Here is a 188,748-nt window from a genome sequence, read left to right on the forward strand (position 1 = left end):
ATTCAAATGGATGTTGCGTAAGCCCTTGAAGATACTCACCGATACGCTGCCAATCGGCTTCAAGTTCGGGTCTAAGAGATGGGCGATAAAATACGGATGCTGGATGGAATGTCGGTAATATCGTGTAGGATTCATCCGTTAAACTATATTGTTTATCTTCTAATGCCGCCAAATATTGAACAGGTTGCGTAAGAACTTGTCCATGCAAGGCTGTGACCTTCGCATGTTTTCCAAGCAATCGCTGTAAACCAATATTACCAAGTGTCACAATGAGCTTAGGTTGAAGATTTGCTACTTCAAAATCAAGTACAAGCGCATGGGCCAGTTGCTCTTTTTGTGTCGGTGGACGATTATATTTACGTTCCGTTAACGTTCCATCTCGTTCTTTCTTCGTCCCCCATTTATAAGGTCTACTTCGGAATGAACTAGTCATATAAACATCTTCACGCGTTAAACCAATGGATGAAAGTGACTTCATCAGCTCATCACCTGCACGTCCAACGAACGGAACACCATGTATCGCTTCATGTTCCCCTGGCGCCTCTCCGATCAATAAGAGTGTAGGTGATTTCGGACCTTCTCCACGGACAAAGCCTTCTACCGGAAATCCTTCGCTACGTTCTAAAGCTATACGCACCATTTCATCTGGTATGCGAAACATCGTATCCACTCCTTTCTGTAATTATAAAGGTTTCTGCGTAGAATCAAAAATGTTAGCCATTGAAAAAGCCGCTCCCATTTATGTTAAATGGAAACGGCTTACTTTATACTATGTCAATTCGGTTTGTTTCGTTTCTGTTCCAAGGAATATCACAGCTAGCACTCCTACCATAATAGCTGCACAAAAAATGCCAAAGATGATTCCGAACCCATAGCCTGCTGCTAACAACGAGCCTACAAGAAGCGGTCCGAAAATGCCTCCCACGCGCCCAATAGCAGCAGCGACTCCAGACCCCGTAGCTCGAATAGCTGTAGGATATTGTTCCGGAGAATAAGCATAGAGTGCTCCCCACGCTCCTAGGTTGAAGAAGGATAGAAATGCACCAGCTAGCATCAATGTAGTCAATGTCTCCGCATTACCGAAAGCAAGCGCACTGATTGCCGTTCCAAATAAATAAGTAGCCAGAACAAATTTACGTCCCATGCGCTCGATTAGCCATGCGGCACTGAAATAACCAGGAAGCTGTGCCAATGTCATGAGTAATACATAGCCAAAGCTTTTGATCAGACTGAAACCTTTGATCACCATGACACTCGGTAACCACAGGAACATACCGTAATATGAGAAGACAACAGCAAACCAAACGATCCACAACATAATCGTTCGTCTCCTGAATGCCGGAGCAAGTAATTGTTTAAGTTTATGACCTGTCGTTTCTGTCGTTTTACCTTCTTCTTCAAACTTTTTGGAATCCGGTAAATTTCGGCGTAGATAAATTGCATAGAAAGCAGGCAAAGCCGTGATGATCAATGCGACACGCCAACCGAATGCAGGAATTACAAAATATGCGATCAACGCAGCAATAAGCCAACCAGCCGCCCAAAAACTTTCCAACAGAACGACTACCCGCCCACGCTCTTTTGCCGAAACACTTTCTGACACAAGCGTCGATGCGACTGGGAGTTCCCCACCCAATCCTGCTCCGACTAAGAAACGCAATGCCAAGAATGCCCACAGAGTCGTCGTCAGTGCGGATAAGCCACTCGCTACGGAAAACAACACCAACGTCAGCATGAATACATGTTTTCGTCCAATCCGATCGGCTAATAAACCGAAGCCAAATGCTCCGATGGCCATACCGATAGAGTTCACACTGCCGATCCATCCCATCTCTGTTGAAGTTAGATTCCATTCAACAGCGAGCGCAGCAATGATGAAGGATAAAATTCCGACATCCATCGCATCGAACATCCATCCCGTACCCGCGATGCCTAATAATTTATTCCTTGAAATCTCTTTCTTCTTCACCTGTCTTCTACCTTTCCATTATGTAATCTTTAGGTGTCTTTACATGTGTCATTATAACACTTTGCCTATGTATTTGACTAGTGTTTTTGAGGTGCTGCTTGGTGGGATGGGATTGGGATTGGGATTGGGGTTGAAATTGGGGCTATGAGCATTTATGTGGGCCTATAGAGCGGTTGCGAAGACCGATAGAGCACTCGCAGCGTCGCTATGAGCGCTTGAGAATCCCAATAGAGCACTCACGGAGTCCGATAGAGCGTTCAAGCCAGTTCATTGAGCACGCTACATCTATTTACCAACACAAAAATGAAAAAACCCGGAAGACTAAGTCTCCCGGGTTTACCTTCATTCTTATAGTCCAGCTTCTACTTCTTTGATCATTTCTTTGATTGATTGAAGTCCGCCACCAGATAGGTACCAGTATTCACCATTCAAATAAACCATTTTTTCGTTCTTGAATGCATTTGTTTTCTTCACTAGGTCATTTTCAACCGAATCTTTTGCTGTTGCACCGTTACCAATTGCTGCGTCGCGGTCGATCACGAAAAGAATATCTGGGTTTGTTTCTAAGATATATTCAAACGTAATATTTTGTCCATGTGTAGAAACTTCAATTTTGTCATCAGCCGGTTCAAAACCGAATACGTCGTGAACTAGTCCGAAACGTGAGCTTGGACCGTATGCACTTACTTTTCCTTCAGTTGCCAAGACGATCAATGCTTTGCTGTCGATTCCTTCAGTTTTAGCTTTGATTTCTTCGATGCTTGCATCTACATTTGCTAATTCAGTATTCATTTCATCTTCTTTATCGAAGATTGTAGCAATTTTACCCATGTTCTCTTTGAAAGATTCCATATAGTTAGATGTATCAACGCCCAAGTAGATAGTTGGTGCGATTTCAGACAACTGGTCATACAAATCTGCTTGACGAGCAGAGATCAGAATTACATCAGGCTTCATTTCATTGATTGCTTCAAAGTCAGGCTCTTTCAAACTACCAAGGTTTTCATACTTTTCATCTTCATACTTAGATAGGTAACCAGGTACGTTTGATTGTGGAAGACCTGCTACCTCTACTCCAAGCTCATCTAATGTATCCAAAGTTCCAAAGTCGAATACTACAACTTTTTCAGGGTTTTTCTCAAGTGTTGTTTCGCCAAGTTCATGTTCAATTGTTACTTCCGTACTTTCTTCAGCTGGCTTATCTTCAGGTGTTGCGTTGTCTGCAGGTTTTTCTTCTTCTTTTGCACCGCCACAAGCAGCTAGTGCAAGCATTAAGATTAGTGCAAATAGGGAGAGTGTAAGTTTTTTCATCTGAATTATAGTCCTCACTTTTCAATTTGATTTTACGAGTTAAAGTAGACGCAAATACGGCAATTCTTCATTTGTTGAATCGGAATCTCCATATCATAGATCTCACGCAATGACTCTGATGTAATAATATCGTTGGTTAAACCGTCCTTGACGACTTTACCATTCTTTAATGCAACGATACGGTCTGAATAGACGGACGCAAAGTTAATGTCATGCAAGACGATAACCACTGTTTTTCCTAAATCATCAACAAGCTGACGCAAGATTTTCATAATCTGTACAGAATGTTTCATATCCAAGTTATTTAGCGGCTCATCCAGTAAAATATAATCCGTATCTTGTGCAATCGTCATCGCAATGAAAGCTCGTTGACGCTGTCCACCGGATAATTCATCCAAATAAGCTTCTTGCATGTCGATCAAGCCCATATATTCAAGCGCCTGATCAACCATCCGCTCATCTTCATCTTGCAAACGGCCCTTACAGTGCGGGAAACGGCCGAATGCGACGAGTTCACGGATTGTCAACTTAACGTTCATGAAGTTGGATTGCTTTAATATCGCAACGCGCTTAGCAAAGTCATTGGATTTCATTTCTTTTACTTTATGTTTATCAAGCAATACTTCGCCCGTGTCGGCATCCATTAATCGACTTACCATTGAAAGAAGAGTAGATTTACCAGCCCCGTTTGGTCCAATGAATGATGTGATTTTTCCACGATGTATATTTACACTGACCTTTTCGACGACTGCTTTTTTGCCATAAAATTTCGTTAGCTCACGAACTTGAATCATGAGGATCGACTCTCCTTTAATAATAAGTAAATAAAGTACATGCCACCGACAAAGTTAATGATCACACTCAGTGTGGTCGAGAAAGAGAAGATGCGTTCGACGATCCACTGACCGCCGACTAATGCAATGATACTCATCAACGCAGCACCCATGATTAAGATTGAATGCTTAAATGTTTTAAAGAATTGATACGACAAATTGGCGACGATTAATCCGAAGAATGTAATCGGTCCTACGAGTGCCGTGGATACCGCAATTAACACGGCGGACAGGATCAGCATCAGTTTGACGACTTTCTGATACGGCACACCGAGGTTTATCGCTGTATCGCGACCCAATGATAAGACATCAAGCTCATTGATATAGCGCCAACCGATAATCAGCGTGATGACCAGTATGGCAAATGCCCACCAGACGAGATCCCCATTAATATTGTTAAAACTCGCAAACATCTTATCTTGCACGCGCAAGAATTCATTCGGGTCAATCATCACTTGCAGGAATGTAGAAATACTTCCAAAGAATGTACCGACTATAATACCGACCAACAACAAGAAGTAGATTGGACGGTTTCCTCTGCCAAATAAAAAGTGATAGAGCAGCAAAGCGAACAATACCATCGCTCCAACCGATAGCATGAAGTTGAATTGCTGATTAATCAGTACGAATGATGTCGATCCGAAAAAGAATATTAGGACGGTTTGCAACAGGATATACAATGAATCCAATCCCATAATACTCGGTGTCAGGATACGGTTATGCGTAATCGTCTGAAAAATGACGGTGGAATATGCCACGGCGACACCTGTCAAAACCATCGCGACTACTTTAATGGCTCTTCTAGGAAGCGCATAGTCATAACTACCGTTCAAGTCATGGAATAAATATAATCCACAAAACACCAATGAAAATGCTAGTAAAATTAGTAACTTCGTTCTGTTACGCATAAGCTTTCCCCCTAAACAACAAGAACAGGAAGATTGCGCTTCCGATGACACCGACCATTAAACTAATCGAGATCTCATACGGGAATATAATAACCCTGCCCAGAATGTCACAGATAAGAAGGAAAACCGCGCCTAGTAATGCGGTATGTGGCAACGTCTTTTGTAGATGATCTCCTTTAAAGATGGAGACGATGTTCGGGATGATTAATCCTAAGAAAGGAATCAGTCCCACTGTCAATACTACAGTTGTCGTAATCAATGCGACTAGGACTAATCCAATATTGACTATACTCTTGTAAGCTAGTCCTAAGTTCTTGGCAAAATCTTCTCCCATTCCCGCCACTGTAAATCGATTCGCATATAAATATGTAATGATTAACACAGGAATACTGATGTATAAAAGCTCATAACGGCCTTTCATGATCATGGAAAAGTCTCCTTGAAGCCAAGCAGACATGTTCTGAATCACGTTAGCTTTAAATGCAAAGAATGTGGTAATGGAAGATAAGATGCTACCGAACATCAATCCAACAAGCGGAATGAATATCGCATCTTTAAATTTAATACGGTCAAGGATTTGCATGAACAAGAATGTACCAAGTAAGGCAAATGTGAATGAGACCGCCATTTTTTCAAGTAGTGTTGCGTTAGTAAATATCAACATAGATACTAAGATTCCAAGCTTGGTCGCGTCTAATGTGCCTGCCGTAGTTGGGGAAACGAATTTATTTCGGCTAAGTTGTTGCATGATTAAACCGGCAATACTCATTCCGGCACCTGCAAGCAGTATCGCGACTAATCGTGGAACTCGACTAATTAAGAAAATCTCTGTTTCTTCTGAGCGCCAGTCTAATAGGTCCGCTGGTGTGATTCGGCTTGCGCCAACAAACAGCGAAACGAATGATAGAAGTATAACCGCTATAATTAAGTAACGTTTCTTCATGAAGAACCTCGATATCGAATATTTGAGCTTTTATCACTTAAATGAAAATGATTATCATTCGCTCATGAACAACATTAACGCGTTTAGCATATGATGTCAACCGCTAACTGAAAATCATTATCAATACTTTTTGTAGAACCCAAACAATGAGACTTCAATACTATGTTTTGTTCCATAAATTGCTTTAAGCAGTAAAAAAACGTTTTCCGTGTAATACGGAAAACGTTTTTTTATTGCTGATTCATCATATCACTCATATCTACTGCACTTTCAAGTATTTCCTTAGGCACTTTGATTTCTTCAATTTCATTGATTTTTGTCATAGTCCCTTTAATGTTTTGTGTAATTTTAGCTTGTTCCCCTTGCTGTTCCAGAACCATAATCATATCCATATCAAAGTCTTTCGTAAAGAATGTCTTTTTATCGAGTGTGATTTTCATATCCACTTTTTCCACTTTCATATCTGATTCTTCTAATAAGGATTCATCTGCTCCCGCTGGCATGTTTTGTTTCATCATATCATTCATAAGCGTCGTGAATTTTTCACCGGAGCCTTTCAATGTTAGTACATATTCATCATTCGTCTGTTCGAATGTAAAATCATCTGCATATTCCTGATACATAGAGAAATCTACTGGTGATTCTTGCGCACCCGCAATTTGTCCCGTTATTTGTTCGTACATATCATCTTCGAACTTCATCCAACTCCCCGATTGTGGGTCTTTCATGAAGAAACCGTCTTCTGTAATGAACTGCTCTACAGCCACTTCTTCACCCTCTAATTGCGTATTGACCGTTTGATGCATAGCCAACGGTTCTAAGATCATGTCCATACTAATTGTTGAGTCAACATCATGCGTACCTTCTCCCATTTGAATCTTCTGCTTAATTTCCATGTCGGAATGCAGACTATGTTGAGTTTCTGAAGCAGCATTTGCCTTTTCCATTACTTCACCGGCTGTTAGTTCACTTTTTACGACTACTTCTTCTTTTTCACCTGTCATTGGATCTTCTTTCGGCTCAGCTGTTTGACCACAAGCACTCAATACAAACGCTAGCGTTCCTGCTGTTAAAATCGTTGTCCACTTTTTCATAGAATTCATCGCTCCTTTTATATACTGTTCTTAAGTAGTTGTACGGTTGACCAAAGAAAAGGGTTCATAGTTCGACCAATATTTACCGATTTGTATCCTTTCTCCCAAATGGATAAGTGAAATTCTTGGTCCATATAAACGAGTGCTCTAAGTATTTCATCTTATTTTTCGTCAAGAGGTTTAGATTCTCGTCAATCGGGCAAACTAGAAGCATCCCACCCCCTTTCTCTTCTTATAAAGATAAAAGGTTTTAGCTGCACGCATTGCGCGTGCAGCTCTTTTTTTGCCTTTCTTCAATTATACTTACTTCAGAACAAATTCTTTCAGTCGTTCACATTCACTTTGTGGCATCTCTACTGTGATAACGGTTCCTTCTTCTTCGTACGCAGTATCTTTAATTGAGGCATTTTCATTAAGATGTGCGATGATTTCGCCACGATCATATGGAATCATTAGCTTACATGTGACATATTGACGGAATAAGTTTTGCTGAATCAATGTTAACAATTCAGTGATACCTTTATTTTCGCCAGCAGACATCCAAATACTTTGATCTTTTATGCGTGGATAGGAGATTTCAGCCAAGTCCGATTTATTATATATATTGATGGTAGGAATACTCTTCACGCCTATATCTTCTAAGGTTTCATTGGTTACATCCATCATATGGCCATGTTCTTCATCAGAAACATCCACGACATGCAATAATAAATCTGCATTCTTAGCTTCTTCTAGCGTCGAACGGAATGCTTGGACGAGATGGTGCGGGAGTTTGGAAACGAAGCCTACCGTATCCGTCAAAATGAATTCTTTTTTGTCAGAGAGCTTGATCTTTCTAACAGCGGTTTCAAGCGTTGCGAATAACATATTCTTTTCACTAACCTCTTTGGATTCATCGACATCCGTATATTGCAATAAGCGATTCATCAACGTCGATTTCCCCGCATTTGTATAGCCCACGATAGATACGACAGGTATGCCGCTTCTTACTCGTTGTTTTCGTTGTGTTTCACGTTGGTCACTTACATGCTCAAGTTCCCGTCGTAGTTTAGCAATCTGATCTTCAATCTTCCGGCGATCGAGCTCAAGCTTTGTTTCACCGGCCCCTTTATTCTGCAAGCCGCCTCCCGTACCGCCACCTTGTCTGCTGAGTGATGCACGAAGTCCAACAAGTCGGGGCAATGTATATTGTAGTTGTGCCAATTCGACTTGCATTTGTGCTTCTCGATTGCGTGCGCGTCTCGCAAAAATATCCAATATAAGCATCGTACGGTCGATGATTTTACATTCTAGTTCCCTTTCAAGATTTCGCAACTGAGAAGGAGATAATTCATCATTGAATATGAGTAAATTTGCTTCCGCATCTTCATAAATGTCCCGGATTTCATCAATCTTTCCTTTTCCAATATAAGTGGATGGATTTTTTCGTTCCAGATTTTGTGACACTTCACCTACGACTTCTACATCTATTGCTTCAGCTAAGTTCTTCAACTCTTCCATTGCATATTCAAAATGCAAATCCTTTTGTTCGTGCACGCCGACAATTACGGCTTTTTCAATTAACACATCCATGCTAGCATCCCTCCGACGTCTTTACATATAGTTTACCCTTCGTTCTGTTGCCTAATCGTTCAATGTGCAATGAATCCCCGCCAAGCGTTGTACTGTGTCTTGTTTTTCTACAAAGCGCAATAAAACATCTCCGATTTGGATGTCATGTGTATCTCCCACTTTCTTTGACAATAACACTGCCCACTCCGCTGTCTCGCGTAATGGATCTTCTACATGGAAAACACATTCTGAAATTCTCTGTTGAGTATGAGTTGCTGTACGTGCACCCGTTTTTTCAAGGCGGGTCTGTCGTTGTGCTTCTGATTCTTCCCATTCAATAAAAAATGGGTAGGGTAATTCATTTGATACACTTTGTTCTATAAAGAGCATCTTCCAACGAAGCACTGTTCCCTCCTCTGTTTTTCGAGAAGCATGAAGAATCTTAGTTGTTGTGAAACCTTTGTTATCTAGTTCCTTCTTCCATTGTTCCATATCTTCAACTGAGAAGCATACAGTCGCCCAGCCGTCCCCTTGTTGCTGATCATAAAAGTATTGTGCAATAAGTGGTTGGTCGGCGGCTGCGGCTTGCGCTTTTTCGAGATCTTCTACTGTAAGCCATTCAATATATACATTATCGGTATACAATAATGCATTGGCGGTTCCCCAGTTCTCATGCTGTCCGCCCACTATTGCCTGATTGCCTTTTGCACGTTGTTCTTTGACTACGTTTTTAACGTGATCGCGAGTGAAATAGACAATGTGATCAAGTTTCATACTGAACATACCCTCCTTGATAGATGATTTCCTTCTATCTTAACAAACCTTTCCTCCCAAACGGCATTCCCCGACTTCCCCCACGATGGAATACTTTGTCTCCGTTCCGAATATTTTGTATGATGAAAGCAGAAAATCAGACACTATTTCTCGGGAAATCAACTACTTCGACAGGAGGTAACCATAATGAAGCATCAAGAATGGCTAACGTATACAGTGGAATTGGCTGTAGTAAATGTTCAGAATGGCGGCGGTCCGTTTGCTGCGATACTAGTGAAGGATGGAGAAATCATCGGTTTAGGTGTGAATCCACCGTCAACCGTAAATGACCCAACAGCCCATGCTGAGTTACTGGCAATCCAAGAAGCGTGTGCACACTTACAAACGCACGATTTGTCAGATTGTGTATTATATGCAAGCGGTGAGCCTTGTCCGATGTGCCTTGGTGCGTCATATTGGGCTACTGTCGGACAAATATTTTATGCATGCAGTAAAGAAGAGGCGCATCAAGCAATAGGTTTTGCAGATCCTCTGATAGAATTCTTTCCGGATCAGCAACTATCTCCAGAAAAACGTTCTGTCCCATTCATTCAGAATAAAATAACAGATGCAACAAAACCTTTCTTAGTATGGGATCAACAGCAGTCCAGATAATCTTCTCTGTTTCCTGAAAGGTCAGAATGGTGTAGGATAAAAGAATAGTTTCAGGAAGTTTTGACCTGATAAAAACGAATGCGGAGGGATTGTATGGTAATCGATTTATTAAAGTCTCACTCATCAGTTCGACGTTACAAAGATGAACCGATCTCAAGAGAAACAGTAATGGAATTAATTAAGGCAGGTCAGCACGCGGCAAGTTCTCACTTTGTGCAAGCTTGTACCGTCATGTATGTAACGGACACTGAAAAACGTGGACAACTAGCGGAGCTTTCTAAGAACCGCCGCCAATTCTATACAGCAGGAGCCGTATTGGTCTTTTGTATGGACTACAACCGATTATCTCACGCTGCACGTTTACACGGTCAGGAAATTGACTATACCGTAGCAGAGAATGTATTGGTAGGCGCAATTGATGTAGGTCTATTCTCGCAAAATGTCGTCATCGCAGCTGAATCAAAAGGGTATGGTATTTGCTATATCGGCGGCGTACGGAATGCTATGGAAGAAATTTCGGAAGTACTGGAACTACCTAAAGGTGTTGTACCGTTATTTGGCTTGTCGATTGGTGTTCCAAATGAATCCAATGGTGTCAAACCACGGTTACCTGTAGAAGCAGTCTTACATGAAAATACGTATAACGAAGAAAAATACAATGATCTATTACCAGCATATGATGAAATCATGAAAGAATACTACGCTACCCGCGACTCCAATCAACGTGAAACTACATGGACAAAGGAAATGGCAGACTTCCTTGAAGCACCGAGAAGAGCCGAACTTCAAGCATTCTTGCAAAAGCAAGGATTCCTATTGAACTGAACACAGACAGGAGTGTCAAACAATGTCAGTAGATGACGTGCTGGAACTACTCCAGCGACGCATGACAGATGGAACATTCATCCGCGCGACCATTAGTCGACCACGAATGAAATCCAATGATGTAAAGAGAATTAAGTTAAAACCACTTGAATTAAAAGGTGCATTTTATATTCAATTTGAATATCAGCATGAACGTGTTCTAAAACACGAAAATATAGCACTTGAAGATGTGGCAAAGCCGCTTCATGATGCGTTGGAAAACTTCAAACAGTTTCATATTGATTTATCCGATGAAACGATGCAGATTCAGATTTCTAAAAAAATGAAAGTATCCATCAAACGCATTTTCCTAAACACGGAGAAGACCGTTGACTATGCACATAATCGGACAAAGAATTATGCTTTACATGAAGGTACACCATACCCATTCCTTATCCGTCTTGGTGTCCAAACGCCAGAAGGTAAAGTCAAAAATCAAAAACACGATAAGTTTCGTCAGATTAACCGCTTCGTCGAATTGATCGATGACACTCTATCGCATTTACCAAAGGACCGCCCTATTCGTATCTTAGACTTCGGATCAGGTAAATCTTATTTGACGTTCGCATTGTATCACTACTTGCGAATCGAAAAAGGACTCGACATTCGGGTCACGGGATTGGACTTAAAAAAAGAAGTTATTGAAGAGTGTCAGGAAATTGCCCGTGATCTGCATTATGATCAGCTCGAATTCTTAGTAGGCGATATCAATGAATATGATGGGGATACGGCAGTCGACATGGTCGTAACGCTCCACGCATGTGATGTAGCAACTGATATGGCATTAGCAAAAGCCGTTAACTGGGGAGCTTCGGTTATTCTATCCGTTCCTTGTTGTCAGCATGAGCTATTTTCACAAGTTCAAGCTCCTGCACTGGATGTCATGCTGCAGCATGGTCTAGTAAAGGAACGTTTTACTGCACTTGCAACTGATTCGATTCGTGCCGAACTGTTAACTTTAGTCGGTTACGAAGCACAGCTTGTTGAATTCATCGATATGGAACATACACCAAAGAACATATTGATTCGAGCCTATCGAAACGACAAGCAACCGAGTACTGAGCAAGTCACACGCTATACGGCGTTTAGAAATATGCTGCAAGCAAAGCCATTTCTTGAGAATGAATTAAAACCACTTCTCGGATTTCTGCCTTCAGAAGTCTAAGAAAAAAGGATCGCCACAACGTCTCTGACGATGTAGTGATCCTTTTTATATCCTTATAGCTGTGGTAAATGCTCGATAATACTGTCGACTGCCTTTTCAATATAGTGCGGTTCTGTACCAAGATTCAAACGGATAAATCCTTTGGAGTTTTCTCCGAACCACTCTCCGTAATCGATAGCCAATCTACATGTATCTTGGACGAATTCTTTCACACCATTTGGCTCGATATATGCGCGTAAATCAATCCATAGTAAGTACGTTCCTTCAAGTGGAGTAATTACTAATTTAGGTGCATGTGCAGTAAATTGTTCCACTGCATAGCGTGCATTTGCTTGAACAACTTCGCGCAAACCTTCTAGCCAGTCTGCGCCATGATTATATGCTGCCTCTGCAGCGGTCATGCCAAGCATATTTACCTCAGTCTGATTTACCGATTTCACGAACGTATCGAATTGCTTCAATAACACTTCGTTTTCAATAATAATCTGTGATGTCAACAAACCTGCCAAGTTGAATGTTTTCGACGCGGCCGTAACAGTTATGACACGGTCAGCGAATTTACCGTCTGCGACAATGGCAGATGGTATGTGTTTATGATCGTCAAACGTCATATCATGATGGATTTCATCCGATACAACTAGCACGTCATGCTTATCACAAATAGACAACAGTTTTTCAGCTTCCTCAGCCGTCCATACACGGCCAACAGGATTATGCGGTGTACAATGAATGAACAACTTCACGTCACGATCTACTATTTGCTTTTCAAAGTCTTCAAAATCGATCGTATAGACACCATTCGAGTTGACGAGTTCGCTACTGATCAGAGTACGGCCAGTATCTTTCACTGCGTTCGCAAACGGGTAATAGACTGGCGACAGGATGATCACGGCATCTTCAGGTTTTGTAAATGCATTGACGAACCAGTATAACGCAGTAACGACACCTGTAGAGAAGCGCATCCATTCCTGTTTCACTTCATATCCGTGCTGATCACGCTCCCACTTAATGAATGCGTCATAATAAGAATCCGGCGCATATGTATAGCCAAATACTCCAAAGTCGACTTTTTCTTTCATCGCATCTATCACTTGCTCTGGTGCTTTAAATTCCATATCCGCTACCCATGCTGCAAGTAAATCCGCATCACCGAAACGTTCCTCAAGCTTGTCCCATTTCAAGGAGTTCGTACCTTTTCGATCAATTGCATAGCGTTGTAAAAATTCTTCTTTATTCATGTAGAAACCTCCGCTGTTTTCAATTTTCAAGCAGTCATTCTATTCAGATTGTATCATATGTAATCATTTGCTTCCCACGTTGTTGTTAAGATTTTATTTGGGGTATACTATATTATCGAACTGAAATGCAGCTGGAGGTAATGAAGGTGAGAAAATGGAATACCGCACTTGTTTTAACAGCACTACTACTCTTTTTTTCCATTCAGTCTGTCAGTGCACAAACGACAGATGTAAAATATATAGATGTTCCCAACCACCATTGGGCGAAAAATGAGATTATGCAACTAGATGAAATGAAAGTGATCACCGGGAATTTCGACATGCAATTCCATCCCGAAACTCCCCTAACTAAAGGACAGGTCGCTGTTTCGTTATCCAAAATATTCGGTTCAGAACTACTAGACAAATCTTATGGTTTTTCAGACATTACGTGGGGTTCCGATAAAGGACGCTTTGCATTAACTGCTGTAAAGAATGGATGGATTCAACCTAGTAGTCCAGGCTATTTCGGATTTGATGAACCCGTGACGAAGACCGAGCTATGGGAAGCATTCAATACTGCTTTTAAGCTGGAGAAAGACATTGGGAAAGTGTTATCTACTAGTTGGCCATCTAGTTCAGATAGAGCTACTTTGCAGAACATTCCTGTATACACGTTTCCTCAAATAGAGGAATTTCTTCATTACGGTGACTCGATTGTTTCGAGAGCGTATTTTTCAAAAGCATTGCACGGGATCCTAGTGAAAACCAACCGCATTAAGCAATCAAAGCACTACACACTTTCTGCTCCGGTAGAATCCGATACCTATATTACCAGTGTACCCGAGACCTATTTAGGAAATGTACCGTTCAGTACGCACCCTCTTTATTTGCGCTCTGAGGAGGCATTTGAATATAAAGACTTTACGCAAACTAACTATGGTTTCTCGCGTGACAGCACATATACGTACGCTGTTGGAAATGAAGGTGCAGAAATAAAATTAACAGTCCGTGATTTGCCTAATAAAGATGTGTTTGTATTTTCGGAACTAACCAATCCTACTGAAACATCTATTACGGTAGAAGTACTTCAAAAAGAACAAAATATCGCACGTTTTGATTTATTCCGCTACGATCGCTATCCACTCATGCGGGAAAACACGGATTTAGCTGATGCAGATATGACAACGTATCCAACAGGCGTGTTACGCTTCATTAAGACAGACGGCACGGTAGAAGAACGAATGATTGGGCAAGCGTATCAATCCAAACAACTATCTCTTCGCTATGATAATGGCGAACAAAGTGTCTCACGCGAACTTCTGGACGAGCGGGAAAACTTTTCCTATGCATTGGCGGGTAAAACACTGCTATCTTCTTATACACTTCAAGCGAATACAGGGGAAATTGCTGATCATTGGTATGTAGACTCCGATGAACAATTGTTCAATTCAAAAGAAGACATATTCAAGTGGATGAGAGAAACTAGCCAAAACCACAAGAAGCGTAATAAGTGGTACACGGCAGATGGATCGTATAATAAGCTAGCGGACTCTACAGAACCTATGCCTATTACGGGGCAAAACTACGGTCGTACATTATTAATGCTGAAAGAAGATCGCGCACTGACCCTTTACCATGAAAATAAAGGACGGTACTTCGAAAATCTGGTCTATAACGCTTTCGTCAACTTGAAGAATTTTAAACAAGATAAAGATTATTGGGAAACAGAAGTAACAAGTACGTATTTGAAAAACTTATATGATATTCACGCACCGTTCATCGATACACGTTTCAATGAACAAATCGCGTTATTCTATTATAAAATTGGCGGGGAGTTTGGAATTCCTTCTGCGAATGAACCGTTGCGTGATTATGCGGACCTACTTGTTTCTCAACAACAAAAAGGAAATATTAATCGTGTAGCTAGCGATGCGTTTTACATTGCGGACTACTTCCCGATTAATCAGAAAGTCACGACACACACATCCATGAACCATGCTCTAGGCGGAATGAATATCTTGCTCATGTCCTATCAAGAGTTCGGTGATTGGCGATATCTTCAAACCGCGCGTAATATACAGCGTGCAATTACTTATCAAAAGGATAAATGGATTCGAGATAATGGTGACATCTGGTACAAGATTTCCCCTGAATCCAAATTTGAAGGTGATGATTATAAACATCTGACATTGGAAGACTTGATTGAATCGTATCAACTGTGGCAGCGAATTGATCCTAGTCAATTGCCAACATTGAAGCAACTAATCATTTCTAAGGCTACCTTCCTATCGAATGAAAAACTTGGCTACACGACAAAGATAAAAAAAGGCTTGAAGAAAATTGGTTTATACGAATACCTTCCTGAAGGTGACGAAGTGACGGACGCGTTATAAATGCAGTAAATCCTACACTTTGAACGAATGGACTTACTGCGTTACACTACAAGTACAGTAAAGTTCAACTTAGGAAGGAGATTCACATGACACAATTATTTAACGCTCTTGTAGTAGACAAGCACGAAGAAGATTTTTCAGTACAGGTTAAACAGCTCACATTAAACGATCTGCCTGAAGGTGACGTATTGATTCGCGTCCACTATTCAGGCATCAACTACAAAGACAGTTTAGCATCGATTCCAAATGGAAATATCGTACAGAGCTACCCAATGATACCCGGTATCGACTTAGCTGGGGTAGTGGAATCTTCAACAGATGATCGATTTAAACCGGGTGATGAAGTCATCGCAACTAGTTATGAAATTGGCGTTTCGCACTTTGGTGGATACAGTGAATATGCTAGCGTGAAATCAGAGTGGGTAGTTCCACTTCCGGAAGGTCTTTCATTAAAAGAAGCTATGATTATTGGAACAGCTGGCTTCACGGCTGCATTGTCCGTTCAACGTTTAGAGGAAAATCATTTATCTTCTGAAAAAGGTAAGGTGCTAGTAACTGGAGCAACAGGCGGTGTTGGAAGTTTTGCGATTTCATTTTTATCGAAGCTCGGTTATGAAGTCGAAGCAAGTACAGGTAAAAATGAGGAACATGCTTATTTGAAGTCTATTGGGGCAACTTCGATTGTTTCCCGCGAAGAGGTGTATGACGGAAAGATCCGAGCTCTTGGTAAACAAAAGTGGGCAGCAGCCGTAGATCCGGTTGGCGGAGAACCACTCGCTTCTTTGTTAAGTCAAATCGATTATGGTGGATCGGTGGCAGTGAGCGGATTAACCGCTGGAACAAAAATTCCGACGGCCGTCTTCCCATTTATCTTACGTGGAGTGAATTTGCTCGGTATTGATTCGGTCTATTGCCCGATGGAAACTCGCAAAAAAGTTTGGGACCGACTTGCAAATGACTTGAAGCTTTCTAATTTAGAGCAACTCGTTCAACAGGAAATCTCTTTACATGAACTTTCCGATGCCCTTCCGACATTATTGAAAGGTCAAGCACGTGGCAGAACCATTGTGAAACTAGCTTAATACTATAAAAGCCATCCTCGCAAAGCGAGGATGGCTTTTATGTATTATTCTTCTAGTAACTCCAACGTGTCATCGTATTCTTTTTGAATAACCGGATCATGTTTATACGTTACTTTACTTACGAGAACCGCAACAAGTAGACACAATGCAAATCCAGGAACAATTTCATACAATGCATCGTGAAGGAAATCTATACTTCCCCAAATCCCTACCGTTATAGCACCAATAATCATACCGTATAATGCTCCTTTAGCCGTGAGCTTTCTCCAGTATAATGATAAGAGAATAATCGGGCCAAACGCTCCTCCAAAACCTGCCCATGCAAACGAAACAAGTTTTAAAACAGATTCTTTATTAGGCCAAGCAAGAACCATTGCAATAATCGCCACCACTAGTACTGCCATACGCCCTAAAAACACATAGCGACTCTCAGAAGCGTCAGTTTTTATCACCGCTTTATACAAGTCTTCAATCAAAGCCGATGATGTCACAATCAACTGTGAAGAGATCGTACTCATAATAGCCGCCAATACAGCCGCCAGCATGATACCTGCGATGAGCGGATGGAATATGATCTGCCCCAGAACAATAAAGACTGTTTCAGGATCTGCCAATTCCACACTATTTTGCTGGAAGTATGCTATACCAATGAGCGCAGTAGCGATCGCACCGATCAAACTCAGCAACATCCAGCCAATACCGATTCTTCTCGCACTCTTTGTCTCTTTCACTGAAGTGATCGCCATGAAACGTACGATGATATGTGGCTGTCCAAAATAACCAAGACCCCATGCTACTGAGGATATTATTGTGACAACACTGACGCCTGACACAATGTTAAACAACGCCGGGTCGACTTCACGTATACTTGCTGCTGTTTCAGAGAAACCACCTGTAACAAAGATTCCGAACGTTGGTACTAAAATCAGTGCCAAAAACATAATTAGACCTTGTACAAAATCTGTATAGCTAACTGCTAAAAATCCGCCGAACAATGTATAAGCCAGAACTACGACCGATACAATGATAAGACCTGTATGGTAGTCCAATCCAAACGAGCTCTGGAAGAACTTCCCTCCCGCGACCATTCCGGAAGATACGTAGAATGTGAAGAATACCAAAATAATTATTCCTGAAGCCACTCTCAATAAACGAGATGTATCTTTCAATCTGTTATCCAAAAAACTCGGGATGGTGATGGAGTTATTCGATATTTGGGTATAAGCACGCAAACGCGGTGCAACAAATAACCAGTTCAGATAAGCACCCACTGTCAAGCCTATTGCGATCCATGCTTCACCGAGTCCACTTAAATAGATAGCACCAGGCAAGCCCATCAATAGCCAACCCGACATATCAGAAGCACCTGCACTTAACGCGGTGACTGCTGGTCCAAGAGAACGCCCGCCTAGCATATAATCAGTTAGATTCGAGGTTCGCTTGAATGCATACCAACCGATTAGCAGCATAGCTACCATGTAGACAATAATAGAAATAAGTTGATACATTTGCTCAGTCATCTAATCAACTCCCCCCCTTTCAATCAATATACCTATATTACCTTATGAATAGTGCAGTTTGCACCTTTATTTAGTGATTCGTAGAATAGAACTACTTTTCTCGACAGTATTTCCCGGGAAATCACACCCTTTGACATAGGAAATTCTAGTGACGATTTTGCATACTATGCAGTTATATTGAAACCTATTTTCACATCATAACGTATATATACAAATTGAAGGGGGAGATTGGATGTTACACACGACAACGAATGTTCTACAGGGCAAAACGATTGAGACTTATCATGGAATTGTATCCGGTGAAACCATTATGGGAGCCAATATCGTTCGGGATATTTTTGCGTCTGTCACCGATATTGTGGGTGGCCGCAGTGCTGCATATGAAAGTAAGCTAACAGAAGCACGTCAAACGGCAATCGACGAAATGTCACAGAAAGCGAGTGCTATGGGAGCAAACGCAGTAATTGGGGTAGACTTGGATTTCGAGATGGTTCGTGAAGGTATGATGATGTGCATTGCAACCGGTACAGCTGTTACGTATCGGGACGGAGAATAAAACAGCAGAAAACCTCATCTTTTTATAAGATGAGGTTTTCTTGTCTACATGGAGACTAATTATCACTTTTTATTTTTTGCCATTTTTGTAGATTCTGTCAGATGACTTACAAAGGATTGTTACTCTATCATCGTAAAGTCTGTAATACTATGCTATCAATCGCTTAAGGTTCCATTTCGATTGCTTTTTCATTTTCAATTTCATTGAGGAATGACATTTGGTGTCCTGGAAAACCGTTCATCTTCCAATCTTCAATAGTGTGATTTCCATTATAGATCGGATTCGAATAGACGCCTTGCAATGTAGCAGAACGCAATAAGCGGAAGAATAAAGCTGAGTCTACACCTTCCATACTTACCTTATTGTTTTGGAAAGAAGCCAAAATTCGATCCATTTGTACCTCTTCCAATTCAACGAAACGTTTGCCGAATAAACTACTAGCTTCTTCCTCTAATTTCGCAATCCCCTGTCTAAATATTTCCGCACATGTTAGATCGGTCTGATAGCCTGCCTTCGGTTCACCAGGATAGAAAGCCCCTTGCATATGCTCTTCTGTATTACTGCCATAGGGACCGGCTAATTGATTATCAATGAAGAATGGTACACCTAATCCAAGCGCGCCAGAACCGATTTCGTCTTTAGAAAAGATTCGTTCAACAGCTGCGGTTAATGTTTCGAACTCCTCTGGATTAGTAAAAAACACTCTACTGCGAGTATTCACTTCTGATTCCACATTTTTAGACTTGTCCTCTTTTACAACATTCATGGATTTCTTGCTTTTATATCCAACTAGTCCGCCAATCAGACCTCCACCTAGCAAAGCCCCTGTAGCAATCCCAGTAGTTTTCAAAAAGCCGCGTTTAGTTACACTTGATTTCTTTCGTGTTTCGATAATTCATCCTCCTCCGATTTTTTCTTAGACAATGAGCATTATTGTTTGTCCATACTCCATTGTATGAACGTCAACCGGTAAATAGAATAGAAAATAAAAAAACACATAGCATGGTTGCTGTGTGTTCGATAATGCTTTTATATTCTGCACGAACTTATTAACCCAATATCTCTGCTACACGCCCAACTTGCCCATCTTCAAGCCGCACTTTAATACCGTGGGGATGGAAACTTGAGTTTGTCAGTAAATCTTTAACAATGCCTTCTGTTTTTACCCCACTACGTTGATCCTTCTTCAAAATAACCGCAACGCGTAAACCTGGTTTAATATCTGATCGATTCTGTCCATTCATATACTAATCGCTCCTCTTTTTTATTTAAGTGTACCATATGAATGACCTTCCCTTCTTCAAGTACTTCGGATGAATGAAGATGTAATGCATGATACAATAAAGACTATCAAACTAGGAGGGGTTTTTATGCGATTAACAGTATACCTAGCTGGGGAGATTCATACATCTTGGCGAGAAGAAGTCAAACAACAAGCAAAAGATCTTCAATTACCTGTCGACTTTGTCGGACCTATGGAAGACCATGACCGTTCGGACAACATCGGAGAAGAGATTCTAGGAGAACAGCCCGATAAAATCTTCAAAGACGTCGCTGCTTCTAGCCTTAATAACTTACGGACTGAAATTTTACTAAAGAAATCGGATGTTGTCATCGCGCTATTTGGCGAACAGTATAAGCAGTGGAACACCGCTATGGACGCAAGTGCAGCAGTAACTTTTGGGAAACCACTCATTTTAATCCGCCAAGAAAAGCATCATCACCCATTAAAAGAACTATCCCGCAAAGCACATGTTACAGTGGAGTCGGTAGACCAGGCAGTCTTAGCACTGAAATATATTTTCGAATAAATTATATACAGAGGACAAGCCTATCAAATTTTAGCGCTTGTTCTCTGTTTTTCATTTGAAACTTCTTGTCCTAAACTGAAAGTTCTATCAGCATGTAGTGGAAAAAAATGATAGAATAGGAGTATGTGTGTAGGTAGGAAGGGGTAATCGGATGGCGCAAAAAAAAGGTATTCGTCAACACTATATAAAAGTATTTATTATTTCAATAGTCACTGCCATCATAGGAATGACTAGCATGTATTTTTATGCTAGTAGCTCTTGGGATGACTTGGAAGACGAACAGCAAGACTCATACAAAAAGACACAATTGGTGGAAAATATATCAGACTCAGTCCAAGATCTCTTTTTCCGAATCCGGGGCTACTATGCATTTCAAATAGAAGAAGAACTAAACTTTGCTTACAAAGCAATTGAAGATATTCACTCCTATTCCCGTGAATTCAAATCGCTTCGCCTAAATGCAGAAGAACAGAAAATCATTAGTGAAATTGACAATTTTTTGATGGAATACGAAAACGTAACACTTCCAACCGCTATTCATTTCGTTGAAGGAGACGATTATGAAGGCTTGCGTGAATTGGCAAAGAGTGGGGCAAATCTTTCCGTTAATAATTTTATTACATATGCCAATAAATACGAAGACTCATCAAAAGAAAAGCTTACAGGATCATATGATCGAATAAAACAACAATCTAAAGTATTCTTTTTACTTATCACAATACTCGGCTTTATCTTCTTACTCATTCCCATCTACATGGTGTGGAACGTTATCAACCGTGTAGTAAAGCCTGTTGAAGAGATCACACGCGCAGCAGATCAGTATGAAACAGAGGGTACAGTCCTGTTCCAGCCTATACAAGCAGATAATGAAATCGGCGCACTTTCCCAATCCATTCATAAAATGATGCAGCGCATTCAAATGAATGAACAAGAACTACTTTCTCAAAATGAGGAGTTAATCACACAACAGGATGAATTGTTTCATCGTCAAACAAAGATGGAATTCGCCTTATCAGAAGCTAGATTTTCTCGTTTACGTTTAGAACGTTACAATGGCTTGAGTCATCTTTTGTCATTCTCGTTAGATAAGCAAGAAGTGTGCGATCAAACTTCCAACTACCTAAATCAAATCTATCAATCCGACTTAAGTTTTCTATGGTTTCCTAAAAGCGACATTCATGCGCTAAAGGGTGTTTCAGAAAATCTTTTCAATGAAATTAAACGAGAACGTCTCGAATATATGAAAGTCCGTCTTGAAACAGAGCCCTATTTCATTATCAAACGAGAAGCAGATTATGAAAAAGGTATTGCTGACAACACTACATTTGTCTATGATTTCGTGACAGGCATTTACAACACCTCAAACGAACTCAGCGTAGTCTCCATCATTTCGCGCATCGGTAAGCCATTTACCGAGGATGATCAAGACGATTTATACGGTTTGCTAAAACGAATAGCAATTGGAGTAGACCGGATTGAGCAATACGAGCTCATAAGTCATGAACGTCAATTGAATCAAAGTATATTGGATAATATAAATGAAGGTATTCGTTTCGTTTCAAATACAAGTGAAAATGATAAGTACAATGCGGCCTTATTTCAGTTACTTGGCATGGAACCTGAAACAGAACATGGACAGTGGTCACGTGAAAAATGGACAGAGTATTTCTTGGATCGTATCAATAATCCTATTGAATACAAAGCATTTCTTGAAAATGCACTCAAACCCGAATCGACTGAATCTATTACTAACAAATATATACTCTCATTACCATCTGAAAGATCATGTGTCATGGAAGTATATAGTGTCCCAATTATTATTCAAGAAGAAAAGGTCGGAACTATCTTTGTACACCGTGATATAACACATGAACATGAAGTCAATCAAATGAAGACCGAACTAGTGTCGACTGTCAGTCACGAATTACGAACGCCATTATCCAGTATTCTTGGATTCTCTGAGCTTTTGCTAAATAAGGACATGGATGACACACGCAAAAAACGTTATCTTGAAACGATACACAGCGAAGCAAATAGACTGACTTCACTTATCAATGACTTTTTAGATATTCAGCGAATGGAATCAGGTCGTCAATCCTATACTCTCGAAGATTTATCCGTCATGGAAGTAGCTGAAAAAGCTGTGGCTAATTTACTCATTCAATCACCAATTCATACTATAAACGTGCAGGATTTAACCTACTCTTCTATAGTGCGAGCTGATTATGATCGAATTCTTCAAGTATTCATGAATTTAATCGGCAATGCTATTAAATTTTCCCCTGATGGCGGAAAAGTAAATATCACTCTTTTAAATCAACAGGATACAGTGGTAGTTTCCATATCAGATGAAGGTATTGGAATTCCTTCAGATAATACCGAGCATCTATTTGAGAAATTCTATAGATTTGATAATAGCTACAGTAGAAAAATAGGCGGCACAGGGCTTGGACTATCTATTTGTAAGGAGATCGTACAAGACCATAATGGACAAATTTGGGTAGACTCCGAGGAAAATGTAGGAACGACTATTTTCTTCTCACTTCCTTTAAAACAGCTATTGCCTAAAGAACAGATTGACACTGATAAACCTTTGGTCGTAATTGTGGAGGATGATGTAAATATCTCATTATTGCTAGGAGAAGAGTTAGCAAGTAATGGATTTTCAGTAATTCATCATTCCAAAGTAAGCAAAGCATTTGTATGTATTGAAAAAATGCAGCCCGTGGCAGTCGTCGTTGATTTAATGTTAGATAAAGGTGAAAACGGCTGGGAGTTAATTAAACAAATGAAAGCATACGCTAGAACTCAATCGATACCTATTGTCATTTCCTCTTCTATGGAAAAAGAACCATTACTGATGGAGAAATTTCATGTCAGCGAATATTTGACGAAGCCTTACCCACTTAGTGAGTTGTCCACTATTATCATACAAACTATAGATCAACCAGACGGAAGAATTTTATACCCTGAGAACAACTAAAAAGAACGTCCTTTCCAGTTTGGAAGGACGTTCTTTTTTGTATAGATATGTAGTGAAATTAAAATAGTGATTTAACCAATTCAATCAGTTCATTCGGGCTAAACGGTTTAGGCATGAAGTAAGTGGCCCCTTTCGCTAAAGCGGCATCCTGATCTGCTTGTTGTGCTTTCGCAGTAAGCATAATAACAGGGGTTTCCAGTTTCAGCGGTTGTAGACGCTCCAATAGTTCCAAACCTGTCATACGCGGCATCATATAATCCAAAAGAATGACATCATACTGATTGCTTTGAATCTTTTCAAAGGCTTCTTCCCCGTCTTCTGCTTCTTCTACTTGAAATCCTTCAAATTCTAAAGTATCCGTGAGCAGCATACGCAAAATTTCTTCATCATCTACAACTAACACTTTCTTTCCTACATATGTCAAAGTGGGCACCTCCTTCTATTCTCTTTTGTCAAATAAACGATTAGCCAGCTTATCAATTCGTCCAAGTACTTCTGTCGGTTGGAAAGGCTTAATAATATAATCATCCGCACCAAGCCAAAGAGCTGCCTTAATATCATTCGCACTTTTTCTGGCAGTCATCATAGACACTGTGACATTTGTTTTGGCGTGGTCACTCTTTAAGCGACTCAACACTTCCAATCCATCCATTTTCGGCATGACCCCATCAAGTAGTACGATAAAGTAGGCATCTTGACTGTACCAGTCATCCTCTAAAAACGAAGGGCCGTCAGCATACGTCTTGACTGTAATATCGATCTCAGAGGATTTTAACTCTAGCAAAGTTTGTTGAAGAATCTGTCTGATAAACGAATCATCGTCTACAATAATGACAATCAACTTTCTTTTTACAACCCGTTTTCTCTGATCGTAGATGACAGTTTGATTTCTCCCTGAACGTTTGGCTTCATAAAGTGCTTGGTCAGAAGCGGATATCAGATTTGCGGTATTCCCTTTATACGTCGCACTGCCTGCCGAGAAGGTTACTTGGAAGGTTTCGTCACCTGAAGTGAATATAGTTTCATTAAACTTATCCCGAATCCGTTCAACGGCATGTACTGTGTCTTCCGCTTTAATGTTATCAAACAACAAAGCAAACTCTTCACCGCCATAGCGAAACACATAATCGCCTTCACGTTTTTCATTTTTAATGATTTCTCCAAACTTCCGTAGTACTTCATCGCCTGCTGGATGCCCGTACAAATCATTTACTTGTTTAAAGTGATCTAAGTCCACTATGACAAGCGAGAAAATCGCTTCCGATTGATCTGCCTTTTTAGCCAACGTATTAATCGTTTCGTCGAAGTAACGGCGATTACCTACACCTGTCAAACTGTCTGTAATCATACTACTACTGATCGCATGTTGACGCATTTGGCGGTTGAACAAATAAGGGAAAAAGACGTCCATATCAAATGGTTTGGATATCAAGTCCATAGCACCCCGACGATAGGTCTCGATCAGAATTTCTTTCGTTGCTTCTTCACTAGATATAGCTAACGTTGTGTTCTTTTGACGCGCTGTTTCTGCAATTTGATCAAGCACCTCAAAGCCAGTCATATCAGGTAATTTTGCATCTATAATTACAATACTTGGTCTCATGGAGTAAAATTGTTCAATTCCACGCTTCCCATTTAATGAGATTATTACTTGAGCACCTAGCTTCTCAAGTAACTCTTTTAAATAGGATACAAACTCCAAGTCATCATCAATAATTAGAATAAAGGTTTCTTGATCTAGACGGTTGACGTAGCGATCGGGTAATTGAAATTCTTCTTTTTTCACGGCAACAGTATCATCGAAATACGCACGTATACGATTCTTCAGATTCTCCAATGAAGAAACAGGAATTTTCTGATCATTGGAAGACGTCAGGATTTCTAATTGTGATGCACAAAAGAGAGACAACTGTTGCAATCCGATTGTCCCAGAAGTTCCCTTCAATTTATGAAGAAAATAATACAACTCTCGTTCCGTTAAACTACCACGAACTTTCCACTCTTCAAAGATATTCTCAGTACGTTGTGCGAGCATATTCTGATATTTCTTTTGACTCACTATTTTCCCCTCCGTTCAGCGGAAGCATTCCCATTTGGCCTCTACTTCTGATTCCCCGTATTCACCTGTGTACAAAAAGAAAGCTGGTAATATAGAACGTACTACTACCAGCTCAAATGCATATTTATTCTAGACCCATTTCTTCTTTCACTACTTGTGAAATTCGATCTGCATAAGCCACACATTGTGCTTCTGTTTCAGATTCGACCATTACACGAACAAGAGGCTCTGTACCGGAAGGGCGTACAAGTACTCTTCCCTGTCCATTCATCTCTTTCTCCACTTCGTTAATAACTCCAACAATACGCATATTATCCATAACAGCATATTTATCATTAACACGAATATTGATGAGTTTCTGTGGATACACGGTCATTTCAGATGCCAATTCAGATAATTTTTTACCTGTTTGTTGCATAATATTAACTAATTGCAATGCCGTCAGTAAACCATCACCCGTTGTATTATAATCCATGAAAATAATGTGACCGGATTGTTCTCCACCAAGATTATAAGAATTCTTGCGCATCTCTTCTACAACATAGCGATCACCAACAGCTGTTTGGACACTCTTCATGCCGAATTCTTCTAAAGCCTTATAGAAGCCCAGATTACTCATCACTGTAGAGACAATTGTGTCTCCTTTTAATCTACCTTTGCTATGTAAATATCGAGCAACGATGAACATAATCTGATCACCATCGACTATATTTCCTTTTTCATCAACTGCAATGAGACGATCCCCATCGCCATCAAATGCCAGTCCGATATCTGCACTCTTTTCCACTACAAGTGACGCAAGGGTTTCAGGGTGTGTAGATCCAACTCCATCATTAATATTCAAGCCGTTTGGAGAAGCGCCCATTGTAGTCAAGTCTGCATCCAAATCCGCAAATACATGTGTCGCCAAAACTGAAGTCGCACCGTGCGCGCAATCCAGTGCAACATGGATATTCTCAAAGTCCTCATCCACGATTTGTTTCAGATATTGAATATATTTTTGACCGCCTTCAAAGTATTCCGTAATGGTCCCAACATTTCCCCCAACCGGACGAGGCAATGTATCTTCTTCCGCGTTTAATAGTTGTTCAAATTCCTCTTCTTGTGCATCTGTTAATTTAAAGCCACTTTCTCCGAAGAACTTAATTCCATTATCTTCAACAGGGTTGTGTGATGCTGAAATCATGACCCCTGCTTGAGCATTCATAACGCGTGTTAAATAGGCAACACCTGGTGTACTGATGACGCCCAGTTTCATGACCTCCACACCAACAGATAGTAGACCTGCTATTAAGGCATTCTCAAGCATTAAGCCAGAAATCCGTGTATCTCTACCTACTAACACTTCTGCTTTTTCTTCTACTTCTTTAGTGAATAAATATCCACCGATTCTGCCTAGTTTAAATGCTAGCTCGGGTGTTAGCTCTTTGTTAGCTACACCTCTGACGCCGTCTGTTCCAAAATACTGTGTCATGTTCTATTCTTCCTTTCGATCTTATCTAAGTAGATCACGTTTGGTAAGATTTTATGATTCTTTACTATCGTCCGTCTTTTTTGATATATCCGAAGCTTCACCTGAAACCTTCACCTGGACTTTTAATTTAGCAGGTACTATTCGAGTAATTCCTTCAGGTTTTTTTACGTCTACTTCCACTTTTCCAGTTTTATTTATTTTCGTTACATCCAACTCTACTGGAATTTCTTTAATAGCGTCGACTACACTCTTCGGACCATATATACGAATTGATTTATTTTCTGGGACTGCACTTTCAATAGTTACTTCTTCTGTCGGCTGTCCTATTTGCTGCAATTTCAATGGAACTTCACGGCTGTATTCCTGAATATCCACTTTGACAGTGACTTCTTCCGGATCCAATGAAACTGATAATTTATTCAAGTCTCGATCCAATACACGAACGCGAGATTTTTGTTCAAACGATTTATCCAAACTACCTTCACTTGTAATAGAAACTTTCACGAAATTAATTGCATTCACAACACTTTTCGCTCCTGTTACATTAATCGTAGAAGGCTGGACATCCATACTTTTCACTTCATAACCTTCAGCTAATAATCTAGTGTTCATCTCTGGATCCACACGGAATGATTGAGTTACCTTTTCTTCAATATTGATACTAACCGTTGCAGGGTCAAGTCGAACATCCAGTTTATCGGATAAGTTTTCTGCTTGTATACGAACGTTATGTTCACCTAGCGTTAAATTCTGCAAATCCAATTTCAATGAGAAATCTTTTAATAACTTCGTAGTCTGTACAATTTGAGCAGGACCTTCAATTGTCATATTGACCATATCAGGAACGCCAGTTACAACTAAATTCTCGGTATCATAGTATACTTCTACGGGCACGTCTTGTATAAGATCGAATACATCGCCCATAGTATTTCGGCTGGATTGATCTTCAGCTTTTACTGATAAAAACAGCATAATCGCCAAAAACAATGCGGTCAATCGCAGAAACCAGGGGCTGTCCATGAATTTATCCATTTTTTCTCTTCCCCCACTTCCATAGAGAAGTATCTGTTTGTCCTGTAGTGTTACCAAACCATGAAATACGTAATATTTTTTCAAATTCTTCTATATCTAGTTTACGGTTGATTTCTCCGTCTGTCGCCACACTAATCGCACCCGTTTCTTCTGAAACAATGATGGTTACCGAATCAGTTACTTCACTAATTCCAAGCGCCGCACGATGCCGTGTGCCGAGTTCTTTTGAAATAAACGGACTTTCTGATAAGGGTAAATAACAACCTGCAGCTGCAATACGGTTTTTCGTCACAATAACAGCCCCGTCATGCAATGGCGTGTTCGGAATGAAAATATTGATAAGAAGTTCGGATGTAATATGTGAGTTCAAAGGGATGCCTGTTTCGATGTATTCACTAAGACCTGTTTCCTTTTCAATTGTAATTAACGCACCAATACGCCGCTTAGCCATATAGCTAACGGATTTGACAAATGCATCAATCAGACGGTCACGTTCTTCTTCTTCTTGCATTGCAGTCCGCGCAAAGAGTCTGCCTCGTCCTAATTGTTCTAGCGCTCTACGTAATTCGGGCTGGAATATGATGATAGCAGCCAAGAAACCGAAGCGAAGCACTTCTTCCATCATCCATTGAAGAGTTTTCAAACCAAGCCATTCCGTGATATAACGACCAATCAAAATCACGAAAATACCTTTCAGTAATTGAACGGCTTTTGTCCCTTTAATAATAGTAATTAATTTATAGAGTACGAACCAAACAAGAAGCACATCCACAATATTTTTCAGTATTCCTATTGGTGCTAATGTTGTTACTTGCTCCAAACCCGGCATGTGCTTCCCCTACCTTTTAAAAAAGTTCTTATTTATCTAGTATAGCATAATTCCCAACTAACATGCCCAACTAAAAGGTGTTGTATAAACGAATGAGAATTAAAAAAGGTGATGCGTAAGCCTGGAAGCCGCATCACCTTTTTAACTTATTCTTATTCCTTTTCGACCTTTTGTTCTTTCGAGGCAGGGATAATATCTTTTGCGACAGATTTCATCTTATACCATAGCCAATCGAATATTTCATTAATCTCTTCGCTTGATCCTGTAATGACGGCAGTGGAGGCCATATACTTCGAACCGCGTATCACGGTCACATTGCCGTCTACTTCTCCTTCTATTCGAAGGTTTCCATTCTTTACGACAAGATCTCCGACAACCGTCTCACCCGCTGGTACAACTACAGTCTCCCCTTCAACCACTATATTAGGTTGTTTAGTAAATGAAAACTGTTGTTCATTTTCAAAGCTCGAGAAGAATGATGCGCTCATAAGCAATAAAAACAACGCAGCCGCCACCATAAATGGATGCTGACGGAACCACTTCTTCGGACCTTTCTTGATGGTCTGTCTGGGTAATCGCGCATTCACGTTACTGACAAATCCAGCAGGTGCTTCCACTACATCTATACTTGTAAACAAGGTAACGGTTTGCTGTAATTCCTCGAATATATCTCTGCACTCTTCACAGGACTTTAAATGTTCGTTCAAAATCTGCTCTTCTTCATTAGTGATTTCACCATCTAAAAACGCATGCATATAATGGACAACATGTTTAGGACATTTTTCCATGAATCCAACCTCCTACATACTCCCCATTTGTTGTCGAAGTGCTTCACGTCCACGATGTACTCGTGTTTTCACTGTACCAAGTGGCATCTCTAAAATGTCAGCAATCTCCTGCAACTGTAGGTCTTCCATATATCTCAAAATAATTATCGTACGGTATTTATCGGGCAGCCTGTTTACTTCATATTGAACACGATCTTTCATTTCCATCTTCTCTACTTCTTCTTCAGGTAGCTGATGATCCGTTGCGATTTGTGAATACATATCCAAGCCTTCTGTTCCTGGCACCGTAGCATCTAGATAATAATCGGGTTTTTTCTTACGAATACGATCAATACATAGATTAGTCGCAATACGATACAGCCAAGTAGAAAACTTCCGCTTTTGATCATACGTTTCCAAATTTACATAGGCACGCACAAAAGCCTCTTGTGCAATATCTTCCGCTTCCGCTGCATTATTCAACATTCGATAGCACACTTGATATAATCGGTGTTGAAAATGAATAACAATCTCTTCAAAAGCTTCTTGATTACCGTTTAATACTTCTTTTACTCGTTTATTAATCAATTCGTCCAATAGGCTTCACCTTCCGCTCTTATGCGGCTGTCCCTTTATATACGTTAGATACTTCATTTGGTTTCATTTTTTCTTCATTTATTTTGTCCATCCCTACTTTATCATTATTCACACTGAGAGTGATAGTCATTTCCACAAAGAAAAAAGTGATCAAAACCTATAGGCTTCAATCACTTCAACAAATTATAGTAGTTTTTCACCAAATAAAGATCCCATAAGTCCGACTGCTACATCTGCGGTTTTATTGTACTCATCTAGCACAGGGTTTACTTCAACGAATTCTGCAGATGTGATTACATTTGCATCTTCTAGCAATTCCATAGCTAAATGACTTTCGCGATATGTGATTCCACCAGGCACCGGCGTTCCGACTCCTGGAGTATACAATGGATCCAAACCGTCCAAATCTAACGACAAATGAACGCCATCTACTTCTCTCGAAGCAAAATACTCCAACGTTTGCTGAATTACCGCTGACATGCCATAACGGTCAACTTCATGCATTGTGAATACTTTCACGCCTTTTTCTTTAATCAATTGTCTTTCACCCGGGTCAACCGACCGCGCACCAATAATTACTACATTCTCAGGATTTATTTTCGCTCCGTCACTATGCACATTCACTAGTTGCTCATGTCCTAGCCCCATACTAACTGCAAGCGGCATGCCGTGTATATTACCTGAAGGAGATGTCTCACTTGTATTCATATCTGCATGTGCGTCATACCAAATGATTCCGAGGTTTTTATAGTGTTCGGCCAATCCTGCAAGTGTACCGATAGCAATACTATGATCGCCACCAAGTACTAGTGGAAACTTTTTATTTTTCACAATCGCGGAAACTTTTTCAGCGAGTTCTTCTGTCGCTGCCGTCACTTCTGACAAGTTCTTCAATCCCGCCTCATTGCATGTTAGGTCGTGTACTGGTGAAACAGAGATATTCCCTTGATCCGTAACGTCATGACCTAGTGCTTGAAGACGCTCAACAGCCCCTGCATATCGAATGGCACTTGGTCCCATATCCACTCCTCGTCGGCTTTGACCAAGATCGACGGGTACTCCAATTAAAGAAATATCTAGTTTTCGCATAATGTTCCTCCTACATATTAATTTTTATTTTGAAAAACTGAATGACGTTCTCTAATCTGTAGTGAATCTTCTAATGACATCGGGCGACCGTAATAATAGCCTTGTCCTTCACGACATCCTAAATTATAGAGCATTTTTGCCTGCTCAGGTAATTCTATTCCTTCTGCTACCACATTCAATCCCGCTGTATCAGCAAGTGTCACAATCGCTTTGACAATGGCCTGACTATTTTCATTCTCTAAAATATCGCGTACAAACGCCATATCAATTTTCAGCGTATCAGCTGGAAGTTCTTTTATATAACTGAATGTACTATAGCCTGTACCGAAATCATCGATCGCAATAGTAATGCCTTCACTTCGTAGCCTCTGAATGGCATCCTTCATACCATCCGTATCCATAAACGAGCTTTCTGTCAGTTCCAACTCGAGCATTTCAGGTGGCACGTGATATTCCTTAATTATATTCAAGACAGAGTCTACAAAACCCTCTTCTTTCATTTGGACAGTTGAGACATTCACAGCAAATCGGCACGTTTCACCAGCTGCTGCTTCAATCTGCGCCCGCTTGCAAACTTCACGTAAAATCCATTCTCCTAGCGGCACAATAATTTTCGTTTCTTCAGCCAATGGAATGAACTTCATAGGGGGTATAATGCCCAGATCTGGATGATTCCAACGTACGAGCGCTTCAACACCTGCTAACTTACCGGTATCCAGTAAAACTTTTGGTTGATACTCCAGATAAAAGTGTTGTTGTTGGACACTTTTACGTAATTCATTTTCAAGTAATATTCGCTCTAACGACATCTTTGAAGTACCCGGCTCATACATTTCACTATCGCCGCCACCTCGCAACTTGACTTTGCCTAATGCCAAAGTGGCTTTAGTAATCAAATCGGAGGGTTGATTTGCATGTTCAGGATACATAGAAATACCGCAACTAATAGACAATGTGTAACTTTGCTTGCCTACTTGAATCGGTTTCTCTAAAAAGGTACGAATATCTTCCGCATGATTATAGAACTCCTCTTCATCTTTCAGTCCTGTGATAATGAATGCAAACTCGTCTCCTGCAATACGAGCCAACAAACTTTCAGGTCCCGTTCTCTTTTTTAGTCGCTCTCCGACCATCGCCAATAAATAGTCTCCCGCTTCATGCCCAAGTAAATCATTTGCATAACGGAGTCGATCAATATTTATATGGACAAGTGCAAATACTTGTTTGCGGGTGCGTGCTCTTTCAAATGCCAAAGCCATCTGTTCTCTAAATGAATTTCTATTCATTAAGGAAGTCAACTGATCGTTATAGACCAGATACTTAATTTTCGCTTCTGACTTCACACGTTCTGTGACATCTCGCATGACGACTAGTAGCTTATCTTCATATTCGAGTGCTTCATCCACTTCATCAATTTTCGCTTCCATAATATGCAATCCATTTTTACTATCTAAAAAAGAAAACTCTAAGTTCATTGTTTGACGTTGATACCCTACAAACTGCGAAATCTTCTTTTCTACCTTTTGTCGATTCTTTTTATATATGTAAGAAAAAAATGAACGAGAATATAGATCGTTCTCTGTATGTCCGAGAAGCTTTTGGAAAGATGGAGATGCATAATAAAAATTGCCCTCCCGATCAATCACGGCAATGTAATCAGATGCATTAGCTGTAATAATTTCATAAAGCTCCGCGCTTTTTCGTATTTCTAGTTCCATCTGCTTTCTCTCTGAAATATCATAGCGAATTGCAATATATTGATAAGGTTTACCTTTATCATTTAAAAACGGGACAATTGTTGTATCGACCCAATAAGTGGATCCATCTTTCGCACGATTACATATATCACCGCGCCAAGTTTTACCCGAGCCAATTGAAGACCACATATCTTTAAAAAAGGCTGCATCATGGTGGCCTGAATTTACTATACTCTGATTCGAGCCAATTAATTCTTCACTCGAATATTTCGAGAGTTTTTCAAAATGTTCATTGGCATATTGAATCGTCCCGCGTGAGTCAGTAATTGCAACTATAGCTGCTTGCTCTAATGTATAAGCTATATCACTAAGTGTTTTTTGTAATTCTTTTTCACTACTTGACTCCACGAATTTCTTCATATTATTTAAAGACTCTTCCATAGCTATATCACAATCCCTATATTCAGTCATATTCATTGTTAAAACAAGAGAAACTACCTATACGTGTTATAGATTATTATACATGATTATTTGAATTGTTCTATATGAACTACTGTTTTTCTACACAAAAAAACCCTATATTATTTTATAAATAACAAGGATTCGACATATGTATTATGAAATTATAAGTATGTTAGTTAAATGGCTGGGGTAGCTGGATTCGAACCAACGAGTGACGGAGTCAAAGTCCGTTGCCTTACCGCTTGGCTATACCCCAATGTATAGATGGTTATATTTTCGTTAAAGTAAAAAAATGGTGGTGGGGGACGGATTCGAACCGCCGAACCCGGAGGGAGCGGATTTACAGTCCGCCGCGTTTAGCCACTTCGCTACCCCACCTTGTTAAAATTGCGATAAGCTTCGCATTGCTGCGTCAGGCTTCACTCGCTTAGTCAGTCACGTACCTAAGTACGCTCATTGCTGCTTTACTATAAAAGTTAATTGGTGACCCCTACGGGATTCGAACCCGTGATACCGCCGTGAAAGGGCGGTGTCTTAACCGCTTGACCAAGGGGCCATGATAGTGTTCATGGAGCTTCCAGCCGGACTCGAACCGGCGACTTCTTCCTTACCATGGAAGCACTCTACCTGCTGAGCTATGGAAGCATAAAAAAATGGCTCCGCAGGTAAGACTCGAACTTACGACCGATCGGTTAACAGCCGATTGCTCTACCACTGAGCTACTGCGGAATAATAATAAACATATTATGTTTGACGACAAAAATCATTATAGCATGCTTGCTAACTGTTTGCAACAAGTACTTTTAATCCCTCAAGCATTTTTAATTATAATAGGCTTAGTCATAGACGTCAAGAGGTTTTCATACAATAGTTTAGACTTCACATAATTAAGGAGATTGGCATGATAAAAAAACTTCTCTTCTCTTTCGTTTTGATTGCAGTGTTCTTAGCGTTTATCCCACAATTGGCCAAGCCTACTTCTACTCTGAAGACGGTTTTCCGATTAACAGAACAACCGGCAGTGATAGTAAAAGGTACACAAGGTTCTGCGTTGACGATTAACATTTCTTTCGGTGAAAAAGAAGTAGAGGAGCTTCTCGAACATTTATCACAACCGTATCCCCTTCTTTTCATCGATAGTGACTGGGCTTCACGCTTTCCCCACCTTACAGAACAAATTAACAAGCGCTCGTTACCTATCGCTTTACTCGGTACCGAAGGTCAACACTATGAAAGTGATCCGAAACTTTTGAGTAAGCAACTACAAACATTTGAAGAACTGTTCAACAAACGTCCGCTTTGGTTCCGTACGACAGATGAGGAATTCCCTTTAGACTTGTTACAGCAGTTGAGCAAGGCAGAAATCAATGCACTTGGGTCTACTGTACAATGGTCTGGTGGTACATTACCAAAAGCCTCCAAAGGTGAAATCATTACCGTTCCATATGATCATCATGAGCAAGTGGCCACTGCTGATATTCAGCGTTTGATTGCTAGTCGTACTTTTCAATCCGTAGAGGATCTCTTATTCCGATCCACTGTTAAAACGAAAAAAATCCCACAATAAAAACTGACAGGAGAGAAATCTCCTGTCAGTTTTTTTAGGATTTAACTGTTTTTTTCTTTGTCTTTTTTCTTTCATTTCTGCGTTTGTCCAACTTCTCTTTATCAATATCGGATTGTCTGTTGTATTTAGGCAATATTAATAATTGATATGCATTTACCGCAAGCAGTGGGAATAGAAGAATGGTTACCCATTCATCTTTGTTACCGGAAGTAACCATAAGCGCTGGCAACCATTCCAGCGTCGTAATGACGATCATGAAAAACAACGCAGAAATCAGCGCATGTTTTTTCGTCCATTGCGCTTTAAAGTACGCTGTCACTACTGATACACCGATCAAAGTAATGAGTAAGAAAATATACAGAAACGTCCGACTTGTATCTGCTTTCGTTAATTGGAAACGGAAAAATACTAAATCAAACAGCACAACGACTATGATTAGCATTTGCACCCAGTTCCACAAAGTTAACGTACGGAACATATTGACGCCGAACTGATGAACAGTCAAATAGGCGAAGAAGCCCATTTGCGCAACTACACTCATCGTAAAGCCTAAAAAAATCATCCATAAAAAGGCACCAAGAAATTGCCCTATCTCGCCTGCCTGTAAATATCCATAGAAGAAGTCCCAACGTACTATTAGACCAACAACCGCTGTAATTGATCCACCAATTGCCATTGCGCGCAAGAAAAATTTAACCCAATTTCGTATTGTCACAGCACTGTTCCCCTTTTTATCATGTCCATCCTAGTGTATCAACGATCGACAAAAAAATCTATTTCATTGAACGAATCATGCATATTCCTTCTTATATTGTGAACAATAAATGAAAATACAAGTGGAAGGTTGAGTGGAATGAAAAAATTTGCAGGCATTTTTCTATTCCTTCTATTCCTTGCGGGTTGCAGCGGAGGAAGTCAGGCGTCACCAAGCTATGACGAAATGAAGAAGATGATGACAGATGCAATCCAGACGGAAGATGGAAAAAAAGCACTCCGGAAAATAATGACCGATCCTGAGTTCAGGGAGTTACTCGTACTCGAACAACCAGAAGTGAAGCAAAGTATTGAAAACGTCTTACTTTCTAAAGAGGGAGAGCGTTTTTGGAAGACAGCTTTTGAAGATCCTAAGTTTACTGAAAGCGTAGCTAAAAGCATGAAAAAGCAACAAGCCGATATTATGAAAGATTTGATGGGAGATGCTTCATTTCAAAAAGAAATGGAGAAGTTTTTCGGACAGCCAGACATGATGAAACAGATGGAGAAGATCGTTAATTCAGCGACACTCAAGAAAGAAATGGAGAAGGCTGTGGAAGATACGATCAATAGCCCACTCATGCAAGCAAAGTGGCAAGAACTGATTATGAAAGCTGGTAAAGGGGCTGCTGAGGACAGTGGAAAAGATGCAGGAAAAGATAAAAAAACAGACGAAGAAGGAAAATAACCTTTTTCGTCTGCTATTTATTACTTTTTAGTTTTTTTGATTACTGTATCAGCAACTTCTAAGTAGATCTTTCCAATCGGATGATCTTCTGCATAAACTGAAGGTGCGAATTCCGTTTCGTTCCAGTCAGGCTGACCAAGAGGGATTTGTCCTAATAGTTCCGTACGAAGCTCCTCAGAAAGACGGACACCTCCACCTTGACCGAAGACATACTCTTTCTCACCTGTTGCTTTAGATGCGAACCAAGACATGTTTTCAACTACACCAAGTAGCTCATGCTCAGTTTGTAACGCCATCGCTCCTGCACGCGCTGCTACAAATGCTGCAGTTGGATGTGGAGTCGTAACGACGATTTCTTTAGACGCAGGGATCATTTGGTGAATATCAAGTGCTACGTCACCTGTTCCTGGTGGCAAGTCGAGCAATAAGTAATCCAGCTCGCCCCACTCCACATCACGGAAGAATTGATCCAACACTTTTCCAAGCATAGGTCCACGCCAAACAACGGGTGCGTTGTCTTCAACAAAGAAGCCCATTGAAATGACTTTTACGCCAAAACGTTCTACTGGCATGATGCGATCTTCACGTACTTCAGGCATAGCCGTAATACCCATCATATCTGGTACACTAAAGCCATAAATATCTGCATCGATCAATCCGACCTTTTTGCCGCGTCTTGCTAAAGCCACTGCCAAGTTCACTGAGACCGTAGACTTTCCGACGCCGCCTTTACCAGATGCAATCGAAATAAATTCAATGTTAGATAAAGGTGATAAGATATCCTGCGTTTCCGCTTCCGTCACCGTGCCGCGGAATTGTTCCAATACTTCTTTAGGCAATTCTTCAAAACGAATGCCAACCGAGTCGGCTCCTGCTTCTTTCAATACTTCAACCACTTTTGATTGTAGCGTCAATTGCTCTCCGGTATTCACTTTCGCAATCGCGACTTTAACACTGACATGTTCTTTCTCAGGTTTTATGGTTACATCCACAATTCCATTTGTTTCTGCCAATGTTTTATGTAAAAACGGATCTTCCAATGCGCCAATCAGTTCACGAACTTGTTGTTCATTAATCACATTCGACACTCCCTACTGAATTCATTCACTCCTTTTCAGTATATCATATTCACTATTCACTCAAACGTCATATGCTTCATTGTTCATCAGCAAGTTGATATTTTACGATTCCATCTACAATCGCAGCTGCCACTTTTTTCTGATAAGATTTATTCGACAATAATTTCCTTTCCTCTGGATTGGACAAGAAACCTGTTTCAACCAACACAGCCGGTACTGGTACTTTTTTCAATAAGTAGACTCCCGTGATTTTCATAGCTTCTCGCTCTGTATTTTTCAATTGATCACGCAATTCGTTTTGGATTGATGTCGCCAGTTGCTTACCTTCAGGATGGCCACCTGGATGATAGAATACTTGCGCCCCTCTCCAGCGTTCTTCTGGGATCGCGTTAACGTGGACGCTGATAAACATATCCGGCTTCGAATCGACTGCCATGCTTTCACGTAGTTTCAAGTCTGCGAACTTTCTGCTTCTCAACGAAGTGAACTTCTCGGATGGTGCATGTTCTGCAATCGCATCACCACTTTTCTCTCTCGTCATTTCTACAGTTGCACCTTTTTTCTTTAAAAGTTTACTCACTTCATGGGAAATGTTTAATGTAATATCTTTTTCAATGAGTTCACCTGCCGAAGCACCGCCGTCTTCCCCACCATGTCCAGGGTCAATGAGGATACTTACCCCACCAAGCTCAGAGGGCAGAAAGAAGCCACGATCAGATGCTTTGACGCCGTATAACACTCCACCTAATGAGAAAATTATGAGTAACCCTGCTACAAGCCACTTTTTCATACAGACACCGCCTTTTTCTTTCACTATACGCTTGGACTTTTGAGGTTATGTCTACACGTCAGCGGATTAATGAATTAGGGGACGGGATGCATCGTTACAGTGCAATTCAACTTCTATCCCTTTTAATAAAAAAGCTGTCGTAAGAAGTTTTCACTTCTTACGACAGCTTTGGTTTAACTTATTACTTTGTTTCGCCTTCCCATGCTAGCATGCCGCCTACCATGTTCGTTACGTCAAATCCTTCGTCTGCCATGAGCTCTTGAGCACGGCCACTTCTGCCACCTGAACGGCATACGAGGATGAAGGGTGTTTCTGCATTCAAGTCGTGCATTTCGACAGGTAGATTACCGAGTGCGATGTGTTCTGCACCTGGAATCATACCTTCTGCTACTTCGTCATCTTCGCGTACATCGATGATATTCAGTTTTTTACCGCTTTCCAATTGCTCTTGAACTTCTTTTGCAGTCAATTCTTTTAAAGTCATGAGTCATATCCTCCAAAATGTTTAATGTGTGTTTAATGTACCTTTATTCTATCTTGCTAGGTTGAGCATTGTCTATTGAAACGAACTAATTAGAGTTGCTGTAATTCTTTCATAGTATGTCCACGATTTTCCCATAATCTAGTAGTGTCTGCTACTTCGACAATCGCAGGGATATAACGCTCAGATTTTTTGATAGGCAGTTCTAGACCAGCTATAAACAAGGATAGTTCCATCATGAAGTCGCCACCACTTACTTGCAGATTATATACCAGTTCAGAGACTTCTTCATCGACATCCAATTGATCACCGAAGTCCTCTTTCAACATATTCTTTACCAGTAATTGCTCGGGAGTTTCTTGAAAATACTCTTCGTCAATGTAACATAGCAGTTCTTCTTTTCCCGGTACATAATATGGCTTTTCAGCTGCACTTCGTTTTAGATTTTCCTTTTCATCTTCTTCGCTTGTCGCTTCACCTACAAATTCATTTGATTGAATATAGACGAAACTCTCCTCAAGTTTTTGTTTCATTTGCGTAGATTGCAAAAGACTTTCCACGTCATTCAATGAAATACTTTCTTCATTTTGATTATTGTAGATTTCAATAACTTTTTCAACAGGCACAATCCCATATAGATTTGTACACGACACGATATACTTCAATACCAATTCTTCATTCATTGTATACACACCTTTCCCTGACCCAGATAAATTTCCTATGTACTCTTTCTGTATTGTATCAAAACTATTGTCTATTGTTCAAAACGAGAACTATTTTGATCATTCATGAAGATGCCATAATATACTATAGCAACTAGAAAATTCAGGAGGAATGGTATGGGTGCTATAAATGGCAATGATTTTGTACGCAGAATGAATGCGCAGAACGCGGAAATTTGGCTCGATGGGCAACAATTGAAAGGACCTATCTCTGAACATCCAGCTTTTAAGGGGCTTATAGAAACAAAGGCTTCTCTATATGATTTACAACTGTCACCTTCACATAGATCTCTCATGACATATGCTTCGCCAGTCACAAATGAGCGAATTGGACTTTCTTACTTACAACCTAAAACCAAAACCGATTTGCAAAATCGCAGAATCATGACAGAAGAATGGGCAAGACTTTCTTGCGGCTTGCTTGGTAGAAGTCCCGATTACCTCAATACGGTGATCATGAGCTTTGCCTCATCTTCCCCTCACTTGCTCGGTAAGGAAAACTGCTTTCCAGAACATATTCAAGCGCTGTATGAACGAGCGCGAGAAGAGGACCTATCTTTTACTCATACCTTCATTACGCCACAGGTCAATCGATCTCAGAGTGCTTTTAATATGTCAGATGAACCTGTCTCAGCAAGGATTATTAAAAAGACGTCTGAAGGACTCATCATTAAAGGAGCTAAGCTACTTGCAACTCAGGGTGGCGTGACGGATGAAGTACTGGTATTCAGCACACCTTCTTTTCTTGGAGATCCTGATGAAGCTTTCGCCTTTTCCATTCCTTCCGGTACAAAAGGTTTGCGTTTTCTTTGCAGGGAATCATTTGTCGGTGGGGATTCTACATTCAATTACCCACTTAGTTCGCGTTTTGAAGAGATGGATTCTGTAGTTATTTTCGATAATGTTCTGGTCCCATGGGAGCGTGTATTCTTTCATCACAACCCGGAAGTAGCTTCAGAATTTTTTTCAAAGAGTTCATTCCATCCGTTTGCCACGCATCAAGTCATTACGAGACAGATTGTCAAAACGGAGTTCATGCTGAATTTGGCAGAGCAGCTCGTCCAAACCATTAATATAGCAGAATATCTCCACATTCAAGAAAAGCTATCTGAAATAATTATTGGGCTCGAAACGATGAAAGCATTGCGAGATAAATCGGAAGCCGATGCTGCACTCGATCAATGGGGATATATGTGTCCCAGTGCAATACCGCTTCAAGTAGCAAGCAATATTTTCCCGAAAGTCTACCCGCGTTTCAGTGAGATCATTCAGCTAATCGGAGCAAGTGGGATGATTGCTTTACCTACCGATAAGGATTTTCATTCCGCTATTCAGCCTGATCTCGAAAAGTATCTACAAGGAGCTACAAAAACTGCGGTTGAACGTGTACAACTGTTTCGTCTAGCTTGGGATTTGACGATGAGTTCGTTCGGCACACGACAAACACAATACGAACGGTATTTCTTTGGTGATCCCGTTCGCTTATCTGGTCACCTGTATCGATCCTATCCGAAAGATGCGGGACAGGAAATGATACGTCGTTTACTTTCAGATTAAATAAGATTCGGTTAATTAGGCATAGTTATTTCCATGTACACCATCCGCCACGCATATCTATCACAAGCGATATGCCAACGACATCTTGACCCACAATTTCTTTTATCAAAAAGACCCTGAATAAATCAACGCCCCTACGCCAGAATATATGGTATAGGGGCATTGATTTATTTAACAGGTATTTCTTGAAAGTCAATGCGAATAAATTTATCTGTTTCAGCTGAATAGGTGACTGTCACGATCACACCGAATTCTCGATCGTCTTCTTTTAACCAAAGTTGAAACTTCTCCACACTCGTGACTTTCTTTGAGTTGGTAGCGATATGCAAATAATCCTTGATCTCTGCCTGGGGATACTTGAGCATCGTTTGCTTGATAGCAAGCCTTGACCATTTCGCATATGCCGGCACTTCCACTTTACTAAGTGTAGCAATTGGCGCATCACTAGTGCGCGACCCACTTGTCAATAAAACTCCAAGTGCTAAACCTATTTTCGCAAAGATGGCGCACACCTCCTTCAAGAATAGCATGCGCCGTTTACAACCTTTCGATTCTAAATAAAAAACATCCAACCGAAATAGTTGGACGTCTTTTGTAGATTAATTTGTCATCGATTGCTCTTGTTTTACACCGGGCCACATTTGTTTCGTATAAGCCATATCCCAGAACATATACTCATAACGAGTCGTATTAAGGAAGATTTCTTCTAACCTCACTAATTCTGATTCAGGCTTTCCTTTTGCAGTTTCGTCCATTAATTCTAAGCACCAAGTAGCTAACTCGCCAAAGTCTTCCGATGAATACATGCGAACCCAGTCACCGTACAACGGATGATCCAACGCACCAGGCAACTCAGCAAGCTCTTTGCCGATCTCCCAATAGCTCCACGCACACGGCAATAATGCAGCGACGACTTCCGCCAAAGAACCATTTTGACTAACATGCAGCATATAGTGCGTATAGGCAAGGACAATTGGAGATGGTTCGGCATTCTCAAGCTCTTCTTCAGTAATACCAAAGCGGGCTGCATATTGTCGATGAAGATCCATTTCTGTGTTTAGTGTACCGTTAAGTAACGCAGCAAATTTCCCCATCATCTCGACATCGGTCGCTTTCATTGTGCCTATAGCAAATACTTTCGCATAATCAATTAAATACAAATAGTCTTGCACCATATAAAATCGAAACTTCTCCTGATCCAACGTACCATTTCCAATCTCTTGGACAAATGGATGACTATGATTCTGTCTCCAAATCGGTAATGTCTTCTCTAATAAACGCTCAGTGAACTTCATGTATATTCTCCCCTTTTTCGTAGTAAATGAAAAAACCACTTCTTGACCAGAAGTGGCGGAGAGACGTCACTGAGCCCCAAAAAGAAGCTACGTAACATCTGCACCACTTCCTTACGCCGGTATGAACCGGATCAAGTTAAAGGGTTAAAGCAATATGCTTCTCTCAGCTCCACAGAGCACCCCTAGCGGTGACGACTATTTCATTTGTATATCCATTGTAGGCATATCTTGTCAGAAAGGTCAAACAAATTGAGATTGCACTCTGTCTCAAGTACAAAACAGTCACGCAGTTTCATTTTTTATTCTAGATGTTCTTTTAGCTTTTTCTGAACATCTTCTTCAATTTTCTTTACGCGCTCATCTTTTAGTTTACGTCTTGGTTTAGGATGAAACCATTCGATTTCGCCATTAATAAATGTCCCTTTAAACTCCTCGCCTTGGATCTTCAATTTAAATAACTGAAGTGGACGGGTTTGATTTCTGCTAAGGGAACGTTCGATTTCAATATCATCTGCTTCATTTCTAATTCCTTGCTCAGACAACAGTTCTAACACTTTGTCCTCTATGGCAATAACTTCTTCTTCGCCGACATCTTGCTTGGGATGTGGATGAAGCCACTGGATTTCACCTTCATGATAGTCACCTTTATACTTACGTCCTTCTAATATGAGCTTAAACTGAATTCGCTCGTACGGCCTGTCTTCAAAAACTTTTTCCGCTTCAAAGTCATCAACCACAGGAAACACCTCCAAAATAGTATGAAGTCTCTTTTTATAGAATAGGCTATCTTACTTCATCCATCGCTACTAATTCAAGCGATCTAGCCTAAAGTTTAATTTCTCTAACATTCCTGCCCACTTATATTTTTCTCTTCTCATTACAAATGATATTCGAATATATCTCAGGAATTGGTGATTGTCAAATCAATTAACGATATTACCTATTATGTGTAGTTAGGAAGTAGAGTAAGGTTTCGACCTTATACTTTATAGTGCATATATATAATGATACCCAAAATTCCATATTTCAATCATTTGAAATATGGTCTTTAATACTTCCACTATTTGATAAACTTCAGCGTAGCAACTATAAATATAGCTTTACTTCAATTGGTAAAAAACCCGACAACTCTTTTGAATTGTCGGGTAGGTCCTAGTACTTCCGTAAAAAACTTGGTTTCGTTTGATACCATTCGTCGCTAATTATATGGTGACAGACTGAAATAATTCGCTCTATAACCTGTGTATAGTTTGCTAATATGCGAATCGTGAAGCCGGGAACAGCAAGCTTGGATAATCCAAATGCAAACTCCCCATCTTCTCGTTGAATCGCCTCATACAATCGATCCAATAGAGCATCACTCGTTTTTTCACCAACGACAATTAACGAACCTAAATGTGTGTATCCTTCCATAAAGCCTAACGCATTCATATCTTGTGATGCCGGATGGAGTTTAATATGGTCAAAAGCAACAAGCTGATCATCCATATAAATCTCTGTTTTCAAACGAAGCATGTCGTAACTGAATTTCTCACCATCCGGCGACCAGCCGGGAGTCAATATATCGGAATACAGCAAGGTCGCCCCTTTTTCCATATATATACTATTTTTCTGATAACAACTAGCATCTTTGTATGCAATCAGTGCATCCGGTAAGTACTCTAGATAACTGTCTTTTTTCATACGAAAAATCGTCTCTTGGTACGCTGGCTTGGTTGGTGTTCTATATACTTTCGTCGACGACTGAGTCGTTAGCGTCAGCATCGCCCCTTCACCAAGCGTGACTTTCATTTGATACCGATCTCCATCTAAATAGCCACCGCCAGGATTCAATAAATAATAGCATGGATAACTGTTCTTATTGAAATAGACAGGACGCATCACTTTAAATGCGCCTTGGAAGTAGACAGTTTTCGCCACGGAGCGGCCTAGCCGATTTTCCATGACGAGGTCAAGAACGCCTGTCCATTCAGACATCTTGTCCTAGTCCTTTTAATAAAGCATGTTTTCTGACCCACTCTACCACTTCATCTAGTCCTTGATCGTCTTTTAAATTGGTGAAAAAGAACGGTTTCTTTCCTCTAAATATCTTTGTGTCAGATTCCATTACCTCAAGTCTTGCGCCGACATATGGGGCTAAGTCTGTTTTATTAATAATAAATAAATCAGACTTAATCATTCCTTGCCCACCTTTACGTGGGATTTTTTCACCTTGCGCCACGTCAATTATATAAATGGAAAAGTCAACGAGTTCCGGACTGAATGTGGCTGCTAGGTTATCCCCGCCACTTTCTACAAAAATCAGCTCAACATCGGGATGTTTTTCCTTCAATTCATTAATTGCCGCGAAGTTCATCGATGCATCTTCACGAATTGCCGTATGTGGACAACCTCCTGTTTCTACTCCGACAATGCGGTCTTCTGGAAGAATACCGTTCGCAACTAAAAACTTGGCATCTTCTTTCGTATATATATCATTAGTAATAACCGCCATACTTACTTCGCCCTCTAAAGCGCGTGTAATCTTTTCGACCAGCATAGTTTTTCCTGCACCAACTGGTCCGCCAACACCTATTTTAATTGGTCCCATTCTAAGCACATCCTTAATATCAATTTCATTGCGTTCATTATGAACTAAAAATACGTATGCCAACACGTTCGTGCTGCATTTGTGAAAGCTCGAGTCCTGGAGATACGATACCAAACTCTTCTTGATCTAACTCCATTATTTTGTCTGTTGTTTGTTGAAGTTGTTGTTGAAACGTGTATATAATCTTCTGTCCAGCAGTTTGTCCAAGCGGGATAGCCCGCACGGCATTTTGCACAAGACTAACAACCGTCGAGTATAAATAATATAGAATTGTTGTATTCTTTTCGACTTGAAGGTGATGTCCAATCATTGTAAATACAATAGCCGGATGGCCAAAAGCTTCTTTGTCCTGAATTTTCTGCGCGTAAATAGATAACATCGGTATATTGTAAATGGATTTTGCAATGTCTAACATCCGATCTCCCATGCGCTGAGTACCATCACGTGATTCGCGGGCGAGATTCTGCACAGTCAATATGCGATCCAATTCCCAAATCTTATCAAGATCTTCCTTATCCAATGCATCATAAACAAGTCTCACAGCCAAGCCGTCTGCATAAGCAAGTTGTTCATGCACATAGACATGTAGCCATTCGGAAAATGTATTGGCGTCTGTAACCTTGTCCTTCTGAATATATGTCTCCAGTCCGAATGATTGGCTAAAAGAGCCGATCGGGAAACTGGAATCGCATAGCTGTAGCAAGGATAGTGCATGATTAGTCATGGCTATGTCCGATATGACGGAAAGCCTTGGCTACTTTTCGTTCTTCTCGCTTAAATGGAATACCCATTTCTTTCAACAAATCCTCAACTAAATAATCATATTGCACAAGCATATCTTCATCCTCAAACTGCGCAGGCAAATGTCGATTGCCTAGCTGATGAGCAATCGTCCCCATTTCAAGCATCGTGCGTGGGCTAATAATAATTAAATCATCTGAAAGCACATCAATCAGAATGATATTCTTATCATCCATAAACAGAATATCTCCCGCTTCTAAATCACGTGGGTTTTTTAATCGAATGCCAATTTCACGTCCATGATCAGTTTCCACGCGTTGAATTCTTTTCATTAAGTGTGCACTTTCTAAGTACACTTTCTCTTTATGACGGCTTTCATACTCACTTGGATCTAAATCCCTAACATTCATTAACACTTCTTCTACAATCATTTTCTTCACCTCAGAATAAGAAATAGCGTTGCCCCATTGGCACTACGTCAATCGGATCGCATGTAATCAGTTTTCCATCAATTTTCACTTCATACGTTTGTGGATCCACATCAATATGTGGTGTCGCTGTATTTAACTTCATATCTTTTTTCGTCAGATTGCGTATATTACGGACAGGCAGCACTACTTTATCAAGTCCTAGCTTCTCTTTTATTCCTTGATCATAGGCAATTTGCGAAACAAACGTAATGGAACTTTGAGACAATGCCTTACCGAGCGTTGCATACATCGGGCGATAAATCATCGGCTGCGGTGTCGGAATCGTTGCATTGGCATCACCCATTAAGCTATAGACTGCCATACCACTTTTCAAAATCATTTCCGGTTTAACCCCAAAGAATTTCGGATCCCATAGTACAAGATCGGCCATTTTTCCAACTTCAATTGAACCGATATATTCCGATATACCATGAGCAATGGCTGGATTAATCGTATATTTAGCGACATAGCGCTTTACTCGATTATTATCTGAATGCTCACTATCGCCTTCCATAACTCCAAGTTGCTTTTTCATTTTGTGAGCTACTTGCCATGTACGAAGTGCAACTTCACCGATACGGCCCATTGCCTGAGAATCGGAGCTTGTCATACTAAAGACACCTAAGTCTTGTAAGACATCTTCTGCTGCAATCGTTTCATTGCGAATGCGTGAATCTGCAAATGCGATATCTTCTGGTACGGAAGGGTTTAAGTTATGAGCAACCATTACCATATCCAAATGCTCGTCAATTGTGTTAATCGTATACGGCAATGTCGGATTCGTAGAAGCAGGCAACACATTCATCATACCAGCAGATTTAATTAAATCTGGAGCGTGTCCGCCACCCGCACCTTCTGTATGGTACATATGGATACCGCGACCATCAATCGCCTTGATCGTATCTTCAAAAAATCCGGATTCGTTTAATGTATCCGCGTGAAGAGCGACTTGCACGTCATATTCATCCGCAATCCGTAATGCATGATCGAGAACGGACGGTGTCGCACCCCAATCTTCATGAACTTTCAAACCAATTGCACCTGCAATTATTTGTTCCGCTAAAGGAGCTCCCGCTGCTGCATGCCCTTTACCCGTTAAACCAATATTGATCGGTTGTCCATCCAAAGCTTTCAACATAGAATGAAGATGCCAAGCACCCGGTGTGGCTGTTGTAGCCCGAGAACCATCCCCAGGCCCAGCTCCACCGCCGATCAGCGTCGTTGTCCCTGCAGTGAGCGCTACGTCTACTTGTGCTGGATTAATGAAATGCACGTGCGTATCAATTGCACCCGCAGTAATGATCTTACCCTCTCCCGAAATAACTTCAGTGGAAGTTCCAATAATAATGTCTACTTTGTCTTGAACAAGTGGGTTACCTGCTTTACCGATACCTGAAATTTTACCGTCTCGAATTGCAAGATCCGCTTTATATATTCCTGTGTAATCGAGCACAACCACATTTGTTATAACTGTATCCGGTACCCGTTCATCTTCTTCGCGCGTAATGAAAGGATGTTGTCCCATTCCATCACGAATAACTTTACCGCCACCGAACACAACTTCTTCTCCATATTTCGTATAATCTTTTTCAATTTGGATGAACAAATCTGTATCTGCTAGTCGGACAGAGTCTCCGGTTGTCGGTCCATACATTTGAGCATATTGCTCTCTATCCATTTTAAAACTCATTTTGCATTCCCGCCTTCCAATGCTCCGTCTACTTTATTATGGAATCCATAAACTTCTCTTTCTCCAGCATAGTCAATTAGCTGCACTTCTTTCTCATCACCTGGTTCAAAACGAACAGCAGCGCCTGCGGGTATATTGAGACGTTTACCGTATGTCACTTCCCGATCAAACTTTAATGCATTATTCACTTCGTAAAAATGGTAATGGGAACCGATTTGAATAGGTCTGTCGCCATGATTAATAACTTGCACATGTATACTTTCAGCACCTGCATTACAAATGATCGGTTCTTCTTTTAAAATATATTCGCCTGGTATCATCGTTACGTCCCCTTTCCTATTTATACATCTTTTATCTGATTGGATTATGCACTGTGACTAACTTCGTCCCATCAGGGAACGTTGCTTCTACTTGAATATCATCAATCATTTCTGGAATACCATCCATTACATCTTCACGAGATAAAATCGTCGCGCCATAAGCCATGAGTTCTGCAACTGTTTTGCCGTCTCTGGCGCCTTCCAATACCTCATATGTAATAAGAGCCATAGCTTCTGGGTGATTCAATTTAAGTCCCCGATCCTTTCGTCTTCTGGCAAGATCTGCCGCAACAACGATCATTAACTTATCAATTTCACGCGGTAGTAATCGCATTGTTCAACCTCCTAAAATAATATAATATACTGCAGCAATACTCTTTTCTTCACATAAATTAAGCTATAGATTATTCTATAAAATAAAAATTTTCACATTGGCCTACTATAATCTTTCAATCGACCTTCAGATTTTTTATCCATATCATTCGATTGAACTAAAGCACCTATAAATATATAAGTTCAACTTGTCACAGTTTACCCCAATGCTAGTTAGCATAAACGTTGACTGCGTAACACTTCACAGATAAAAAACTAATCTAAGCGGCAGGAATAATTTTTCTGTTAAGTTGTCACTAATTTTGAATCATATGATAAGGTAACAAGATTATTATAAAATGGTCTAGTCGCAGTTGATTCATTAATGACTCATAACATCAGGGGTTGATCTGTGAGCCTCTCAAATAGCTAAAACAACTGGAAATGAAGGGTGGTCTATTTTCTTAAGTAAAATGTTTTGGAAAGTAATTTGGAGTTACTGCTACTAATTTATTGTACAGTTTCTCGGTGAAGATTCAAGTGTTTCCGCTTACATAAGGGGTTGGCAAGATATCTACACATAAAAGTACAACTCATGCTAAACATAAAAAAGCCCTTCTCATAAAATAATGAGAAGAGCTTTTGAAAATACCAATTAACGCTTTGAGAACTGAGGTGCACGACGAGCGCCGCGAAGACCTGGTTTCTTACGTTCCTTCATACGTGGATCACGTGTTAGGAATCCTGCTGATTTAAGTGCTGCACGGAAATCAGGATCTACAGTAAGCAATGCACGAGCTACGCCGTGACGGATTGCGCCTGCTTGACCAGTGTAACCTCCACCGTTAACGTTAACGTGGATATCATAGCTTCCAAGTGTTTCCGTTGTAACTAGTGGTTGTTTAATGATTTCACGAAGTGTTTCGAATGGTACGTAGTCCTCTACGTCACGATTATTGACGACAATTTTGCCTTCGCCAGGAATTAGACGTACACGAGCTACTGAGCTTTTACGACGGCCAGTGCCGATATATTGTACTTGTGCCAAGTGGGTTTCCTCCTCTTAATTAACCGCGAAGCTCGAAAGCTTCTGGTTTTTGTGCTGCATGCTGATGTTCTGGACCAGCAAATACGTGTAATTTCTTGATTGTTTGACGACCTAGAGGACCGTTTGGAAGCATTCCTTTAATCGCAAGTTCAAGCATTTTCACAGGGTAGTTCGTACGCATTTCAAGAGCAGTACGTGACTTGATGCTACCTGTGTAACCAGAGTGACGGTAGTACATTTTATCTTTTAACTTGTTACCAGTCAATTGGATTTTTTCAGCGTTGATGATGATCACGTGATCACCTGTATCAACATGTGGTGTAAACGTTGGTTTATGTTTACCGCGTAAAAGAGTTGCAACTTCTGAAGCAAGACGACCAAGCGTTTGTCCTTCAGCGTCGACAACTAGCCATTTACGTTCGACTTCGTGACCTTTAGCCATGAATGTTGTGCGCATATTGTATTTCCTCCTAAAATATCAAATCTGTTCCCTTGTTTTCTCTATCCCTAAACACAAATAAACTTCCGGGGCTTGTTTGTGGGGTTATTGAAATACCATTTATCATGTTATACTTTATTTTCAATAAAGTCAAGCGTTTTTATGAATACACCAGGATTAGTTGCCATGGGCTTAATAGGTAACCTCCAGCAAGTATAAACCGTGTGCTGCCGCTGTCTTTCCTGCCCTTTGACGATCTTTCGCCTGGAGAATTTTCCGGACATCTTCCGGCTCGTCCCAACCGATACCTACTGCCAGCAAAGCACCAGCAATTGTTCTCACCATATTGTAAAGAAACCCATCACCTTCCACTTCAAGAATCAGCTCATCCTGATGCCGTTCAATTGTCAGCTTTCGGATTGTGCGAACTTTATTGGAAGTAGCAGTCTTCGCCGAACAGAAACTGGTGAAGTCATGTGTACCGATTAAATAAGCAGCTCCTGCATTCATTCGTTTCACATCTGGATTCCATCTACCTAAATGAACAGCGAAGTTGCGTTCAAACGGACTTTGCAATTCCCCATACGACCATTTATAGCGATACGTCTTCCCTTTTGCACCATACCGTGCGTGGAAGTCTTCAGATGTCTGTTCAACAGCCGTAATACGTACATCTTTAGGCAACAGCACATTCAAAGCCATTAGCCAGCGATCACCTAAATCAAGTGGCGTATCGAAATGGATGACCTGACCTAATGCATGCACGCCGGCATCGGTGCGTCCACTCGCTACAGCGTGTGAAGTTGGATTCTTATGCAATTTAACAAGCGCCTTATCGATCTCGGCTTGAACTGTCCGCATGCCTGGTTGGGATTGATAGCCAGCAAAATTCGTTCCATCATACGCAACAGTTGCTTTCATTCGTTTCAAATTATTCACTTCCTTACCCACAGCAATACACCTACCAAGAATACAAATGCGATTAAGACAGCTGTATCTCTCATTTGCCAAGATAGCTGGCGGAATCTCGTACGGCCTTCCCCGCCACGGTAGCCACGTACTTCCATTGCCACTGCTAAATCTTCTGCGCGTTTAAAGGCACTGACAAATAACGGCACGAGTAACGGAATGACGGCCTGGACTCGTTCTTTAATCGAACCGCTGCTTAAATCTGAGCCTCTTGCAAGCTGGGCTTTTAAAATCTTATCCGTCTCATCCATAAGAGTGGGGATGAAACGGAGCGAAATAGACATCATCAACGCAAGTTCATGTACCGGTAACTTCAACTTTTTAAAAGGGTTGAGTAATGTCTCTAATCCATCTGTGATCGAAATTGGTGAAGTGGTTAATGTTAATACTGTCGTAATCAACACAAGTACCAGGAATCGGATAGATATAAAAATACCCATTCGCAGTCCCTCTTCATAAATTTTGATAAACTTCCATTCAAATATGATGGGCCCTTCACGCGTGAAGAAGATATGTAAGAGGAGAGTGAAAACAATCAAAAAGATGACCGGTTTTAATCCATTGACCAAAAAGTACGGTCTAATTCTTGCGAGCGCGATGACAAATGCTGTAAAGACTAGCAATATTGCATAAGACACAACATTATTCGCTAAGAACACCGCTACTACAAATAAAAAGACAAAGAGTAACTTCGAACGCGGATCCATTCGGTGCACAATAGATGTCCCTGGAATAAAACGACCAATAATCATTTTCTCTAACATGGCCGTTCCTCTTTTCTTGCAATGACTTTCGCTAGTTCATGTGCCAATATATCTTCCGTAAGTGCGAGTTGGTCAAAGCGTTGTCCACTCATCTTTTCCATCTCACGCTGAAAACGTATCGAACGCGGGACACTGAGTCTAAATGAATGAAGTTCCTCTTCTTGACTGAATATCTCTTCAGGTGTTCCTTCCATAACCGACGTTCCCTCATGCATCACAAGAATTCGATCGCTGTATCGTGCGGCATCTTCCATACTATGAGTAACGAGAATGGTCGTCAGGTTTTCGGTCTCATGTAGATGATAAAACAGCTCCATGATTTCTTTACGCCCTTTAGGATCAAGTCCCGCTGTCGGCTCGTCAAGGACTAGAACAGACGGTTTGAATGCTAGGACACCCGCGATCGCCACACGCCGCATTTGGCCGCCTGACAGCTCAAAAGGAGACTTCTGAAGCACATCATCCGGCAAACCTAAAAGTTTGACGAGTTCATGCGCGCGAGCTCTTGCTATCTCTTTCGGCACACCAAAATTTATAGGACCGAACATAATATCTTTCTCAACTGTTTCTTCAAATAACTGATGTTCAGGGAACTGAAACACAATTCCTACTTGATGCCGAACTTCCTTCATTTGTTTACCTTTTGTTTGAGCTGTAATTTTAGTATTGCCTATCATGACGGTACCTTCAGATGGCTTTAATAATCCATTCAAATGAAGCAATAATGTAGATTTACCAGAGCCTGTATGACCAATGATCGACGTATATGAGCCTGAAGGGATTGTAGCTGTCACATCCTGCAAGGCTCGTTTCTCAAACGGTGAATCTTTAGCATATAAGTAACCTACTTGCTGAAGTGAAATGTCCACAATTCATTCACCAACTCTTCTTCTGTCATATGATTACCTTGCAATTCTACACCAGCTGTTCTCAATAGCTCTGAAACACGCAGAGCGAACGGTAAGTCGAGGCCGACCTTTTCAAGTTCAGTTCCTTGCTGAAAGATCTCTTGCGGTGTACCGATCATTAAGACTTGTCCTTCATTCATAACCAAAATCCGATCTGCTAATAACACTTCTTCTAAGTCGTGGGTAATCGACAACACAGTCAAGCCTATTTCAGAACGTAGCTTCTTAACAATTTCAATTACTTCCTCCCGTCCATGGGGATCCAACATAGAAGTAGCTTCATCTAAAATGAGCAGCTCAGGTTGCAAAGCCAATGCACCTGCAATGGCCACACGTTGTTTCTGCCCCCCTGAGAGATGATGGGGTTCATGATTGATATAATCCGTCATCTTCACTTGCTCTAGGGCCTCGTGGACTCGTTTAACCATCACGTCATACGGCACGCCATTGTTTTCCAGTGCAAACGCCACATCATCCTGTACCGTTGAGCCGACGAATTGGTTATCGGGATTTTGAAAGACGATCCCCATGCGCGAACGGGTTTCCCAAAGATTGTTTTCAGAAAGTCGTTCTAAAAAGAGATTCACATCACCTGAAGAAGGAAACATCAAGCCGATCAACAGCTTCGCCAGCGTGGATTTACCAGAACCATTATGTCCTACAACTGCCAACCATTCTCCTTCATACAAAGTGAAAGACACATCCTGTAATGCTTTACTTGGGATATGTGAAGAATCCTCTTCTTCCATATCGTAAGAAAACTCTACGTGATGCATCGACGCAATTTCCTTCATTCAGGCTCCTCCTCTTAAATGTATTATTTGATAAGTATATCGTATGTATAGAACTATTCTTATGTATAAAAAAAAAGCGCGTACCTCATCTAAGGAATGCGCCTTTGAAAACGAAAATGCCGGTTGCTCATGCCGACATCTCAGATGAGGTACGTAGAGCTAGACCAGTCGATTGCTCGCGGATCATAACACTCAGCTTTTATGTCGTATAAATCTCGTATTTGTAATAAGAGGGTGTGCTGTGCGTGACAGACACACCCTCGAAGTGTTGGAATTACACCAATTCGATAATAACTACTGGTGCGCCATCGCCACGGCGAGGTCCCATTTTCATTATACGTGTATAACCGCCTTGGCGATCTGCATAACGTGGTCCAATTGTATCGAAAAGTTTTTGAAGTGCAAACACTGTTGCTTCTTCGCCCTCTTCGTTTTCAACAACCACTGTTTCACGACGAATGTATTCAGCCGCTTGACGACGTGCATGAAGATCTCCACGTTTTCCAAGAGTGATCATCTTTTCAACTACTTTACGCAATTCTTTCGCACGCGTTTCAGTTGTCTGGATGCGCTCATGAATGATTAGATCAGTCGTTAGGTCGCGAAGCATTGCTTTACGTTGTGAACTTGTGCGTCCAAGTTTTCTGTATCCCATTTGAAGTTACCCTCCTTCAATATATGTCAGTTATTCTTCAGAGCGTAACTCAAGGTTTAGCTCATCCAATTTAGCCTTCACTTCTTCAAGTGATTTACGGCCTAAGTTTCGCACTTTCATCATTTCGTCTTCAGACTTGTTAGCAAGTTCTAAAACCGTATTGATGCCTGCACGCTTCAAGCAGTTATAAGATCGGACAGAAAGGTCTAGTTCTTCAATTGTCATTTCCAGAACCTTCTCTTTTTGGTCTTCTTCTTTTTCTACCATGATTTCTGCAGTTTGTGCTTCGTCAGTCATACCAACGAATATATTCAAATGCTCTGTAAGAATTTTAGCTCCAAGTGATACTGCCTCTTTAGGACCAATGCTTCCATCTGTCCATACATCGAGTGTCAACTTATCAAAGTTGGTACTTTGTCCGACGCGAGTGTTCTCTACTTGGAAGTTAACGCGTGATACAGGAGTGTAAATCGAGTCAATTGGAATCACACCAATTGCTAGATCCTCACGTTTGTTTTGATCGGAAGGAACATATCCGCGTCCACGTACAGCATACATACGCATACGTAAATGTCCATTTTTACCGAGAGTAGCAATCGGGAGATCTGGATTTAATACTTCAACATCACTATCATGTGTGATGTCTGCAGCCGTCACGACGCCTTCACCTTTCACATCGATCTCAATAACTTTCTCATCATCTGAGTAAATTTTGAGAGCTAGCTTCTTCACATTCAAAATAACTGTAGATACGTCTTCGACGACACCTTCAATTGTAGAGAATTCATGAAGTACACCATCGATTTGAATAGATGTCACAGCAGCTCCTGGTAATGAAGACAAGAGAATGCGGCGCAAGGAATTCCCTAAGGTATTTCCGTATCCACGCTCTAGTGGCTCGATAATAAACTTACCGAACTGTGAATCTTCACCGATCGTTACTGTTTCAATCTTTGGTTTCTCAATCTCGATCATTTAATTACCCTCCTCAAAACGTCTCTATATTGGTTTAACCTTATTGAATTCACTGATAATAGATATCCTATTTCAACAGTATTAACAAAAATTGTCTTTCTTAATCCAATAGATTCAAACCGATTATACGCGACGACGTTTTGGCGGGCGACAACCATTGTGCGGAACCGGAGTTACGTCTCTGATTGCAGTAACTTCAAGACCAGCAGCTTGTAGTGAACGGATAGCCGCTTCACGACCAGCACCAGGGCCTTTAACTGTTACTTCCAATGATTTCAAACCATGTTCCATTGCTGTTTTTGCTGCAGTTTCAGCAGCCATTTGTGCAGCAAATGGAGTGGACTTACGGGAACCTCTAAAGCCAAGTGCACCAGCGCTAGACCATGAAAGTGCATTACCGTGGCTATCCGTGATAGTTACGATAGTGTTATTGAACGTTGAACGGATATGTGCAATACCAGTCTCAATATTCTTTTTTACACGACGTTTACGAGTTTGTTGTTTACGTGCCATGTTGGAAAGAACCCTCCTTTACCTATTATTTTTTCTTGTTAGCCATTGTGCGTTTAGGACCCTTACGCGTACGTGCATTGTTTTTCGTGTTTTGTCCACGAACAGGCAATCCACGACGGTGACGGATTCCACGGTTACTACCGATTTCCATCAAACGCTTGATATTTAGAGAAGTTTCACGACGAAGATCTCCTTCTACTTTCAAGCCGTCAATTTGTTCACGAATCTTATCAAGTTCAGCGTCAGTTAAATCACGAACGCGAGTTTCTTGAGAAATGTCAGCTGCATTCAAAATTGATTGTGCAGTTGTTTTACCAATACCGAATATATATGTCAATGAAATGACAACGCGCTTATCGCGCGGAACGTCTACACCAGCAATACGTGCCATATAAGTTGTGCACCTCCTTGTGTTTTAGCCTTGTCTTTGTTTGTGCTTTGGATTTTCACAGATTACCATTACTCGGCCGCGTCTACGAATAACTTTACATTTTTCGCAGATCGGTTTTACAGATGGTCTTACTTTCATCCTACCCAACCTCCTTCAATATTTCGGGAGTGCAAAAGTTTATTTGAAACGGTATGTGATACGACCACGTGTTAAATCGTAAGGTGAAAGTTCCAATGTCACCTTGTCGCCTGGCAGAATACGAATAAAGTGCATACGAATTTTACCTGACACGTGTGCAAGCACAGTATGTCCGTTTTCTAACTCCACTTTAAACATCGCATTCGGCAACGTTTCAAGAACAGTTCCTTCTACCTCAATTACGTCGTCCTTCGCCATCAATCCTGTCTCCCTTCTATATCCAATAAAGGCTTTCACCATCGAGCGGCATCAGTCGCCTTCATAAGGCTTCCTTCAACATATGTCCAGTTAGCATGAGTGATGTTCGAAAGACGTCTGCCACATTTCGCTGTTTCGCATAATTTGCGAATGAGATCCTTTATTGTTCTCGTAGCAGTGCCAATTATATATTATACTGCCAATGACAATATAATGCATGCAGGGACTACTGAGCAATAAATGAAATGCTCTCATTTATCTTATAACAGGAACTTAACGCTTTTGCAGTTCGTTTTCATCCATTACTTTCCGAACAATGATGAAGATGTGCCCGAAAAGGATTGATTACTTTTGATCTTGTTGCAAAACTGCATCCAAGTCCTTGAATACAAGATTAATGTCTTGTTGACCATTAATTTTAGTCAATACACCTTTTTCGCCATAAAAGTCGAGTAAAGGAGCTGTCTGATTCATATTTACTTCCAGACGATTCATGACAGTGTCCGGATTATCGTCCGCGCGCTGGTAAAGTTCGCCGCCATCTTTATCACATACGTCTTCTACCTTTGGAGGGTTGAAGATCAAGTGATACGATGTGCCACATACTTTACAAATACGACGGCCAGATAATCTTGCAACTAATTCATCCGTATCGACTTCGATGTCCAATACGTACTCAATGCTTTTTCCTAGATCCTTAAGTAAAGCATCAAGTGCTTCAGCTTGAGGAACTGTTCTAGGGAAACCATCAAGTAAGAATCCTTTGTCACAATCCGGTTTGCTTAGTCGCTCACGTACGATACCAATAGTAACCTCATCAGGAACTAATGCTCCTTGATCCATGAACGATTTTGCTTTAACTCCAAGCTCCGTGCCATCTTTGATGGCAGCACGGAACATATCGCCTGTAGAAATATGAGGGATTCCGTACTTCTCGACAATTTTGTCTGCTTGTGTACCTTTACCAGCACCAGGCAGACCCATTAATACGATATTCATACGTCCTTGCCCTCCATTTGTTTACAATAGGTCAGGCTATTGCTTTTTATTTCATAAAGCCTCTGTAATGTCTCTTCACTAATTGTGATTCCAATTGCTTCATTGATTCGAGGGCAACCCCTACTACGATGAGCAAGCTCGTTCCGCCGATTTGAGCGGATTGAGGCAGATTCGCCAAGTTTATGAAGAAGATCGGCATAACCGCTACGACAGCTAGGAAAATCGAGCCGACGAACGTTAGTCTATACAGAGTACTTGTTAAGTACTTTTGAGTGTTTGCCCCTGGACGAATTCCCGGAATATATGCACCTTGTTTTTTCAGGTTTTCTGCCATATTCTCTGGATTCACTTGAATGAATGCATAGAAATACGTAAACGCAATAATTAGTGTTACATACAAAATCATACCGATCGGATTCGTATAATCGAAGATCCGAATAATAGTTTTGGTTACACTGTTCTCACCGAAAAACGGAGCAATTTGTTGTGGCGTGATGAAGAATGCCACCGCAAAGATAACTGGAATAACACCCGCAGCATTCAATTTCAAAGGTAAATGTGTTTGTTGACTTGCAACAGACTGATTACGTCCTGATACACGTTTCGCATATTGAATCGGAATTTTACGCAATGCTTCTTGGAAGTAAATAACTCCGACTACAATGGCTACGATCACGATCAATAGTAATATCATCGTTGCAATTCTAATAAATAGTGCATCTCCAGCGTCTTGAATTTGCGTTACATACAACTGGTTAACAGCATTCGGAATGCCGGCAACAATCCCTGCAAAGATAATGATGGAAATACCATTCCCAACACCTTTTGCAGTAATTTGTTCACCAAGCCATAGAAGGAAAGCTGTACCGGCAGTCAATACAATCGCAATTGTGATATAAGTGGATATGCTATTGTCTTGGATCAGTGTGCCACCAAACGTTTGGTTGAAACCAAATGACATGGCAAGCGCCTGAATGAAGGCAAGAACAATCGTGAAATATCTTGTGAATTGTGCAAGTTTACGTCTTCCAACGTCCCCTTGTTTTGACCACTCAGTAAACTTTGGAACAACATCCATCTGCAAGAGCTGCACAATGATGGAAGCCGTAATATACGGCATAATCCCCATTGCAAAGATTGAGAAGTTAGATAGTGCTCCTCCACCAAATGTGTTCAAGAATCCGATAAACTGGTTATCTGATTGTTGTAAAGCAGTTGCATCAACGTTTGGAACCGGAACAAATGTTCCTAGTCTAAACACGATGAGCACTAGGAGGGTGAAAATTATTTTAGACCGGATCTCCTTCACACGCATGAAATTAGAGATTGTCTGAAACATTATACCACCTCTGTTTGCCCGCCCGCTTTTTCAATTGCTTCTTTTGCAGAAGCGGAGAATTTGTTAGCACGTACTGTAATCTTTTTATCAAGTGTTCCGTTACCCAGAATCTTGATACCAGATTTAGCGTTACTTACAACTCCAGTTTCAATTAGCAGTTCCGGCGTTACTTCCGTGCCTTCTTCGAAACGATTTAATGTGTCAAGGTTAACGATGGCATAATCTTTACGATTGATGTTCGTGAACCCGCGCTTAGGAAGTCGTTGGAAAAGAGGAATTTGTCCACCTTCGAAACCAAGACGTACACCGCCGCCTGAACGAGAGTTTTGACCGTCATGACCTCTACCGGAAGTCTTACCAGTTCCAGATCCAATCCCACGACCAACACGTTTGCGGTTTCTGCGAGATCCCTCAGCTGGTTTTAGCTCATGTAATTTCATCTTATCGGCACCTCCTTATTGTAAAATAGTACTTAAATTTCTTTAACGTTTACCAAGTGGCTAACCTTTGTGATCATTCCACGGATGGCATCGTTGTTTTGATGCTCAACTGTTTGATTTAACTTTCGAAGGCCTAATGCTTCAATTGTTTTACGCTGTGTTGGTTTAGAACCAATAACACTTTTCGTAAGGGTGACTTCAAGTTTGTTCGTCATCGTATTTCCCCCCTTAACCTAACAGTTCTTCTACGGATTTACCACGCAATTTAGCAATATCTTCTGCGCGTTTCAAATTCTGCAACCCTTCGATTGTTGCACGTACCATGTTGATCGGTGTGCTTGATCCAAGAGATTTTGAAAGAATATCCGTGATGCCTGCGAGTTCAAGTACCGCACGGACAGGTCCACCTGCGATAACACCAGTACCCGGAGCAGCTGGTTTGATCAGGATTTGTCCTGCACCAAAGTGTCCGATTACTTCATGTGGAGTTGTACCTTTGACCATTGGCACTACAATCAAGTTTTTCTTCGCATCTTCAATTGCTTTACGGATTGCATCTGGAACTTCTTGTGCTTTACCAGTACCAAAACCGACACGACCGTTTTTATCTCCGACTACGACAAGTGCAGTAAAGCGGAAACGACGTCCACCTTTTACAACTTTCGCAACGCGGTTGATCGTTACTACGCGTTCTTCGAACTCACTTTTGTTCTGATCATTACGACGCATGAAATATGTCCCTCCCTCTTAATTAAAATTCCAGACCATTTTCGCGTGCAGCGTCAGCTAATGCTTTTACACGGCCGTGGAAAAGATATCCGCCGCGGTCGAAAACTACCGCTTTGACGTCTTTTTCAACAGCTTTCTTTGCAATAAGCTCGCCGACTTTAGCTGCTGATTCAGTGTTACCTGTAGATCCAGCCTCAACTTCTTTATCTCTTGTAGAAGCGCTAACGATTGTTAAACCATTCAAGTCATCAATCAATTGTGCATAGATATGCTTGTTTGAACGATAAACGTTTAGACGTGGACGCTCTGCAGTTCCGCTGATTTTCGTACGCACACGTGCGTGACGCTTTTTACGGACAGCGTTTTTATCTTGTTTTGTGATCATCGGAGTCACTCCTTCCAAATACCTCAAGCGGTATTATTTACCTGTTTTACCTTCTTTACGACGAACGATTTCGCCTTCATAACGAATACCTTTACCTTTATACGGCTCTGGTGGACGTACTTGACGGATGTTAGAAGCAAGAGCACCTACGTGTTCTTTGTTGTATCCGCGAACGATGATTTTCGTATTCGCTGGAACTTCAACTTCTACACCTTCTTCTGGTGTGAATTCAACTGGGTGTGAGTAACCTACGTTCAATACAAGTTTCTTTCCTTGCATAGAAGCACGGTATCCAACCCCAACCAAATCAAGCTTACGTTCAAATCCTTCAGATACTCCCACAACCATGTTATTAAGTACAGAGCGTGTAGTACCGTGGATTGAACGGTGATCTTTAGAATCAGAAGGGCGTGTCAATGTGATGACCTTGCCTTCCATGTTGATCGTAATATCTTTATCTAATTGTCTCGAAAGCTCACCTTTCGGACCTTTAACAGTTGCGAAGTTGTCATCTGAAATTGTTACAGTAACGTTTTCAGGAACTTCGATCTGACGATTACCAATACGGGACATTCTATTGCACCTCCATTCAATTGTAGCTAATTACCAAACGTAAGCGACTACTTCTCCGCCGACTTGTTTAGCGCGGGCTTCTTTGTCTGTTAATACACCATTTGATGTAGAAACTAGTGCAACACCTAAGCCGTTAAGTACTTTAGGAACTTCATTTGATTTCGCATATACACGAAGTCCTGGTTTAGAAATACGTTTCAAGCCATTGATAACGCGTTCGTTATCCTGACCGTATTTTAGGAAAATGCGGATGATGCCTTGTTTGTTATCTTCCACGTATTCCACATCACGAACGAAACCTTCTCGTTTTAAGATCTCGGCGATTTCTTTCTTTACGTTTGAAGCAGGTACCTCAAGCTTCTCGTGGCGAACCATGTTCGCATTACGGATGCGTGTAAGCATATCTGCAATCGGATCACTCATTGTCATTTGAATTAACCTCCTTCCCTAATTAGGGGTTTACCAGCTGGCTTTTTTAACGCCAGGAAGTTGTCCCTTGTATGCAAGTTCGCGGAAACAAATACGGCAAAGTTTAAATTTGCGATATACTGAATGTGGACGACCACAACGTTCGCAGCGTGTATATTCTTGTACTTTGTACTTTGGCGTACGTTTCTGTTTAGCGATCATAGATTTCTTAGCCACGTTTTCGCCTCCCTATTATTTTACTTTTGGAACGGCATGCCACACTGTGCAAGCAACTCACGTGCTTCTTCATCAGTGTTAGCTGTCGTCACGATGACGATATCCATCCCACGTACTTTTGATACTTTATCGAAGTCAATTTCAGGGAAAATAAGTTGCTCTTTCACTCCAAGAGTGTAGTTACCGCGACCGTCAAACGCTTTTTTAGAAACGCCACGGAAGTCACGTACACGTGGTAATGAGATTGTAACTAATTTATCGAGGAACTCATACATGCGCTCACCGCGAAGCGTTACTTTTGCTCCGATCGGCATACCTTCACGTAAACGGAATCCTGCGATAGATTTTTTCGCTTTAGTAATGACTGGTTTTTGACCTGAAATAGTTGCAAGATCCTCAACAGCTGCATCAAGTGCTTTTGTATTTTGGACAGCATCACCAACACCCATGTTGATAACGATTTTATCTACTTTAGGAACCTGCATAACAGATGTATATTCAAACTTGCTCATTAGAGCAGGTGTGATTTCTTTAGAAAACTTCTCTTTCAAACGACTCATCAGTCGGACCTCCTTTCATGCAATGCTTACTTATCCAATGATTCACCGGATTTTTTTGCAATACGTACTTTTTTACCGTCTTCCACTTTGTAACCTACACGAGTCGGCTCGCCTGTTTTAGGATCGATTACCATCACGTTTGAGACGTGGATTGTAGACTCTTGGCTTACAATTCCGCCCTGTGGGTTTTCTTGGTTCGGCTTTGTGTGTTTTTTGACGATATTAATACCTTCAACTAGCACACGGTCTTTTTTCGGATAAGCAGTTAGGATCACACCTGTTTTACCTTTATCTTTACCAGAGATCACCATTACTTTGTCGCCTTTTTTAACGTGCATTTATCGCACCTCCTTGACTGGCTCTGTCATTAGAATTAAAGAACTTCTGGAGCAAGTGAAATGATTTTCATGAAGTTGTTGTCGCGTAGTTCGCGAGCAACTGGTCCGAAAATACGAGTTCCACGTGGCCCTTTATCATCACGGATAATAACGCAAGCATTCTCATCGAATGTAATGTATGAACCGTCTTTACGACGAACTCCACTTTTCGTGCGAACGATGACCGCTTTAACAACGTCACCCTTCTTAACAACGCCACCTGGTGTTGCTTTCTTAACTGTAACAACAACTACATCACCGATGTTAGCTACTTTACGACCTGATCCACCTAGTACTTTAATTGTTAGTACTTCACGTGCACCAGAGTTGTCAGCAACTTTCATTCTACTTTCCTGTTGAATCATCGAGGTTACCTCCTTCCAAAATCTGAGTTAAAAACCTATTAGATGATGATCGCTTTTTCAACGACTTCTAGAAGACGGAAACGCTTAGTTGCTGATAATGGACGAGTTTCCATAATACGAACAACATCGCCGATTTTAGCTTCGTTTAGCTCATCATGAACTTTAAGTTTCTTAGAGTACTTTACACGCTTACCGTATAAAGTGTGTTTTTTGTATGTCTCTACCATTACCGTAACAGTTTTATCCATTTTGTCGGATACTACACGGCCTGTGTATGTTTTGCGCTGATTACGTTCAGTCATGGCTGCAACCTCCTTCATCAGTTATTTGCACTGATTTCTCTTTGTCGTATTACAGTTTTCATGCGCGCAATCGATTTGCGTACTTCACGGATGCGTGCAGTGTTTTCTAATTGACCTGTCGCTAACTGGAAACGAAGGTTGAAAAGCTCTTCTTTAAGTGATTTCACTTTTTGCTCGATCTCTGCAGTTGTTAAGTCACGAATTTCATTAGCTTTCATTAGACTCACCACCAATTTCTTGTCGTTTTACAAACTTGCTTGTAACAGGAAGTTTGTGCGATGCGAGTCTAAGTGCCTCACGAGCAACCTCTTCTGAAACACCTGCAATTTCGAACATTACTCTACCAGGTTTCACAACTGCAACCCAGCCTTCTACAGCACCTTTACCGGAACCCATCCGGACTTCAAGAGGCTTTTTAGTATATGGTTTGTGTGGGAAAATATTGATCCACACTTTACCGCCACGTTTCATATAACGAGTCATAGCGATACGAGAAGATTCAATCTGACGGTTAGTGATCCAACCTGATTCTAGAGCTTGAAGACCAAACTCACCAAACTGGACAGTAGCGCCACCTTTAGTTTCACCACGCATTTTACCACGGAATACACGACGATGTTTAACACGTTTAGGCATTAACATATTATTTGCCTCCTTCCCCAGAGTTCTTCTTAACTTTTACTGGAAGGACTTCACCACGATAAATCCATACCTTTACGCCAAGCTTACCATAAGTAGTATCAGCTTCAGCATGTGCATAATCTATGTCTGCACGTAATGTATGAAGAGGGACAGTTCCTTCACTATAGTGTTCTGCACGAGCGATGTCAGCACCGCCGAGACGACCAGACACTTGTGTTTTAATTCCTTTTGCACCAGAGCGAATTGTACGTTGGATCGCTTGTTTCTGAGCACGACGGAATGATACACGACTTTCTAATTGACGAGCAATTGATTCAGCTACTAGTTTAGCATCTAAATCAGCACGTTTGATTTCTACGATGTTGATGTGTGCACGCTTGCCTGTGATTTCGTTAAGTTGCTTACGAAGAGTTTCTACTTCGGAACCACCTTTACCGATAACCATACCTGGCTTTGCAGTGTGGATTGTAATGTTAACACGCTTAGCAGCACGCTCAATTTCAACTTTTGAAACTGATGCTTCGATAAGACGCTTTTCGATGTATTCACGGATCTTTAAGTCTTCATGTAGTAAGGACGCATAATCTTTTTCCGCGTACCATTTTGAGTCCCAGTCACGGATGACGCCTACACGTAGTCCATTAGGATGTACTTTTTGGCCCACTGATTACCCCTCCTTCTTTTCAGATACCACTAATGTGATATGGCTTGTACGTTTGTTGATCGCACTTGCACGACCTTGTGCACGTGGACGGAAACGTTTCATTGTTGGTCCTTCGTCTACGAATACTTCACTGACGATTAAGTTCTCAGTATCCATTTCGTAGTTATGTTCAGCGTTTGCAATTGCTGATTTCAATAGTTTTTCCACGACTGGAGATGCCGCTTTAGGCGTAAGTCGTAGAATAGCCATAGCTTCACCTATATTCTTGCCGCGAATAAGATCAACGACCAAACGAACTTTGCGAGAAGCAATACGGACTGTGCGTACAGATGCTTTAGCTTGTTGCATCAGAATAACCTCCTCTCAAATTAGCGTTTTGTTTTCTTATCGTCGGCACCATGGCCTCTGTATGTGCGCGTAGGTACGAATTCACCTAGTTTGTGACCTACCATATCTTCTGTTACATAAACAGGAACGTGTTTGCGTCCATCATATACTGCGATTGTCAATCCGATGAATGTCGGGAAGATTGTTGAACGGCGTGACCATGTTTTAATAACATGTTTCTTTTCTGAATCTTTTTGTGCGTCAACCTTTTTTAGTAAATGGTCATCTGCAAAAGGTCCTTTTTTCAAGCTGCGGCCCATTCTGGAACCTCCTTCCGAGTATGTACTACGGTCCATCTACTGAACCGCAGTGCAATAACATTATTTTTTACGACGGCGAACGATAAGTTTATCTGATTTATTGTTCTTCGTGCGTGTCTTGAATCCAAGAGTTGGTTTACCCCAAGGAGTAACAGGACTTGGACGACCGATTGGCGTACGTCCTTCACCACCACCGTGTGGGTGATCGTTAGGGTTCATTACAGATCCACGAACAGTTGGACGTTTGCCTAACCAACGTGAACGACCTGCTTTACCAATGTTGATTAGTTCGTGTTGTTCGTTACCAACTTGACCGATTGTAGCACGGCAAGTAGAAAGGATCATACGAACTTCTCCTGATTGTAGACGGATGATGACATATTTGCCTTCACGTCCTAGTAGTTGAGCTGAAGTTCCTGCTGAACGAACTAATTGTCCGCCTTTGCCTGGCTTCATTTCGATGTTGTGAATCGTAGAACCCATAGGGATATTCTCTAATGGTAGAGCGTTTCCTACGCGGATATCCGCATCAGGTCCTGAAACGATTGTGGAACCTACTGTCAATCCTTTAGGAGCAAGGATGTATCTTTTTTCTCCATCTGCATAATTGATTAATGCGATGTTTGCAGAACGGTTTGGATCGTATTCGATCGTAGCAACGCGTCCTGGAATGCCATCTTTCCGACGTTGGAAATCGATGACACGGTATTGGCGCTTGTGTCCTCCACCTTGGTGACGAACTGTCATTCTACCTTGGTTGTTACGTCCGCCTTTACGCTTGATTGGTTCAAGCAATGATTTTTCTGGTTTGTTTACTGTGATTTCAGCAAAGTCAGAAGAAGTCATGTTACGACGTCCGTTGGAGGTAGCTTTGTACTTCTTAATCGCCATTTTGTGTTCCCTCCTTCATTTATTATGAGTTAATTACATTTCAAAAAGTTCGATATCTTTGGAATCAGTAGTTAATGTAACAATTGCCTTACGACGCTTGTTTGTATAACCAGCATGTTTCCCCATACGCTTGAACTTACCTTTGTAGTTCATAACGTTAACTTTTTCTACTTTAACACCGAAGATTTCTTCGATAGCTTGTTTCACGTGAGTTTTGCTCGCGCGTGTATCGACTTCGAATGTATATTTTCTTAAGTCTTCCATTTGTTCAGAAGAACGCTCGGTAATGACCGGACGTTTCAGAATATCACGTGCTTCCATTAACCAAGCACCTCCTCGACTTTTTCTATTGCTGCTTTTGTCATAACAAGCTGATCATGTCCGACTAAGTCTAAAACATTGATGCCGCTTGCTGTAACAACACTGATCCCTTGAAGGTTTTGAGCAGACAATGCTACTGTTTCTTCTTGGTCAGCTGTAACGAATAATGCCTTCTTCGTGATTGAAAGGTCTTCAAGCACTTTTACAAAGCTTTTCGTTTTTGGTGCATCAAATGCTAAGTTGTCTAGAACGATTAGTTCTTGAGCTGCTACTTTCGTTGAAAGAGCGGATAGAAGAGCTAAACGACGTACTTTCTTAGGCATTTTATAGCTGTAACTACGTGGTGATGGACCGAATACGATACCGCCTCCGCGCCATTGTGGTGATCTGATTGAACCTTGACGAGCACGACCTGTACCCTTTTGACGCCATGGTTTACGACCGCCGCCTGCTACTTCCGCGCGAGTTTTAACCTTGTGGTTACCCTGGCGTAAAGAAGCTTGTTGTTGAACAATTGCTTCAAATAATACTGCTTGGTTTGGCTCGATTCCGAAGATCGCATCGTTTAATTCGATGTCACCAACAGCAGAGCCTGTTTGACTTACTACAGATACTTTAGGCATTCCTGTTTCCTCCTTTCTGTTTTACTCAGTTCCCTTTGATTGCGCTTCTCACTTGTACAAGTGATTTACGTGCTCCAGGAACGTTACCTTTTACTAATATCAAGTTGCGCTCTAGATCAACTCGTACAATTTCAACGTTTTGGATCGTGATGGTTTTGCCACCCATACGTCCAGGTAGTTTTTTGCCTTTGAATACGCGTTGTGCATCAACTGCTCCAAGTGAACCTGGTGCGCGATGGAAACGTGATCCGTGAGACATTGGTCCGCGTGAGTATCCGTGACGCTTGATAACCCCTTGGAAACCTTTACCTTTTGATTTTGCTGTAATGTCTACTACTTCGCCTTCTGCGAATGTATCGACTTTGACTTCCTGACCAACTTCGTATGCACTAACGTCAGCTCCGCGAACTTCGCGAATGAAGCGCTTAGGTGCAGTGTTAGCTTTTGCAACGTGGCCTTGTTCTGGCTTGTTTGAAAGCTTTTCACGTTTATCATCAAATCCTAGTTGGATTGACTCGTAGCCGTCTGTCTCGATTGTCTTCTTTTGAAGTACAACGTTTGGAGTAGCTTCAATCACTGTTACTGGGATTAGATCGCCGTTTTCAGCAAATACTTGCGTCATTCCGACTTTTCTTCCTAAGATTCCTTTGGTCATTAGTCACACCTCCTGTAATATTGTTTAATTTATGTTTTATAGTTTAATTTCGATGTCGACGCCTGATGGTAAATCAAGCTTCATTAGTGCATCCACCGTTTGTGGTGTTGGATTCACAATATCGATTAAACGTTTGTGCGTACGCATTTCAAATTGCTCACGTGAATCTTTGTATACGTGAACAGCACGCAATACCGTGTAAACTGATCTTTCAGTTGGCAACGGAATTGGACCTGAAACACTAGCTCCAGAACGTTTAGCCGTTTCAACAATCTTTTCAGCTGACTGATCGATCATTCTGTGATCGTAAGCTTTCAATCTAATACGAATCTTTTGTTTTGCCATTATTTTCCCTCCCTTTTCGCCTATTCTCTAGACAATTCTCCACGAAAATTTTCCTTACACGCGCCATGGCAAAGCGGCCGGGTGTATCGGTAACCTCTCGCTTCATCGCAGTCAAAGACCAACATTCAACATTATACATAATATAAAAGGATTGTGCAACCCTTTTGAAGAAATTAGTTTAACTTTTAATCCGTTTACTATACTAACAGCTTTCTATACGATTTGCACGTGATTTGAAGGCCACTTTAAGATTTTATTTCACTCTTATTTGCGAAGTTCTTAAAAACACTTTCCAATACACAATACAAATATTAAAAAAAAAAAAAAAAAATCCCGCCTCAAGGGCGGGATCAAAACAAATTATTTTGTGATTGTTGCTACAACGCCAGCTCCAACTGTACGTCCACCTTCACGGATTGAGAATTTAGTACCTTCTTCAATCGCGATAGGAGAAATAAGTTCAACTGTCATTTCAACGTTATCTCCAGGCATAACCATTTCTACGCCTTCAGGAAGTTGAATGATACCAGTTACGTCAGTTGTACGGAAGTAGAACTGAGGACGGTAGTTAGAGAAGAATGGAGTGTGACGTCCACCCTCTTCTTTTGATAGAACATAAACTTCAGATTTGAACTGAGTGTGTGGAGTGATTGTTCCTGGCTTAGCAAGAACTTGTCCACGTTCGATATCTTCACGAGCTACACCACGAAGAAGAGCACCGATGTTGTCGCCAGCTTCTGCATAGTCAAGAAGTTTACGGAACATCTCTACACCAGTTACAGTAGTAGCTTTTGGTTCTTCAGTAAGACCGATGATGTCAACAACATCTCCGACTTTAACTACTCCACGCTCAACGCGTCCAGTTGCTACTGTACCACGACCTGTGATTGAGAATACGTCCTCAACAGGCATCATGAATGGCTTGTCAGTATCACGAGTTGGTGTTGGGATATAGTCATCTACTGCTTGCATTAGTTCAAGGATTTTTTCTTCCCACTCTGGCTCTCCTTCAAGAGCTTTAAGAGCAGATCCTTTGATTACTGGAATATCGTCGCCAGGGAAATCGTAATCTGAAAGAAGTTCACGGATTTCCATTTCAACTAATTCAAGAAGTTCTTCGTCGTCTACCATGTCACATTTGTTCATGAAGACAACTAGGTAAGGAACACCTACTTGACGTGAAAGAAGGATGTGCTCACGTGTTTGTGGCATTGGGCCATCAGCAGCAGATACTACTAGGATTCCGCCATCCATTTGTGCAGCACCAGTGATCATGTTTTTAACATAGTCAGCGTGACCTGGGCAGTCAACGTGTGCATAGTGACGCTTGTCAGTTTCGTACTCAACGTGTGAAGTACTGATCGTGATTCCACGCTCTTTTTCTTCAGGTGCGTTATCAACGTCAGCGTATGACTTTGCTTCTCCACCTTGTGCTTTAGAAAGAACTGTTGCGATTGCAGCAGTCAAAGTTGTTTTACCATGGTCAACGTGACCAATTGTTCCTACGTTTGCGTGCTCCTTGGAGCGGTCGAATTTTTCTTTACCCATTTTAGAGGTCCTCCCTTAATTTAAAAAAGTTAGTTTTTTTATAATTTGGAAGCCGAAAGCGTCCTCTCGACTATCCATATCTTACAAGTATTGTTTATAGGAAACAAGGATGAACTTTATTATTCACCTTTGTTTTTCTTAATTACTTCTTCTGCAATAGACTTCGGAAGCTCTTCGTAGTGATCGAACACCATCGAGAATACTCCGCGTCCTTGCGTGTTTGAACGTAGTGATGTTGCATATCCGAACATTTCAGCAAGTGGAACCATTGCACGAACTACTTGTGCGTTACCACGAGCTTCCATACCTTCTACACGGCCACGGCGTGATGTAATATCACCCATGATATCGCCCATGTATTCTTCCGGAATGATAACTTCTACTCTCATTGTTGGTTCAAGGATTACAGGTTTACATTTTGATGCAGCATTTTTCAAAGCCATTGACGCAGCGATCTTAAATGCCATCTCGTTGGAGTCAACGTCATGGTAAGATCCGTCAAACAGGCGTGCTTTGACATCGATTAAAGGATATCCAGCTAAAATACCGTTATCTAATGAATCACGAACTCCCGCTTCAACTGCTGGGATGTATTCACGAGGAACAGAACCACCAACAACGTTGTTTACGAATTCGAAGCCTTTACCTTCTTCGTTCGGACCAAATTCGATCCACACGTGACCAAATTGTCCACGTCCACCTGATTGGCGTACGAATTTACCTTCGACTTCAGCTGACTCACGGAATGTTTCGCGGTAAGAAACTTGTGGTGCACCCACGTTTGCTTCCACTTTAAATTCACGGCGTAGACGGTCGACGATAATATCCAAGTGAAGTTCACCCATACCTGCAATGATTACTTCTCCTGTTTCTTGATCTGTATGCGCACGGAATGTTGGATCTTCTTCTTGTAACTTACCAAGAGCTTGGCCCATTTTATCCTGGTCCGCTTTTGTTTTAGGTTCGATTGCTACAGAGATAACCGGCTCAGGGAATACCATTGATTCAAGAATGATCAATTGCTTCTCATCACATAGTGTATCTCCAGTAGTTGTATCTTTCAAACCAACAGCAGCAGCGATTTCACCCGCGTGTACTTCAGAAATCTCTTCACGGCTATTTGCGTGCATTTGTAGAATACGTCCTACGCGCTCACGCTTGCCTTTTGTAGAGTTTGTTACATAAGAACCTGCTTGAAGGACACCTGAATAAATACGGAAGAATGTAAGTTTCCCTACATAAGGGTCAGTCATAACTTTAAATGCCAACGCCGAGAATGGTGCTTCATCAGTTGATTCACGCACTTCATCTTCTTCTGTTTCAGGGTTGAAGCCCATCATTGGTGGTACATCAAGTGGTGATGGTAAGTAGTCTACTACCGCATCCAGTACTAGTTGTACACCTTTGTTTTTGAAAGCAGTACCACAAACAACAGGGTAGAACTCAACTGCCAACGTAGCTTTACGAATAGCCGTTGTAATTTCTTCTGTTGTAAGTTCTTCACCGCTGAGATACTTTTCCATAAGATCTTCGTCGAAATCTACAATAGCTTCGATTAGGCTCTCACGGTATTTTTTAGCTAGTTCAAGATGTTCAGCAGGAATTTCTTCAACTGTAACATCTGTTCCTAGATCATTTGGATACATAGTTGCCTTCATTTCGATTAAGTCGATAATTCCTGAGAAGTTATCTTCCGCACCGATCGGCAATTGAATAGGGTGTGCATTCGCTTGTAGGCGGTCACGTAGTGTTCCGACTGAATAAAGGAAGTCAGCACCTGTCTTATCCATTTTGTTTACGAATACGAGACGTGGAACTTTATAGTTTGTCGCCTGGCGCCAAACTGTCTCTGTTTGTGGTTCAACACCTGATTGTGCATCAAGTACCGCTACAGCTCCATCTAATACGCGAAGTGAACGTTCAACTTCAACTGTGAAGTCTACGTGTCCAGGTGTATCGATGATGTTTACGCGGTGACCTTTCCATGCTGCAGTTGTAGCAGCTGAAGTAATCGTGATTCCACGTTCTTGTTCTTGCTCCATCCAGTCCATTTGTGATGCACCTTCGTGCGTTTCACCAATCTTGTGGATTTTACCTGTGTAAAAAAGGATCCGCTCTGTTGTCGTTGTCTTACCAGCGTCAATGTGAGCCATGATACCAATGTTACGAGTATTCTCTAGTGAGAACTCTCTAGCCATTTTGTAATCTCCTTCCGTTTCGGATTACTACTGTTGTTTATCCGACCTTACCAGCGATAGTGAGCGAATGCTCTGTTGGCTTCAGCCATTTTATGCATTTCTTCACGGCGTTTAACAGAAGCACCAGTGTTGTTTGATGCATCAAGAATTTCGTTCGCTAGGCGTTCTTCCATTGTCTTTTCTCCACGTGTACGTGAATAGTTTACAAGGTAACGAAGACCTAAAGTTGAACGACGCTCAGGGCGCACTTCAACCGGCACTTGATAGTTAGCTCCACCAACACGGCGAGCACGAACTTCAAGAACTGGCATTACATTGTTTAAAGCTGCTTCGAATACTTCGATTGGCTCTTGTCCAGAACGTTCTTTAACAATTTCGAACGCTCCATAAAGAATCTTTTGAGAAGTACCTTTTTTACCGTCTACCATCATTTTGTTGATAAGGCGGCTTACAAGCTTGGAATTATAAATCGGATCAGGTAGTACATCACGTTTTGTTACAGGACCTTTACGAGGCATAATTAGTTCCTCCTTTCAATATCGTTAGTTTTGTATTACTTCTTAACTTTAGGCTTTTTAGCTCCATACATTGAACGGCTTTGCATACGGCCAGTAACTCCAGCTGTATCAAGTGCCCCACGTACGATATGGTAACGAACACCCGGTAAGTCTTTTACGCGTCCTCCGCGGATTAGTACCACACTGTGTTCTTGCAAGTTGTGGCCTTCACCTGGAATATATGCGTTTACTTCCAATGTATTAGTTAAACGAACACGAGCATACTTACGAAGTGCCGAGTTCGGTTTCTTAGGAGTCATAGTACCAACACGTGTACAAACACCTCTTTTTTGTGGTGAGTTCACGTTTGTCATTGACTTTTTAAAGCTGTTATAGCTTTTTCCTAGAGCCGGTGACTTAGAATTCTCCGTCTTCGACTTACGAGGTTTACGGACTAATTGATTAATTGTAGGCATTAGGTTGTTCCTCCTTCCAAGCTTTTTATAATACCACACACCCAGGTGGTTCATTTTTAAGTAAAAACAAAGTTTTTGTGCGTGCACACACAAAAACGGGTGACAGTAACACCAGAGATCTCTGCTTACTGTTATTTTATAATGATGAATTGCTTTACGCCTTGCACTAATTCGAAAGAATATATATTCCTTCCAACAAGTTAACGATCAACAACTATCAACCTTTTGTATATTATCATCTCTAGAACATCTTGTCAACAAATTTAAGAAAATAAACGGGAACGATGTCCCGTTTATTTTTATTCAGCTGTAATTGTTTCTTCTGCTTCATCATGTTGCATTTTGATCTGGCGGTATCTCTGCATTCCAGTACCTGCAGGGACCAATTTCCCGATAATAACGTTTTCCTTCAGACCTAGCAACTCATCTGTTTTACCTTTAATGGCTGCATCAGTAAGAACTCTTGTTGTCTCCTGGAACGAAGCGGCCGACAAGAAGGACTCTGTCTCAAGTGAAGCTTTTGTAATACCAAGAATTACCGGACGTGAAGTAGCTGGAACTTTTCCTGCTAACAACACTTTTGCATTAGCTTCAGAGAATTGGTGAATATCAAGTAACGAACCTGGAAGAAGATCAGTATCTCCCGCTTCAATTACACGCACTTTACGAAGCATTTGTCGAACCATCACTTCAACGTGCTTATCTCCAATTTCTACACCTTGCATACGGTAAACTTTTTGAACTTCTTTCAACAGATACTCTTGTACTGTCGAAACGTCTTTTACTACGATTAATTGTTTAGGATCAATAGAACCTTCAGTAATAGTTTGTCCACGCTCAACTACATCTCCTACTTCTACGCTCAAACGCGCGTTGTACAATGTAGGATATTTACGTGTTTCAACTTCACCTTCAATAGTGATCTCTTTCAAACCTTCACGGACTTCATCAATTTCAATAACAGTACCTGCTATTTCAGAAATAACCGCGACACCTTTTGGATTACGAGATTCGAAAATCTCCTGGATACGTGGAAGACCTTGTGTAATATCGTCTCCAGCTACTCCACCTGTATGGAATGTACGCATCGTTAACTGTGTTCCTGGTTCTCCGATAGATTGAGCCGCAATGATTCCCACTGCTTCCCCTACTTCTACCGTTTCTCCAGTAGCTAAGTTGATACCATAACATTTTTTACACACACCATGTTTTGTATTACACGTAAACGCCGAACGAATCGTTACTTCTTCGATTCCCGCTTGAATTACTGTATTTGCTATATCTGCAGTAATCAATCCGTTTTTCGCAAGAATAACTTCACCCGTTTCCGGATGTTTGATGGTCTTCTTCGTGTGACGACCTTCAATACGCTCGAACAATGTTTCAATCATTTCATTTCCTTCAGTTAACGCAGTGATTGCCAGACCACGGTCTGTTCCGCAATCTTCTTCACGAACGATAACATCTTGCGCTACGTCTACGAGACGACGTGTCAGGTAACCTGAATCGGCAGTCTTCAGTGCTGTATCGGCAAGACCTTTACGCGCACCGTGTGTAGAGATAAAGTATTCAAGTACTGTCAGACCTTCACGGAATGAAGATTTGATCGGAAGTTCGATAATCCGTCCAGCCGGGTTGGCCATCAGTCCACGCATACCAGCAAGCTGTGTAAAGTTTGATGCGTTACCACGGGCTCCAGAGTCACTCATCATGAAGATTGGGTTTTCGATATCTAACGAATCCATCAGCTTATTCTGAATAACATCTTTCGCATGACTCCAATAAGAGATAACACGGTCATATCGTTCTTCTTCAGTAATTAAACCGCGTCGGAACTGTTGAGTAACTTTGTCTACTTTTTCTTGTGCCTCATGAAGGATTTCAGCTTTATTCGGCAAAACTACGATATCAGAAATACCGATTGTGATTCCTGCACGAGTAGAATATTTAAATCCTAGGTTCTTCATTCTATCCAACATTCTAGATGTTTCTGTAATGTGGAAGCGACGGAAGATCTCCGCGATGATTTCCCCAAGAATCGCTTTTTTGAATGGCGTGATCAATTCTGCTTGTTGCAAGTGTTCCTTAACATTCACTGTGCCGTCGATAAAGTACTTGTCAGGTGTTTCAACTTGTAAGTTCTGATTCGTCGGTTCGTTAATGTACGGGAACGTTTCAGGTAAGATCTCGTTAAAAATAATTTTACCTACTGTTGTTAACAACAGCTGACTGTTTTGCTTATCCGTAAACGTCGGATTCTTAATACTTCCAGCTTGAACTGCAATACGAGAATGCAAGTGAACGTGTCCTGTTTGGTACGCGATTAACGCTTCATTCGGGTCACTAAACACAGAGCCTTCTCCAGTTGCGTTTTTACGCTCGACTGTTAAGTAGTAGTTTCCAAGAACCATATCCTGTGAAGGAGTTACAACTGGTTTTCCGTCTTTCGGGTTCAAAATGTTTTGGGCAGCTAACATCAGTAAGCGCGCTTCAGCTTGTGCTTCAGCAGATAAAGGTACGTGAACGGCCATTTGGTCACCATCGAAGTCAGCGTTATACGCCGTACAAACGAGTGGATGCAATGTAATAGCGCGTCCTTCGACCAACATCGGTTCGAATGCCTGGATTCCTAGACGGTGAAGTGTTGGTGCTCGGTTAAGAAGTACCGGATGTTCTTTAATGACGTCTTCCAATACATCCCATACTTCGGAATGAAGACGTTCAATCTTCCGTTTCGCACTCTTAATATTATGTGCCAAGTTACGTTCCACTAATTCTTTCATAACGAACGGCTTAAATAGCTCGATCGCCATTTCCTTAGGTAGACCACATTGGTACATTTTCAAGCTAGGACCTACTACGATAACTGAACGACCAGAGTAGTCTACACGTTTACCAAGTAAGTTCTGACGGAAACGTCCTTGCTTCCCTTTCAGCATATGAGAAAGAGATTTCAACGGGCGGTTACCTGGACCTGTTACAGGTCTTCCGCGACGGCCGTTGTCTACAAGTGCATCTACCGCTTCTTGAAGCATACGTTTTTCGTTCTGAACGATAATACCAGGTGCCCCTAGATCCAATAGTCGCTTTAGACGATTGTTCCGGTTAATAACCCTACGATACAAATCATTCAAGTCAGAAGTTGCAAAACGTCCGCCGTCAAGCTGTACCATAGGACGCAATTCAGGAGGGATAACAGGAAGCACTTCCAATACCATCCACTCCGGACGATTTCCAGAGTTACGGAATGACTCCACAACTTCTAGGCGTCGGATTGCGCGTGTACGACGTTGACCTTGTACTGTTTTTAATTCTTCCTTCAATGAATCCGTTTCTTTATCCAGGTCTATCGCACGGAGTAGTTGCTCGATTGCTTCCGCTCCCATTGCTGCCTGGAATTTAGAACCATACTTTTCACGGTATAGACGGTATTCTTTCTCCGAAAGCAATTGCTTACGCTCAAGCGGTGTATCAGCTGGTTCGACTACTACGTAAGACGCGAAGTAGATAATCTCTTCCAACGCACGAGGTGTCATGTCTAGGATCAAGCCCATACGGCTAGGAATTCCTTTGAAATACCAAATATGTGTGACAGGTGCTGCAAGCTCAATGTGACCCATACGTTCACGACGGACTTTTTGACGCGTTACTTCTACGCCACAACGATCACAAACGACGCCCTTATAGCGAACCCGCTTGTATTTTCCACAGTGACATTCCCAGTCTTTCGTTGGTCCGAAGATTCTTTCACAGAATAATCCGTCCTTCTCTGGCTTTAATGTACGGTAGTTGATAGTTTCAGGTTTTTTTACTTCTCCATATGACCAAGAACGAATCTTGTCCGGTGAAGCAAGGCCGATTTTCATATACTCAAAATTATTAACATCGATCAAGGAGCCAACCTCCCTTTAGTCTAATCGCCATAATGGCTTATCAGGCAATTTAACTTGTAGTAGTGCATTCACGTAAGTTGTTCTTCTTAGTGAATAGAATAGAAGAGGGTGCTCGAAGCCCTCTTCTATTTGGTTGTGTTTGTTTTATTTATCTTTCAGATCGCTTTTCGCTTTTAACGACATCTAGCTGCAAGCGCCAGCCTCTCGGGTCGTTTCAGGATATCTTCGAAAGGAAAGTACCCCTTTCGCTGCTACCCTTCCAACGCCTGTCGAGGCTAAACGGCGCTTTCCGCTTTTAATGACATCCAGCTGCAAGCGCCAGCCTCTTGGGTCGTTTCAGGATATCTTCGAAAGGAAAGTACCCCTTTCGCTGCTACCCTTCCAACGCCTGTCGAGGCTAAACGGCGCTTTTCGCTTTTGTTTAGGCGATTGGCTGATCTTCTTTCATCAAGTTCAATGCATCAGTTGGTTGCAAGTCTTCTTCATCGTCAAGATCACGAAGCTCAATTTCCTCAAAGTCTTCCGTCAACATTTTTACGTCTAACCCTAAACTCTGAAGTTCTTTGATTAGTACTTTAAATGATTCTGGCACTCCTGGTTGAGGTACGCTATCACCTTTAACAATCGCTTCGTATGTTTTCACACGACCTACGACGTCATCGGATTTGACTGTTAAGATTTCTTGCAATGTATAAGCGGCACCATATGCTTCTAGTGCCCATACTTCCATTTCCCCGAAACGCTGCCCACCGAACTGGGCTTTACCGCCAAGTGGTTGCTGCGTAACAAGTGAGTACGGTCCAGTTGAGCGTGCGTGCAACTTGTCATCTACCATGTGGGCTAGTTTGATCAAGTACATAACACCAACTGATACGCGGTTATCAAACGGTTCACCTGAACGACCATCGTATAGCATGGTTTTCCCGTCACGGTTCATACCCGCTTCTTCCATTGTAGTCCAAACATCTTCCTCGTTTGCACCATCAAATACAGGAGAGGCTGTGTGAATACCTAGACTACGTGCGGCCATACCAAGATGCATCTCAAGAACCTGTCCAATATTCATACGTGATGGAACACCAAGTGGGTTCAACATGACATCGATTGGCGTACCATCTGGAAGAAACGGCATTTCCGACTCAGGTAAAATACGGGAAATAACACCCTTGTTACCATGACGTCCTGCCATCTTATCTCCAACAGAGATTTTACGCTTCTGTACAATATACACGCGAACTAACTGGTTAACTCCAGGAGATAGTTCATCGCCATCTTCGCGGTTAAAGACTTTAACATCTAATACGATTCCGCCTGCTCCGTGAGGTACACGTAATGAAGTATCACGTACTTCGCGTGCTTTCTCTCCAAAGATTGCGTGTAGAAGACGTTCTTCCGCAGTCAATTCCGTAACTCCCTTAGGTGTTACCTTACCGACTAGGATATCGCCATCACGAACTTCTGCACCAATACGGATAATTCCTCTGTCGTCCAAGTTGCGCAATGCATCTTCTCCGACGTTTGGAATATCACGCGTGATTTCTTCTGGTCCAAGCTTCGTATCACGTGCTTCTGATTCATATTCTTCAATATGAACAGATGTGAATACATCGTCTTTTACCAGACGCTCACTCATGATGATCGCATCCTCGTAGTTATAACCATCCCATGTCATGAATGCTGTTAGAACGTTACGTCCAAGCGCAAGTTCACCTTGTTCCATAGATGGGCCATCCGCAAGAATATCAAGCGGCTTTACACGGTCGCCGACTTTTACAATCGGACGTTGGTTATAGCAAGTCCCTTGGTTCGAACGAATGAATTTAGATAGACGACAAACTACAAGGTCACCCTTGACTTCTTTACCGCCCACTTCTTCAATACGACGAATACGAATTTCCTTTGCTTCTACGTGCTCGATGATACCGTGGTGTTTAGAAACAACCGCCGCACCTGAATCGCGTGCAGAAATATGCTCCATACCTGTACCAACAAACGGTGCTTCAGGATTTAATAAAGGAACCGCTTGACGTTGCATGTTCGCACCCATCAACGCACGGTTGGAGTCATCATTTTCTAAGAACGGAATACATGCAGTAGCTGCAGATACAACTTGCTTAGGTGAAACGTCCATGTAGTCCATTTGCTCGCGGCGGAATACAGTGTTATCCCCTTGGAAACGACCTACGACACCTTCATTAGTAAATGAACCGTCTTCTTCAAGTAGTGCATTTGCTTGCGCTACTACATAGTTATCTTCAATATCTGCTGTCAGATAATCGATTTGAGATGTAACGCGACCTGTTTCAGGATCTACTTTACGATAAGGGGTTTCAATAAAGCCGAATCGATTCACTTTCGCGAATGTAGATAATGAGTTGATCAGTCCAATGTTCGGACCCTCCGGCGTTTCAATTGGACACATACGACCATAGTGAGAGTAGTGAACGTCACGAACTTCCATCCCTGCGCGCTCACGTGTTAAACCACCAGGTCCCAGTGCAGAAAGACGACGCTTATGCGTCAATTCAGCCAATGGATTTGTTTGGTCCATGAACTGAGATAGCTGAGAGCTACCGAAAAACTCTTTAATAGATGCAATAACCGGACGGATATTGATCAGTTGTTGAGGTACGATAGATTGAGTGTCATTGATGGACATTCTTTCTTTAACCACACGCTCCATACGAGAAAGACCGATACGGAATTGGTTTTGAAGTAATTCACCAACAGAACGTAAACGACGGTTACCAAGATGGTCAATATCATCCGTATTTCCTACACCATGTAATAAGTTAAAGAAATAACTGATAGAAGCTACAATATCCGCTGGAGTAATATTTTTAATAGACTCGTCTACTTCAGCATTGGAAATGACATTGATCACTTGTTTTTCTTCACTTTTAGGCGCGTAGATCTTCAGTGTCTGGATAACCATTGGTTCTTCCAAAACAGATCCTACATGTTCAATCGACTCAGTATTTATACCTTGAGATAAGAATGGTAGTAATTTGTCCAATGTACGACGGTCGATTAGCTGATCTTTTTCCACTAATATTTCTCCAGTTTCCGGATCAACGAGTGTTTCAGCAGCTGTTTGGTTGAACAAACGATTTTGCAAGTGAAGCTTTTTATTCATTTTATAACGACCAACATTCGCTAAATCATAGCGTTTCGGATCGAAGAAGCGTGAATACAAAAGACTTCTTGCGCTATCAAGTGTTGGTGGTTCACCCGGGCGAAGTCGCTCATAGATTTCAAGCATTGCTTTTTCCGAGGTTTCAGTGTTATCTTTCTCTAATGAATTCCGTAAATATTCATTATCACCGATTAGGTCGATAATTTCTTGGTCAGTAGAGAATCCTAGTGCACGCAATAAAACAGTGATTGGCAATTTACGAGTGCGGTCGATACGGACATGCACTACGTCTTTTGCATCTGTTTCATATTCAAGCCATGCTCCACGGTTCGGAATAACGGTAGCGCCAAATCCACGCTTACCATTTTTATCCGTCTTATCATTATAGTAAACACTCGGTGAACGAACGAGCTGAGAAACGATAACACGCTCCGCTCCATTAATAATGAATGTTCCGTTTTCTGTCATGAGTGGGAAATCTCCCATGAAAACGTCCTGTTCCTTCACGTCGCCTGTTTCTTGGTTATGAAGACGTACTTTTACACGAAGTGGTGCCGCATATGTCACATCGCGTTCTTTTGATTCGTCTACTGGATATTTTGGTTCACCCAGTTTGTAATCAATAAATTCCAAGGACAAGTTACCTGTGAAATCCTGGATAGGAGAAATATCCCGGAACATTTCACGTAACCCTTCTTCCAAGAACCACTCATAAGACGCCGTTTGAATTTCAATCAAATTCGGCAGATCGAGTACTTCTTTGATTCGCGCGAAACTTCTACGCTGACGATGTTGACCATACTGAACTAAATGACCTGTCAACTCATTCACCCCTCATTAAGACAATATTAGTTTTTGCAAAATCAGAAATTCCGCTGTGACTTCGAAAAAACAAAAAGAAAACGAGTTCCGACGAGAGCTCATTTTCGATTTCACAATCTTTATCCAAACATCAATATACCTTTTCCTCTACTACATCACACAAAAGGGCATACAGCTGCAATATAAATATTTATGCATTTAATAATGCTACTACAAGATATTCATCCTGTCAATCTTTTTTGATACTAAAATAAAATAGCCCTTTTTCTTGGCAACCGTTTCTACATTACCAAACAAGTTCTTCAAGTAATCCATCGTAGACGGAGCCCCTTGTTTCTTTTGAATGACAACCCATAACTCTCCGCCTGTAGCTAATTTCTCATAAGCTCCATCATAGAAAGAAAAGACTGTTTGTTTCCCTGCCCTAATAGGTGGATTGGTTATAATTGCAGCGAAGTCATTTGATACAACTTGATCAACGCCGCTACTTTCGTAAACTTTTATATTTGAAATTTGATTCTGTTGAGCGTTCGTTTTCGAAAGAGCTAATGCCCGTTCATTCACATCCACCATATGGATCAGTCTCTCAGGAAAATCCGACGCGATAGACAACGCAATCGGTCCATAGCCGCAACCTATTTCCAACAAGTCTCCCCCAATGGATGGTTCTTTAAACGTTTCAGCCAGCAATTTTGACCCTTCATCTATACTCCCTTTGCTGAATACACCGGCATCCGTTGTAAATGAAAAGACTTTGTTACGAATCTCGGCTTTCCACAGCTTGGGCGCACTTGAAACTTGGGGATTTTTCGAGTAATAATGGTCTCCCATACATACACCTCCTGCGTAGAGTTATACTATCTGTATATGAAGAAAAAAGCCCGTCAAATAGACGGGCTTTTCTCAGGGATGTAGAAATTACTTAACTTCTACAGATGCGCCAACTTCTTCAAGTTTAGCTTTCATTTCTTCTGCTTCTTCTTTAGTTGCTGCTTCTTTAACTGCTTTAGGAGCTTCGTCTACAAGAGCTTTAGCTTCTTTCAAGCCAAGACCAGTGATTTCACGAACAGCTTTGATAACTTTGATCTTCTGATCTCCAGCTGATGCAAGGATTACGTCGAATTCAGTTTGCTCTTCAGCTGCTTCTGCAACTGCTCCAGCTGCTGCAACTGGTGCTGCTGCTGTTACGCCGAATTCTTCTTCGATTGCTTTAACAAGGTCGTTTAGTTCAAGAACTGTCATTTCTTTGATTGCGTCTAAAATTTGTGCGTTAGTCATTTTAAGTTCCTCCTGGAAAGTTGTATTTAACCGGCTAGTTTGTTCCGGTCATAGTCAAAATGCGAAATTAAGCACCTTGCTCTTCTTTTTGTTCTGCAACTGCTTTTGTAGCAAGTGCAAAGTTTCGTACTGGCGCTTGAAGAACGCTGAGTAGCATAGACAATAGACCATCGCGAGAAGGTAGAGTAGCCAATGCTTTCACATCTTCAGCAGTTGCGACGTTTCCTTCGATCACACCTGCTTTAATTTCAAGCTTTTCATTCTTTTTAGCGAAATCATTCAAGATTTTAGCTGGCGCTACTACGTCTTCTGTAGAGAAAGCGATAGCGTTTGGACCTGTAAGGTTTTCGTTCAGACTTTCTAATCCTGCAACTACTGTCGCACGACGCACCATAGAGTTTTTATAAACTTTGAACTCGATGCCTGCTTCACGTAATTGTTTACGCAATTCTGTAACTTGCGCAACCGTAAGACCACGGTAATCGACAACTACTACAGATGCTGCTGCTTGTAATTTCTCAGCGACTTCTGATACGACTGCTTGTTTAGCTTCTAAAATTTTGCTCATGTTGACACCTCCTGGTAATTAGGGTCACTTATACCGATATAAAAAGCCCTCAATGTCTAAGACATGAGGGCAGAAAAGTCGTCATCTTTTAAAAAGAGCGTCTTGTCCTCGGCAGGAGCATTAAGTGGCAAGCCACACCTGCTGTCTTCGGTACAAATGGTTATCATCATAACAAGCGTAATCTTAGCAGATCACTTTGTGCTTGTCAATTATTTTTTAACAGTAACGCTTGACGGATCTACTTTAACAGCAGGACCCATAGTTGTCGTAACGTTTACTGATTTCATGAATGTTCCTTTTGATGAAGCTGGTTTAGCTTTTTGAATAGTTTCAAAGATCGTCAAGAAGTTTTCTTCCAACTTCTCGTTATCGAAAGATGCTTTTCCGATTGGCGCATGGATAATTCCAGCTTTGTCCGCACGGTATTCAACTTTACCCGCTTTGATTTCTTCAATAGCTTTCGTTACGTCAAATGTTACTGTACCAGTTTTCGGGTTTGGCATAAGACCTTTTGGTCCAAGTACGCGACCAATCTTACCAACTTCGCCCATCATGTCAGGTGTAGCAACGATTACGTCGAAATCGAACCAACCTTGTTGAATTTTAGCAATAAGTTCTGCATCGCCTACATAGTCTGCGCCTGCAGCTTCTGCTTCTTTAACTTTTTCACCTTTAGCGAATACTAATACGCGTTGAGTTTTACCAGTACCGTTTGGAAGTACAACTGCCCCACGGATTTGCTGATCGTTTTTACGAGTATCAATACCAAGACGGAAAGCCACTTCAACAGTTGCATCAAAATTAGTAGTACTTGTATTTTTAGCAAGTTCAATTGCTTCTTTCGCAGTGTATGTAGCAGTACGATCTACAAGCTTCGCTGCATCTACGAATTTTTTACCTCTTTTAGCCATCAGAATTTCCTCCTCATTTGTGGTTTTAACGGATTAAACCTCCCACTTAATGAAGGCTGCGAATCACAATCGACCGCAGCCTCCACCTTCAAACCGTTGCTTTATCGTGAAGAACTACTATCAGTCTTCGATTTTGAATCCCATACTGCGAGCAGTACCTTCGACCATTGCCATCGCCGCTTCAACTGACGCCGCGTTTAAGTCTGGCATCTTTTGTTCTGCGATTTCTCTAACTTTATCACGCTTAACTGTAGCAACTTTGTTTTTATTAGGCTCACCTGAACCCTTTTGAACGTTTGCTGCAACCTTCAGCAATACTGCTGCCGGCGGAGTTTTTGTGATGAATGTAAATGAACGGTCCTCGAATACTGAGATTTCTACTGGAATAATTAGACCAGCTTGATCTGCTGTACGAGCGTTAAATTCTTTACAGAATCCCATAATGTTAACACCTGCTTGACCTAATGCCGGCCCTACTGGTGGTGCTGGATTTGCTTTACCAGCTGGAATTTGCAATTTCACTACTTTAGTAACTTTTTTAGCCACGAGACACACCTCCTTAAGTCCGTGATGTGGTAATTGGGTTGCCCCTCCCACTCAAATATGTGCCTGCCGACGATGTCGGTAGAATTGGTTAATCCGTACAGACTAAGTCTGACCTTTGAAATGATACCACCATTACACAGATTTTGCAAGAGGGAAAACCATATTTTCCATCACTCCATTTTTTCTACTTGTTCGAATGAAAGTTCCATCTTCGTTTCACGACCGAACATGTCGACAGTTACGATGACTTTACCTTTATCCATTTCAATCTCTTCTACCTTACCTTCAAAGTGAGCAAACGGCCCTTCAAGTACCGTCACACTTTCACCCACACCAAAGTCAATATCTATGCGTTGTTCTTTCACACCCATTTGTTTTAGGATGAATTCTACTTCTTCCGGCAACAACGGAGTAGGCTTCGCTCCGCCACCTGAAGAGCCGATAAATCCAGTAACACCTGGTGTATTACGAACAACATACCAAGAATCATCCGTCATGATCAATTCAACCAAGACATATCCAGGGAACGTTTTACGCATAACTGTTTTCTTTTTACCATCTTTAATATCCGTCTCTTCTTCTTCCGGAATAACGACACGGAATATCTTATCCGACATGCCCATTGTCTCGACACGTTTTTCAAGATTGGCCTTTACTTTGTTCTCATATCCTGAGTACGTATGCACAACATACCAATTTTTATCCATTTCCATGACATTGAGGACTGCGCGTCCGTCCCTCCCTTAAATTAAAGCTGAAAAAACCCGTTCATTCATCAAAACGGGATATTTTCACGCTATTCATACTTTATTTATTACAGATTAGTATACCATTTCATAACTCCGGAGATACCTATATCCACCACGAAGAAATAAACAGCCATAAAAATGACTGTAGAAATAACGACTACAGTATACTTCGTTAATTCTTTACGTTTCGGCCAGCTGACTTTCCGCATTTCCGAAACGACTTTTTTCAAAAAATCGGTAATCTTGCCCATTCTTCTCCAACCCTTCCGAATGACATAGCGCTCTTACTCGAACTCTATGTAACTGGTCAAATGGTTTGCTTATGCAATGTATGCGCATTGCAATGACTGCAAAACTTTTTTATACTCATTCTTGCCTCTTGGCTGTTGTTGCCAGCGGGTAAGGAATAGTTTCGCGAACCACATATCTCACAGCTTAAAGTTATTTTTTTTGCCATTTTGCTTCACCTAATTCAAGACAATAGTCTTGATAAAGAGTACCATCTAACCCATCACATGTCAATTTACTTTCGATATATTTAACGCACCAGATCCATCGCCATTGAGTGTTCTAGTTTACGTTTGATGCGTTGTAAGGCATTATCTATCGACTTCACTTGTCGATTCAACACCTCGGAAATCTCACGATAGGACTGACCTTCTAAGTACAGTGTGAGCACCTCTTTTTCCAATCCACTCAGCACTTTATTCATTTCTTCTTCCATAAACGAGAAGTTCTCTTTGTGAATCATCAAGTCTTCAGGATCGTCTAACGTAGAGCCTGATATGATATCCAAAAGCGTTCGCTCCTGATCCTCATCATACATAGGCTTGTCCAGCGAAACGGACGTATTGAGCGGAATATGCTTTTGGCGTGTAGCAGTTTTGATCGCCGTAATAATTTGCCGCGTTATACACAGCTCAGCAAAGACTTTAAAAGAACTTAATCTATCGGGACGAAAATCACGAATCGCTTTATATAGACCAATCATTCCCTCTTGCACGATGTCTTCACGATCTCCACCAATAATGAAATATGTTCTAGCTTTCATACGGACTATTGGCTGAAACTTGGTTATCAAAAAATCCAATACATCTGAATTCCCTAGATGTATCAACTCCACCATTTCTTCATCAGAAAGCTTAGTAAATTCATTTTTACTTTTCATATTTTTCATGTTCCGCACCAACCTCTCCACCCCAGAGTACTAATTGGTTTTATAAGTCAGTATAGACGCGGTAATTTTTCACGTCAACCACTCATTTTCCGCCACGTCTCATTTTCTCGAACTCTGCCGCTACTTCATCCGTTAATGGAATCTTTGAGATAGGCCGTCGTTCTAATGAATCCTTTAATCTTAACGCAATCACGCGATCCACTTCTTTCATGGCGATTTCCAGCTCTCGTGCGGAGATGCGAAGCGCACCCTGAGCAAATACTACCCATTGCTCTACAAGATCGGAAGTGGCCACATGGATTTGTGTTAATCGATCGGTTAATTCGGACACCAGTTTTTCAATGCGTTCATCAGCTGTTTCGTTTTCTCTTGTAAAGACCACTTCGACTCGATATTGTTTTTTACGTTTCTCGATACCCGGTACTAGATGAGCATCAAATACTACGATAACGCGCCATCCTTTATTCGCCTGGAATTCCGCCATCCGCTCAATGAGTCGATCACGCGCTTGCGCAAAATCTTCTTGCTTCAATTGCTGTAGTTCGGGCCACGCACCGATGATGTTGTAACCATCAACGAGTAGCACGTCTTTCTTCATGACGTAGCCTGGGCGGATTGACGCTTTCGTAAAACTTCATACATCAACAACGCTGCCGCTACTGAAGCATTTAAAGACGTAACTTTACCTACCATAGGCAAACTATAGAGAAAATCGCATCTTTCGCGCAATATGCGGGACATTCCTTTTCCTTCGCTACCTATAATGACTGCTAAAGGTAATGTAGCATCCATATGGCGATAATCTGTAGAGTTGGATGCATCTGTTCCTGCAATCCATACCCCTTGTTTCTTTAGCCCGTCCACAGTTTGAGACAAGTTATTTACTCGAACAACAGGTATGTGCTCAATCGCACCTGTTGATGCCTTGGCCACCACACCAGTTAAACCAACCGCACGTCTTTTTGGAATAATGATACCATGAACTCCAGAGGCATCCGCTGTTCGTAAAATAGAACCTAAGTTATGCGGATCTTCTAATTCATCCAAGATGATGAAGAACGGATCCTCTTGTCGCTCTTTAGCAATAGCAAATAAATCTTCTAACTCCGCATAATCATAAGCGGCAACCGACGCAAGAATTCCTTGATGACTCAAATCCGTCATACCATCAAGTTTCTGCTTCGGTGCCGTTTGTACAACTACCCCTGCATCTTTAGCAAGCTTCATAATTTCACCGATACTTTTCTTGTTAACGCCTTCTGCCACCCAAATTTTATTCAGTTGTCTGCCGGAACGCAGTGCTTCCACTACAGGATTTCTTCCGCCAATCAGTTCAACTTCTAGCTCTGTCATACTTTTTCCTCCTCAGGATGCTCCACTAATCGAATCGCCGTCTCTATTAGTTCAGCCAGACGCTCTTGCCGACCGAGTAAATGGACATACCCGAGAACCGCTTCGAATGCCGAGCTATAATTATACGTAGTAACATCAGTGTTTTTAGGGACTGATCCCGCTTTGGCATTGCGACCGCGGCGCATTACTGCCAACTCTTCCTCTGTCAGAATTTGCTGATCTCTCATCGTCAGGATAATACGCGCTTGCGCTTTCGCAGAGACAAAGCGTGTAGCCTCCTTATGCAAAATCTGTGGTTTCACGCGCCCCATACGCAGTAAATGCTCTCTGACCGCCGTTTCGTATACCGCGTCACCCATATAAGCAAGCGCAAGTGCATTGAGTTGTTTGACGTCTATATCACGTAAATCCCCCACGTCTTTACCCTCTTTTCCAGCGAGTACCTTGCGCTGTATCTTCCAATAAAATACCTTGTTCTTTTAGTTGATCTCTAATTTCATCCGAACGTGCAAAATCACGATTCTTCCGCGCATCCAGACGTTCCTGAATCAACGCATCCACTTCGACATCCACTAATTCACCTTCGTTTTCAAACGGTAAACCAAGTACATCCATTAATTTATCCAATGTATCAATAAATTGTTGAAGCACGCGACGATCTGTGTTTTTCTCTAGCAAATAGACGTTAGCCTGCTTAGATAGTTCAAAAATTGATGCTATCGCATTGGCTGTATTGAAATCGTCATCCATTGCCGTTTCAAATGCTTTGATTTGTTCGTTGATTTTATTTAACCAAAGCTCAGAGTCTTCAGCCAGATCTGCCGAGATCGACAGTCGGTGTTGCAAGTTGCTATATGCTGTGCGGATACGTTCCAATCCATTTTCTGCACTCTCCACAAGTTCCTGTGCAAAGTTAACCGGGTGACGATAATGCACGGATAGCATGAAGAAACGAAGTACTTTCGGATCGACTTGCTTACGGATATCATGCACCAAAATAAAGTTACCTAGTGATTTCGACATCTTTTCGTTATCGATATTAATATAACCATTGTGCATCCAGTAGTTAGCGAAGGTTTTTCCTGTAGCTGCTTCGGACTGTGCAATTTCATTTTCATGATGCGGGAACGCTAAGTCTTGCCCTCCTGCATGAATATCAATTGTGTCACCAAGAAGTTCTTTAGCCATAACCGAACATTCGATATGCCAGCCCGGACGACCTTTCCCCCACGGACTATCCCACGAAATCTCGCCATCTTTAGCTGATTTCCAAAGTGCAAAGTCAAGCGGATCTGTTTTGATCGTATTTTCTTCCACCCGTGCACCGACTTTTAATTCATCGATAGACTGGTGAGAAAGCTTCCCGTACCCTTCGAATTTACGCGTATGGAAGTAGACATCACCACGAGATTCATAAGCGAACCCCTTATCGATTAGGACTTGAATAAATTCCACAATATCATCAATATGCTCAGTTACACGCGGATGTGCTGTCGCTTCCTCACAGCCAAGAGCACTTACATCTTCATGATACGCTGCGATAAAACGCTCGGTTAAATCTCCAACTTCTTCATTTAATTCATTGGCTGCTTTAATGATCTTATCGTCTACGTCCGTGAAGTTTGAAACGTAATTCACTTCATAGCCGCGATATTCTAGATAGCGCCGAACCGTATCAAATGCAATTACAGGACGCGCGTTTCCAATATGAATATAGTTATAGACGGTTGGTCCACAGACATACATTTTGACCTTTCCCTCTTCTATCGGAACAAACTTTTCTTTTTTCCTTGTTAATGTATTATAAAGTTGAATGCTCATGTAAATCTCCCTTTTCTTCATTCACAGTTTCCAGCTGCTCAGTACGCAGTTTCAACTCTTGAATTTGCTTTTCTAATCGTTTGATTTCATCCTCAATTGGGTCTTGTGTAGAATGATCCAGCTTACTTTTTACACGTACTCCATTTGAAATAACGATTTTTCCAGGTATCCCAACCACCGTGGAATTGGGCGGCACTTCTTTTAAGATAACCGAACCCGCTCCTACTTTACTGTTCTCACCAACCGTTATGGAGCCCAGGACTTTAGCGCCCGACGCGACCAGCACGTTATCATGAAGTGTCGGATGTCGCTTTCCGCCTTCTTTTCCCGTTCCACCCAATGTAACCCCTTGATACAGCGTCACGTCATCACCAATCTCACATGTTTCCCCTATGACTACACCCATCCCATGGTCAATGAATAGACGTCTACCGATCACTGCTCCTGGATGGATCTCGATACCCGTGAAAAATCTACTGACTTGTGAAACTACACGAGCCAAAAACCGAAGATTACGCTTGTAAAATGCATGTGCAACACGGTGCATCCAAATGGCATGCAACCCCGAATATGTTAAAACTACTTCAATTGTACTGCGGGCCGCTGGGTCTTGATCGAAAATACAGCGAATATCCTCTTTCATACGTTTGAACAATGAACTTCCCCCTTTTTCTTCTTATATCTGGTCGTGTTTCCTAGTTCACAGTAATTTCTTGAGATGAAAAAAAGCGCCCCCGTCACTCATGATGACAGAGACGCATTAATTGCGTGGTTCCACTCCGCTTGAGAACATACTTGTTCCCCGCTTAATGTCTTTAACGCAGACTATACGTATGGCCTACTAAAAGTTTCGGCTCATCGCTCAAAGGTGCATTTCGATAGTGAACAACTCAGGTCATTTCCAGCCTAGATGACCTTCTCTAGAGAGCATTCATTATCTACTTTCCTTCTCAACGCTTTTCATATGACGATTTCATATTAGGTTCATTTTACAGAATATCACCGAAATGTCAATATTGATTATTTTGCGAATTTTCCAACGCGTTGAATAATTTTTTCTTTCCCAATCAACGCAATTGCGTCCGGCAATTCAGGCCCTGATGTCTCACCCGTTGCTACTACACGCACAGGCATGAACAAATTTTTGCCTTTATGTCCTGTTTCCTTTTGCACAGCCTTAATCGCTGCTTTAATCGACGGTGCATCGAAAGTTTCTAGTTCTTCAAGTTGCTTCTTAAGTGACGTCATTACTTCTGGCACTTGTTCACCTGCCAAAATTTCTGATGCTGTTTCATCATATTCCACTGTGTCATGGAAGAACTGGGCAGATAGCTCAACGATTTCAGCACCGAAGCTCAATTGACCTTGGTATAGCGCGATTAAATCGTGTACCCAAACTTGTTCTTCAGCTGACATATTTTCTGAAACCAATCCTGCAGCTTGTAGATGAGGTAATGTTAATTCAATTACTTCTTCTAAAGAGAGTTTTTTAATATATTGATTATTCATCCACGTTAGCTTATCCGTATCGAACATCGATGGTGATTTGGACAAACGCGACTCATCAAATTGCTCAACCAGTTCGTCATGTGAGAAGATCTCCTCTTCTCCGACAGGCGACCAACCAAGCAATGCGAAGAAATTAAACATCGCTTCCGGCAAATAACCTAAATCTTTATATTGTGTAATGAATTGAATGATGGATTCATCGCGTTTTGAAAGCTTCTTTCGTTCTTCGTTGACAATTAGCGTCATATGACCGAATCGTGGGTGGTCCCAACCGAATACGTCAAATACCATTAGTTGCTTCGGTGTATTCGTCAAATGCTCTTCTCCACGGAAAACATGTGAGATTTTCATCAAATGATCGTCCACTACTACCGCAAAGTTATACGTAGGAATACCATTCGTCTTCACCATTACCCAGTCACCGATGTCTTTTGATTCAAATGTGACTTCACCGCGCACAAGGTCATCGATTGTATACGTAACGTCTGCAGGAACACGCATACGGATGTTGTAAGATTTTCCTGCCTCTTCATTTTCTGCAACTTGTTCCGCTGTCAAATGGCGGCAAGTTCCATCATACATAGGCGCTGCGATTCCCGCTTCTTTCTGTGCGTCACGCTTTGCTTCTAGCTCTTCAGGAGTACAGAAACATTTATAAGCATGTCCATTTTCAAGCATTTCATCTGCATACTTCTTATATAAATCCAGACGTTCCATTTGACGATACGGTCCGTATTCTCCGCCAATATCAATTGATTCGTCATGATGGATACCGAGCCACGTTAAGTTTTCAAGTTGTGATAGTTCACCACTTTCAATATTTCGTGCTGTATCCGTGTCTTCAATACGAACAATGAATTTCCCGTCATAGTGACGAGCGAATAAATAGTTAAATAACGCGGTCCGCGCTCCACCAATATGTAGTTGGCCTGTTGGACTCGGTGCATAACGCACACGTACTTCTTGTGTCATAATATTTACCTCTCCGTTTCGAATTGATTACGTTCTTATATAATTTCCTATCTATTTTAACACTCTAGAAGATGTTTTGAAAGTTACTGGTTTTTCATCAGTAAAATCGTTGCCATCGCTGCGATTCCTTCTTCACGTCCAGGGAAGCCCAGACGTTCCGTAGTTGTAGCTTTCACATTCACTTGGGATAGATCTGCTTCAAGCAGTTCTGCTACGCGCTCACGAATGTCTCCGATATATGGCGCCATTTTCGGACGTTGTGCAATAATCGTACAATCAATATTCCCTAAACGATAGCCTTCTTCTTTTACCATCGTCCATACTTTCTCCAATAAAATAGCAGAGTCAGCGTCTTTGAACGCATCATCCGTATCTGGGAAATGTGTGCCAATATCCACTTTACCTATCGCACCAAGTGCAGCGTCTGTTACTGTGTGTAATAACACATCCGCATCAGAGTGACCGATCAATCCTTTTGTGTGCGGAATCGTGATACCGCCGATAATGAGTGGTCTACCTTCTTCAAATGCATGTACATCAAAACCTTGTCCGATTCGAAACATGGGGTTATTCCTCCTACTTTCTTCTTGCCAGTAAGATTTCGCCTATCGCGAGATCTTCTTGGGTTGTCATCTTTACATTATCATATGAACTTTCTACCACTTGCACGTCGTGACCCATCCGTTCCACTAGCATGGATTCATCAGTACCAAGAAAGCCATCTCGAATAGCCGAGTCGGATGCTTCCTTCAACAATTGATATTGGAATGCCTGCGGTGTTTGTACAAGCCACAATTTTTCACGGTCTAACGTTTCTTTCACTGCTCCGTTTTCCGCGTACTTAATCGTATCTTTTGCTTTGACTGCCGCGATCGCCGCACCTTTTTCATTCGCGGTGTTGACGAGCTCCGTAATGACTGATGATTTTAGGAAAGGTCTTGCCGCGTCATGGACGAGAACAACACCATTCCCTTGATACGCGTCAATACAAGCCGCAACACTGTTTTGTCGCTCACCGCCACCTTCTACAAATGTGATAGGTTTTGCATGCGCGCACTGTCCAAGTATCTTTTGAATGGCGGCTTGTTCCTCCGGTTTCACGGCCATAATGACCTCTTCACAATTAGGGTCTTCTTGAAACACACCCACTGTGTGATACAAAATTGAATGCTCGCCTATTTTTAGGAAGAGCTTATTTTGTCCGGCACCCATTCGTTTGCCGCTTCCCGCAGCAGGAATCATCACTGTATATTTCACGTTTGTCACTCTGCTTTCTATGCTAGTTATCGGCCTTTGGGTTTAGCAAAAATCATTCGACCCGCCGATGTTTGCAATACACTTGTTACTACTACATCGATAGCCTCTCCTATATGAGAACGACCATCCTCAATTACAATCATCGTGCCGTCATCCAAGTACGCAACACCTTGATTATGTTCTTTACCATCTTTTATAACGACCACATGCATTTCTTCCCCCGGAATTACTACAGGCTTCACTGCATTGGCAAGATCATTGATATTCAAAACTGCAACACCATGCAAATCAGATACTTTGTTTAAGTTGAAATCATTCGTTACAACCAGTCCATCCATTTTCTTCGCCAGTTTGACCAGCTTTAAGTCTACTTCTGCCACATTCGGAATATCTTCATCCGTAATCAGCACCTGGGGTCCATCATCATTTTGTAAACGCTTTAGAATATCTAGGCCACGTCTACCTTTTGTTCGTTTCAATGTATCAGATGAATCCGCTATATGCTGTAATTCAGTCAACACAAACTGAGGCACGACTAAAATCCCCTGTAAAAATCCTGTTGCTACAATGTCTGCAATACGTCCATCAATAATGACACTAGTATCCAATAATTTATATACATCTTTTTGTGGTGGAGTGACAACTGGTTCTGCCGATTCTTTCTTTTTCGCTGTTGTCATGCGTAAATTAGAAAATGCATTGATGAACTCTTCCCACTTTTTAAAACCTACTTGGAAACCTAAATAGCCTAGAAGAATAGATAATAAAACAGGCACAACTGAAGACACTACCGGAAAACCAATTGCACTTAGTCCGAAACTGAATAAAAATGCAACGATTAATCCTACGACTAATCCGATTGTACCGAATAACAAGTCCATGATCGGTGCTTTCAAGAGTCTTTCTTCAATCCATTTGATGAAATTCACAATCGGCTCGGTTAAAAATAAGCTTAATAAAAATAGAATGATAGCTCCTATGATTGCCTCCACATAAGGGTTTTCAATGATGGGGCGTGATGTAAACTCAAACATTGCGAATAAGTACGGTAAGAATAAAACACCGAGAGTTCCTCCGATTAATAAGAATGAAACTTGGACTACTCTTTTCAACATATTCTTCCACCTCCTTTTCCTTCCTAATAGTATACAACGAATTGTAGTTAGCCGCTTAGGTTAAGTGAGGAATTTCTAAAAATTCCTCACCACCCCTACTAGGACTATCTAAACAACGGGAATGTTTCTTACATTTTTACGGGTGTCGCTATGTATACGATTATTATCTGAATGCAATTCCTAATGCTTCCATTACCGTCTCCACACCGACCACTTCAATTCCTGACGGGACATCCCAACCACCCAGATTAGAGGATGGAATGATAATACGATCAAAACCAAGTTTTGCCGCTTCCGTCACACGTTGTTCTATTCTAGATACCCTTCTAACCTCACCTGTTAACCCTACTTCACCAACAAAACAATCTCGCGCACCGACGGCAGTGTCTTTAAAGCTCGATACGATACTTAGTAAAACCGCCAAATCAATGGCTGGTTCATCTAGTTTAACGCCGCCTGCAACTTTAATATACGCATCTTGTGTCTGCAATAGCATTCCCGCACGTTTTTCCAATACTGCCATCAATAACTGCACGCGGTTTTGATCCAGTCCGGTTGCCATGCGCTTCGGATAATTGAAACTGGATGCTGTCAACAATGCCTGGATTTCAACAAGTATAGGTCGTGTACCCTCCATAGACGCAACAATGGTAGAGCCCGCTCCACCTTGTGATCGCTCGCGCAAGAACATTTCCGAAGGATTTAAGACTTCCTTTAACCCCGCTTGCAACATTTCAAAAATAGCAATTTCATTAGTGGAACCGAAACGGTTTTTGACACTTCGTAAAATACGGTATGTGTGGTGACGTTCACCTTCAAAATACAGCACCGTATCTACCATATGCTCAAGCAGTCGCGGACCTGCAATTTGCCCTTCTTTTGTCACGTGACCTACGAGGAATATCGCAATGTTTTGCGTCTTTGCTATGCGCATTAATTCCGCAGTACATTCGCGCACTTGCGATACGCTTCCTGGTGCTGATGATACTTCAGGATGATGTACAGTCTGAATCGAATCCACAATTACAAATCTCGGCTTCACTTCATCTACAGTTTCATTGATCATCGCTAAATCTGTTTCGGCATAAATATATAGCTCATCTGACTTCACACCTAAACGTTCCGCACGTAACTTAGTTTGCTTAATCGATTCCTCTCCTGATATATACAGTACGCGCTGTTGTTGATTTGCAAGCAGTGACGAGACTTGAAGTAATAAAGTAGATTTCCCAATACCCGGATCACCACCGATTAATATGAGCGAGCCTGGAACAATCCCGCCTCCAAGTACGCGGTTTAATTCCTCTAACTCCGTTTTGACACGCGGCTCTTCAGCCATTTCCACCTGACTTATCGGTAAAGCTTTCTGCTTCACTCTTTCACCATGCTGAAATGCAGCACGCGGTCCTTTTTGTACGATCTCTACTTCTTCATCCATCGTATTCCATTCTCCACAACCAGGACAGCGCCCCATCCATTTGGCTGACTCATATCCACAAGAACGGCACATGAACTTCGATTTACGCTTAGCCATACACTCTCTCCTTATTGAAAAATACGAAAAGGACAGCCCGCTGCGCTTTTTAAAAACTAAGCGAGCGAGCTATCCGGAACATCATATTATTATTTTTCTGCTGCTACTACTGTTTGTTTCTCCGTGCGTACGATGAACTTGTCATCCTCTACGTCAACGATCACTTTTTCACCCATCAGAACTTTACCTTCAAGTAACTCTTCAGATAAACGATCTTCTACATGTTTTTGCAATGCACGACGTAATGGACGAGCTCCGTACTCCGGATCATATCCTTCTTCCGTGATTTTATCTTTAGCGGACTCAGTCAACACCAATTCGATGTCTTGTTCAGTCAAACGCTTAGAAAGTTCATCACTCATCAAGCTGACGATTTCACGTAAGTGCTCTTTCTCCAATGAATGGAAGACAATCATGTCATCCACACGGTTCAAGAACTCTGGTCGGAATGTTTTCTTCAATTCTGCAAGCATTTTTTCTTTCATGTCATCGTAGTCGGATTCACCATCTTGAATATTAAAGCCGACATAGCGGTTTTTCTTCAATTCAGTTGCTCCAACGTTCGAAGTCATGATGATTACCGTGTTGCGGAAATCAACTGTACGTCCTTTAGAATCTGTTAAGCGTCCGTCTTCCAATACTTGTAATAGTATATTAAAGACGTCTGGATGCGCTTTTTCAATTTCATCTAGCAATACAACTGAGTACGGCTTACGGCGAACCTTCTCAGTTAATTGACCGCCTTCATCATATCCTACATATCCTGGAGGTGATCCGACTAAACGAGAAGTTGAATGTTTCTCCATGTATTCGGACATATCGATGCGAATCATTGCATCTTCATCGCCGAACATCACTTCTGCCAACGCACGGCCCAGTTCAGTTTTACCTACACCAGTTGGTCCTAGGAAAATGAATGAACCAATCGGACGCTTCGGATCTTTCAATCCTGCACGTGCTCGACGGATAGCTTTCGAAATAGATAACACAGCTTCTTTTTGGCCAATGACACGCTGATGCAAAATCTCTTCCATGTTCAGTAATTTAGCTGACTCTGTCTCTGCAATCTTGTCAACAGGGATTCCTGTCCACATCGCTACAACAGACGCAATATCATTTACTGTCACTTCGGATTCAGTCTGTCCTTGTTTTTCCTTCCAAGCGGCTTTCGTTGTTTCTAATTCTTCCTTCATCTTCTGCTCTTTATCACGATAAGAAGCGGCTTTTTCAAATTCTTGGCTTTGAACAGCTGCATTCTTCTCGGAACGAATTGCTTCAAGTTTTACTTCAAGCTCCTTCAAGTTAGGAGGAGTAGTATACGAGCGTAAACGCACTTTTGATCCAGCTTCGTCAATCAAGTCGATCGCTTTGTCTGGCAAGAAACGGTCTGAAATATAGCGGTCGGACATTTTCGCTGCCGCTTCGACTGCTTCATCTGTAATCTTTACACGGTGATGCGCCTCATAACGATCGCGCAAGCCTTTGATAATTTGTATCGTTTCATCTACTGAAGGCTCATCAACTTGGATCGGCTGGAAACGACGCTCAAGTGCTGCATCCTTTTCAATATATTTACGATATTCATCAAGTGTTGTAGCACCGATACATTGTAGTTCACCGCGTGCAAGAGATGGTTTCAAGATGTTGGATGCATCAATAGCACCTTCTGCTCCACCTGCACCGATCAACGTGTGTAATTCATCGATGAATAAGATAATATTGCCCGCTTGACGGATTTCTTCCATTACCTTCTTCATTCTATCTTCAAATTCACCACGGTATTTCGTACCCGCAACGACTGTCCCCATATCAAGCGTCATAACGCGCTTATCACGTAAGATCTCTGGCACTTCGTTACTCACTACTTGCTGTGCCAAGCCTTCTGCAATTGCTGTTTTACCAACGCCTGGTTCCCCAATTAACACGGGGTTGTTTTTCGTGCGACGCGCTAAGACTTCAATAACGCGTGTGATTTCTTTGCTACGACCAATTACCGGATCCAATGTACCTTCACGTGCAATTTCAGTTAAATCACGTGCTAAGCTATCCAATGTCGGTGTTGCTGCTGATGCAGAATTCGCTGGATTATTAACTGAACTCTCATCATTACCAAGTAACTGAAGTACTTGTTGACGTGCTTTATTTAAACTAACACCCGCATTATTTAGAACGCGTGCAGCGACGCCTTCTCCTTCTCGAATCAAAGCCAATAAAATATGCTCAGTACCGATATAAGAATGTCCCAGTTTGCGTGACTCATCTACAGATAACTCGATAACTCGTTTTGCACGAGGAGTATAATGAACAATCGGACCCACGTCTTTAGAGCCCACACCTACCAAAACTTCTACTTCACGTTCAATAGTATCTGCATTCACATTAATTGCTTCAAGAGCTTTCGCTGCGATGCCGCCACCTTCTCGAATCAAACCAAGTAAAATATGCTCAGTACCAATAGATTCATGTTTTAAACGTATTGCCTCTTCTTGGGCCAGTTGTAAAACCTTTTGTGCACGTTGTGTAAATCGATTAAACATCATATTCATTCCCCTCTTTCCTTCATTCAGTGGACTATACTCTATGTTATGCAAAATAACGCATCGTTGCTTTGTTTCCTATCACTTATATATATTCAAGTCAGTTCGCGATACAACCAAATCCGCATATTGACTTTGACTATCTTTGATTAATTATAAATCTTCTTTATCCTACTTGCAAAAACTTTGCTCACGATGGATCAGTATCTTGCTCTGGTACAGAAGATTTCCCTACACCCAGCCGATTACGGAACAATTGTGCACGAAGGATATCACGCTCATCTGATGTTAATTCTGCACCCGCATATTGCTGAAGGAAACCCGGCTGCATGAAGATCATCAATTCATTCAAAATAGACATGTCGATATTTTCGAATATACCTAAATCAATACCCAATCGGACGTCAGACAAACATTTTGCCGCTTCTGCCGATGGTAAAATCCGCGAATGTGTCAGCGTCCCAAGCGCTCTGAATAATCTATTCTCCAAGTGAACTTCCGATTTGGCCAATAATAGTTCGCGTGATTTCTTTTCATGCGCTATCAGACGTTTCGCAATACTTTCCAAGTCTTTCAGGATTTCTTCTTCTGATTTACCTAGTGTAATTTGATTGGAAATCTGATAAATATTTCCGAGCGCTTCGCTGCCCTCTCCATAGCTTCCTCGTACGACCATCCCAAGCCTTGATATCGCTGGAATAATGCGCTCGATTTGTTTAGTAATCGTCAGTGCAGGTAAATGCATCATGACCGATGCGCGCATTCCTGTACCGGTGTTGGACGGACAACTAGTCAAATAGCCAAATGTCTCATCAAATGCATAGTCTAAATTCTTTTCTAACTCGCTGTCTACTTGATCAGCATGTTCATACGCCTGATCAATTTGAAAACCTGGATAAATGCATTGAATGCGAATATGATCTTCTTCATTTACCATAATACTGATTGTTTCATCTTCCGACAGTAGAACAGATCCGTGCTTTTTAGGATCAATTAACTGCGGACTGACTAAGTGCTTCTCGACTAAAATTTGTCTCTCAAGTGGTGTTAAATCTTTCATAGTAGTACCAGTAAAGTGGTGATCCTCCATCGTCTCGACTGCATGATTCAATGCCTCACTGACATCATTTGCATCTTCTTGCGACGCGCTTATTGGAAATAAATGTTTTTGGAGGTTGCGGGCCAGTCTAATTCTTGTGGATAGGACGATGTCGGCGTGTTCCCCTTCTGCTACCATCCAACCCGTCAGTTCCTGTTTGATGAATTTTTCAAATGACATGTTGATCGTCACCTCCATCTTCCAGTTGCTGTTTCAGCTGATTCGCCTCATCCCGCAAAGATGCGGCTTCTTCAAACCGTTCATCTTCTACGGCCTCTCGCATTTTCGTACGAATATCTTCAAGCTTTTTCTTTAAGGCAAAACGTTCATTAAGCGAAACCGGTATTTTCCCTCGGTGTTGCGCGTGACCGTTGTGTAATTTTGCAAACACCCTTGGCAACTGTCCACGAAATGCATCGTAACATGTAGCACAGCCAAACTTTCCACTGTCGAGAAAACGATGGAAGGTTAAACCACAGTTCGGACATTTCGGACCATCCGGAAGCGTTTCACCGGTTTTCTGTTCTGGAAATATTTCAGAACCTCCTAACCAGTGTGCCAAGAATTGTTGAATCGACAAAGGTTCTTGATCAGGACTGAAAGAAAATGTCTGCGAATAAAACGCACATTTATCGCATAAATGGCGCTCTGTTATACCATTTGGTGTTTCTTGTTTAAACACGACAGTAGCGGGTCGTTCTTTACAGTTTTCACAAAGCATCGGGACTCACCTCATTCTATCTCTTCATATATTAATGTAACTAACATGGCGCGAAGGATACGCGATCGCAGTGCATCACGCTCAGGCAACATATAACGCAGTGTTGTACGTCCCACTGCCGCGAGCATCAGTTTAGCTTCACGCTCTGTAATGACTTGTTCTTCAATTAAACGAATAATCACATCTTCCGCCATAGTGGAGGACGCTTCACTTTCTAAAACTTCTAGCGCTTGTTCAAGTAAGTCTTTTCGGGAGTTGGTACGCACGCGATAAATCCGGATGTAGCCCCCGCCTCCGCGTTTAGACTCTACAGCGTAGCCACGCTCGACTGTAAATCGCGTTTTAATCACGTAGTTAATCTGTGATGGAACGCATTGAAACTTCTCAGCAATCTCATTTCGTTTGATTTCAATAGAAGCACTATCTTCCTCTTCGATAATCGACTTCAAATATCCTTCTATAATGTCAGAAATATTACGCATCTCGTCACCTCGTTTCGCTCAACGTTCTAGTTGACTTTGACTATCTTTGACTTGATTGTATCGCAAAAATCGGACATGATGCAATTCATTTGTTTGTATGTATACCTGTTTAGGCTGAAAGGAAACCTGTTGCTAGGTTGTCACATTAGGCTATTTATTATTCAATTAGTTACCAGACAAAAACATAGTGAGTTGGTAGGGACTGTTGATTACGCTCCAAACAGATGCGTTTCACTGACGATCGCTTATTATAATCTTTCTAAAAAGAATACCAATTAAAAAATAAAAGACTGAAGAACAAATCCTCATAGCGGATTGTCTTCAGTCATATACTGTCCAAAAGTTTTCTTCTTTTCTCTTTACATAGTGATGGGTTCTTTACGCATTGGTTCTAGGTCGACTTCGAAGCCCATGTCTTCAAGCATCTTTAGATCTTGGTCATTTTCTTGACCCGCTGTTGTGAGGTAATCACCGATGAAGATAGAGTTTGCTGCGTAAAGACCTAGTGGTTGTAGACTTCTTAGATTGACTTCACGTCCACCCGAGATACGGATTTCTTTGCTAGGGTTAATGTAGCGGAACAGACACAGGACTTTTAGACAGTAGCGTGGGTCCAGTTCTGACGTTCCTTCTAATGGTGTTCCATCAACTGCGTGCAGGAAGTTTACAGGTATGGAGTCTGCGTCCAGTTCGCGCAGGCTACGTGCCATAGAGATAATGTCTTGCTTTGTTTCACGCATGCCGACGATGACGCCTGAACACGGAGAAATGCCTGCTTCTTTGGCCAATCCTACAGTGTTTACACGATCTTCGTATGTGTGCGACGTTGTTATACTTTCGTGATGCTCTGCGGATGTGTTCAAGTTGTGGTTGTAGCGATCTACTCCTGCCTCTTTCAAACGAGTCGCTTGTCCTGGCTTCAAAATTCCTAGGCAAGCACATACCGTCATTCCTTTATGCTTTTCTTTAATTTGTTTAACAGAGTCAATGACTATGTCCAGTTCACTGTCACGTGGTCCCCGTCCACTTGCAACGATGCAATAAGTGCCTGCTTTATTGGCAGCCGCACGCTCCGCACCTTCAAGTATCTCTTCTGATTTCATCATTGCATACTTTTCGACAGGCGCTTTTGAAACGATGGACTGAGCGCAATAACCACAGTTCTCCGGACATAAACCTGATTTCGTATTGATGATCATATTCAACTTTACTTTATTTCCGAAATAATGTGATCGAATCGAGTACGTTGCATGCAGCAATAATAGTAAATCTTCATCTGGGCTGTTTAATAGTGCAAGTGATTCCTCGTCGGTTAATACATGTCCTTCTAGTACTCTAGTAGCGAGTTGTTGGTAATTCATTATAATGTACGCCTCACTTTCAAGTGTTTTGATATTCTGAACGCAAACATGCCTGACAACACAGCTAGAATTAGATCTTTTGGCAGTGGAGGCATCATCCATAGCCATGCAATCTTATAAGAAAACACCTCGGGTGCAGCAGCCCACATCTTATACGCAAAATACATCCAACTTGTACCTAGTATGTAGTTGATTGCGGTAGCGACTAGCGCTGCGGTAATAAAAGCAGGCAGGGTCTGATTTCGCTCGACAATCTTTCCCGCTACATAAGCAATTAGAATGAAAGTAACAATAAAACCGAACGTCGGACTTAATATCTGACCGAATCCGCCTGAAAATCTTGCGAAAACCGGTGCACCCGCTAGCCCTATTAACATATACACCGTCATTGATAACGCACCTAGACGGCTGCCGAGTAATAGTCCCGACAAGATTGCGAAAAACGTTTGCAATGTAATAGGTACTCCACCAACTACTAAAAACGGCACGAAGGATGTAATATTTGCACCAATCATCATTAATGATGCGAACATTCCACTGTATACAATGGTTAGTGCATTGAATCTACTGACCGGTCGACTCTCTGTTGCAGTTGCCATCATGTCACCTCTTTTTATATTAGTTACCATAAAAATAATAGAGGTTAACTCATCTTGTGTCAACACTATTTATTCTTAAGTTAACTCTAAAAATAAATAAAAAAAAGACTGCAGCATCATGCTGACAGCCTACTTCTTCTTATCAATCTGTTCTTCCTTTTCTTTACGGAACAGAACGCTTGAAATTAAACCACTAAATATTGCAGCTGCAATCGTAATGTACACGCGCATATCATAAGTAACTTCTTCGTAACTATTACCTATCATGATCCAAGCAAGAGTACCTACAAGAACAGCGATTGGAAATGAGTATTTAAAGAACCGCATAATTCCTCACCTTTTCAATTTACTCCTTTAACTTTATCATAAATATCGCAATTTCTCTATGTTGCAAATCCCGACTACGAACTTCACTGAATGTTCACTTGACGAAGAACAACAAAGCCGCTATGATGTGGTTAGAATAATCAAAATAATTGAATAAGAATCGTATCTTATCAAGAGAAGCTGAGGGACTGGCCCGTCGACGCTTCAGCAACCAGCCGTTTAGGCAAGGTGCTACTTCCAGCAGTCTGTCAAGTTGACGCACTGAAAAGATGAGAGGGAACTAGTCATTGAGATTACAAAGCCTTCTAATATACTTGAAGGCTTTTTTTGATTAGAAAAGCAAAGGGGAGATGGGAACATGTCATTGCTAGAGAAACTACAAACAAATGTCCTAACAGCAGATGGGGCAATGGGGACGATTTTATATTCTTACGGAATTGATTATTGTTATGAAGAGCTAAACATAGAAAAGCCCGAAATTATAGAGCAAATTCACCAAGACTACATCGCAGCAGGTGCAGATATCATCCAAACGAACACATACAGCGCTAACGCGATTAAATTGGCCCGATATGGTTTGGAGAGTCATGTGACGGAATTCAATAAAGCAGCCATCCAAATCGCAAAGCGCGCAGCAGCACCTGGCGGACAATTCGTTCTTGGCACAATCGGCGGTCTACGTGGCATTCGTAAAAGTGATGCGACATTGGATGAAATAGAAAAAGTCGTATTAGAACAAGCAAACGCATTATTAACAGGTGATCCCGACGGTCTTTTATTGGAGACCTATTATGATTTTGAAGAATTAGCATCTGTTGTTAGCACATTAAAGAAAGTTACGGACGTGCCATTAATTGCACAAGTTTCTATGCATGACCCCGGTGTACTTCAAAACGGACTTTCATTAAACGATGCTCTTCACCAACTTGAGTCTCTCGGTGCAGACGTTGTAGGCGTCAACTGTCGCTTAGGACCTTACCACACGATTCAAGCATTCGATAATGTCACGTTACCGAAAAAAGCATTTTTATCAGCTTATCCAAACGCCAGCCTATTAGACGTAGAAGATGGACGAATAGTCTATGAATCAGAGGCAGAGTATTTCGGTCGTGCTGCCGTACTACTACGCGATCAAGGGGTTCGGTTAATCGGTGGATGTTGCGGTACAACGCCTAAACATATTAAAGCAGCCAAAACGCAGTTAGCTAGACTTGCGCCTATTACAGAAAAAGTCGTACAGCCGTCAAAACCTATCGTCATCCAAGAAGCGAGTCCTGTACAACACCAACCGCTTCACATAAAAGCCAAAACAGAGCGTACGGTGATTGTAGAGTTGGATACACCGCGCCATTTAGAGACAGAAGATTATGTCAAAGGCGCGAACGTATTATACGATGCAGGCGTTGACGCGATCACAATGGCGGACAACTCACTTGCCTCCCCTCGTATCAGTAATATGGCGATGGGCTCAATCATTAAAATGCAACACAATATTCGCCCGCTCGTTCATTTGACATGTCGCGATCATAATCTTATTGGATTGCAGTCACATTTGATGGGTTTGGATGCACTAGGTATCACGGATGTGCTGGCGGTAACAGGTGACCCAACGAAAGTGGGAGATTTCCCAGGGGCTACGAGCGTTTATGACGTGAACAGTATGGAGTTAATACAATTAATCAAAAAGTTGAATGAAGGTATTTCCTTCTCTGGAAAGCCATTGCGCAAAAAAGCCAACTTCTCTATTTCAGCAGCATTCAATCCGAACGTACGCGTAGTGGAACGTGCCGTACAGCGGCTAGATAAGAAAATCGAAGCGGGCGCAGACTACTTTATCACTCAACCTGTTTATACAAAAGAAAAAATCATAGAAGTATATGAAGCAACGAAGCATTTGGACACACCGATTTTTATTGGGATTATGCCGTTGACGAATATTCGAAACGCAGAGTTCTTGCATCACGAAGTACCTGGCATTAAGCTTTCCGATGAAGTATTGGAAAGAATGCGCCAGTGCAGTGATGATCGAGATCAATCGACAGAAGTTGGCCTGGAAATCGCAAAAGAACTTCTTGATACAGCAGCGAAATACTTTAAAGGTATCTATCTAATTACACCATTCCTTCGTTACGATATGACGTTAGAGTTGTATGAGTATATTAAGGAATTAGACGAGCAGAAGGAGAGGGAATTACTACATGCAGAGACATCCTATTGAAGAACAACTAGATAAACGAATCCTGATCATTGACGGTGCGATGGGGACGATGCTACAAGCGGAAGATTTCTCGACAGAGGACTTCGGCGGAGAAGAATACGATGGATGTAACGAATACATGAGTGTGTTACGCCCTGATGTTTTAGAAAAGATTCACGATGAGTACTTAGAAGCTGGCGCTGATATCATTTGCACGAATACGTTTGGTGGTACACCCCTTGTGCTGAATGAATTTTCACTAGGTCACCGCGCAAATGAAATTAATGCAAAGTCAGTTGAAATTGCAAAAAAGAGTGCGGCGAAGTTCTCTACACCGGAATGGCCACGTTTTGTCGCAGGTGCAATCGGACCAACGACAAAGACACTTTCCGTTACAGGTGGGATTACGTTCGATGAATTATCTCATGATTTCTACGTTCAAGCAAAGGCACTTATCGAAGCAGGCAGTGACTTGATTCTGATGGAAACGAGTCAGGATATGCTGAACGTAAAGGCTGGTACGATTGGCATTAAAAAGGCGTTTGAAGAACTTGGACGCGAAATACCCATTATGATTTCAGGTACAATCGAGCCTATGGGTACAACTCTCGCAGGCCAAAGCATCGAATCCTTCTATATTTCCATTGAACACGTTCACCCTCTATCGGTCGGCTTGAACTGCGCAACGGGTCCTGAATTCATGACAGATCACTTGCGTTCATTATCAGAGTTAGCGACAAGCTACGTTACGTGCTATCCAAATGCTGGATTGCCGGACGCGGAAGGACATTACCACGAATCACCTGAGTCCCTATCAAAAAAGCTTGCAGGCTTTGCCGAAAAAGGCTGGCTAAATATGGTTGGCGGTTGCTGCGGTACGACGCCTGACCACATTCGTGCAATTAGAGAAGCAGTAAAAGACTTAAAGCCTCGCCAAATAGCGGAACCTCACGGCCATGCAGTTTCAGGTATCGAACCATTACTATATGACGAAACTATGCGTCCTCTATTGATTGGTGAACGAACGAACGTGATCGGTTCGCGTAAATTCAAGCAGCTGATCGTAGAAGAGAAATTTGAAGAGGCTTCTGAAATCGCACGTGCACAAGTAAAACGTGGAGCACACGTATTGGATATTTGTCTTGCGAATCCCGACCGTGATGAGTTGCATGATATGACTCGCTTCATGCAAGAAGTAGTGAAGAAAGTTAAAGTCGCTCTAGTCATTGACTCGACAGATGAAAATGTTATTGCGGAAGCGCTGAAATTCTCACAAGGTAAGGCGATCATCAACTCCATTAACCTAGAAGATGGTGAAGAACGCTTTGACGCGGTACTTCCTTTAGTTAAAAAGTATGGAGCAGCTGTCGTAGTTGGAACGATTGATGAAACCGGAATGGCTGTAACGAGAGAGCGCAAACTTGAAGTCGCGTTACGTTCATATGATTTACTCGTCAATAAATGGCAGATCCCGCCTGAAGATATCATTTTCGATCCACTCGTCTTCCCTGTGGGCACAGGCGATGAACAATACATTGGCTCTGCAGTAGAAACGATTGAAGGAATTCGATTAATCAAAGAAAAGCTTCCACGTACTCTAACCACTTTAGGTGTCAGTAACGTATCATTCGGACTACCGTCTGTTGGTCGTGAAGTATTAAATGCCGTGTACTTGTATCACTGTACACAAGCAGGTCTTGATTATGCGATTATAAACACAGAAAAACTTGAACGTTATGCTTCTATTCCAAAAGATGAAGTAAAGCTGGCAGATGATCTACTGTTTTCCACAACGGATGACACACTGGCAGCATTCGCAGACTTTTATCGTGGTAAGAAAAAAGAAAAAACAGAAGATGATCTACCGAAAACTGTAGCTGAACGTCTTGCATACTATATAGTCGAAGGAACAAAAGAAGGTTTAATTCCTGACTTGGATGCCGCTTTAAAAACATATGACGAACCACTTGATATCATCAATGGTCCACTCATGACAGGGATGGCTGAAGTTGGCCGTCTATTCAATGATAATCAGCTGATCGTAGCAGAAGTTCTACAAAGTGCTGGAGTCATGAAAGCTTCGGTTTCCTATCTTGAGCAGTTCATGGAGAAAAAAGAAGACGATTCGGGGAAAGGTAAAATTATCTTAGCTACAGTTAAAGGTGACGTACATGATATCGGGAAAAACTTAGTAGAAATCATATTAAGCAATAATGGATTTAAAGTAATCGATATCGGAATCAAAGTAACTCCTGCCGCATTGATTGAAGTAATCCGTAAAGAAAAGCCAGATATTGTAGGTCTGTCCGGATTACTCGTTAAGTCTGCACAACAAATGGTCTTGACTGCACAAGACTTCAAGGCCGCGGGTATTGATACGCCTATTATGGTTGGCGGAGCAGCGTTGACAAGACGCTTCACCGAAACTAAAATCGCTTCTGAATACGACGGTCCAGTAATTTTTGCCAAGGATGCGATGCAAGGGCTTGATTTAGCAAACCGTCTACAAAGTGAAGGTAAAGAAGAGCTACTTGAAGAATTAGTGCAAAGTATCGAAAAGCGTGAAGCCAATGACGCCATAAAAGCAAGTCGCGGAGCTGTAGCAGTTGCAGTCAAGCCGCGTCCAGTGAAAACGGTGCGCACCGATGTTCCAGTATTCGTACCGACAGATTTGCGCAGACGTGTCGTGAAAGATTATTCTGTCGCACACTTACATCCTTATGTAAATATGCGCACACTGATCGGTCACCACTTAGGCCTGCGTGGAAATGTCGATAAAATGCTTGAACGAAAAGATGAACGTGCAGTACAACTTCACGACATGGTCACCGAGTTCTTGAAGTCCGATAAAATGAAAGCTTCCGGCGTTTATCAGTTCTTCCCTGCCCAAGCAGATGGCGATGACGTAATTATTTACGATCCGGAAGATTCAAAAACTGAAATCGAACGCTTCACGTTCCCACGTCAAGACAAGGAACCATTCCTATGCTTAGCTGACTACTTGAAAACAGTAGAAAGCGGCGAGATGGACTACGTCGCTTTCATGCAAGTAACTGCCGGCAAAGGCGTTCGTGATTATGCAAACAAATTGAAAGCGGAAGGAAAGTTCCTAGAAAGCCACGCATTCCAGTCAACTGCTCTGGAACTCGCGGAAGGATTCGCTGAACGGATTCACCAAGAAATCCGTGACCAGTGGGGATTCCCTGACCCAACTGACTTCACTATGCTCGAACGTTTCGCAGCTAAATACCAAGGCCAGCGATTCTCATTCGGCTATCCAGCCTGTCCGAACCTAGAAGACCAAGCCAAACTCTTCCGCCTCATCAGACCGGAAGAGCACGGAGTTATTCTGACCGAAGAATTCATGATGGAACCAGAAGCATCCGTATCCGCAATGGTCTTCGCACACCCCGACGCGAGATACTTTAATGCATAACATTAAATGCTGAAAGCGCCTTGTAGACTCGACAGGCGTTGGAGGAACTACCACAAAGGCGCTCCTTGCCTTTTTGGTAGTTCTGAAACGTCCCGAGAGTCTGGCGCTTGAAGTAGAAAAAAACCCGCTATCTCTGAATACAGAGACAGCGGGTTTTTTCATAGTAATAGAAGTTTATCGGCACCTTCTACGACGGTGACAACCACCGCCACCATGTCCTGGGCCGAAGCCTGGTCCAAAGCCTGGTCCCATTCCTCCTCCAAATCCTGGGCCTCTTCCTGGCATAATAGTAGAGCCCATAACGTCTTCAGTAGTTTCTGTATAGTAGTGCTGTGGCACACCAACCACGTGGTGTCGATTCACATTCACGATCGGATGAATAAATGGCATTTCCTGTTTAGTGAAGCAATCATTAAAGCGATACTGCGGTGGGCAAACTACGGGTTGGAAACCTTGCTGCTGTCCACCTGGCATACCTTGCATACCTTGCATACCATGCATACCTGGCTGATACTGTTGGTGCCCCCACCCTTGCTGGTGATGTCCACCTGACATTCCACAATGTCCTTGATTCATTTCTCCACCTCCTTATACCCTATTACATGCGAGCTAATAAATTTGTTACGGGCTACCGCCATAGAATAGTAAAAAATAAAAAAACAATATCCTTGATTACCAGGAATAAAGGACACTGCTACATTATTAACAGACTGTTTATCATTCACAGTTTGTAGTCATAAAAGATTTCTCAGACCGTAAAAAGTTGGAGTCACGACGCAACTCCAACCTAGCCAAATATAGTAATGATCTAATAAAACAACCTATTCTGTTTAGAGCGCATGAGTGAAATTTACGTTATGTGGGTATAGTACGATATCACCTATTTTTTGAAGGAGAGAAATTATATGAAACGAAATAGAATTATATTATTTGACGGTGAATGTAACTTTTGTGACGCGAGCGTGCAATTTATTATTAAACGTGACCCGTACAAACATTTTTCATTCGCTTCTTTACAAGACGATGTAGGTAGAAAACTTCGCAAAGACTATCAAATTCCTGATAACGTAGATAGCTTAGTATTGATTGAAAATGGTAAAGCTTATACAAAATCAGGCGCAGCTTTACGTATCGCGAAAAAATTGGATGGACTTTGGCACTTAGCATTTCTATTCATCGTCATTCCACCCGCAATTCGCGACATTGCCTACGACTATATTGCAACAAACCGATATAAATGGTTCGGCAAAAAGGAATTATCCTGCATGTTGCCTTCACCTGAAGAACGTCAACGTTTTATCTCGTAAAGATTTTAACTCTCTATCCAAATACGATAAAAAGACTGAAAACAAGCTCCAATGTTCCTGGAGTTGCTTTCAGTCCGAGCCTTCCTACGTTACGGAAGGCTTTTTTTCATGAAGTTAATTCTTTATATTCTTCGTCAGAAAAGGCCCGTGATCTAGTCAGGAAACGTTTCCCTTCCACTCCCTCGAGCGAAAACATTCCACCACGTCCATCGACTACGTCAATAATTAGCTGTGTATGTTTCCAATACTCAAACTGACTTTTCATCATATAGAATGGCATGCCACCGATGTGCCCTAGCAATACGTCTTGGTTACCGACAATTAAATCACCATCTTCGTAACACATCGGAGAAGATCCATCACAGCAACCCCCGGACTGATGAAACATCAGAGGACCGTGCTTATCTTTTAACAACTCTATAAGAGCCAATGCTTCTTCTGTTGCGACTACTCGATCTGGCATAGGAATTCCTCCATTCACTGCGGATCCTCCAGATAGATTCGATCAAAAGAATCCTTGTTTGCTTTCATCGTAGCTAACTAGCATGTTCTTTGTCTGCTGATAATGAGCTAGCATCTGTAAGTGATTTTCACGGCCGATACCCGAAGCTTTATAGCCACCGAAAGCAGAGTGTGCCGGATATGCATGATAGCAGTTCGTCCATACGCGTCCTGCCTGAATCCCGCGACCGAAGCGGTACGCTGTATTCATATCACGCGTCCACACACCTGAACCTAGTCCATACAATGTATCGTTCGCAATTTCTAGCGCCTCTTCTTTATCTTTAAACGTCGTTACTGCAACTACAGGACCGAAAATTTCTTCTTGGAAGATTCTCATCTTATTATGTCCTTTAAATACAGTCGGCTGCACATAATAACCTTCTGCAAGATCACCTTCGAGCTTATTTTGCTCTCCACCTGTCAGACATTCTGCACCTTCTTGTTTTCCGATATCTAGGTAAGAAAGAATCTTCTCTAGTTGCTCAGTCGATGCCTGGGCACCCATCATGACCGTTGGATCTAATGGATTTCCTGTCTTGATCGCTTTAACACGCTCAAGTGCACGTTCCATGAACTTATCGTAAATGGATTCCTGAATCAACGCACGAGATGGGCATGTACAGACCTCTCCTTGGTTTAATGCGAACATTACGAAACCTTCAACTGCTTTATCAAGGAATGCATCATCTTCCGCCATTACATCTTCGAAGAAAATGTTCGGGGATTTTCCGCCCAATTCCAAAGTAACCGGAATCAAGTTTTGAGAAGCATACTGCATGATCAGACGGCCTGTTGTCGTCTCCCCTGTGAATGCAATCTTATTGATACGTGGATTGGAAGCTAATGGCTTTCCTGCTTCTAGTCCGAAACCGTTGACTACGTTCAGCACACCTGCCGGCAGTAAGTCTTCGATTAATTCAACCAACACCAAAATAGATGCAGGCGTTTGTTCAGCCGGTTTTAGCACGACACAATTTCCTGCCGCTAATGCCGGAGCAAGTTTCCATACTGCCATTAGAATAGGGAAGTTCCAAGGAATGATCTGACCTACGACTCCTAGTGGCTCATGGAAGTGATAAGCTACTGTGTCGTTATCGATTTGACTGACTCCGCCTTCTTGCGCGCGAATTGCAGAAGCAAAGTATCTGAAATGGTCAACTGCTAGCGGAAGATCGGCATTCAATGTTTCACGAACGGCTTTTCCGTTATCCCATGTTTCAGCTACAGCAAGCATTTCTAAGTTCTCTTCAATACGATCTGCAATTTTCAGCAAAATATTTGAACGTTCAGTGACTGATGTTTTTCCCCACGCGTCTTTTGCTGCATGAGCTGCATCCAGAGCTAGTTCAATGTCTTCTTCTGTAGATCTCGCTACCTGAGTAAACACTTTACCTGTCACTGGTGTTGAATTATCGAAATACTGACCTTTGACTGGTGCCGTCCACTTGCCGCCAATGAAATTTTCATAGCGTTCTTTGAACTGAACCTTTGAACCTTCTGTATTTGGATTTGCGTAAACTAGATTTTCTGAAGCTTGTACCATACTGCGTCACACTCCCTATTCTCATTATTTTGCTTGTATCTAAGCGCAACTGTTATGCACGCAAAGCTATTATACGAAACATAGTTTCACTTTATTCCTGATGTGTACGCTTTCATAAGCTATCTTTTATTCTAAACTATTCGGTAAGCGCTTTCAATCAAATAGTTTTATAGTTCATACAAATTGTTGTGTGTTTAATAATCGCTCTATTCTAATCCGCTTATAAAGATTATAAAACTGTACATTTTAGGTAATGCTAAAGAAAACTACTTTAGTTAAGAAGGGATTCCTATGAATCAAAAAGGCTCTATCAGCGTTTTGCATGTGGTGTTTTTATCCATGACGGTTATTGGACTAAAAAATCATGTGACCATCATTCCTTCATTGTTGGAGGATGCACGTAGAGATGGATGGATATCAGTCATAATTGCGTTTCTTGCTACCTTTCCCTTTGTCTTTCTTTTTATCTATATCCATAAAAAGTCCGATCGGAAATATTTGGCGAAGTGGCTCACTGATAATGTTGGCAAGGTGCCATCAGCCGTCATCCGATACATGGTAGCGATATTTCTGCTGATTTTGTCTACTTTTACAATGGTCGAGATGTTGGAGTGGATTGCCGCCACTTTTTTACCGAAAACTCCCCTGTTTTTATTATTGCTGACATTTAGCGTCTTATGCGTTCTGCTTGCGATGGCTAATTTACAATCCATCGTCACCGTCAATGCAATCGTGTTATTTGGTGTAGTCGTTTTGGGATTTTTCGTAGCGTTTACTAACTTGCAAGTGAAAGATTACAACATGTTAAAACCTTTTTTAGAACACGGCGTACAACCTGTCCTCAAATCCGCTGTCTATCCTGCTTCGGGATTTATAGAACTTTCGTTACTTCTCTTCATTCAGCATCGCGTGAAAAATCCGTTTCGCTGGTACCATTTTGCGGTCATGATGCTCATCTTGCTCGGGCTGACGATAGGCCCCCTCGTTGGCGCTATTACAGAGTTCGGACCGGAAGAAGCTACGAAGCAACTTTATCCTGCTTATGAGGAATGGGGACTTGTCTCGATTGGTCGTTTTTTTGAACACTTAGACTTCCTTTCCATTTATCAATGGCTAACAGGCGCTTTTATTCGTATCGGTTTGCTACTCTTCATTGCAATTGATCTGTTAGGAATCACCAATGATAAGAAGAGGATTTCACAGATCATCTTGCCGTCCCTCTTCTTTATGAGCGTGTCTTTACTTTTAGTGAGTGACCATGTATTTCTTAAAATCAAAGGTGATTATGTTTTAACCGGCACATTTGTATTCTTGTTTCTTCTAACACTCTTTCTCGTCTTCGCTGCAAAACGCTCAGGAAGGAAATCAAGAAAACAGCCGAACTAATCTATTAGGAAATGGTGATATAGTATGAGAACTCCTGATATGAGCATTGATCTGGATTCACTACAGCAACTTTTTCTACGTTCTAGTGATATACAGTTCCAGCCCTATACTTTTCAATCACATACAGTCTATTTCATCACATGCGATTCAATGTTCGACGCACAATTATTGAATGAAGTCGTGATTCCAAATGTACGCAAATTATATGATGACAATAAAGAAAGCATAAGTGAGCAAGTTCTTTGCTCTTCTTTATATATACCAAAACTTCAGATTCCAAAAACAGAAAAAGAACTAATTACGCTAGTGTATACGGGGCATGTGCTCGTGTATTTTGAAGAGCTCCAATTAGTTGTGGCTGGTAATATTGAAAGTAAACCAAATCGGTCACCTGAAGAAACCCGTTTAGAAGTTCCGGTTAAAGGACCTCGTGATAACTTTATTGAAGATATCTCAGTTAATATTGCACTCATTAGAAAACGCCTTCCAACCAATTCTTTATGCGTGGAAAAGTTCGAATTAGGCGCTCGGTCAAAAACTTCTGTAGCACTTATGTACTTCGATGATATTGCCAGTGAAGATACATTAAACCAATTGCGTACACAGCTAGGCAAAGTGAATACGGATATTGTGTTCAGTGGTGATGCATTGATGGAGTTAGTGAACAAAAAAGCCTTGCTCTTTCCCCGATCTGACTATACGGGACGTCCTGACAATGCAATCCAGTCATTGGCGAGAGGTCGCTTCGTTATTCTAGTGGACGGCGTAACCTACGCCGTCATCACTCCGATCAGCTTGTTTTTATTAATGAAAACTTCCGAGGATTTTGAGTTTCCAAGTCTCCAAAGTTCGATCCAACGATTGCTTCGTCTCGGCAGTTTATTAATTGGTTTACTGTTACCCGCTTTTTGGCTTGCACTCACCTCCTTTCATCAAGATCAGTTACCTATTCAATTATTGGCAACCATCGTACAGGCAAACATAGGTCTACCTTTTCCTTCTATATTTGAAATGTTATTGATGCTCGGCTTATTTGAGTTATTTCGAGAAGCGGGTCTACGTCTGCCAACCGTAATCGGAAGTACGATTGGAGTTGTAGGTGGATTGATTATTGGAGATGCGGCAATACGCGCAGGTTTAACAAGTCCCGCTATGATTGTCGTGATCGCCACTTCTACAATTGCGGCCTATACTTTAGTTAATCAATCACTCGTTACAGCTGTCAGTGCGTTACGCGTATTTTTTATTTTACTTACCGGACTGATGGGTTTATTTGGTTTTTATGTGTCTTTATTTGCTACCCTTTTATATTTATCAACTATCCATACATTCGGGGTCCCTTATTTAAGTATTTCAACAGACATCAAGTGGAAAAATATTAAAAAGACATTGTTCCGCCTACCTACTGAGCAATATAATGAGCGACCTGATGTATTGCATCCAAAGGATAAAACTCGCCAGAAAGGAACGGGAGAATGAAAAAAACTGCGTTGTTCGCAACACTTTGTCTGACGTTATTACTGGCGGGTTGCTGGGATATGAGAGAACCCGAGCGAATGTTGTATGTCAACGGCTTGGGTGTTGATTATGTAGACAATCAATTTCACATATATATACAGATCATCGACTTTGCCAATACACCAAAATCTGAACAACCCGTGAGTGACATCCCTCAGGCCGAAGTAGGATTTGCAAAGGCCGATACATTTGATGATGCCCTTGCCCAGCTGTACCACTCCGTTGACCAGCAGGTATTTTGGGGACATGCTTCTTACATTGTTGTATCGGAAAAGGTGTTGGAGCATGGAAAATTAAATGCAGTCATTGACAGAATTACACGGTATCTAGAGACGCGCTATCAAATTTGGTTATATGCCACAAAAGATCCGGTGCAGGACGTGTTGCTGGTCCGCCCTGTTATTAACAAAGCACTTACCTTATCAAAACTGGGTGATCCAGACAATTCCTACGAACAAGAATCGTTTGTCTATCCTACGAATATACGCGAGCTGATTATCGGTTTGGACGAGCCGGGACACGAAGCGGCAATCCCTCTTATCAACGTAAAGGATAATTGGGAGTCTTCAAAAGAGTCCGTTGCAGCACCTGTTTTATCAGGCATAGCGTCCATTTCACGCCACCATTTCAAAGGATTTATTACGGGTTCTAGCGCAAGAGGATTGCAGTGGATGACGAAGAAAACTAAACGTGGTCGAATTTCTTTCAAAACAGAAAGAGATGATCATGTATCCATAATAGTCGATAAAGTAAAACCGACCATTACACCTATCAATAAAAACGGCGTGAAATTTAATGTGGAAGTAGATATCGAAGCATCATTAAGTACAAAGGAAGGTTCTATTTCGATAAAAGAAATCAAAAAAAGATTGGAGGAAGAGATATCTAAACAAATTTTAGAGACATACAAAGAGGCTATGGAAAAAAACATTGATATCTATCGATTTTCCGAACATTTATACAGAAAAGACTTGAAGACGTGGAAGAAATATGAGCAAGACGGAGGAATTGAACTAACAGAGGAATCGATCAGTAAGTTGAACGTACGGGTCACCAAGCTTAATTCAGACCGAAAGAGTTTTCAAGAAACGATCAAATAGAACTAATTAATTAAACCGCCACAATCCACTATGGACTGCGGCGGTTTATTGTTAATTACATGTCATGTAACGCCAATAATTATCTCCTAGCACACCTGTCAAATACGCTAAGCCTTCACTTTCAGTACGGTGCAACGAGCGCCAGTCCTCGTAATCAAGCGCTAAATATACTTCATGATGTGGCGCATCGTTATGATAGCCAACTAGGTCTAGGTTTCCTTGCTGGTCTAAATGCGCTTTCACTTCATAATGAATAGGCGGTGAAGCGGTTAGTGGATTACCTACGTCATGGTTGATTGCAAAAAGAACTTCAGTCGATTTCCCTTCTAATCGCTCAATTTCTATACCGTCTACAGATGCATGGTCATGGCGCTTATATCGTTTCATATAATTCATGCCAATTGAAGGTCCAGTGGCTTTCGTAAATTGCAGTGTGCTATCGCCTCCGATAAACTCTCCTTCTATGTCCACACGGGTACGGAAGCTTTTTCCTTCTGGGTTGAAATCTCGATCATCACCTGTGAAATATGGAATTGGTGAAAAGAGATTCGGGTTTTTTATGATATCTTCTTTTAAAAACGTTGCATAGCGGAACTTCCATTGCTTCACTTCATTTACTTTTTTTCTGTCAGCAATCGGTGTAAGCAATTGATCCCGTTGCTTTACACGTACAGAAAAAGTATAGATTTCTTCTGTTGGTTTATTATTCGGATTCGGAGGCATAATCACTTCATACACTTTGGATGCGATCGATTTACTGACATTCATTTTCTGATTGCTGTCAATCAACGGACACGTTGCCGAGACACTGTATACTACCGCCTCCGAAGAACTTATGTCACGATCAATAAAACGATTATCCGTAATTGTTTCGAGATATTGACCGTTGCGGTAAATATCGAACTTCTCCACATCTTTGATCCACTCCCATGACAGAGCAATTTGTGATGAAGCGGCAATCGTTGTGATGACTAATCGTTGCAAAGGATGTTCATCTTCCTGAACTTCAGTCAGGGCAGATGTCTGGATAACAATTACATCTTGAACCCGTCCTTCCGCTACTCGTTCCACCGTGTATTGGAAAGGATGTGACGGATCCAACTCCCCATCCGAAAACTTCGGAGCTGTTCCTTCATATACTTGTCGGTCATTTTTATAGACACGGTAATAACCACCTATGTCACTCCACGTAAACGATATATTATCCAATGAATGGTCCATTTGTTGAATTTCGAATAATTTCTCCATTTGCGATCTACTCCTTTATATCCATTTCATCTGAAAAAGATAAGACTTCTTCAGATAATTATGTAACGTTTAGCATACGGTTATACTTGACCACCTAAGCGCAAACACTCATTTTCATACTTGTCAATCTGTTTATTGCAGGATCATTTTATCCTAACCCATCTATATGATATAATTAGCTTGTCTGATACATAGTCACCACTAGGGGTGCCAACATTTGGCTGAGATGCAATTATGCAAACCCTTTGAACCTGATCTAGGACAACCTAGCGGAGGGAAGTGGGTAGTTTTTATACCCAACCGCCCATCCTAGTATGGGCTTTTTGTATATATACCTTTATAAGGGGGAAAAGAAACATGCAGCTTATTCAACAACTGCGACAAGAGCAACCACTTGTCCACTGCATCACGAATTTTGTGGTAGCCAACTTCCAAGCTAACGGGTTACTCGCAATAGGCGCATCTCCTGTAATGGCCGATGCGGTGGAAGAGGCGGAAGATATCGCAAGAATCGCCGCTTGTAGCATTCTAAATATTGGAACGTTAAAACAACAAACGGTCGACGCAATGATTCTATCAGGGAAAAGTGCACGTGCAGCCGGAAAACCTGTTGTATTGGATCCAGTTGGGGCAGGTGCAACGCCTTTTCGTAAAGCAAGTGTTCTCAAAGTTTTAGACGAAGTAGACGTCACATTAGTTCGTTGTAATGCTGGGGAGTTGGCGGCAATTGCAGATATTCCATGGAACGCCAAAGGAGTAGATGCTGGAGAAGGACAAGCAGACATTGAAGACGTTGCAAAACAGACAGCACGCAAGCATAACTGTCTAGTAGCAGTTTCGGGCGAAGTGGATATCGTCACTGATGGACACACGACAGTATCTATTACAGGTGGACATCCAATGATGACGACGATTACTGGAACAGGTTGTTTACTTAGTTCAGTTGTGGGTGCTTTTCTAGCGGTGGGAATAGAGAGCCCTATGGAAGCAGCAGCAGATGCACTTTCATTTTATAAGCGTGCTGGAGAACAAACGGCGCAGATTTCCATAGGTCCTGGAGACTTTGCGATGAACTTCTTAAATATCTTACATTCTTTAGATCGCGAAACAAAAACATACTTTGTGTAAAAGATAGGAGGTTTTTTAATGACAATTCAAGTAGCTATGACTATTGCAGGATCAGACAGTGGTGGTGGTGCGGGAATCCAGGCTGATTTGAAGACTTTTCAAGAGCTCGGTGTATTTGGCACTTCCGCTATTACGGCAGTAACCGCACAAAATACATTAGGTGTACAAAATGTGTATCCGGTACAAGCTGACGGTGTAACCGCACAAATGAAAGCCGTACTCGACGACTTTGACGTGAAAGCCTGTAAGACTGGTATGCTATTTTCAGCCGAAATCATTACGGCAGTCGCCTCTTTATTAAAAGAATATCCACCTATTCCATTAGTGATCGATCCTGTGATGATTGCTAAAGGTGGACATTCTTTATTACAACAACAAGCAATTGAGGCACTGAAGGAACAGTTAATACCACTTGCAACTGTGATAACGCCAAACATTCCGGAAGCAGAAGTACTGACAGACATGAAGATCTGTACTGATGAAGAGATTCAACTAGCAGCAGAAAAACTTATCCAGCTCGGTGCAAATGCTGTGGTCATAAAAGGCGGGCATCGCAGTGACGTGCTCGATGCGAAAGACTATTATGCTGATGCGGACGGACAATCATTCACAGTCACTACCCCTTGGATCCAAACGAAAGACACACATGGAACGGGTTGCACGTTTGCAGCTGCTTTGACTGCGTTTCTTGCAAGAGGTTATTCTCTACCCGATTCAGTAGCCGAGGCAAAGCAATTCATTCAAGCAGCAATTGAAAATGGCTTACAACTCGGCTCAGGTCATGGTCCTACGAATCATTGGGCATATGGACAGTTAAAAAGGGAGATGCTCTGATGCGACATGTAGAAGTGAAGAAAGCATTGGGCTTATACTTTGTCATGGGTACGCCAAACGTAAAAAATCATGAGCCCTTAGCTGTATTGGAAGCAGCACTTCGTGGCGGTGTTACGTGTTTTCAGTTGCGCGAAAAAGGTGATGGTGCATTAACGGGTGATGCTTTACTTGGATTCGCAAGAAAATGTCAGGCATTATGCAGATTATATCGTGTTCCGTTTATAGTTAATGACGATGTAGATTTGGCATTAGCACTTAATGCGGATGGTGTACACGTTGGGCAAGACGACGAACAGGCAGATAGTGTTCGAAAACGGATTGGTCCTGATAAATGGCTTGGCGTCTCGACTCATAACGCAACTGAGGTTCAACTCGCACAATCAATTGGTGCCGATTACATAGGCCTTGGCCCCATTTATCCGACTGCAACCAAACTGGATGCTTCAGACGTTGTCGGAACAAACTTAGTGGAAAAAATTCATACAGCATTTCCTGATATGCCAATGGTAGCAATTGGTGGGATTACGCTAGATACTACGGAGTCTATTATACGAGCAGGTGCAGATGGCGTGGCGGTAGTATCTGCCATAGCCTCCGCTGCCGACCCACAAAAAGCTGCAAAATCTATTTCAAAAATGATCCATTCTACTCTAACGTAAACGAGGTTGCTATGAATACACGTAAAATGATTTTTATGACGATGTTCGTCGCGATTGCAGTCGCAGGCTCTGCATTCGTTTCATTTCCGGCTGGCATTGCTAGGGCCTATCCTATTCAACATGCGGTGAATGTGATTGTCGCTATCGTAATGGGGCCAGCCGCAGCTGTTACCGTTGCTTTCGTGACAGGATTGGTCCGCATATTGACAGGAACTGGTTCATTGCTCGCATTTCCAGGCGGTATGATTGGTGCTTTTTTGGCAGGTGTTTTGTATAAGCGATTTAATAAGAATTGGAGTGCGGGCGTTGGAGAAATTGTCGGTACTGGTTTGATTGCGCCTTTATTTGCTGTTCCGTACGCAAAGATTCTGATGGGCACTACAGTGACCGCATTTTTCTTCTTGCCACCGTTCCTCGTATCAACAGTTAGCGGCACTATTATTGGTCTGCTACTAGCTCCTAGACTTTTAAAGTTAAATTTATTTAAAGATTTAAAGTGAATTGCGACAAAAGATCCGCAGAGAAGAATCTCTGCGGATCTTTTGTCGATTTCCCGGGAAATACCGTGTATTATTTATTCACTTGATTATAATAGCGCTGCATTTCTTCCTTCGGTACCATGTTTCCACCGGTTCCCCACACTAGATGTGTAGCGTTTATAGAATTGGCTAACGGAAGTTTAGATTTTATTACGTGTACAGGACCTGTCATACCAGCAAGTGCGGAAGGTTCTAACCAAATGTCTTCACTGTCTGCGAGCACTTTCAACAATTTGAACAATGTCTGATCCCCTACCGTATAGCACCCCGTCAAGAAAGGTTCCATCGTTTTTCCGACAAAAGCCGATGCTGTACCAACCGCTAATCCGTCGGCTGCTGTTTGATTATCCAATCCAAAGTCCGCCACAGATACTTGATCATGCATTCCCGTCATCATACCAATCATCATGCACGGTGAATGAGTAGGTTCGGCAAACAAGCAATGAACATGATCGCCTAATGCTAGCTTTAGTCCGAATGCCACGCCGCCTGGACCTCCTCCCACCCCGCAAGGTAAGTAGACAAATAAGGGATGATCTTTATCCACGACGATATGCTGTGATTTTAATTGTGACGCAACTCGTTCCCCTGCCACTGCATAGCCTAGGAATAAATCAATAGAATTTTCATCATCGACAAAGTGACACATTGGATCTGCATCCGCTTGACGTCGACCTTCTTCCACCGCTTTACTGTAATCATCAGCATATTCCACTACAATAACGCCTTTTGAACGCAATAACTCTTTCTTCCACTGCTTAGCATCTGCCGACATATGTACAGTGACATTAAAGCCAAGTTTTGCACTCATGATTCCAATACTAAGTCCTAAATTGCCCGTCGAACCTACAGCAATCTTATGTTTCCCGAACAGCCCACTGAATGCCTTCTCATTAAATTGACTATAGTCTTTCGTAGAATCGAGCAACTGATGATCAATAGCCAATGTTTCAGCATGTTTTAGTATTTCATAAATACCTCCACGCGCTTTTATGGAACCTGAAATCGGAAGCGCATTATCCTGTTTTAACAACAGTCTACCCGGAATATCTGTCTTATACATTGATTCAAGTGCATACTTCATTTGCTTAATTTCTGTCAAAGGAGATTCAATTATGCCATCCTGAGTATCCGGAAAAACTTTTGCCAAATAAGGGGCGAAACGCTCTAACCTTTGACTAGCATCCTTTATATCGTCTTCCGATACGCGTGTTTTCATTAGTCCGCTAGCTACGGATTCTAGTAAAGGATTACACCATAACACCTCTTGCTTTTCCATCACCTTTTGCAACAAAGGCAGTTTCTTAAGCCATTCATTTCGCATAAGATCATTCACGTCGTGTCGCCCCCTTATAGTAAATTCAGCCTCAGTATAACATAGCGAATTGCCATATTTATAGAGATTTTGCATGATTCATCCGTCATTATTCGCCGAACTCAGAAATTGATTTTAACTAAACCAACCTTTTTCATTAAAGAGCGTAATCGCTTCTATGCGATTGCGTACACCAAGCTTGTCCAAGATTGTCGATACATAATTTCGAACGGTCCCAGGGGACAAAAATAACTCCGCGGCAATTTGCTTCGTAGTTTTTCCTTCTGACACAAGCTTCAGTACTTGTACTTCTCGCTCGGTCAACGGATTTTTCTCTTCTTCCTTCATATCAAAGGCTAAATCGATTAATTCTGGTGCATAGATACGACGTCCTTCAATAATGGAATGAATAGATTTTACGAGTTCTTCAATCGGATTATCTTTTAGTAAATATCCACGGACTCCGGCATTACGTGCCCGTTCGAAATAGCCTGCTCGTGCAAAAGTTGTCAAAATGATAATCTGACAATCTAAGTCTTGGAGTTCTTCTGCAGCGTCGAGGCCCGTTTTAATAGGCATCTCTATATCCATAATACAAACATCTGGCTGAAGGGTTTTAACTAAATCTATGGCTTCTTGACCATTCTTGGCCTTGCCCACCACTTCCATATCTTCTTCCAGATTCAATAACGACCCTAGCGCACCGAGCAGCATTCCTTGATCTTCTGCGATTACAATGCGGATCATATTCATCCCTCCTTTATTTGTTTCAGGACAGCAGGTACGGAAATTTTAAGCTGCGTCCCATTGTCACTCGTAACCGATAATTTACCGTTAACGAACTCCAATCGTTCTTTCATACCATCCAGTCCGTTACCCGGTAAGTTTGCCCCGTCTTTCGCTATACCAATTCCGTTATCTTTCACTTTAATTACAAATGATTTTTCTGTGTGTTCAAATTGGATATAGCATCGCTCTGCATAGCTATGTCTCACTACATTATTGATCGCTTCTTTCAAACACATAACTAGTACATTTTCTACAATAGGAGACATGTCAGGGAAGTTTGGATTGCCTTCTATCTCCACTTCAATTTCAGCTGCTTTTAGCAATTGTTGAACTCGAACCAGTTCATCTTTAATCTTCACTCGTCGCATGCCACTGACGAGAACGCGTACTTCTTTTAAAGCAGTACTGGATATTTGACGTATATCTTGAATCTCCGCTTTTGCGGTTTCGATATCTCGATCCATTAATTTAGAAGCTAGATCACTTTTCAAACCAATCATCGATAACTTTTGTCCTAACGTATCATGGAGATCCCGTGCAATTCGCTCGCGTTCTTGAATAATCATTAGCTCGGATATCCGTTCCCTGGCAATCTCTAACTGATCTTGCAGTAAGTCCCGCTTTTGTCGATTGTATAGATTAAAAGGCAATAATACTACGCCAATAACCGTAATAATGACAAAGTGGATTTGTGGTAAAAACAACTCAATTTCAAGAAAGAATCCTGCAACAATTGCTGCAATTAAAATCGCAATATGTAATCCGTAAATAATGAAAAACCCGACTGGCCTTCTAATATTGCCAATGGAAAATGCAATGAACAAAGATAAATAGACATAACCAAATAATAATGTCATGACGACCGAAATAACGATTTCAAAACTGATCCACATATACATAAGACCACTTTTGGACCTGGCGGAGAAATAGTAAGAAAGGAAAAATAACACTAATAATATAACGCCAATCGTTAAATTAAATGGAGACGCGCTTCGTAAAATAAAAAAGAAAGGCAATATACAAAATACAACCCAAGCATAAATACTGAGCCATGGGCTTTTTGGAAATATACTATACCAACTATACATCAGTTCTGATCGCCATCCTTTTCATTTCATTGTAACAAATATTTACTTGTCTAGCTCTCTCGAGATATTTATGCAAAATAAAAAGGCGGAGAAGGATTGCTCCTTCTCCCGCCTTTTTATGATAAGCGTGTACGTTTCGGTTTTAAATCAATTGATAACTTTTCTTTTGGTACATATTGTTTTGCTTCTTTAAATGTGATGAATTTTTTATTAGCTGGATCATATAAGCGGTAACGCAATGATTCAAAGCTAGTCTTCAATGTAATCGTTGTTGCTTTGTGTAGTGGCGGAGTTAATTCATGCGCCATTTCTAAGTTATAGTTTGGTACACGTGGTGCTAAGTGATGCACGTGGTGGAATCCGATATTTCCTGTTGCCCACTGTAGAGCACGTGGCAATTGATAGTATGAACTTCCTTCAACTGCTGCTTTAACATAATCCCAGTCCGATTCCTCTTCGAAATAAGAATCTTCAAATGTATGTTGGATGTAGAACAACCAAATACCAAGGGCACCAGCCGTGAACATCATCGTACCTTGAATCAGCAAGAATGCTTTCCAGCCAATAGCCACGATTAATACTGTATAAACTGCAATAAGAATAATATTGATCAAATATGTGTTCATACGCTCTTTCTTACGCGCGTCTTTACGGTTAAAGCGACCTGCGATTAGTACCAAATATAAAGGTCCAAATCCGAATAACACAATAGGGTTACGGTAAACACGGTAGCTGAAACGTTCGAACTTAGAAGCGTTTTCGTATTCTTCAACGGTCATGACCCAGATATCTCCAACACCGCGTTTGTCTAAGTTTGAACTAGATGCGTGGTGAATCGAGTGCTCTCTTTTCCATTTTTCATACGGGAATAATGTCAAGACGCCAGTGATTGTTCCTACAATGCTATTCGCTTTCTTATTGCGGAAGAATGAACCGTGCGTGCAGTCATGGAAGATGATGAATGTGCGAACTACAAAGAACGCTGCAACGATTGATAACACTACCGTTAGTGTTACAGATACGCTCAGGCTCTGGTAAGCCAAGAACCACAGAATAAATACTGGTGGAATCGTGTTGATCATTTGAACAATGCTCTTTTTCAGATCGGACTTCGCGAAAGGCGCGACGTCTTTGTGCAGTTGCTTTGTTTGCTCTTTACTCATGTTTGAATTTACCTCCTATTGGGTTTGCTAGTACATTAAGAATACCTTTTATACGGAGGGAGGGGTAGGCATAGATGTCATGACTTTGAGATGACAAATGTCATATGTTTTAGGTGGTGGTTGATATGACATTGTTTAGGTTGGGGCGTGACTCCAGATAGATGGGGTCGTGATCGGGTCGTTGCTCGATTAGTTGTTGGGGATTGAAGGTAGTGAGTGTCTGCTTTCTGGACCCGCACAGGCACGTGGGGGATTGCCTCCAGCCATGAGCCAACTAGCGGTGGAGCTGCTAGCTGTCTCATGGCCACGGCCTACCCCGCAGTTGTGCCTGCGCTACTGAGTACTTACCAAGTTAGGTTGTGGTTTATAAATGATGAAGATCAGAGGATCGTTGCTCGACATTGGTTTGTGCATGGAAAGTAGTGAGGGTCGTGCTTAGGACTCGCGCAAGCACGTGGGGGATTGCCTTCAGCCATGAGCCAACTAGCGGTGGAGCTGCCAGCTGTCTCATGGCCACGGCCGACCCCGCAGTTGTGCCTGCGCTACTGAGTACTTACCAAGTCAGGCTTCTGTTTATAGTAGATAAAACCAGAGACCTGGTCGTATTCGTTCCTCATTCTTGCAAAAGAAGAATCAGAACTGCACTACACATTATCCAACGAAGGCGGCTGCACGTGGTAGGCGTAGTAATGGGACAGCCAGGCGCTCTTCCTGTCTGGCTCATTGCGGAAGCCATCCACCACCGCCGAAGTGGGGTCAATGACCGCTCCACTTACATAGACAGTCAAATCACTACTTTTGCATAAAACAAGGAAGAGTATGGGTTCGCAAAACAGCTACCTAACATCGTACCCTACTTACTTGTATGAACACCTTCCCCGTGTATTCGAAAAACTTAGTAACTGAACTGCACTACACATTATCCAACGAAGGCGGCTGCACGTGGTAGGCATAGTAATGAGACAGCCAGGCGCTCTTCCTGTCTGGCTCATTGCGGAAGCCATCCATCACCGCCGAAGTGGCGCCAATGCCCACTTCACTTACATTGCCAGCCAAAACTCCATCATCCAACCTATTGATCCCTACATTTCACTGTACATTCATTTTACAATCGTTCAGAATATACACCTATAGAAAGGAATGTATACCATGCGTGAATTATCACTTCGTTTAGTATCCGTTTGGATTATTTGTATTTTATTCACCGGCTTTTTCGCCTATATTGCCAGATCCATTCATCAACATACGATCTCGAGTTTTGATGAGCCTATTATAGATATCATACAAGGCACACAAACTTCAGGTTTGACGTCTATTATGAAGACATTTACTACAATCGGCTCTACTACTACAGTCGCATTGCTCGCTGTACTTACAATTGCAGTTCTTCTATGGAAGAAACACAAAGCACAGGCCGTATTATTCGCAGTGGCACTTGGTGGGACAGGTGTTCTCAATCAAGTCCTTAAATTTATCTTCAGACGCGAACGTCCTGACTTTGATCGCCTCATAGACATTGGTGGATACAGCTTCCCGAGTGGTCACACGATGATGGCGTTCAGTCTTTATACAATTCTAGCTTATATCATTTGGCGGAACTTACGTAATGTATGGGCACGTACGGGGATTACTATTCTTGCTATTTTTATGATCGTAATGATCGCGGTTAGCAGAATCTATCTCGGTGTCCATTTCCCAAGCGATATAATCGGCGGCATATTAGCTAGTTCAGTCTGGTTATTCGCATCCATTGCATTATATCAGCGTTTGCAACATCGAAAATCGGGTAAATTACAGACGAAATAAAATACTATAAAACCGAAAAGGAGGTTATGCATATGTGGAAGGATTTTAAGGAGTTTGCGTTTAAAGGAAATATTTTTGATTTGGCAATCGGTGTCGTAATTGGTGCAGCTTTCGGAACAATTGTTTCTTCTTTAGTTGAAAATATTATGACACCACTTATTGGAGTTTTGTTAGGTGGTCTAGACTTCTCTTCATTGAGTTATACAATTGGCGATGCAGCAATAAAATACGGTCTATTCATTCAATCTATCATTGATTTCTTGATTGTTGCAGGTTCGATCTTCGTCTTCTTACGGGTACTTATGAAGTTGAAAATGAAGCCAGCTGAGATAGTTGAAGAAGAAGAGGAAGAAAAACCACTAGATATAAAAGAGGAATTACTCACTGAGATTCGTGATTTATTAAAAAGCGAACGATAAAATAACCATCACTCACTCATTTGGATAGATTACGGCCACGATTGTCTCACAAAGTCCATTGCAACGCGCCTGTCGAGGTGTTACAATGATAGGCAGGATACTGATCAAAGGAGAGGATATTCATGTGGTTCGTCTATATCATGTATGCATTGTTCGCATTTATTCTTGGTGGAACAGTACTTGGACTAGTCCGTACGTTCAGCAGCAATAACTAATACAAACAAACAGCAGTGAATGAGCGGGCTTAAAGCCTTTTCATCCACTGCTTTTTATATGTCTAAAACTACTGCCGAAACAATGAAATGAGCCATGTAGTAGCATCCATTCCGTATATTTCACGGATTTCATCTATTTCTTTATGGGCGAGTAGTTGACCTTCTTTCATCACGATCATCTCATCCAATAATGGTTCTACTTCTTTAATTTCATGTGTAGAGAGGAGAACGGTTTGCCATTCTGTATCGGTGAAACGGATGAGCCCCCTTGCTATATCTTCCCGTACCATCGGATCTAATCCCGAAAACGGCTCATCAAGCAAATAATAGGAAGCATTTCTTCCAAGTGTTGCAGCAATTTTCACTCGGCCCCGGTTACCTTTTGACAGCGTGCTGATCTTTGCATCCAGTGGGATACTAAGAAACTCTGCGATTTCCTCTGCTTTCTTCCTGTTGAAATCCCTAAACTGCGAATTATAGAAATCAAATAATTGTTTTACATTAAATTCCGGAAAAAACAAATCACCATCAGGCATATAAGCTACTGAAGAAGCGACTCTCCTTGTGATTTTATTGTTATCGAACACTGCAAGCCCAGTAGTAGGTGTCAATAACCCTGCTACTATTTTAAGCAGTGTCGTTTTCCCACTACCGTTTTCACCTACCAGTCCAATGATTCTTCCTTTGGGCAACGTAAGTGACACTCCATCCAATGCTCGCTTAGCTCCATAACGTTTCGAAACAATCTGCAATTCAATCATCACTTCCACCCCGCTTCTGTAAGTAGTGGACCATTTCGCTCGTTGTGAAGCCTAGAGCTTCAACATTTTGAATGAATGACTCGACAAGTTGCTCTTTCATCTCTTCACGGAGTTCTTGAATCCTTGCATGATTTTCTGTCACGAATGATCCCTGCCCCCTTCTCGTATCGGTAATCCCTAGATTCTCAAGTTCCCTATAGACCCTTTGCATTGTGTTAGCATTCACACCGACCAAAACAGCATATTCCCGTACAGATGGTAACTTCTCCCCTACTGCAAGCGTGCCTCGAATGATTTCCCCCATAATGTGATCGACGAGTTGTTGGTAAATCGGTTTATCTGGTAGAAATTCCATACTCATCGTTACACCCTCACTTTCTTCTCAAAGAACATAGATCCTATCATTAGTAATACAAGGCTGATGATTAGGTAAAAGGCTAAATTGCCTACCGAAAAGGCAATGCCATCCGGTACAAACCCCATGAAAAAGTAACTCGTATGTTCATTGTAAAAGGACTCATCCGTCAGCCGTACTGATACAATCGTACGAAGCCAATCAAAGAATCCATTAATTCGTAGTTGTTCCCAAATGACTAATGCACTCACAATGAACAGCAAGATGAATGGTATCGAAAAGAAGCGCAGTCTTGACTTAATCACTTTATATACACTCCAGAAGAACCAACCAGTAGCCGTCATAAAGATCAACTTTATGGATAGCGCCAGTACTACACTGACTAACGCCAACACTTCTTTCCCTTCAACTCCTATTGTCCCGTCTTTTATTACATAGAGGACGACCCCACCGAGAAAACCGCTAAAGAATAAGCTGCCTAATGCCAGCAAAACGGCAAATGTTAATTTAGCACCGACGAGTTGAACCATGGATGTTGGAGAATGTAACCACATATCCAATGTCCTCATCTCTCTTTTCAAACTTTCGAATAAGATAAAAACAACAGCAAATATATGCAAAACGAGCAAAACACCCACAATGATATGCGTATTATCGTACAGTGTATCTAGTCTTCCAGCGAAGCTCGTTACTAAAGGGGGCGCTACCGTAATGACTACTATATCCAGCAGAAAAATCCAAAATATCAACCTCTTTAACATAATCCATTCTTTCTGTATTAGACCGCCAAATACTGTCTTCATCTTTAAAACACTCCTTCCACTCTAGTGTATTAGTTATATAATACACTAGAACTTAAAAAATGACTAGGCATTTCTAAAATAAAAACACAAGGCCGAAACGGATGCCCGTTTCGGCCTTGTGTTTTTATCAATGCTTCATCAATCTTCGTTGCTTACGAAGTTCACGTCGTGCAGGTGCAGTTTCGAAATGACGTTTTTCCAATTCCGTTTCGGGATACACTTCCGCCACGGGTATCGGACAGTTCGTGTCATCTACCGCAACCATCGTACAGAATGATTCCGTCGTTAACCTCACTTCACCTGTCACCAGATTTTTGGAATGTACAGAAATGAACACTTCCATTGAAGTGCGGCCAACTGAAGTAACTATCGCTTCAAGTTCAATAACGTCTCCTAGCAAAGCAGGAGAAACGAAATCGACAGAATCGATCGAAGCGGTGATCGCAGCTCGTGTGCCCGCATGTTTCATAGCAGAAATCGCTGCAATTTCATCGATATAGGAAAGTACTTTACCACCGAAAATGGATTGAATATGATTTGTATCCGGTGGTAAGACTAGCTTACTCTGGATCGTTCTCGATTCACTCATTGGTTTTTGTTCAGACATGAAGACAGCTCCCTTTTCTATATACTCTTTTCAGTATACATAAAAGAAGGGAGTCTTCGCTAATACTTGCTGTTTATAGTGTTCGTACGATTAAATAATTCTGCGCACTTTACAGACATTTTCAGCATATACAGACTTATTCAGCTCAATTTGTTCAATTAATTTCCCAGTTGAAGGTGCGTGAAGAATTTTTCCGTTGCCCACGTACATCGCTACATGATGAATACACTGTTCTTCATTCTCAAAAAAGAGTAAATCACCTTTTTGCCAATCTGCAGAGTCAAGCGAGATCGGTCTGCCGGCTTCTGCCTGATCCACAGCATCACGTGGTAGACCAATTCCGCAAGCTTCCCAAATAGCACGAATAAACCCCGAGCAATCAAAGCCCCATGCAGACATACCCCCCCATAAATAGGGTAAGCCCATGAAACGTCTTCCCAGTGTAAGCGTGCGATGAATCGATTCTTCTCCCACCGTCTCCACATCTGATGCATTCAATAACTTCCAGCCATGCGGTGTCCACACACGTAGTTTCTTCCCCCTCCGTTCACCGGAAGGAAAAATTGTGTTGAACGATACACGTAAAAAGAATGTACCTGATTCATCAAACAGTGCAGCTTTTGGATTCGAAACCCGAACAAACTCTTCTGCCCTTATTCGTTCCCGCATAGAAAGTTGAACGAGTGGCACCCAGCCTGGATAGCCGCGTGGATCTTTGCGTGTCTGCTGGGAAATGGCAACTATACGTGCCCAATCGCCAACTACATCCTCAACAATCACGGGCTCGCCATATAATAGCTGTGTTTGGATTTGATTCTTCTCACTTAATGCTAGACGTTCCTCATAAGATAGATGGGATAGCCATCTATCCATTTGCACGGGATGATCCAAGGCAGGTAAATCCGCCACACGTGGAGAATCAGGATCCGTCCACACCGTCGCAACGCTAACAGCGCACATCCATTTTTCATTTATATGCATATGTTTTCACCTACTGTATCATTAGTTTCAAGACCAGACTCCTTACTGAATTCCATTTGTGAACGGGTATACATTACACCACTAGCAGTAGACTCTATACCATTTACTACAGCCAATCCATTGATTTTCAAGGCTTCAAGGATTCCCCCCAACTTCATCAATTTAATATTCAGTACATTCATTGCGCGCACCTCTAGCAACTTCCTGGCATTGTTAGCTGAAAATAATGATTCATCTGTCATGATCAACGTGCTTGTCTGTCTTGTGATCACTCTCAAATCTTCTATATCCTATGCGGCAAGTGGCTGTTCTATTAATTTCAAATTCAGTCTGTCATCTTTTCATTAGTAAATGAAGCATACCGAAGCCCACGGCAAGACGTTCTGCAGATTCCTTTCCATACTGGATGACATAACGAAAACCCCCGACGCTTGTTAAACAAGTGTCGGGGGTTTATTTGACGTTCACCAATTACACAATATAAACCGTGCGAATTTGCATTTATTCTACTCCCGGTAAGATCGTCAATGTCTTATTATGTGCATCCAAACGTCCTTTCACGCCAAATGGAATGGCAATGTTCGGCTCACAATGACCGATACGGAATCCTTTCACGACAGGTTGATTCAGATTGCCGAAATAATGGTCGAACACTTCATTCATTGCAAGTGAAGCATCTGGCTTCGTTGGTGTCGATTTCGCAAAATCACCAATCACGATGCCTGCTGCCTCGCGAAGCTTGCCTGCGAGACGTAATTGATTGAGTAGACGATCTACTTTATACGGCTCTTCCCCTACATCCTCGAGTACGAGTAAACGGTTATTCGTCTTGATCTCAAATTCACTGCCTAAACTATTAACGAGTTGCGTTAAATTACCGCCGATCACTTCACCTTCTGCTACCCCGCCAACAAGCGTTTCTAGTGGTGAGATTGCTTCCGTGTAATGAACTTCTACAGGGGAAAACAATTGCCCGAACATTTTACCGGACATCTCATGGAATGTCTCCTGTGCAACACAGGATGCCAGCATCGGCCCATGGAATGTCACGAGGCCTGCACCTTGACGGATCACGGTATGTAGATAGGTAATATCACTAAATCCCCAAAACACTTTTGGATTATCGTGAATTAAATCGAGATCTAGTTGCTCGGCATAGCGGGCAGAACCGTATCCGCCACCCGCGCAGAAAATACCCTTCACTTCAGGATCTTTGAACATGTCATGCAAATCAGCAAGTCTCTCTTCATCAGTCCCTGCCAAATAACCATTTTTCTTATACACGGACTGTCCTACTTTATAGCGAAGACCTAATTGCTCCAAAAATTGAAATGACCGCTCTAAAACCTTACGTTCTACAGGACTAGCAGGCGCCACAATCCCAATCACATCACCTTGTACTAAACGTGCTGGACGAATCATTCTACTCATCACCCTTTCTACGTCCTACTTTATCATATTCACGAAACTCCATCGTCATCACGAGCTTTCTACTACATATGAAATGGATTGTGGGTAATCATTAAGTTATCCCCCCTTATGAACAGTTAATCCCCTGTTATTGTGCATACTTTATATAAACTTACTTAAATAACAGAAAAAGTTATTCACAATTCTTCTTTTGTGGATAGTTTTATTGAGAATAAAAAAACGAACAACTGATATATGTCAGTTGTCCGGTAAATAGTTAGCTATTTGTTAATTGATTTTTAGATGCGTTGATTAACGTACGAACCGTTTCGTGATCTCCTACATGAAGGGCCGTGACGATCGCACTTCCTACAATTACCCCGTCAGCCAAGGATCCTAGTGATCTCACTTGCTCAGGAGTCGATATCCCGAATCCAGCAAGTACTGGAACAGAACTAGCCGCTTTAAGCCGCTCCAAGTGACCTTCAAGTCCTTCTGTAAATGATGAACGGACACCCGTGATACCGTTTACTGTCACTGCGTAAATGAAACCTTCAGCTGCTTTCGCGATGGCTTCGATTCGCTCAGTGGGACTTGTGAGCGAAACCAATTGGATCAGCGCCACATCGCTATTCTTTAATGCATCTTTCAACATTCCGCTTTCTTCAAGCGGAAGATCCGGAATGATCAAACCATAGACTCCACTTGCTTCGCAATCTGCTGCAATGGCTGTCAAACCGTAGCTAAGCACAGGATTCAAATACGTCATGATGACTAGCGGAACCGTTACTTCTTCCTTGAACGATGCTAGTTCTTTCATTACTTTACGAAGTGTAATCCCCTCAGCAAGAGCACGTTCACCCGCCTGTTGAATCACTTCACCATCCGCTACTGGATCGGAAAATGGAATGCCTACTTCAATTGCTGTTGCACCTGCTTCTTGCAGGAAGAGGATAGTCTTTTTCAACGTCTGCAATCCGCCGTCCCCCGCCATAATATACGGAACAAATGCTTTATTACCCTGCTCATTACAATGTAGAATCGCTTGCATTACTTGTTGTTTTGTCATTTCGTTTGCCCTCCTAGCGCATCACGGACTGTTTGCATATCTTTGTCACCGCGGCCCGACAGACAGATGACGAGCGTCTCTTCTGCTTTCATTTCTTTCGCTAGTTGAACTGCATAATAGACGGCATGCGCACTTTCTAAAGCAGGAATAATTCCCTCAACACGAGATAGTAGTTGCACTCCTTCTAGTGCTTGCTGATCCGTAACGGAGTCATACTTCACACGCTTTATATCAGCTAAATGGCAATGTTCCGGTCCTACTGCAGGGTAATCGAGACCTGCTGAAATCGAGTGCGCTTCTTGGATGAAGCCATCGTCATCTTGTAGTACATACATATACGCACCATGCAAAACTCCTTCTTGTTTACCTGCAATGGCTGCCGCGTGTTTGCCTGTTGAAATACCGCTACCCGCTGCTTCTACACCGTACAATTTCACGTCTTGATCATCGATGAAAGGATGGAACATACCAATCGCGTTACTACCGCCACCAATACAAGCCACGACTGCATCAGGCAGACGTCCTTCATGTTCCACGATTTGCTTACGTGTTTCATCCCCAATGACACGCTGGAAATCACGAACAATTTGTGGGAATGGATGTGGGCCTAGGACTGATCCAAGAATATAATGTGTGTCATTTACATTTGAAACCCAGTAGCGTAGTGCTTCATTCACTGCGTCCTTCAACGTTCCTGAACCTTTATCGACGGAAACTACCTTCGTGCCGAGAAGTTCCATACGGAAAACATTTAGTTCTTGACGACGGATATCTTCTTTCCCCATGAAAACAACGCACTCTAGGCCGAGTAATGCACAAGCAGTAGCTGTTGCCACACCATGTTGGCCGGCGCCTGTCTCTGCCACAATTTTCTTCTTGCCCATACGAATCGCAAGCAATGCCTGGCCAAGAGAGTTGTTGATTTTATGAGCGCCTGTATGGTTCAAATCTTCACGTTTTAAATAGATTTTTGCGCCACCTGCATGCTTCGTCAAACGCTCTGCAAAAAACAAAGGTGTTTCACGACCAACAAATTCTTTTAAATAGTAATCCAGTTCTTTTGAAAACGCAGGATCTTGCTGCGCTTCTTCGTAAGCCAATTCTAATTCCTGTAGTGCAGTCATCAATGTTTCCGGAACGAATTGTCCCCCAAATTTCCCGTAGCGTCCTTTAGTTTCTGTTGTCATGACAATCTCTCCTACCCTTCGCTGTATGAATAAACGTCTGAATGCGTCCCGTGTCTTTTTGCTTCTCTATTTCCACTCCACTAGAGACATCTACCATGTATGGATTCACTTGTCCAAGCGCTTCCTGTACATTCCCTGCATGCAATCCACCGGCTAAAATAATCTGCTCTTTGGACACACCTGCATTTTCAAGTAATGACCAGTCGAACGTTTTACCGCTACCACCTTTGTATTCAACACCTGGTGTATCAAATAAATAATAATCCACGTCATAGGTAGTAGCGAGCTTCACGTCGTCTTCAGTTTCTATAGCAAGTGCTTTAATGGAAGGTAACCCTACTTGCTGAATGAAAGCTGGCGTCTCTTCTCCGTGGTACTGAATATAATCAAGCGGCACTTCTTTAAAAGTCTTTTGCAGTTGCTCGATCGTTTCATCAACGAAGACACCAATTTTCAACACGGTCGGCGGGATGAGCATTGCCAATTCACGCGCCTGCTCTATCGTCACTTCCCTGCGACTAGGTGCGAAGACAAAACCTATTGCATCCGCACCTGCATCTACAGCCGCTTTCACATGTTCAGGTTTCATCAATCCGCAAATCTTTACTTTTGTCATGGTCGAACCACGTGTTTTTCTACTTGTAATGCTTGCAAGGCTTCCTTCACTGAATCACTGCGCATCAACGATTCTCCGACAAGCACTGCACTTGCTCCCGCTTTCGATGCACGTTCTGCATCCTCACGTCCCCAGATTCCACTTTCGCTGACAAACACACGCTCTTCATCAAACGGGAAGTGTGATGCGATCAGTTCCGTATGTGCTAAATCTACTTCGAATGTATGCAGGTCACGATTATTGACACCGATGATTCTTGCATCAATCGCCAATGCTCGCTGTAGTTCTTCGACGTTATGCACCTCGACAAGTACATCCAAACCTTCTTCATTGGCATACGTATACAGACTTCCGAGCGTTTCATCATCAAGCGCAGCCACAATCAATAAAATAACGGAAGCACCTGCACTTTTTGCTTGGTCAATCTGAATTTTATGAATGATAAAGTCTTTGCATAATAATGCAATCGGTACCGCGTCCGCTACTGCAGATAAATCTTCAAATGACCCTTTGAAAAATTCCTGATCCGTCAGTACGGATATGCACGCAGCGCCTGCTTCATAATAGGCTATTGCTTGCTTTACTGGATTTGCACCTTCTGCGATGATTCCTTTGGAAGGTGAGGCACGCTTCATTTCAGAAATGACTTGGACGTGTTTAGCTTTTCGTAATGTCTGATAAAGTGATGGGCGTATGATCTCTCGCTCGGGAAATATCGTGTTACTTTTTAACAAACGCTCTACTTCTATCTTCTTCTGTGCAATAATTTTATCTAAAATCGTCATTGGATAACCGCCTTTTGCCGGATCAATTCGCTGAATGCGACAACGGCCTCTAATTTTTCTAACGCTTTGCCCGAAAGTATACTTTCTGTGGCAACTTTTACACCTTCTTGAATAGTAGACACTTTGCCATTTGCGAACAAACCGATTCCTGCATTCAATACGACTGTATCGAACTTCGGTCCACGTTCTCCACTTAAGATCGATCGCGTTGTTGCGGCATTTTCTACTGCATTTCCACCTTTAATCGCTGACAATGGTGCATATTCAAGTCCCACGTCATCTGCAGTCAATGAAAACGGAATTAAATCGCCATGATCGAGTAAGACAAATTCATTCTGACCTGCTAAAGACGCTTCATCCATCCCACCTGCCCCACTTACGACAATTGCTCGCTCCCGTCCTAGCATTCTCAGTACGGAAGCATACTCCATAATGAAATCAGGACGGTTAATACCCGTGAATTGTGTTTCCAGTGATACAGGATTCGTTAAGGGACCTACTAAATTAAAGATCGTTGTTTTACCGATTTTATTTCGTATAGCACCGATTCGTTTCATTTTCGGATGAATAGCTGGCGCGAATAAAAATGCGATTCCTTGTTGTTCTAATAAATTCTGCATATCTGTTATCTGGAAGTCTGGATGAATGCCAAGTGCATCCAAGACGTCTTGGCTCCCTGACGCGCTCGATATTTTACGGTTACCATGTTTCGCAACCTGTACACCCGCACCTGCCAAAACAAAGGCAGCTGTCGTACTAATATTAAATGTATTGACGCCATCTCCGCCTGTTCCACAGTTATCCAAATAACGTGCTTCTGCTGGTGTTAGTTCATTTGCATAGGATTTCATCACAGCGGCCAGTGCGGCTACTTCATGTGAGGTTTCGCCTTTCTTTGATAACGCGATCAAGAATTGTGCAATTTGCTCTTCATCTGTCTCATCGCGAAACATTAGCTCGGCTGCTTCTCTCATTTCTTCATACATTAAGTGACGTTGCTTCTCTACTATGGTTAAAAATTTCTCCATACTCGTCTCTCCCCTTCTCGTCTCAGCGCTGTCGCTATCCTTCGGTAAGGCTTGAGCCTTAGTAATTACTTTGCCGTTTCCGTTGCTTCAAGCAAGGAACGGGCTTTATTGGATGTTTCTTTATACTCTAGTGATGGAACAGAAGCTTCCACTATTCCAGCGCCTGCTTGAACATAAGCTTTACCGTCTTTGACAAGCATCGTGCGAATTGTGAGTGCGAAGTCGATATTACCATTCAAACCGATATAACCAATCGCCCCACCGTAAATTCCGCGATGCTGGTCTTCTAATTCATCAATCATATCCATAGCAGCCGTTTTTGGAGAGCCTGTTACAGTACCAGCAGGCATCGTCGCCTTCAATGCATCCAGTGCATGTAAGCCTGGAGCGAGGTCACCTTTCACTTCAGAAACTAAGTGCATGACGTGTTCATAGCGAACGGTCTCCAAATAATTCGCCACTTCAATTGTTTCTGGGCGACAGATTTGCTGTAGTTCTTTCTTGCTCACTTCAACTAACATATCGTGTTCGGACAGCTCTTTCGGATCATTACGCAACTCCACTTCAAGTGCTTGATCTTCCGCTTGATCTCGACCTCGTCTGCGAGTTCCTGCAATAGGATTCGTTAATACTTGCTCTCCCGTAACACGCACCAGACTTTCAGGTGATGTTCCGATGACGGTATGATCTTCAAACTCCATGTAATACATATATGGAGATGGATTACGTCGGCGCAGTTTACGATACAATGCGAATGGATCACCTGTAATATCTGCTTCTAAACGTCGTGATAGGACTACTTGTTCCGCCTGCCCTTCTTTAATTGCATCAATCACAATCTGGACACGTCGTTCAAACTCTTCTTTTGATATGGCACAACGATAATCGGAAAGTGAAACACTATCTTCTTTATCGACTGATCCATTAACGATCATATCTTCAATAGCGTCCAAGTCAGGTGATTCATATACGGGATTTATTTCTGTATGCAGTAATGTAACCTCATGTAATTCATGATCATAGATGACAACCGTATCGTAAATATTGAAATAGACATCCGGAATCTGGAGGTCATCTACTCCACGCTGTTCACCGTTTCTTGCGGCTCCGTATCCTACATAACCGACCGCACCACCCGTGAACGGGAATCCTGCATCTTCTGTAATACGTGGCATCAGTCGCTTCAGTAATGTATATAGATCTCCTTCATGCGTATATGTTCTATTCGTCGAGTAGACGATTTCTTCTACTACACCATCCCGACCCCGGTAGGCTTTTTGAGGATTCAGTCCAATGAATGAATAACGCCCTGATCCACCTGCTTGCGAAGAACTTTCCAGCAAGAACTTATGATTTCCTTTTAATCTTCTAAAAATCAATATTGGTGTTAAAGAATCTCCTTCAATCTTTCGTGTCGTTACTCGCAAGTTCTTCTGTTCTGTCATCATGTTCATTCTCCTCTTCTCTTATGGACTGCTGTGTAATTTGTCTAATTAAATAGAAAAAGCCCTCTGCAAACAGAGCCAGTTAGCCTGTTGCAGAGGACGATTACGTAACCGCGTTGCCACCTCAAATTGAAGCACCGAAGCACTCCCACTTTATGTGTTTTCACACTGCTCTTAACGCGAGCAAACGTCTGTTTTTCATCAAAACAGCTGCCATAAGTCCATTCACGAACGCTGTGTATCAGTTCCCACCAGCCACTGACTCTCTAGGAAGCACAAGCACTCGCTACTCTTCTTATTCATATCTTTTCACTATTCTCTTCTCTACTAACTGAACTCATCTGCCGAGGACGATTCCGCTATCGAAACCTTCTGTCCCTTAGTTATTACATTTATCTTAATATGCTGAATCTTTAATGTCAACAATTTCTTATAGGAAAAATGCTATAATGAGCTTATTGTGACAAGTGTGGGGAGGAGAGTCTTTATGCGAATCAATAAATTTCTAAGCGGTGCAGGTATTGTATCTAGGCGTGGCGCAGATCAGTGGATTGCTGACGGTCGCGTTAAAATCAATGGTCAGCTCGCAGAACTCGGAAGTAAAGTTGAAGCAAGTGACCAAGTTGTTGTAGATGGCAAACTGGTTCAACAAGAAGAACAACTAGTGTATATTGCACTCAATAAACCAGTAGGTATTACTAGTACGACAGAGCGCCATATTAAAGGAAATGTTGTAGACTTCATTAACCATCCACTGCGAATTTTCCATATCGGTCGATTGGACAAAGATTCAGATGGCTTACTACTATTAACGAATGACGGTGATATCGTCAATGAAATCTTGCGTGAAGAACATGGACACGACAAAGAATATATCGTCACAGTCGATAGTCCAATTACTGCTTCTTTTATCTCACAAATGGAAAGCGGCGTGAAGATTCTCGACACCGTAACGAAACCTTGTACGGTGAAGAAACTAGGACCCAAAACTTTTTCCATTATCTTAACACAAGGTCTAAATCGTCAAATTCGCAGAATGTGTGCAGCGCTTGGCTATCATATTCATCGCTTGCAACGTGTACGAATATTAAATATTGAACTGGGTGATCTACCTATTGGTGAATGGCGAGAACTGACTGATTCAGAACGCAATGAACTATTTAAAACCTTACAATATGAACCAAAAAGATAAAAAGACTGTGGAGGCTTCACTGAAGCTTCCACAGTCTTTTTTGCTACGTTAAATATCACGCAACTAGTGACACTTCCAATAACCTATATGTATTTCTCTTAATAACTAGTTCAAAACTCTCTCATTCATGTTATAATCAGACAGATAAAGTGTATACTTCCGCCTATTAGGTATTTCTATATAATTTCACGACTCTCACACTAACAAGACACAGGACTATTCTATTTACTATAACTACTTTAAATGAAAGGATGTGCCTTTATGCCGTTACATACTCCTAGTATTTCTCCACATCTGTCTACTCTGCTTGATGAGAAATTCTGTATATCTCTTATCGACTTAAGTGGTCGTCTAACCTATGTAAACCAAAACTTTTGTGAGCTGACGGGCTATGACGAAGACGAATTAATCGGCAGAACATGGGGAAAATTGAATAGGGGAATCTCTACTGAAGATACGCTTTATATGCTTGCAGAACACTTTATGCATGATACCGTCTATCAAGAAGCGATTCAAATCTCTTCCAAGTCCGGCACAGTACACTGGCTGGATATCACCATTGTACCCATTTATGATACCGCTGGAAACTTAACAAATTATCTTTCACTTGATATTGACGTGACTGGATCCAAGCTCGTCTCCAATGAGTACGCTAAAACACGTACCGACTTGCAAAATTTCAAATACGCACTGGACGAATCAGCAGTAGTCGTCATCACCAATCCACAAGGCGTTATTACTTATGTCAATAACCGCTTCTGTACTCTTTCGGAGTATTCACGTAAGGACTTGATCGGCAAAACACATCGAGTAGTTAATTCTGGTACACATCCTAAAAGTTTCTTTGCTGATATGTGGAAAACGATTCAGTCCGGTCAAGTATGGAGGGGGGTTATCCGAAATAAATCAAAGTCCGGAAATTTGTATTGGGTTCACACGACGATCGTTCCGTTCATCGGTTCGGATGGCAAACCTTTTCAATACATTTCCATACGCCAAGATGTAACATTGCAGATGGAAGCAGAAAAATCACTGGAATTGGCATTAAAAAATGATTTCAGTTTGACTGTGAAAAATCTTCAAAATGCTATTTTTAAATACTGTTTTAATGAAAACAATCAAATTACTATAACTTTATTAGAAGGAAAAGTAATTGAACAGTTAGGAATTACTGCGGATACTCTAAACCAATTCATACTGGACAAAAAGTTTAATTTATCTACATTTAAACGCCATCTTTTAGGTGCTCTACTCGGCCGCGTTGCACAGTTTGAAATTGACTATCAATCTAGAACCTTCCTCGTTTACCTCTCCCCTATTTTCGAAGGGGAAAATGTAATCGAAGTTGTAGGTACCGCTAGCGATATTACAGACCGCAAAGAAGCTGAACGTTTAGTAGAACATATGGCATTTCACGATCATCTGACCGGTTTGCCAAATAGACGATTATTAAAACAGACTGTAGAAGACCTAATCGAGACCAGAATAAACAGCCGAGAATCTTTCGCCTTGCTTTATATGGATTTAGATCGATTTAAAAACATCAATGATTCTATGGGACATTATATAGGAGATCAATTGCTAAAAGCAGTTGGCACAAGATTACAAACTCTCGTTAGACAAAATGATTTAGTTGGCCGACTCAGTGGTGATGAATTTCTTATACTGTGTTCTTCCACGACAAAACAAGGAGCACAAATGGTTGCCCAGCGAATCGTCAATGAAGTATCGAAGTCTTTCCTCATAGAAAACTTGGAGATATTTATCGCACCAAGTATCGGGATCAGCATGTTTCCCGAGGACGGTGCACGGTATGATACGCTGATCCGAAATGCAGACTCTGCTATGTATCTAGCAAAGCAATCAGGTAAGAGCACCTATCAATTTTTCACGGAAGAACTGTATAAAGATTTAATGGAACGAACATTAATTGAGATGGAATTACGTCAAGTTCTTCACAAAAAGGAATTATCTCTGCATTATCAGCCACAATTTGAATTTGATACTGGAAATATGATTGGCGTAGAAGCTTTGGTCCGTTGGCAGCATCCTTCGCGCGGAACGATATCTCCCGGACAATTCATTCCGATAGCAGAAGAAACTGGAATGATTCTCCCTATTGGTTTGTGGGTGCTTGAAACAGCTTGTAAACAAGCTAAAGAATGGCAAGACCTAGGTTATACTTCCCTGTTAATGAGTGTCAATGTTTCATTACGTCAGTTTAAAAGTATTAGTTTTGTGACGGATGTCAAAGATACACTTCATAAAACTGGTCTGCAAGCCCGCTATTTGAATATCGAAATAACGGAAAGCATGACTTCTGACGTGGACTATTGCCAAAACATATTACAAGAGCTGCGAGATATCGGTATTAAGATTAGTATCGATGATTTCGGCACAGGCTATTCTTCGTTAAGTTATTTATCCAGGTTCCCTTTAACTCATCTGAAGATTGATCAATCGTTTATACGAGAGCTAAGTACCAATTCAGTAATCGTGAAAGCTATTATCGACTTGGCTAAGAACTTGCACTTACGCGTGATTGCTGAAGGAGTAGAAACTTACGAGCAAGCTGAGTTCCTCAAGACACTCAACTGTGATGAAGCGCAAGGTTTCTTATATTCTAGACCCGTGCCTTCTGACGAACTATTACTGTTATTAAAAGATATACAATCATAGTATGAGCCGGCAGACTTTCATCTGCCGGCTCTTTTTATTGCGGAAAATGATATCTTAATCCTTTTCCATCAGGTAATTGTAGGAAATATTATTCAATCAATTAGTTTTATGCTATAGTTTTCTTTATATTTCAATTTTTCTTTATACATAGACAAGTATTTACAGGGAGAGATGAGAATGGGCACTAATCAAATGCGGTACTCCATTACCGCATTGGCAGGATTTCAATGGCTGTTCTTTATGTTCGCTAATACAGTTGTAATTCCGATCTCAGTCGGTACTGCTTTTGAGCTTGAGCAGATTGAAATCGTTTCGGCAATACAACGTTCCTTTATTTTTACAGGACTTGCTTGTTTACTGCAAGGAGCATTTGGACACCGCTTGGCGCTGTTGGAAGGTCAGTCAGGTTTATGGTGGGGTGTCGTGCTCAGCTTGGCAGGGACTGCAAGCGCTATGGGTTTAAGTTTAACGACTGTTGGAGGTAGTATTGCAGTTGGCGCCATGATTTCTGGTGTATTGGTAGCTATTCTCGGGACGCTTGGCATGGGAGAAATCCTCAAAAAGTGGTTCACGCCCACTGTGATGTTCGTATTTCTATTGCTGCTTGCCAATCAATTGATCACGATCTTCCTAAAAGGAATGATTGGTCTAAATGATGGAGAATTTATCAGCCTGTCAACGACCCTATTTTCATTTGCTCTAGCAGGTCTGACGATTCTAGTTCATGTGAAAGGAAAAGGAATCATCAGCAGCTTGAATTTACTTATTGGTATGACAGTCGGATGGATCGGTGCCACACTGATTTTCCCACAAGAAGCTACTGAAACGATCAAAGCCACTCCATTTATACAATGGTTTCCTTGGGGTGAGCCTACACTGGAAATCGGTATCGTTATTACGGTGGTGATTACGGGCTTATTGAACACGACCAATACAATTGCCACACTAAAAGGTGCTGAGGATATATATGAAAAAGAAACTACCAAGAGACAGTATAAAACTTCCTTCTTCATTACCGGAGTATTAAATATTGGAGCAGGGGCATTAGGTCTCGTACCATATGCGCCTTACGCTTCATCCATCGGCTTTCTACAATCTACTGGAATAAAAGACAGAGCTCCATTTTTCATCGGCTCTATACTGTTCATTATCCTTGGACTGGTACCGCCACTCAGTGCCTTTTTCTCTACTATCCCACAAAGTGTAGGAAACACAGTATTATTTGTGGCCTATTTACAGCTATTCCGTTCGGCTTTGCGTAATGTGGAAGGTTTAACGTTCGAGCCTAAAAACATTTATCGTGTCGCATTGCCTGCGCTTCTCGGGTTGTCAATCATGACATTGCCAGCTGCAGTATTTTCTTCCCTTCCAGAACTATTACAACCACTTCTTTCTAGTGGGTTGCTAGTAGGTATCTTGGCAGCACTCGTGATGGAGTTAATCTTCTGGATTGGTCAACGGTTCAGTCATGTTATATGAATATGCAAACAGCCCTCATCTCATGGATTAGGGCTGTTTGTATGTATACACTAAGAAGCGCTCGGCTTTATCATGGAGTTGCAAATGTGTAATAGGTATCTCTGCTATTTTCTCGAATGACTGATGGCGATGAAGGAAATAGACGTACTCATCAGTCGGATAATATAAAATGATTTCTAAGGCACGTGGTGAGTATTCTGCTGATTTTAGAATTCGCTGAACTACAGAGCGAAATATATCAAGAGAGAATGGATTAAAGAAGTAGAACGTTACAGCTTCTGCCGGAATGATATAGTTCTCCGCTATACAGCATTCAAATGTAATGGAACCAGGTCTCTTAGGAAACGCTTGTCGATACTCCATTAAGTTGGTCATGGCATCTCGGTGTAACACACTATTCATTTCAATACCTATCGTATCTAAGCAAAAAAGATGATTCACATAAAATGGGACTCTTCCTTTTCCGCATCCAAAGTCGATCAAGCTTCCTTCTTTCAACAAATCATGGTGGGTAAATAAATAATCTAGCATCTCGTAAGGCGTCGCTTCATAACGATTATAATGTGATGATTGATGAATCCACTCACGAACGCCAAGTGTTTTGATGTGCAAGCGTTTATCCATGGACTGCTCTAGCATTTCTCTATCCCCTTCCTTAGGTACACATTCAAGAAAACCTCGGCATATTACTCATGCCGAGGTTCATCGGGAACGACGATGGTCTTATTGCGTCCTGTACGTTTGGCTTCATATAGACTTTGATCCGCCAACTCGATAAGACGCGCTGGATGATTTGCATGCAGTGGATAGGCAGCGACCCCAGCTGATATCGTGATCACTTCACCACAAGGACTGATCGTGTCCTCCAGTTTTTCACGAAGCCGTTCTGCTGTCAAATAAGCAGTCACCTTATCTGCTTTCGGTAAAAGAATGACGAATTCTTCACCTCCGTAGCGACAGCAAATGTCTTGTTCGCGAACCGTTCGTTGCATTAAGTCAGCTAAATAAATCAATACTTCGTCACCAACTGAATGACCATAACGATCATTGACACGCTTAAACTTATCTATATCTAAAATAATGAAAGCGAATGGTATTTCATCAGCTACCCATTGTGACATAAGACTATTCATGGTTCGACGATTGGTTAACTTCGTCAGTGGATCTGTTGTTGATTCATGTATAAAATAGTTTATCTCTTTTTTAAAGTAATCTAAACTATTCAACACGGCTCCTTTTAACTGCCTTGCTTCATAGTACCAATCCGAGATACTTTCCATTTTTTCTTTTTGATCTGATTCTATACTGCTTTCGGTATAATATGCTAACCTCTGAAGCGGCAGGGCGATCTTTCTAGAAAAGTATCTAACGAGTAAGAACGATAGTAGTAGTAATGGCAAAGACTTAAATGCCATCTCTAACACCATATCTCTGGCAGGAGCGACGGAAACATCCAATGGTCTTTGTGATACGATTCCCCAATTAGCAATTGGTAGATATGCATATCCTGCCAACATCGGAATTCCTTTTGTGTTGATCAATTCCAAAAAACCACTATTTCCGCTACTTACCTTTTGAACAACAATATTACTGGAGACATTATCTTTTAAGCGTTCTTCAAGCTGATGATAAATCAATTTACCTTCCGTATCCACCACATATACATAGGAGCCATCATCATAGAAATGATCCCCCAGAATTTGTTCTAGCACGTTCGGCTTATGTAGGTATATAGCACCGCCTAAAAACCCTTTATACTCCTGATTGACTATTAAAGGGACACTGATAAAAACGATTAGTTCACCAGTGATTCCTACGTAAGGCGGGGATATAGTAGGTTTTTTTTCTTTAATAGCTTGTTGCGCACCGAATGAAGTTAACTTTTTTCCAAGTAGGTCTAGACTTGGTGGCGATACACCGAGTACAACACCTTCATCAGAAGAAACAGCAACTGAATTGAATGTACTTGTCTGCTGCCTGATACGCTCTGCTATTTGATTCAACTGAGGTTGTGCTTTTGAATCTTCTAGAAGAGGTAGTACTTCTACCGCATTAGTTTCAAGTGTTTTTAACGTATCACGCAAAAAGGCATCAGTAGTAGATGACAACTTCTTGGCATATGCATAGTTCGTTTCCAAGGTCGAGTCTATCAAGTTTTGCTTGTTTACACGATAGCCAACCGTAGTACTAGTCAGAAACGTTAAAACGATAGCCAAGGTTGCTACGACTTGAATTAAACTTTTCAAGGACCATCTCATCTATCTTCTAATCTCCTTTCCTCTATGCTACTATTATATCATAAAGGAAAGAAAAGGTAATGAGGTGTTTTAATTCAAAACGTACAAAGCGCTAAGTAATTCGAACATAATTTACTATATAAAAATGTTAATATGAGATACCGACTCTATATCCTATTTCTTCTCCCTTACATAATTCATCATAAGCAAATGCAGCCGTATCTCCAGTAGAGATCTTCGCTCCATCTATAGGCAAGTAGTCTCTTTCTGTTCGATAAGTCCCAAGCGCCTCTCCGTCAGGTAAATAGGTAGGACAAACTATTGTCCAATCCAAGCCTGAATTTTGCAGCATAGTGAATACTTTATGATGCTCTTCTGCTGCAAATGTCAATTTGCGATGAGATTCATTCGATTGATAGCGTAACTTCGACGGTTCTGTTCTACTTTCCAATATACCCGCTGTACCAATCGTGACAATTCTTAGGATTCGATGTTCTTGCATTCCCTCAATAATAGCAGGTATTGCTTCTGTAAGCGTTGTTGTTTTATCAGTGCCGAGAGCACTCACGACTGCTTCAGCACCCATCAACGCATTTTTCACTGCAGTAGAATCACGTACGTCACCTTTAATAATAGTGAGGTTTTCTTGCGCTTCACATTTCTCTGGCGACCGAACAAATACCGTTACCTCATGACCGTCTGCTAATGCATGACGGACTATTTCGCTACCCGTACGTCCTGTTGCTCCAAAAACGACTATTTTCATTTATTATTCCTCCCGCTTCTTTCAAGCATCTACTTTATTCAAGCTGTTACTTGATTTCTATCACATAACACTTAATACGTTGTCAGCTTCACCCAACGCTGCAATGCATAAATTCCGCGCTGGAAAAACGTCAGGCTGTCTTGATATTCTTCTACATCCAGAGTATATAATGCATCTTCGTTATTCCATATTCGATCGAAATATTCATTAATTTCGTCTGTTAACTCGCTGTCAGTCGGCGCTATAATGCGGAGATTTGCTTCTAAGTTATAATCTCTTAGCGTGCGCTCTGTTATATTGGAAGATCCATTTGTAATGTACGTCTTGTCCGCGGTCTGTACAGTTACTAACTTCGTATGGTATTGACCAATTACGGTATTATACCAACGCACCTTAATTTTATCATCTGTATTTTCCCTGATTTCCTGTACTACTGGGCGATTGGGTAATCCTGATTTTTTACTGCCAAATGAATTTTCATTCGGATCCAAGACGATCTCTACATGAACACCACGATTGGCTGCTTCTTCTAACGGTCGGATCACTTCCTGCTCCGAAAGATAAAACATACCCATCCGAATCAGATCTCCTTTTTTCGCCTTTTCGATATCACTAACTAAAGCATCTAGTACTTTACTTTCCGTTACGTACTGAACTTGATAGGGTCCTTTTTGTTCTTCCGCTTCGATTCGCGGCAATTTTCCGCCTGACGAATACTGAAGCACAGCTTCCTCAGATTCCAATATATCATTCTGCACTGGACCCTTTACTTTAAACGCCACATTGCCATGGCGACCGCTTGCTGCGTGTGGATTAGATGAAGTCACCAATGCAGCTTGTTCAGTCACTAATGTTTTACGATGATTCGCTTTTACGTTTAGCAATTTCAGGTAAGAAGAAAACTTCACATCTGGTGCATCACTGGCTAAGAAATTAGGGAAATGATTCCCCCCCTTAAAATCAAACCATTGAAGGAAGATACGATATACACCCGAGTATAAAGGCATGGAATCACGTAACGGTTCCAAATCTGTGTAAACTACTTGAACCCCTGCTTTTTCAAGCGCTTTAAACCACTCGGATTCATACGATTCATAGCCGGTATTTATCGGATCTGTTATGTAAACGATGGGCATGTCGGGGAACTCTTCTTTCTTCTTTTCGAGAACGTCTGTTAGTTGATCAGCTATTTGAGGAAAGTCTTCTTTCTCATCATAGTAGTCATCCATTAAAAAGAAATCGAGGACAACAAACTCTTGCGCATCTTTAATCATTTCAAATACTTCATTAAAAATACGGAGTTCTGATTTATAATGATCTTTCTCTTTCGTTTTTGAATATGTCAAATCATAAATGAACTCTACTTCTTCTACTTGATGCAAATCTCCTTTGTAGGAGATACCAGGTGGTAATGGTTTATATGTTTGCCATAGCATGACGCCTGCATATAATAATGCAAAAAACAAAAGTACATAAGACGCTATACGTTTCTTTGTCCACTTGCGTTCCACTTTCTTCATAAGAGCCCACCCCCTTTTTTACTTGCTATGTACACTACGATTCAAGCTCGTTACTCTTACTTAACATCCCCTCTTCTTTTTGCTATAAACAACAATACGGTCCTATTATTTTATCGATAGATAAGGTCTTTCAGCGCGCCACTCGATCGTTACAGGAACTTGATACGTCTCTGATAGGAGTTCATCTGTCAATACCTCTTTTTTAGGACCGCTTGCAACGATCTTTCCTTCCTTTACCAATAGAGCATGAGTAATTTCAGGAACGAGTTCTTCAATATGATGCGTGACATAAATGAGGTGAACATTATTCTTCGTGGCAATTTTAAGTGCTTCAAGAAATTGTTCTCTCGCCAAGATATCCAGGCCGGAACACGGCTCATCTAAAATTAATAAATCAGGCTCTCCCATTAATGCGCGAGCGATTAACACTCGACGCTTTTCCCCTTCAGACAGCAGTCTAAATTTCTTTCCTTTTACATGTTCCAATCTAAATTCTTGTACTAGGTAACTCGCTCGTACCCAGTCTTCATCCATGATTTTATCGTAAATACCGAAGCTTGCGAATTTACCACTGATCACAATCCGCTCAATTGATTCATTCCAGAAATAGTCCGAGAACTTCTCTAGGGAACTACTGACGAAGCCAATCTTTTTGCGTAATTCAGGTAAGTAGGCATTACCAAAGCGCTTACCCAGTACTTCCACTTCACCACCAGACGGAATTTCATATGTAGAAATAATAGATAATAATGAAGTCTTACCGGAACCATTTAGCCCAAGCATTCCCCATTGCTGTCCCTGTTCTATCTCCCAACTAACGTCTTGCAGTATTTGATGATCCCCTCTTATAAACTGAACGTCTTCTACTTTTACAATTGCCATATACATTGCCCCTCCTGCGGTAAAAGACCGGTTCGTGCAAAAGCAACGAACCGGTCCCTTCTATTATTCATTCTTTTCTTTCTCAACTTCAAGATACTTCTTTTTCTCAAGTTCTTGATACTTTCTATCGTTCTTTTCTTTTATCTTTTTTGCCTTTTCAGCTTCTCTGCGTGCTTTCTTCTCTTTTTCACTTTCTTTGCGTTTGCGTCTCTTCTTGACTTCGCCTTCTACGTGCTCAAATTGACGTATATCTGTCGGTCTGACAGTAATCGGTTCTTTGGTCAGTAGTTTTGCTAGAGAGAAGATTAATAATAATAGAAGTAATGTAAACGGCAAGGCGGATACAAGTGATGCTGATTGCAAAGCTTCTAATCCACCTGCTGATAACAATACAGCTGCAATAGCAGTCATAAGGAATCCCCAGACGAATTTAACAACCAATGGAGGGAACAAACTGCCACGCGTTGTCATACTAGCTAAAATATACGTAGCTGAGTCGGCAGACGTAATCAGGAATGTAAAGATCAATACGATAGCGAGGAACGATACAAGACCGGTCATCGGTAAGTGTTGAAGCGTCGCAAAAATTGCAGACGTAACATCTTTGTCTACTTCTTCTGCAATCTGTGTGCCATTGCGTAAGTCACTGTATAAGGCAGTTCCTCCAAGTGTTGCAATCCACATACAAGAAAATGCTGGTGGAATAACCATGACCCCCATGATGAACTCACGGATTGTCCGGCCCTTGGAGACGCGCGCAACAAATGCACCTACGAACGGAGACCATGCAATTGTCCAAGCCCAGTAGAATATCGTCCAGTCCTTCACCCATGTACCACCCTGATACGGTTGCAGACGCAAGCTGTACGTAATGAAGTTATTGATATAATCTCCTATAGCTAGTGTAAAGGTTTCTAGTATAAATACTTTCGGTCCTACTATAAAGAAAAATAACAATAATGCAATCGCCATACCTAAGTTGAAGTTTCCTAAGTACGCGATTCCTTTACTTAAGCCGGATGAAGCAGAGGTCATATACGCAACGAATACTACTGCAATAATGATTAGTTGAATGGTGAATGTACTCTTAATGTTAAATACATATTCCAATCCCCCACTCATTTGTAGAACACCCATACCTAGTGAAGTAGCAATACCCATGACAGTTGCTACTACCGCAAATGAATCAATACCTGTCTTCACGTGACGGTTACTACCTATTAAGGGCTCGAGTGCGGTTGAAATTAAACCGTCCTTTTTCTTCCGGAACTGTAGGAAGCCAATGACCAAACCTACAATACCAAAAATAGCCCATTGTGAAATGCCCCAGTGGAAGAAAGAATACCCCATCGCTATACGAGCAGCTTCTTCTGTCTGCGCTTCAACGCCTGCCATAGGAGACTTGAAGTAGTGACTCATTGGTTCCGCCACACCCCAGAATACCAATCCTACACCGAACCCAGCAGAGAACAGCATGCCAATCCATGTGAAGAATGGGTACTCTGGACGTTCCGTGTCGCCACCCAAGCGGATTGCGCCAAATTTACTGATTGCCAATCCTACCAAAAACACGATAATGATAAATACTGTTAGTAAGTAAAACCAACCAAAATTATCTGTTGTGAAATGATAAAGTCTTTCAGATGCTTTTCCGAATGATTCAGGTATAACTGTTCCTAATACAACAAGCACAAAAATAAATATGGCGGAAATTGAGAACACGGGATTTTTCCAGAATTTTTTATCCACTACTATCGACTCCTAGTGTTCATTTGGTAACTCTCTTACTACACTCCATACCCTAATTTCACGAGATATAACGTATTTCCGTTTATACATATTACAGAAAAGAAAGTTTCTGAACAGATTATAACTGTATATACTACACATCAAAAAAGGCATCTTCAAGAGAAAATGCCTTTTCGTATGTATTCAACTCAAGTCTTCCTCTATTCCATGTGACCAGCGCATGGCTTGAAGGTAGATCTCACTTAACACTTTCTTTGGGATCGACAGCTCAGCAGATAACCGTTCTACGGTTTCCCAGTCAAAACATTCTACAGCTTTAACCAATTGTAGATAAGAAGACATTTCAGTCTGTTTTCCATTTAACGTGGCAATAATGACGTCCGATAGTGATAGCAACGGCAATATGTCTTCCCATTTCCGACGCATTACCGCATCGATCAATGAAAACATGCCTGTGAGAAAGTATTCATCCTTATTTGGTTTTCTATTATACTTCGCCAACTGTTCACATGTTCTTGCACGACGAAGTGACAATTCAACGAGCACTTTCACACGACCATCCTGTTGCTCTACACCTAAGTCATGCAACATCAGAACCTGCAACCACTTCTTTGTACCGTTTAAGCCAATCAACATAATCGCTTGCTTAATCGAGCTGATTTGCCGTGGAATATCGAAGGCTAGTGAATTAATAAAACGCAATAGTTTATAGGAGATCGAAACGTCACGCATAATCAGATCGCAGAGTTGATTAATGGATTGAGTATCCTTACGGAAATAATCAATAATCTGTAAGTGCACTAGCGTATTAGGTGGAATATCTGCACTTTTAATAATTTCTGGTTTCGCAAAGAAATAACCTTGAAACAAATCATATCCACTTCTTAATGCAAGTTGATAATCCGCTTCCGTTTCTACTTTTTCTGCTAGTAAAATCAGCTTTGGATATTTCCGTAAAAATGTAGCAATACGATTTTTCTGAACTACACTCGTCAGCATGAAATCTACTTTGACAATATCTACGAGCTCAAATAACTGGGAGTACATCAAGTACTGGTCTTGTAAAATAAAATCATCAAGCGCTAACGTGAAACCCGCTTCTTTAAACATGCGTAAACGATGTAACAGGGCAGGAGTGATTTCCACGTCTTCCAGAATCTCTATAACGACTTGATTGTGATCTAAACTCATAAATAAATCCTGCGCCAATAGCTCGCCTGAGAAGTTAATGAATGAACGAACACCACTCGTTACTTGATCAATTCCTACAGAGAGGAATGTATTGACCAACAAACTAATTGTAGCCTGTTCGGGGTTAATATCAGGAAAGAAGTTCTCTTCGCTATTTCGATACAATAATTCGTATGCGTATATATTACCTGACCGATCAAATATCGGTTGTCTACCGATAAAGATGGAGTAATCATCCATTTAGTTCATCTCCACGTTTCATTTAAATATCTCACTTCATTTGTATTCATTCCACAGAACTAGGCATTTAAAGTAATTTACTAGTCATTTTAGCCGTCTAATTCTTTACTCCCTACATTGTACTAGATTTCAATGTATTTATAAATACGTTAATTACATATAACTATTGCGTGACATGAGTTTTTGACTACTAAGGTTCATCTGGCCGTTGCACAGAGTGATTATGTTTAGTCATACGACATGAGAAAGTTACATATCTTGCGTAGAGGAGTTGATAACGAATGGATTACACGTTCACAGGCAGTTATGAACCGTATATTTCTCCATGGGATCCGTGTCCACCTGTCAAAGTCAAAACGTTTTCCTTACCGCCTCAACTATTTATGAATTTCCAGCCCGCTTCACTTCCACAATTCTCACCTGCTGAAGCTTTACAACATGGGTCGCTGTGGCCGGCACTAGTCGATGGCTATTCAAAAAGGGAGGGGATCTCCTGATGGATGCGACTGAGCGAAGAGACATGTTGAAGAATGTGCAGCAAGCCGATTTTGTAGTAGTCGAACTGACACTCTATACCAACACGCACCCTGAAGATCAAGAAGCTCTTACGCAATGGAGACTTGCTATTAAAGAAGCGGCTAGGTTACGAAAATTGTATGAAAAGCGTTTCGGACCGCTTTCGCTGCATTCCATACCGTCGGAACAAGCAATTAATACAGGTTGGCGTTGGAACCAAGCACCTTGGCCATGGCAAATGTAGTCTTAAATACACACTAGGTTACTGGAGGGAATATGGATGTGGGTTTATGAGAAAAAATTATTGTATCCGGTAGAAGTCAAAGAGTGTAACCCAAAACTTGCGAGGTACATCGCGGAGCAATATGGTGGTGCAGACGGCGAACTCGCTGCTGCATTACGCTATATGAATCAGCGCTACACCGTTCCTGACAAAGTGATCGGCGTACTGAATGATATTGCAACCGAAGAGTTTTCCCATTTAGAAATGCTAGCTACCATGATTTACAAATTAACGAAAGACGCTACACCAGAACAACTTGAAGAAGCTGGTCTTGGTGCACATTACGTCAATCACGGTCATGCGCTGTTTTATGAAAATGCGGGTGGTGTACCCTTTACGACAACGTACATCCAAGCAAAGGGAGATCCGATAGCTGATTTGTACGAAGATATAGCAGCGGAAGAAAAAGCGCGCGCTACGTATCAATGGATTATCGATATTTCAGACGATGCATGGATTAATGATTCTCTAAAGTTTCTAAGAGAAAGAGAGAACGTCCATTCACTGCGTTTCCGTGAAGCGGTCGAAGTCTTGAAGGATGAACGTGACAGGAAAAAAATCTTCTAAAATAGAAGGGTCTCCTTTTCTCTTTTCAACAGAGAGGACGGAGACCTTTTTAGTGTTTAATTATACGAGTTCAATGGTATCTTTTGTAGAGAGGGTAGATACGGAGGTGTTCTTTTTGTTAAAACGAAGAATGAAAAATGCACAACGTTCACAAGAAATCATCAATGTCTTTTTAAGAAATGGATTTAGTCACATCTTATTTCGTCTTGGACTGACAGATCGTAAATTCGCTTCTGCGGACGAACAAGTTGATTTGAATTTGTATCATGTCGGTAAAAAACTACGAACTGCATTAGAACAACTTGGACCAACTTTCGTAAAGCTTGGGCAAATCGCCAGCGGCCGTCGGGATTTAGTGCCTGAGGAAATTGCTTCAGAGCTTGAGAAACTACAAGACCACGTAGAATCTTTTCCATTTGAAGTCGTGAGGGAAATCATCGAGCATCAATTAGGTGGAACGATTGAAGAACTCTTCTTGGAATTCAATGAAAAACCACTCGCTTCAGCTTCTATAGGTCAAGTGCATACCGCTCGTTTGCCTAGCGGTGAACACGTAGCGGTGAAAATCCAGCGACCTAATATCCAACGACAAATAAATACTGACCTAGCCATCTTGCACGACTTGGCAGGGTTTCTCGAGAAGAATATGGACTGGGCGAAAGCGTATCATATAAAAGATTTAATCTATGAATTCTCCCATTCACTACGGGAGGAACTAGATTACCAACTGGAAGGCCGTAACGCTGAACGGATCTCGCAACAATTTGTGAAAGATCCTACGATTCAAGTCCCAGTAGTCTACGATGAATACACTACGCGTGTTGTCCTAACAGCGGGACTGGTCACAGGTATTAAAGTGAGCAATGTCGGACAACTAGACCGCGAAGGGTATGATCGTAAGGTGATCGCAGAAAGAATTGCGGATTCTATGCTTTCTCAAGTAATGGAAAACGGCTTTTTCCACGGTGATCCCCATCCGGGTAATATTTTCATTGCACCTGGAAACGTTATTCATTATTTAGATTTCGGTATGGTCGGTCAACTAAGTAAGGAAATGACTTATCATTTCATTTCCTTACTCGTCGCCTTACAAAGAGGAAATATCGCTCGATTAATCGATGTATTCGAAGCTATGAATATTTTACATGAAAAAACTAACACAGATGCATTGTATCGTGACTTGCAGATTATTCAGCGGAAATATTATGAAACATCACTTACAGACTTAAGATTAGGTGATGTATTCATGGAGATTTTCTCAATTGCTTATCGACACCGCATCCGTCTGCCAAATGAAATCGCCATTCTTGTAAAAGTGATTCTTACACTTGAAGGTGTACTAGGAAAGCTGGATCCTTCTTTTAGTATTATGAAAGCCATCGAACCGTATGGTAAAAAGATGGTGTTCAAACAATTCGACCCACGCTACTTACTGGAAAACGGCTGGCATACCTTTGTAAAGAATGCTGAAATTTTATCCGAGTTACCAAACGATATGAAAAAAGCTATCAAAACTATAGAAAAAGGTAAAGTGGAATTAGACGTCGGCTTGAAGCAAACGAACATTATATTCCGCCGGCTTGATAAGATTGCCAATCGCTTATCCTTAAGTATTGTGTTGTTGGCATTTAGCATTCTCATGGTTGGTCTCATTATCGGTTCTGCTATCGCTGGACAAACAGCTCTCTTCTTAAAGTTACCTCTCATTGAAGTCGGCGCGGTCATCGCAGCCTTAATGTTTACTTATTTATTATTTTCCATCATACGTTCCGGTAGAATATAGTCTTCAGTTTATCCTCTCGTAATTGGGGAATAGGATAGGCAGACTACTATTTTACGATGGGAGGATTTTATGTGAAGAAAGATCATCAAGTAAATGAAGAGAGTAAAAATAAACAACTAGAGACGTTTCGCGCATACGATGGCGAACACGCTATGACAACGAATCAAGGTTTGAAGATTTCAGAAGATGAGCACTCCCTAAAAGCAGGGACGCGTGGTCCGACGTTGATGGAGGATTTCCATTTCCGAGAGAAAATGACGCACTTTGACCACGAGCGGATTCCGGAGCGGGTAGTTCACGCACGAGGATTTGCGGCGCATGGTGAATTCGAAGTGTACGAGTCCATGAAGAAGTATACGAAAGCAGGATTCTTACAGGAACCAGGTATCAAAACTCCTGTATTCACTAGATTCTCTAGTGTAGCAGGGAGTAAAGGTTCCGCTGAAACCGTACGTGACGCGCGAGGTTTTGCTGTGAAGTTCTATACGCAAGAAGGAAACTACGATCTAGTCGGAAATAATATACCGGTTTTCTTTATTCAAGACGCTATTAAATTCCCTGACTTAGTACATGCTGTGAAACCCGAGCCTCATAACGAAATGCCGCAAGCCGCTTCAGCACATGATACATTTTGGGATTTTGTTGCGAACAACCAGGAATCTGCACATATGGTCATGTGGCAAATGTCCGACCGTGCCATTCCTCGGAGTTTCCGAATGATGGAAGGTTTTGGTGTTCACACGTATCGCTTTGTAAACGATCAAGGTGAAGCGCACTTTGTGAAATTCCATTGGAAACCAAAACTCGGTGCCCACTCATTAGTTTGGGATGAAGCGCAGAAGATTAACGGTAAAGATCCTGATTTCCATCGTCGTGATTTATGGGAATCAATTGAAAATGGCAACTTCGTGGAATTTGAACTTGGCGTACAGTTACTAGAAGAAGAAGATGAATTCAAATTTGATTTTGACATTCTAGATCCTACTAAGTTATGGCCCGAGGAAGACATTCCGGTAAAAATCATTGGGAAAATGACTTTAAACCGCAACGTAGACAATGTATTTGCTGAAATGGAGCAAGTAGCATTCCACCCCGGCAGCGTAGTACCTGGAATTGATTTCTCGAATGATCCATTGCTACAAGGAAGACTGTTCTCTTATACAGATACGCAGTTGATCCGTCTAGGCGGACCTAACTTCCATGAGTTACCTATCAACCGACCGGTCTGTCCATTCCACAATAACCAGCGTGATGGATATGGCAGACAAACGATCAATGTCGGACAGACTCACTATCATAACAATTCATTATCCAATAATAAACCAGACACGAGTTCCGAGGAAGATGGCGGTTATGTACATTACCAAGAGAAGGTAGAAGGTCGCAAAATACAAGCCCGAAGTGATTCCTTTAAGGATCATTTCTCACAGGCCCGTCTATTCTGGAACAGTATGTCCGACGCGGAAAAAGAGCATATCATCGCAGCGTTCAGCTTTGAAATTGGGAAAGTGAATGATATGAATGTGAGAAAACAAGCGGTAGATATGTTTGCTAATGTCGATATGGATATGGCGACTCAAGTTGCAGATGCAGTCGGTGTCGATGCACCAACAGATGTTTCGCAGTCCACCGAATCCAAGTCATCCCCTGCCCTTAGTCAGGAAAACATGGCAAAAGTGCCTGATACGCGTACAGTAGCCGTATTAATCGCAGACCAATTTGACGATGATGCACTTGAGCCATTTTTGAAGGCTTCATTGGACGCAGGTATGACAGTTGATATTGTGAGCGAGAAGTTCGGTAAGCTGACCGGACAGAACGGAGCGACAGTCGATGTCGACGAAACGCTACTGACGGTACATTCGGTTCTATACGATGCATTGTATGTTGTGGGTGGGAAAGCGAAGCAACAACAGAAGTTCGATGCAGATGTCGCTGATTTCGTTAATGAAGCGTATATGCATTTCAAGCCGATCGGATCTGCTCCAGCGGCGAAAGAGTTGATGGAGAAGTCGAAGGCAAAACCAGGTCCTGGTATTTTGATGGACTTAACAGTTTCAGGCGAAGGCGAGCAATGGGTAGAGGCTGTTGCACACCACCGTTTCTGGGATCGTAATATTTACGCATAATCAAACACAGGCTGTCACAAGAAGATCCCCTTCTTGCGACAGCCTTTTTTTATGTATGGAGTTAAGTTCGAAGTCAAAAGCTTAAAAGGGGTGAATGACCTTGTCTGGACAAGGGGATGGAAGCTCCAGTTGGCGGACGCTTTCCCATGGGCTCTCGGTGAGCCAACCAGTTCGCTGCGCTCTCTTTTGGTTGTCTCTCCTTTCGAGCTGATCCTGCGGGAAGAGCCGTAACGAAGGACGGCTTTTGCGAGTAAAAGCGCAGCGTTAGGAGCACGTCTTTGCACTTCGCCGCCAACTTCCGCTTCCATCCTACGTTGATAGTAGTGGTACTTAGATCACTCATTGTAAGTAGTGTTTGAATTATTGTTTTGTCTTAACTTATTTAGATTCAAGTACGGAAGTTCAAAACCTATACAAAACTTACTTTAATGCACAACAAAAAGTGTTACCTACTCACACTGCAAAGGATTGGCGCGTAGGAGGGGCGACTCCGGGAGGATAAGCGGGACAGGTGAAACACCCTGTGAGCGAAGTGAGCGGTGTGGTTCACCGCCCGCCCTCCGGAAAGCGTCCCCTCCGAAGCACCAATCCCCTACCCCAACACCACCGCAAGCTTATCTAATTCTTCCCCAATATCCCAATAAACTTCGAAGCGGCTGGTGATAATGACACTCCCTTTAGGTAGCAAACGCCGATGCTACGCTTAGGAATGGGCTCCAAAAACTCTACTTCCTGCAGCTTGCCTTGTTCTAGATACTCCGCTGAAAACTCCCTTACGACGCAAGCAATCCCTAAATTAATCTGCGCAAACTCCAGCAATAGCTCATGCGAACCTAACTCGAACTCGGGATAGATCTTGACGCCTTGCTTCAGCAAATATTCCTCCACATACTGACGGGAATTGGACTTCGGCTCTAGTAAAATCAATGGTAATCTCGAAAGTTCCTGCAACGGTATAGGCTTCATGAACAACTTTTTAAACCTCTCGCCGTAAACAAAGGTATCCTGCACATCGAAACAAGCGCGTTTCTCCAAAGAATCATCTTCAATTGGAAAATTACAAATCACGATGTCCACTTCACCAGACTTCAGCGCAGCGATCAATTCCAATGTTGTGCCATTAATGATCTTGAAGCGGATACTTGGAAAGTTTGTATGAAAAGCTTCTAGGTAAGGAAGCAGATAATAACGAGAAATCGTGTCCCCTACCCCAATCTTTAATTCACCTGAAGAGAGGTTTTTCAATTCCTTTAACTTTTCATTGCCTGCCTCGATTAAATTCAGTGCCGAATTGACATACTCATATAGTAACGATCCCTCATCTGTCAGTGTGACACCTTTGGAAGTCCTATTAAACAGGCGTGTGTCTAATGCTCGTTCCAACTGTGAAATAATCTGGCTGACTGCGGGTTGTGTCATGAAAAGACTCCTTGCCGCTTTTGAAAAGCTTTCATTTTGAACAACTGTACGGAATACTTTATACCACTCCAAATTGATAGACATATAACCCCACCTTATATCCCCTATTAAGTATATTAATTTTACTTATACCATGAAAGCACGCTATAATACAAAGAAGAGTGATCAAATAAGTTTCACTAAGGAGCGATTGTTTTGGGAAGAGTTGTAGGAACGGTTGTTAGAGGATTGCGTTGCCCAATCATTAATGAAGGCGACAATATTGAACAGATCGTAGTGGACAGTGTCATAGAAGCATCTGAAAAAGAAAATATTACATTTCAAGATAAAGATATCGTCTCGATCACAGAGTCGATTGTAGCGCGTGCACAAGGTAACTATGCAACGATCAGCGATATCGCTAAGGATATTGAAGCAAAATTCGGTGATGATACGATTGGTGTCATTTTCCCTATTCTTAGCCGCAACCGTTTTGGAAACTGCTTACGCGGTATCGCGAAAGGTGCAAAGAAAATCGTATTGATGCTTAGCTACCCTTCCGATGAAGTCGGTAATCACTTGGTTGAGCTAGATCGTTTAGATGAAAAGGGAGTTAATCCTTGGACTGATGTATTGACTGAAGCAGAGTTCAGAGAGCATTTCGGTGATAACAAACACCCATTCACGGGCGTTGATTATATCGAATACTATAAATCATTGATGGACGAGTTCGGTGTAGAACACGAGGTCATTTTCTCCAATAATGCGAGAACGATTTTGGACTATACGAAGACAGTCTTGACATGCGATATTCATACACGTTTTAGAACAAAGCGTATTTTGGAAGCAAACGGTGCCGAAAAGATTTACAGCCTAGACGACATCTTGGCAACTTCCATTGACGGCAGTGGCTACAATGAAGAGTTCGGTTTACTCGGCGCAAACAAAGCTCAAGAAGACAGTATCAAACTATTCCCACATAGCTGTCAGCCTATAGTAGACAACATCCAGAAAATGCTTAAAGATCGAACTGGAAAACACATTGAAGTAATGGTGTACGGAGACGGTGCATTTAAAGACCCGGTAGGTAAGATTTGGGAACTGGCTGACCCAGTCGTATCACCTGCTTATACGGAAGGCCTTGACGGTATTCCAAATGAAGTGAAACTAAAATACTTGGCTGATAATGATTTCTCTGAGTTACGTGGAGAAGAGCTAAAGAAAGCTGTTACTGATTTCATTGAGAAGAAAGATACTAATCTAATGGGATCCATGGCTTCACAAGGAACGACTCCTCGTAAGCTGACAGATTTAATCGGTTCATTATCTGACCTAACTTCAGGCAGCGGCGACAAAGGTACACCTATCGTCTTTATCCAAGGATACTTCGATAACTACACAAACTAAGAATAAATACCTGTGAGAATACTCACAGGTATTTTTTTAATTTATCGTCTAAATATTATAATACAATCTATATTCTATGCTACAATGGTAATAATTTGAGTGATTGTCATCAGAAGGGATTTGGGTGTATGTCTATAGATATCAAGAAAAGAAACGCAGTACATATAACAGGTTCAGGAGAACAAACTATCATGTTCGCACACGGCTTTGGTTGTGATCAGACGGTATGGAATCATGTCATACCTGCTTTTGAAGAACATTATCAAGTTGTGACATTCGACTATGTCGGCTCTGGCAAAAGTGATAAAACGGCTTATTCAGCAGAACGCTATGAAACATTGCCTGGCTATGCTTTAGATGTAATAGAAGTGTGTGACGCACTGAAACTAAAAAACATTATCTATGTCGGACACTCCGTAAGTGGAATGATTGGTGTACTTGCCTCAATCCAAAGACCTGATCTGATGGAGAAACTAATCATGATTGGTCCTTCACCTCACTATTTGAATGAACCTAATTACATTGGTGGTTTTGAACGTGAGGATATTGATGAATTGCTTGATATGATGGAGATGAACTATAAAGAATTCACTAAGTATCTAGCGCCGATTGCGATGAAAAATGAAGACCGTCCACATCTATCTGAAGAGTTTGAGTGCATGCTGGATACAAATGATCCCGCTATTGCACGACGCTTTGCGGAAGCAACATTCATGTCAGATGTTCGTGGAGAATTATCTAAGGTTACGACAAAAGCGCTTATTTTACAGCCAACCGAAGACACGATCGTACCGATTGAAGTAGGTCACTATATCAAAAACTGCATTTCGGGCAGCGAATTGGTTATCATGGAAGCAAAAGGGCATAATCCACACATCAGTCATCCTGAAGAGACGATTAAGGAAATTACACGTTTTATTGAAAAGGACAGGAGCGTATAAATCATGGATGAGCGGTTGAACTTATTGCCTTGCGGATATTTCGTCTTAACAAGTGATTGGGAATTTGTTGAAATGAATAAGACGATGCGAGATATATTGCGCTTGAATAAAATGCCGTGCCATATGCATGATGTGTTAACAGTTCCATCCAGAATATATTTTCAGACCTATTTTGTACCTTCTATTTCTGTACATCAAGAAGTACGGGAAATGTATTTAAACTTCAAAGTAGAAAAACGAACAGTTCCTGTATTAATGAATGTCAGTAAACGCGATGGACTGTATGAAGGAGTGATCGTGCAGATTAAAGTACGAGATGAATACGAAAATCAGTTGTTGAAGTCTAAGAAAGAAGCAGAGCGAATTCAGCAACGAACAGATGAAGCTTACAATAAACTACTTGGATTGCTCGAAGAAGTAGAGTACAAGCAACAACAACTTTTGGAGTTAAATGGAGAATTGCAAGAGTTGGCTACTCGCGACGAATTGACTGGACTGTATAATCGTCGCGTGTTTCAAAGAAGTCTCGATGCCGCGATTGATCGTGCAGAACACTACGAGGCGCACTCATTTTCTTTACTGCTATTTGATATTGACCATTTCAAAACTGTCAACGATACTCATGGCCATCAAGTAGGCGATGATGTATTGAAGGAGCTGGCTTGTAAGCTAGAGAACAGAATTGATTCTCCAGACTTAGTAGCGCGTATTGGTGGAGAAGAGTTTGCCGTACTATTTGACGACCCTAATCATCAAAATAACTGTACAAAGGCAGAAGATCTTCGCCGCTATATACAAGATTCAGAATGGGTCAGTATAGCGATCACTGTCAGTATGGGAATCACAAGTTATCAGGGTGGTGATCAATCCAGTAATATTTACGTTAGAGCTGACGATGCCCAGTATGCTTCTAAACGTAATGGACGAAATTGCCTAACATGTTTATAAAAAGACACTACAAAGTGAACATTGTAGTGTCTTTTTTATATAATGTATTAAACTTATTCCACAACAGGACGTCTGCGGGTCCGACTGAATAACATGAAGAACGCTAACGCAATAATGACAACGAGCATTAGTACTAAGTATAGTTCTTGGTAGCCGATAATCGGTACAAGCAACCCTAGTACGTAGGGTCCGAATCCGAATCCGAAATCGAGGAAGATAAAGAATGTCGATGTAGCCACACCTAAACGCTCAGGCTTCACACCTTGCAAAGCAATCGCTTGTGCACACGATTGGAAGTTACCAAAGCCGAGCCCAATAATGCCCCCTGCTAGAAGTAACATCCACCCTGCACTTGTGGCGCTTAACAATAGCAATCCTCCCGCAAATAGTATGAGTGAAGGATAAACAACAAAATTATTACCCTTTACATCCAACAGCTTGCCTGTGTACGGTCTTGAGAACAGTACAGCAATGGCATAGACTAAAAAGAAGAAGCTAGCTGTACTTACCAAGTTGATTTCTGCTGCATAAAACGAAATGAATGATAACACACCCGAATATGCTACAGCCGCTAATAACGTAACGAATGCAATAGGTAATGCACGCATTTCCAATAAACCCCGAACGCCAAGTTTCTTCACGGCCTCTGGTAAATCCTTTTTAGGCATAACCGCCGGTGTCTTCTTAACGAAAAAGAACATCGCTCCACAGCAGACACTAATAGCTAAACAAAACATAAAGAGCACATTGAACTCATAACGTTGGCTAAGGAAGATACCGAAGAACGGTCCAATAGCCGTTGCCAACACTGTGCTTAAACTAAAATACCCAATCCCTTCACCTCTTCGTGATGGCGGAAGCATTTGAGCCACCATAGTACCTGTTGCGGTAGATGAAATACCAAGACCAATTCCATGAAGGAATCTGTTGGCCATCAATAATGGTAAGCTAACAGCACCAAAGTAAAAGGCAGAGGCTACTATAGTTACAGCTAATCCGATCAATAAGATATTTCGACTCCCCATCCTTTCTATCAATCCGCCTACTGCCAGACGTGCAATAAGTGTACCGATGATGAAAATACCTGATACAAGTCCTGCAACACTAGTCGATACACCATATTCTTCTACCGAAAAAGGCGCGATGGTGACAATAAGTAAATACATCACCAGCATCAAAAAGAAATTAATAATAGATATTACGATAAAGTCCTTTTTCCAAATTTTCTTATTCTCCATTCGATCACTCTCTTATTTATGTAGATTTTGGTTAGCTAACTTCATAATACGGATACCTGCTTCTATATCTTCTCGTGTAGCGCCTTCAAGTAATCCTTCGTAAAATACTTCCAAGTCGGCCATCACCTTGATAACCGTAGCTTCTCCTTTTGGTGTTAATACAATCCATTTTTCTCTTCGATCTGTTCCAGGTCGGATAGTTACCATTTCCATTTCCAATAAGCGTTGAATGATTTTGGTTACACTCGGTTTCTCCACTTGTTTGCGTACCGCTATTTCTGCGGAAGTCATTTCGCCTTCAAACCACAGTAACTTTAGTATGCCCCACTGCGAATGAAATAATTGATAGGGTGCCAGCAATGTATTTAAACGATTCAACACAGGACGATAAAACTGAATATACTCAGTGAAAAACTGTTGGGATTTTTTCATATGTTCTTCTCCTCAATTAATTAGTTAGGGTGCCTAACCATTAATATTATTTTAAGCTTATTGCAATAAAAAGTAAAGTAAATGGATGTTAATGAATATAACTTTCTCGCATCTATATGATATGATGAAATGATCTACTTGAATAATAACGATACGAACGGGAGAGTGAACCCTATTTGGAATAAATATAAGAACACACCTTTTGTTGCTAAAATCACAATTGGATTTATCGCCGGTACATTACTCGGCATCTTTTTTAATGAATATACTACTTTCCTCGAGCCATTTGGGACATTGCTGCTAAATTTACTCAGCCTTATTGCGATCCCAGTCATTTTTCTTACAGTTGTTATGGCCGTCAATCAAATGAATTTAGCCCAGCTAGGTAAAATGGGCGGGAAACTCATTCTATACTATGCAGTAACAACTGCCGCAGCGGTATTGATCGGATTAACATTGGCTATGTGGATCAAACCGGGAAATAATTTAACACTGCCTACTGATGCAGTTGTAGAACCACCAGTTACCCCGGGATTCTCGGAAGTTCTATTGCAAATCGTACCAAAAAACATTTTCGCAGCCTTTACAGCTGGTGATTTGATGGCAATTTTATTTGTTGCGGTCATTATTGGCATGGCCATGTCTTCAATGAAGTTTTCTAAAGATACGAAACTTGTTGAGATGGGTGATTTGCTTGATCGTTTCTTTAGTGCACTAAATACAATGTTCTATAAAATACTTGATGGCGTCTTATTATACGCACCTATTGGTATTTTCGCAATCAGTGCCACGGCCTTTGGTCAACAAGGCTTGGAAACATTCCTTGGATTACTTTCATTCGTTGGGGTCTTCTATCTAGGCATATTGATTCTCTGGCTCTTTGTATACAGCGGATTCCTGAAACTGTTTGGAAATCCTGTATTACCGTTTTATCGCAATACGAAGGATGCCTATACAACTGCATTTTTCACTTCAAGTAGTATTGCATCATTGCCGATTGCTATTGAATCCGCAAAGAAAGCGGGTGTCTCCGAGAATACAGCGAACTTCGCTCTACCACTTGGTGCAGTCTTCAATTCTGACGGTGGTGCATTACGGATGGGTATTTCCATCGTCTTCGCAGCGAATATTACGAATCTGAACTTATCAGTTGGAGACTTGATCACTGTTATTGCAATCGGAACATTGCTTTCCATTGGCACTGCAGGTGTTCCTGCTGCGGGATTGGTCACGCTATCCGCTGTACTGACCATGTTTGGTCTCCCACTTGAAATCGTGGCATTAATAGCCGGAGTCGATGCATTAATTGGTATGGCAGGTACTGCTTCCAACGTCATGGGAGATATTGTAGGGGCTGCTGTAGTGGATAAGAAAACACCGCGTAAGAAATTTGCTTAACTAGCACTGTTGATCAATTTCGAGCTAGTGTGATGTTCTAAAATTAAACAAAACCAAAAGACCAACCTCTATACTGGGGTTGGTCTTTTGGTTTTTACTTTATTACTGTTTATTGTGCAATAGCTTCCATTGAATGAACAATCATCTTCGCAGCATGTGCACGCGTCGTAGGATCATTTGGCATGAACTTGCCATTGTCCCCTGTTGCGATATTCATCTGGTAAAGACCTGCAATGGCCCATTGCGTATCTTTCGAAAACTTTTTGATATCTGTAAATGGTGCAGCAACTGTTGGCGTGAATGGTTTGCCAGTTGCTACTTCATATGTCCGACTTAGTACTAGCGCTAACTGCGCGCGAGTAATGGGCTGATTTGGCATGAAGTGGCCATTCACTCCACTGACTAAACCATAGTCGTAAGCTGCTTGAATATCCTTCTTTGTGCTGTCGGCATAGTCTGCTAAGTCGTTAAATGCCCATTTTGTGCTCTTCGGCTTAAGATTCAGTGCGCGGACCAAGATAGATGTAGCTTGCGCACGCGTCAACGATTTGTCAGGGCGGAATGTATGATCCGCATAGCCACTGACGATACCTTTCATTGCGGCCATTTCAATAACATCTTTTGCCCAGTGATTTGTAATATCCGTAAACATCACTGTAGGTTCTACTGGCTCTTTGTCTAGTGTGTATTTAGCGTTCAAGTGTTGCATGCTCTTTTTACCGTTTTGATCAACGGCTTGAACAGAGAAATGATACTCTTTATTTGGCTGTAGATCCGTGATTTCATACGTTACTATAGGAGACATCACTTCACCTACCATTTTGTCGCCATTAAAAATCTGGTACGTTGAAATCATTCCCGTATCAATGACCGGTACCCAGTTTAACTCTACTGTCGTCGCATCTTTTGCTGTAACTGTAAATGCGTCTTTAGCAAACCATGAGTAGTTCTCCATCAATGATTTGTGGAAAGCTTCCATTACTACTTTGTAGCCTGCTTGACTCAAATGAATATTTTCAGGATTAGGCAAGTACGTATAAGGATCTTCAGCGATCTGCTTTGCCGTCTCTACAAACTGTGCTGTAGTTCCTGTCAGTCCACTTTTAATCGCACTATTTATTGACATGACCAACTGTTCGACCATAGGCTGGTTTTGTGGACTTAAGTAAGGAAATGGATTGTAATAGCCCATCACATATACTTGTGCATCGGGATTCAAAGCATATATCTTTGCGAGGATCTGCTGTGTGTTCGTGCCGACCTTCATCATGGCAGCTGTTAGTTCACCTGAATTATACACCGGCGTACCCTTATCATCAAACTTGATATTCGGCAATACATCGTTTGCTCCAATAGTTAATGTGATGAGGTTAGCTTCTTTCACCGATTGATGAAGAGTAGCTGTTTGATCGGAGTGTCCCATACCGACAATCGGCTTCGTGACGTCCATTTCAAAATCCTTCAATACATCGGCCGTTTTATAGCCTGGATATGAAAACCCTTTATTGCTTGCTAGTAATACTTCCTGTTTAGCCAATTTTTCTGCTAAAAGATCGGTATACCCTATACCCAGTTCGTTCGTTGGTGTGACACCCGCTGCCAATGAATCCCCTAGTGCTAAATAATTGATAGGAGAAATCCACGTAGGGGCTTTTTCAGGATCTGCAGCAGAAGCTTGGAACGGCATAATAGCAATTTGCAAAACTAGTGCAAATGCCATCACTACATAGCTAATCGACTTCTTCGTCATTATACATACCACCTTTCCATTTTCAGATTATTGTAAATTTAATCATAATCGCTAGCTTGCCAGTCTGTCAAATTTTAGTCCGTACGTCCCATAGCTCTGGAAAGAAGCGATGATCTAGTACAGATCTTAAATAATGAACACCAGAAGATCCACCTGTCCCTTGCTTAAAGCCGATAATGCGCTCCACTGTTTTCATATGTCTAAAGCGCCATTGCTGGTGACTGTCTTCGATATCAACTAGCTTTTCCGCTAATTGATACAAATCCCAATAGCGATCTACATCGCGATATACTTCAAGCCACGCAGCCGCAACACTTGGGTCCCCTTCATAGGTAACAGAAAAGTCACGTGTGAGTAATGCAGGGTTGATAGCAAAGCCCGCACGTGCGAGTGCTTGAATCGCTACATCATAAATCCCAGGGGCTTTATACGCTTTCGCCAATCGTTCCGATAGCTCTGAATCTTTTTCATAGATTTTAATGATTTGTGGTTGCCTATAACCTAATGCAAATTCAATCAAACGGTTTTGATAGGATTGGAAGCCTGATGCCTTTCCTAAACTGTCACGAAACTCCATATACTCGGCAGGTGTCAATGTAGCCAACACATCCCACGCTTGAATAATTTGGGTTTGTACCTTCGAAACACGCGCAAGCATTTTGAACGCCTCAGGCAATTCATCTTGCTGAATTGATTCAATCGCCGTTTCAAGCTCATGTAAAATTAACTTCATCCACAGTTCATTCACCTGATGAATAATGATGAACAACATTTCATCATGATGACCCGACAGACGCTCTTGACTCGATAGTACCTTGTCTAAATGCAAATACTCGCCATACGTCATCGACTCCCTAAAATCCGTATGAATACCTTTCTCCTTCATGACTCCAGCCTCCTGACAACTGCACGGACAGGACTTCCATCCGCCTCTTCCAATGCTAATGGTAATGCGATCAATTCATAGTGCCCTACTTCCAATGAATGCAAAACTAGATTTTCGATAATGATGACATCATTACGATATAACGAATGGTGGCCTAATAATTCTTTACTGGTTTCCGGATCAACGGAAGGTGTATCCACACCAATCAGACGAATACCACGCTCTTTCAATAACGGTCCGACGTCTTCACCGATCACTGTAAAACTCTGGGGAAACTTCGTTGGTGTCGGATGACTTCCCGTTTTCAATAAAAGACGTTCAGCACCGCCAAAGTCCAGTGGCTCTAGATCAGCCCGTGTTACGCAACTAACGCCTGTCACGTCTACTAGACAAGCCTTACCAATATATAAGTCCACGGGCAGCTCCAAAATTCTTAACCCATCATTGTCATAATGAAAAGGAGCATCCGTATGTGTGCCAATATGCGTGCTCATCGTTAATTTTCCAATGTTAACAGAACCGGATTGTTCTTTCGATACCGCTACTTCATAAGAAAAAGGCGTATCTCCTGGCCACTCCGCGATATGCTGATTCAATGGTTGTGTAATATCAATCCACTGATTTGTCATGCAACCACCCCACGTTCATTCGGAAATTCTTTGTATAACTCTTCTTTCATAATTGTTTTAAGTATTTGTACAGCTTCCCACACATCTTCAAATGAATTGTACAACGCAACCGGTGCTAATCGAATACCATCAGGTGCTCTGAAGTCAGGAACCACGCCTTGCGCTTTCAATGCTTGGCAAATTCTTGCCGCCTCGTTATGCTGTAATAATAAATGTCCGCCACGGGAATCATCTAGTGGATTGCCGATACCAAACGAATACTCTTGCAGTTCATCGTCAATACAATCCAGCATGAAACGTGTCAGTGCCAATGACTTCTCGCGGACTTTATCCATTCCAAGTTCCTCAAACATTTCAAGCGAGCCGAGTAAAGGAGCTAGACTCAATACATGCGGAGTACCGATTTGGTATGCCCCTGCGTCTGGTGCTGCTGTCATCGTGTGATCCATATCAAATTGCTTTGTTTTATCCGAGCCGAACCATCCAGCAAGACCTGCCTCTTTGCCGAAATGACGTTCATTGATGAATAGCCCGCCTACTGCTCCGGGACCGCCGTTTAAGTGTTTATATGTACACCAAAAAGCGAAATCCACATCCCAGTTATGCAGTTCATGAGTCACCGCACCGATTGAATGGGACAAATCAAATCCGATTACAATTCCTTTTTCCCTTGCTGCCTGAGTAAGCGTTTTCATATCCAACACTTGACCACTGCGATATAGGACAGAAGGAAGCACAATCAATGCGATGTCATCTGTCATTGCATCGATAATTCGATTTTCATCAAGCGTGAGCCCGTCTTCACTTTTCACACGAACTAGATGCTCTTCCGGATCGAGACCGTGTACTCGAATCTGACTTTGCAGTGCATAAATATCTGATGGGAAGTTTAATTCATCCGCCAATATTTTCGTGCGCTTTCCTGAAGGTCGATAAAAGGTAGAGACCATTTGATGCAAGTTCGTTGTAGTAGATCCTGTCGCGATCACTTCCGACTTTTCCCCTCCAACTAACGGCGCCATTCTATCCCCTAGTTGTTCTGCCATGAAATACCATGGGTGCTTTCCTTCGGTCCAGCCATCAATCCCTAAAGTCTTCCAGGATTCTAGCAATTCGAATAGTTTCTTCTCTGCACGCGTGGACAGCAAGCCCAGTGAATTTCCATCCATGTAAATTTTATCTTGCAACAAATAAAATTCCTTCCGGTACGGGGCTAATGAATCTTGTTGATCTAGTGTTATTGCATATTCAAGTGTATTGGAGCTCATTTATATTCTCCTTTCTGTCTGTACATAAATAATACCATAATGCCATTCGATGTCATCTGAATGATGATATGACCTTCACTAAGTTCTATGCTAAACTTTAGTAAAAAGGAGGTTTTCATAGCTATGGAAGCTTTTACTGAACAGGCCGTAGCGATTATTAAAGCGATTCCGCCAGGCCATGTCATGACGTATGGTCAAGTAGCCTCGGAAGCCGGTAATCCCCGTGGCGCAAGACAAATCTCACGTATTTTACATTCTATGAGCGCCAAATATGACCTTCCGTGGCACCGCATCATCAATGCCCAAGGAGGAATCTCCACTCCAGATCATGCAGAGGATAAAGGAAACACACAGCGAGAGCGATTAATTTCGGAAGGCGTTCAATTCAACGAAAGCGGACGGATCTCGCTTGATACGTATCGCTGGCACCCTGAATAAAAGCTTTATGAGCGCTCGTAGCTGTTCTATGATCGGTTTCGCGATGTGATAGAGCGACTACGGGCTTTGATAGAGCGGTCACCACGCGTAATAGAGCGCTCGCGGGGAATCTATGATCACTTACGCGATTTCTATGAGCAGGCACTCAAATTACACCGTCACTTATTCAGCGCGCAAAAAAACGCTTGACTCCCCTTTAGGAGCCAAGCGTTTTCTCTAGTTATACTTGTAATAAACTCAAAAACTTCTTCGTTCGTTGATGTTGTGGATTCGTGAAGATTTCAGCAGGCGCACCACGTTCTACAATGATACCGTCATCAATGAAGATCACTTCATCAGCAACCTCTTTAGCGAATCTCATTTCATGTGTGACCACAGCCATCGTCATGCCTTCATGGGCCAAATCCTTCATGACACGAAGTACTTCTCCAACGAGCTCGGGGTCAAGGGCAGAAGTTGGTTCGTCGAACAACATAACTTTCGGGTCCATCGCAAGTGCTCGGGCAATGGCCACACGCTGTTGCTGACCGCCAGAGAGTTGGAAAGGATACTTCTCTTTATGATCAGCCAGTCCCACTTTATCTAGCAGCGATTCTGCCTTTAGAACGGCTTCTTTGTGTGACAACCTTTTGACTGTAGTAAGTCCTTCCGTCACATTGCCTGTTGCCGTCAGATGCGGGAATAGATTATAACTTTGAAATACCATTCCCGTTAGCTGACGAAATGCACTGATCGACTTTTTAGAAACAGAGGAATTGAAGTCCAATTTTTGACCGTCTATCGAAAGTATTCCGCCGTTCGGTGTTTCAAGTACATTTAAACAACGTAGCAACGTGGACTTACCGGATCCAGATGGTCCAATAATAACGACCACTTTACCCTGTTCTATCTCCAAGTCCACGTTTTTAATAACTTCTAAATCTCCAAATGACTTTTTCAGTCCTTGTATCGAAATCATGATAACCCTCCTGACTTACCGACAACGCGATCCAAACGTTTTTCAATTCTCCCTTGGAATATAGACAGAATGAAACAAATCACCCAGTAGACAAGAGCGGCCATAATATAAACGAATAGGAATTCATAATTCATGGAGGCAATTTCCTGGGCTCTTCTGAATGTCTCGGCTACTAAAATCGTCGCAGCAAGTGAAGTATCTTTTACTAATCCGATAAAAGAGTTAGAAAGTGGTGGAACCGATACACGAGCTGCTTGAGGTAAGACAATCTTACGCAACGCTTGAGAATAATTCATTCCAATTGAATAGGCCGCTTCCCATTGCCCTTTTGGGATAGATAAAATAGCCGCACGAATAATTTCCGATGCATACGCACCGACGTTCAATGAAAATCCTATGACAGCTGATGGGAATGGATCAATTGTGATACCAATCGTCGGCAAACCGTAAAAGATAATGAATAATTGTACAAGCAAAGGTGTTCCACGGATAATCGATACATACACCCGCGCTATTGCTTCTAAGAGTTTGTTAGAAGAGATCCTCGCCAATGCAGTAAAGATGGCGATAATCAGTCCAATACTAAATGCGATGATTGCCAAAGGAATTGTATACTTAATAGCCCCTTCAATCAAAGGCCCGATGGACGTTGATGCGATTTCTTGGAATCTCTGTATCCGTTCGGGACTTAGTGCAATCGTATTAAGATACATCTTCGCCGAACCATTTTTCGGAGATCGTCTTCAATGTACCGTCTTCACGCATCGCATCCAACGCTTTGTTTATTTCTTCAATTAGATCTTCGTTTCCTTGTCTAAATACAAAAGCACTTTCCGATTGATTGTCTTCGGAAATTTCTTCTTCCTCAACAATTTTAATTGGAGCATCCGGTTTTTGTTTTAAATAATCGAGTGCAGATAGTTTATCGTTATATGTGCCGTCCACACGTTTGGAAATTACCAAGTCGACACCTTGATTAAACCCATCGATTTTGATAATTTCTGCGCCATTTGCTTTCGCTAATTGCCCATAGTTACTAGTCAGTGTCTGAGCAGCTTTCTTACCTTCCATACCGTCAAACGCAATATCCTCGTCTGCACGAACAACCAAAACAGAGTTTGAATGTGTATAAGCTTGGGAAAACTCGTACTTTTCCTTGCGCTCTTCATTGATGCCGACTTGGTTGGCAATCATGTCAAATCGCTTAGCGTCTAGGCCTGCGAAAACAGCATCCCATTGTGTTTCAAAAAACTTTACTTCCACGCCTAATCGTTTTGCAATTTCTTGTGTGACTTCTACATCATATCCTGTTAACTTCCCCGATTCATCGTGAAAAGAAAAAGGTGCATAAGTTCCTTCTGTTCCTACATTGAGTACACCGTTTGCGAGAACTTCTTCTAGCAGACCGTCTTGCCCTGCCGGTTTTTCAGCGGAGTCATTGGGCTTACTTTCTTCTTTACCGCCACAGGCAACTAAAACAGCGGCCAATAAAACGAGCATAAATGGTAAAAGTACTTTTTTCATTTATAAAACCCCACTATTCTTATAAGTATTTGTTGTTTAGAATCATAAAAGATTTGATAGACTCTGTCAACATGTAGAGCTTGCAACACTCACTATTACACTATACAGAATTAACTAATAAAACTAAATAGTTTGCCTATAAGATATTGATATAACAATATCGATTGAATACGTTTTGAATCAATAAAGAAAGGGCATACAATCGCTATACTATTAATTAGGGGTTGGATCACATGGATCAAGGATCTGAGAATGCACGAAGGAAATTAAATAAAACATTGAAGCCATCATGGGTGTTTGCCATCGCACTTGGCTCATCAGTCGGTTGGGGAGCATTTATCCTACCAGGAGACTGGATTCGATCTTCAGGGCCACTCGGAGCAATCATCGGTTTGGGAATTGGTGCTCTAGTTATGATGATCATCGCTTCAAGTTATGGTGTAATGATTAAAAAGTTTCCGGTTTCCGGAGGCGGATTTACATATGCTTTTATAGCAGCAGGCAAAGTGTGGGCATTTATCTGTGGTTGGTTCTTGTCACTTGGATATATATCTATCGTCGCCTTGAATGCTTCTGCACTTACTTTATTACTTAAGTTTTTAGCGCCGGGTTTTATGAAACAAGGATTTCTTTATAGCGTTGCGGGATGGGACGTATACATACCTGAAATCATCATTGCCAGTTTGCTCATTCTAGCTTTCGCCTTCATCAACACAACAGGAACAAGTATTTCAGGACAAATTCAATTTTATTTCAGTGTCTTGCTCGTTGCCGGTGTCGTAGTACTCGGTATCTTCACATTCGCTGGGGCCGATCAACCACTTGAGAATTTGCAACCACTGTTTAAAGGTAACCAGTCGATAATTACTTCTATACTTGTAGTATTGGCCATTGCGCCTTGGGCATACGTCGGATTTGATAATGTGCCGCAAGCAGCGGAAGAATTCAATTTCTCACCTCGCAAAGCCACTATGCTAATTATTGCATCTCTGTTCACTTCATTTTTGATTTATGCAATCATGATTGGTTTGACTAGCTGGACATTCCCTGCATCAGCGAATATCGGAAGCGGTGATTTATGGGCGACAGGAGAAGTTGTTCGTTCTGCACTCGGTATTGGAGGATTAGGTGTTATGGCAGTAGCGATTGTCATGGGAATCTTTACAGGTTTGAATGGATTCTTCATGTCATCCAGCCGCCTATTGTTTTCTATGGCGCGTGCACGTGCATTACCTAACTTCTTCCGTGGGATGACTAAAAACCAAACACCGAAATGGGGTATTTGGTTCGTGGCCTTAATCACATTGCCGACTCCATGGTTTGGTCGTCAAGCATTGACATGGATCGTAGATATGTCATCAACGGGTGTATCTGTAGCCTACTTCTTCACTTGTCTCGCAGCATTTAAAGTGTTGGCATGGGGCAAAGAAGAAATGGGACGTGAGATCGAACCGTTGAAAAAGTTTTTAGCATTACTAGGTATGATTGCAAGTGGGGCTTTCTTGGCATTGCTACTTGTGCCAACTTCACCTGCAGCACTTACAACACCTTCTTACTTACTATTACTCGCCTGGTCAATTGTCGGTGTGATCTTCTATGTGGTCATCCGTAAGCGCTATAACAGTTTGACACAAGAAGAAACCGAGTATTATGTGTTAGGTAAGTCCATCGAGTCTGAAGTAATGGAAGCCGCAACTGTAGAACCCGATACAGACTTGCCTATTCCAGCACCTACTCGTTCATAGAAGTGTATGTAATAAAACAACCGCCACAGAGTTTTGTCCTGTGGCGGTTGTTTTTGTAAGGGAAGGATTGTTTTGGGCGCTATGCTGCGTTTCATCTACGTAAAAAAGCAGAGACATCCTCAGTCTCTGCTTTCATTACGCCTAGTCTTATAAAAGTCCAATCCACTGCCAGTAAGTCGCACTGAGTAACAAGATGAGCAAGTACCCAATGACCGTAAGCGGAACGCCTGTCTTCAGGAAGTCCTTTACCGTGAATGCCCCTGTTCCATATGCCAGCATGTTCTGTGGCGCACTGACTGGAAGCAAGAACCCAAAACTGATGACGAACTGTTGAATCAGAACGAATCCGACTTGATTGACATCTAGGGAAATCGTTGTTGCTAATGCAATAAATATCGGGATCAGTGCAGAGGACAAGCTCGTCGCACTGGCAAACCCGAGGTGAATCAAAATATTAAACAGTGACAACAAAGCAATCGTTGCGAGCAACGGCATAGTATCTAACCCCATCGCGCCGAACACTTTATCAGACAACCACTGCGCACCTGTTGTATCTAGTAATAGTGTACCCAATGAGATCCCTACTGCGAAAACGACAATCGTTCCCCACGGAATCATTTGCTGAACAGTTTTCCAGTCGAATACACCGATCTTCGGTGTCAGTAATATCGCAATGGCAACAATGGTGACAGTCGTTGTATCAAATGGATGCAATTTTTCTTCTGTCGCCCATAAGAAAAGTAAAGCAACTGCAACGACAATTAAGCGTAATTCGGAAGCTTTGATTTTGCCCAATTCTTTTAATTGGCCTTCAATCAATTCCTTACCACCTTCTACTACTTGTGTTTCCGGCTTAATAACTAATTTCATGATGAAGAATAAAGCGATCGACATCAGAATAGACCATGGAGCTGCATACAAGAACCAAGAACTCCACGCAACGGATACACCGAACTCTTTCTCAATAAATCCGAGTGCCACCATATTTTGTGCAGCACCGGTTTTAATACCGACGTTCCAGATTGAAACGGATTGAACAGCCGTGATGACGAGCAATGCTCCCAATCGACTGTTTGTTGGCAATCCGAATGCTGCGACCATCCCAAGCAAAATCGGCACGACAGCACCAGCACGTGCCGTTGCACTTGGTACGAAGAACGCCAAGACGATTGATACGACGATGGAACCAAAGATAATAGCACCCGTCTTAACGCCAACTTTCGATAGAATGAAAAGTGCTAATCTTTTATGCAAGTTGGTCGTCTGCATGGCGGTTGCGAGGAACAATGCGGCCGCCACTAATGCAACAGCAGGACTCGAGAATCCGGCCAATGCCATTCTCAAGGCGTTTTTCGTCCCAAGTAGCTCCTCGGGGTTTTCCATATTTGGCGCGAGGCCAAGAAGTACTGCAGCTAAGCCGAGTATCATGGCTGCGCTAACAGGATACGGCACGGCTTCCGTCACCCATAAGATTACTGCGAAGGCTAGGATAGCTAGTGCTCTTTGTCCAACAACAGGTAGATCTGCCGGGTTAGGAAGTAAAACGATGGTTATGAGTGCGGCGAATGCCAAGAGTATCCACAATCCCTTTAGATTACGTTTCTGCTTCTCTGGATGAGGAGCAACTTCTTGTGCAGTTGTCACAAATACTCATTCCTTTCTATATATAGTTACTACTTATTATTACCCTAAATATTTCACCACTAACTGCCTTCGCGAAATATGTTGAAAAAAGGCAATAAAATAACATGTGGTATGGTTCAGAACACAGGTTTTATACACTAAAAAGACTGTTATTAGAAGCGGATCACTTCTCACAACAGCTGAATACTTATAATGCTTTCTATTGCTTTACATTTTCCAGCGTGAAGATAATCGGTCTATCCCTCTATTGACTTATCTTTCCGACGTGATAAAATTCAAAACGTTAACTATCTATATAGATAAAGAGCAATCTATTATATAATGAATCCATATCTTCCATGTTTTATTCGCAACAGCAAATAGACAGAGCGAAGTACTCCTTCGTCCTTTAAGGGGATGAAAGGAGTTTTTCTACATTTACAGGAGGTCATGAGTATGTTTCCAATTAAGGCGATTCATTTGCCAACCTTTAAAGCGTCGGTCATCCTGACTGTGCTAATCGTGGCGATGATCAGTGCTAGCATCATAGTATTTGATTCTGTACCACATGTACCTATTTTATTTGCTATTCTTTTATTATTTGGCTACGGATTATGGAAGAAGATTTCCTACAAAGAGTTGGAACGTGGTTTGGTGGAAGGAGCAAGTTCTGGAATGAGCGCAGTGTTCTTGTTCTTCTTCATCGGAGTTCTCGTGAGTAGCTGGATGATGGGTGGTACGATTCCAACCCTGATCTACGCTGGACTCCAAATCATTACGCCAACGTTTTTCTATGCCATCGTGTTCATCGTCACGGCCATTATCGGCTTATCTGTCGGTAGTTCATTGACAACTGTCGCTACGATCGGTGTAGCATTTATCAGTATGGCACATATTTTAGAGCTTTCTTTGCCTATTGCGGCAGGTGCGATTGTCTCGGGCGCATTTTTTGGAGATAAGATGTCACCGTTGTCTGATACAACCAACTTGGCCTCTTCGATTGTCGGTGTAGACTTATTTGAACATATACGCAATATGGGATGGACAACATTTCCCGCGTTCTTCATCTCACTGATCTTATTTGGTGTGTTATCGCCCAATGTAACATCAAGTGATTTTACGACAATCGAGAAATACAGTGATGCATTAATTGGCACTAACTCAATACATTGGTATACGTTGATCCCTGTAGCCGTGCTGATCATTTTGACATTCGTCAAAGTACCAGCAATTTTGACGCTGGCTGTTAGTGCATTGTCTGCTATTATTGTTGCCTACATCCATACCTTTTATGGAGCATCCGAAGTATTAAGTATTCTATTTAGTGGTTATGAAGGATCTACAGGCGTTGCAGTCGTGGATGAATTATTGTCTCGCAGTGACGGAATGGAAGGCATGATGTTCACGATTTCGCTTGTGTTACTGTCACTTAGTATGGGCGGCATGCTGTTCACATTAGGAATTGTCCAGTGCTTACTTGCGAAAATTGAAAGTGCATTACGTAAAGTGTCGTCCGTTATTTTGACGTCTGCACTTACTGCAATCGGTATCAACGTTTTGATCGGTGAGCAGTATTTATCTATCTTATTAACTGGTCAGGCCTTCCAATCCAGTTACGAGAAGGTCGGATTGGCGAATAAAAACTTGAGCCGTGTAATGGAAGACGCGGGAACGGTCATCAATCCCCTTGTGCCATGGAGCGTGGCAGGGATTTTCATCACGACCGTACTCGAAGTACCGACCATTGCGTACTTGCCGTTTGCGTTCTTCTGTTTATTGAGTCCCGTATTGACTGTATTATTCGGCTACTTGGGCAAGACACTGACACGTATTTAACGATTATGACATGATAATATCATCTTGTTGTTGATCAAGCCGCCGTATTTCCTCTTCAGAAGCTACACGCTTTCTTGTTAGTTGGTCCTGTATACGTCGGACATCTTGCAGGACGGTGTGCAGCTTCTTTTTTGCATCCGTAATACGTGTATGAACCATCCAATCAGAGAAGATGTTATCAAAAAACACATCTGTAAATGTAAAGATGTCATTTTGATTCACTTGGAATGAATCGGTCGCCGCATCTTGAACATCCATAAGCTCCGTTTCGTAATGACGCAGTGCACGCTGAGCTTGTTGTACCAGATCATCAGAGCTATTGATTTCAGAGTACTTGAGTGCGGAGACGAATATTCCTCCACCTAAAAAAGTATCCCACATCGATATACCTTCTGCTGAATCTAATTTTTTCATCGCACCATCCAGTGCACGTTTTGCTTTTTCTCCGGCTTCCAGTGCTTCGTCAATTTCACGCACCATCGCGAATACTCGCACCCGATCATCCGCTATTTTCTGTAATGTTTGATTGGCCACTGAATCATTCATACGGATCCACGACTCTTTTTCTCTCAGTAAATCCTCCCAGTCTTCCACAATGTACATGAAGTCAGGATGTTCTAGCTTCTTTCGTAAGTCTTGCTCTTCTTCTGACAAGTCTATGACGTTCTTTTCTGCTTCGTTAAACTTCAATTCTGCTTGAGCAGCTTCTTCAATTTCCTTTTTCATTTTTTCATCCCACGTACCTGTCCATTCACTGATTTTATTGGCAAATGAAAATTTACCCAGCTTCACAACATCTTGTTGCTCTTTTGTCAGTTGGCGGTGAAGTTGATCACGCGTTTTCTTCATAGCAAGTAGTTTTTCACTTGTCTGCTCCAAACGTTTGAGCAGTCGTCTATGATTCATTCTTTTTTCTTGCAAGGTATATTGTCTTTCATGAATATCTTGTCTCATATCCATCACTCCTTTATTGTTATACGGAGATACATTGAATAAGGATTCACAATCTTCACGCATACTCCGTAGAGATTTTCTCATACTAAAGAAAACTCACGAAAAGGCGTGTGCATAATGGATTTCGATTCAATTTGGAAAGCGGTACTCATTATCGTGACGGGAATACTGCTTTTGCATATTTCCGGACGCAAGTCTATATCTCAAATGACGATTGGGCAAACCGTATTGATGATCGCGGTTGGTACATTGCTAATTCAACCTGTAGCAAGCAAAAATTTATGGCAAACTCTTTTGCTTTCATTTATTTTAGTGCTGACACTTTTTTTCTTTGAACTATTGGCATTGAAGTGGAATTCTTTCGAAGGGCTTTTACGAGGAAGATCAAAAGTCGTGATCGAAAATGGGATTCTTAAAGTATCTACGATGAAAAAACTCCGTTTAACTGTGGATGAATTAGAAATGCATTTACGGCAAAATAGCATCGAAAGAATTGACGATGTAAAATGGGCGACTATAGAAATGAGTGGACAGCTCGGCTATGTTTTAGTCGACCGCAAGCAATACGCAACGAAAGAAGACATTGCAAGACTTCAGCTGACGTTAGAAGAAATGAGTAGCCAACTGAATCTCGATCATCCCATTACCAAAGAGACTAAGCCGATCATTGAGAGTTCCACTCTATTTACAGAAATAGAACACCCCACTTCCGTGCCGAAATCCCTTGAATAAAAGTTTAACGAGCGAGTTAACGGGGGAAGTTACTTATAACAACTCCAAAACCGAGAGGAAGAAAAGCATATGATTAGAGTAATTAAAAAGTTAGTAAAATGGGGAATGGTGTTATATCCTGTAGTAAAAACAGTGATGAATGAAAAGAAAAAGAAAGAGGCTTATTCAGGCGCTAAAGGGCGTAGATAAAGCACAAACTTACCAGACGGGAGATCTAGATCTTCCATCTGGTTTTATTATTATAATAAAAAAGTTAAATTTATTTATAAAAAAAGGTTTATTTTCTCCCATAAAAGAGTATACTAAGGTAAGAGGATTTTTTTCTGACCACTTTTTTCCTCACTATTGTTTGAACCCCAAACAAAAAGCTCCTGGTACACTAGATTACCTACGGAGGAGAATTTAACACATGCATTGGTACAACAAATTAAAAGAGTATTTTCCGATTGAAGAGATGAAGTCACAGGAACATATGGAGACATTACTGAATGACAAGAGCAATGTCTACTATAAAGAGGAAGGTCCGAAGCACGTATTAATGTACGTTGAGACGGAAGACTTCGTTTTCGTTGACTATCTTTTCGTATCTTCAGCCGCACGTGGTGAAGGGTTAGGAAAAAAACTATTGGATTCGTTGAAAACCAAGAACAAACCTATTTTACTGGAAGTTGAACCAGTAGACGAATCAGAACCAGATACTGAGAAACGACTGAAGTTCTATGCACGTGAAGACTTCACGCACGCACGGAATATTGGTTATAACCGTCGTTCATTGGCAACTGGTGAACAAACAATCCTCGAAATTCTATACTGGGCACCCCCGCAGTCTTCAAAAGCGGATGAAAAAGAAGTATTCAGCGCGATGAAAACAACCTACGAAGAAATTCACACCTACAAAGACCAAGATTTCTATGGAGATTCATACGATGCGACTGATAAGGTTCTTCAATATCAAGCAAAACCAAAAAAGAATATTTTAGAAGCTTTCGAATCAATAAGCGTATGACGAGAAGCCGGTCTTTCATAGACCGGCTTTTTTGTGTTCTTCTACATAACTCTACTCAGTTGACTCTTCGCTTCGTAAATCATCTAACAGTTGATTGAATCAACAGTCGCTTTACCGTAAACTGAAATAGAAGAGAAAGGTGTGAATCCATGCTACGAATAGGCGCTGTTATTTTACAGGAACGAAAGCGACTTAAGATTACTCAAGATACACTAGCTGCTCACTGTCTGGTATCGAAAGCCTCCGTTTCTAAATGGGAAAAGGGATTGAGCTATCCGGATATTACATTGCTACCTCAAATTGCTTCTTATTTTGAACTTACGGTTGATGAATTACTTGGCTATGAACGGCAACTTTCTAAAGAAGCCATTCAAACTCACTATTACGAATTCGCTGCCCGCTTTGGTAAAGAACCGTTTTCGCATGTCTATACGGAAGTAGAATCACAAGTCAAAATCTACTATCACGATCCTGCATTCCTGCTGCAAATGAGTATTTTATTGCTCAACCATCATATGCTGAGCGAAGATAGTCATTCTGTGTTGCAAAAAACTGATTGCTGGCTGGAACGGATTGGTCAACTGAGTGAAGATGTCTGGGTATTGCGACAAGCAAATTCTTTGCGTGCAACTGTCGCATTGATGCAGGCGCGTCCTGAAACGACATTGGAATTATTGGACGGCGTCATCAAGCCGAGTATTGGTGATGAAATTCTGCTAGCTACCGCCCATGAACAACTGGGCGACCAAGAGGAAGCGATGCGTGTCATTCAAGTCATGATGTATCAAAACGTAATTCAACTTGTTGGCAGCAGTCCTCTCTATTTACGACTTTCCGCTTCAAATGAACAACTATTTAATGAAACCATCCACCGAATAGAAGGATTAATTGAGCTATATTCGATGCGGACACTCCATCCAAATGTGTGCTTGCAATTTTATTTTAGCGTAGCACAATGTGCAGCCCTTTCATCCAACCGAACGTTACTCTATCTATACTTAAAGAAGTATGTAGATGTATGTGTTCATGATCTATTTCCTTTTTCATTACGCGGTGATGAATACTTCGACTTGCTGGAAAGTTGGTTAAAACAATTGGATTTAGGCACAAACGCACCACGCAATACCGAAATTATCAAGCAATCCATACTAGAGTCGATGGATGCGCCATTCTTTGAGTCATTTAAACAAGACGATGAAATGCAGGAGTTACAACAAAGACTACGCTTTGGATTGGAGGGGTGTTCATGAATACAGATATGGCTTTACTAATAGAATACTTGCCATTTTTAATTCCACTCATTATTTTACAACTAGGTCTAGCTATCTTTTCAGCGATCCACGTCGTTCGTCATCCGCATTACCGCTTCGGAAATCTAGTAATGTGGTTGTTGATCGTTCTATTAGTGCAATTTATCGGACCGTTGATATATTTCGTTTTCGGAAGAGGTGATCACGATGGTCGTACAAATTAATGGAGTAACGAAGAGATTTGGGAACCATGAAGTGTTACGAGATATCCATCTCAATATCCCCGAACATACTATTTTTGGATTTGTCGGTGCCAATGGCTCGGGCAAGACGACACTGATGAAATGTATGCTCGGTTTGTTACCGCTCAATGCTGGGTCTATCACGATTGCAGGTGAACCCGTGACGTTCGGGGAAACCAAGTCCAATCAATATGTTGGCTACTTGCCGGACGTTCCTGAATTTTATCCATTCTATACCGCAACGCAGTATTTAGAGTTATGTGCAGTCATTACAAATATAGCTGAAATAGAACGCCAAGAAAGAATTGCTGAATTACTTGAATTGGTAGGGTTAGCAGGAACTCATTCTTTAATTAGCACGTATTCAAGAGGAATGAAACAACGACTGGGAATCGCACAAGCATTACTAAACAAACCGAAACTTCTTATTTGCGATGAACCGACTTCCGCCCTGGACCCAGCTGGTCGTGCGCAAATTCTTTCTATTCTACAAAAGGCGAAAGCGGAAACAACGGTTTTCTTCTCCACGCATATCGTTTCTGACGCAGAACAAATCTGTGATCACGTCGCCATGTTACATGAAGGTACTATTATATTCCAAGATGAGTTGGCTCATCTGAAACAACAATCCACAGGACAATTCGTCTTTACTTTTTCCATATGTGCAGACGAAGTGATGGAACGCTTGCAACACACTGCCTTTGACATGAAGGTAGAGAACAACCAATTAATTGTAAGTTTACATGACGATAGTTCACAGATGGCTTTCATGCAAGCACTCATCAACCAAAATATCCTCATCCAATCGATGCATCCTCGAACACGTTTACTTGAGCAACTAGTATTGGAGGTGCTGGAATGAACCAGTGGCTCGGCTTTTTAAAGAAAGAATGGTTCGAAAGTGTAAAGTCGTATAAGCTATTGCTGATTATAGTCATTTTCTCGATTCTTGGTATATTGAACCCTTTCACGGCAAAAATCACTCCCCTTCTGTTTGAACAATTCATGCCTGAAGGTGCATTCGTCAATCTGCCTGAACCTAGCGCACTTGACTCTTGGATGCAATTCTATAAAAACGTTCCACAAATGGGATTGATCGTGTTTATTCTATTATTCAGTACGATGATGTCGAAGGAGCTGGAGAAAGGTACGCTAGTGATTTTGCTGACGAAAGGATTACGCCGCAGCACCGTCATTACGACAAAGTTCTTTATGGCACTTTGTTATTGGACGCTAGCTATCGCGCTGGCATTCACTATCACATACGCTTATACCGCTTATTACTGGGATCAAAGTCAACTGCACCATCTACTATTTGCAGCTAGTTGTCTTTATGTATTCGGCATACTTTTACTAGCGGTTACATTATGGGGCAACACTTTATTCGCGACGCCTTATGGCGGAACACTCGTCACATTACTTGTCGTGATTTTCTTATTTATTGTAGCTATATTTCCGAATTCAGCTAAATGGAATCCCCTTGAACTACTGACGGCTTCGCACAAACTATTAACTGGTGAACTGACACCATTAGACTTATGGATTCCTTACGCTATTACTTTGTTTATCGCAACCCTAGTCGTCTTACTGACTGTGTCACATTTCAAGAGGAAATTGCTATGAGAGCGTTGACATCGAATTGAAAATCATGTAAATTACAAAAGGACGAACAATCCAACATGATTTTATAAAAACATTCGTTTATAGAGGTGATTGTAATGGAAACCGTATTTGACTATGAAGATATACAGCTAGTTCCAGCAAAATGTGTGGTAGAAAGCCGCTCAGAATGTGATACATCCGTTATGTTAGGTGGTCACACGTTTCGTTTACCGGTCGTTCCCGCTAACATGCAAACGATTATTGACGAAAAAATTGCGATTCAATTAGCAGAGGAAGGCTATTTCTATATAATGCATCGTTTCAATCCTGAAACACGAGTAGATTTCATCAAAGATATGCACGCTCGCGGTTTAATTGCGTCGATCAGTGTCGGTGTTAAAGAAGAAGAGTACGGATTCGTTGAGCAATTGGCGATTGATGCACAAGTTCCTGAATTCATCACCATCGATATCGCACACGGTCATTCCAATCAAGTCATCCGCATGATCCAGCATATCAAAAAGCATTTGCCGATGAGCTTTGTCATTGCAGGTAACGTTGGCACACCTGAAGCTGTACGTGAATTGGAGAATGCAGGTGCTGACGCAACGAAAGTCGGTATCGGGCCAGGGAAAGTATGCATTACGAAAATCAAGACAGGATTTGGCACAGGCGGTTGGCAACTAGCGGCTGTTCGCTTATGTGCAAAAGCTGCATCTAAACCAATTATCGCAGACGGCGGAATTCGCACACATGGCGACATCGCTAAATCTGTACGTTTTGGCGCAAGCATGGTCATGGTTGGCTCATTATTCGCAGGTCACGAGGAATCTCCCGGACAGACTGTGGAGCAAGATGGTCAATTATATAAGGAATATTTTGGTTCGGCTTCTGAATTCCAAAAAGGCGAAAAGAAGAATGTTGAGGGCAAAAAAATGTTCGTGGAATATAAGGGACCATTGAAAGACACATTGATTGAAATGGAGCAAGATCTTCAGTCTGCTATTTCCTATTCAGGCGGCAAGACATTAAGCTCGATCCGCACTGTTGACTATGTGATTGTAAAGAATTCTATTTTCAATGGCGATAAAGTATTTTAATTTATTTCAACCGATTGGATATTTTACTCCAATCGGTTTTTTCGTCTGTAGTCTAGTAAGTTGAGTTTACTCTCCCCTATTCGTAAGATAGAAGAATATGTATTTACTGAGGGCGTGATTTAATTGAGAACACAGACTGAACAGATCAAGAAACAAGTACTCGATGCATTTCAATTTCGTCATGCGACAAAGTTATATGATGAAACAAAAGTAATTTCGGATGAAGACTTCGCTTATATTCTCGAAGCAGGCAGACTATCACCCAGTTCATTAGGTTCAGAGCCTTGGAAGTTTCTAGTCGTACAGAGTCCTGAAATGCGTGATAAGTTAATGCCTGTCTGCCCTGGCGCAGTTGAAAAGTTAAGAACTGCGAGCCATTTCATCATTTTGCTTGCTCGTAAAGGTGTGCGCTATGACTCTGAGTACTTAATCAGCCAAATGAAAGACATTCAGCAGATGCCGGCTGGAATGATTGAAACGGTGTCTGGCCACTATAAGAATTTCCAAGAGCTTAATAATATTTTAGATACTGAACGTTCATTGTTGGATTGGTCATCTAAGCAGACGTATATTGCGCTTGGTAATATGTTGACAGCAGCTGCAATGATCGGTATAGATTCCACGCCATAGTCCTGTTGGGCTTGAGAAGGTGCTGGCAGATGAAGGGTTGCTTGGAGATGGAGAGTTTATGCCGTCTGTATTGGCAGCGTTTGGTTATCGTCAAGCGGATCCTGCGCGTCCGAAAACACGACGTTCGTTGGAGGATGTAGTGGAGTGGGTGTAAATTCTTTAAACCATGTAAAAATGCTATCTTTCGTAATGAAAGATAGCATTTTTACTTGGAGTCGGTTAATTAGCTTTTGAGAACGTTGTTCTGCGTTGCAGCCGGACGCGTGTCCTATGGGCGGACGGTGAACCACACCTCTTCGCTACGCTTCGATGGGTGTTTCACCTGTCCCACTGATCCTCCCGGAGCCGGCTTCCGCTCCGATCAACTAAGCGACTACTAATAAGCTTCTTATAGTGATAGGTAAACTTTTGAAGTTATCGCCAGCTTTTCCCCCACTTCACACCGCACGTGCGACTTTCATCGCATACGGCGTTCCAACTAATCCAATTCATTCACTGTTTTTATGTATATGCAAGATGAAATGTAGAATCAGATTGCTTCGTTCAGGCATAACCTACGCAATTCATTGACCTTTTCAAGTTGTTTTACATTTAACTTTAGAACGTTTAAAAGCACGTGTATTTTCTCTCGATTTCTCATATGAATGAGACGATGGACTTGCTCATTTACCATCATTAAATTCCCATATGAATCATCTTGAGTTAGGTGAAACGGGATTTTATGATGACAGTGACAGTCGTTCCGACCTAATTCAATACCTGTAACAGCACATTTTCCGTATTGTGCAATAAATCGGCTAATCCGATTGTCGTTATATTCAATGGAACGACTTGGTATATATTGCTTCATCACATAAGCAAGTACCTGTTTATTAATTGCTCGCAAACTTTGATGAATTTTATTTCTACCTACGGTAGTGTAGTTACAGATGGATTGTGAGAAATTAAGATTTACTTTACAACGTTGGGCATGAACGGGAACAATGACCGATCCTTTTATTTTATAAAGTTTACATTCGTACCCTTTATACCGTTTTTGTAAGGTTTTTGTGAATTCCTGGAACGTTGCCTCTTTCCTCATTTCGTTTAAACGATTAAATAACGCTTTATTAAGACGACCGCTCAGCTCATTTAAGTCTTTTGTAATGTGAGATGCTGCGGAATAATAATTTTGTATTCCCATTATTATCGTATTGAATCGCCAAACATTCTCAGGTGATTGGTGTTTCTGGATCACCTTTATTGCTTGTTTAAGCTTTACCTGTGCATTATCCAGTGACTTTTTGGTCATATGGGATCGGGCGACATACAGCGTTCTTTTATTGGTTCGCTTTCGATGTGCTTTAATACGAAACCCTAAAAACTCTGAAGAGTTTTTCTTTAAGTTCACCACTTTAGATTTTTCCTCGCTAATTTCAAGGTGAAGCCTTGTTTGAAGAAAATCCTTCACTGCATAATGCATTTTTATCGCTTGCGAACGAGTACGACATAGTATTTTGAAGTCGTCAGCGTATCTCACAATATAACAGTGTTTCAGATTCGATTTTTTCAATGCATTGTATCTGCCAGCATATGATTGATAAGACTTTTGTGTTTCAAAGCTTTCCCATTGATGACTAATCCACCAATCCAGTTCATTTAATACAATGTTAGATAACAAGGGCGATAATATTCCCCCTTGTGGGGTGCCTTTGGTTGGGAATCCTTCTCCTATAATTTCGGCTTTTAAGAGACGTGAAATAATAGAGAGTAATGCTTTATCACGGATACCAAGTGACCACATTTGTTTTAATAGTTTGGCATGATTTACATTGTCGAAAAATCCTTTGATATCGACGTCCACACAGTGATATAGACACGCCCGATTAATGAGTGTCTCGAACCTGGCTTTCGCATGATGTGTACTACGATTTGGTCTAAAACCATAGCTGTGCTTATAAAACTTTGCTTCACAGATGGGTTCAAGCACTTGAAGAATACACTGTTGGAACAATCTGTCCCAAATAGTCGGAATCCCTAAAGGACGTGTTTTCCCATTCGCCTTCGGGATAAATACCCTTCGAACGGCTTTGGGGGAATAACGTCCAAACATTCCTTGTATCGTAGATACAACTTCTACAACGGTTAAGTGACTAATATCTTCAATCGTTAGTTCATCATATCCACATGTTTTACTGCCAGTATTTCGTTTAATATTGCGATAAGCTAATCGAATGTTTTCATCGGATTGCATTAAATCGAGTAACCCATAAAAATTTTGACCATTAGCACTCTGAGCGTATAGAGAATCGAAATGATATTGCATATCATAATACTCGTTGTGCCTCAGTTTCTTACGTTTTAACAAGTCGGTGGCTCCTTTGGAGCTGAACCTCTATTAGTCTTACAAGAACCTTATTAATCGTATAAGAACTGTCTTGCATGGTTGAATGAATCTTTCACTAGTCTAGTGGCTATCCCTCCACGTTCATTACACGCTTCGACGGTACTGTGCCACCACTTTCACTGATATAAAGAAAAGTTATACAATCGCTAATCTCACGATTCTTTTCCTTTTCACCGCATCATCGAGAGTAAGCCCTCCACGTTATCAGCTTACAATGTTGAATTATATCTATTATGGAACAAACTTAGGTGCCTCCTATGAGCCTGTTAGCATTGCATGTGCCTGTAACACAAGATGGATTTTTATATTGCGGATTCTTACTCATCCATAGCTAACCCTACATATGGTAGTAATTATATTTCTATAAAATGCGCGTCTAGACCTGTACATTCAGAGGTTCGTCAGCAATACAGTATGTTCTTGTATTTACATTGCATTCTCACCATATTTGTTCAACCCAAGCATCATGATTTACACCACCCCATCGGGTAGGCTTTCGTCAGCCAAACTGTTACGGTAAATTCTCACGCCTATTAGCCGAGCTTATAACACGCTTTTCCTTACTAATCAGCGTGCTACTCGACGCAGGGGAAGCCTTTCAGAGCGTTACCTCCTCATTCGACTTCTCGACATAATCCTTCAGTTTTAGGAAACCTAAAACTGCCTAACCTTTACCGAAATTGTGTGACCACATTTCATTTGAGTTAGGAACATTTCGCACCCACAATCGCGCCCGTTAGTTCAGTAAGGAATGATTCAATACTCAACTATATTTAGCCATTGACCATCAGGACCAATGGTTATGTGAGGGATTTTATTTGATTCAAATATGTTGTAAATATCAATATTCTTCTTGTTTAATATATTTAAATGTTGAGATACATCAGTCTCTGAAAACACTAAGTCCATTGTTGTAGACCGTAAGTAAAATTCGTATACATATTGTTTTTTCCTATCTTTCACATACCCTAAAAACCCTATTGTTCTTGGGAAAATGCGTGTTAGAGGGAACGGAAACTTATTAATTATAATAAAATTATTTGAAAGTTCTTTAAATAACTCTTCTTCCCATTCAGGAATAATGGCATAGATATAACATTCCTGTTTGTAAATGGAATTAATTATTTTAACAAATTCTTGCTCCTCAGTTTCTTCATCAAGCAATATTTCACTTTTCTTTGGAAGGTAATCCAACTAAACACCCCCTTGTTTTTTTTATGATTATAACATTAAATGAACTTTTTCCTTGTTCAACTAACCTGCCCCGTTAGTTTAAGTGTAATCCTTCACAATCTCGATTGCATTATAAATAAATATGTGGCCAATTGTACAATCAAGTTAGCCATCTAAATTCAAATAAAAAAATGCCACTATAAAATTTCGTGTATCATTGAAGTTACGAGACAAACAATGAGAGGAAGTTTTATAGTGGCACAACTTG

Annotated in this window: 194 protein-coding genes, 5 tRNA genes, 1 pseudogene, 3 riboswitches and 3 other annotated features (1 of these 206 cut by a window edge); of the genes and pseudogenes, 49 read left to right on the top strand and 151 right to left on the bottom strand. The window is 41.6% G+C overall.

Going from position 1 to position 188,748, the window contains the following annotated elements; genetic code table 11:
* From CSV69_RS05835 to CSV69_RS05875, 9 genes are all read right to left on the bottom strand, one after another.
* Positions 1-661 carry the 5' portion of a uracil-DNA glycosylase gene (locus CSV69_RS05835; RefSeq protein WP_085427396.1) on the bottom strand. The gene continues 2 nt to the left of window position 1, outside the view, so only the first 661 of its 663 coding nucleotides appear in the window; it begins with the start codon at positions 659-661; the stop codon is cut by the window's left edge — 1 of its three bases falls inside, at position 1.
* A 108-nt stretch (positions 662-769) separates the two neighbouring features.
* Positions 770-1,912 (bottom strand): MFS transporter, encoded by a 1,143-nt coding sequence (locus tag CSV69_RS05840; protein ID WP_198166268.1) that lies wholly within the window; start codon positions 1,910-1,912, stop codon positions 770-772.
* 405 nt (positions 1,913-2,317) lie between these two features.
* On the bottom strand, positions 2,318-3,280 hold the full coding sequence (locus CSV69_RS05845; RefSeq protein ID WP_085427398.1) for a siderophore ABC transporter substrate-binding protein: 963 nt from the start codon (positions 3,278-3,280) through the stop codon (positions 2,318-2,320).
* 32 nt (positions 3,281-3,312) lie between these two features.
* Complete coding sequence (locus CSV69_RS05850) at positions 3,313-4,074, bottom strand: iron ABC transporter ATP-binding protein (RefSeq protein ID WP_085427399.1); 762 nt, start codon at positions 4,072-4,074, stop codon at positions 3,313-3,315.
* Positions 4,071-5,021 carry an iron chelate uptake ABC transporter family permease subunit gene (locus tag CSV69_RS05855; RefSeq protein ID WP_085427400.1) on the bottom strand — a complete coding sequence of 317 codons (951 nt, stop codon included), beginning with the start codon at positions 5,019-5,021 and terminating at the stop codon, positions 4,071-4,073. The genes CSV69_RS05850 and CSV69_RS05855 overlap by 4 nt, the downstream gene beginning before the upstream one ends.
* Complete coding sequence (locus CSV69_RS05860; protein WP_085427401.1) at positions 5,014-5,964, bottom strand: ABC transporter permease; 951 nt, start codon at positions 5,962-5,964, stop codon at positions 5,014-5,016. The genes CSV69_RS05855 and CSV69_RS05860 overlap by 8 nt, the downstream gene beginning before the upstream one ends.
* Positions 5,965-6,194: 230 nt before the next feature.
* Entirely contained in the window at positions 6,195-7,058 is an 864-nt protein-coding gene (locus CSV69_RS05865; RefSeq protein ID WP_099692946.1) for a DUF6612 family protein, read from the bottom strand.
* Positions 7,059-7,361: 303 nt separating this feature from the next.
* The gene (gene hflX, locus CSV69_RS05870; protein ID WP_099692947.1) at positions 7,362-8,630 is read right to left on the bottom strand and encodes a GTPase HflX; all 1,269 of its coding nucleotides are present in this window, start codon (positions 8,628-8,630) and stop codon (positions 7,362-7,364) included.
* 51 nt (positions 8,631-8,681) lie between these two features.
* The gene (locus CSV69_RS05875) at positions 8,682-9,383 is read right to left on the bottom strand and encodes a VOC family protein (RefSeq protein WP_158232615.1); all 702 of its coding nucleotides are present in this window, start codon (positions 9,381-9,383) and stop codon (positions 8,682-8,684) included.
* A 186-nt stretch (positions 9,384-9,569) separates the two neighbouring features.
* Here CSV69_RS05875 and CSV69_RS05880 point away from each other — a divergent pair, with 186 nt between their 5' ends.
* From CSV69_RS05880 to CSV69_RS05890, 3 genes are all read left to right on the top strand, one after another.
* The gene (locus CSV69_RS05880) at positions 9,570-10,037 is read left to right on the top strand and encodes a nucleoside deaminase (protein ID WP_085427405.1); all 468 of its coding nucleotides are present in this window, start codon (positions 9,570-9,572) and stop codon (positions 10,035-10,037) included.
* Positions 10,038-10,130: 93 nt separating this feature from the next.
* Positions 10,131-10,862, top strand: coding sequence for an oxygen-insensitive NADPH nitroreductase (nfsA, locus tag CSV69_RS05885; protein ID WP_099624819.1), 732 nt, complete (start codon positions 10,131-10,133; stop codon positions 10,860-10,862).
* A 22-nt stretch (positions 10,863-10,884) separates the two neighbouring features.
* Positions 10,885-12,066 carry a class I SAM-dependent methyltransferase gene (locus CSV69_RS05890; protein ID WP_099692948.1) on the top strand — a complete coding sequence of 394 codons (1,182 nt, stop codon included), beginning with the start codon at positions 10,885-10,887 and terminating at the stop codon, positions 12,064-12,066.
* A 53-nt stretch (positions 12,067-12,119) separates the two neighbouring features.
* On the opposite strand, the gene CSV69_RS05895 is transcribed toward CSV69_RS05890, so the two are convergent.
* A complete protein-coding gene (locus tag CSV69_RS05895; RefSeq protein ID WP_085427408.1) occupies positions 12,120-13,304 on the bottom strand; it encodes a MalY/PatB family protein in 1,185 nt (394 codons plus the stop codon).
* A gap of 146 nt (positions 13,305-13,450) precedes the next feature.
* Here CSV69_RS05895 and CSV69_RS05900 point away from each other — a divergent pair, with 146 nt between their 5' ends.
* Together CSV69_RS05900 and CSV69_RS05905 are read left to right on the top strand one after the other, a co-directional pair.
* Positions 13,451-15,679 (top strand): S-layer homology domain-containing protein, encoded by a 2,229-nt coding sequence (locus tag CSV69_RS05900; RefSeq protein WP_158232616.1) that lies wholly within the window; start codon positions 13,451-13,453, stop codon positions 15,677-15,679.
* 86 nt (positions 15,680-15,765) lie between these two features.
* A complete protein-coding gene (locus CSV69_RS05905) occupies positions 15,766-16,761 on the top strand; it encodes an NADPH:quinone oxidoreductase family protein (RefSeq protein ID WP_099692949.1) in 996 nt (331 codons plus the stop codon).
* 44 nt (positions 16,762-16,805) lie between these two features.
* Here the strand turns inward: CSV69_RS05905 and putP are convergent, their stop codons facing one another.
* The gene (putP, locus tag CSV69_RS05910; protein WP_085427411.1) at positions 16,806-18,281 is read right to left on the bottom strand and encodes a sodium/proline symporter PutP; all 1,476 of its coding nucleotides are present in this window, start codon (positions 18,279-18,281) and stop codon (positions 16,806-16,808) included.
* 232 nt (positions 18,282-18,513) lie between these two features.
* On the opposite strand from putP, the gene CSV69_RS05915 reads away from it, so the two are divergent.
* Positions 18,514-18,837, top strand: coding sequence for a YbjQ family protein (locus CSV69_RS05915; protein WP_085427412.1), 324 nt, complete (start codon positions 18,514-18,516; stop codon positions 18,835-18,837).
* 163 nt (positions 18,838-19,000) lie between these two features.
* On the opposite strand, the gene CSV69_RS05920 is transcribed toward CSV69_RS05915, so the two are convergent.
* Positions 19,001-19,687 carry a gluconate 2-dehydrogenase subunit 3 family protein gene (locus tag CSV69_RS05920; protein WP_233192333.1) on the bottom strand — a complete coding sequence of 229 codons (687 nt, stop codon included), beginning with the start codon at positions 19,685-19,687 and terminating at the stop codon, positions 19,001-19,003.
* Between the two features lie 199 nt (positions 19,688-19,886).
* Positions 19,887-20,081: a YwbE family protein gene (locus CSV69_RS05925; RefSeq protein WP_099692950.1), complete on the bottom strand. Its 195-nt coding sequence runs from the start codon at positions 20,079-20,081 to the stop codon at positions 19,887-19,889.
* A gap of 126 nt (positions 20,082-20,207) precedes the next feature.
* Between CSV69_RS05925 and CSV69_RS05930 the strand changes: the two genes are divergently transcribed.
* Both CSV69_RS05930 and CSV69_RS05935 read left to right on the top strand, forming a co-directional pair.
* The gene (locus CSV69_RS05930) at positions 20,208-20,648 is read left to right on the top strand and encodes a YtoQ family protein (RefSeq protein WP_085427415.1); all 441 of its coding nucleotides are present in this window, start codon (positions 20,208-20,210) and stop codon (positions 20,646-20,648) included.
* Positions 20,649-20,799: 151 nt separating this feature from the next.
* Positions 20,800-23,631, top strand: coding sequence for an ATP-binding protein (locus CSV69_RS05935; RefSeq protein ID WP_085427416.1), 2,832 nt, complete (start codon positions 20,800-20,802; stop codon positions 23,629-23,631).
* Positions 23,632-23,689: 58 nt separating this feature from the next.
* Here CSV69_RS05935 and CSV69_RS05940 read toward each other — a convergent pair whose 3' ends face one another.
* The 14 genes from CSV69_RS05940 to CSV69_RS06005 all read right to left on the bottom strand — a co-directional run bounded on the left by CSV69_RS05940 (position 23,690) and on the right by CSV69_RS06005 (position 34,366).
* A complete protein-coding gene (locus CSV69_RS05940) occupies positions 23,690-24,055 on the bottom strand; it encodes a response regulator transcription factor (RefSeq protein ID WP_085427417.1) in 366 nt (121 codons plus the stop codon).
* Positions 24,056-24,070: 15 nt separating this feature from the next.
* Complete coding sequence (locus CSV69_RS05945; protein ID WP_085427418.1) at positions 24,071-25,690, bottom strand: diguanylate cyclase; 1,620 nt, start codon at positions 25,688-25,690, stop codon at positions 24,071-24,073.
* Positions 25,691-25,814: 124 nt separating this feature from the next.
* Positions 25,815-27,164 (bottom strand): phosphoglucosamine mutase, encoded by a 1,350-nt coding sequence (glmM, locus tag CSV69_RS05950; RefSeq protein WP_085427419.1) that lies wholly within the window; start codon positions 27,162-27,164, stop codon positions 25,815-25,817.
* Between the two features lie 51 nt (positions 27,165-27,215).
* The gene (locus CSV69_RS05955; RefSeq protein ID WP_085427420.1) at positions 27,216-28,196 is read right to left on the bottom strand and encodes a CdaR family protein; all 981 of its coding nucleotides are present in this window, start codon (positions 28,194-28,196) and stop codon (positions 27,216-27,218) included.
* Positions 28,189-29,025 carry a diadenylate cyclase CdaA gene (gene cdaA, locus CSV69_RS05960; protein WP_085427421.1) on the bottom strand — a complete coding sequence of 279 codons (837 nt, stop codon included), beginning with the start codon at positions 29,023-29,025 and terminating at the stop codon, positions 28,189-28,191. The genes CSV69_RS05955 and cdaA overlap by 8 nt, the downstream gene beginning before the upstream one ends.
* Positions 29,026-29,177: 152 nt before the next feature.
* Positions 29,178-29,813 carry an anti-sigma factor family protein gene (locus CSV69_RS05965; RefSeq protein ID WP_085427422.1) on the bottom strand — a complete coding sequence of 212 codons (636 nt, stop codon included), beginning with the start codon at positions 29,811-29,813 and terminating at the stop codon, positions 29,178-29,180.
* Between the two features lie 12 nt (positions 29,814-29,825).
* Positions 29,826-30,389, bottom strand: coding sequence for an RNA polymerase sigma factor SigW (gene sigW / locus CSV69_RS05970; protein ID WP_085427423.1), 564 nt, complete (start codon positions 30,387-30,389; stop codon positions 29,826-29,828).
* Between the two features lie 183 nt (positions 30,390-30,572).
* Positions 30,573-31,478: an arginase gene (rocF, locus tag CSV69_RS05975; RefSeq protein WP_085427424.1), complete on the bottom strand. Its 906-nt coding sequence runs from the start codon at positions 31,476-31,478 to the stop codon at positions 30,573-30,575.
* Between the two features lie 17 nt (positions 31,479-31,495).
* The gene (locus CSV69_RS05980; protein WP_158232617.1) at positions 31,496-33,595 is read right to left on the bottom strand and encodes a sensor domain-containing protein; all 2,100 of its coding nucleotides are present in this window, start codon (positions 33,593-33,595) and stop codon (positions 31,496-31,498) included.
* Between the two features lie 223 nt (positions 33,596-33,818).
* Positions 33,819-33,893, bottom strand: a tRNA-Gln gene (locus CSV69_RS05985).
* 37 nt (positions 33,894-33,930) lie between these two features.
* A tRNA-Tyr gene (locus CSV69_RS05990) sits at positions 33,931-34,015 on the bottom strand.
* Between the two features lie 103 nt (positions 34,016-34,118).
* Positions 34,119-34,193 (bottom strand) — tRNA-Glu (locus CSV69_RS05995).
* 13 nt (positions 34,194-34,206) lie between these two features.
* A tRNA-Thr gene (locus tag CSV69_RS06000) sits at positions 34,207-34,282 on the bottom strand.
* 9 nt (positions 34,283-34,291) lie between these two features.
* Positions 34,292-34,366 (bottom strand) — tRNA-Asn (locus tag CSV69_RS06005).
* Positions 34,367-34,538: 172 nt separating this feature from the next.
* On the opposite strand from CSV69_RS06005, the gene CSV69_RS06010 reads away from it, so the two are divergent.
* Complete coding sequence (locus tag CSV69_RS06010; RefSeq protein ID WP_099624826.1) at positions 34,539-35,204, top strand: polysaccharide deacetylase family protein; 666 nt, start codon at positions 34,539-34,541, stop codon at positions 35,202-35,204.
* Between the two features lie 34 nt (positions 35,205-35,238).
* On the opposite strand, the gene CSV69_RS06015 is transcribed toward CSV69_RS06010, so the two are convergent.
* Positions 35,239-35,919, bottom strand: a complete 681-nt coding sequence (locus CSV69_RS06015) for a KinB-signaling pathway activation protein (RefSeq protein ID WP_085427427.1) — start codon at positions 35,917-35,919, stop codon at positions 35,239-35,241.
* 138 nt (positions 35,920-36,057) lie between these two features.
* On the opposite strand from CSV69_RS06015, the gene gerD reads away from it, so the two are divergent.
* The gene (gene gerD, locus CSV69_RS06020) at positions 36,058-36,645 is read left to right on the top strand and encodes a spore germination lipoprotein GerD (protein ID WP_099692952.1); all 588 of its coding nucleotides are present in this window, start codon (positions 36,058-36,060) and stop codon (positions 36,643-36,645) included.
* A 20-nt stretch (positions 36,646-36,665) separates the two neighbouring features.
* Here the strand turns inward: gerD and CSV69_RS06025 are convergent, their stop codons facing one another.
* The 4 genes from CSV69_RS06025 to CSV69_RS06040 all read right to left on the bottom strand — a co-directional run bounded on the left by CSV69_RS06025 (position 36,666) and on the right by CSV69_RS06040 (position 39,678).
* Positions 36,666-37,724, bottom strand: coding sequence for an Mrp/NBP35 family ATP-binding protein (locus tag CSV69_RS06025; RefSeq protein ID WP_085427429.1), 1,059 nt, complete (start codon positions 37,722-37,724; stop codon positions 36,666-36,668).
* Between the two features lie 76 nt (positions 37,725-37,800).
* Complete coding sequence (locus CSV69_RS06030) at positions 37,801-38,514, bottom strand: N-acetylmuramoyl-L-alanine amidase (protein WP_085427430.1); 714 nt, start codon at positions 38,512-38,514, stop codon at positions 37,801-37,803.
* 181 nt (positions 38,515-38,695) lie between these two features.
* A complete protein-coding gene (locus tag CSV69_RS06035) occupies positions 38,696-38,998 on the bottom strand; it encodes a rhodanese-like domain-containing protein (RefSeq protein WP_085427431.1) in 303 nt (100 codons plus the stop codon).
* 89 nt (positions 38,999-39,087) lie between these two features.
* Complete coding sequence (locus CSV69_RS06040; protein WP_099692953.1) at positions 39,088-39,678, bottom strand: hypothetical protein; 591 nt, start codon at positions 39,676-39,678, stop codon at positions 39,088-39,090.
* Positions 39,679-39,834: 156 nt separating this feature from the next.
* On the opposite strand from CSV69_RS06040, the gene hpaB reads away from it, so the two are divergent.
* The gene (gene hpaB / locus CSV69_RS06045) at positions 39,835-41,274 is read left to right on the top strand and encodes a 4-hydroxyphenylacetate 3-monooxygenase, oxygenase component (protein ID WP_085427433.1); all 1,440 of its coding nucleotides are present in this window, start codon (positions 39,835-39,837) and stop codon (positions 41,272-41,274) included.
* Positions 41,275-41,441: 167 nt separating this feature from the next.
* On the opposite strand, the gene CSV69_RS06050 is transcribed toward hpaB, so the two are convergent.
* The 77 genes from CSV69_RS06050 to CSV69_RS06430 form a co-directional block, all read right to left on the bottom strand.
* Complete coding sequence (locus CSV69_RS06050; RefSeq protein WP_233192337.1) at positions 41,442-41,786, bottom strand: DUF3889 domain-containing protein; 345 nt, start codon at positions 41,784-41,786, stop codon at positions 41,442-41,444.
* A gap of 87 nt (positions 41,787-41,873) precedes the next feature.
* Positions 41,874-42,569, bottom strand: coding sequence for a thiaminase II (gene tenA / locus CSV69_RS06055; protein ID WP_099624830.1), 696 nt, complete (start codon positions 42,567-42,569; stop codon positions 41,874-41,876).
* Positions 42,570-42,660: 91 nt separating this feature from the next.
* A riboswitch (TPP riboswitch) is annotated at positions 42,661-42,763 on the bottom strand.
* Between the two features lie 105 nt (positions 42,764-42,868).
* Positions 42,869-43,306, bottom strand: a complete 438-nt coding sequence (locus tag CSV69_RS06060) for a HicA family toxin-antitoxin system (RefSeq protein WP_232319615.1) — start codon at positions 43,304-43,306, stop codon at positions 42,869-42,871.
* Between the two features lie 415 nt (positions 43,307-43,721).
* A complete protein-coding gene (locus tag CSV69_RS06065; protein WP_085427437.1) occupies positions 43,722-44,546 on the bottom strand; it encodes an urease accessory protein UreD in 825 nt (274 codons plus the stop codon).
* Positions 44,539-45,159, bottom strand: coding sequence for an urease accessory protein UreG (ureG, locus tag CSV69_RS06070; protein WP_085427438.1), 621 nt, complete (start codon positions 45,157-45,159; stop codon positions 44,539-44,541). Before ureG ends, CSV69_RS06065 begins: the two co-directional genes overlap by 8 nt.
* 37 nt (positions 45,160-45,196) lie before the next feature.
* Positions 45,197-45,883 carry an urease accessory protein UreF gene (locus tag CSV69_RS06075; RefSeq protein ID WP_099692954.1) on the bottom strand — a complete coding sequence of 229 codons (687 nt, stop codon included), beginning with the start codon at positions 45,881-45,883 and terminating at the stop codon, positions 45,197-45,199.
* Positions 45,876-46,331 (bottom strand): urease accessory protein UreE, encoded by a 456-nt coding sequence (gene ureE, locus CSV69_RS06080; RefSeq protein WP_099661740.1) that lies wholly within the window; start codon positions 46,329-46,331, stop codon positions 45,876-45,878. The genes CSV69_RS06075 and ureE overlap by 8 nt, the downstream gene beginning before the upstream one ends.
* Positions 46,332-46,341: 10 nt before the next feature.
* Entirely contained in the window at positions 46,342-48,060 is a 1,719-nt protein-coding gene (gene ureC / locus CSV69_RS06085) for an urease subunit alpha (RefSeq protein WP_085427441.1), read from the bottom strand.
* A complete protein-coding gene (locus CSV69_RS06090) occupies positions 48,057-48,380 on the bottom strand; it encodes an urease subunit beta (RefSeq protein ID WP_099692955.1) in 324 nt (107 codons plus the stop codon). Before CSV69_RS06090 ends, ureC begins: the two co-directional genes overlap by 4 nt.
* 31 nt (positions 48,381-48,411) lie before the next feature.
* Positions 48,412-48,714 (bottom strand): urease subunit gamma, encoded by a 303-nt coding sequence (locus CSV69_RS06095; RefSeq protein WP_085427443.1) that lies wholly within the window; start codon positions 48,712-48,714, stop codon positions 48,412-48,414.
* A gap of 633 nt (positions 48,715-49,347) precedes the next feature.
* Entirely contained in the window at positions 49,348-49,740 is a 393-nt protein-coding gene (gene rpsI, locus CSV69_RS06100) for a 30S ribosomal protein S9 (protein ID WP_085131997.1), read from the bottom strand.
* Between the two features lie 19 nt (positions 49,741-49,759).
* The gene (gene rplM / locus CSV69_RS06105) at positions 49,760-50,197 is read right to left on the bottom strand and encodes a 50S ribosomal protein L13 (protein WP_029053249.1); all 438 of its coding nucleotides are present in this window, start codon (positions 50,195-50,197) and stop codon (positions 49,760-49,762) included.
* Positions 50,198-50,371: 174 nt separating this feature from the next.
* Positions 50,372-51,100 (bottom strand): tRNA pseudouridine(38-40) synthase TruA, encoded by a 729-nt coding sequence (truA, locus tag CSV69_RS06110; RefSeq protein ID WP_369823940.1) that lies wholly within the window; start codon positions 51,098-51,100, stop codon positions 50,372-50,374.
* 14 nt (positions 51,101-51,114) lie between these two features.
* Positions 51,115-51,912, bottom strand: a complete 798-nt coding sequence (locus tag CSV69_RS06115; RefSeq protein WP_099692956.1) for an energy-coupling factor transporter transmembrane component T family protein — start codon at positions 51,910-51,912, stop codon at positions 51,115-51,117.
* Complete coding sequence (locus tag CSV69_RS06120; RefSeq protein WP_099692957.1) at positions 51,906-52,781, bottom strand: energy-coupling factor ABC transporter ATP-binding protein; 876 nt, start codon at positions 52,779-52,781, stop codon at positions 51,906-51,908. The genes CSV69_RS06115 and CSV69_RS06120 overlap by 7 nt, the downstream gene beginning before the upstream one ends.
* Positions 52,757-53,614: an energy-coupling factor ABC transporter ATP-binding protein gene (locus CSV69_RS06125; protein WP_085427447.1), complete on the bottom strand. Its 858-nt coding sequence runs from the start codon at positions 53,612-53,614 to the stop codon at positions 52,757-52,759. Before CSV69_RS06125 ends, CSV69_RS06120 begins: the two co-directional genes overlap by 25 nt.
* A 274-nt stretch (positions 53,615-53,888) precedes the next feature.
* A complete protein-coding gene (gene rplQ / locus CSV69_RS06130) occupies positions 53,889-54,269 on the bottom strand; it encodes a 50S ribosomal protein L17 (protein ID WP_085427448.1) in 381 nt (126 codons plus the stop codon).
* A 30-nt stretch (positions 54,270-54,299) separates the two neighbouring features.
* Positions 54,300-55,244 (bottom strand): DNA-directed RNA polymerase subunit alpha, encoded by a 945-nt coding sequence (locus tag CSV69_RS06135; RefSeq protein ID WP_009499030.1) that lies wholly within the window; start codon positions 55,242-55,244, stop codon positions 54,300-54,302.
* Between the two features lie 123 nt (positions 55,245-55,367).
* Complete coding sequence (rpsK, locus tag CSV69_RS06140; protein WP_009499031.1) at positions 55,368-55,757, bottom strand: 30S ribosomal protein S11; 390 nt, start codon at positions 55,755-55,757, stop codon at positions 55,368-55,370.
* Positions 55,758-55,782: 25 nt separating this feature from the next.
* Positions 55,783-56,148 carry a 30S ribosomal protein S13 gene (gene rpsM, locus CSV69_RS06145; protein WP_085427449.1) on the bottom strand — a complete coding sequence of 122 codons (366 nt, stop codon included), beginning with the start codon at positions 56,146-56,148 and terminating at the stop codon, positions 55,783-55,785.
* A gap of 24 nt (positions 56,149-56,172) precedes the next feature.
* On the bottom strand, positions 56,173-56,286 hold the full coding sequence (gene rpmJ / locus CSV69_RS06150; RefSeq protein ID WP_076758849.1) for a 50S ribosomal protein L36: 114 nt from the start codon (positions 56,284-56,286) through the stop codon (positions 56,173-56,175).
* 39 nt (positions 56,287-56,325) lie between these two features.
* Positions 56,326-56,544, bottom strand: coding sequence for a translation initiation factor IF-1 (gene infA, locus CSV69_RS06155; protein ID WP_029053257.1), 219 nt, complete (start codon positions 56,542-56,544; stop codon positions 56,326-56,328).
* 345 nt (positions 56,545-56,889) lie between these two features.
* Positions 56,890-57,543, bottom strand: coding sequence for an adenylate kinase (locus CSV69_RS06160; protein WP_099692958.1), 654 nt, complete (start codon positions 57,541-57,543; stop codon positions 56,890-56,892).
* Positions 57,544-57,589: 46 nt separating this feature from the next.
* Complete coding sequence (gene secY / locus CSV69_RS06165; protein WP_099692959.1) at positions 57,590-58,882, bottom strand: preprotein translocase subunit SecY; 1,293 nt, start codon at positions 58,880-58,882, stop codon at positions 57,590-57,592.
* Positions 58,882-59,322 (bottom strand): 50S ribosomal protein L15, encoded by a 441-nt coding sequence (gene rplO / locus CSV69_RS06170; protein WP_085427452.1) that lies wholly within the window; start codon positions 59,320-59,322, stop codon positions 58,882-58,884. Before rplO ends, secY begins: the two co-directional genes overlap by 1 nt.
* Before the next feature lie 32 nt (positions 59,323-59,354).
* A complete protein-coding gene (gene rpmD / locus CSV69_RS06175) occupies positions 59,355-59,537 on the bottom strand; it encodes a 50S ribosomal protein L30 (protein WP_085427453.1) in 183 nt (60 codons plus the stop codon).
* Positions 59,538-59,550: 13 nt separating this feature from the next.
* Positions 59,551-60,051, bottom strand: coding sequence for a 30S ribosomal protein S5 (rpsE, locus tag CSV69_RS06180; protein ID WP_085427454.1), 501 nt, complete (start codon positions 60,049-60,051; stop codon positions 59,551-59,553).
* Positions 60,052-60,073: 22 nt separating this feature from the next.
* Positions 60,074-60,436, bottom strand: coding sequence for a 50S ribosomal protein L18 (rplR, locus tag CSV69_RS06185; RefSeq protein ID WP_085427455.1), 363 nt, complete (start codon positions 60,434-60,436; stop codon positions 60,074-60,076).
* A gap of 33 nt (positions 60,437-60,469) precedes the next feature.
* A complete protein-coding gene (gene rplF, locus CSV69_RS06190; RefSeq protein ID WP_099692960.1) occupies positions 60,470-61,009 on the bottom strand; it encodes a 50S ribosomal protein L6 in 540 nt (179 codons plus the stop codon).
* A 30-nt stretch (positions 61,010-61,039) separates the two neighbouring features.
* Complete coding sequence (gene rpsH, locus CSV69_RS06195) at positions 61,040-61,438, bottom strand: 30S ribosomal protein S8 (RefSeq protein WP_029053265.1); 399 nt, start codon at positions 61,436-61,438, stop codon at positions 61,040-61,042.
* Between the two features lie 30 nt (positions 61,439-61,468).
* Positions 61,469-61,654, bottom strand: a complete 186-nt coding sequence (locus CSV69_RS06200) for a type Z 30S ribosomal protein S14 (protein WP_008298870.1) — start codon at positions 61,652-61,654, stop codon at positions 61,469-61,471.
* A 20-nt stretch (positions 61,655-61,674) separates the two neighbouring features.
* Positions 61,675-62,214 (bottom strand): 50S ribosomal protein L5, encoded by a 540-nt coding sequence (gene rplE / locus CSV69_RS06205; RefSeq protein ID WP_085132008.1) that lies wholly within the window; start codon positions 62,212-62,214, stop codon positions 61,675-61,677.
* A gap of 26 nt (positions 62,215-62,240) precedes the next feature.
* The gene (gene rplX, locus CSV69_RS06210; RefSeq protein WP_085427457.1) at positions 62,241-62,552 is read right to left on the bottom strand and encodes a 50S ribosomal protein L24; all 312 of its coding nucleotides are present in this window, start codon (positions 62,550-62,552) and stop codon (positions 62,241-62,243) included.
* A gap of 35 nt (positions 62,553-62,587) precedes the next feature.
* A complete protein-coding gene (rplN, locus tag CSV69_RS06215) occupies positions 62,588-62,956 on the bottom strand; it encodes a 50S ribosomal protein L14 (protein ID WP_081243203.1) in 369 nt (122 codons plus the stop codon).
* 38 nt (positions 62,957-62,994) lie between these two features.
* Positions 62,995-63,258, bottom strand: coding sequence for a 30S ribosomal protein S17 (rpsQ, locus tag CSV69_RS06220; protein ID WP_099692961.1), 264 nt, complete (start codon positions 63,256-63,258; stop codon positions 62,995-62,997).
* Between the two features lie 17 nt (positions 63,259-63,275).
* Positions 63,276-63,476, bottom strand: a complete 201-nt coding sequence (gene rpmC / locus CSV69_RS06225) for a 50S ribosomal protein L29 (RefSeq protein ID WP_025783856.1) — start codon at positions 63,474-63,476, stop codon at positions 63,276-63,278.
* Positions 63,466-63,900: a 50S ribosomal protein L16 gene (gene rplP / locus CSV69_RS06230; RefSeq protein ID WP_085427459.1), complete on the bottom strand. Its 435-nt coding sequence runs from the start codon at positions 63,898-63,900 to the stop codon at positions 63,466-63,468. Before rplP ends, rpmC begins: the two co-directional genes overlap by 11 nt.
* 1 nt (position 63,901) lies before the next feature.
* A complete protein-coding gene (gene rpsC / locus CSV69_RS06235) occupies positions 63,902-64,564 on the bottom strand; it encodes a 30S ribosomal protein S3 (protein WP_085427460.1) in 663 nt (220 codons plus the stop codon).
* A gap of 3 nt (positions 64,565-64,567) precedes the next feature.
* Positions 64,568-64,912 carry a 50S ribosomal protein L22 gene (gene rplV, locus CSV69_RS06240; protein ID WP_037561627.1) on the bottom strand — a complete coding sequence of 115 codons (345 nt, stop codon included), beginning with the start codon at positions 64,910-64,912 and terminating at the stop codon, positions 64,568-64,570.
* Positions 64,913-64,932: 20 nt separating this feature from the next.
* Complete coding sequence (rpsS, locus tag CSV69_RS06245; protein ID WP_099692962.1) at positions 64,933-65,211, bottom strand: 30S ribosomal protein S19; 279 nt, start codon at positions 65,209-65,211, stop codon at positions 64,933-64,935.
* Positions 65,212-65,271: 60 nt separating this feature from the next.
* Positions 65,272-66,102 carry a 50S ribosomal protein L2 gene (rplB, locus tag CSV69_RS06250; RefSeq protein ID WP_085427461.1) on the bottom strand — a complete coding sequence of 277 codons (831 nt, stop codon included), beginning with the start codon at positions 66,100-66,102 and terminating at the stop codon, positions 65,272-65,274.
* Positions 66,103-66,135: 33 nt separating this feature from the next.
* A complete protein-coding gene (gene rplW / locus CSV69_RS06255; RefSeq protein ID WP_085132013.1) occupies positions 66,136-66,423 on the bottom strand; it encodes a 50S ribosomal protein L23 in 288 nt (95 codons plus the stop codon).
* Positions 66,423-67,046, bottom strand: coding sequence for a 50S ribosomal protein L4 (gene rplD, locus CSV69_RS06260; RefSeq protein ID WP_085427463.1), 624 nt, complete (start codon positions 67,044-67,046; stop codon positions 66,423-66,425). Before rplD ends, rplW begins: the two co-directional genes overlap by 1 nt.
* A gap of 25 nt (positions 67,047-67,071) precedes the next feature.
* Complete coding sequence (gene rplC / locus CSV69_RS06265; RefSeq protein ID WP_085427464.1) at positions 67,072-67,701, bottom strand: 50S ribosomal protein L3; 630 nt, start codon at positions 67,699-67,701, stop codon at positions 67,072-67,074.
* Between the two features lie 36 nt (positions 67,702-67,737).
* Positions 67,738-68,046 carry a 30S ribosomal protein S10 gene (gene rpsJ, locus CSV69_RS06270; protein ID WP_085427465.1) on the bottom strand — a complete coding sequence of 103 codons (309 nt, stop codon included), beginning with the start codon at positions 68,044-68,046 and terminating at the stop codon, positions 67,738-67,740.
* Between the two features lie 360 nt (positions 68,047-68,406).
* Complete coding sequence (tuf, locus tag CSV69_RS06275) at positions 68,407-69,594, bottom strand: elongation factor Tu (RefSeq protein ID WP_099692963.1); 1,188 nt, start codon at positions 69,592-69,594, stop codon at positions 68,407-68,409.
* A 119-nt stretch (positions 69,595-69,713) separates the two neighbouring features.
* On the bottom strand, positions 69,714-71,792 hold the full coding sequence (gene fusA / locus CSV69_RS06280; RefSeq protein ID WP_099624835.1) for an elongation factor G: 2,079 nt from the start codon (positions 71,790-71,792) through the stop codon (positions 69,714-69,716).
* A gap of 47 nt (positions 71,793-71,839) precedes the next feature.
* Positions 71,840-72,310: a 30S ribosomal protein S7 gene (gene rpsG / locus CSV69_RS06285; protein ID WP_029053281.1), complete on the bottom strand. Its 471-nt coding sequence runs from the start codon at positions 72,308-72,310 to the stop codon at positions 71,840-71,842.
* A gap of 35 nt (positions 72,311-72,345) precedes the next feature.
* A complete protein-coding gene (gene rpsL / locus CSV69_RS06290) occupies positions 72,346-72,765 on the bottom strand; it encodes a 30S ribosomal protein S12 (RefSeq protein WP_085132019.1) in 420 nt (139 codons plus the stop codon).
* A gap of 299 nt (positions 72,766-73,064) precedes the next feature.
* Complete coding sequence (gene rpoC / locus CSV69_RS06295) at positions 73,065-76,658, bottom strand: DNA-directed RNA polymerase subunit beta' (protein ID WP_099692964.1); 3,594 nt, start codon at positions 76,656-76,658, stop codon at positions 73,065-73,067.
* Between the two features lie 421 nt (positions 76,659-77,079).
* Entirely contained in the window at positions 77,080-80,625 is a 3,546-nt protein-coding gene (gene rpoB, locus CSV69_RS06300) for a DNA-directed RNA polymerase subunit beta (protein WP_198166246.1), read from the bottom strand.
* 201 nt (positions 80,626-80,826) lie between these two features.
* Positions 80,827-81,447: a class I SAM-dependent methyltransferase gene (locus CSV69_RS06305; RefSeq protein ID WP_099692965.1), complete on the bottom strand. Its 621-nt coding sequence runs from the start codon at positions 81,445-81,447 to the stop codon at positions 80,827-80,829.
* An 87-nt stretch (positions 81,448-81,534) separates the two neighbouring features.
* Positions 81,535-81,894: a 50S ribosomal protein L7/L12 gene (rplL, locus tag CSV69_RS06310; RefSeq protein ID WP_085427471.1), complete on the bottom strand. Its 360-nt coding sequence runs from the start codon at positions 81,892-81,894 to the stop codon at positions 81,535-81,537.
* Positions 81,895-81,961: 67 nt separating this feature from the next.
* Complete coding sequence (rplJ, locus tag CSV69_RS06315) at positions 81,962-82,462, bottom strand: 50S ribosomal protein L10 (RefSeq protein ID WP_085427472.1); 501 nt, start codon at positions 82,460-82,462, stop codon at positions 81,962-81,964.
* 30 nt (positions 82,463-82,492) lie between these two features.
* Positions 82,493-82,631 (bottom strand) — a sequence feature (ribosomal protein L10 leader region).
* 40 nt (positions 82,632-82,671) lie between these two features.
* Positions 82,672-83,373: a 50S ribosomal protein L1 gene (rplA, locus tag CSV69_RS06320; protein ID WP_099692966.1), complete on the bottom strand. Its 702-nt coding sequence runs from the start codon at positions 83,371-83,373 to the stop codon at positions 82,672-82,674.
* A gap of 120 nt (positions 83,374-83,493) precedes the next feature.
* Complete coding sequence (rplK, locus tag CSV69_RS06325; RefSeq protein ID WP_029053289.1) at positions 83,494-83,919, bottom strand: 50S ribosomal protein L11; 426 nt, start codon at positions 83,917-83,919, stop codon at positions 83,494-83,496.
* Between the two features lie 170 nt (positions 83,920-84,089).
* On the bottom strand, positions 84,090-84,626 hold the full coding sequence (gene nusG / locus CSV69_RS06330; protein WP_085429027.1) for a transcription termination/antitermination protein NusG: 537 nt from the start codon (positions 84,624-84,626) through the stop codon (positions 84,090-84,092).
* A 107-nt stretch (positions 84,627-84,733) separates the two neighbouring features.
* Positions 84,734-84,919: a preprotein translocase subunit SecE gene (gene secE / locus CSV69_RS06335; protein ID WP_085427474.1), complete on the bottom strand. Its 186-nt coding sequence runs from the start codon at positions 84,917-84,919 to the stop codon at positions 84,734-84,736.
* A gap of 56 nt (positions 84,920-84,975) precedes the next feature.
* On the bottom strand, positions 84,976-85,125 hold the full coding sequence (rpmG, locus tag CSV69_RS06340; RefSeq protein WP_085427475.1) for a 50S ribosomal protein L33: 150 nt from the start codon (positions 85,123-85,125) through the stop codon (positions 84,976-84,978).
* 81 nt (positions 85,126-85,206) lie between these two features.
* Positions 85,207-85,845: an RNA polymerase sporulation sigma factor SigH gene (gene sigH, locus CSV69_RS06345; RefSeq protein WP_085427476.1), complete on the bottom strand. Its 639-nt coding sequence runs from the start codon at positions 85,843-85,845 to the stop codon at positions 85,207-85,209.
* Positions 85,846-85,927: 82 nt separating this feature from the next.
* Positions 85,928-86,443 carry an NYN domain-containing protein gene (locus CSV69_RS06350; RefSeq protein WP_085427477.1) on the bottom strand — a complete coding sequence of 172 codons (516 nt, stop codon included), beginning with the start codon at positions 86,441-86,443 and terminating at the stop codon, positions 85,928-85,930.
* Positions 86,440-87,198 carry a 23S rRNA (guanosine(2251)-2'-O)-methyltransferase RlmB gene (rlmB, locus tag CSV69_RS06355; protein WP_099692967.1) on the bottom strand — a complete coding sequence of 253 codons (759 nt, stop codon included), beginning with the start codon at positions 87,196-87,198 and terminating at the stop codon, positions 86,440-86,442. The genes CSV69_RS06350 and rlmB overlap by 4 nt, the downstream gene beginning before the upstream one ends.
* Positions 87,195-87,614: a Mini-ribonuclease 3 gene (locus CSV69_RS06360; protein WP_269466770.1), complete on the bottom strand. Its 420-nt coding sequence runs from the start codon at positions 87,612-87,614 to the stop codon at positions 87,195-87,197. Before CSV69_RS06360 ends, rlmB begins: the two co-directional genes overlap by 4 nt.
* Before the next feature lie 4 nt (positions 87,615-87,618).
* Positions 87,619-89,019 (bottom strand): cysteine--tRNA ligase, encoded by a 1,401-nt coding sequence (gene cysS, locus CSV69_RS06365; RefSeq protein WP_099692968.1) that lies wholly within the window; start codon positions 89,017-89,019, stop codon positions 87,619-87,621.
* Entirely contained in the window at positions 89,000-89,674 is a 675-nt protein-coding gene (gene cysE / locus CSV69_RS06370; protein ID WP_099692969.1) for a serine O-acetyltransferase, read from the bottom strand. Before cysE ends, cysS begins: the two co-directional genes overlap by 20 nt.
* Before the next feature lie 93 nt (positions 89,675-89,767).
* Positions 89,768-89,982 (bottom strand) — a binding site (T-box leader).
* Between the two features lie 57 nt (positions 89,983-90,039).
* On the bottom strand, positions 90,040-91,500 hold the full coding sequence (gltX, locus tag CSV69_RS06375; protein ID WP_099624839.1) for a glutamate--tRNA ligase: 1,461 nt from the start codon (positions 91,498-91,500) through the stop codon (positions 90,040-90,042).
* Positions 91,501-91,583: 83 nt separating this feature from the next.
* On the bottom strand, positions 91,584-92,063 hold the full coding sequence (gene ispF, locus CSV69_RS06380) for a 2-C-methyl-D-erythritol 2,4-cyclodiphosphate synthase (RefSeq protein WP_085427482.1): 480 nt from the start codon (positions 92,061-92,063) through the stop codon (positions 91,584-91,586).
* Between the two features lie 13 nt (positions 92,064-92,076).
* Positions 92,077-92,757 (bottom strand): 2-C-methyl-D-erythritol 4-phosphate cytidylyltransferase, encoded by a 681-nt coding sequence (gene ispD, locus CSV69_RS06385; protein ID WP_099692970.1) that lies wholly within the window; start codon positions 92,755-92,757, stop codon positions 92,077-92,079.
* Positions 92,758-92,783: 26 nt separating this feature from the next.
* Positions 92,784-93,872: a PIN/TRAM domain-containing protein gene (locus CSV69_RS06390; RefSeq protein WP_085427484.1), complete on the bottom strand. Its 1,089-nt coding sequence runs from the start codon at positions 93,870-93,872 to the stop codon at positions 92,784-92,786.
* A 163-nt stretch (positions 93,873-94,035) separates the two neighbouring features.
* Positions 94,036-95,406, bottom strand: coding sequence for a DNA repair protein RadA (gene radA, locus CSV69_RS06395; protein ID WP_085427485.1), 1,371 nt, complete (start codon positions 95,404-95,406; stop codon positions 94,036-94,038).
* Between the two features lie 89 nt (positions 95,407-95,495).
* Complete coding sequence (locus CSV69_RS06400; RefSeq protein WP_085427486.1) at positions 95,496-97,946, bottom strand: ATP-dependent Clp protease ATP-binding subunit; 2,451 nt, start codon at positions 97,944-97,946, stop codon at positions 95,496-95,498.
* A gap of 187 nt (positions 97,947-98,133) precedes the next feature.
* Positions 98,134-99,222, bottom strand: a complete 1,089-nt coding sequence (gene mcsB / locus CSV69_RS06405) for a protein-arginine kinase McsB (RefSeq protein ID WP_085427487.1) — start codon at positions 99,220-99,222, stop codon at positions 98,134-98,136.
* Positions 99,212-99,763 (bottom strand): UvrB/UvrC motif-containing protein, encoded by a 552-nt coding sequence (locus tag CSV69_RS06410; RefSeq protein ID WP_085427488.1) that lies wholly within the window; start codon positions 99,761-99,763, stop codon positions 99,212-99,214. Before CSV69_RS06410 ends, mcsB begins: the two co-directional genes overlap by 11 nt.
* Positions 99,764-99,774: 11 nt before the next feature.
* A complete protein-coding gene (locus CSV69_RS06415) occupies positions 99,775-100,245 on the bottom strand; it encodes a CtsR family transcriptional regulator (protein WP_085427489.1) in 471 nt (156 codons plus the stop codon).
* Between the two features lie 359 nt (positions 100,246-100,604).
* Complete coding sequence (gene bioB / locus CSV69_RS06420; protein ID WP_099692971.1) at positions 100,605-101,606, bottom strand: biotin synthase BioB; 1,002 nt, start codon at positions 101,604-101,606, stop codon at positions 100,605-100,607.
* A complete protein-coding gene (locus CSV69_RS06425) occupies positions 101,606-102,208 on the bottom strand; it encodes a biotin transporter BioY (RefSeq protein WP_099624841.1) in 603 nt (200 codons plus the stop codon). Before CSV69_RS06425 ends, bioB begins: the two co-directional genes overlap by 1 nt.
* Before the next feature lie 126 nt (positions 102,209-102,334).
* Complete coding sequence (locus tag CSV69_RS06430) at positions 102,335-102,532, bottom strand: hypothetical protein (RefSeq protein ID WP_085427492.1); 198 nt, start codon at positions 102,530-102,532, stop codon at positions 102,335-102,337.
* A 164-nt stretch (positions 102,533-102,696) separates the two neighbouring features.
* A riboswitch (SAM riboswitch) is annotated at positions 102,697-102,808 on the top strand.
* An 82-nt stretch (positions 102,809-102,890) separates the two neighbouring features.
* Between CSV69_RS06430 and CSV69_RS06435 the strand changes: the two genes are divergently transcribed.
* Both CSV69_RS06435 and metH read left to right on the top strand, forming a co-directional pair.
* Complete coding sequence (locus CSV69_RS06435; protein ID WP_099624842.1) at positions 102,891-104,750, top strand: bifunctional homocysteine S-methyltransferase/methylenetetrahydrofolate reductase; 1,860 nt, start codon at positions 102,891-102,893, stop codon at positions 104,748-104,750.
* Positions 104,731-108,165, top strand: a complete 3,435-nt coding sequence (gene metH / locus CSV69_RS06440; protein WP_099692972.1) for a methionine synthase — start codon at positions 104,731-104,733, stop codon at positions 108,163-108,165. Before CSV69_RS06435 ends, metH begins: the two co-directional genes overlap by 20 nt.
* A 174-nt stretch (positions 108,166-108,339) precedes the next feature.
* Here the strand turns inward: metH and CSV69_RS17010 are convergent, their stop codons facing one another.
* The gene (locus CSV69_RS17010) at positions 108,340-108,741 is read right to left on the bottom strand and encodes a hypothetical protein (RefSeq protein WP_199170396.1); all 402 of its coding nucleotides are present in this window, start codon (positions 108,739-108,741) and stop codon (positions 108,340-108,342) included.
* Between the two features lie 329 nt (positions 108,742-109,070).
* Here CSV69_RS17010 and CSV69_RS06455 point away from each other — a divergent pair, with 329 nt between their 5' ends.
* Positions 109,071-109,472 carry a thiol-disulfide oxidoreductase DCC family protein gene (locus CSV69_RS06455; RefSeq protein ID WP_085427496.1) on the top strand — a complete coding sequence of 134 codons (402 nt, stop codon included), beginning with the start codon at positions 109,071-109,073 and terminating at the stop codon, positions 109,470-109,472.
* Positions 109,473-109,578: 106 nt separating this feature from the next.
* On the opposite strand, the gene CSV69_RS06460 is transcribed toward CSV69_RS06455, so the two are convergent.
* Positions 109,579-109,935, bottom strand: coding sequence for a DUF779 domain-containing protein (locus CSV69_RS06460; RefSeq protein ID WP_085429029.1), 357 nt, complete (start codon positions 109,933-109,935; stop codon positions 109,579-109,581).
* A gap of 42 nt (positions 109,936-109,977) precedes the next feature.
* Complete coding sequence (gene adh / locus CSV69_RS06465) at positions 109,978-111,519, bottom strand: aldehyde dehydrogenase (protein ID WP_085427497.1); 1,542 nt, start codon at positions 111,517-111,519, stop codon at positions 109,978-109,980.
* A 291-nt stretch (positions 111,520-111,810) separates the two neighbouring features.
* Between adh and CSV69_RS06470 the strand changes: the two genes are divergently transcribed.
* Genes CSV69_RS06470 through CSV69_RS06480 form a run of 3 tightly spaced genes read left to right on the top strand, consistent with a single transcriptional unit; the run spans position 111,811 to position 115,523 of the window.
* Complete coding sequence (locus CSV69_RS06470) at positions 111,811-112,905, top strand: endospore germination permease (RefSeq protein ID WP_099692973.1); 1,095 nt, start codon at positions 111,811-111,813, stop codon at positions 112,903-112,905.
* Between the two features lie 39 nt (positions 112,906-112,944).
* Positions 112,945-114,384: a spore germination protein gene (locus CSV69_RS06475; RefSeq protein WP_233192334.1), complete on the top strand. Its 1,440-nt coding sequence runs from the start codon at positions 112,945-112,947 to the stop codon at positions 114,382-114,384.
* The gene (locus tag CSV69_RS06480) at positions 114,381-115,523 is read left to right on the top strand and encodes a Ger(x)C family spore germination protein (RefSeq protein ID WP_099692975.1); all 1,143 of its coding nucleotides are present in this window, start codon (positions 114,381-114,383) and stop codon (positions 115,521-115,523) included. Before CSV69_RS06475 ends, CSV69_RS06480 begins: the two co-directional genes overlap by 4 nt.
* Positions 115,524-115,574: 51 nt before the next feature.
* Here the strand turns inward: CSV69_RS06480 and CSV69_RS06485 are convergent, their stop codons facing one another.
* Complete coding sequence (locus CSV69_RS06485) at positions 115,575-116,771, bottom strand: DUF3238 domain-containing protein (RefSeq protein WP_099692976.1); 1,197 nt, start codon at positions 116,769-116,771, stop codon at positions 115,575-115,577.
* Between the two features lie 193 nt (positions 116,772-116,964).
* Positions 116,965-117,066, top strand: a riboswitch (TPP riboswitch).
* A gap of 62 nt (positions 117,067-117,128) precedes the next feature.
* Between CSV69_RS06485 and thiM the strand changes: the two genes are divergently transcribed.
* From thiM to thiW, 4 genes are read left to right on the top strand one after another with little or no spacing between them, the layout of a single operon-like run.
* A complete protein-coding gene (gene thiM, locus CSV69_RS06490) occupies positions 117,129-117,899 on the top strand; it encodes a hydroxyethylthiazole kinase (protein WP_099692977.1) in 771 nt (256 codons plus the stop codon).
* Between the two features lie 18 nt (positions 117,900-117,917).
* Positions 117,918-118,733 (top strand): bifunctional hydroxymethylpyrimidine kinase/phosphomethylpyrimidine kinase, encoded by an 816-nt coding sequence (gene thiD, locus CSV69_RS06495; RefSeq protein ID WP_099692978.1) that lies wholly within the window; start codon positions 117,918-117,920, stop codon positions 118,731-118,733.
* Entirely contained in the window at positions 118,733-119,392 is a 660-nt protein-coding gene (gene thiE / locus CSV69_RS06500; protein WP_099692979.1) for a thiamine phosphate synthase, read from the top strand. Before thiD ends, thiE begins: the two co-directional genes overlap by 1 nt.
* Positions 119,393-119,403: 11 nt before the next feature.
* On the top strand, positions 119,404-119,892 hold the full coding sequence (gene thiW, locus CSV69_RS06505) for an energy coupling factor transporter S component ThiW (protein WP_099692980.1): 489 nt from the start codon (positions 119,404-119,406) through the stop codon (positions 119,890-119,892).
* Positions 119,893-119,962: 70 nt separating this feature from the next.
* On the opposite strand, the gene CSV69_RS06510 is transcribed toward thiW, so the two are convergent.
* From CSV69_RS06510 to desA, 4 genes are all read right to left on the bottom strand, one after another.
* Positions 119,963-121,255, bottom strand: coding sequence for a D-serine ammonia-lyase (locus CSV69_RS06510; protein WP_099693009.1), 1,293 nt, complete (start codon positions 121,253-121,255; stop codon positions 119,963-119,965).
* A 126-nt stretch (positions 121,256-121,381) separates the two neighbouring features.
* Complete coding sequence (locus tag CSV69_RS06515) at positions 121,382-121,993, bottom strand: response regulator transcription factor (protein WP_085427506.1); 612 nt, start codon at positions 121,991-121,993, stop codon at positions 121,382-121,384.
* A gap of 2 nt (positions 121,994-121,995) precedes the next feature.
* A complete protein-coding gene (locus tag CSV69_RS06520; RefSeq protein WP_085427507.1) occupies positions 121,996-123,123 on the bottom strand; it encodes a sensor histidine kinase in 1,128 nt (375 codons plus the stop codon).
* 116 nt (positions 123,124-123,239) lie between these two features.
* A complete protein-coding gene (desA, locus tag CSV69_RS06525) occupies positions 123,240-124,286 on the bottom strand; it encodes a Delta(5) desaturase DesA (RefSeq protein ID WP_085427508.1) in 1,047 nt (348 codons plus the stop codon).
* A 216-nt stretch (positions 124,287-124,502) separates the two neighbouring features.
* Here desA and CSV69_RS16615 point away from each other — a divergent pair, with 216 nt between their 5' ends.
* From CSV69_RS16615 to mscL, 5 genes are all read left to right on the top strand, one after another.
* A complete protein-coding gene (locus tag CSV69_RS16615) occupies positions 124,503-124,709 on the top strand; it encodes a hypothetical protein (RefSeq protein WP_143560802.1) in 207 nt (68 codons plus the stop codon).
* Positions 124,710-124,717: 8 nt separating this feature from the next.
* Positions 124,718-125,092: a hypothetical protein gene (locus tag CSV69_RS06530; RefSeq protein WP_143560803.1), complete on the top strand. Its 375-nt coding sequence runs from the start codon at positions 124,718-124,720 to the stop codon at positions 125,090-125,092.
* Between the two features lie 136 nt (positions 125,093-125,228).
* Positions 125,229-125,420, top strand: a complete 192-nt coding sequence (locus tag CSV69_RS16620) for a hypothetical protein (protein ID WP_143560804.1) — start codon at positions 125,229-125,231, stop codon at positions 125,418-125,420.
* 15 nt (positions 125,421-125,435) lie between these two features.
* Entirely contained in the window at positions 125,436-126,092 is a 657-nt protein-coding gene (locus CSV69_RS06535) for a phosphatase PAP2 family protein (RefSeq protein WP_158232618.1), read from the top strand.
* Positions 126,093-126,124: 32 nt separating this feature from the next.
* Entirely contained in the window at positions 126,125-126,511 is a 387-nt protein-coding gene (mscL, locus tag CSV69_RS06540; RefSeq protein ID WP_085427511.1) for a large conductance mechanosensitive channel protein MscL, read from the top strand.
* Between the two features lie 283 nt (positions 126,512-126,794).
* Here the strand turns inward: mscL and CSV69_RS06545 are convergent, their stop codons facing one another.
* The 13 genes from CSV69_RS06545 to CSV69_RS06605 form a co-directional block, all read right to left on the bottom strand.
* On the bottom strand, positions 126,795-127,487 hold the full coding sequence (locus CSV69_RS06545) for an ABC transporter ATP-binding protein (protein ID WP_199170397.1): 693 nt from the start codon (positions 127,485-127,487) through the stop codon (positions 126,795-126,797).
* Entirely contained in the window at positions 127,480-127,848 is a 369-nt protein-coding gene (locus CSV69_RS06550) for a GntR family transcriptional regulator (protein WP_099692984.1), read from the bottom strand. Before CSV69_RS06550 ends, CSV69_RS06545 begins: the two co-directional genes overlap by 8 nt.
* Before the next feature lie 2 nt (positions 127,849-127,850).
* Positions 127,851-128,645, bottom strand: a complete 795-nt coding sequence (locus tag CSV69_RS06555) for a hypothetical protein (RefSeq protein WP_099692985.1) — start codon at positions 128,643-128,645, stop codon at positions 127,851-127,853.
* 127 nt (positions 128,646-128,772) lie between these two features.
* Positions 128,773-129,252 carry an acyl-CoA thioesterase gene (locus CSV69_RS06560; RefSeq protein ID WP_099692986.1) on the bottom strand — a complete coding sequence of 160 codons (480 nt, stop codon included), beginning with the start codon at positions 129,250-129,252 and terminating at the stop codon, positions 128,773-128,775.
* Positions 129,253-129,342: 90 nt separating this feature from the next.
* A complete protein-coding gene (locus CSV69_RS06565) occupies positions 129,343-130,233 on the bottom strand; it encodes a C40 family peptidase (protein WP_099692987.1) in 891 nt (296 codons plus the stop codon).
* A complete protein-coding gene (locus CSV69_RS06570; RefSeq protein ID WP_143560805.1) occupies positions 130,224-130,511 on the bottom strand; it encodes an enolase C-terminal domain-like protein in 288 nt (95 codons plus the stop codon). The genes CSV69_RS06565 and CSV69_RS06570 overlap by 10 nt, the downstream gene beginning before the upstream one ends.
* A gap of 223 nt (positions 130,512-130,734) precedes the next feature.
* Positions 130,735-131,664, bottom strand: a complete 930-nt coding sequence (locus CSV69_RS06575; RefSeq protein ID WP_085427518.1) for a S66 peptidase family protein — start codon at positions 131,662-131,664, stop codon at positions 130,735-130,737.
* A 256-nt stretch (positions 131,665-131,920) separates the two neighbouring features.
* Positions 131,921-132,712, bottom strand: a complete 792-nt coding sequence (gene trpA, locus CSV69_RS06580) for a tryptophan synthase subunit alpha (protein WP_085427519.1) — start codon at positions 132,710-132,712, stop codon at positions 131,921-131,923.
* The gene (gene trpB / locus CSV69_RS06585) at positions 132,709-133,899 is read right to left on the bottom strand and encodes a tryptophan synthase subunit beta (protein ID WP_099692988.1); all 1,191 of its coding nucleotides are present in this window, start codon (positions 133,897-133,899) and stop codon (positions 132,709-132,711) included. The genes trpA and trpB overlap by 4 nt, the downstream gene beginning before the upstream one ends.
* Entirely contained in the window at positions 133,883-134,515 is a 633-nt protein-coding gene (locus tag CSV69_RS06590; protein WP_085427521.1) for a phosphoribosylanthranilate isomerase, read from the bottom strand. Before CSV69_RS06590 ends, trpB begins: the two co-directional genes overlap by 17 nt.
* Entirely contained in the window at positions 134,512-135,300 is a 789-nt protein-coding gene (trpC, locus tag CSV69_RS06595; protein WP_099692989.1) for an indole-3-glycerol phosphate synthase TrpC, read from the bottom strand. Before trpC ends, CSV69_RS06590 begins: the two co-directional genes overlap by 4 nt.
* Positions 135,297-136,328 (bottom strand): anthranilate phosphoribosyltransferase, encoded by a 1,032-nt coding sequence (gene trpD, locus CSV69_RS06600; RefSeq protein WP_099624857.1) that lies wholly within the window; start codon positions 136,326-136,328, stop codon positions 135,297-135,299. The genes trpC and trpD overlap by 4 nt, the downstream gene beginning before the upstream one ends.
* 65 nt (positions 136,329-136,393) lie before the next feature.
* The gene (locus CSV69_RS06605) at positions 136,394-137,776 is read right to left on the bottom strand and encodes an anthranilate synthase component I family protein (RefSeq protein ID WP_232319496.1); all 1,383 of its coding nucleotides are present in this window, start codon (positions 137,774-137,776) and stop codon (positions 136,394-136,396) included.
* A gap of 89 nt (positions 137,777-137,865) precedes the next feature.
* Positions 137,866-138,085, bottom strand: a binding site (T-box leader).
* A 175-nt stretch (positions 138,086-138,260) separates the two neighbouring features.
* Between CSV69_RS06605 and CSV69_RS06610 the strand changes: the two genes are divergently transcribed.
* From CSV69_RS06610 to CSV69_RS06620, 3 genes are all read left to right on the top strand, one after another.
* The gene (locus CSV69_RS06610) at positions 138,261-138,965 is read left to right on the top strand and encodes a pseudouridine synthase (RefSeq protein WP_099624858.1); all 705 of its coding nucleotides are present in this window, start codon (positions 138,261-138,263) and stop codon (positions 138,963-138,965) included.
* Between the two features lie 261 nt (positions 138,966-139,226).
* Positions 139,227-141,644 (top strand): bifunctional diguanylate cyclase/phosphodiesterase, encoded by a 2,418-nt coding sequence (locus CSV69_RS06615; RefSeq protein ID WP_233192335.1) that lies wholly within the window; start codon positions 139,227-139,229, stop codon positions 141,642-141,644.
* A 177-nt stretch (positions 141,645-141,821) separates the two neighbouring features.
* Complete coding sequence (locus CSV69_RS06620) at positions 141,822-143,123, top strand: uracil/xanthine transporter (protein WP_232319498.1); 1,302 nt, start codon at positions 141,822-141,824, stop codon at positions 143,121-143,123.
* A gap of 27 nt (positions 143,124-143,150) precedes the next feature.
* Here CSV69_RS06620 and CSV69_RS06625 read toward each other — a convergent pair whose 3' ends face one another.
* The 7 genes from CSV69_RS06625 to CSV69_RS06655 all read right to left on the bottom strand — a co-directional run bounded on the left by CSV69_RS06625 (position 143,151) and on the right by CSV69_RS06655 (position 151,708).
* Positions 143,151-143,762, bottom strand: coding sequence for an SAM-dependent methyltransferase (locus CSV69_RS06625; RefSeq protein WP_099624860.1), 612 nt, complete (start codon positions 143,760-143,762; stop codon positions 143,151-143,153).
* Between the two features lie 47 nt (positions 143,763-143,809).
* On the bottom strand, positions 143,810-145,381 hold the full coding sequence (locus CSV69_RS06630; protein WP_099624861.1) for a sensor domain-containing diguanylate cyclase: 1,572 nt from the start codon (positions 145,379-145,381) through the stop codon (positions 143,810-143,812).
* Positions 145,382-145,508: 127 nt separating this feature from the next.
* Positions 145,509-146,126, bottom strand: coding sequence for an NAD(P)-dependent oxidoreductase (locus CSV69_RS06635; protein WP_099624862.1), 618 nt, complete (start codon positions 146,124-146,126; stop codon positions 145,509-145,511).
* Positions 146,127-146,197: 71 nt separating this feature from the next.
* A complete protein-coding gene (locus tag CSV69_RS06640) occupies positions 146,198-147,646 on the bottom strand; it encodes a phospholipase D family protein (protein WP_099624863.1) in 1,449 nt (482 codons plus the stop codon).
* A 105-nt stretch (positions 147,647-147,751) separates the two neighbouring features.
* Positions 147,752-148,528 (bottom strand): ABC transporter ATP-binding protein, encoded by a 777-nt coding sequence (locus CSV69_RS06645; protein WP_085427531.1) that lies wholly within the window; start codon positions 148,526-148,528, stop codon positions 147,752-147,754.
* Between the two features lie 63 nt (positions 148,529-148,591).
* On the bottom strand, positions 148,592-150,277 hold the full coding sequence (locus tag CSV69_RS06650) for a BCCT family transporter (RefSeq protein ID WP_085427532.1): 1,686 nt from the start codon (positions 150,275-150,277) through the stop codon (positions 148,592-148,594).
* A gap of 183 nt (positions 150,278-150,460) precedes the next feature.
* Positions 150,461-151,708 (bottom strand): EAL and HDOD domain-containing protein, encoded by a 1,248-nt coding sequence (locus tag CSV69_RS06655; RefSeq protein WP_099624864.1) that lies wholly within the window; start codon positions 151,706-151,708, stop codon positions 150,461-150,463.
* 281 nt (positions 151,709-151,989) lie between these two features.
* On the opposite strand from CSV69_RS06655, the gene CSV69_RS06660 reads away from it, so the two are divergent.
* From CSV69_RS06660 to CSV69_RS06680, 5 genes are all read left to right on the top strand, one after another.
* A complete protein-coding gene (locus CSV69_RS06660) occupies positions 151,990-152,205 on the top strand; it encodes a spore coat associated protein CotJA (protein WP_085427534.1) in 216 nt (71 codons plus the stop codon).
* Positions 152,205-152,468 carry a spore coat protein CotJB gene (locus CSV69_RS06665; protein ID WP_099692991.1) on the top strand — a complete coding sequence of 88 codons (264 nt, stop codon included), beginning with the start codon at positions 152,205-152,207 and terminating at the stop codon, positions 152,466-152,468. Before CSV69_RS06660 ends, CSV69_RS06665 begins: the two co-directional genes overlap by 1 nt.
* Positions 152,469-152,504: 36 nt before the next feature.
* Positions 152,505-153,074: a manganese catalase family protein gene (locus tag CSV69_RS06670; RefSeq protein ID WP_099624866.1), complete on the top strand. Its 570-nt coding sequence runs from the start codon at positions 152,505-152,507 to the stop codon at positions 153,072-153,074.
* 106 nt (positions 153,075-153,180) lie between these two features.
* On the top strand, positions 153,181-154,857 hold the full coding sequence (locus tag CSV69_RS06675; RefSeq protein WP_232319638.1) for an ABC1 kinase family protein: 1,677 nt from the start codon (positions 153,181-153,183) through the stop codon (positions 154,855-154,857).
* A 71-nt stretch (positions 154,858-154,928) separates the two neighbouring features.
* Positions 154,929-156,986: a catalase gene (locus CSV69_RS06680; protein WP_099692992.1), complete on the top strand. Its 2,058-nt coding sequence runs from the start codon at positions 154,929-154,931 to the stop codon at positions 156,984-156,986.
* Positions 156,987-157,604: 618 nt separating this feature from the next.
* On the opposite strand, the gene CSV69_RS06690 is transcribed toward CSV69_RS06680, so the two are convergent.
* On the bottom strand, positions 157,605-158,489 hold the full coding sequence (locus CSV69_RS06690) for a LysR family transcriptional regulator (protein WP_099692994.1): 885 nt from the start codon (positions 158,487-158,489) through the stop codon (positions 157,605-157,607).
* Between the two features lie 111 nt (positions 158,490-158,600).
* On the opposite strand from CSV69_RS06690, the gene CSV69_RS06695 reads away from it, so the two are divergent.
* The 3 genes from CSV69_RS06695 to CSV69_RS06705 all read left to right on the top strand — a co-directional run bounded on the left by CSV69_RS06695 (position 158,601) and on the right by CSV69_RS06705 (position 161,680).
* Positions 158,601-159,791, top strand: a complete 1,191-nt coding sequence (locus CSV69_RS06695; protein WP_085427540.1) for a coenzyme F420-0:L-glutamate ligase — start codon at positions 158,601-158,603, stop codon at positions 159,789-159,791.
* A gap of 128 nt (positions 159,792-159,919) precedes the next feature.
* The gene (locus tag CSV69_RS06700; protein WP_085427541.1) at positions 159,920-160,732 is read left to right on the top strand and encodes an alpha/beta fold hydrolase; all 813 of its coding nucleotides are present in this window, start codon (positions 159,920-159,922) and stop codon (positions 160,730-160,732) included.
* A 3-nt stretch (positions 160,733-160,735) separates the two neighbouring features.
* On the top strand, positions 160,736-161,680 hold the full coding sequence (locus tag CSV69_RS06705; protein ID WP_099692995.1) for a GGDEF domain-containing protein: 945 nt from the start codon (positions 160,736-160,738) through the stop codon (positions 161,678-161,680).
* Between the two features lie 53 nt (positions 161,681-161,733).
* On the opposite strand, the gene CSV69_RS06710 is transcribed toward CSV69_RS06705, so the two are convergent.
* Positions 161,734-162,918 carry an MFS transporter gene (locus tag CSV69_RS06710; protein ID WP_099692996.1) on the bottom strand — a complete coding sequence of 395 codons (1,185 nt, stop codon included), beginning with the start codon at positions 162,916-162,918 and terminating at the stop codon, positions 161,734-161,736.
* A gap of 12 nt (positions 162,919-162,930) precedes the next feature.
* On the bottom strand, positions 162,931-163,350 hold the full coding sequence (locus CSV69_RS06715; RefSeq protein WP_099624870.1) for a MarR family winged helix-turn-helix transcriptional regulator: 420 nt from the start codon (positions 163,348-163,350) through the stop codon (positions 162,931-162,933).
* Positions 163,351-163,515: 165 nt separating this feature from the next.
* Here CSV69_RS06715 and CSV69_RS06720 point away from each other — a divergent pair, with 165 nt between their 5' ends.
* Complete coding sequence (locus CSV69_RS06720; RefSeq protein WP_233192336.1) at positions 163,516-164,748, top strand: dicarboxylate/amino acid:cation symporter; 1,233 nt, start codon at positions 163,516-163,518, stop codon at positions 164,746-164,748.
* Positions 164,749-164,857: 109 nt separating this feature from the next.
* Here CSV69_RS06720 and CSV69_RS06725 read toward each other — a convergent pair whose 3' ends face one another.
* From CSV69_RS06725 to kynU, 4 genes are all read right to left on the bottom strand, one after another.
* Positions 164,858-166,498, bottom strand: coding sequence for an S-layer homology domain-containing protein (locus CSV69_RS06725; RefSeq protein ID WP_099692998.1), 1,641 nt, complete (start codon positions 166,496-166,498; stop codon positions 164,858-164,860).
* 67 nt (positions 166,499-166,565) lie between these two features.
* Complete coding sequence (kynA, locus tag CSV69_RS06730; protein ID WP_085427547.1) at positions 166,566-167,384, bottom strand: tryptophan 2,3-dioxygenase; 819 nt, start codon at positions 167,382-167,384, stop codon at positions 166,566-166,568.
* Positions 167,381-168,013: an arylformamidase gene (gene kynB, locus CSV69_RS06735; RefSeq protein ID WP_099692999.1), complete on the bottom strand. Its 633-nt coding sequence runs from the start codon at positions 168,011-168,013 to the stop codon at positions 167,381-167,383. The genes kynA and kynB overlap by 4 nt, the downstream gene beginning before the upstream one ends.
* Positions 168,010-169,281 (bottom strand): kynureninase, encoded by a 1,272-nt coding sequence (gene kynU, locus CSV69_RS06740; RefSeq protein ID WP_099693000.1) that lies wholly within the window; start codon positions 169,279-169,281, stop codon positions 168,010-168,012. Before kynU ends, kynB begins: the two co-directional genes overlap by 4 nt.
* 123 nt (positions 169,282-169,404) lie before the next feature.
* Between kynU and CSV69_RS06745 the strand changes: the two genes are divergently transcribed.
* Entirely contained in the window at positions 169,405-169,719 is a 315-nt protein-coding gene (locus CSV69_RS06745) for an MGMT family protein (protein ID WP_099693001.1), read from the top strand.
* 220 nt (positions 169,720-169,939) lie between these two features.
* On the opposite strand, the gene CSV69_RS06750 is transcribed toward CSV69_RS06745, so the two are convergent.
* Genes CSV69_RS06750 through CSV69_RS06760 form a run of 3 tightly spaced genes read right to left on the bottom strand, consistent with a single transcriptional unit; the run spans position 169,940 to position 172,201 of the window.
* Positions 169,940-170,677: an amino acid ABC transporter ATP-binding protein gene (locus CSV69_RS06750; RefSeq protein ID WP_099693002.1), complete on the bottom strand. Its 738-nt coding sequence runs from the start codon at positions 170,675-170,677 to the stop codon at positions 169,940-169,942.
* Entirely contained in the window at positions 170,674-171,390 is a 717-nt protein-coding gene (locus CSV69_RS06755; protein ID WP_085427552.1) for an amino acid ABC transporter permease, read from the bottom strand. The genes CSV69_RS06750 and CSV69_RS06755 overlap by 4 nt, the downstream gene beginning before the upstream one ends.
* Positions 171,380-172,201 carry an amino acid ABC transporter substrate-binding protein gene (locus tag CSV69_RS06760; RefSeq protein WP_085427553.1) on the bottom strand — a complete coding sequence of 274 codons (822 nt, stop codon included), beginning with the start codon at positions 172,199-172,201 and terminating at the stop codon, positions 171,380-171,382. Before CSV69_RS06760 ends, CSV69_RS06755 begins: the two co-directional genes overlap by 11 nt.
* A gap of 233 nt (positions 172,202-172,434) precedes the next feature.
* On the opposite strand from CSV69_RS06760, the gene CSV69_RS06765 reads away from it, so the two are divergent.
* Positions 172,435-173,946, top strand: a complete 1,512-nt coding sequence (locus CSV69_RS06765) for an APC family permease (RefSeq protein WP_099693003.1) — start codon at positions 172,435-172,437, stop codon at positions 173,944-173,946.
* Between the two features lie 147 nt (positions 173,947-174,093).
* Here the strand turns inward: CSV69_RS06765 and CSV69_RS06770 are convergent, their stop codons facing one another.
* On the bottom strand, positions 174,094-175,590 hold the full coding sequence (locus CSV69_RS06770) for a DASS family sodium-coupled anion symporter (RefSeq protein ID WP_099693004.1): 1,497 nt from the start codon (positions 175,588-175,590) through the stop codon (positions 174,094-174,096).
* A gap of 435 nt (positions 175,591-176,025) precedes the next feature.
* Between CSV69_RS06770 and nhaC the strand changes: the two genes are divergently transcribed.
* On the top strand, positions 176,026-177,405 hold the full coding sequence (nhaC, locus tag CSV69_RS06775; protein WP_099693005.1) for a Na+/H+ antiporter NhaC: 1,380 nt from the start codon (positions 176,026-176,028) through the stop codon (positions 177,403-177,405).
* Positions 177,406-177,408: 3 nt separating this feature from the next.
* Here the strand turns inward: nhaC and CSV69_RS06780 are convergent, their stop codons facing one another.
* The gene (locus tag CSV69_RS06780) at positions 177,409-178,359 is read right to left on the bottom strand and encodes a hypothetical protein (RefSeq protein ID WP_085427557.1); all 951 of its coding nucleotides are present in this window, start codon (positions 178,357-178,359) and stop codon (positions 177,409-177,411) included.
* 117 nt (positions 178,360-178,476) lie between these two features.
* Between CSV69_RS06780 and CSV69_RS06785 the strand changes: the two genes are divergently transcribed.
* The 8 genes and pseudogenes from CSV69_RS06785 (at position 178,477) to CSV69_RS06820 (ending at position 185,075) form a co-directional block, all read left to right on the top strand.
* A complete protein-coding gene (locus CSV69_RS06785; protein ID WP_085427558.1) occupies positions 178,477-179,091 on the top strand; it encodes a DUF421 domain-containing protein in 615 nt (204 codons plus the stop codon).
* 409 nt (positions 179,092-179,500) lie between these two features.
* Positions 179,501-180,097, top strand: a complete 597-nt coding sequence (locus tag CSV69_RS06790; RefSeq protein ID WP_099624878.1) for an N-acetyltransferase — start codon at positions 179,501-179,503, stop codon at positions 180,095-180,097.
* Between the two features lie 149 nt (positions 180,098-180,246).
* Positions 180,247-181,347: a helix-turn-helix domain-containing protein gene (locus tag CSV69_RS06795; RefSeq protein ID WP_085427560.1), complete on the top strand. Its 1,101-nt coding sequence runs from the start codon at positions 180,247-180,249 to the stop codon at positions 181,345-181,347.
* Entirely contained in the window at positions 181,344-181,571 is a 228-nt protein-coding gene (locus tag CSV69_RS06800; RefSeq protein ID WP_099624879.1) for a PLDc N-terminal domain-containing protein, read from the top strand. The genes CSV69_RS06795 and CSV69_RS06800 overlap by 4 nt, the downstream gene beginning before the upstream one ends.
* Entirely contained in the window at positions 181,555-182,451 is an 897-nt protein-coding gene (locus tag CSV69_RS06805; protein ID WP_099624880.1) for an ABC transporter ATP-binding protein, read from the top strand. Before CSV69_RS06800 ends, CSV69_RS06805 begins: the two co-directional genes overlap by 17 nt.
* Entirely contained in the window at positions 182,448-183,212 is a 765-nt protein-coding gene (locus CSV69_RS06810) for an ABC transporter permease (protein ID WP_099624881.1), read from the top strand. Before CSV69_RS06805 ends, CSV69_RS06810 begins: the two co-directional genes overlap by 4 nt.
* Positions 183,213-183,307: 95 nt before the next feature.
* A complete protein-coding gene (guaC, locus tag CSV69_RS06815; RefSeq protein WP_085132109.1) occupies positions 183,308-184,291 on the top strand; it encodes a GMP reductase in 984 nt (327 codons plus the stop codon).
* A gap of 123 nt (positions 184,292-184,414) precedes the next feature.
* A pseudogene (locus CSV69_RS06820) lies at positions 184,415-185,075 on the top strand (NAD(P)H-dependent oxidoreductase).
* Between the two features lie 375 nt (positions 185,076-185,450).
* Here the strand turns inward: CSV69_RS06820 and ltrA are convergent.
* Both ltrA and CSV69_RS06835 read right to left on the bottom strand, forming a co-directional pair.
* Positions 185,451-187,226 carry a group II intron reverse transcriptase/maturase gene (ltrA, locus tag CSV69_RS06830; RefSeq protein WP_099693010.1) on the bottom strand — a complete coding sequence of 592 codons (1,776 nt, stop codon included), beginning with the start codon at positions 187,224-187,226 and terminating at the stop codon, positions 185,451-185,453.
* Positions 187,227-188,063: 837 nt separating this feature from the next.
* Positions 188,064-188,501 (bottom strand): hypothetical protein, encoded by a 438-nt coding sequence (locus CSV69_RS06835; RefSeq protein ID WP_099693006.1) that lies wholly within the window; start codon positions 188,499-188,501, stop codon positions 188,064-188,066.
* Positions 188,502-188,748: the final 247 nt, after the last annotated feature.

Source organism: Sporosarcina sp. P26b, from assembly GCF_002743245.1.
Classification (GTDB): Bacteria; Bacillota; Bacilli; order Bacillales_A; family Planococcaceae; genus Sporosarcina; species Sporosarcina ureae_C.

What these genes read in the sequence shown, in the direction of transcription:
- CSV69_RS05840 (WP_198166268.1), bottom strand. Translation starts at nt 1,912, where the DNA reads ATGTTCGATGCGATGGATGTCGGAATTTTATCCTTCATCATTGCTGCG.
- CSV69_RS05845 (WP_085427398.1), bottom strand. Translation starts at nt 3,280, where the DNA reads ATGAAAAAACTTACACTCTCCCTATTTGCACTAATCTTAATGCTTGCA.
- CSV69_RS05850 (WP_085427399.1), bottom strand. Translation starts at nt 4,074, where the DNA reads ATGATTCAAGTTCGTGAGCTAACGAAATTTTATGGCAAAAAAGCAGTC.
- CSV69_RS05855 (WP_085427400.1), bottom strand. Translation starts at nt 5,021, where the DNA reads ATGCGTAACAGAACGAAGTTACTAATTTTACTAGCATTTTCATTGGTG.
- CSV69_RS05860 (WP_085427401.1), bottom strand. Translation starts at nt 5,964, where the DNA reads ATGAAGAAACGTTACTTAATTATAGCGGTTATACTTCTATCATTCGTT.
- CSV69_RS05865 (WP_099692946.1), bottom strand. Translation starts at nt 7,058, where the DNA reads ATGAAAAAGTGGACAACGATTTTAACAGCAGGAACGCTAGCGTTTGTA.
- hflX (WP_099692947.1), bottom strand. Translation starts at nt 8,630, where the DNA reads ATGGATGTGTTAATTGAAAAAGCCGTAATTGTCGGCGTGCACGAACAA.
- CSV69_RS05875 (WP_158232615.1), bottom strand. Translation starts at nt 9,383, where the DNA reads ATGAAACTTGATCACATTGTCTATTTCACTCGCGATCACGTTAAAAAC.
- CSV69_RS05880 (WP_085427405.1), top strand. Translation starts at nt 9,570, where the DNA reads ATGAAGCATCAAGAATGGCTAACGTATACAGTGGAATTGGCTGTAGTA.
- nfsA (WP_099624819.1), top strand. Translation starts at nt 10,131, where the DNA reads ATGGTAATCGATTTATTAAAGTCTCACTCATCAGTTCGACGTTACAAA.
- CSV69_RS05890 (WP_099692948.1), top strand. Translation starts at nt 10,885, where the DNA reads ATGTCAGTAGATGACGTGCTGGAACTACTCCAGCGACGCATGACAGAT.
- CSV69_RS05895 (WP_085427408.1), bottom strand. Translation starts at nt 13,304, where the DNA reads ATGAATAAAGAAGAATTTTTACAACGCTATGCAATTGATCGAAAAGGT.
- CSV69_RS05905 (WP_099692949.1), top strand. Translation starts at nt 15,766, where the DNA reads ATGACACAATTATTTAACGCTCTTGTAGTAGACAAGCACGAAGAAGAT.
- putP (WP_085427411.1), bottom strand. Translation starts at nt 18,281, where the DNA reads ATGACTGAGCAAATGTATCAACTTATTTCTATTATTGTCTACATGGTA.
- CSV69_RS05915 (WP_085427412.1), top strand. Translation starts at nt 18,514, where the DNA reads ATGTTACACACGACAACGAATGTTCTACAGGGCAAAACGATTGAGACT.
- CSV69_RS05925 (WP_099692950.1), bottom strand. Translation starts at nt 20,081, where the DNA reads ATGAATGGACAGAATCGATCAGATATTAAACCAGGTTTACGCGTTGCG.
- CSV69_RS05930 (WP_085427415.1), top strand. Translation starts at nt 20,208, where the DNA reads ATGCGATTAACAGTATACCTAGCTGGGGAGATTCATACATCTTGGCGA.
- CSV69_RS05935 (WP_085427416.1), top strand. Translation starts at nt 20,800, where the DNA reads ATGGCGCAAAAAAAAGGTATTCGTCAACACTATATAAAAGTATTTATT.
- glmM (WP_085427419.1), bottom strand. Translation starts at nt 27,164, where the DNA reads ATGACACAGTATTTTGGAACAGACGGCGTCAGAGGTGTAGCTAACAAA.
- CSV69_RS05955 (WP_085427420.1), bottom strand. Translation starts at nt 28,196, where the DNA reads ATGGATAAATTCATGGACAGCCCCTGGTTTCTGCGATTGACCGCATTG.
- cdaA (WP_085427421.1), bottom strand. Translation starts at nt 29,025, where the DNA reads ATGCCGGGTTTGGAGCAAGTAACAACATTAGCACCAATAGGAATACTG.
- CSV69_RS05965 (WP_085427422.1), bottom strand. Translation starts at nt 29,813, where the DNA reads ATGGAAAAATGTCCTAAACATGTTGTCCATTATATGCATGCGTTTTTA.
- rocF (WP_085427424.1), bottom strand. Translation starts at nt 31,478, where the DNA reads ATGCGAAAACTAGATATTTCTTTAATTGGAGTACCCGTCGATCTTGGT.
- CSV69_RS05980 (WP_158232617.1), bottom strand. Translation starts at nt 33,595, where the DNA reads ATGAAGAAATTCGTGGAGTCAAGTAGTGAAAAAGAATTACAAAAAACA.
- CSV69_RS06010 (WP_099624826.1), top strand. Translation starts at nt 34,539, where the DNA reads ATGATAAAAAAACTTCTCTTCTCTTTCGTTTTGATTGCAGTGTTCTTA.
- gerD (WP_099692952.1), top strand. Translation starts at nt 36,058, where the DNA reads ATGAAAAAATTTGCAGGCATTTTTCTATTCCTTCTATTCCTTGCGGGT.
- CSV69_RS06030 (WP_085427430.1), bottom strand. Translation starts at nt 38,514, where the DNA reads ATGAAAAAGTGGCTTGTAGCAGGGTTACTCATAATTTTCTCATTAGGT.
- CSV69_RS06035 (WP_085427431.1), bottom strand. Translation starts at nt 38,998, where the DNA reads ATGACTTTAAAAGAATTGACTGCAAAAGAAGTTCAAGAGCAATTGGAA.
- CSV69_RS06040 (WP_099692953.1), bottom strand. Translation starts at nt 39,678, where the DNA reads ATGAATGAAGAATTGGTATTGAAGTATATCGTGTCGTGTACAAATCTA.
- hpaB (WP_085427433.1), top strand. Translation starts at nt 39,835, where the DNA reads ATGGGTGCTATAAATGGCAATGATTTTGTACGCAGAATGAATGCGCAG.
- tenA (WP_099624830.1), bottom strand. Translation starts at nt 42,569, where the DNA reads ATGAAGTTCACTGAGCGTTTATTAGAGAAGACATTACCGATTTGGAGA.
- CSV69_RS06065 (WP_085427437.1), bottom strand. Translation starts at nt 44,546, where the DNA reads ATGTCTGAATGGACAGGCGTTCTTGACCTCGTCATGGAAAATCGGCTA.
- ureG (WP_085427438.1), bottom strand. Translation starts at nt 45,159, where the DNA reads ATGGGACCAATTAAAATAGGTGTTGGCGGACCAGTTGGTGCAGGAAAA.
- CSV69_RS06075 (WP_099692954.1), bottom strand. Translation starts at nt 45,883, where the DNA reads ATGACTAATCATGCACTATCCTTGCTACAGCTATGCGATTCCAGTTTC.
- ureE (WP_099661740.1), bottom strand. Translation starts at nt 46,331, where the DNA reads ATGATTGTAGAAGAAGTGTTAATGAATGTTAGGGATTTAGATCCAAGT.
- ureC (WP_085427441.1), bottom strand. Translation starts at nt 48,060, where the DNA reads ATGAGTTTTAAAATGGATAGAGAGCAATATGCTCAAATGTATGGACCG.
- CSV69_RS06090 (WP_099692955.1), bottom strand. Translation starts at nt 48,380, where the DNA reads ATGATACCAGGCGAATATATTTTAAAAGAAGAACCGATCATTTGTAAT.
- CSV69_RS06095 (WP_085427443.1), bottom strand. Translation starts at nt 48,714, where the DNA reads ATGCGATTACTACCGCGTGAAATTGATAAGTTAATGATCGTTGTTGCG.
- rplM (WP_029053249.1), bottom strand. Translation starts at nt 50,197, where the DNA reads ATGCGCACAACATTCATGGCTAAAGGTCACGAAGTCGAACGTAAATGG.
- truA (WP_369823940.1), bottom strand. Translation starts at nt 51,100, where the DNA reads ATGAAAGCAACTGTTGCGTATGATGGAACGAATTTTGCTGGCTATCAA.
- CSV69_RS06115 (WP_099692956.1), bottom strand. Translation starts at nt 51,912, where the DNA reads ATGTTAGAGAAAATGATTATTGGTCGTTTTATTCCAGGGACATCTATT.
- CSV69_RS06125 (WP_085427447.1), bottom strand. Translation starts at nt 53,614, where the DNA reads ATGAAGGAAATTGCGTCGATGCATCACGTAGAGTTTTCTTACGATATG.
- rplQ (WP_085427448.1), bottom strand. Translation starts at nt 54,269, where the DNA reads ATGGGATACAGAAAACTTGGACGCACAAGTTCACAACGTAAAGCAATG.
- CSV69_RS06135 (WP_009499030.1), bottom strand. Translation starts at nt 55,244, where the DNA reads ATGATCGAGATTGAGAAACCAAAGATTGAAACAGTAACGATCGGTGAA.
- rpsK (WP_009499031.1), bottom strand. Translation starts at nt 55,757, where the DNA reads ATGGCACGTAAACAACAAACTCGTAAACGTCGTGTAAAAAAGAATATT.
- rpsM (WP_085427449.1), bottom strand. Translation starts at nt 56,148, where the DNA reads ATGGCACGTATTGCTGGTGTAGACGTTCCGCGCGATAAGCGCGTTGTC.
- rpmJ (WP_076758849.1), bottom strand. Translation starts at nt 56,286, where the DNA reads ATGAAAGTAAGACCATCTGTAAAACCGATCTGCGAAAAATGTAAAGTT.
- infA (WP_029053257.1), bottom strand. Translation starts at nt 56,544, where the DNA reads ATGGCGAAGGACGACGTAATTGAGGTAGAAGGAACTGTTCTTGAAACG.
- CSV69_RS06160 (WP_099692958.1), bottom strand. Translation starts at nt 57,543, where the DNA reads ATGAATATCGTATTAATGGGTCTGCCTGGTGCTGGTAAAGGTACACAA.
- secY (WP_099692959.1), bottom strand. Translation starts at nt 58,882, where the DNA reads ATGTTTCAGACAATCTCTAATTTCATGCGTGTGAAGGAGATCCGGTCT.
- rplO (WP_085427452.1), bottom strand. Translation starts at nt 59,322, where the DNA reads ATGAAATTACATGAGCTAAAACCAGCTGAGGGATCTCGCAGAAACCGC.
- rpmD (WP_085427453.1), bottom strand. Translation starts at nt 59,537, where the DNA reads ATGACGAACAAACTTGAAGTCACCCTTACGAAAAGTGTTATTGGTTCT.
- rpsE (WP_085427454.1), bottom strand. Translation starts at nt 60,051, where the DNA reads ATGCGTCGTAATGATCAGAACAAAAGTGAGTTCGAAGAACGCGTAGTA.
- rplR (WP_085427455.1), bottom strand. Translation starts at nt 60,436, where the DNA reads ATGATCACAAAACAAGATAAAAACGCTGTCCGTAAAAAGCGTCACGCA.
- rplF (WP_099692960.1), bottom strand. Translation starts at nt 61,009, where the DNA reads ATGTCCCGTATTGGTAATCGTCAGATCGAAGTTCCTGAAAACGTTACT.
- rpsH (WP_029053265.1), bottom strand. Translation starts at nt 61,438, where the DNA reads ATGACAATGAGTGATCCGATTGCAGATATGCTTACACGCATCCGTAAT.
- rplE (WP_085132008.1), bottom strand. Translation starts at nt 62,214, where the DNA reads ATGAGTCGTTTGAAAGAGAAGTTTTCTAAAGAAATCACACCTGCTCTA.
- rplX (WP_085427457.1), bottom strand. Translation starts at nt 62,552, where the DNA reads ATGCACGTTAAAAAAGGCGACAAAGTAATGGTGATCTCTGGTAAAGAT.
- rplN (WP_081243203.1), bottom strand. Translation starts at nt 62,956, where the DNA reads ATGATTCAACAGGAAAGTAGAATGAAAGTTGCTGACAACTCTGGTGCA.
- rpsQ (WP_099692961.1), bottom strand. Translation starts at nt 63,258, where the DNA reads ATGACTGAACGTAATCAGCGCAAAACATACACAGGCCGTGTAGTATCC.
- rpmC (WP_025783856.1), bottom strand. Translation starts at nt 63,476, where the DNA reads ATGAAAGCTAATGAAATTCGTGACTTAACAACTGCAGAGATCGAGCAA.
- rplP (WP_085427459.1), bottom strand. Translation starts at nt 63,900, where the DNA reads ATGTTAATGCCTAAACGTGTTAAACATCGTCGTGTATTCCGTGGTAAA.
- rplV (WP_037561627.1), bottom strand. Translation starts at nt 64,912, where the DNA reads ATGCAACAAGCTAAAGCATCTGTACGCACAGTCCGTATTGCTTCTCGC.
- rpsS (WP_099692962.1), bottom strand. Translation starts at nt 65,211, where the DNA reads ATGGGCCGCAGCTTGAAAAAAGGACCTTTTGCAGATGACCATTTACTA.
- rplB (WP_085427461.1), bottom strand. Translation starts at nt 66,102, where the DNA reads ATGGCGATTAAGAAGTACAAAGCTACCTCCAACGGACGTCGTAACATG.
- rplW (WP_085132013.1), bottom strand. Translation starts at nt 66,423, where the DNA reads ATGGAAGCACGTGATATTCTGAAACGTCCGGTCATTACCGAGCGTTCT.
- rplD (WP_085427463.1), bottom strand. Translation starts at nt 67,046, where the DNA reads ATGCCTAAAGTATCTGTAGTAAGTCAAACAGGCTCTGCTGTTGGTGAC.
- rplC (WP_085427464.1), bottom strand. Translation starts at nt 67,701, where the DNA reads ATGACCAAAGGAATCTTAGGAAGAAAAGTCGGAATGACGCAAGTATTT.
- rpsJ (WP_085427465.1), bottom strand. Translation starts at nt 68,046, where the DNA reads ATGGCAAAACAAAAGATTCGTATTAGATTGAAAGCTTACGATCACAGA.
- tuf (WP_099692963.1), bottom strand. Translation starts at nt 69,594, where the DNA reads ATGGGTAAAGAAAAATTCGACCGCTCCAAGGAGCACGCAAACGTAGGA.
- fusA (WP_099624835.1), bottom strand. Translation starts at nt 71,792, where the DNA reads ATGGCTAGAGAGTTCTCACTAGAGAATACTCGTAACATTGGTATCATG.
- rpsG (WP_029053281.1), bottom strand. Translation starts at nt 72,310, where the DNA reads ATGCCTCGTAAAGGTCCTGTAACAAAACGTGATGTACTACCTGATCCG.
- rpsL (WP_085132019.1), bottom strand. Translation starts at nt 72,765, where the DNA reads ATGCCTACAATTAATCAATTAGTCCGTAAACCTCGTAAGTCGAAGACG.
- CSV69_RS06305 (WP_099692965.1), bottom strand. Translation starts at nt 81,447, where the DNA reads ATGGGAGACCATTATTACTCGAAAAATCCCCAAGTTTCAAGTGCGCCC.
- rplL (WP_085427471.1), bottom strand. Translation starts at nt 81,894, where the DNA reads ATGACTAACGCACAAATTTTAGACGCAATCAAAGAAATGACAGTTCTT.
- rplJ (WP_085427472.1), bottom strand. Translation starts at nt 82,462, where the DNA reads ATGAGCAAAATTTTAGAAGCTAAACAAGCAGTCGTATCAGAAGTCGCT.
- rplA (WP_099692966.1), bottom strand. Translation starts at nt 83,373, where the DNA reads ATGGCTAAAAGAGGTAAAAAATTCGTAGATGCAGCGAAGCTTGTAGAT.
- nusG (WP_085429027.1), bottom strand. Translation starts at nt 84,626, where the DNA reads ATGGATAAAAATTGGTATGTTGTGCATACGTACTCAGGATATGAGAAC.
- secE (WP_085427474.1), bottom strand. Translation starts at nt 84,919, where the DNA reads ATGGGCAAGATTACCGATTTTTTGAAAAAAGTCGTTTCGGAAATGCGG.
- rpmG (WP_085427475.1), bottom strand. Translation starts at nt 85,125, where the DNA reads ATGGCAAAAAAAATAACTTTAAGCTGTGAGATATGTGGTTCGCGAAAC.
- sigH (WP_085427476.1), bottom strand. Translation starts at nt 85,845, where the DNA reads ATGAAAAATATGAAAAGTAAAAATGAATTTACTAAGCTTTCTGATGAA.
- CSV69_RS06350 (WP_085427477.1), bottom strand. Translation starts at nt 86,443, where the DNA reads ATGAAGAAAGACGTGCTACTCGTTGATGGTTACAACATCATCGGTGCG.
- rlmB (WP_099692967.1), bottom strand. Translation starts at nt 87,198, where the DNA reads ATGACAGAGCTAGAAGTTGAACTGATTGGCGGAAGAAATCCTGTAGTG.
- cysS (WP_099692968.1), bottom strand. Translation starts at nt 89,019, where the DNA reads ATGAGCATTCAACTTTATAATACATTAACAAGGAAAAAAGAAAAGTTT.
- gltX (WP_099624839.1), bottom strand. Translation starts at nt 91,500, where the DNA reads ATGACACAAGAAGTACGTGTGCGTTATGCACCGAGTCCAACAGGCCAA.
- ispF (WP_085427482.1), bottom strand. Translation starts at nt 92,063, where the DNA reads ATGTTTCGAATCGGACAAGGTTTTGATGTACATGCATTTGAAGAAGGT.
- CSV69_RS06390 (WP_085427484.1), bottom strand. Translation starts at nt 93,872, where the DNA reads ATGTTGAAAAGAGTAGTCCAAGTTTCATTCTTATTAATCGGAGGAACT.
- radA (WP_085427485.1), bottom strand. Translation starts at nt 95,406, where the DNA reads ATGGCTAAGCGTAAATCGAAGTTCATGTGCCGTTCTTGTGGATATGAG.
- CSV69_RS06400 (WP_085427486.1), bottom strand. Translation starts at nt 97,946, where the DNA reads ATGATGTTTAATCGATTTACACAACGTGCACAAAAGGTTTTACAACTG.
- mcsB (WP_085427487.1), bottom strand. Translation starts at nt 99,222, where the DNA reads ATGTCATTTGAAAAATTCATCAAACAGGAACTGACGGGTTGGATGGTA.
- CSV69_RS06410 (WP_085427488.1), bottom strand. Translation starts at nt 99,763, where the DNA reads ATGCTTTGTGAAAACTGTAAAGAACGACCCGCTACTGTCGTGTTTAAA.
- CSV69_RS06415 (WP_085427489.1), bottom strand. Translation starts at nt 100,245, where the DNA reads ATGCGTAATATTTCTGACATTATAGAAGGATATTTGAAGTCGATTATC.
- bioB (WP_099692971.1), bottom strand. Translation starts at nt 101,606, where the DNA reads ATGAATTACCAACAACTCGCTACTAGAGTACTAGAAGGACATGTATTA.
- CSV69_RS06425 (WP_099624841.1), bottom strand. Translation starts at nt 102,208, where the DNA reads ATGATGGCAACTGCAACAGAGAGTCGACCGGTCAGTAGATTCAATGCA.
- CSV69_RS06430 (WP_085427492.1), bottom strand. Translation starts at nt 102,532, where the DNA reads ATGCGGTTCTTTAAATACTCATTTCCAATCGCTGTTCTTGTAGGTACT.
- CSV69_RS06435 (WP_099624842.1), top strand. Translation starts at nt 102,891, where the DNA reads ATGTCATTGCTAGAGAAACTACAAACAAATGTCCTAACAGCAGATGGG.
- metH (WP_099692972.1), top strand. Translation starts at nt 104,731, where the DNA reads ATGCAGAGACATCCTATTGAAGAACAACTAGATAAACGAATCCTGATC.
- CSV69_RS17010 (WP_199170396.1), bottom strand. Translation starts at nt 108,741, where the DNA reads ATGAATCAAGGACATTGTGGAATGTCAGGTGGACATCACCAGCAAGGG.
- CSV69_RS06455 (WP_085427496.1), top strand. Translation starts at nt 109,071, where the DNA reads ATGAAACGAAATAGAATTATATTATTTGACGGTGAATGTAACTTTTGT.
- CSV69_RS06460 (WP_085429029.1), bottom strand. Translation starts at nt 109,935, where the DNA reads ATGCCAGATCGAGTAGTCGCAACAGAAGAAGCATTGGCTCTTATAGAG.
- adh (WP_085427497.1), bottom strand. Translation starts at nt 111,519, where the DNA reads ATGGTACAAGCTTCAGAAAATCTAGTTTACGCAAATCCAAATACAGAA.
- CSV69_RS06470 (WP_099692973.1), top strand. Translation starts at nt 111,811, where the DNA reads ATGAATCAAAAAGGCTCTATCAGCGTTTTGCATGTGGTGTTTTTATCC.
- CSV69_RS06475 (WP_233192334.1), top strand. Translation starts at nt 112,945, where the DNA reads ATGAGCATTGATCTGGATTCACTACAGCAACTTTTTCTACGTTCTAGT.
- CSV69_RS06480 (WP_099692975.1), top strand. Translation starts at nt 114,381, where the DNA reads ATGAAAAAAACTGCGTTGTTCGCAACACTTTGTCTGACGTTATTACTG.
- CSV69_RS06485 (WP_099692976.1), bottom strand. Translation starts at nt 116,771, where the DNA reads ATGGAGAAATTATTCGAAATTCAACAAATGGACCATTCATTGGATAAT.
- thiM (WP_099692977.1), top strand. Translation starts at nt 117,129, where the DNA reads ATGCAGCTTATTCAACAACTGCGACAAGAGCAACCACTTGTCCACTGC.
- thiD (WP_099692978.1), top strand. Translation starts at nt 117,918, where the DNA reads ATGACAATTCAAGTAGCTATGACTATTGCAGGATCAGACAGTGGTGGT.
- thiE (WP_099692979.1), top strand. Translation starts at nt 118,733, where the DNA reads ATGCGACATGTAGAAGTGAAGAAAGCATTGGGCTTATACTTTGTCATG.
- thiW (WP_099692980.1), top strand. Translation starts at nt 119,404, where the DNA reads ATGAATACACGTAAAATGATTTTTATGACGATGTTCGTCGCGATTGCA.
- CSV69_RS06510 (WP_099693009.1), bottom strand. Translation starts at nt 121,255, where the DNA reads ATGCGAAATGAATGGCTTAAGAAACTGCCTTTGTTGCAAAAGGTGATG.
- CSV69_RS06515 (WP_085427506.1), bottom strand. Translation starts at nt 121,993, where the DNA reads ATGATCCGCATTGTAATCGCAGAAGATCAAGGAATGCTGCTCGGTGCG.
- CSV69_RS06520 (WP_085427507.1), bottom strand. Translation starts at nt 123,123, where the DNA reads ATGTATAGTTGGTATAGTATATTTCCAAAAAGCCCATGGCTCAGTATT.
- desA (WP_085427508.1), bottom strand. Translation starts at nt 124,286, where the DNA reads ATGAGTAAAGAGCAAACAAAGCAACTGCACAAAGACGTCGCGCCTTTC.
- CSV69_RS06535 (WP_158232618.1), top strand. Translation starts at nt 125,436, where the DNA reads ATGCGTGAATTATCACTTCGTTTAGTATCCGTTTGGATTATTTGTATT.
- mscL (WP_085427511.1), top strand. Translation starts at nt 126,125, where the DNA reads ATGTGGAAGGATTTTAAGGAGTTTGCGTTTAAAGGAAATATTTTTGAT.
- CSV69_RS06545 (WP_199170397.1), bottom strand. Translation starts at nt 127,487, where the DNA reads ATGATTGAATTGCAGATTGTTTCGAAACGTTATGGAGCTAAGCGAGCA.
- CSV69_RS06550 (WP_099692984.1), bottom strand. Translation starts at nt 127,848, where the DNA reads ATGAGTATGGAATTTCTACCAGATAAACCGATTTACCAACAACTCGTC.
- CSV69_RS06555 (WP_099692985.1), bottom strand. Translation starts at nt 128,645, where the DNA reads ATGAAGACAGTATTTGGCGGTCTAATACAGAAAGAATGGATTATGTTA.
- CSV69_RS06560 (WP_099692986.1), bottom strand. Translation starts at nt 129,252, where the DNA reads ATGTCTGAACAAAAACCAATGAGTGAATCGAGAACGATCCAGAGTAAG.
- CSV69_RS06565 (WP_099692987.1), bottom strand. Translation starts at nt 130,233, where the DNA reads ATGCATATAAATGAAAAATGGATGTGCGCTGTTAGCGTTGCGACGGTG.
- CSV69_RS06575 (WP_085427518.1), bottom strand. Translation starts at nt 131,664, where the DNA reads ATGAGTAGAATGATTCGTCCAGCACGTTTAGTACAAGGTGATGTGATT.
- trpA (WP_085427519.1), bottom strand. Translation starts at nt 132,712, where the DNA reads ATGACAAAACAACAAGTAATGCAAGCGATTCTACATTGTAATGAGCAG.
- trpB (WP_099692988.1), bottom strand. Translation starts at nt 133,899, where the DNA reads ATGACAACAGAAACTAAAGGACGCTACGGGAAATTTGGGGGACAATTC.
- CSV69_RS06590 (WP_085427521.1), bottom strand. Translation starts at nt 134,515, where the DNA reads ATGACAAAAGTAAAGATTTGCGGATTGATGAAACCTGAACATGTGAAA.
- trpC (WP_099692989.1), bottom strand. Translation starts at nt 135,300, where the DNA reads ATGACGATTTTAGATAAAATTATTGCACAGAAGAAGATAGAAGTAGAG.
- trpD (WP_099624857.1), bottom strand. Translation starts at nt 136,328, where the DNA reads ATGGAGAAATTTTTAACCATAGTAGAGAAGCAACGTCACTTAATGTAT.
- CSV69_RS06605 (WP_232319496.1), bottom strand. Translation starts at nt 137,776, where the DNA reads ATGATGACAGAACAGAAGAACTTGCGAGTAACGACACGAAAGATTGAA.
- CSV69_RS06610 (WP_099624858.1), top strand. Translation starts at nt 138,261, where the DNA reads ATGCGAATCAATAAATTTCTAAGCGGTGCAGGTATTGTATCTAGGCGT.
- CSV69_RS06615 (WP_233192335.1), top strand. Translation starts at nt 139,227, where the DNA reads ATGCCGTTACATACTCCTAGTATTTCTCCACATCTGTCTACTCTGCTT.
- CSV69_RS06620 (WP_232319498.1), top strand. Translation starts at nt 141,822, where the DNA reads ATGGGCACTAATCAAATGCGGTACTCCATTACCGCATTGGCAGGATTT.
- CSV69_RS06625 (WP_099624860.1), bottom strand. Translation starts at nt 143,762, where the DNA reads ATGCTAGAGCAGTCCATGGATAAACGCTTGCACATCAAAACACTTGGC.
- CSV69_RS06630 (WP_099624861.1), bottom strand. Translation starts at nt 145,381, where the DNA reads ATGAGATGGTCCTTGAAAAGTTTAATTCAAGTCGTAGCAACCTTGGCT.
- CSV69_RS06635 (WP_099624862.1), bottom strand. Translation starts at nt 146,126, where the DNA reads ATGAAAATAGTCGTTTTTGGAGCAACAGGACGTACGGGTAGCGAAATA.
- CSV69_RS06640 (WP_099624863.1), bottom strand. Translation starts at nt 147,646, where the DNA reads ATGAAGAAAGTGGAACGCAAGTGGACAAAGAAACGTATAGCGTCTTAT.
- CSV69_RS06645 (WP_085427531.1), bottom strand. Translation starts at nt 148,528, where the DNA reads ATGGCAATTGTAAAAGTAGAAGACGTTCAGTTTATAAGAGGGGATCAT.
- CSV69_RS06655 (WP_099624864.1), bottom strand. Translation starts at nt 151,708, where the DNA reads ATGGATGATTACTCCATCTTTATCGGTAGACAACCGATATTTGATCGG.
- CSV69_RS06660 (WP_085427534.1), top strand. Translation starts at nt 151,990, where the DNA reads ATGGATTACACGTTCACAGGCAGTTATGAACCGTATATTTCTCCATGG.
- CSV69_RS06665 (WP_099692991.1), top strand. Translation starts at nt 152,205, where the DNA reads ATGGATGCGACTGAGCGAAGAGACATGTTGAAGAATGTGCAGCAAGCC.
- CSV69_RS06670 (WP_099624866.1), top strand. Translation starts at nt 152,505, where the DNA reads ATGTGGGTTTATGAGAAAAAATTATTGTATCCGGTAGAAGTCAAAGAG.
- CSV69_RS06690 (WP_099692994.1), bottom strand. Translation starts at nt 158,489, where the DNA reads ATGTCTATCAATTTGGAGTGGTATAAAGTATTCCGTACAGTTGTTCAA.
- CSV69_RS06700 (WP_085427541.1), top strand. Translation starts at nt 159,920, where the DNA reads ATGTCTATAGATATCAAGAAAAGAAACGCAGTACATATAACAGGTTCA.
- CSV69_RS06705 (WP_099692995.1), top strand. Translation starts at nt 160,736, where the DNA reads ATGGATGAGCGGTTGAACTTATTGCCTTGCGGATATTTCGTCTTAACA.
- CSV69_RS06710 (WP_099692996.1), bottom strand. Translation starts at nt 162,918, where the DNA reads ATGGAGAATAAGAAAATTTGGAAAAAGGACTTTATCGTAATATCTATT.
- CSV69_RS06715 (WP_099624870.1), bottom strand. Translation starts at nt 163,350, where the DNA reads ATGAAAAAATCCCAACAGTTTTTCACTGAGTATATTCAGTTTTATCGT.
- CSV69_RS06725 (WP_099692998.1), bottom strand. Translation starts at nt 166,498, where the DNA reads ATGACGAAGAAGTCGATTAGCTATGTAGTGATGGCATTTGCACTAGTT.
- kynA (WP_085427547.1), bottom strand. Translation starts at nt 167,384, where the DNA reads ATGAAGGAGAAAGGTATTCATACGGATTTTAGGGAGTCGATGACGTAT.
- kynB (WP_099692999.1), bottom strand. Translation starts at nt 168,013, where the DNA reads ATGACAAATCAGTGGATTGATATTACACAACCATTGAATCAGCATATC.
- kynU (WP_099693000.1), bottom strand. Translation starts at nt 169,281, where the DNA reads ATGAGCTCCAATACACTTGAATATGCAATAACACTAGATCAACAAGAT.
- CSV69_RS06745 (WP_099693001.1), top strand. Translation starts at nt 169,405, where the DNA reads ATGGAAGCTTTTACTGAACAGGCCGTAGCGATTATTAAAGCGATTCCG.
- CSV69_RS06750 (WP_099693002.1), bottom strand. Translation starts at nt 170,677, where the DNA reads ATGATTTCGATACAAGGACTGAAAAAGTCATTTGGAGATTTAGAAGTT.
- CSV69_RS06755 (WP_085427552.1), bottom strand. Translation starts at nt 171,390, where the DNA reads ATGTATCTTAATACGATTGCACTAAGTCCCGAACGGATACAGAGATTC.
- CSV69_RS06760 (WP_085427553.1), bottom strand. Translation starts at nt 172,201, where the DNA reads ATGAAAAAAGTACTTTTACCATTTATGCTCGTTTTATTGGCCGCTGTT.
- CSV69_RS06765 (WP_099693003.1), top strand. Translation starts at nt 172,435, where the DNA reads ATGGATCAAGGATCTGAGAATGCACGAAGGAAATTAAATAAAACATTG.
- nhaC (WP_099693005.1), top strand. Translation starts at nt 176,026, where the DNA reads ATGTTTCCAATTAAGGCGATTCATTTGCCAACCTTTAAAGCGTCGGTC.
- CSV69_RS06780 (WP_085427557.1), bottom strand. Translation starts at nt 178,359, where the DNA reads ATGAGACAAGATATTCATGAAAGACAATATACCTTGCAAGAAAAAAGA.
- CSV69_RS06785 (WP_085427558.1), top strand. Translation starts at nt 178,477, where the DNA reads ATGGATTTCGATTCAATTTGGAAAGCGGTACTCATTATCGTGACGGGA.
- CSV69_RS06790 (WP_099624878.1), top strand. Translation starts at nt 179,501, where the DNA reads ATGCATTGGTACAACAAATTAAAAGAGTATTTTCCGATTGAAGAGATG.
- CSV69_RS06795 (WP_085427560.1), top strand. Translation starts at nt 180,247, where the DNA reads ATGCTACGAATAGGCGCTGTTATTTTACAGGAACGAAAGCGACTTAAG.
- CSV69_RS06800 (WP_099624879.1), top strand. Translation starts at nt 181,344, where the DNA reads ATGAATACAGATATGGCTTTACTAATAGAATACTTGCCATTTTTAATT.
- CSV69_RS06805 (WP_099624880.1), top strand. Translation starts at nt 181,555, where the DNA reads ATGGTCGTACAAATTAATGGAGTAACGAAGAGATTTGGGAACCATGAA.
- CSV69_RS06810 (WP_099624881.1), top strand. Translation starts at nt 182,448, where the DNA reads ATGAACCAGTGGCTCGGCTTTTTAAAGAAAGAATGGTTCGAAAGTGTA.
- guaC (WP_085132109.1), top strand. Translation starts at nt 183,308, where the DNA reads ATGGAAACCGTATTTGACTATGAAGATATACAGCTAGTTCCAGCAAAA.
- ltrA (WP_099693010.1), bottom strand. Translation starts at nt 187,226, where the DNA reads ATGCAATATCATTTCGATTCTCTATACGCTCAGAGTGCTAATGGTCAA.